The 224008-nt window shown below is 57.3% G+C and carries 231 protein-coding genes, 4 tRNA genes, 1 pseudogene, 1 CRISPR repeat array and 1 riboswitch; of the genes and pseudogenes, 123 read left to right on the forward strand and 113 right to left on the reverse strand.

Annotation, left to right across the window (positions count from 1 at the left end):
• Positions 1-642: 642 nt before the first annotated feature.
• From BMX55_RS00005 to BMX55_RS00080, 16 genes are all read left to right on the forward strand, one after another.
• Positions 643-996 (forward strand): type 1 periplasmic-binding domain-containing protein, encoded by a 354-nt coding sequence (locus BMX55_RS00005; RefSeq protein WP_091450865.1) that lies wholly within the window; start codon positions 643-645, stop codon positions 994-996.
• A 98-nt stretch (positions 997-1094) separates the two neighbouring features.
• Positions 1095-4718, forward strand: a complete 3624-nt coding sequence (locus tag BMX55_RS00010) for a response regulator (RefSeq protein WP_143059547.1) — start codon at positions 1095-1097, stop codon at positions 4716-4718.
• Positions 4719-4740: 22 nt separating this feature from the next.
• Positions 4741-5823, forward strand: a complete 1083-nt coding sequence (locus tag BMX55_RS00015) for a response regulator (RefSeq protein WP_091450874.1) — start codon at positions 4741-4743, stop codon at positions 5821-5823.
• 310 nt (positions 5824-6133) lie between these two features.
• Entirely contained in the window at positions 6134-6715 is a 582-nt protein-coding gene (gene msuE / locus BMX55_RS00020; protein ID WP_091450877.1) for an FMN reductase, read from the forward strand.
• Between the two features lie 66 nt (positions 6716-6781).
• Positions 6782-8206: an LLM class flavin-dependent oxidoreductase gene (locus tag BMX55_RS00025; protein ID WP_091450880.1), complete on the forward strand. Its 1425-nt coding sequence runs from the start codon at positions 6782-6784 to the stop codon at positions 8204-8206.
• 21 nt (positions 8207-8227) lie between these two features.
• Positions 8228-9121, forward strand: a complete 894-nt coding sequence (locus tag BMX55_RS00030; protein WP_091450882.1) for an ABC transporter ATP-binding protein — start codon at positions 8228-8230, stop codon at positions 9119-9121.
• Positions 9121-10017, forward strand: a complete 897-nt coding sequence (locus BMX55_RS00035) for a branched-chain amino acid ABC transporter permease (protein ID WP_091450886.1) — start codon at positions 9121-9123, stop codon at positions 10015-10017. Before BMX55_RS00030 ends, BMX55_RS00035 begins: the two co-directional genes overlap by 1 nt.
• A 3-nt stretch (positions 10018-10020) precedes the next feature.
• The gene (locus BMX55_RS00040; RefSeq protein ID WP_091450890.1) at positions 10021-11076 is read left to right on the forward strand and encodes a branched-chain amino acid ABC transporter permease; all 1056 of its coding nucleotides are present in this window, start codon (positions 10021-10023) and stop codon (positions 11074-11076) included.
• A 49-nt stretch (positions 11077-11125) separates the two neighbouring features.
• A complete protein-coding gene (locus BMX55_RS00045) occupies positions 11126-12454 on the forward strand; it encodes an ABC transporter substrate-binding protein (protein WP_091450894.1) in 1329 nt (442 codons plus the stop codon).
• A gap of 44 nt (positions 12455-12498) precedes the next feature.
• Positions 12499-13773: an acyl-CoA dehydrogenase family protein gene (locus tag BMX55_RS00050; RefSeq protein WP_091450897.1), complete on the forward strand. Its 1275-nt coding sequence runs from the start codon at positions 12499-12501 to the stop codon at positions 13771-13773.
• A 10-nt stretch (positions 13774-13783) separates the two neighbouring features.
• The gene (locus tag BMX55_RS00055; RefSeq protein WP_177172779.1) at positions 13784-14566 is read left to right on the forward strand and encodes an ABC transporter ATP-binding protein; all 783 of its coding nucleotides are present in this window, start codon (positions 13784-13786) and stop codon (positions 14564-14566) included.
• Positions 14567-14628: 62 nt separating this feature from the next.
• Positions 14629-15864, forward strand: coding sequence for an acyl-CoA dehydrogenase family protein (locus BMX55_RS00060; RefSeq protein ID WP_091450904.1), 1236 nt, complete (start codon positions 14629-14631; stop codon positions 15862-15864).
• Between the two features lie 54 nt (positions 15865-15918).
• Positions 15919-17094 carry an acyl-CoA dehydrogenase family protein gene (locus tag BMX55_RS00065; protein WP_091450907.1) on the forward strand — a complete coding sequence of 392 codons (1176 nt, stop codon included), beginning with the start codon at positions 15919-15921 and terminating at the stop codon, positions 17092-17094.
• Positions 17095-17105: 11 nt separating this feature from the next.
• Positions 17106-18302: a sigma-54 interaction domain-containing protein gene (locus BMX55_RS16815; protein ID WP_091452982.1), complete on the forward strand. Its 1197-nt coding sequence runs from the start codon at positions 17106-17108 to the stop codon at positions 18300-18302.
• Complete coding sequence (gene ssuD, locus BMX55_RS00075) at positions 18299-19426, forward strand: FMNH2-dependent alkanesulfonate monooxygenase (protein ID WP_091450911.1); 1128 nt, start codon at positions 18299-18301, stop codon at positions 19424-19426. The genes BMX55_RS16815 and ssuD overlap by 4 nt, the downstream gene beginning before the upstream one ends.
• Positions 19427-19454: 28 nt before the next feature.
• Positions 19455-20348, forward strand: a complete 894-nt coding sequence (locus BMX55_RS00080; RefSeq protein ID WP_091450914.1) for an amidohydrolase family protein — start codon at positions 19455-19457, stop codon at positions 20346-20348.
• A 19-nt stretch (positions 20349-20367) separates the two neighbouring features.
• Here BMX55_RS00080 and BMX55_RS00085 read toward each other — a convergent pair whose 3' ends face one another.
• The 3 genes from BMX55_RS00085 to BMX55_RS00095 form a co-directional block, all read right to left on the reverse strand.
• Positions 20368-21183: a sulfite exporter TauE/SafE family protein gene (locus BMX55_RS00085; RefSeq protein ID WP_091450917.1), complete on the reverse strand. Its 816-nt coding sequence runs from the start codon at positions 21181-21183 to the stop codon at positions 20368-20370.
• A gap of 233 nt (positions 21184-21416) precedes the next feature.
• The gene (locus BMX55_RS00090; protein WP_425432032.1) at positions 21417-21812 is read right to left on the reverse strand and encodes a cell division protein ZapA; all 396 of its coding nucleotides are present in this window, start codon (positions 21810-21812) and stop codon (positions 21417-21419) included.
• On the reverse strand, positions 21809-22516 hold the full coding sequence (locus tag BMX55_RS00095; protein ID WP_091450923.1) for a hypothetical protein: 708 nt from the start codon (positions 22514-22516) through the stop codon (positions 21809-21811). Before BMX55_RS00095 ends, BMX55_RS00090 begins: the two co-directional genes overlap by 4 nt.
• A gap of 35 nt (positions 22517-22551) precedes the next feature.
• Positions 22552-22797: riboswitch (cobalamin riboswitch) on the forward strand.
• A gap of 78 nt (positions 22798-22875) precedes the next feature.
• Between BMX55_RS00095 and BMX55_RS00100 the strand changes: the two genes are divergently transcribed.
• The 6 genes from BMX55_RS00100 to BMX55_RS00125 are packed head-to-tail and all read left to right on the forward strand — an operon-like array spanning position 22876 to position 29497.
• On the forward strand, positions 22876-24801 hold the full coding sequence (locus BMX55_RS00100) for a TonB-dependent receptor domain-containing protein (RefSeq protein WP_091450927.1): 1926 nt from the start codon (positions 22876-22878) through the stop codon (positions 24799-24801).
• The gene (locus BMX55_RS00105) at positions 24798-26147 is read left to right on the forward strand and encodes a cobyrinic acid a,c-diamide synthase CobB (protein ID WP_245751170.1); all 1350 of its coding nucleotides are present in this window, start codon (positions 24798-24800) and stop codon (positions 26145-26147) included. Before BMX55_RS00100 ends, BMX55_RS00105 begins: the two co-directional genes overlap by 4 nt.
• Positions 26144-26746: a bifunctional adenosylcobinamide kinase/adenosylcobinamide-phosphate guanylyltransferase gene (locus BMX55_RS00110; protein WP_091452985.1), complete on the forward strand. Its 603-nt coding sequence runs from the start codon at positions 26144-26146 to the stop codon at positions 26744-26746. Before BMX55_RS00105 ends, BMX55_RS00110 begins: the two co-directional genes overlap by 4 nt.
• The gene (locus BMX55_RS00115) at positions 26722-27609 is read left to right on the forward strand and encodes an ABC transporter substrate-binding protein (RefSeq protein ID WP_091450931.1); all 888 of its coding nucleotides are present in this window, start codon (positions 26722-26724) and stop codon (positions 27607-27609) included. The genes BMX55_RS00110 and BMX55_RS00115 overlap by 25 nt, the downstream gene beginning before the upstream one ends.
• Positions 27606-28679, forward strand: a complete 1074-nt coding sequence (locus BMX55_RS00120) for a FecCD family ABC transporter permease (protein WP_091450933.1) — start codon at positions 27606-27608, stop codon at positions 28677-28679. Before BMX55_RS00115 ends, BMX55_RS00120 begins: the two co-directional genes overlap by 4 nt.
• On the forward strand, positions 28676-29497 hold the full coding sequence (locus BMX55_RS00125; RefSeq protein ID WP_091450936.1) for an ABC transporter ATP-binding protein: 822 nt from the start codon (positions 28676-28678) through the stop codon (positions 29495-29497). Before BMX55_RS00120 ends, BMX55_RS00125 begins: the two co-directional genes overlap by 4 nt.
• Here BMX55_RS00125 and BMX55_RS00130 read toward each other — a convergent pair.
• Together BMX55_RS00130 and BMX55_RS00135 are read right to left on the reverse strand one after the other, a co-directional pair.
• Positions 29494-30840, reverse strand: a complete 1347-nt coding sequence (locus BMX55_RS00130; protein ID WP_091450940.1) for an OprD family outer membrane porin — start codon at positions 30838-30840, stop codon at positions 29494-29496. The two genes, BMX55_RS00125 and BMX55_RS00130, sit on opposite strands and share 4 nt — an antisense overlap.
• Positions 30837-32246, reverse strand: coding sequence for a diguanylate cyclase (locus BMX55_RS00135; protein WP_091450944.1), 1410 nt, complete (start codon positions 32244-32246; stop codon positions 30837-30839). The genes BMX55_RS00130 and BMX55_RS00135 overlap by 4 nt, the downstream gene beginning before the upstream one ends.
• 143 nt (positions 32247-32389) lie before the next feature.
• Between BMX55_RS00135 and cobO the strand changes: the two genes are divergently transcribed.
• The 8 genes and pseudogenes from cobO (at position 32390) to BMX55_RS00175 (ending at position 38283) form a co-directional block, all read left to right on the forward strand.
• Positions 32390-32959 carry a cob(I)yrinic acid a,c-diamide adenosyltransferase gene (gene cobO, locus BMX55_RS00140; RefSeq protein ID WP_091450947.1) on the forward strand — a complete coding sequence of 190 codons (570 nt, stop codon included), beginning with the start codon at positions 32390-32392 and terminating at the stop codon, positions 32957-32959.
• A 4-nt stretch (positions 32960-32963) separates the two neighbouring features.
• Positions 32964-33677: a 5,6-dimethylbenzimidazole synthase gene (bluB, locus tag BMX55_RS00145; RefSeq protein ID WP_091450950.1), complete on the forward strand. Its 714-nt coding sequence runs from the start codon at positions 32964-32966 to the stop codon at positions 33675-33677.
• Complete coding sequence (gene cbiB / locus BMX55_RS00150) at positions 33670-34689, forward strand: adenosylcobinamide-phosphate synthase CbiB (RefSeq protein ID WP_091450953.1); 1020 nt, start codon at positions 33670-33672, stop codon at positions 34687-34689. Before bluB ends, cbiB begins: the two co-directional genes overlap by 8 nt.
• 28 nt (positions 34690-34717) lie before the next feature.
• Positions 34718-35773, forward strand: a complete 1056-nt coding sequence (locus tag BMX55_RS00155; RefSeq protein ID WP_091450956.1) for an aminotransferase class I/II-fold pyridoxal phosphate-dependent enzyme — start codon at positions 34718-34720, stop codon at positions 35771-35773.
• 27 nt (positions 35774-35800) lie between these two features.
• Positions 35801-36100: pseudogene (locus BMX55_RS00160) on the forward strand (HU family DNA-binding protein); the annotation flags it as partial.
• Between the two features lie 11 nt (positions 36101-36111).
• A tRNA-Val gene (locus tag BMX55_RS00165) sits at positions 36112-36187 on the forward strand.
• 55 nt (positions 36188-36242) lie between these two features.
• Positions 36243-38162, forward strand: a complete 1920-nt coding sequence (locus tag BMX55_RS00170) for a SurA N-terminal domain-containing protein (RefSeq protein WP_091450962.1) — start codon at positions 36243-36245, stop codon at positions 38160-38162.
• A 45-nt stretch (positions 38163-38207) separates the two neighbouring features.
• A tRNA-His gene (locus tag BMX55_RS00175) sits at positions 38208-38283 on the forward strand.
• A 305-nt stretch (positions 38284-38588) separates the two neighbouring features.
• On the opposite strand, the gene BMX55_RS00180 is transcribed toward BMX55_RS00175, so the two are convergent.
• From BMX55_RS00180 to hemN, 4 genes are all read right to left on the reverse strand, one after another.
• Positions 38589-39083, reverse strand: coding sequence for an FAD synthase family protein (locus tag BMX55_RS00180; RefSeq protein ID WP_091450965.1), 495 nt, complete (start codon positions 39081-39083; stop codon positions 38589-38591).
• The gene (locus tag BMX55_RS00185; RefSeq protein ID WP_091450968.1) at positions 39077-40051 is read right to left on the reverse strand and encodes a hypothetical protein; all 975 of its coding nucleotides are present in this window, start codon (positions 40049-40051) and stop codon (positions 39077-39079) included. Before BMX55_RS00185 ends, BMX55_RS00180 begins: the two co-directional genes overlap by 7 nt.
• A 245-nt stretch (positions 40052-40296) precedes the next feature.
• The gene (locus BMX55_RS00190; RefSeq protein ID WP_091452987.1) at positions 40297-41010 is read right to left on the reverse strand and encodes a sulfite exporter TauE/SafE family protein; all 714 of its coding nucleotides are present in this window, start codon (positions 41008-41010) and stop codon (positions 40297-40299) included.
• 5 nt (positions 41011-41015) lie between these two features.
• The gene (gene hemN, locus BMX55_RS00195; protein ID WP_091450969.1) at positions 41016-42398 is read right to left on the reverse strand and encodes an oxygen-independent coproporphyrinogen III oxidase; all 1383 of its coding nucleotides are present in this window, start codon (positions 42396-42398) and stop codon (positions 41016-41018) included.
• A gap of 167 nt (positions 42399-42565) precedes the next feature.
• On the opposite strand from hemN, the gene fnr reads away from it, so the two are divergent.
• The 12 genes from fnr to BMX55_RS00255 all read left to right on the forward strand — a co-directional run bounded on the left by fnr (position 42566) and on the right by BMX55_RS00255 (position 52169).
• Positions 42566-43288, forward strand: coding sequence for a fumarate/nitrate reduction transcriptional regulator Fnr (fnr, locus tag BMX55_RS00200; RefSeq protein ID WP_091450971.1), 723 nt, complete (start codon positions 42566-42568; stop codon positions 43286-43288).
• Between the two features lie 183 nt (positions 43289-43471).
• Positions 43472-43852: an SWIB/MDM2 domain-containing protein gene (locus BMX55_RS00205; RefSeq protein ID WP_091450975.1), complete on the forward strand. Its 381-nt coding sequence runs from the start codon at positions 43472-43474 to the stop codon at positions 43850-43852.
• A gap of 195 nt (positions 43853-44047) precedes the next feature.
• Positions 44048-46291 carry a TonB-dependent receptor gene (locus tag BMX55_RS00210; protein WP_425432033.1) on the forward strand — a complete coding sequence of 748 codons (2244 nt, stop codon included), beginning with the start codon at positions 44048-44050 and terminating at the stop codon, positions 46289-46291.
• Between the two features lie 39 nt (positions 46292-46330).
• Positions 46331-47020 (forward strand): Fe2+-dependent dioxygenase, encoded by a 690-nt coding sequence (locus BMX55_RS00215; protein WP_091450978.1) that lies wholly within the window; start codon positions 46331-46333, stop codon positions 47018-47020.
• Between the two features lie 4 nt (positions 47021-47024).
• Positions 47025-48149: an alpha-hydroxy acid oxidase gene (locus tag BMX55_RS00220; RefSeq protein WP_091452992.1), complete on the forward strand. Its 1125-nt coding sequence runs from the start codon at positions 47025-47027 to the stop codon at positions 48147-48149.
• A gap of 107 nt (positions 48150-48256) precedes the next feature.
• Positions 48257-48481 carry a (2Fe-2S)-binding protein gene (locus BMX55_RS00225; protein WP_091450980.1) on the forward strand — a complete coding sequence of 75 codons (225 nt, stop codon included), beginning with the start codon at positions 48257-48259 and terminating at the stop codon, positions 48479-48481.
• 140 nt (positions 48482-48621) lie between these two features.
• On the forward strand, positions 48622-49335 hold the full coding sequence (locus tag BMX55_RS00230) for an energy transducer TonB (RefSeq protein WP_091452995.1): 714 nt from the start codon (positions 48622-48624) through the stop codon (positions 49333-49335).
• Between the two features lie 24 nt (positions 49336-49359).
• Positions 49360-50079, forward strand: coding sequence for a MotA/TolQ/ExbB proton channel family protein (locus tag BMX55_RS00235; RefSeq protein WP_091450982.1), 720 nt, complete (start codon positions 49360-49362; stop codon positions 50077-50079).
• Positions 50080-50081: 2 nt separating this feature from the next.
• A complete protein-coding gene (locus tag BMX55_RS00240) occupies positions 50082-50489 on the forward strand; it encodes an ExbD/TolR family protein (RefSeq protein ID WP_091450985.1) in 408 nt (135 codons plus the stop codon).
• Positions 50490-50513: 24 nt separating this feature from the next.
• Entirely contained in the window at positions 50514-50750 is a 237-nt protein-coding gene (gene hemP / locus BMX55_RS00245; protein ID WP_091452999.1) for a hemin uptake protein HemP, read from the forward strand.
• Positions 50751-50982: 232 nt separating this feature from the next.
• Entirely contained in the window at positions 50983-51684 is a 702-nt protein-coding gene (locus BMX55_RS00250) for a Bax inhibitor-1/YccA family protein (protein WP_091450988.1), read from the forward strand.
• Between the two features lie 119 nt (positions 51685-51803).
• Positions 51804-52169: a hypothetical protein gene (locus tag BMX55_RS00255; RefSeq protein ID WP_177172780.1), complete on the forward strand. Its 366-nt coding sequence runs from the start codon at positions 51804-51806 to the stop codon at positions 52167-52169.
• Between the two features lie 22 nt (positions 52170-52191).
• Here the strand turns inward: BMX55_RS00255 and rlmD are convergent, their stop codons facing one another.
• Complete coding sequence (rlmD, locus tag BMX55_RS00260; RefSeq protein WP_091450991.1) at positions 52192-53616, reverse strand: 23S rRNA (uracil(1939)-C(5))-methyltransferase RlmD; 1425 nt, start codon at positions 53614-53616, stop codon at positions 52192-52194.
• 63 nt (positions 53617-53679) lie between these two features.
• Here rlmD and BMX55_RS00265 point away from each other — a divergent pair, with 63 nt between their 5' ends.
• Together BMX55_RS00265 and BMX55_RS00270 are read left to right on the forward strand one after the other, a co-directional pair.
• Entirely contained in the window at positions 53680-54291 is a 612-nt protein-coding gene (locus BMX55_RS00265; RefSeq protein ID WP_091450995.1) for a chromate transporter, read from the forward strand.
• Positions 54288-54884 carry a chromate transporter gene (locus tag BMX55_RS00270; protein ID WP_091453005.1) on the forward strand — a complete coding sequence of 199 codons (597 nt, stop codon included), beginning with the start codon at positions 54288-54290 and terminating at the stop codon, positions 54882-54884. Before BMX55_RS00265 ends, BMX55_RS00270 begins: the two co-directional genes overlap by 4 nt.
• A 13-nt stretch (positions 54885-54897) precedes the next feature.
• Here the strand turns inward: BMX55_RS00270 and BMX55_RS00275 are convergent, their stop codons facing one another.
• The 3 genes from BMX55_RS00275 to BMX55_RS00285 are packed head-to-tail and all read right to left on the reverse strand — an operon-like array spanning position 54898 to position 57112.
• Positions 54898-55635: an SIR2 family NAD-dependent protein deacylase gene (locus BMX55_RS00275; RefSeq protein WP_091450998.1), complete on the reverse strand. Its 738-nt coding sequence runs from the start codon at positions 55633-55635 to the stop codon at positions 54898-54900.
• Positions 55636-55643: 8 nt separating this feature from the next.
• Complete coding sequence (rlmB, locus tag BMX55_RS00280; protein ID WP_091451002.1) at positions 55644-56396, reverse strand: 23S rRNA (guanosine(2251)-2'-O)-methyltransferase RlmB; 753 nt, start codon at positions 56394-56396, stop codon at positions 55644-55646.
• Between the two features lie 8 nt (positions 56397-56404).
• A complete protein-coding gene (locus BMX55_RS00285; protein ID WP_091451005.1) occupies positions 56405-57112 on the reverse strand; it encodes an ABC transporter ATP-binding protein in 708 nt (235 codons plus the stop codon).
• A gap of 59 nt (positions 57113-57171) precedes the next feature.
• Between BMX55_RS00285 and BMX55_RS00290 the strand changes: the two genes are divergently transcribed.
• Positions 57172-57783 (forward strand): arylesterase, encoded by a 612-nt coding sequence (locus BMX55_RS00290; protein WP_091451007.1) that lies wholly within the window; start codon positions 57172-57174, stop codon positions 57781-57783.
• An 18-nt stretch (positions 57784-57801) separates the two neighbouring features.
• Here the strand turns inward: BMX55_RS00290 and BMX55_RS00295 are convergent, their stop codons facing one another.
• Positions 57802-58002 (reverse strand): hypothetical protein, encoded by a 201-nt coding sequence (locus BMX55_RS00295; protein WP_091451009.1) that lies wholly within the window; start codon positions 58000-58002, stop codon positions 57802-57804.
• A gap of 79 nt (positions 58003-58081) precedes the next feature.
• A complete protein-coding gene (locus BMX55_RS00300) occupies positions 58082-59311 on the reverse strand; it encodes a PLP-dependent transferase (protein WP_091451013.1) in 1230 nt (409 codons plus the stop codon).
• 97 nt (positions 59312-59408) lie between these two features.
• Between BMX55_RS00300 and BMX55_RS00305 the strand changes: the two genes are divergently transcribed.
• The 3 genes from BMX55_RS00305 (at position 59409) to BMX55_RS00315 (ending at position 60540) form a co-directional block, all read left to right on the forward strand.
• Positions 59409-59484: transfer RNA gene (locus BMX55_RS00305), tRNA-Asn, on the forward strand.
• Positions 59485-59531: 47 nt separating this feature from the next.
• Positions 59532-59607, forward strand: a tRNA-Asn gene (locus tag BMX55_RS00310).
• Between the two features lie 99 nt (positions 59608-59706).
• Positions 59707-60540 (forward strand): DODA-type extradiol aromatic ring-opening family dioxygenase, encoded by an 834-nt coding sequence (locus BMX55_RS00315; protein WP_245751174.1) that lies wholly within the window; start codon positions 59707-59709, stop codon positions 60538-60540.
• A 30-nt stretch (positions 60541-60570) separates the two neighbouring features.
• Here BMX55_RS00315 and BMX55_RS00320 read toward each other — a convergent pair whose 3' ends face one another.
• The 5 genes from BMX55_RS00320 to gcvH are packed head-to-tail and all read right to left on the reverse strand — an operon-like array spanning position 60571 to position 65653.
• Positions 60571-61554, reverse strand: coding sequence for a Bug family tripartite tricarboxylate transporter substrate binding protein (locus tag BMX55_RS00320; RefSeq protein ID WP_091451019.1), 984 nt, complete (start codon positions 61552-61554; stop codon positions 60571-60573).
• A gap of 57 nt (positions 61555-61611) precedes the next feature.
• The gene (locus BMX55_RS00325) at positions 61612-62370 is read right to left on the reverse strand and encodes an SDR family NAD(P)-dependent oxidoreductase (protein WP_091451023.1); all 759 of its coding nucleotides are present in this window, start codon (positions 62368-62370) and stop codon (positions 61612-61614) included.
• Positions 62371-62392: 22 nt separating this feature from the next.
• Complete coding sequence (locus BMX55_RS00330; protein WP_245751175.1) at positions 62393-63073, reverse strand: RluA family pseudouridine synthase; 681 nt, start codon at positions 63071-63073, stop codon at positions 62393-62395.
• Positions 63070-65259, reverse strand: coding sequence for a PAS domain-containing hybrid sensor histidine kinase/response regulator (locus BMX55_RS00335; RefSeq protein WP_091451027.1), 2190 nt, complete (start codon positions 65257-65259; stop codon positions 63070-63072). The genes BMX55_RS00330 and BMX55_RS00335 overlap by 4 nt, the downstream gene beginning before the upstream one ends.
• A 19-nt stretch (positions 65260-65278) precedes the next feature.
• A complete protein-coding gene (gcvH, locus tag BMX55_RS00340) occupies positions 65279-65653 on the reverse strand; it encodes a glycine cleavage system protein GcvH (protein ID WP_091451031.1) in 375 nt (124 codons plus the stop codon).
• 88 nt (positions 65654-65741) lie between these two features.
• Between gcvH and BMX55_RS00345 the strand changes: the two genes are divergently transcribed.
• From BMX55_RS00345 to BMX55_RS00395, 11 genes are all read left to right on the forward strand, one after another.
• A complete protein-coding gene (locus BMX55_RS00345) occupies positions 65742-66095 on the forward strand; it encodes a thioredoxin family protein (protein WP_245751177.1) in 354 nt (117 codons plus the stop codon).
• A gap of 33 nt (positions 66096-66128) precedes the next feature.
• The gene (locus BMX55_RS00350; protein WP_091451034.1) at positions 66129-69725 is read left to right on the forward strand and encodes a DEAD/DEAH box helicase; all 3597 of its coding nucleotides are present in this window, start codon (positions 66129-66131) and stop codon (positions 69723-69725) included.
• A 191-nt stretch (positions 69726-69916) separates the two neighbouring features.
• Complete coding sequence (gene rimP / locus BMX55_RS00355) at positions 69917-70510, forward strand: ribosome maturation factor RimP (RefSeq protein WP_091451037.1); 594 nt, start codon at positions 69917-69919, stop codon at positions 70508-70510.
• A gap of 79 nt (positions 70511-70589) precedes the next feature.
• On the forward strand, positions 70590-72074 hold the full coding sequence (nusA, locus tag BMX55_RS00360; protein ID WP_091451040.1) for a transcription termination factor NusA: 1485 nt from the start codon (positions 70590-70592) through the stop codon (positions 72072-72074).
• Between the two features lie 24 nt (positions 72075-72098).
• Positions 72099-74987 carry a translation initiation factor IF-2 gene (gene infB, locus BMX55_RS00365; protein WP_091451042.1) on the forward strand — a complete coding sequence of 963 codons (2889 nt, stop codon included), beginning with the start codon at positions 72099-72101 and terminating at the stop codon, positions 74985-74987.
• 3 nt (positions 74988-74990) lie between these two features.
• Positions 74991-75362 carry a 30S ribosome-binding factor RbfA gene (rbfA, locus tag BMX55_RS00370; protein ID WP_091451046.1) on the forward strand — a complete coding sequence of 124 codons (372 nt, stop codon included), beginning with the start codon at positions 74991-74993 and terminating at the stop codon, positions 75360-75362.
• A gap of 2 nt (positions 75363-75364) precedes the next feature.
• Positions 75365-76360, forward strand: a complete 996-nt coding sequence (truB, locus tag BMX55_RS00375) for a tRNA pseudouridine(55) synthase TruB (RefSeq protein WP_091451048.1) — start codon at positions 75365-75367, stop codon at positions 76358-76360.
• Positions 76357-78180, forward strand: coding sequence for a translational GTPase TypA (gene typA, locus BMX55_RS00380; RefSeq protein WP_091451051.1), 1824 nt, complete (start codon positions 76357-76359; stop codon positions 78178-78180). The genes truB and typA overlap by 4 nt, the downstream gene beginning before the upstream one ends.
• Positions 78181-78312: 132 nt before the next feature.
• On the forward strand, positions 78313-78567 hold the full coding sequence (locus BMX55_RS00385) for a type II toxin-antitoxin system HicA family toxin (RefSeq protein ID WP_091451055.1): 255 nt from the start codon (positions 78313-78315) through the stop codon (positions 78565-78567).
• Positions 78564-78917, forward strand: a complete 354-nt coding sequence (locus tag BMX55_RS00390; RefSeq protein WP_091451057.1) for a type II toxin-antitoxin system HicB family antitoxin — start codon at positions 78564-78566, stop codon at positions 78915-78917. Before BMX55_RS00385 ends, BMX55_RS00390 begins: the two co-directional genes overlap by 4 nt.
• 119 nt (positions 78918-79036) lie before the next feature.
• A complete protein-coding gene (locus BMX55_RS00395) occupies positions 79037-80131 on the forward strand; it encodes an enoyl-CoA hydratase/isomerase family protein (RefSeq protein WP_091451060.1) in 1095 nt (364 codons plus the stop codon).
• A gap of 31 nt (positions 80132-80162) precedes the next feature.
• Here BMX55_RS00395 and smpB read toward each other — a convergent pair whose 3' ends face one another.
• Positions 80163-80636 (reverse strand): SsrA-binding protein SmpB, encoded by a 474-nt coding sequence (smpB, locus tag BMX55_RS00400; protein WP_091451063.1) that lies wholly within the window; start codon positions 80634-80636, stop codon positions 80163-80165.
• A gap of 94 nt (positions 80637-80730) precedes the next feature.
• On the opposite strand from smpB, the gene BMX55_RS00405 reads away from it, so the two are divergent.
• Together BMX55_RS00405 and BMX55_RS00410 are read left to right on the forward strand one after the other, a co-directional pair.
• Complete coding sequence (locus BMX55_RS00405) at positions 80731-81171, forward strand: type II toxin-antitoxin system RatA family toxin (protein WP_091451068.1); 441 nt, start codon at positions 80731-80733, stop codon at positions 81169-81171.
• The gene (locus tag BMX55_RS00410) at positions 81164-81514 is read left to right on the forward strand and encodes an RnfH family protein (protein WP_091451069.1); all 351 of its coding nucleotides are present in this window, start codon (positions 81164-81166) and stop codon (positions 81512-81514) included. Before BMX55_RS00405 ends, BMX55_RS00410 begins: the two co-directional genes overlap by 8 nt.
• On the opposite strand, the gene BMX55_RS00415 is transcribed toward BMX55_RS00410, so the two are convergent.
• Positions 81511-82029 (reverse strand): DUF4124 domain-containing protein, encoded by a 519-nt coding sequence (locus tag BMX55_RS00415; RefSeq protein WP_091451072.1) that lies wholly within the window; start codon positions 82027-82029, stop codon positions 81511-81513. The genes BMX55_RS00410 and BMX55_RS00415 overlap by 4 nt on opposite strands.
• Before the next feature lie 53 nt (positions 82030-82082).
• Here BMX55_RS00415 and guaB point away from each other — a divergent pair, with 53 nt between their 5' ends.
• Both guaB and guaA read left to right on the forward strand, forming a co-directional pair.
• On the forward strand, positions 82083-83558 hold the full coding sequence (gene guaB / locus BMX55_RS00420; RefSeq protein ID WP_091451075.1) for an IMP dehydrogenase: 1476 nt from the start codon (positions 82083-82085) through the stop codon (positions 83556-83558).
• 63 nt (positions 83559-83621) lie between these two features.
• Positions 83622-85241, forward strand: a complete 1620-nt coding sequence (gene guaA / locus BMX55_RS00425) for a glutamine-hydrolyzing GMP synthase (RefSeq protein ID WP_091451077.1) — start codon at positions 83622-83624, stop codon at positions 85239-85241.
• Between the two features lie 50 nt (positions 85242-85291).
• Positions 85292-87217: direct repeats of the CRISPR family, unit length 29 nt; unit sequence CGGTTCATCCCCACGCATGTGGGGAACAC.
• 81 nt (positions 87218-87298) lie between these two features.
• Here the strand turns inward: guaA and cas2e are convergent.
• The 8 genes from cas2e to BMX55_RS00465 all read right to left on the reverse strand — a co-directional run bounded on the left by cas2e (position 87299) and on the right by BMX55_RS00465 (position 96333).
• Positions 87299-87595, reverse strand: coding sequence for a type I-E CRISPR-associated endoribonuclease Cas2e (cas2e, locus tag BMX55_RS00430; RefSeq protein ID WP_091451079.1), 297 nt, complete (start codon positions 87593-87595; stop codon positions 87299-87301).
• Positions 87576-88499 (reverse strand): type I-E CRISPR-associated endonuclease Cas1e, encoded by a 924-nt coding sequence (gene cas1e, locus BMX55_RS00435; RefSeq protein ID WP_218144445.1) that lies wholly within the window; start codon positions 88497-88499, stop codon positions 87576-87578. The genes cas2e and cas1e overlap by 20 nt, the downstream gene beginning before the upstream one ends.
• Positions 88496-89221 (reverse strand): type I-E CRISPR-associated protein Cas6/Cse3/CasE, encoded by a 726-nt coding sequence (gene cas6e / locus BMX55_RS00440; RefSeq protein WP_091451082.1) that lies wholly within the window; start codon positions 89219-89221, stop codon positions 88496-88498. Before cas6e ends, cas1e begins: the two co-directional genes overlap by 4 nt.
• Positions 89221-90024, reverse strand: coding sequence for a type I-E CRISPR-associated protein Cas5/CasD (gene cas5e / locus BMX55_RS00445; RefSeq protein WP_091451085.1), 804 nt, complete (start codon positions 90022-90024; stop codon positions 89221-89223). The genes cas6e and cas5e overlap by 1 nt, the downstream gene beginning before the upstream one ends.
• 5 nt (positions 90025-90029) lie before the next feature.
• Positions 90030-91106 (reverse strand): type I-E CRISPR-associated protein Cas7/Cse4/CasC, encoded by a 1077-nt coding sequence (cas7e, locus tag BMX55_RS00450; RefSeq protein WP_091451088.1) that lies wholly within the window; start codon positions 91104-91106, stop codon positions 90030-90032.
• A 65-nt stretch (positions 91107-91171) separates the two neighbouring features.
• Positions 91172-91702, reverse strand: a complete 531-nt coding sequence (gene casB / locus BMX55_RS00455; protein ID WP_091451090.1) for a type I-E CRISPR-associated protein Cse2/CasB — start codon at positions 91700-91702, stop codon at positions 91172-91174.
• A 9-nt stretch (positions 91703-91711) separates the two neighbouring features.
• Positions 91712-93340 (reverse strand): type I-E CRISPR-associated protein Cse1/CasA, encoded by a 1629-nt coding sequence (gene casA / locus BMX55_RS00460; RefSeq protein ID WP_091451093.1) that lies wholly within the window; start codon positions 93338-93340, stop codon positions 91712-91714.
• A 179-nt stretch (positions 93341-93519) separates the two neighbouring features.
• Positions 93520-96333 carry a CRISPR-associated helicase/endonuclease Cas3 gene (locus BMX55_RS00465; protein ID WP_091451095.1) on the reverse strand — a complete coding sequence of 938 codons (2814 nt, stop codon included), beginning with the start codon at positions 96331-96333 and terminating at the stop codon, positions 93520-93522.
• An 83-nt stretch (positions 96334-96416) separates the two neighbouring features.
• Here BMX55_RS00465 and BMX55_RS00470 point away from each other — a divergent pair, with 83 nt between their 5' ends.
• Positions 96417-97739 (forward strand): RsmB/NOP family class I SAM-dependent RNA methyltransferase, encoded by a 1323-nt coding sequence (locus tag BMX55_RS00470; RefSeq protein WP_091451098.1) that lies wholly within the window; start codon positions 96417-96419, stop codon positions 97737-97739.
• Between the two features lie 102 nt (positions 97740-97841).
• Here the strand turns inward: BMX55_RS00470 and rpmG are convergent, their stop codons facing one another.
• The 3 genes from rpmG to trxB all read right to left on the reverse strand — a co-directional run bounded on the left by rpmG (position 97842) and on the right by trxB (position 99407).
• Positions 97842-98012: a 50S ribosomal protein L33 gene (gene rpmG, locus BMX55_RS00475; RefSeq protein WP_091451102.1), complete on the reverse strand. Its 171-nt coding sequence runs from the start codon at positions 98010-98012 to the stop codon at positions 97842-97844.
• Between the two features lie 11 nt (positions 98013-98023).
• Positions 98024-98257, reverse strand: coding sequence for a 50S ribosomal protein L28 (gene rpmB, locus BMX55_RS00480; protein WP_091451105.1), 234 nt, complete (start codon positions 98255-98257; stop codon positions 98024-98026).
• Between the two features lie 190 nt (positions 98258-98447).
• Positions 98448-99407 carry a thioredoxin-disulfide reductase gene (gene trxB, locus BMX55_RS00485; protein ID WP_091453015.1) on the reverse strand — a complete coding sequence of 320 codons (960 nt, stop codon included), beginning with the start codon at positions 99405-99407 and terminating at the stop codon, positions 98448-98450.
• Positions 99408-99543: 136 nt separating this feature from the next.
• Between trxB and BMX55_RS00490 the strand changes: the two genes are divergently transcribed.
• From BMX55_RS00490 to BMX55_RS00565, 16 genes are all read left to right on the forward strand, one after another.
• Positions 99544-101709, forward strand: coding sequence for a DNA translocase FtsK (locus tag BMX55_RS00490; protein ID WP_091451108.1), 2166 nt, complete (start codon positions 99544-99546; stop codon positions 101707-101709).
• Entirely contained in the window at positions 101709-102350 is a 642-nt protein-coding gene (lolA, locus tag BMX55_RS00495) for an outer membrane lipoprotein periplasmic chaperone LolA (protein WP_091451113.1), read from the forward strand. Before BMX55_RS00490 ends, lolA begins: the two co-directional genes overlap by 1 nt.
• Before the next feature lie 16 nt (positions 102351-102366).
• Positions 102367-103662, forward strand: coding sequence for a replication-associated recombination protein A (locus BMX55_RS00500; RefSeq protein ID WP_091453018.1), 1296 nt, complete (start codon positions 102367-102369; stop codon positions 103660-103662).
• Positions 103663-103788: 126 nt separating this feature from the next.
• On the forward strand, positions 103789-104436 hold the full coding sequence (locus tag BMX55_RS00505; RefSeq protein WP_091451115.1) for a DUF47 domain-containing protein: 648 nt from the start codon (positions 103789-103791) through the stop codon (positions 104434-104436).
• Positions 104437-104453: 17 nt separating this feature from the next.
• Positions 104454-105464 carry an inorganic phosphate transporter gene (locus tag BMX55_RS00510; RefSeq protein ID WP_091451119.1) on the forward strand — a complete coding sequence of 337 codons (1011 nt, stop codon included), beginning with the start codon at positions 104454-104456 and terminating at the stop codon, positions 105462-105464.
• Positions 105465-105584: 120 nt separating this feature from the next.
• Entirely contained in the window at positions 105585-105836 is a 252-nt protein-coding gene (gene rpsP, locus BMX55_RS00515) for a 30S ribosomal protein S16 (RefSeq protein WP_091451123.1), read from the forward strand.
• A gap of 87 nt (positions 105837-105923) precedes the next feature.
• Positions 105924-106496 (forward strand): ribosome maturation factor RimM, encoded by a 573-nt coding sequence (rimM, locus tag BMX55_RS00520; protein ID WP_091451127.1) that lies wholly within the window; start codon positions 105924-105926, stop codon positions 106494-106496.
• A 19-nt stretch (positions 106497-106515) separates the two neighbouring features.
• Complete coding sequence (trmD, locus tag BMX55_RS00525) at positions 106516-107283, forward strand: tRNA (guanosine(37)-N1)-methyltransferase TrmD (RefSeq protein ID WP_091451132.1); 768 nt, start codon at positions 106516-106518, stop codon at positions 107281-107283.
• Between the two features lie 104 nt (positions 107284-107387).
• A complete protein-coding gene (rplS, locus tag BMX55_RS00530; RefSeq protein ID WP_091451135.1) occupies positions 107388-107780 on the forward strand; it encodes a 50S ribosomal protein L19 in 393 nt (130 codons plus the stop codon).
• Positions 107781-107865: 85 nt separating this feature from the next.
• Positions 107866-108570 carry a CoA pyrophosphatase gene (locus tag BMX55_RS00535; RefSeq protein WP_091451137.1) on the forward strand — a complete coding sequence of 235 codons (705 nt, stop codon included), beginning with the start codon at positions 107866-107868 and terminating at the stop codon, positions 108568-108570.
• 48 nt (positions 108571-108618) lie between these two features.
• Positions 108619-109611, forward strand: a complete 993-nt coding sequence (locus BMX55_RS00540; RefSeq protein ID WP_091451140.1) for a CobD/CbiB family protein — start codon at positions 108619-108621, stop codon at positions 109609-109611.
• 87 nt (positions 109612-109698) lie between these two features.
• Complete coding sequence (locus BMX55_RS00545) at positions 109699-110034, forward strand: hypothetical protein (RefSeq protein ID WP_245751180.1); 336 nt, start codon at positions 109699-109701, stop codon at positions 110032-110034.
• Positions 110035-110239: 205 nt separating this feature from the next.
• Positions 110240-110722, forward strand: coding sequence for a copper chaperone PCu(A)C (locus tag BMX55_RS00550; RefSeq protein ID WP_245751182.1), 483 nt, complete (start codon positions 110240-110242; stop codon positions 110720-110722).
• A gap of 55 nt (positions 110723-110777) precedes the next feature.
• Entirely contained in the window at positions 110778-111713 is a 936-nt protein-coding gene (locus BMX55_RS00555) for an MbnP family copper-binding protein (RefSeq protein ID WP_091451146.1), read from the forward strand.
• Positions 111710-112900 (forward strand): methanobactin export MATE transporter MbnM, encoded by a 1191-nt coding sequence (locus tag BMX55_RS00560; RefSeq protein WP_091451148.1) that lies wholly within the window; start codon positions 111710-111712, stop codon positions 112898-112900. Before BMX55_RS00555 ends, BMX55_RS00560 begins: the two co-directional genes overlap by 4 nt.
• Positions 112851-114113, forward strand: a complete 1263-nt coding sequence (locus tag BMX55_RS00565) for a hypothetical protein (protein ID WP_091451151.1) — start codon at positions 112851-112853, stop codon at positions 114111-114113. Before BMX55_RS00560 ends, BMX55_RS00565 begins: the two co-directional genes overlap by 50 nt.
• 12 nt (positions 114114-114125) lie before the next feature.
• Here the strand turns inward: BMX55_RS00565 and BMX55_RS00570 are convergent, their stop codons facing one another.
• Positions 114126-115181: a CDP-6-deoxy-delta-3,4-glucoseen reductase gene (locus BMX55_RS00570; protein ID WP_091451152.1), complete on the reverse strand. Its 1056-nt coding sequence runs from the start codon at positions 115179-115181 to the stop codon at positions 114126-114128.
• 61 nt (positions 115182-115242) lie between these two features.
• Here BMX55_RS00570 and BMX55_RS00575 point away from each other — a divergent pair, with 61 nt between their 5' ends.
• Complete coding sequence (locus BMX55_RS00575; RefSeq protein WP_091453024.1) at positions 115243-116229, forward strand: SDR family oxidoreductase; 987 nt, start codon at positions 115243-115245, stop codon at positions 116227-116229.
• Here BMX55_RS00575 and BMX55_RS00580 read toward each other — a convergent pair.
• The 5 genes from BMX55_RS00580 to BMX55_RS00600 form a co-directional block, all read right to left on the reverse strand.
• On the reverse strand, positions 116166-116792 hold the full coding sequence (locus tag BMX55_RS00580) for a PAS domain-containing protein (protein WP_091451153.1): 627 nt from the start codon (positions 116790-116792) through the stop codon (positions 116166-116168). The two genes, BMX55_RS00575 and BMX55_RS00580, sit on opposite strands and share 64 nt — an antisense overlap.
• Positions 116793-116819: 27 nt before the next feature.
• Positions 116820-119417: a chemotaxis protein CheB gene (locus BMX55_RS00585; RefSeq protein WP_245751184.1), complete on the reverse strand. Its 2598-nt coding sequence runs from the start codon at positions 119415-119417 to the stop codon at positions 116820-116822.
• A gap of 20 nt (positions 119418-119437) precedes the next feature.
• A complete protein-coding gene (locus BMX55_RS00590; RefSeq protein ID WP_091451156.1) occupies positions 119438-119668 on the reverse strand; it encodes a hypothetical protein in 231 nt (76 codons plus the stop codon).
• 21 nt (positions 119669-119689) lie between these two features.
• Positions 119690-119905 (reverse strand): prenyltransferase, encoded by a 216-nt coding sequence (locus BMX55_RS00595; RefSeq protein WP_091451160.1) that lies wholly within the window; start codon positions 119903-119905, stop codon positions 119690-119692.
• Between the two features lie 148 nt (positions 119906-120053).
• A complete protein-coding gene (locus BMX55_RS00600; protein ID WP_143059548.1) occupies positions 120054-120512 on the reverse strand; it encodes a hypothetical protein in 459 nt (152 codons plus the stop codon).
• A 105-nt stretch (positions 120513-120617) separates the two neighbouring features.
• On the opposite strand from BMX55_RS00600, the gene BMX55_RS00605 reads away from it, so the two are divergent.
• Entirely contained in the window at positions 120618-122345 is a 1728-nt protein-coding gene (locus BMX55_RS00605; protein ID WP_091451165.1) for an AMP-binding protein, read from the forward strand.
• Between the two features lie 24 nt (positions 122346-122369).
• Here the strand turns inward: BMX55_RS00605 and BMX55_RS00610 are convergent, their stop codons facing one another.
• From BMX55_RS00610 to BMX55_RS00630, 5 genes are all read right to left on the reverse strand, one after another.
• Positions 122370-122861, reverse strand: coding sequence for a chemotaxis protein CheD (locus tag BMX55_RS00610; RefSeq protein WP_177172781.1), 492 nt, complete (start codon positions 122859-122861; stop codon positions 122370-122372).
• Between the two features lie 2 nt (positions 122862-122863).
• A complete protein-coding gene (locus BMX55_RS00615) occupies positions 122864-123700 on the reverse strand; it encodes a CheR family methyltransferase (RefSeq protein WP_091451172.1) in 837 nt (278 codons plus the stop codon).
• Positions 123687-125207 (reverse strand): chemotaxis protein CheW, encoded by a 1521-nt coding sequence (locus BMX55_RS00620; protein ID WP_091451175.1) that lies wholly within the window; start codon positions 125205-125207, stop codon positions 123687-123689. The genes BMX55_RS00615 and BMX55_RS00620 overlap by 14 nt, the downstream gene beginning before the upstream one ends.
• 17 nt (positions 125208-125224) lie before the next feature.
• On the reverse strand, positions 125225-126886 hold the full coding sequence (locus BMX55_RS00625; RefSeq protein WP_091451178.1) for a methyl-accepting chemotaxis protein: 1662 nt from the start codon (positions 126884-126886) through the stop codon (positions 125225-125227).
• A gap of 250 nt (positions 126887-127136) precedes the next feature.
• On the reverse strand, positions 127137-127412 hold the full coding sequence (locus BMX55_RS00630; RefSeq protein WP_091451181.1) for a hypothetical protein: 276 nt from the start codon (positions 127410-127412) through the stop codon (positions 127137-127139).
• Positions 127413-127606: 194 nt separating this feature from the next.
• On the opposite strand from BMX55_RS00630, the gene BMX55_RS00635 reads away from it, so the two are divergent.
• Complete coding sequence (locus tag BMX55_RS00635; RefSeq protein ID WP_091451184.1) at positions 127607-127813, forward strand: YjfB family protein; 207 nt, start codon at positions 127607-127609, stop codon at positions 127811-127813.
• A 30-nt stretch (positions 127814-127843) separates the two neighbouring features.
• Here the strand turns inward: BMX55_RS00635 and BMX55_RS00640 are convergent, their stop codons facing one another.
• The 5 genes from BMX55_RS00640 to BMX55_RS00660 form a co-directional block, all read right to left on the reverse strand.
• Entirely contained in the window at positions 127844-128659 is an 816-nt protein-coding gene (locus tag BMX55_RS00640) for an HDOD domain-containing protein (protein ID WP_091451186.1), read from the reverse strand.
• Between the two features lie 5 nt (positions 128660-128664).
• Positions 128665-131031, reverse strand: coding sequence for a Tex family protein (locus BMX55_RS00645; RefSeq protein WP_091453032.1), 2367 nt, complete (start codon positions 131029-131031; stop codon positions 128665-128667).
• 73 nt (positions 131032-131104) lie between these two features.
• The gene (locus BMX55_RS00650; protein WP_091451189.1) at positions 131105-131713 is read right to left on the reverse strand and encodes an isochorismatase family protein; all 609 of its coding nucleotides are present in this window, start codon (positions 131711-131713) and stop codon (positions 131105-131107) included.
• 30 nt (positions 131714-131743) lie between these two features.
• Positions 131744-132679 carry a ribose-phosphate diphosphokinase gene (locus tag BMX55_RS00655; RefSeq protein ID WP_091451192.1) on the reverse strand — a complete coding sequence of 312 codons (936 nt, stop codon included), beginning with the start codon at positions 132677-132679 and terminating at the stop codon, positions 131744-131746.
• Between the two features lie 2 nt (positions 132680-132681).
• Entirely contained in the window at positions 132682-134256 is a 1575-nt protein-coding gene (locus BMX55_RS00660) for a thymidine phosphorylase family protein (RefSeq protein WP_091451197.1), read from the reverse strand.
• Between the two features lie 128 nt (positions 134257-134384).
• Here BMX55_RS00660 and BMX55_RS00665 point away from each other — a divergent pair, with 128 nt between their 5' ends.
• The 3 genes from BMX55_RS00665 to BMX55_RS00675 all read left to right on the forward strand — a co-directional run bounded on the left by BMX55_RS00665 (position 134385) and on the right by BMX55_RS00675 (position 135866).
• Complete coding sequence (locus BMX55_RS00665; RefSeq protein WP_091451201.1) at positions 134385-135005, forward strand: C40 family peptidase; 621 nt, start codon at positions 134385-134387, stop codon at positions 135003-135005.
• A gap of 94 nt (positions 135006-135099) precedes the next feature.
• The gene (locus tag BMX55_RS00670) at positions 135100-135351 is read left to right on the forward strand and encodes a GlsB/YeaQ/YmgE family stress response membrane protein (protein WP_091451203.1); all 252 of its coding nucleotides are present in this window, start codon (positions 135100-135102) and stop codon (positions 135349-135351) included.
• A complete protein-coding gene (locus tag BMX55_RS00675) occupies positions 135351-135866 on the forward strand; it encodes a hypothetical protein (RefSeq protein WP_245751186.1) in 516 nt (171 codons plus the stop codon). The genes BMX55_RS00670 and BMX55_RS00675 overlap by 1 nt, the downstream gene beginning before the upstream one ends.
• A gap of 8 nt (positions 135867-135874) precedes the next feature.
• On the opposite strand, the gene BMX55_RS00680 is transcribed toward BMX55_RS00675, so the two are convergent.
• A complete protein-coding gene (locus tag BMX55_RS00680; RefSeq protein WP_091451206.1) occupies positions 135875-137035 on the reverse strand; it encodes an ROK family protein in 1161 nt (386 codons plus the stop codon).
• Positions 137035-137610, reverse strand: coding sequence for a DUF4337 domain-containing protein (locus BMX55_RS00685; RefSeq protein WP_091451208.1), 576 nt, complete (start codon positions 137608-137610; stop codon positions 137035-137037). The genes BMX55_RS00680 and BMX55_RS00685 overlap by 1 nt, the downstream gene beginning before the upstream one ends.
• Positions 137611-137730: 120 nt before the next feature.
• Here BMX55_RS00685 and BMX55_RS00690 point away from each other — a divergent pair, with 120 nt between their 5' ends.
• The gene (locus tag BMX55_RS00690; protein WP_091451212.1) at positions 137731-138072 is read left to right on the forward strand and encodes a DUF2322 family protein; all 342 of its coding nucleotides are present in this window, start codon (positions 137731-137733) and stop codon (positions 138070-138072) included.
• Here the strand turns inward: BMX55_RS00690 and BMX55_RS00695 are convergent.
• Positions 138041-138961, reverse strand: coding sequence for a class I SAM-dependent methyltransferase (locus BMX55_RS00695; RefSeq protein ID WP_091451217.1), 921 nt, complete (start codon positions 138959-138961; stop codon positions 138041-138043). The two genes, BMX55_RS00690 and BMX55_RS00695, sit on opposite strands and share 32 nt — an antisense overlap.
• Before the next feature lie 542 nt (positions 138962-139503).
• Between BMX55_RS00695 and BMX55_RS00700 the strand changes: the two genes are divergently transcribed.
• On the forward strand, positions 139504-139947 hold the full coding sequence (locus BMX55_RS00700) for a c-type cytochrome (protein WP_245751188.1): 444 nt from the start codon (positions 139504-139506) through the stop codon (positions 139945-139947).
• A gap of 34 nt (positions 139948-139981) precedes the next feature.
• Here the strand turns inward: BMX55_RS00700 and BMX55_RS00705 are convergent, their stop codons facing one another.
• Positions 139982-140617 (reverse strand): GntR family transcriptional regulator, encoded by a 636-nt coding sequence (locus BMX55_RS00705; protein WP_091451225.1) that lies wholly within the window; start codon positions 140615-140617, stop codon positions 139982-139984.
• Between the two features lie 128 nt (positions 140618-140745).
• On the opposite strand from BMX55_RS00705, the gene scpA reads away from it, so the two are divergent.
• The 9 genes from scpA to BMX55_RS00750 all read left to right on the forward strand — a co-directional run bounded on the left by scpA (position 140746) and on the right by BMX55_RS00750 (position 150839).
• A complete protein-coding gene (gene scpA / locus BMX55_RS00710) occupies positions 140746-142917 on the forward strand; it encodes a methylmalonyl-CoA mutase (protein WP_091451228.1) in 2172 nt (723 codons plus the stop codon).
• A 65-nt stretch (positions 142918-142982) separates the two neighbouring features.
• The gene (gene meaB / locus BMX55_RS00715; RefSeq protein ID WP_425432041.1) at positions 142983-143927 is read left to right on the forward strand and encodes a methylmalonyl Co-A mutase-associated GTPase MeaB; all 945 of its coding nucleotides are present in this window, start codon (positions 142983-142985) and stop codon (positions 143925-143927) included.
• A 50-nt stretch (positions 143928-143977) separates the two neighbouring features.
• On the forward strand, positions 143978-145510 hold the full coding sequence (locus BMX55_RS00720; RefSeq protein WP_091451230.1) for an acyl-CoA carboxylase subunit beta: 1533 nt from the start codon (positions 143978-143980) through the stop codon (positions 145508-145510).
• Between the two features lie 27 nt (positions 145511-145537).
• On the forward strand, positions 145538-147583 hold the full coding sequence (locus BMX55_RS00725; protein WP_091451234.1) for an acetyl-CoA carboxylase biotin carboxylase subunit: 2046 nt from the start codon (positions 145538-145540) through the stop codon (positions 147581-147583).
• 67 nt (positions 147584-147650) lie between these two features.
• Positions 147651-148124, forward strand: a complete 474-nt coding sequence (locus tag BMX55_RS00730) for a VOC family protein (RefSeq protein WP_091451238.1) — start codon at positions 147651-147653, stop codon at positions 148122-148124.
• On the forward strand, positions 148124-148744 hold the full coding sequence (locus BMX55_RS00735) for a fused MFS/spermidine synthase (protein ID WP_091451241.1): 621 nt from the start codon (positions 148124-148126) through the stop codon (positions 148742-148744). Before BMX55_RS00730 ends, BMX55_RS00735 begins: the two co-directional genes overlap by 1 nt.
• On the forward strand, positions 148741-149646 hold the full coding sequence (locus BMX55_RS00740; RefSeq protein WP_218144446.1) for a spermidine synthase: 906 nt from the start codon (positions 148741-148743) through the stop codon (positions 149644-149646). Before BMX55_RS00735 ends, BMX55_RS00740 begins: the two co-directional genes overlap by 4 nt.
• A gap of 1 nt (position 149647) precedes the next feature.
• Positions 149648-150544 carry a DMT family transporter gene (locus BMX55_RS00745; protein ID WP_091451244.1) on the forward strand — a complete coding sequence of 299 codons (897 nt, stop codon included), beginning with the start codon at positions 149648-149650 and terminating at the stop codon, positions 150542-150544.
• Positions 150545-150566: 22 nt separating this feature from the next.
• A complete protein-coding gene (locus tag BMX55_RS00750; RefSeq protein WP_091451248.1) occupies positions 150567-150839 on the forward strand; it encodes a hypothetical protein in 273 nt (90 codons plus the stop codon).
• 26 nt (positions 150840-150865) lie between these two features.
• Here the strand turns inward: BMX55_RS00750 and BMX55_RS00755 are convergent, their stop codons facing one another.
• The 4 genes from BMX55_RS00755 to BMX55_RS00770 are packed head-to-tail and all read right to left on the reverse strand — an operon-like array spanning position 150866 to position 152032.
• Positions 150866-151060: a YgaP family membrane protein gene (locus tag BMX55_RS00755; RefSeq protein ID WP_091451252.1), complete on the reverse strand. Its 195-nt coding sequence runs from the start codon at positions 151058-151060 to the stop codon at positions 150866-150868.
• Positions 151061-151080: 20 nt separating this feature from the next.
• The gene (locus tag BMX55_RS00760; protein ID WP_091451255.1) at positions 151081-151461 is read right to left on the reverse strand and encodes a rhodanese-like domain-containing protein; all 381 of its coding nucleotides are present in this window, start codon (positions 151459-151461) and stop codon (positions 151081-151083) included.
• A gap of 48 nt (positions 151462-151509) precedes the next feature.
• Positions 151510-151803, reverse strand: coding sequence for a rhodanese-like domain-containing protein (locus BMX55_RS00765; RefSeq protein WP_091451258.1), 294 nt, complete (start codon positions 151801-151803; stop codon positions 151510-151512).
• Positions 151804-151822: 19 nt separating this feature from the next.
• Positions 151823-152032 carry a YgaP family membrane protein gene (locus BMX55_RS00770; protein WP_091451262.1) on the reverse strand — a complete coding sequence of 70 codons (210 nt, stop codon included), beginning with the start codon at positions 152030-152032 and terminating at the stop codon, positions 151823-151825.
• Between the two features lie 141 nt (positions 152033-152173).
• Here BMX55_RS00770 and BMX55_RS00775 point away from each other — a divergent pair, with 141 nt between their 5' ends.
• Positions 152174-152524, forward strand: a complete 351-nt coding sequence (locus BMX55_RS00775; RefSeq protein ID WP_091451265.1) for an ArsR/SmtB family transcription factor — start codon at positions 152174-152176, stop codon at positions 152522-152524.
• 53 nt (positions 152525-152577) lie between these two features.
• On the opposite strand, the gene BMX55_RS00780 is transcribed toward BMX55_RS00775, so the two are convergent.
• Entirely contained in the window at positions 152578-153666 is a 1089-nt protein-coding gene (locus tag BMX55_RS00780; protein WP_091451267.1) for a site-specific integrase, read from the reverse strand.
• A gap of 101 nt (positions 153667-153767) precedes the next feature.
• Here BMX55_RS00780 and BMX55_RS00785 point away from each other — a divergent pair, with 101 nt between their 5' ends.
• Positions 153768-154775, forward strand: a complete 1008-nt coding sequence (locus tag BMX55_RS00785; RefSeq protein ID WP_091451270.1) for a DNA-binding protein — start codon at positions 153768-153770, stop codon at positions 154773-154775.
• Here the strand turns inward: BMX55_RS00785 and BMX55_RS00790 are convergent.
• The 8 genes from BMX55_RS00790 to BMX55_RS00825 all read right to left on the reverse strand — a co-directional run bounded on the left by BMX55_RS00790 (position 154757) and on the right by BMX55_RS00825 (position 162266).
• Positions 154757-155422 (reverse strand): nitroreductase, encoded by a 666-nt coding sequence (locus tag BMX55_RS00790; protein WP_091451272.1) that lies wholly within the window; start codon positions 155420-155422, stop codon positions 154757-154759. The genes BMX55_RS00785 and BMX55_RS00790 overlap by 19 nt on opposite strands.
• Positions 155423-155447: 25 nt before the next feature.
• Positions 155448-156602: a thiolase family protein gene (locus tag BMX55_RS00795; protein ID WP_091453042.1), complete on the reverse strand. Its 1155-nt coding sequence runs from the start codon at positions 156600-156602 to the stop codon at positions 155448-155450.
• Positions 156599-158104, reverse strand: coding sequence for an AMP-binding protein (locus tag BMX55_RS00800; protein ID WP_091451275.1), 1506 nt, complete (start codon positions 158102-158104; stop codon positions 156599-156601). The genes BMX55_RS00795 and BMX55_RS00800 overlap by 4 nt, the downstream gene beginning before the upstream one ends.
• On the reverse strand, positions 158104-158682 hold the full coding sequence (locus tag BMX55_RS00805; protein WP_091451278.1) for a biotin transporter BioY: 579 nt from the start codon (positions 158680-158682) through the stop codon (positions 158104-158106). The genes BMX55_RS00800 and BMX55_RS00805 overlap by 1 nt, the downstream gene beginning before the upstream one ends.
• Before the next feature lie 29 nt (positions 158683-158711).
• On the reverse strand, positions 158712-159305 hold the full coding sequence (locus BMX55_RS00810; protein WP_091451281.1) for a CbiQ family ECF transporter T component: 594 nt from the start codon (positions 159303-159305) through the stop codon (positions 158712-158714).
• Between the two features lies 1 nt (position 159306).
• Positions 159307-160056 carry an energy-coupling factor ABC transporter ATP-binding protein gene (locus tag BMX55_RS00815; protein WP_091451285.1) on the reverse strand — a complete coding sequence of 250 codons (750 nt, stop codon included), beginning with the start codon at positions 160054-160056 and terminating at the stop codon, positions 159307-159309.
• Between the two features lie 7 nt (positions 160057-160063).
• Positions 160064-161101 (reverse strand): biotin synthase BioB, encoded by a 1038-nt coding sequence (gene bioB / locus BMX55_RS00820; RefSeq protein WP_091451288.1) that lies wholly within the window; start codon positions 161099-161101, stop codon positions 160064-160066.
• Positions 161102-161384: 283 nt separating this feature from the next.
• On the reverse strand, positions 161385-162266 hold the full coding sequence (locus tag BMX55_RS00825) for a LysR substrate-binding domain-containing protein (RefSeq protein WP_091451290.1): 882 nt from the start codon (positions 162264-162266) through the stop codon (positions 161385-161387).
• A gap of 129 nt (positions 162267-162395) precedes the next feature.
• On the opposite strand from BMX55_RS00825, the gene BMX55_RS00830 reads away from it, so the two are divergent.
• The 3 genes from BMX55_RS00830 to BMX55_RS00840 all read left to right on the forward strand — a co-directional run bounded on the left by BMX55_RS00830 (position 162396) and on the right by BMX55_RS00840 (position 165431).
• Complete coding sequence (locus tag BMX55_RS00830) at positions 162396-163376, forward strand: TerC family protein (RefSeq protein ID WP_091451293.1); 981 nt, start codon at positions 162396-162398, stop codon at positions 163374-163376.
• A gap of 91 nt (positions 163377-163467) precedes the next feature.
• Complete coding sequence (locus tag BMX55_RS00835; protein ID WP_177172782.1) at positions 163468-165174, forward strand: sensor domain-containing protein; 1707 nt, start codon at positions 163468-163470, stop codon at positions 165172-165174.
• Between the two features lie 20 nt (positions 165175-165194).
• Positions 165195-165431 (forward strand): DUF2789 domain-containing protein, encoded by a 237-nt coding sequence (locus BMX55_RS00840; RefSeq protein ID WP_091451298.1) that lies wholly within the window; start codon positions 165195-165197, stop codon positions 165429-165431.
• On the opposite strand, the gene BMX55_RS00845 is transcribed toward BMX55_RS00840, so the two are convergent.
• Entirely contained in the window at positions 165432-166208 is a 777-nt protein-coding gene (locus tag BMX55_RS00845) for a CZB domain-containing protein (RefSeq protein WP_091451299.1), read from the reverse strand.
• Between the two features lie 177 nt (positions 166209-166385).
• Here BMX55_RS00845 and gloA point away from each other — a divergent pair, with 177 nt between their 5' ends.
• Positions 166386-166838, forward strand: a complete 453-nt coding sequence (gene gloA / locus BMX55_RS00850) for a lactoylglutathione lyase (RefSeq protein WP_091451302.1) — start codon at positions 166386-166388, stop codon at positions 166836-166838.
• 57 nt (positions 166839-166895) lie between these two features.
• On the opposite strand, the gene BMX55_RS00855 is transcribed toward gloA, so the two are convergent.
• The 4 genes from BMX55_RS00855 to BMX55_RS16040 form a co-directional block, all read right to left on the reverse strand.
• A complete protein-coding gene (locus BMX55_RS00855; protein ID WP_091451303.1) occupies positions 166896-175082 on the reverse strand; it encodes a glucosaminidase domain-containing protein in 8187 nt (2728 codons plus the stop codon).
• 111 nt (positions 175083-175193) lie between these two features.
• On the reverse strand, positions 175194-175943 hold the full coding sequence (locus BMX55_RS00860) for an antA/AntB antirepressor family protein (RefSeq protein ID WP_091451306.1): 750 nt from the start codon (positions 175941-175943) through the stop codon (positions 175194-175196).
• An 85-nt stretch (positions 175944-176028) separates the two neighbouring features.
• Positions 176029-176706 carry an ORF6N domain-containing protein gene (locus BMX55_RS00865; RefSeq protein WP_091453045.1) on the reverse strand — a complete coding sequence of 226 codons (678 nt, stop codon included), beginning with the start codon at positions 176704-176706 and terminating at the stop codon, positions 176029-176031.
• Between the two features lie 28 nt (positions 176707-176734).
• Positions 176735-176902, reverse strand: coding sequence for a DNA-binding protein (locus BMX55_RS16040; protein ID WP_143059549.1), 168 nt, complete (start codon positions 176900-176902; stop codon positions 176735-176737).
• Between the two features lie 106 nt (positions 176903-177008).
• On the opposite strand from BMX55_RS16040, the gene BMX55_RS00870 reads away from it, so the two are divergent.
• From BMX55_RS00870 to BMX55_RS00880, 3 genes are all read left to right on the forward strand, one after another.
• Positions 177009-177506, forward strand: a complete 498-nt coding sequence (locus BMX55_RS00870; RefSeq protein ID WP_091451308.1) for an Arc family DNA-binding protein — start codon at positions 177009-177011, stop codon at positions 177504-177506.
• Between the two features lie 126 nt (positions 177507-177632).
• Positions 177633-178283 (forward strand): DUF1902 domain-containing protein, encoded by a 651-nt coding sequence (locus tag BMX55_RS00875; protein WP_218144447.1) that lies wholly within the window; start codon positions 177633-177635, stop codon positions 178281-178283.
• 3 nt (positions 178284-178286) lie between these two features.
• Entirely contained in the window at positions 178287-178484 is a 198-nt protein-coding gene (locus BMX55_RS00880; protein WP_091451312.1) for a type II toxin-antitoxin system HicA family toxin, read from the forward strand.
• A 10-nt stretch (positions 178485-178494) separates the two neighbouring features.
• Here BMX55_RS00880 and BMX55_RS00885 read toward each other — a convergent pair whose 3' ends face one another.
• The 23 genes from BMX55_RS00885 to BMX55_RS00995 form a co-directional block, all read right to left on the reverse strand.
• Entirely contained in the window at positions 178495-180054 is a 1560-nt protein-coding gene (locus tag BMX55_RS00885) for a hypothetical protein (protein WP_091451315.1), read from the reverse strand.
• Positions 180055-180074: 20 nt separating this feature from the next.
• Positions 180075-181001 (reverse strand): hypothetical protein, encoded by a 927-nt coding sequence (locus tag BMX55_RS00890; protein ID WP_091451317.1) that lies wholly within the window; start codon positions 180999-181001, stop codon positions 180075-180077.
• A 14-nt stretch (positions 181002-181015) separates the two neighbouring features.
• A complete protein-coding gene (locus tag BMX55_RS00895) occupies positions 181016-182269 on the reverse strand; it encodes a hypothetical protein (protein WP_091451319.1) in 1254 nt (417 codons plus the stop codon).
• Positions 182270-182273: 4 nt separating this feature from the next.
• Positions 182274-182603, reverse strand: a complete 330-nt coding sequence (locus BMX55_RS00900; protein ID WP_091451323.1) for a hypothetical protein — start codon at positions 182601-182603, stop codon at positions 182274-182276.
• A 10-nt stretch (positions 182604-182613) separates the two neighbouring features.
• On the reverse strand, positions 182614-184374 hold the full coding sequence (locus tag BMX55_RS00905; RefSeq protein ID WP_091451327.1) for a coiled-coil domain-containing protein: 1761 nt from the start codon (positions 184372-184374) through the stop codon (positions 182614-182616).
• Complete coding sequence (locus tag BMX55_RS00910; protein ID WP_091451330.1) at positions 184371-187394, reverse strand: hypothetical protein; 3024 nt, start codon at positions 187392-187394, stop codon at positions 184371-184373. Before BMX55_RS00910 ends, BMX55_RS00905 begins: the two co-directional genes overlap by 4 nt.
• Positions 187391-187864 (reverse strand): DUF2514 family protein, encoded by a 474-nt coding sequence (locus BMX55_RS00915; protein WP_091451333.1) that lies wholly within the window; start codon positions 187862-187864, stop codon positions 187391-187393. The genes BMX55_RS00910 and BMX55_RS00915 overlap by 4 nt, the downstream gene beginning before the upstream one ends.
• The gene (locus BMX55_RS00920; protein WP_245751190.1) at positions 187861-188340 is read right to left on the reverse strand and encodes a glycoside hydrolase family protein; all 480 of its coding nucleotides are present in this window, start codon (positions 188338-188340) and stop codon (positions 187861-187863) included. Before BMX55_RS00920 ends, BMX55_RS00915 begins: the two co-directional genes overlap by 4 nt.
• A gap of 35 nt (positions 188341-188375) precedes the next feature.
• Positions 188376-188750, reverse strand: coding sequence for a hypothetical protein (locus BMX55_RS00925; protein WP_091451338.1), 375 nt, complete (start codon positions 188748-188750; stop codon positions 188376-188378).
• Between the two features lie 27 nt (positions 188751-188777).
• The gene (locus BMX55_RS00930; protein ID WP_091451341.1) at positions 188778-189098 is read right to left on the reverse strand and encodes a hypothetical protein; all 321 of its coding nucleotides are present in this window, start codon (positions 189096-189098) and stop codon (positions 188778-188780) included.
• Positions 189095-189622 (reverse strand): hypothetical protein, encoded by a 528-nt coding sequence (locus BMX55_RS00935; RefSeq protein WP_091451344.1) that lies wholly within the window; start codon positions 189620-189622, stop codon positions 189095-189097. Before BMX55_RS00935 ends, BMX55_RS00930 begins: the two co-directional genes overlap by 4 nt.
• Positions 189619-191769 (reverse strand): LamG domain-containing protein, encoded by a 2151-nt coding sequence (locus BMX55_RS16045; protein ID WP_143059550.1) that lies wholly within the window; start codon positions 191767-191769, stop codon positions 189619-189621. The genes BMX55_RS00935 and BMX55_RS16045 overlap by 4 nt, the downstream gene beginning before the upstream one ends.
• The gene (locus tag BMX55_RS00945; protein ID WP_091451349.1) at positions 191766-192689 is read right to left on the reverse strand and encodes a hypothetical protein; all 924 of its coding nucleotides are present in this window, start codon (positions 192687-192689) and stop codon (positions 191766-191768) included. Before BMX55_RS00945 ends, BMX55_RS16045 begins: the two co-directional genes overlap by 4 nt.
• Positions 192686-192985 (reverse strand): hypothetical protein, encoded by a 300-nt coding sequence (locus tag BMX55_RS00950; RefSeq protein WP_091451352.1) that lies wholly within the window; start codon positions 192983-192985, stop codon positions 192686-192688. The genes BMX55_RS00945 and BMX55_RS00950 overlap by 4 nt, the downstream gene beginning before the upstream one ends.
• Positions 192986-192996: 11 nt before the next feature.
• Positions 192997-193419, reverse strand: coding sequence for a hypothetical protein (locus BMX55_RS00955; protein WP_091451356.1), 423 nt, complete (start codon positions 193417-193419; stop codon positions 192997-192999).
• A 13-nt stretch (positions 193420-193432) separates the two neighbouring features.
• Positions 193433-195031: a hypothetical protein gene (locus tag BMX55_RS00960; RefSeq protein WP_091451358.1), complete on the reverse strand. Its 1599-nt coding sequence runs from the start codon at positions 195029-195031 to the stop codon at positions 193433-193435.
• 12 nt (positions 195032-195043) lie between these two features.
• Positions 195044-195739: a phage adaptor protein gene (locus BMX55_RS00965; RefSeq protein WP_091451362.1), complete on the reverse strand. Its 696-nt coding sequence runs from the start codon at positions 195737-195739 to the stop codon at positions 195044-195046.
• Between the two features lie 9 nt (positions 195740-195748).
• On the reverse strand, positions 195749-196360 hold the full coding sequence (locus BMX55_RS00970) for a hypothetical protein (RefSeq protein WP_091451365.1): 612 nt from the start codon (positions 196358-196360) through the stop codon (positions 195749-195751).
• A gap of 12 nt (positions 196361-196372) precedes the next feature.
• Positions 196373-196699 carry a hypothetical protein gene (locus BMX55_RS00975; RefSeq protein WP_091451368.1) on the reverse strand — a complete coding sequence of 109 codons (327 nt, stop codon included), beginning with the start codon at positions 196697-196699 and terminating at the stop codon, positions 196373-196375.
• Between the two features lie 66 nt (positions 196700-196765).
• Positions 196766-197212: a hypothetical protein gene (locus tag BMX55_RS00980; RefSeq protein ID WP_177172783.1), complete on the reverse strand. Its 447-nt coding sequence runs from the start codon at positions 197210-197212 to the stop codon at positions 196766-196768.
• A 15-nt stretch (positions 197213-197227) separates the two neighbouring features.
• A complete protein-coding gene (locus BMX55_RS00985; protein ID WP_091451373.1) occupies positions 197228-198343 on the reverse strand; it encodes a N4-gp56 family major capsid protein in 1116 nt (371 codons plus the stop codon).
• Positions 198344-198404: 61 nt separating this feature from the next.
• Positions 198405-198617, reverse strand: coding sequence for a hypothetical protein (locus BMX55_RS00990; protein ID WP_091451375.1), 213 nt, complete (start codon positions 198615-198617; stop codon positions 198405-198407).
• Positions 198617-199582, reverse strand: a complete 966-nt coding sequence (locus BMX55_RS00995; RefSeq protein ID WP_091451378.1) for a hypothetical protein — start codon at positions 199580-199582, stop codon at positions 198617-198619. Before BMX55_RS00995 ends, BMX55_RS00990 begins: the two co-directional genes overlap by 1 nt.
• A 281-nt stretch (positions 199583-199863) precedes the next feature.
• On the opposite strand from BMX55_RS00995, the gene BMX55_RS01000 reads away from it, so the two are divergent.
• Positions 199864-200304, forward strand: coding sequence for a hypothetical protein (locus tag BMX55_RS01000; RefSeq protein ID WP_143059552.1), 441 nt, complete (start codon positions 199864-199866; stop codon positions 200302-200304).
• Between the two features lie 116 nt (positions 200305-200420).
• On the opposite strand, the gene BMX55_RS01005 is transcribed toward BMX55_RS01000, so the two are convergent.
• From BMX55_RS01005 to BMX55_RS01015, 3 genes are all read right to left on the reverse strand, one after another.
• Positions 200421-200960: a hypothetical protein gene (locus BMX55_RS01005; RefSeq protein ID WP_143059553.1), complete on the reverse strand. Its 540-nt coding sequence runs from the start codon at positions 200958-200960 to the stop codon at positions 200421-200423.
• A 203-nt stretch (positions 200961-201163) separates the two neighbouring features.
• Positions 201164-202144: a phage antirepressor N-terminal domain-containing protein gene (locus tag BMX55_RS01010; protein WP_218144448.1), complete on the reverse strand. Its 981-nt coding sequence runs from the start codon at positions 202142-202144 to the stop codon at positions 201164-201166.
• Positions 202145-202220: 76 nt separating this feature from the next.
• Positions 202221-202409, reverse strand: coding sequence for an Arc family DNA-binding protein (locus tag BMX55_RS01015; RefSeq protein WP_091451390.1), 189 nt, complete (start codon positions 202407-202409; stop codon positions 202221-202223).
• Positions 202410-202514: 105 nt separating this feature from the next.
• On the opposite strand from BMX55_RS01015, the gene BMX55_RS01020 reads away from it, so the two are divergent.
• A complete protein-coding gene (locus tag BMX55_RS01020; protein WP_091451393.1) occupies positions 202515-202856 on the forward strand; it encodes an Arc family DNA-binding protein in 342 nt (113 codons plus the stop codon).
• Between the two features lie 26 nt (positions 202857-202882).
• Here the strand turns inward: BMX55_RS01020 and BMX55_RS01025 are convergent, their stop codons facing one another.
• Genes BMX55_RS01025 through BMX55_RS01070 form a run of 10 tightly spaced genes read right to left on the reverse strand, consistent with a single transcriptional unit; the run spans position 202883 to position 211156 of the window.
• A complete protein-coding gene (locus tag BMX55_RS01025; protein ID WP_091451396.1) occupies positions 202883-205183 on the reverse strand; it encodes a portal protein in 2301 nt (766 codons plus the stop codon).
• Entirely contained in the window at positions 205176-205592 is a 417-nt protein-coding gene (locus tag BMX55_RS01030; protein WP_091451399.1) for a hypothetical protein, read from the reverse strand. Before BMX55_RS01030 ends, BMX55_RS01025 begins: the two co-directional genes overlap by 8 nt.
• A 28-nt stretch (positions 205593-205620) precedes the next feature.
• Complete coding sequence (locus BMX55_RS01035) at positions 205621-207207, reverse strand: terminase large subunit (protein ID WP_091451403.1); 1587 nt, start codon at positions 207205-207207, stop codon at positions 205621-205623.
• Complete coding sequence (locus BMX55_RS01040) at positions 207188-207742, reverse strand: terminase small subunit (protein ID WP_177172785.1); 555 nt, start codon at positions 207740-207742, stop codon at positions 207188-207190. Before BMX55_RS01040 ends, BMX55_RS01035 begins: the two co-directional genes overlap by 20 nt.
• On the reverse strand, positions 207739-208188 hold the full coding sequence (locus BMX55_RS01045; RefSeq protein WP_218144449.1) for a DUF1064 domain-containing protein: 450 nt from the start codon (positions 208186-208188) through the stop codon (positions 207739-207741). The genes BMX55_RS01040 and BMX55_RS01045 overlap by 4 nt, the downstream gene beginning before the upstream one ends.
• On the reverse strand, positions 208185-208847 hold the full coding sequence (locus BMX55_RS01050; RefSeq protein WP_177172786.1) for a DUF6475 domain-containing protein: 663 nt from the start codon (positions 208845-208847) through the stop codon (positions 208185-208187). Before BMX55_RS01050 ends, BMX55_RS01045 begins: the two co-directional genes overlap by 4 nt.
• Positions 208837-210117: a DUF1376 domain-containing protein gene (locus BMX55_RS16640; protein ID WP_091451408.1), complete on the reverse strand. Its 1281-nt coding sequence runs from the start codon at positions 210115-210117 to the stop codon at positions 208837-208839. Before BMX55_RS16640 ends, BMX55_RS01050 begins: the two co-directional genes overlap by 11 nt.
• Positions 210114-210485 carry a hypothetical protein gene (locus BMX55_RS01060; RefSeq protein ID WP_143059554.1) on the reverse strand — a complete coding sequence of 124 codons (372 nt, stop codon included), beginning with the start codon at positions 210483-210485 and terminating at the stop codon, positions 210114-210116. Before BMX55_RS01060 ends, BMX55_RS16640 begins: the two co-directional genes overlap by 4 nt.
• On the reverse strand, positions 210482-210907 hold the full coding sequence (locus tag BMX55_RS01065; RefSeq protein ID WP_143059555.1) for a hypothetical protein: 426 nt from the start codon (positions 210905-210907) through the stop codon (positions 210482-210484). The genes BMX55_RS01060 and BMX55_RS01065 overlap by 4 nt, the downstream gene beginning before the upstream one ends.
• Before the next feature lie 33 nt (positions 210908-210940).
• Complete coding sequence (locus tag BMX55_RS01070) at positions 210941-211156, reverse strand: hypothetical protein (protein ID WP_091451418.1); 216 nt, start codon at positions 211154-211156, stop codon at positions 210941-210943.
• Between the two features lie 77 nt (positions 211157-211233).
• Between BMX55_RS01070 and BMX55_RS01075 the strand changes: the two genes are divergently transcribed.
• Complete coding sequence (locus BMX55_RS01075; RefSeq protein ID WP_143059556.1) at positions 211234-211581, forward strand: hypothetical protein; 348 nt, start codon at positions 211234-211236, stop codon at positions 211579-211581.
• A 209-nt stretch (positions 211582-211790) separates the two neighbouring features.
• Here BMX55_RS01075 and BMX55_RS01080 read toward each other — a convergent pair whose 3' ends face one another.
• Positions 211791-212030, reverse strand: coding sequence for a YdaS family helix-turn-helix protein (locus BMX55_RS01080; protein WP_091451427.1), 240 nt, complete (start codon positions 212028-212030; stop codon positions 211791-211793).
• Between the two features lie 410 nt (positions 212031-212440).
• On the opposite strand from BMX55_RS01080, the gene BMX55_RS16315 reads away from it, so the two are divergent.
• The 3 genes from BMX55_RS16315 to BMX55_RS01095 are packed head-to-tail and all read left to right on the forward strand — an operon-like array spanning position 212441 to position 214130.
• Positions 212441-212890, forward strand: coding sequence for a S24 family peptidase (locus BMX55_RS16315; RefSeq protein WP_177172787.1), 450 nt, complete (start codon positions 212441-212443; stop codon positions 212888-212890).
• Between the two features lie 47 nt (positions 212891-212937).
• Positions 212938-213303, forward strand: coding sequence for a hypothetical protein (locus BMX55_RS16320; protein ID WP_177172788.1), 366 nt, complete (start codon positions 212938-212940; stop codon positions 213301-213303).
• Positions 213294-214130: a hypothetical protein gene (locus tag BMX55_RS01095; RefSeq protein WP_091451439.1), complete on the forward strand. Its 837-nt coding sequence runs from the start codon at positions 213294-213296 to the stop codon at positions 214128-214130. Before BMX55_RS16320 ends, BMX55_RS01095 begins: the two co-directional genes overlap by 10 nt.
• Here BMX55_RS01095 and BMX55_RS01100 read toward each other — a convergent pair.
• From BMX55_RS01100 to BMX55_RS01110, 3 genes are all read right to left on the reverse strand, one after another.
• Positions 214084-214572, reverse strand: a complete 489-nt coding sequence (locus tag BMX55_RS01100; protein WP_091451443.1) for a DUF488 domain-containing protein — start codon at positions 214570-214572, stop codon at positions 214084-214086. The genes BMX55_RS01095 and BMX55_RS01100 overlap by 47 nt on opposite strands.
• Positions 214573-214782: 210 nt before the next feature.
• Complete coding sequence (locus BMX55_RS01105) at positions 214783-215082, reverse strand: helix-turn-helix domain-containing protein (RefSeq protein ID WP_425432034.1); 300 nt, start codon at positions 215080-215082, stop codon at positions 214783-214785.
• The gene (locus BMX55_RS01110) at positions 215075-215386 is read right to left on the reverse strand and encodes a transcriptional regulator (protein WP_091451446.1); all 312 of its coding nucleotides are present in this window, start codon (positions 215384-215386) and stop codon (positions 215075-215077) included. Before BMX55_RS01110 ends, BMX55_RS01105 begins: the two co-directional genes overlap by 8 nt.
• Positions 215387-215868: 482 nt before the next feature.
• On the opposite strand from BMX55_RS01110, the gene BMX55_RS01115 reads away from it, so the two are divergent.
• The 10 genes from BMX55_RS01115 to BMX55_RS01145 all read left to right on the forward strand — a co-directional run bounded on the left by BMX55_RS01115 (position 215869) and on the right by BMX55_RS01145 (position 220847).
• The gene (locus BMX55_RS01115; protein WP_091451450.1) at positions 215869-216156 is read left to right on the forward strand and encodes a hypothetical protein; all 288 of its coding nucleotides are present in this window, start codon (positions 215869-215871) and stop codon (positions 216154-216156) included.
• 113 nt (positions 216157-216269) lie between these two features.
• Complete coding sequence (locus tag BMX55_RS01120; RefSeq protein WP_091451454.1) at positions 216270-216572, forward strand: hypothetical protein; 303 nt, start codon at positions 216270-216272, stop codon at positions 216570-216572.
• A gap of 110 nt (positions 216573-216682) precedes the next feature.
• Positions 216683-217060 (forward strand): hypothetical protein, encoded by a 378-nt coding sequence (locus tag BMX55_RS01125; RefSeq protein ID WP_091451457.1) that lies wholly within the window; start codon positions 216683-216685, stop codon positions 217058-217060.
• Positions 217044-217235 carry a hypothetical protein gene (locus tag BMX55_RS01130; protein ID WP_091451460.1) on the forward strand — a complete coding sequence of 64 codons (192 nt, stop codon included), beginning with the start codon at positions 217044-217046 and terminating at the stop codon, positions 217233-217235. Before BMX55_RS01125 ends, BMX55_RS01130 begins: the two co-directional genes overlap by 17 nt.
• Positions 217232-217366: a hypothetical protein gene (locus BMX55_RS16820; RefSeq protein ID WP_281242802.1), complete on the forward strand. Its 135-nt coding sequence runs from the start codon at positions 217232-217234 to the stop codon at positions 217364-217366. The genes BMX55_RS01130 and BMX55_RS16820 overlap by 4 nt, the downstream gene beginning before the upstream one ends.
• Entirely contained in the window at positions 217363-217506 is a 144-nt protein-coding gene (locus BMX55_RS16325) for a hypothetical protein (protein WP_177172789.1), read from the forward strand. Before BMX55_RS16820 ends, BMX55_RS16325 begins: the two co-directional genes overlap by 4 nt.
• Complete coding sequence (locus tag BMX55_RS16330; RefSeq protein ID WP_177172790.1) at positions 217491-217718, forward strand: hypothetical protein; 228 nt, start codon at positions 217491-217493, stop codon at positions 217716-217718. The genes BMX55_RS16325 and BMX55_RS16330 overlap by 16 nt, the downstream gene beginning before the upstream one ends.
• On the forward strand, positions 217715-218701 hold the full coding sequence (locus tag BMX55_RS01135) for a YqaJ viral recombinase family nuclease (RefSeq protein ID WP_177172791.1): 987 nt from the start codon (positions 217715-217717) through the stop codon (positions 218699-218701). The genes BMX55_RS16330 and BMX55_RS01135 overlap by 4 nt, the downstream gene beginning before the upstream one ends.
• Before the next feature lie 23 nt (positions 218702-218724).
• Complete coding sequence (locus tag BMX55_RS01140) at positions 218725-219711, forward strand: recombinase RecT (protein ID WP_091451466.1); 987 nt, start codon at positions 218725-218727, stop codon at positions 219709-219711.
• A 62-nt stretch (positions 219712-219773) separates the two neighbouring features.
• Positions 219774-220847, forward strand: coding sequence for a hypothetical protein (locus tag BMX55_RS01145; RefSeq protein ID WP_091451470.1), 1074 nt, complete (start codon positions 219774-219776; stop codon positions 220845-220847).
• Between the two features lie 127 nt (positions 220848-220974).
• On the opposite strand, the gene BMX55_RS01150 is transcribed toward BMX55_RS01145, so the two are convergent.
• Positions 220975-222057, reverse strand: coding sequence for a RelA/SpoT domain-containing protein (locus BMX55_RS01150; RefSeq protein WP_091451473.1), 1083 nt, complete (start codon positions 222055-222057; stop codon positions 220975-220977).
• 315 nt (positions 222058-222372) lie between these two features.
• On the opposite strand from BMX55_RS01150, the gene BMX55_RS16335 reads away from it, so the two are divergent.
• Positions 222373-222693, forward strand: a complete 321-nt coding sequence (locus BMX55_RS16335) for a helix-turn-helix domain-containing protein (protein WP_177172792.1) — start codon at positions 222373-222375, stop codon at positions 222691-222693.
• On the opposite strand, the gene BMX55_RS01160 is transcribed toward BMX55_RS16335, so the two are convergent.
• A complete protein-coding gene (locus tag BMX55_RS01160; RefSeq protein WP_177172793.1) occupies positions 222614-223699 on the reverse strand; it encodes a tyrosine-type recombinase/integrase in 1086 nt (361 codons plus the stop codon). The two genes, BMX55_RS16335 and BMX55_RS01160, sit on opposite strands and share 80 nt — an antisense overlap.
• Positions 223700-224008 lie beyond the last annotated feature (309 nt).

Here is a 224008-nt window from a genome sequence, read left to right on the forward strand (position 1 = left end):
GTGAAAGTAGGTCATCGTCAGGCTAATATTAAAGCATCCCCCTCTGATCCTATCGGTCAGAGGGGGTTTCGCTTTGGGGAAACCTTATAAAATGCATGCTTCATGCTGCCGTTCTACAATCACCATATCATCAGACTACCAATATTGGCGTGTTGGAAAGTCAATCTGCAACTGCAAGGGTGAGTATCAGGAGCGACTGCGCGCGTTAGCCCCACCAGAAGGGCGATGAACAGATCCAGCGTGCTGCCGAGTTCCAGTTCGGCGTTTGGCTGGGGCTGACACCTAAATAGAATTTGAATGGAGTCCTGCTGAGCGCGTTCGTATCTGGGGCCGCACCAAGTGCAATGAGCCCAACTGTAGATAAGCGGTCTGTTCCTCGTTTCGAACCATCCGGTTTGTATCAACTGCCACGAAAATAGACTCAAAAAACTAGCTGGGGCAGGGCAAGCCGATGTCAAAGATACTTTGTGCCGCCTTAAGCGTTCTCGTGCCGATGTATTGGTGCTGTGGCTACCGAGATTGAGCGGGCTTGTGGTTTAAACTCTAGCAGGGCAAGCCTCTACACTGCCGATCATCTGGGATTGGGGCATTAGCTCGGGCAATCTTTGGGCAATCAACCGTGATGCTTTGGCTAAAGTCAATATGCGTTTCTTTCAGACGTTTACTTTTTTTGGCAATTCGCACCTACAAAGCCAGCAGTTGGCTCAACAATGCCAGCAATGTTATGGACTGGCCTTGCTGTGCGAAGTGACTGCTCCACAGGTGTTGGCAAAAGCTTACGATTTAGTACATTGGTTTGCGCGGACTATTGCACGGGCTGGTAGCTCAGAAGGGGCAGCGTTGCGCCAAGCGCTGGCGCAGTTGCCACCCATAGAGGGTGCAGTGCGCTGTTATGCCCCTGCATTTACAGCTAAGCGCCATGATGCGCTGAGTGCAGAAGATTGCCATTTGGTGCGTTTTGCAGCAGATGGTGCCATTGTGGTGGTGTCACTTTGATCGGGCAACGTAGCGCCGGAGTAGACCAACTGTTGGGTGTGCGCTGCAGTCTCAAGCGGCGCGTGATTTTGCAGGTTTGTGCTTTGGTGTCGGCCACTATGCTGCTTCTGACCGTGGCCGTGGCGCTGATGATGGATGCACAGCTAGGCCGCCAGATGCAAAACAGCTTGCATGATATGGCTCGCTCATCGCTGGTGTTGTTGGAGGCACGTATCACGGCACTGGTAGAGAACTCTGAGCGGTTGGCTGACAATCCGTTGGTAGTCAATGGCTTGATGGATCAGCAAGGGCAAGATACCTATCTGCCGCAGTTGGTGCGTAATTTTGCCCAAGGCCGTGAGGTGATGGCGTTTTCGCTGGTTGATTTTGATGGCCAGCCTGTGTATCAATGGCACACTGAGCGCATTGAATACAACGCGTCATCAGAGCTGCGCAATACCCTGAGTATGGGACGTCGGGTATTGTTTGTACGCCCATCGAACAGGCGGCTAGTGGTGATAGTGCCGATCACTTTTTACAAGACGGTTCAAGGGGCGGTGGTGGTGGAGTTTGACCTACCTGCACTGACCATGAAACAGGTATCGGGCAACTCACAAGCCTACTATCACCTGCTGATGGGTACTGAGCTTGTGCTGGTGCATAACCACCTTTCCCACGAGACCTATATCCATCAAATGCTAGGGCCAGAGGCTGCAACCATGCCTTTGCTCAAGGGGCTTGATTTGCGTATGGAAATTGGCTTGCCTGAATCGGTACACCGCCAAGCGGTTTGGGCTGTGGTAGGGGGATTTTTACTTATCAGCCTGTTTTTGCTGTTTGCCGCTCTGCTGCTTGCAGCGTGGATGGGCAACTCTATTACGGCCCCGATACTCACTTTGTATCAGCGCATCACCGGCAAGGATGTGGGCACGCCGCTTGATGCCCCGTTGGGCACCGATGATGAGCTGGAAGAACTGGCCCGTGGTTTTGCCCAGCGCACCGCCGAATTGCACGCTATTCAGAGTGAGCTGGAAGTGCGTGTGCAACACCGCACCGCTGAATTGAGCAACACAGCCGCCCAGTTGGTGGAGAGCCGTATCATGCTAGAGAGCGCTCAAGAGATGGCGCATTTAGGTAGTTGGGTGTGGGATTTGTGCGATGGCAGTCAGCGCTGGTCAGATGAGCTTTATCGCATTTTGGGTTATGTACCCGGAGAAATTACCAGCGCCACAGAGCAGTTTCTCCAAGCCGTGCATCCTGAAGACCAGGCCATGGTGAAGGAGTCCCTGCATTGCGCACAGCGGGCACCAGAGACAGGCTGGCAGATGGAGTACCGCATTTTGCGTGCTACCACGGGGGAGGAGCGCTATGTGCAGCAGGTGGCCCAAGTGTTGTGTGATGCCGATGGCAAACCTTGGCGGATGCTGGGAGCCATGCTGGACATCACCTGTCGCAAACGCAGCGAGCAACAATTGCAGCAGGCACAAAGAGAGGCTGAGGCAGCCAACCGCGCTAAGTCCGATTTTCTCGCCAATATGAGCCACGAAATCCGTACGCCGCTCAATGTGATTACCGGCATGGTGCATTTGGCCTTAGAAACACCACTGTCTGAGCGCCAGCGCAATTATTTGGTCAAGGTGCATCGCTCGGCCCAATCGCTGCTGGGGCTTATCAACGATATTTTGGATTTTTCTAAGATTGAAGCGCGCAAACTTACGCTGGAGCAGGTGTGTTTTAACTTGCAAGACGTGCTAGAGGACTTTTCTGGGGTGGTGGGCCTGCGTGCCGAAGAAAAAGGTCTCGAATTGCTGTTCGATATTCCACCCAATCTGCCGCGTGAGTTGACGGGCGACCCTTTGCGCTTGGGCCAAGTGCTGACCAACATCGGCTACAACGCTGTGAAATTTACCGAGCATGGCGAGGTGGTGTTGGGGGTTCGGGTCACGCCTATAGCGCAGGAGTCAGAGGATGGCCATACTGTGCTGGAGCTGCATTTCACTATCCGCGATACTGGCATTGGTATCAGCCAAGAGCAGCAGGAGCGGCTGTTTCATAACTTTACCCAAGCCGACAGCTCTACCACTCGCCGCTATGGTGGCACCGGGTTGGGGCTGGCTATTTCTAAAAATCTGGTGGAGATGATGGGCGGGCGCGTTTGGGTGGAGAGCACCTTGGGCCACGGCAGCACTTTCCATTTCACTTGGCCGACGGTTGATTGCGCACAGGGTATGCCAGAGCGCTTGCCACTAGCATCACCATTGCAAGGCCAGCGGGTGCTGGTGGTAGATGATAACGAAAGTGCCCGCGAAGTTCTGGCCCGTATGGTCACGGCGCTGCATTTTGAGGCCAGTGTGGCTGACAGTGGTGCCAAGGCTTTGGCCGATATCATCCATGCCCAAGACACTGGGCGGCCCTACGCCGTGGTGTTGATGGACTGGATGATGCCGGAGATGGATGGCTTAGAGTGCACCCGTTTGCTGCGCGGCCAAATGTCACCAGAGCAGTGGCCTAAGATGGTGATTGTGACGGCCCGCGATCCAGAAGATTTGCCCGACCACACCGGTATTGAAGAGGTTTTGGCCAAGCCGGTAACGCCATCGACTCTGCTGGAAACTCTGCTGCGGGTACATGGTCATGCAGTGCCTGTACGCACCCACCGTACCTTGCGCAACGAGGAGTTGCGCGCGTTGATGGAAAGCCTGCGTGGCACCCATCTCTTGTTGGCAGAAGACAACGAACTCAATCAGGAGTTGGCAGTAGACCTGTTGGCCGAAGCGGACATTACGACACGCATTGCCAACAACGGGCAAGAGGCGCTAGATTGGTTGGGAAAAGAAGCGTTTGATGGCGTGCTGATGGATTTGCAAATGCCAGTGATGGATGGCTATGCCGCTACACAGGCTATTCGTACCTCCCAATGGGCCCATCTGCCTGTGATTGCTATGACGGCCAATGTGATGGCGGGTGACCGTGAAAAGGCCATTGCTGCCGGCTTGAATGACCAGATTGGCAAGCCACTGGATGTGGCACAGATGTTTGCCACGATTGCCAAGTGGATTCATCCCAAGGTGCGCAAGCAAGCGTCTTTGGTTGCGCTGGTGCCCGCATCTGCCCCACCTGCCACAGGCAGCGGTGTAGATGCTTTGCTTGTTAGCTTGCCGGGGATTGACCTAGAGGCCGGGTTGCGACTGTCTAATGGTAACCGGGCTACCTATAGCAAGCTGCTGCGGCTCTTTTATCAGGCTCAACAGGGTTTTAGCACCGATTTTTGCAGCGCCCTGCGGGTGCAAGACTGGCCCACTGCCACACGCTTGGCTCATACACTCAAAAGTGTCTCTGGCACGGTGGGCGCTGGCGCTTTGTCTGAAGCCGCCAAGGAGCTAGAAAAGGCCTGCCGTGAGCAACAACCAGTGGTGCAGGTGGAACAATTCTTGCGCGAAGTAGTGGCACGGTTAGAGCCTGTGCTGGAAGGGTTGGCTATCTTGGCAGCGCCGTTAGCCACAGTGGCTACGGCGCATATCGACTGCGAGCTGTTGCGCGCTATGTTGTTGCAATTGCGTGAATTGTTGTCCTCAGGCAATACCGAAGCACTCGATCTGATGGAAGAATTGCAAAAAAGCGTTGATGTATCTGACCAGCACCTGGGCACCCTAGAAAAAAAAGTCAGGGTCTTTGATTTTCAAGGGGCCTGTGATGTGCTGGATGAATGGGTGGCCGATCTTGAGCTCACTCGGAAGTTATAAAACAACAAGAGGGAGTGCGCTCATGCCAGAGAAAAGGCAAATCGTTCTGGTGGTGGATGACACCCCAGAAAACATTGAGGTTTTGCGTCAGCTATTGCGCGCGGACTACACCATTCATGCGGCCATCTCTGGAGAAAAGGGGCTAGAAATTGCCCGTAAGCTGCCCCAGCCAGATATCATTTTGCTCGACATCATGATGCCGGGCATTGATGGCTACGAAGTGTGTCGCCAACTTAAAAATGACCCCTTGACCGCACACATTCCTGTAGTGTTTATCAGCGCCCTCGATCAGGTGGGGCACGAAACCTTGGGGCTGGAATTGGGGGCTGTGGACTACATCCGCAAGCCGTTTGAGCCGGTGTTGGTCAAGGCCAGAGTGCGCAATCACTTGGTGTTGAAGCGCTACGAGCAAGAGCTGGAAGCGCTGGTGCGCGCCCGCACCGCCGAGTTGGCCCTGACGCAGCAAATCACCATTGAAGCCTTGGCCAATTTGGCCGAGTTTCGCGATAACGAAACGGGTGGGCACATCAAGCGCACGCAAAATTATGTGCGGGCGCTTACGCAGCACCTCAGCACTCAAGGCCCGTACCAGCATCTGCTCGATCCGGTCAGTGTCGAGATGCTCTACCGCTGTGCGCCATTGCACGATATTGGCAAGGTGGCTATTCGGGACATGGTCTTGCTCAAGCCGGGGCGACTAACGCCTGAAGAGTTTGAAGAAATGAAGCAACACGTCATTTATGGAGCCAAGGCACTGGAAGTGGCCGAAGGCAGCCAAGGCGAGAGCGTGTTTCTGCAATTTGCCCGCCAGATTATTTTGGGGCACCACGAACGCTGGGATGGCAAGGGTTACCCGCAAGGACTGAAAGGTACGGAGATTGCACTGCCGGGCCGCATCATGGCGGTGGCCGATGTCTATGACGCGCTGATTAGCCGCCGGGTGTACAAACCAGCCTACTCCCACGCACGGGCCACAGAGATCATTGTGGAAGGCAGTGGCAGCCATTTTGACCCCGTGGTGGTGGATGCCTTTATGGCGTTGGGTGATGAGTTTCGCACCATCGCACTCACCCATGCTGATGAGGGCATGGAAACTTGGATCTGATAGGCATGGAGTGCCTGTTGCTGGTGCAACAGCAAAGTAACAAAAAACATGTTAGTTTGCATTGGATGGGTGTTAGTTACCTATAAGTAAATGTGTTTTTGTTCATAAAAAAATAGAATATAGAATAAAAATTCTTATAAAACAAATAGTTAGGCGAAAGAAGAAAATCGCATAAGCATTGCTGTTTTCCTAGCAAACAACTCTTTGTTTCATCTCCAGAATACGGCCTGTAACGCAGCACCTTGCTGCTACTCATACAGGCCGTAAAGGTTGCGGCCTGCCCCTGCACTGGCTTCTGGAGAGAAAAAAGATGGGTCAGATTTACAAAGTGGTTGCCGTTTCGGGCAGTGTGCAAAGCCCCTCGCGCACCTCGGCATTGGTTGAGCAATTGGTCAACACTTTGGGCGATGCCGTGCCCATTGAAGTGCAACACATTGACCTGGGCACTTTGGCCCCGCTGATCGGCAGCGCCCTGTCACGCGCACAACTGCCCGCTGCCGCAGAGGCCAGCATCCAAGCGATTGAATCGGCCGATGTGCTGATCGTGGCCAGCCCGGTCTATCGCGGCTCTTATACCGGCCTGTTTAAGCACCTGTTTGACTTTGTCCACCACGAGGCACTGATCGATGTGCCTGTGCTGCTGGCCGCTACTGGCGGCAGCGAGCGCCACGCGCTGGTGATTGACCACCAGCTGCGTCCACTGTTTAGCTTTTTCCAAGCGCGCACGCTACCCATTGGCGTTTATGCCACTGAGCAGGATTTTAGCCACTACGAAGTGACCAGCGCTCCATTGCTGGCGCGTATCCGTTTGGCGATTGAGCGCGCTGTGCCCTTGCTGGATCGCGCTCCGGCGCTCGAAGTGCAAGCCGCCTCAATCCCTCTTGCCGCGTGATTCGCACTCATCCCTCGCACGGGCGATCAAGTTCTTGACTCCTCATCTTCCCCACAGGCTTTTCCCATGACTACTTCCAAGAAACGCATCATCCTCAACGCTTTTGACATGACCTGCGTCGGTCATCAGGCGGCTGGCACTTGGAGGCATCCTTCGAGTCAGGCCTCGCGCTACAACGATCTGGAGTATTGGACCAATCTGGCGATTGAGCTTGAGCGTGGTGCATTCGATGCGTTGTTCATCGCCGACGTGGTGGGTGTCTATGACGTGTACCGAGGCTCCGCAGAAGGTGCCTTGCAGGATGCCGCACAGGTTCCGGTCAATGACCCCTTTGGTGCTATCTCTGCCATGGCCGCTGTGACCCGCAACGTTGGCTTTGGCGTGACGGCTGCGGTCACGTTTGAGCATCCGTACTTGCTGGCCCGCCGGCTGTCCACGTTGGATCACCTGACCAAGGGCCGGGTGGCTTGGAACGTGGTGTCGTCCTATCTGGATTCGGCAGCACGCAACATCGGCTTGGACAAACAGCTTCCCCATGATGAGCGCTATGACTTGGCCGAGGAGTACATGGAGGTCATCTACAAGCTCTGGGAAGGCAGTTGGGAAGAGGGAGCGGTGTTGCGCGACAAGGAGCGTGGCATCTTTACCGATCCGACCAAGGTACATCCGATTCAGCATGAAGGAAAGTACTTCAAGGTTCCGGGCTTTCACTTGACCGAGCCGTCGCCTCAGCGCACGCCCGTGATTTTTCAGGCCGGGGCTTCTGCGGCTGGTCGGGCATTCGCTGCCCGCCATGCTGAGGCCATGTTCATCCTAGCCACCAGCCCAGAGTCGGCCAGAGTGCTGACCGACAAGATTCGGGCCGAGGTGGCAGCCGCCGGACGCGAGCCCGATGCTCTCAAGATTTTCACGCTACTCACGGTGATTACTGGGCCGACTGACGAGGCGGCGCAGCGCAAGCACGAAGAGTACCTCTCCTATGCCAGCCCTACCGGAATGATGGCGCTTTATGGCGGCTGGACAGGGCTGGACTTTGCCTCACTCGACCCCGATACGCCACTGAAGGCGGTGGAAAACGATAGCCTGCGCACGACCCTCGAATCCTTGGCTGCTGACGGTAAAGAATGGACGGTGCGTGAGGTGATCCGTCAGCGCTCTATTGGGGGCCTAGGCCCTGTGTTGGTGGGTGGCCCGGAAAAGGTCGCGGACGAGTTGGAGCGCTGGGTGGATGAAGGCGGTGTGGACGGCTTCAACCTAGCCTACGCAGTCACCCCTGCATCGACTACCGACTTTATTGATTTTGTCGTGCCGGAATTGCGCAAGCGAGGTCGTGCACAGACCAGCTATGCACCGGGCACGCTGCGCGAGAAGCTGTTGGGGGACAAAGACGGCAAGACGCGCGATTCCCACCCAGCCACGCATTGGCGCAATCACTACATCGGCAAAGAGAGTGTGGCTGACGCCAGCGGGCCTGCTGCGTCTTGGGCTTGAGTCAGTAAACAGAGGCACACCATGTCCAGCACTTCCCTTGAACTCACCATGCCGCCCACGGCCACGTCGGGGCAGTGGCAGGCTGCACCACCAGCGGCACCGGTGCTTTCCGCTGCGCGTGTGGTGGCTCCAACTACGCAGGCGGTGTTGAGCCTCGAAGGCATTGATTTGTCGTTTGGTGGCATCCATGCGCTCAGTGGTGTGGATTTGAACATCCAGCCCGGACAGATCTATTCCATCATCGGCCCCAATGGCGCGGGCAAAAGCTCGCTGGTCAATGTGATCAGTGGGTTGTACCAGCCGGATCGGGGCACGGTCTGGCTGAATGGGCAAGCGTTCCAAAAGGTGCCCACGGCCCAACTGGCCCGTTTGGGCGTGGCGCGTACCTTTCAGAACCTGGCGCTGTTCCGGGGGCTGACGGTGCGTGACAACATTGCGCTGGGGCGGGTAGAACACACCCGCTCCACTTTTGTTGAGCAGCTGCTGGGGCGTGGGCGGGCGCAACGTGAGTTGCTTGATGCCCGTGCGCGGGCCGCTGAAGTGATTGAGTTTTTGGGGCTGCGTGATGCACAAGACCGCTTGGCCGGTACGCTGCCCTATGGTCTGCAAAAGCGGGTCGAATTGGGCCGGGCGCTGATTGCCCAACCCCGTCTGCTGCTGCTCGATGAGCCGCTGGCCGGTATGACGATGACCGAAAAATCCCACATGGTGCAACTGGTGCGCGCTGCCCGTGACCAGTGGGGAGCCACGATTGTGCTGATTGAGCACGACATTGGCATTGTGCTCGGCCTATCCGACCGGGTAGCGGTGCTGGACTATGGCCGCAAGATTGCCGATGGCACTCCGGCAGAGGTGCGTGATGACCCGGTGGTGATTGATGCCTACCTCGGTGTGGCCCATGAGGAGGCCGCGTAATGGGTGGCTTTGATTTCGCCTTCTTTGCCGAAGTGCTGGTGGGTGGGTTGCTTTCGGGCGTGATGTATTCGCTGGTGGCGATTGGCTTTGTGCTGATCTACAAAACCTCTGGGGTACTCAATTTTGCCCAAGGCGCGCAACTGCTGTTGGCGGCGTTGACCTTTGTGAGTTTGGTTGAGCGTGGCGTGCCTTTTGTGCTGGCGCTGGCCATCACCTTTGCGCTGATGGTGCTGCTGGGGCTGCTGATTGAACGGGTGGTACTACGCCCACTGGTCAACCAGCCACCCATCACCTTGTTCATGGCGACGTTGGGGTTGTCGTATGTGATTGAGGGCGTGGCCCAGTTGGTTTGGGGTACGCAAGTGCATGAATTGGACTTGGGCATCTCGGACGCTCCGCTGGAGTTGGGCGGGGTCTTGATTTCTAGTTTTGATTTGTTTGCTGCGGGCATTGCTGCCGTGATGGTGGCGCTGCTGTCAGCATTTTTCCGCTACACCCATATTGGCCTGAGCTTTCGGGCGGCTGCCGACGATACCTTTGCCGCCTTGTCGGTAGGTTTGCGGCTGCCGCGCATTTGGGCCACGGTGTGGGCTACCGCTGGGATCATCGCTTTGGTAGCAGGGTTGCTTTGGGGAGCGCGTTTGGGCGTGCAGTTTTCGCTGTCGATGGTGGTGCTGAAAGCGCTGCCGGTGCTGGTGTTGGGCGGTTTTGATTCCATTTTGGGCGCGATTGTGGGCGGTCTCATCATTGGCGCGCTGGAGAAATTGGCCGAGGTTTATCTAGGCGATTTGGTCGGCGGTGGCATTGAGAGCTGGATTGCTTATGTGGCGGCATTGGGTTTCTTGCTGGTCAAGCCTGGTGGTTTGTTTGGGCAACGTTTGGTGGAAAGGGCCTGAGCCATGTCTGTTTCTACTAAACCATTCTGGTTGACCCCTGCCGTGGTGCTGTTGCTGGCTTATGGCCTCGTGCCGCTGATTGCTACTGATTACTGGTTGGATGCCATTTTGTTGCCCTTTTTGGCGCTGTCATTGGCTGGCGTCGGCTTGAACCTGCTCACTGGCTATGCGGGTCAGCTCTCACTGGGGTCTGCGGCTTTTATGGCGGTGGGTGCTTTTGCCGCCTACAACTTTCATCTGCGTGTGGAGGGCTTGCCGCTGCTGGGTAGCATGGTGCTGGCTGGGCTGGCGGCCACCGCCATTGGCGTGGTGTTTGGTCTTCCCAGTTTGCGCTTGCGGGGTTTTTATCTGGCGGTATCGACGCTGGCGGCACAGTTCTTTGTGCAATGGGCGCTGACCAAGTTTGGCTGGTTTAGCAACTACAACCCTTCCGGCGTCATTGATGCCCCGGCCATCCGTGTGGCGGGCCACACCTTTGACACCCCCACAGGCCGCTACCTGTTCGCTTTGAGCGTGGTCACGGTGTTGACTCTGCTTATCTGGCGTTTGGTGCATACCCCCACCGGCCACCACTTTATTGCCATCCGCGATAACGAACTGGCTGCCCGCGTCACTGGTGTGCCGGTGTTGCGTACCAAGCTGCTGGCCTTTGCGATTTCGTCCTTTGTGATTGGCGTGGCCGGGGTGCTGTGGGGCTTTGTTTATCTGCGCACGGTGGAGCCTGCGGGCTTCAACCTCGACCGTTCGTTCCAGATTCTGTTCATCATCATTATTGGCGGCCTAGCCACCATTCGTGGGGCTTTCTTGGGCGCGGCGCTGATCGTGGTGTTTCCGCTGCTGCTGTCACGTCTGGGCTCCTTTGTGTTGGGGGACTGGTTTGACTCAGGCGTGCTCGATTTGAGCCAACGCATTGTGCTGGGCGTTTTGATCGTTGCCTTTTTGATTGTGGAGCCGCAAGGGCTGGCCGCACTGTGGCCCCGGCTGTTGCAACGCCTGCGGCAGTACCGCCAGCTCCGTTCTTCTCCCGCAGCCCCGGCAGCTTCTGCCTCTGGTGCCTGATTCCTGTTTATCCACCACCTACCTACACCCTCAGAGGAGTCTTTTCGCCATGTCTTTGTCCCACAAATTTAAAACGCTGCTGCTGGCCGGTGCCATGGCCCTTACTGGGATGCAAGGCAGTGCCTACGCCCAACAGGCGCAGGAACAGTTCTTTCCGCTGCAAAGTTACCGTGTTGGCCCTTATGCCGCTGGTGGCACCGGCTTTTTTGGTGGTTTTATCGACTATCTGAACCTCGTCAATACCCGCGACGGCGGCGTCGGTGGCGTCAAGCTGACGTGGGAAGAGGGCGAGACACAATATGAAGTCGAGCGCGGCGTCGAGGTGTACGAGCGCTTGAAAAACAAGCCCGGCATTGCCACTTGGAACCCGCTGTCGGTGGGTATTGCCTATGCACTGCTCGATCGCGTGACGGCTGACAAGGTGCCCTTGCTGACCATCAACCACGGGCGCACCGATACCACCGATGGCCGCGTGTTCAAGTACATCTTCCCGTTGTTGGTCAACCCCTACAGCGAGACCTCGGGCATCGTCAATTACATCGGCACCAAGGTCGGTGGCAATGACAAGCTCAAGGGCAAAAAGATCGTGGTGCTGTACCACGGTTCGCCCTATGGCAAAGAAACCATTCCAATTTATGAGCTGCTGGCTAAGCAATACGGCTTTACCGTACAGCAAATCGAGGTACCCCACCCCGGTAACGAACAGCAATCGCAATGGCTGACCATCCGCCGCGCCAAGCCCGATTTTGTCGTGCTGCGGGGCTGGGGCGTGATGAACCCGGTAGCGCTGAAAACCGCGCAAAAAACGGGTTTCCCGGCTGACCGCATCATCGGCAATATCTGGTCTAACTCCGAAGAAGACGTGATCCCAGCGGGTGATGCCGCTAAGGGTTATGTCGCTATCACCTCGGTAGCCCCCGGTAGCCAGTTCCCGGTGCTGCAAGACATCACCAAAACCCTGTATGACGCCAACAAGGGCAACTTGCAGGACAAAAAGCGCATTGGTAGCGTTTACCACAACCTCGGTGTGCTCAACGGCATCTTGAATGTGGAGGCTATCCGCATCGCCCAAGCCAAGTTTGGCAAGCGCACCCTGACCGGCGATGAAATCCGCTGGGGCCTAGAAAACCTGAAGATTGACGAAGCCCGTGCCGCCGCACTGGGTGCCAAGGGCTTGTTCCACTCCATCAACGTGACATGGGACAACCACGAAGGCGATGGCCGCGTGGCCTTCCAGCAATGGGATGGCAAGAAGTGGAACGTGGTCTCGGACTGGATTGCCCCCGATTGGAAGCTGCTGCGTCCCATCATTGAAAAGTCTTCGCAGGCCTACGCCAAAGACAAGGGCGTGAAGGTACGCACCAGCATCAACGACTGATGGCCTTGTTCTCTCCTGTAACCCTGATTTGATACGGACACACCATGAGCGCAGTTACTTCGGATATTTCGATTCTCGGCCCGCAATACGAAACTATTGCCGCCAAATACCGCCCCATCTTCCAACGGATTGCCGATACGGCCTTAGAGCGTGAACGCGAACGCAAACTAGGCCGCGATGCTATCCAGTGGCTCAAAGAAGCCCGCTTTGGCGCGGTGCGCGTGCCGGTGGAGTATGGCGGCGATGGCGCTACCCTGCCCCAGTTGTTCCAACTGCTGATTGAATTGGCCGAGGCCGATTCCAACGTTGCGCAGGCGGTGCGCGGGCATTTTGCCTTTGTCGAAGACCGGCTCAACGCCCCACGTGATGAGCAAACCATTGTTTGGCTGCGCCGCTTTGCGGCAGGCGATTTGGTCGGCAATGCTTGGACAGAAGTGAATGTCGCTATTGGTGACGTGATTACCCGTGTCTCGCAAAAAGACGGGGGCTGGGTGGTCAATGGGCAGAAGTTTTACAGCACCGGCAGTATTTTTGCCGACTGGATTGACCTGTTTGCCCGCCGCGATAGCGATGGTGTGGATGTGATTGCCGCCGTGAGCACCCATCAGCCCGGTATCACCCACCAAGACGACTGGGACGGCTTTGGCCAGCGCACCACCGGCAGTGGCACATCAACCTACCAAGATGCAGTGGTGGAGGAAGTGAATATCTTCCCGTTTGCTGGCCGCTTTAAGTACCAAACAGCGTTTTACCAATTGTTCCATCTGGTGGCGCTGGCCGGTATTGCCCGTGCCGTCACCCGTGATGTAGCGCAGCAAGTGCGTGAGCGCAAACGCATTTTTAGCACCGGCAACGCCCCTGCCGTGGCGCAGGATGTGCAGATTCAGCAGGTAGTGGGCGAGATTTCTGCCCTGACCTATGCTGCTGAAGCCACCGCCATCCGCGCCAGCTTTGCTGCCCAGCGCGCCTACGATGCCCATTGGAGCGGCGATGCTGACCGCGAAAAACAGGCCAATATCGAGGCTGAACTGGAATCGGCGCAAGGCCAAGTGGTGGTCTCTGATCTGGTGCTGCGCGCCAGCTCGCAACTATTCAATGCGCTGGGGGCCTCGGCGGCCAGTTCTAGCAAGGCGCTGGATCGCCACTGGCGCAATGCGCGCACCGTGGCCTCGCACAATCCGTTGGTCTATAAGGCGCGGATTATTGGCGATTGGCACATCAATGGCACTGAGCCGCCCTACGTTTGGCAGATTGGTGCCGGTTCTGGGCAAGCTGCGCCGTCGGATAGCACCACGGCTGAAGCTGGGCAAGCCGCCTAAGGAGCGCATGATGGACGCTGCCAACGCCCTGCTGCACATCCAGTCGATTGAGGTCTGCTACCAGAATGCGGTGGTGGCCCTGCACGATGTCAACCTTACGGTTCGGCCCGGAGAAATCCACGCCGTGCTGGGGGCCAATGGCGCTGGCAAGTCCACTACGCTCAAGGCGGTGTCCAATCTGCTGCCCGCCGAGCGCGGGCAAGTGACGGGTGGGCGCATCACCTTTGATGGCCACGATGTCACCCGCACTAACCCCGCCACCTTGGTGCGCCACGGGCTGGTGCAGGTGCTGGAAGGGCGGCACTGCTTTCCTAACCTGACGGTGGAAGAAAACCTCATCACCGGGGCTTTGGGGCGCGATGCTTCACGCGCCGAGATCGCCACCGATCTGGAAAAGGTCTATGCGATTTTTCCGCGTCTGCAAGCGCGCCGCCACAGCCGGGCCGGTTTGACTTCGGGCGGCGAACAGCAAATGGCCGCCATTGGCCGCGCCTTGATGTCGCGCCCGCGTTTGCTGGTGCTGGATGAACCCTCGATGGGCCTTGCGCCGCTGGTGGTGCAGGACATTTTTAGCCAGCTCCAGCGCCTGAATCGGGAGGATGGACTGTCCATTGTGGTGGCAGAGCAGAACTCTACCGTGGCCCTGCAATACGCCGACACCGCCACCGTGCTGGAAGCGGGGGTGACGGTGCTTTCGGGTACGGCGCAAGAGCTGCGCCAGCGCGAAGACATCCAGCATTTTTATTTTGGTCAGGGGCTGGCAGAAGACGCCCACGCCCCGGTGGCCGCCTGAGCACAACACACCGCCCATCACCTCTTGTTGATACCACGACCCCATTGACGAAAGATTTCACCATGACGACGACTGCAACGCATATTTCCCGCTGGGCCGAGCAAGCCACCCCCACCACAGTCGAAGGGTGGTTGGCACGGGCCGCTGAAGTGGCCGCCATTTTGGCCCAAGACCAAGTGGCCCGAGACCGTGCCCAAGCTGTGCCTTATGCCGAGGTGCAATTGCTCAAAGATTCGGGCCTGACGACCTTGCTAGGCCCAGTGCAGCATGGCGGCGGTGGTCAGCGCTGGGAAACGGCCTACCAAATTATTCGCAAGGTATCGAGTGGCGATGGCTCTATCGGCCAGTTGCTGGCCTACCATTATTTGTGGGCTTGGGCGGTGCGGTTGGTGGGCACCCCAGCGCAAATTGAGGCCATAGAGGCACTGTACACCTCACAAAATCTGTTCTTTGGCGGGGCGGTGAACCCACGCGATGGCGATGTAACCATCACCGAAGAAGTGGACGGAAAACTGCACTACAACGGGCGCAAGAGCTTTTGCACTGGCTCCAAAATTTCTGACCTCACGGTGCTGGAAGGCATTTTGGCGGGCACAGACAAGCATATCTTTGCCATCGTGCCCTCCAAGCAGCCTGGCATCATTTACCACGACGACTGGAACCACCTAGGCCACCGCCTGAGTGAGTCGGGCAGTGTGACGATTGAAGACGTGGTGATTGATTGGAGTGGCGCAGCAGGCTACGTGGACAAGGTGTACCAAGATCGCCCCTATGCCACTCTGAATTTGCCTGCGATTCAGCAGATTTTTACCGAAATCTACCTCGGCACCGCCCAAGGTGCGCTGGAAACCGCAGCCACTTACACCAAGAGCAAAACCCGCGCTTGGCCCTATGGCGGCGACAACAAGCAAAGTGCCACCGAAGAGTGGTACATCCTAGAAGCCTATGGCACCCTGCAATCGCGCTTGTGGGCGGCGCAAGCCTTGGCCGATGCCACGGGCGCAGAAATCGCCCAACTGCTGCACGCCGAGCGCGACAGCGTGACTCCACAACAGCGGGGAGAGGTAGCGGTGCGTATTGCCGCCGCCAAGCAGGTGGCGGTGGATGTGGGGCTGGAAATTGGCACCCGCGTGTTTGAGGTCACGGGTGCCCGCGCCACTTCTAACGACGTCGGGCTGGATATTTACTGGCGCAATCTGCGCACCCACTCGCTGCACGACCCGATTGCCTACAAGCGCCGGGAGGTCGGAGCCTATGCCTTGCTGGGTGAAATCCCCGAAGCCACTTGGTACACCTGATCCGGGGTTTGTAGACCACCACGGCCCCTTATACCAACCAACGCCTCTAGCACCATGCCGGAAATCCCTCTCTTGCCTTACCAACAGATCACCGCCGCTTTGGCGCGTGAGTTTGCCGAAACCGCCGTGGAGCGCGACATTAGCGGCGGCACTCCCAAGGCCGAGCGCGATGCGCTGCGCCGCAGCGGGTTGCTGTCTTTGTCTATCCCGCAACAATATGGCGGCCAAGGGCTGAACTGGAGCCAAATTCTGGACACGGTGCGCACCTTTGCCAAAGTCGATAGCTCCATCGCCCATGTCTATGGCTTTCACCACCTGCTGTTGGCTACGGTGCGCCTGTTTTCGCGCCCAGACCAGTGGGAGCCTTGGTTAGAGCAGACGGCGCGCAAAAACTGGTTTTGGGGCAACGCCCTCAACCCGCTTGATACCCGCACCGTGGTGCGGAAACTCGACGGCTGGTATGAGTTTTCGGGCAAAAAAAGTTTTTGCTCTGGCTCGGCAGATTCTGAAATGCTGGTGGCCTCTGGTGTGGATGAGAGCAGTGGCAAATTATTGATTGCGGCGGTGCCTACCTCACGGGCTGGTATCACCCTCAACTACGATTGGAACAACATGGGCCAGCGCCAGACCGACAGCGGCAGCGCCCTGTTTGAAAAGGTGCGGGTGGAGGCCACTGAGCTGCTGCTCGACCCCGGCCCGCTGTCCACGCCGTTCTCGTCGCTGCGGCCCTTGCTGGCGCAGCTTATTTTTGTCCATCTGTTTCTGGGCTTGGGTGAAGGTGCTTTGGAGCAATCGCGCCACTACACCCTGAACGAGTCTCGCCCTTGGTTCCGTTCTGGGGCCGAACAGGCCAACCAAGACCCCTACACGCTGCTGCACTATGGTGAGTTTTTTGTCGGTTTGGAGAGCGTGCGCCTGCTGGCGCGCAACGCTGCCGAGCTGTTTGATGCTGCTTGGAGCCGGGGCGAAGCACTGGATGCGCAGCAGCGCGGCCAAGTAGCCGTGGCGATTGCAGCAGCCAAGGTGGCTTCCACCCGGGTCGGCTTGGATGTATCGAGCCGCTTTTTTGAGACCACCGGTGCCCGTGCCACCCATGGCGCATTGCGGCTGGATCGCTTCTGGCGCAATTTGCGCACCCAAACCCTGCACGATCCAGTCGATTACAAGCTCAAAGAGCTGGGTGACTGGGCGCTCAATGGTGAGATTCCTTCGCCCTCGTTCTACTCTTGAGCGATACCTTGATGGCCGCCACCCTTCCGATCTGGCCGCCACCGCCCGGCCAAGGCAGCAGCGCGTTGGACTGGATTTTTGAAGACCCGCGCTCCAAAACCCTGTTGGCCGAAGTCGAGCAGGTGGCCCCTAGCCATGCCAACATCCTCATTACGGGTGAGACTGGCACCGGCAAGGAGCTGATTGCCCGCCATTTGCATTACCGCAGTGCCCGGCGCAATGGCCCGTTTGTGGTGGTCAGTTGCGGGGCTTTTTCTGAATCGCTGGTGGATGCAGAACTGTTTGGGCACGAAAACGGCGCTTTTGCTGGTGCCTTTGGTACCCAGATCGGCTGGTTTGAGGCTGCACATGGCGGCACCATTTTTCTCGATGAAATCAATGATCTGCCGCTGACGGTGCAGAACAAACTGCTGCGCGTGCTGCAAGAGCACGAAATTGTGCGCTTGGGTGGGCGCAAGCCCATTCCCATCGACGTGCGTATTGTGGCCGCTGCCACCGCCGATTTGGATGAGATGGTGCAGCAAAAGCGTTTTCGCAAAGACCTGTACTACCGGCTCAATGTGGTCAGGCTGCATGTGCTGACCCTGCGCGAGCGCCCCGGCGACATTGTGCCGCTGGCGCGTTACTTTATGGAGTTGTACAGCCGCAAGCTGGGCTATGCCCGGCTGCGCTTGACGCCCCAAGCCGAGCAGTTGCTGATGCAGGCCCCGTGGCCGGGCAATGTGCGCGAGCTAGAAAACACCATCCATCGCAGCTTGTTGCTGTGTGATGGCGAGGTGCTTGATGCCAGTAGCCTGCGCCTGTTACACCCTGCCAGCGCTACCGCCGCAGCACCTGCCCCATCAGCAGCGCATTTGCTGGCCCCAGAGCCAGAGACCACTACACCAGCGCAGCCGCCCAAGCCGCAAACATCCCTTGTTCAAGGTGACAGTGCGGCCCACGCGGCACTGCGCCACGCCATTCGCCAATTGTGCGATGCCAACGCGGCCCATCTCTACCAGAGCGTAGAAGACACCTTGCTGCGCGAAGTCTTCCGCTATTGCCACTACAGCCAGAGCGAAACCGCCCGCCTGCTGGGCGTGAGCCGCAACATTGTGCGCGCCCGCCTGATTCGGCTGGGCGAAGTGAGCGGTTCGCGCAAGCACCCTGCGGACGCAGACGACACCGATCTCCCCTATCCCACCACCTCCAACAAGGAAACACCATGAGCCTCGATATTTTCTGGTTTCTCCCCACCTCTGGCGATACCCGCTATTTGGGCAAGTCTGATTTTGGCCGTGCGCCCAGCAATGCCTACCTGCGCCAAATTGCCGTCACGGCAGAACATTTGGGCTACGATGGTTTGCTGATTCCCACTGGCAGCTCCTGCCTTGACCCGTGGGTGACGGCGGCCAGCTTGGTGCCAGTGACGCAGCGTATCAAGCTGCTGGTGGCGCTGCGTACCTCCTTGGGCAACCCGACGGCATCGGCACGGCAGGCAGCCACGCTAGACCAAGCCCTTAATGGCCGCTTGCTGCTCAATGTGGTGCCCGGCGGCGATGCGGTAGAACTGGCGGGCGATGGCATTTTTTACGATCACGATGCCCGCTACGCTGCGGGCGATGAGTTTTTGACCATCTGGCGCAAACTGCTCCAAGGCGAACGGGTGGATTTTGAGGGCGAGCACCTGCACGTAGAAGGGGCGCAAAACTTCTTCCCGCCGGTGAGCAAACCCTATCCACCGCTGTATTTTGGTGGCTCCTCACCCGCCGCGCACGAGTTGGCCGCCAAACACGTTGATGCTTACCTGTCTTGGGGTGAACCACCCGAGGCCGTGGCGCAGAAGATTGCCGATGTGCGCGAGCGTGCCGCCAAGTATGGCCGCACTGTGCGTTTTGGCATCCGCATCCATGTGATTGTGCGCGAAACCAGTGCCGAGGCGTGGGCCGCTGCCGACCGCCTCATCAGCCACTTGAGTGACGAAGAGATTGAACGCGCACAACAAAACTATGCACGCATGGACTCCGAAGGCCAGCGCCGCATGGCCGCGCTGCACGGTGGCCGCCGCGACCAATTGGTGGTCGGCCCCAATTTGTGGGCGGGGGTGGGGCTGGTGCGTGGTGGAGCTGGCACCGCGTTGGTGGGCAACCCCGAAGAAGTGGCGGCCCGCTTGCAAGAGTACATCGACTTGGGCGTGGACAGCTTTGTGCTCTCCGGCTACCCGCACCTTGAAGAATCCATCCGGTTTGCTGAGTTGGTGTTTCCGCTGCTGCCGGGCAAAAAGCCGGTGAACCTGCGTGACCAAACCTTGACTGGCGGTGCTTTTGACGCCCGTGCCACCGAATCGCGCTAAATATCCAGCGCTGCCAACAATCTTACCTATGACTACTACTTTGCAAGCCCCCCGCACTGCCAGCGGCCACCGTGTGATTGACATGCGTTGCCGCCCGGCCTATCTGCATGATTTTTTTGGCGCTACGCCTGATTCTCCGGGCGAAGGCGTTGCCCGCTGGCTGAACCGGCGCGTCGGTGCCCGTGGTGATGATTTGCACTTTGCCCGCTCGCGTACCCCGGAAGGGTTTTTGGCCGAAGTGCGCGACGCGGGCTTGTCCCACGCCGTGGTGGTGGGCCGCCACACCCCCGGCCAGCACTTGCCCAACGATACCATCCACCAGATTGTGCAAGGGCACCCCGAACTGATTGGTATTGGTGCTGTGGATCCGGCCTTGCAGGGCACCGAGGCCGCACTGGCCGAGGTAGAACGTGCTGTGCGTACCTTGGGGCTGGCTGGCATTGACCTAGAGCCGGGCTTTGGTGTCCCAGCGCGCCATCCAGATGATCCGGTGTATTTTCCAATCTACGATTTGGCCCAAGACTTGGGCATTCCGATCTTTTTGATGAGTGGCCCAACCACCCCTGATCTGCGCTACAACGACCCAGCGCCCTTGGCACAGGTGGCGCAGGCTTTTCCGCGCTTGCGCTTGGTGGCTTACCACGGCTATTGGCCCAATGTGCAGCAAGCGATTGGCGTGGCGTTTCGCTATGAGAATATCTCTTTGGTGCCCGATATGTACTTGTTCCAACCCGGAACACAGGCTTATGTGGAGGCCGCCAACAGCTTTTTGGGTGAGCAGTTCTTGTTTGGCTCGTCGTACCCGTTTCGGCCTATTGGGCAAACGATAGAAGACTTTTTGGCTCTGGGCTTTCGCGACGACGTGGTCGAGCAACTGCTCTATGGCAATGCCGCGCGTTTGCTGGCGCTGCCAGCAGCGTAGTGTTGCCAAACCAGCGCGCTTACAGTGCGCTGTAGCCTTTCCAGAACATATAAGCGGCCAGCACCAGCAACAGGCTGGCAAATACGCGCCGTAGCTGGCGCACGGGCAAGCTGTGCGCGGCACGGGCACCCAGTGGGGCCGTGAGCACGCTGCAAGTGGCAATCACTGCCAAGGCAGGCAACCAGAGATAACCCAGCGAATAGGCGGGCAGGCCCAACACTGACGAGCCACCCAGTACATAGCCGGCGACGTTAAACACCGCAATCGGAAAGCCCAAGGCAGCGCTGGTAGCCACCGCATTGTGGATAGGCACATTGCACCACGTCATAAAGGGCACGCTGATAAAACCACCACCGGCCCCGACCAATCCGGCCAAAAAACCAATGCCACTGCCTGCGGCCAACTGCCCCGCAGTGCCCGGCATTTGTCGCGTCGGAGCTGGTTTGCGGTCGCGGAACATTTGCAGGGCCGAAAAGCCCACAAAGACGCCAAAAAACAGGGCCAAATAAGAGCCTTTGAGCAAGGCAAACACGCCCAAACTGGCAGCAATGCCGCCCAAGGCAATACCGGGGGCTAGGCGCTGCACCAAGTCCCAGCGCACCGCGCCACGGCGGTGGTGGGCGCGCACACTGGAGATGGAGGTGAACAAAATAGTGCCCATCGCCGTGGCAATAGCCATTTTGACGGCCAGATCAGGCGAGACGCCCCGCTGGGTTAGAAAATAGGTGAGAAAAGGCACCAGCATCATGCCACCACCAATGCCCAGCAGGCCAGCAAAAAAACCAGCACACAAGCCCAGCAGGGCCAGTTCAATGATGAGCAGGAGGTCGAGCATAAGAGAAGAAGGTGTCTGCCAGTGCCACCGAACCGGCATCCTGAACCGGGGGTTCAGGGGGGCGAGGGCAGCCAGGCGTTGGGTTCATCTGACGCGAGATGATCACGCTCACCGGGCAATGTACCAAGCCCAGGCTCAATGAGCATTGGTTCAAGGAAATATAAAGCCCAGCAGCACGGCAGACGGTGCTATTGTAGCCCGGACGGTGCGCCAAGCACCCACAAGAAATAAGCTCAAATTCGGGACGGATCGTCTTTTTCCAGCACTGAGTCGAGGCGCTCTAGCAGGGCTTGGCATTTGGTTTGTAGTTCTGGCCCAGAGACGCTGAGGGCCAAGGCGGTGGCTTCTTCGGCGTGGGCTTGGGCCTGGGCTGTGACGGCTTCGGCGTATTCGGCCCGCAGCAGGGCTTCTTTTTCTGCGGCAGTAGCTTTGACCATTTCAAAGGCCAAATTGATGGCCGCTTGCACGGCAATTTGTTCGCGCAGGCGCACTTTGCCATGATCGCGAATCTGCGTCATGGCCTTGTCTACCCGTGCGGCGGCTTCACGTAGATAGCCCTCACCACCTTCTGGGCAGCTCAATTGCAGGTTTTGCTGCATGATCTGCACCTCGATTTTTTTCATCATCATGCACCACCCTCTCTCTCGACAGGACTGGCGGGCAGGGTTTCCATCAGGGCATCCATGCGGGAGCGGGCTGTTTGTAGGCGCGACTTGAGTTGCTCATGCTCGTGGGTGAGAGTGGCAGCGCGCTCGGCTTGCTCGGTGCTGGTGTGCTGCAAGGCGTCGCGCTCTTGGGTCAGGGCCGTGATTTGTTCTAGCTGCGTTTGCGCCGTCTGTTGCAGGGCCTCGCACTCTTGGCGCAGGGTAGCTACCTGCGCCGCTTGCTCGGTGCTGGTGTGCTGCAAAGCGGTATGGGCTTGTTGCAAGCTGGCGTGTTCTTTGCACAGGACTGCCAGCTTTTCGGCTTGTGGCGCACTGTTGCGCAGCAACTCTTCATGCTGGCGCGTGAGGGTGACGAGCTGCTCGGTTTGGGCGGCATGCACTTTTTGCAGGGCGTCGCGTTCTTGCTCTAGGTGCAAGGCCTTGGCCTCTTGGCGTAGCCCTTCTTCTTGTAGGGCGGTGTGTGCTTGTACTAGCAGCTCGTGTTCTTGCAACTGCCGGGCTATTTGTTCGGCTTGCTGCTCGCGGATTTGCTCCAGAGTCTGTCGCTCTCGGGTCAAATCAGCCAACTGCTGCGCCTGCTGTTGCTGGGTTTGCTGCGACTGGGCCAAGCGTTGGAGCAGATGTTCCACACGCACGGTGATGAGATCGAGGGTTTGCAAGGGGGCCATGTCTGCAATTGTAGGGTTGCCTGTGGTCAAAGCGCCGTAGAATCGCCGCCGTTGGTGCTCGTGGTGTGGTTCACATGCCGCAGTTCAACGGGAAGCAGGGAGGAAAGCCGCCGTCAGGGTCGCTGCCGAGCCTGCGCTGCCCCCGCAACGGTCAGCGGACGAGTGTGCATACCACTCACTCTCTCTTTAGCCACCAGCCACTGGATGCCTTGAACAAGCACTGGGAAGGCGCTAGAGGGCGTTTCGCCAGCCCGGATACCGGCCAACACCGTGGTTGCGCACAGCCTGTAGGCGAGTGCGGCTGTATCACCCAACGCTGGCGGGGAGGCCGGCACGGGTTGCTCTCTTTTTTGTTTCCCATGAATTCTGTTTCTTTCCAAGCCCGTCCTAGTGCCTTGCTGGGTTTGCGTCCTGTGGTGGCAGCTTGCTGCTTGATGTTGTCCGCACTGTCGGCCCAAGCCGAAACCTCCACTCTAGAGCAGCCTTGGCTGTTGGCGCAAAATCTGCGCGCCCCTTCGCTGGACGACGTGGTGGTGACGGCCACGCGCACGCCGCAACCCTTGGCCGATTTGGTGGCCGATGTGTCGATTTTGGATCGCGAAACTCTAGAAGCCAGCGGTGCCACGGCCTTGCCCGATGTGCTGGCCCGGCTGCCGGGCGTAGAAATCTCGCGCAATGGTGGCCCCGGCAATGCCAGCAGCGTGTTTGTGCGCGGTGCTGAATCGCGCTTTACGGCAGTCTATATCGACGGCATCCGTGTGGATTCGCAATCGACCGGCGGCGCGCAATGGGAGCAAATTCCGCTGGCGCAAATCGAGCGCATTGAGGTGCTACGCGGCCCGGCTGCGGCGGTGTATGGCTCGGATGCCATTGCTGGGGTTATCCAACTGTTTACCCGCAAAGGCGAAGGCCCAGCCCAGCCGATGGTGGGTGTGGGCGTTGGCAGCCAAGGCATGCGCAAGATTGAGGCGGGCATCAGTGGCAGCGCTGGCACCGAGGGGGCGTTTGACTATGCTTTGGGCCTGAGCCGCACCATCAGCGATGGCTTTGATACCAAAACCAGCGGCAGCCACCACCTTGACCGCGATGGCTACCGCAGCACGTCGGGCAACGCTCGCTTGGGCTTGCGTATTAATGCACAACACCGTTTGGATGCCACGCTGCTGGCGCAGCGGCTGAACTCCGGTTACGACGATTTTAATTACGACGCCAAGGCCCCCGCTGATGACCGCAGTTTGCACCGCCTGCGCACAGCGGGCCTGACTTGGCAAGCGCAGTGGAACGATGCCTACCGCACGCGCTTGTCCATCACCGAGGCCGCCAGCCATTACGAAACCACGCCATCGCCTTACCTGACCGAAACCACGCTGCGCGGCTACCTGTGGCAGCACGATTATCAATGGGGCGCGCACCACTTTAGCGCGGCCTTAGAGCGCCGTGAAGACCAGCTCTACAACCCGGCTTTCGATGCCAAGAGGGCGACACTGGACAGCCAGCGTTCGCAAGATGCCTTAGCGCTGGGCTATGGCTACAGCGCGGGCGGTCATACGGTGCAAATCAATGCCCGCCATGACAACGACAGCGAATTTGGCGGCCACAACACCGGCAGCTTGGCCTATGGTTATGCCATCACGCCTTCACTGCGCGCCACGGCCTCGGTGGGCACGGCGTTTCGAGCACCCACGCTCTACCATCGCTTTAGTGAGTATGGTGTTGCCACGCTGCAACCAGAAAAAAGCCGCAATGCCGAAATCGGTCTGCGCTGGGCTGAAAAGAGCAGCACTTTCTCCATCGTGGCCTACCGCAACCGGGTGCGCAACCTGATCTCTTTTGCTGGCGTGGGCGCTTGTGTTTCTGACTATGGCTGCTATGCCAACACGGCCCGTGCGCAATACGAAGGCGTGACTGTCTCTGGCTCTTACCGCATGGCGGGGGTGCAATGGCGCGGTGCAATGGATTGGCAAAACCCGCGCGATTTGGACACTGGCAAACAACTGGCCCGCCGAGCCAAACGCCATGCCACACTCGGGGCAGAAACGGTGTTGGCAGGCTGGAATTGGGGCGCAGAAATGCAAGCCTCCGGCCAGCGTTTTGACACTGTTGCCAACACTACCCGGCTGGGCGGCTACGCGCTGTGGAATTTGTATGCTAGCACGCGCATGGCCCGTGACTTCACGCTGCTGGCGCGCATTGACAATCTGGCCGACAAAGACTACCAGTTGGCCCGCACCTATGCCACTGCCGGGCGCGCCCTGTATGTGGGCCTGAAATGGACACCCCAATGAGCGCCCGTTGTCCTGCACTGCTGATTGCTGCCCCGGCTTCGGGGCAGGGCAAAACCACCCTCACTGCCGCCTTGGCGCGCTTGCACAGCCGCCAAGGGCGCACAGTGCGCGTGTTCAAGTGTGGGCCAGATTTTCTCGATCCGCACTGGCATGAGCTGGCTAGTGGTGCCCCGGTGCATTCGCTCGATGGTTGGATGACTGGCCCCGAAGATGTGGCAGCCCGGCTCTACGCTGCCGCCCAAGAGGCTGATCTGATCCTGATTGAAGGCGTGATGGGCCTGTTTGATGGCAGCCCCAGCGCGGCGGAACTGGCGCAGCGGCTGGATATTCCGGTGCTGGCAGTGCTGGATGCCGGGGCCATGTCCACCACCTTTGGCGCGCTGGTCTATGGCTTGGTGCATTACCAGCCGGGCTTGCGTTGGGCAGGGGTGCTGGCGAACCGGGTTGCTACCGAACACCATGCCGATTTGCTGCAAGCGGGGCTGCGCGACCCTGCACTGTGGCAAGGGGCTTTGCAAAAAGTCATCCCTGCCGGAGAAACTTCGCTGTTGCCCGAACGTCATCTGGGCTTGGTGGCTGCCCATGAACTGGGCGATGCCCTGCAACGGCTGGATGCGGTGGCCGATGCACTGGCGCAGACGCCGCTGGGCCAGCGCAGTTGGGAGCAATGGCAAGAATGGGCGGTAGATTTTGCAGCGCCAGCGGCCAAGCCAGCGCAAGAAGCCATCCAACCTTGGTTGCAAGGCCGCACGGTGGCCGTGGCGCGGGATGCGGCATTCAGCTTTATCTATCCGGCCAATCTGGACTGTTTGCAGGCGATGGGGGCGCAACTGGTGTTTTTCTCGCCCTTGGCGGGGGATAGTTTGCCACCCTGCGATGCGGTGTGGCTGCCCGGTGGCTACCCCGAACTGCACGCCCCAGCCTTGATGGCCAATCAAGCCATACAAGAAGGCTTGCGCGCGCACTGGGCCGCAGGCAAGCCCATTTGGGCTGAATGCGGTGGCATGGTGGCCCTGTGTGAAGGCATTACCGGCCACGATGGGCAATTTGCGCCCCTGTGGGGCTTGCTGCCCGGTAAGGCGGTATTGCAAAAGCGTCTGGCGGGGTTGGGAATGCAGCAACTGGCCACCGACACCAGGGTGCTGCGTGGGCACACCTTCCACTATTCGCGGCTAGACAGCCCGGTACCAGTGCTCACGCGCAGCAGCCGCCCCGGCCAAGCCGTAGAGGAAGGCAAGGGCGAAGCCCTGTACCAGCACGGCAGCCTGCACGCCAGTTATTTTCATGCGTGGTTTGCCTCCAGCCCGCGCACGGTGGCCGGTTGGCTGGGCGGGGTGGGCGCATGAGCTTGTCCATCGCCCGCACTGAGCTGATTTTGGGGGGGCAAAAAAGCGGCAAATCGCGCCGAGCCGAGCTATTGGCCCGTGACTGGCTGGCGCAATCGCCCCAGCACCGTGCCCTGATGCTGGCTACCGCCCAAGCGTGGGATGGCGAGATGCAAGAGCGCATCCAGCGCCACCAGCAAGACCGGGCGGTGCGCGTGCCGGGCATGAGCACACTGGAAGAGCCGCGCTACTTGGCGCAAGCTCTGCAAGCACACAGCCGCCCCGATACGCTGATCGTGGTCGATTGCCTGACCTTGTGGCTCACCCACTGGCTGATGCCTGCCGATACAGCCCCAGAGGCTGCCCCGTTGGGGACTTGGCAAGAACAGGCCACGGCTTTTTGCACGGCACTAACCCAAGCCCCCGGCCCGGTGGTGTTGGTGGGCAATGAAATCGGTTTGGGTGTGATTCCGCTGGGCCGCGAGGTACGGGCTTTTGTGGATGCGCTGGGCCTGCTCAACCAGCAAGTGGCCCAAGCGTGCCAGCGCGTCACGCTGATGGCCGCAGGCTTGCCACTGACTTTAAAGGAGATGCCATGCCACGGCTCCAACGCAGTCTGACCCGGCTGTGCGCTGCGCTGGCTTGGGGCGCAGCCACGCTCACAGTGCAAGCCCAAACCATCCAACTCACCGATGACCGGGGCCATGCCATGACGTTGGCGCGGCCAGCGCAGCGCATTGTCAGTTTGCTGCCCTCACTGACCGAAACCGTTTGCGCCTTAGAACAATGCCACCGGCTGGTGGGCGTAGATCGCTATTCCGACTGGCCCGCCAGCGTGCAAAAGCTGCCCAAACTGGGCGGCGGCCTCGACCCCAACATCGAGGCCATTGTGGCGCTGCGCCCGGATGTGGTGCTGATGGCGACTTCTTCGCGGGGTGCGGCACGGCTAGAGTCGCTGGGTGTGCCAGTGCTGGCACTAGAGCCTAAAAGCCATGCCGATGTGCAGCGTGTGCTGGGCAAAATCGGCCAAGTGCTGGCCGTGCCCGATGCCCAGCGCGTGTGGCGCGTGATTGATGCTGGGGTGCAGGCAGCGGCGCAATCGGTGCCCGCTGCGGCCCGCAATACACGGGTTTATTTTGAAGTGAACCGGGGGCCGTATGGCGCCGGTATGCAATCCTTTATTGGCGAAACCCTGACCCGTTTGGGCGCACGCAATATCTTGCCTGCCGCGCTGGGGCCATTTCCCAAGCTCAACCCAGAATATGTGGTGCGTGCCAATCCCGACCTGATCATGGTGGGCGCACGCAGCGTCGAGGGGCTGGCGCAGCGCCCCGGCTGGCAAGCGATGCAGGCGCTGCAACAGCAACGCCTGTGCGTTTTTACGCCGCCTGAGTTTGATATGCTGATTCGCCCCGGCCCACGCATGGCCGAAGGCGCTCGTCTGATGGCCCGCTGCCTGACGGACAAGGCCGCCGCCCGATGAGCGCGCCTCCCGCGCGTGGGCGCTGGCTGGCGCTGGTGCTGCTCTGTTCTAGCCTGTTGTTGTTGCCCTTGGGTACTGCCGTGGGCAGTACCGGGTTAGAAAATCTCTGGCCCGCGCTCTGGGGTGATGAATCCGAGGCTGCCAGCCGGGCGATGGCTTGGCAGATCATCTGGGATATCCGCCTGCCGCGCACCCTTGGGGCGTGGTGTGCTGGGGCATTGCTGGGCTTGGCCGGTGCCGTAGCGCAGGGCTTGTTTCGTAACCCGTTGGCTGATCCTTACCTACTGGGCAGCGCCTCCGGGGCGTCGCTGGGGGTGGCTTTGGCGCTGGCCTTGATGGGCTCAGGCATCGGTTTGGCTGGGGGCGATAACGGCATGGGCAGCTATACCGTGTCGGTGTTTTCGGGGCACTGGCTGGTGCGTTTGGGCTTGACCGGGGCCGCCTTTGCGGGGGCTGTGCTGGCGGTGGTGCTCACATTGGTATTGGCACGCGGGGTGCAACATACCTTGCGCCTGTTGTTGGCTGGGGTGATTGTCGGTGTCGTGTTGGGGGCTTTGACCTCGCTGATTTTGCTGCTCTCGCCCGATTCGATGCAGGCCATGCAAGCCTTTCTGTTGGGTTCTACTGGCTTTGTCGGCTGGACGGCTTGCCTGCTCATGGCGGGCACTTGGTTGCTGTGTCTGTTGGCGGCTTGGGCCTTGTCGCGGGTGCTGGATGGTCTGGCCTTGGGCGAATCTACCGCCCACAGCTTGGGCTTGCCGCTGGCACCACTGCGGGCCGCCTTGGTTGGTGTGCTGGCGCTGGCGACTGGCACCGCCGTCGCCCAAACCGGATTGATTGCCTTTGTCGGGCTGGCGGCACCGCATTTGGTGCGGGCCGTGGCCCCAGTGCCGCACAGCCGGTTAATGGTGCTGGCCAGTGCGATGGGTGCGGTGTTGTTGGCCGGTGCTGATTTGCTGGCGCGGGGGCTGATGGCCCCGCAAGAGCTGCCGGTGGGCGTACTCACGGCGGTATTGGGCGGGGTTTATTTGCTGTGGCTGATGCACCGGCGCACTGGGGGGCTGGCATGAGCGCACTCCCTCCCGCCGCTTTGCAAGCCCAAGCTGTGGGCGTGCAGATAGGCCAGCGTGCCATCTTGCATGGGCTGAGTCTGTCTTTGGCCGCCGGGCGCTGGACGAGCATTGTCGGCCCCAACGGCGCTGGCAAATCTACCCTGTTGCGGGCTTTGGCCGGGCTGCTGCCCTGCACCGGCCAAGTGCAACTGCTGGGCCGCCCACTGCACGACTGGCCCCGGCGCGAGCGCGCCCGCACCTTGTCTTGGCTAGGCCAGAACGAAGCGGCAGCAGACGACCTGAGCGTTTATGACGTGGCGATGCTGGGCCGCTTGCCACACCAAGCATGGCTGGCCGCCCCCAGTGCTGTTGACCATGCCGCTGTCGAGCAAGCCCTGCGCGCCACCCAAGCGTGGGACTGGCGTTGGCGCGCCTTAGGCCAACTCTCCGGCGGCGAGCGCCAACGGGTGCTGCTGGCTCGCGCTTTGGCGGTGCAGGCCCCGGTGCTGCTGATGGATGAGCCACTAGCCAACCTTGATCCGCCACACCAAGCCGATTGGCTGTTGCTGGTGCGCGCACTGGTGGCCCAAGGCCATACCGTGGTCAGTGTGTTGCACGAGGTCTCGTTGGCGCTGCAAGCGGACAACATTGCCATTGTGGCCGATGGTCGCCTGCACCACCACGGCAGCGCCAGTGACAGCACCACCCACCGTGCTTTAGAGCAGGTCTTTGACCAGCGCATCCAGATTCAACAAGCAGCTGGTATGTGGTTGGCGTTGCCGTGCTTGGTGCCCAGCGTTTTGAAGGGCTCTGAAGCAGCCTCAAAGTGCGGCTAAAAATCGTAACGCAAAGACATGGCAATGAACTTATTGTTATACCGTGCATTGCCTGAATTTCTGGCTTCTATAGCCATTCGTGTGGACAGCTGTGGGGTAAATTTTGCTTTGTATATCAAGCTATTGATAGTTATGTCGCTGCCAGCAAGAATAGACTCGTCCAGATTGATGCGCGTATGACCAAAAATAAAATTTTTATCTTTAAATCCGTAAGGGCCAAGATCAAGGGATATTGTAAATTTTGTTAAATGGCTGCGGGCGATTCCTGAGATGCCTTGATTTTCTGGATACACATAGGGCATGCCAACAAATTCAGGATATCCGCCCCAGTTTCCATTGGTCGTGACGGTGTGCTGGTTGCCAGTAAATTGATTGTAAGCAAATGCAGCGCCCCACCCGCTGGGTGAATGGTTGAGTATGGTTTTGACGCCAGAAAGCCAATAATCAGCATTTAGGTTATGCTGTGCCAAGTACCGCTTTGTTTTGCCTACGGCAGATACGTGGTAGGCTTGAAAATCAAATCCTGCCAATAAATTCTGGTTGATTTTGTATTTGAATTTTCCGTCAAAATAGAATGTATTGAGCGTATTGATGCCGTAATAATTCCAAAATTGAAGAGCATGTTCTTTTTTGTACGAAAATCCAGCGAGGATCACCCCGTGGTTCCCGGCAATTTTTGATAAATCAGCGGTCTCGCCATTTTTTGCATCGACCGCTCCGCTGGGTGTTAGCATCAACGAGGTGTAAGCCTGTTGTGACATGCTGCGAAAGTCAGAAAATGAGACCAATCCATCCAAGCCGGACATTTTGCTGATATATGCTGTCGTTAGGGTAGTGTTGTCAAAATCCTTGTTTGTTAAAGTCAATCCTTGAAATAAATTTGGAATGATACGGTATTCGTAACTGTCGATGAGAGGAGAAGATATTTCTTGGCGTCCCAGTATCGCTGTGTTTTTTCCGAAATTCAACTGAATTTGAGATTCGCCAATAACAGAATAAGGCTTTTTATTCAAATTGAACATATAGGCATCGATTTTCTTTGGATTCGTGCTATTGCGTCCAAAATCTTGGGTGGTGTACCAAGCTCCCTTGAAGCTCAGGCCATAGTAACTCCCGGTTTCGATGCCTATTTTTCCACCAAATCCTAAGGTGCTTTGGTTTAAGCGGCCTCCTTTTTTGTCGTCACCCACATACATTGCTTTGGTATAACCAAAGATATGGCTAGATTCTAGTGCAGTAGAGATGTTATCATTTCTAATGATATTAGTGTCAGCATGGGCATCAATGGTTAATCCTATGAGCAGTGTGGATAGTAGTGCGATATTTTTATGCCGTATAGTCATTGAAATTCAACGCAGTTACGTCCTTTGTTTTTTGCCAAATAAAGTGCGGTATCAGCACGACCCACAATGTCCTTCGATTGATCTTCCTTCTGGTAGGTGGCAACGCCAAAACTTGCGGTTTGTGATTTTGTGATTGGAAATTCGTGTGCTTGTAAAAGTCTGCGTAAACTTTCAGCCAAAGATATAGCTTGTTTGGAGTTGGTGTTGGGGCAAATAATGATGAACTCTTCGCCTCCCCAGCGCCCTACAATATCTGTCTTGCGTGTGTTGTTTTGCAAAATATGGGCAACTTCAGTAAGAACTATATCGCCAGTTTGATGGCCGTAAGTGTCATTGACGCTTTTGAAGTGATCTATATCTAACAATATGACGCTAAAAAATTTCCTGGATCGCTGTGAGTGTGCTATTTGCTCTTGAAAGGTGGAGTCTATTTTTATTCTATTAAAAAGGCCCGTGAGCCTGTCTGTTATAGAGAGTAGTTCTAATTTTTTATTTAATGTGCTTAATTTTCGATTCCAATAAAATACAAGACCCAACAATAGAGAGCCGCCCATCAAGGCTTTGAGTGCCAATGAGTAATTAATTCCTTGTTGAATGTTGATGGAAACATTTTTGTTGGAAATTGCTTCGCGCTCTTGCGGTGTAATTGTCTTTACCCCTTTGTCAAGAATATTCCGCAATATCGTTTCCTCTTTGAGGATGCCTATGCGCAACTGATTGGTATATTCTGGAATTTGCCCAGAAATTTTCAGATTAAAAAGCCCCTCTTTTTTAATGGAGTAGGCTGCAATAATCAAAGAACGGATGGTCAGACTGGCTTTTTTCTCAGAAACAAGAGCAATCGCCTCAGACTCAGATTTTGTTAAAATGACCTTCAAGTTTGGGTAATCCCTGCGGATACGTTCTTCAACCATGGTTCCGCGTGGTAGAGCAACGCTTTCATTTTTAAGACCTTTGAGGTCTCCTATGAATGAGTGTTCTTCGCGTGTAATGATGATATTGGGATCAAAAAACACAGGGTCGGTAAAAATAAGCCATTGATCGCGTGCTGGAGTTTGATTCAAAAAACTCATGATTTGGCACTGCTTGCTTTTGGATGCAGATAAACTTTCTTCCCAAGTCTTGACGGGGTAGAGTTCTATTTTTAAACCCACCCGTTGGGCCACCAGTTGTATCAAATCTGCAGCAATGCCTTCGTGCTCACCTTTGTTGTTAATGATTTCAAAAGGAGTCCAATCTGGGTCAATACACATTTTGATGCTGCTGGTTTTCTCGATGTAGGAGCGCTCTTCTGGGGTAAAATCAATTGTTGATAACGCAGGGTTGTTGCCATATACTGGCGTGGTAAGTGTGGATTCTATGAAAAAAACCACAAAAAACCACAAAAAAACGATGATTGATTTCATTTGCAATTGCTTGAATTAACCCTGACGGTAGGGGGCCTTGAAAACCATCTTCTTACTTGCCCTCGAGTCAGCTTGGTAAAATAGCAGCATCCTGATGTTCATTTCAGTTCACGCCTATAAGACGGCCCCGTGCCATCATCGCCATGCAAATTGAAGCTCCTCCTACCGAAAAAGGCTACCACAAACCCACCGGCGAGCGCCGGGGCCTGACCATCGTCCACACCGGCGATGGCAAGGGTAAAAGCACGGCAGCCTTTGGCCTTGCGCTGCGCGCACATGGCCGGGGCAAGGCCGTCAAAATTTTTCAGTTTATGAAGGTGCCCAGCGCCCGTTTTGGCGAGCACCGCATGTTTGAACAAATCGGTTTGCCCATTGAGGGGCTGGGCGACGGTTTTAGCTGGAAAAGCCAAGACTTAGAGCATTCGGCCCAACTGGCCCGCGATGGCTGGGAAAAAGCCCGCGTTGCCATCCTTTCAGGTGACTATTTCATGGTGGTACTCGATGAAATCACCTATCCACTGATCTACGGCTGGCTGCCACTGGAAGGCGTGCTCGACACCCTGCGCCAACGCCCCCAACACGTCCATGTTGTACTCACGGGCCGCCGCTGCCCGCCAGAAATCATTGAGCTGGCTGACACCGTCACCGAAATGAAGCTCATCAAGCACGCCTTTCAGGCCGGTATTCCTGCCCAGCGCGGTATTGAGGACTAAAGCTATGCCGCAGCTCACCACGCAAGCCATCTCCAGCGCACAAGCCTTTACTCAAGCCGAACGGCTGGCGGTGTACCGTGCCATCCATGAGCGGCGCGATATGCGCCACTTTGGTGGCGGCAGCGTGGCCCCTGAGGTGTTGCGGCGTATGTTGCAAGCAGCACACCATGCCCCCAGCGTGGGCTTTATGCAGCCGTGGCGTTTTATCCGTATCACCCAACCTGCACTGCGCCAGCCATTGCACGCCTTGGTAGAGCAAGAGCGCATCTTGACCGCCCAAGCCCTAGGGCAGCGCCAAGAAGAATTTATGCGCCTGAAGGTGCAGGGCATTTTGGATGCTGCTGAGCTGCTGGTAGTGGCGCTGGCAGATGGCCGTGAGCAGCATGTTTTTGGCCGCCGCACCATGCCACAGATGGACTTGGCCTCGGCCAGTTGTGCCATCCAAAACCTGTGGCTGGCCGCACGAGCCGAAGGGCTGGGCATGGGCTGGGTCTCTATTTTTGACCCCGTGGCCTTGGGCCAGCTGCTGGGTTTCCCCGTCGGGGCCGAACCGATTGCCCTGCTGTGTCTGGGGCCAGTGCAGGAGTTTTACCACGAGCCCATGCTGCAACAAGAGCGCTGGGCGCAACGTGCGCCGCTGGCCTCACTGGTGTTTGATGACCAGTGGAATACGCCGTCTGCGCTGTTTTCCTCCGGCACAGAAGGCACCAATGCCTGAAGTGGATGGGCTGTGGGGGCCGTTATGGGCCAGCGGTAGCGGTGGCAGCCAAATCGCCTTACTGGCGCTGCTGGTGGCTTTGGCGGTAGATCATTGCTGGGGCGAGCCTCCAGTGCGTTGGCACCCAGTGGTTTGGATGGGGAACGCCTTAGGCTGGGCCAGCCGACGCTGGGCACCCACTGCCGCCACTGTGGGGCCAGACTGGCACTCCTTTTGGTGGTTTGCATTGGTATGGTGTGTGTTGGTTGCCATTGTGAGTGGCAGTTATGTCTTGTTGCAAGGGGCTACGCTGCATCTGCTGCGCGATAGCCCCGCCCCTACTTTGCTGGCAGGCGCGCTGCTGGGTTTGTGGCTCAAGCCCTTGCTGTCGTGGCGGATGCTGCGCCACGAAGTACAGGCCGTCGAAGCGGCTTTGGGCCAGTCGCTGGACGCAGGTCGTGCCCGATTGGCTTGGCTGGTCAGCCGCGATGTAACCACCTTAGACGCCGTACAGGTGCGTGAATCAGCCATCGAATCCTTGGCCGAAAACCTCAGCGACTCGGTGATCGCGCCGCTGTTTTGGTTTGCCGTAGCGGGCTTGCCGGGGGCGGCGCTATACCGGCTGGCCAACACCGCTGATGCCATGTGGGGCTACCCCGGCCTGCGCGGTAGTGGCCCCTCGGCCCGTTATTGGCAATGGGCAGGTAAATGGGCCGCCCGCGCCGATGATGTGCTCTCTTGGTTGCCCGCTCGCCTGACGGCAGCCCTGCTAGCTGTGGCCGCCGGTGGCTTGCCCTTGCGTATGTTGGCACGCGAAGCGCAGCAAACCCCCTCCCCCAACAGCGGCTGGCCTATGGCTGCGATGGCGCTGGCACTGCGCATCCGGCTGGGCAAACCTGGTGTTTATCAACTTCATGCCACAGGCCAAGCTTCCAGCATGACTGACACGGCTCGTGCCTGTGCGCTAGCTTCTAGGGCCGTCACCATTCCCTGCCTGCTGGCGCTGCTGGCTTGGGGTGTGTTGGCTCTTTAAATTTTGCATTTTTCCTGTGAACGTTTCTGTGCCTGCTTCTTTTCTAGCCGAGCCATCGCTACACGGCGGCCCCGATGCCCATGGCCCGGCGCGCTGGGATTTTTCTACCAACAGCAATGCCTGTGGCCCTTGCCCTGAAGTCTTGGCTGCGGTGCAACAGGCCGATGCCAGCCGCTACCCTGACCCCAGCTATGCCACCCTGCGCACGGCGCTGGCCGAGTTTCATGGTGTCGAGCCGCAGCGCATCGTGTTGGCGGCCAGTGCCAGTGAATTTATCTGGCGCATCACCACCTTGGCCGCCCGGTGCGGTGCTCAAACGGTCTCGCTACCCCCACACAGCTATGGCGATTACGCCCAAGCGGCACGGGTTTGGGGCTTCGCCATCCATCGCCGCCCGGCAGACGATGGCCCGTTGTGCCACGACATCCAAACCGACACGCCAGCATTAGCCGATTTGCACTGGGCCTGTGAGCCTTCTAGCCCGCAGGGGCTACCCGATCTGGCCTTGTCCACAGCGTCACCAGAAATGGCCCGCTGGCAGGTGCTCGACTGTGCCTATCGCCCGCTGCAATTGCACCAGCCAGCGCACCACCGTGCCATCCCGGCCCATTTTTGGCAACTGTGGACACCCAATAAAGCCTTGGGCCTGACCGGCGTGCGCGCCGCTTATGCCATCGCGCCAGCGCACAGCGCCCAAGAAGACGTGGCTGCGCTCATCGCGCTGGCCCCTTCTTGGCCGGTAGGGGCGCATGGTGTCGCGTTGCTACACAGTTGGGCGCAGCCCAGTACCCAAAGTTGGCTCACGCAGAGTCTGCATACCCTGCGCCACTGGAAGGCCGCGCAACAAGCCTTGTGCGTGCAGATGGGCTGGCAAGTGCAGCAAGGCAGCATGGCCAACTATTTCACAGCCCGCCCTCCCGTGGCCGATGTAGCCGCCCTGTTGGCACCACTGCGCGAGCAGGGCGTCCAGTTGCGCGACTGCACCTCGTTTGGGCTGCCGGGTTGGGTGCGTCTGGGCGTGCTGGCCCCAGACGCACAGCAAGCCCTGCAAGCGGCTTGGGTTATGGCGATTAGATACGACTAGAATCGCCAGCGGCAGCACCCAGCCTTCAAACCACGCTGCTCCAAGAGGCCCTTTGTGAACAAAACCGAACTGATCGCCCACATTGCCAAGCACGCCGACATCTCCAAAGCCGCTGCTGCCCGCGCTTTGGATGGCACCATAGATGCTGTAAAAACTACTTTGCGCAAGGGTGGCACGGTGTCACTGGTGGGTTTTGGTACGTTTGCCGTGGGGCAACGGGCTTCGCGCACAGGCCGCAATCCGCGCACCGGCACCCCTATCAAAATCCAAGCCACAAAAATTCCTAAGTTTCGTCCTGGCAAAGGGCTCAAAGATGCTGTAAACTAGCGACTTCGGTGGGGTGCTTAGCTCAGTTGGTAGAGCGGCGCCCTTACAAGGCGTAGGTCAGCGGTTCGACCCCGTTAGCACCCACCACCACCGACACAAAGGCGAACATTAGTTCGCTTTTTTTTTATCTGAAAGATCGACCATGTTTGAATCCATCCGCAAGCACTCCAAGCTTGCGATGATCTTGCTGTTCTTGCTGATCATTCCGTCCTTCATTTTGGTAGGCATTGATTCGACGTATTTTTCCGGCAGCAGTCCGGCGGTAGCGGTGGTTGATGGCCACGAAATCACCCAAACCGATTGGGACAATGCCCACCGCCAAGAGTCAGAGCGCTTGCGCGCCCAGCAGCCTAACATCAACGCTGCCTTGCTCGATACCCCTGAGGCCCGTTATGCCACCCTAGAGCGTTTGGTGCGTGAGCGGGTGTTGCAAGCGGCGACCCATAAATCCCATCTGGTGGCCAGTGATGCCCAATTGGCGCGCCACCTCAGTGACATCCCGCAAATTGCGGCCCTGCGTCAACCAGACGGCAAGCTCAATATCGAGGGTTACAAAGCCTTGGTGGCCACACAGGGCCTGACCCCTGAAGGTTTTGAAGCCGCCATGCGCCAAGAACTGGCGGTCAACCAAGTGTTGGGCGGGGTCAGTGATACCGTCTTTAGTACCCCAGCACAAACCAAAGTAACACTCGATGCCCTGCTGCAACGCCGCGAAGTGCAGCTGGTAGAGTTCAAGCCTGCCAGCTTTGCTGCCAAAGTCGAGCAAAGCCCAGAGTTGCTAGAAGCGTATTACAAAGCCAATGTTGCTCAATTTCAGCAACCTGAGCAGGCCAGCATGGAATACGTGGTGCTTGATCTGGCCAGTGTTGCTGCAGGCTTGACCCTCAATGAAGCCGATCTGCGCACTTACTACCAAGAAAATCTGGCCCGTCTGGCTGGCAAAGAAGAGCGTCGCGCTCGCCATATTCTGATCAACGCTGCCAAAGACACCCCAGCCCCAGAGCGCGACAAGGCCAAGGCCCGCGCTGAAGAACTGCTGGCGCAACTGCGCAAAGCCCCAGCCAGCTTTGCAGAACTGGCCAAAAAATCATCGCAAGACACTGGATCAGCCATCCAAGGCGGCGATTTGGGGTTTTTTGCCCGTGGCGCGATGGTCAAGCCGTTTGAAGATGCCGCCTTTGCGCTGAAAAAAGACGAAATCAGCGAACTGGTCGAGAGCGAATTTGGCTACCACATCATCCAGTTGACGGACATCAAAACGCCCCGTCAGCCGAGTTTTGACGAGTTGCGTCCACGCCTAGAAGCCGAAATGCGCCAGCAACAGGCACAACGCAAGTTTGCTGAGGTCGCTGAGACCTTCAGCAATACCGTCTATGAACAGGCCGAAAGCCTGCAACCAGTGGCCGATAAACTGGGTCTGAAGGTGCAAACGGCCAACAAGGTGCAACGTAAACCAGTACCCGGCGCTACCGGCGTACTGGCCAATGAGAAATTTTTGGCAGCGCTGTTCTCTGAAGACTCTATCAGCCACAAACGCAATACGGAGGCGTTGGAGCTGGGTAGCAACCAACTGGTAGCAGGTCGTATCACCGCCCACCAAGCCGCTTCTACCTTGGCCTTCGATGCGGTGCGCCCACAAGTGCAAAAACTCTATGTGGCTGAAAAATCGGCTGAATTGGCACGCAAAGAAGGTGAAGCTCGATTGGCTGCTTGGCAGGTGAAGCCCGAAACCGCTACCGGCCTCAGTGCTCCACTGGTGTTGTCGCGTGACCAGCGGCAAAATCAAGCGCCAGTGCTGCTTGATGCTGTGCTGTCTGCCAAAACCGATAAGCTACCCGCTTGGGTGGGTGTCGATGTGGGCAGCAGTGGCTACACGCTGGCACGCATCAACCGTGTGCTGCCACGTGAGGCTTCTGAGGCCACCATCGAAGCACAACGCCAACAACAATACATGCAATGGCTGACGATGGCAGAAACCCAAGCCTACTATGACTTCCTGAAAACCAGGTTTAAGGTGCAGATGAAGGCACCACGTCCGGCAGCAACGACAGAAAAAAATTGATTTCGGCTTTTTTCGCATTTTTTGCTGTTATAATTCAAATCTACGGTGGCTGTAGCTCAGTTGGTAGAGTCCAGGATTGTGATTCCTGTTGTCGTGGGTTCGAGCCCCATCAGCCACCCCAAGTAAATCAGCAAAAAGCCGCTCCTAACCGGGAGCGGCTTTTTTGTTGGGTGCAACCTATAGGCAAGTTGCAAAAATTTGGTTCTTTGTGGGTCTGCATTCGCCCTTCCGTTGCCAGTTGCCTGATGTTTTGTGTGCCTTTGCCTAGGTGATCGAATTCGCTGGCATCGGGGCTAAAGTCAGGCGCATTGGGGCAAGCTAAGATGCGATGGCCAAATGTGCAATTGGCGTTGCAGCAGACGTATTCTCTTGGAACTCGGAGCTCGGTGGTACTGAAACAGGGGGCCGCCGAGTGTGTTGCTACAGCTATTGGCCCCCTTGGGCCATTTTCTGGCGTAAGGCGGTGCTCGAAATACCCTGTGTATAGGGCAGCGCTTGGCAGGCGATGCCGCTGTTTGCTAGCAAGGGCGCTAGGCGCTGCCAGCGTGAGGTATCGATCCAGTCGCTGCTTACGAACACGGTGTTCACGCCCCAGTCGATCAGCCAACGGGCGGCAGCATCGGTTTGGTCTAGCCCCACATCAAAAATGCAGGCGTCGTCCACACAGCGCAGGCCCAGCACAATTTCCATGCGGTGTGTCTCGCTGCAAACGGGTACACGTCCTTTGCTCAGCGGCAGCAGTCGGTCAGAGCCTATGCCCACTTTCAGGTGGCTACAGTGTTGGCGTGCAGCCGTCAAAAAACGCAGGTGCCCCACATGGAACAAGTCGAATGCGCCAATCGTGCCACCCACCACTCTAGCGGTGTGTGAGCTGTAGTGTGGGTCGTTTCGCAGGTCGGTTTGGGCTAGTGGGCTCAGCATGGCAATGGGTGGGCGTGAGGGGATGCAAAGGCGTGTACCACGGGGTCGGTACCATCCAGCCGGGCCAAGGTGTGCAAGCGCCGAGCCACTAGGTTGGCTTGCCCCTGTATCCAGGCTTCGAACAGGCGTAATGCGCCCCAGGTGCGGGTGTAGTCGTTGTAGGCCAACAGGGCTGGGGTTTCTATGGTGCTGTCAAATTCGGCATTGGGCGTGCGCCAGTGGGGGCCGTAAAGCTCTGCCAGCAGACTTTCGGGGTGGTGTACGTCCCAATGCGTGCCCCAGGGGTGGTTGTTTAGCACCAGTTCAATGGGCTTGAATTTGAGCAGGCGGCCCTGTTCACGCGGCAGCCCAACGGGCCACCAGCCACCCCAGACACATGCGTTGACGGCGTCAAACTCGTAGCCAAACAGATCGAGCGTGATGGCATGTTCGCTATGCACAAAGCTGCGAAAGTTAACAGCCTTGACCACCGTCCATGCCGGTTTCCAACCCCAAGCGGGCATGGCATCGACAGCAGCTTGCAGCTGCTGCATGGGCACCACCACGTCCAGATCTTTGTCGTTGGGCAGCAGTTGATTATTGCGCACCAGACCCAGCAGTGCGCCTGCCGTGGCAAAGGCTGTTAAGCCCTGTGCTGCCAAGCCTGCCAGCGTCTGGCGCAACAGGGCCAGCCCGGCTTTGGTGTCGATGGTGATAGGGGGCTGATCCGATGGTCTAGGCATGGGCTGTTGGGCCGCCCGGTGCAACGCTGTGCGTAATACCGCCAAGCTGGCCGTTATCTGGCTACCTGAAAACAGTGCCAGGCCGTAACACAACTCCAGCCGGATGCGGTGCAGTGGCGAGTCGGTCAATTCTTCCTGAGGCAATAAGGCCAACGCCTTGGCAAAAATGGCTACGGCATTGGGCTGGGTGAGGATGGGATTGGCCGCCTGCCAAACGGCATCAGGGTTTGAAAGGTCGATGCGCATAGGTGTTTGGCTACGTTAGCAGCCAGCGTTTTGCGGTCATGCTCGTAGCACATACTGCCAATTAACGAACTTTGTTTGAACAGCCAAATTTTAGGAGTTACGCAAAACCAGCGATCTCAACTTTCCATCCCATGAGTTCAATGTGCGTAAATTAAAGATTCGAGGCGCTTTTGCGTCACTCCTAAGTCAAATGCAATTGCCCTGAGGGCCGATATAAGCCATTATTTAGCCCCCAAGGCCGGGGGCTAGCTGCACCACAGTTCCGGCCCGTGGGTAGCATCCAGCCACAACGCCCATAATGCCACACCACACAGTAACACGCCTGCCAGCCGTGTGCCACGGTCGCCATGCACCTTCAGGCGCTGGCGCAGCCGCAACCACAGCCACGGCCCGGCCAGCAGCCACAAGCCACTGCCCAAGGCAAACAGTGCCATCGTCACGGCCCCCGACAGAGCGCTACCGCTCAGTGATGCCACTAGCAAGGCTGAATAAAGCAAACCACAAGGCATCAGTGCCCACAGAAAGCCGGTGGCAAACACGCCGCCCGGTTTAGCCACTACTGGACGCACCCGTTGCCAAAGCCCGCGCCCGGCTTGCTCTACCCAAGCGGGCTGGCGTGCCAGCACCACCATCATCAGGCCCCAAGCCAAAATGCCCACATGCAGCATTGTCCATGCTGGGCGCAAGGCGGCGCTTTGCACCGTGACCCACGCCAGACTTTGCATGGCTACCGCTGCCAGCGCCCCCACGCTGGCATAGCCCAGCAGTCGGCCCACATGGTATGCCCAGAGTCGCAGCCGCTGCGGGCTACTGGTTGGCCCTTGCACCGGCTGCGTGGTAGTCGTCTCAGAGTTACCCGCCCCCACCACGGCACCGCAAGGGGCTGCGCACATGGCTAAACAATGCGGCCCCCCCACCAGCCCCATCACCAAGGCCGTCCAGGCCACTGAAAAAAGCATCATCCTCAAATGATGCGGGAAAATCGGGTTCGGTTCCGGTCGGCCTGTAAATACCGGTCAAACGTCATGGCAATGCCGCGCACAAAGTACCAGCCCATCTCCGTGACTTGCACGCCATCGGCGTTGAAGCTGACCAAGCCTTGGCCGGCCATTTCTTGCAGCACGTCCAACTCGGCAGCAAAATACTGTCGAAAATCAATCAGCCAAGCGGCTTCTAATGGCTCAAACAGCAGTTCGCCTTGGCACATCAAGGCCATGATGACGGCGCGGCGCACCAAATCGTCGCGCGTCAGGGCCAAACCGCGCACAATGGGCAGACGGTTTTGGTTCAGGTGGTCGTAGTATTCGTCCAGTGTTTTGGCATTTTGGCTGTAGGTGGCACCCACGCGTCCAATGGCCGATACCCCCAGCGCAATCAAATCGCAGTCGGGCTGGGTGCTGTAGCCCTGAAAATTGCGGTGCAGGCGTCCTTGGCGTTTAGCCACGGCCAGTGCATCGTCGGGCAGGGCAAAATGGTCCATCCCTACATAGACATAGCCCGCTGCATTAAAGGCCTCTAGCGAGCGCGCCAGCATCCCCACTTTGGCCGAGGCCATTGGCAAGTCGGCCCACACAATGCGCCGCTGTGGCTTAAAGCGCTCAGGCAGATGGGCGTAGGCATACAGGGCGATGCGGTCGGGGCGCAGCTGTGCCACTTGGGCCAACGTGCGCTCAAACGAGGCTGGTGTTTGGCGGGGCAGGCCGTAAATCAAGTCAATGTTGATTGAGGCAAAACCCAGCGTTCGTGCGGCCTCTACCAGTGCAAATACCTGCTCGGCAGGCTGGATGCGGTGGACAGCTTTTTGCACTTCGGGGTCAAAATCTTGCACGCCAAAGCTCAGGCGGTTAAAACCCAGTTCGGCCAGCACGGCCAGCCGCCCAGCATCTACCGTGCGTGGGTCGATCTCGATGGAGTACTCGCCATCGGGGGCCAGCGTAAAGTGGCTGCGCAGCATGGCCATCAACTCGCGCAAGCCCTCATCGGACAAAAACGTGGGCGAGCCGCCGCCCAGATGCAGCTGGCTGACTACTTGGCCTTTGCCGCAGTGGGCGGTGTGCAGTTCTACCTCGCGGCTGAGGTAGCGCAGATAAACCTCGGCCCGGTCTTGGTGCCGGGTGATAATTTTGTTGCAGGCGCAGTAGTAGCACAGCGATTCACAAAATGGAATATGCACATACAGCGACAACGGCAGCGCTTTGGCCGAGGTTCCCACGCTACGCTGTTGCAGGGCCAGCACATAATCGGCCTCGCCAAACGCCTCCACAAAGCGGTCTGCCGTTGGGTAGGAGGTGTAACGCGGCCCGGGCACGTCAAACTGGGTCAGCAATTCAGGGGAAACAACGGTCATCAGAAACTTCCTTAAGTGCCCATGTACTGTGCCGTAAATGGGCTGGGTGGGCGTTGACGTCTATCAAGGGCAGGCGGCAAAAGACAGCGCTGTGGGGCGCTGTGGGTGATGGGCGATAATTTGAACATGCCGACCGTCGGCTGCTTGCCGGAAATGCCTTACTTGCCATGAATCCACACACCATCAAAGTCGCCTGCTCCAACTGCAATCTGCGCGAGCTTTGTATGCCGCTGGGCCTGACCGAAGCACAAATCCAGCGCATTGACGACATGGTAGCCACCCGGCGCAAAATCAAGCGCGGTGGCACACTGTTTCACAACGGCGAGGCGTTTACCTCCTTGTATGCCATCCGAACCGGGTTTTTTAAGACCTGTGTGGCTACCGAGGACGGGCGCGATCAGGTCACAGGCTTTCAGATGGCGGGTGAGGTGATTGGCTTGGATGGCATTGTCAATGACCGGCACACCTGCGATGCCATCGCCTTGGAAGATGCCGAGGTTTGCGTGATGCCCTTTGATCGCATCGAAGAGCTGTCTCGCGAGGTGACGGCGCTGCAAAGCCATGTGCACAAGATCATGAGCCGCGAAATTGTGCGCGAACATGGCGTCATGCTGCTGCTGGGCAGCATGCGCGCCGAAGAGCGCTTGGCCGCCTTTTTACTCAATTTGGTACAACGGTTACACACGCGGGGTTTTTCGCAATCAGAATTGGTACTGCGCATGACCCGCGAGGAGATCGGCAGCTACTTGGGCCTCAAGCTAGAGACCGTCAGCCGCACCTTTTCTAAATTTGTCGATGATGGCATTGTCGAGGTGCGCCAGCGCCATGTGCGTATCCTCAATACCGATGCCCTCAAACGCATTGTCAACAACCAGCAGGCTTGTCACTGAGAGTGAAAGTCTGTGAAAGACCGGCTGTAAAGCGCCTATGGGCGCTATTTCTGTCATAGTTTGTGGCAAAAAAAGTACCCCACCTCTTGGAAAGCTCTTTTTTTCCCAGTAGCATCCCTCTAGCCAGTGGAGAAGCAGGTTTTCGCTGGTTCACACTGCTCGTTATTCATAAGGAAACCCAACATGGCAACTACCAAAAAAGCTCCGGCTAAGGCCGCCCCCGCTGCTGCCGCTGCCAAACCCGAAAAGGTTGCAAAGGTCAGCAAGGCTGCTGCTGCCCCCGCTGCTGAAGCTGCTGCCCCTGCTGCTAAAAAGCGCACCCCCAACGCGGCTTTCATGAAGCCCCTGACACCGAGTGATGAACTGGCCGCTGTGGTGGGCAAGGCTCCCCTGCCACGCACGGAAATCATCAGCAAGCTGTGGGCTTACATCAAAGAGCACAAGCTGCAAGACGAAGCCAACAAGCGCAACATCAATGCTGATGCCAAGCTGAAGAAGGTGTTTGGCAAGCCCCAAGTCTCGATGTTCGAGATGGCTGGCCTGATTGGTAAGCACGTGAAATAAGCGTTCGCGCCCTTCACACGAGGCCGGCTTTGCCGGCCTTTTTTTTTCTTCACTTTGCTTTTGAATGAGAATAGTTGTTATTTGATTTAAGATTGGCGTCTTTGCGATGCACAGCCAGTTTCCCAGCCACTGCTTCGTACCTGTGCCGGCACCGATGGTGGTGTCGGTGGCAATGTCATACCTACGGAGGCCCAATTGGCAAAGAAACCCGCACCGCATTTGCAAAACTCTACACCCGCGCCCCAGTGGCAGACCACCGCTGTATCCAGCCGCACTACAACAGGCCTAGATAAGCCCTTGTTGCCATTGGGCGCTTTGATGCTGGCTACCTCGATGGGGAGCTGGGCGCAGACCAGCGAGCCACCCAGTGCTACCTTGCCTGCCGTCACGGTGCGTGAGGCGGTGCAGATCCAAAGCAAAGACACTTTGCAGGTTAAAAAAACCACCATCGGCAAAGGCCAGCAAGAACTGCGCGACATTCCACAAAGCGTTACGGTGTTTACCGAGCGCCTGATGGACGACCGTAATCAAGACGACTTTCGTGAGGTACTGCGCACCACGTCAGGCGTGACTTTTCAGGCGGGCGAGACCGGCGAAGAAGATGTGCGCCTGCGCGGCTTTTCCTTGGGCCAAGCTGGAGATATCTACATTGATGGCATGAAAGATGCCCCGTTGTATGAGCGCGACACCTTTAACAACGACCGGGTAGAAGTGCTCAAAGGCTCGGCCTCGATGTTGTTTGGTAAAGGCTCGACCGGCGGCGTGGTCAACCAAGTGAACAAAGCGCCACTGTTGATGGATCAGCACGAAGCCACTTATACCTTTGGCACTGGCAACGAGCACCGCGTCACGGGTGACTTTAACTTTAAGACCGGCGAAGATGCGGCTTTGCGCGTCAATGCGATGGTACACAACGCCGATAACCACGGTGCCACGCAGAAAAAGCGCGGCATTGCACCCACCTTCAGTTGGGGCATTGGCACCCGTGATGAGTTCTCGGTGGGTTTGTACTATTTGGACATCCAAGGGCGACCCTCTTACAACCACCCTTGGTTTTTGGACAATGGCGTGATCGTGCCATCGTTGCCCGCTAAGAATTACTACGGCCTGAGCAGTGATTATTTGAACACTTCGGCCAAGTACGTCACGCTGTCGCATATCCACCGTTTTGACAATAATGGCGAGCTGACCACCCGCTTGCGCCACGGCACTTACGAGCGCGATTTGTGGGCCAGCGTGATCCGCTTTGGTACCGGCACCACGCTAGCAAACATCAATAACAGTACGGTAGTAACACGCTCCCCCAAGGGCCGTGTCGGTAGTAGCGATCTGACGCAACTGCAAAGCGATTACACCAACACTTTTGATTGGCTGGGCAAGAAGCACGCGCTGATTGCTGGACTGGACATCTACCATGATGATGCCGAGCGCAACCAAAATTTTGCAGGCCCCGCCAGCGGCTTAAACACCACGGTGGGCACCCCAAACGATGGTGCTTGGCGTGCAGACACCCGTGGCAATCCGGCTTACAACAGTTTCACGGCGCGCAATGTCAGCTTGTACGCACAGGACACTATGAGCCTGACACCAGAGTTCAAACTGGTGGCGGGGTTGCGTTATGACCGTTTTAAGGCGTCGTACCACACCAGTGCCGATCTGAGCCATGCGCGCTCGGATGATCTGTGGAGCCCCCGTATTGGGGCTTTGTACCAGCCTAGCGATCTGGCTTCGTACTATGTATCGTATGGCACTTCGTACAACACTTCGGGCGATACCTACCAGTTTGGTAACCCCAATGCCGCGACTGAAAAAACGGCCAATACTCCGGCAGAGAAGAGCCGAAACTTTGAAATTGGCGGCAAATTTGAACTGTTTGACAAGCGCGCTAGCCTTGGAGTGGCCGCCTTCTACAGCGAAAAATACAACGAGCGCAATACCGACCCTGACACCGCATCTACCCAGCAGTTGCTCTCGGGCAAGCGCCATGCCACCGGGATGGAGTTCAACTTGGCCGGGCGCGTCACGCCGCGTTGGGAAGTGTTTTATAACCACACTTGGATTCCCAGTGCCAAAATCGACAAAAGCAATGTGGCCTTGGCCGCTAATGGTGGTGGTGCCCAAGTCAAGGGCGACCGCCCCGGCCTGACGCCCAAGCACAGCGGCAGCTTTTGGACGACCTACGCTGTCACGCCGCAGTGGCGTGTGGGTGCCGGTTTGAACTACCGGGGTCAGCAAAACCCCGAAGGCGCTCGCAACGTGCTGGCCGACAGTTTTGTTACGGCAGATGCGATGGTGGAATACAGCTTGAACGAAAAAACCTCGGTCAAGCTCAACGTCACCAACCTGAGCGATGAGCTGTATGCCGATAGCCTGTACCGTGGTTTCTATGCCCCCGGTGCTGCCCGTGCGGTGCAACTGACGCTCAAGACCCGTTTCTAAGCGGCCCACCACCCTACTACCACGCACTGCTTGCCCCGTATGTTTTTGCATCTGAAAAATATCCTCACCGCGCAAGAGGTTGAAACTGCCCGTGTTTTGCTAGGTGATGATGCCCCTTGGATTGACGGGCGCAGCAGTGCCGGTGGGCAGGCGCTGGCACACAAGCGCAATGAGCAATTGGCCCAAGACAGCCCCCAAGCGCAGCAATTGCGTGCCTTGGTGCTGGCGGCCTTGCAGCGCGATGCCTTGTTCTTTTCAGCGGCCTTGCCCAAAAGGATTTTTAATCCGCTGTTTAACCGCTACAGCGGCGACAGCAACTTTTATGGCAACCATGTCGATGGTGCCGTGCTGCGCTCACGCTACCCAGAGCAGTGGGTGCGCAGCGATTTGTCTTGCACCATTTTTCTGGCCCAGCCAGAGGAGTACGACGGTGGCCAATTGCTGATCCGCGAAGCGCAAGGGGAGCGAGCCATCAAATTGCCTGCGGGCGATATGGTGCTCTATCCCAGCTCTACCGTGCACCAAGTGGCCCCGGTGACGCGGGGGGCGCGCATTGCCAGCTTCTTTTGGATAGAAAGCATGGTGCGCTCGCTAGAACAGCGCCAATTGCTGTTCGATATGGACATGGACTTGCTGCGCCTGCGCAGTGCCGTGGGCGAAACTGCCCCCGCCGTGGTGGGGCTGACGGGCACTTACCATAACCTGCTGCGTATGTGGGCCGATGTCTGAGCGGATGATGCACAGATTACAACGCCAGACGGTGCCCGCCAGCATCGTCAATTTGGCTGACCACGAGCAGCAGGCTAGGCAACACCTCGACGATAACGCTTGGGCCTACTTTGGCGGTGGTGCCGGTGATGAAATCACCTTGCGCGCCAACCGCACGGCTTGGGATGCCTTGCGCCTGCAACCGCGTGTGTTGCAGCGCTTGGCGGGCGGCCATACCCGCACTACCTTGCTGGGCCGTACCTTGGCGCACCCCATGATGTTGGCTCCGGTGGCGTTTCAAAGGCTAGCCCATATCGATGGTGAATTAGCCAGCGCCTATGCCGCCGCCGCTTTGGGCACGGGCATGGTGTTAAGCACCCAAGCCAGTACCCCGCTAGAGACGGTGGCGCAAGCCTTTTTGGCCGATGTAGGCAGTGGCCCGCTGTGGTTTCAGTTGTATTTACAGCATGACCGGGGTTTTACCCGCACTTTGGTGCAGCGCGCCGAGGCCGCTGGATATGAAGCCTTGGTGCTGACAGTGGATGCTCCAGTGAGCGGCATCCGCGACCGCGAGCGCCGAGTGGGGTTCCATTTGCCCCCTGGTATCCGTGCGGTTAATTTGGATGGCTTGTCACCGCGCCCGTCCCGGCCTTTGCAGGCGGGGCGCAGTGCCCTGTTCGATGATTTACTGCACGATGCGCCCACTTGGGACGATGTGCAATGGCTGCAATCGATTACCCACTTGCCAGTGCTGCTCAAGGGCGTGCTGCACCCCGACGACGCCCGACAGGCCGCTGCCATCGGTGTGGCCGGGTTGATTGTGTCTAACCACGGTGGGCGTACCTTAGATACCGCATTGACGACCGCCCAAGCGCTGCCTGCGATAGTACAGGCCGTACAGGGGCGCTTGCCGGTGCTAGTGGATGGCGGTATTCGCCGGGGCACCGATGTGTTCAAGGCGCTGGCGCTGGGGGCCAGTGCCGTATTACTGGGGCGGCCCGCCATTCATGGATTGGCTAACGCCGGGGCGGTGGGCGTAGCCCATGTGCTGCGTCTGTTGCGCGATGAGCTGGAGGCCACGATGGCCCTGATGGGTTGCGCCACACTGGCCGATGTGGCAGCGGCCAATCTGCTGGGCAACCCAGCCTAGCGTCGGGCGTAATCCCATCTTGGCAGCATAGATTTATTGAATGAGAAGAATTCTCATTTATAATTCAGACAGTTCTTCCAACGGTTTTATTTGCTGGAGTGTCTGTCATGATTGTGTGTGTTTGCCGCCGGGTCTCTGACCGTGACATTGCCCGCCATGCCCACGCTGGCATGGGGTTTGACGATATTCAGTTTGAGCTGGGTGTGGCCACCCAATGTGGCCGCTGCGAGGGCTGCGCCCGCGATGTGGTGGCCCAGTGCCATGCCAGTCGGCCTGTGGCGGCTTTGCACAATATGTTGGTAGCGCCCCATGCCCACGGGGCTGGGGTCTAGTTCGCCATGATGCTGTCCATCTTTGCAGGCAGTGCCTTGTTGGTAGTGGTTTCGGCTTGGTGGATTTTTCACCGTTGAGCAGGCCCCACCGGGTGTAAGTTTTATATTGGCTTGGGGTGCTGGCCGTTATTGATGGTTCTATGTCTTCTTTTGATCGTGTTGCTTTTCCTGTTGTTTCTACCCGCCATGCGCTGATTGCTTCTGGCGTGGTGCTGGCCCATGCCGTCGGGCTGTGGACTTTGCAGGCAGGGTTGTTGCGCAAGGCCGCTCCACAAGAAGTTGTGGTACCTGCCCAAGTGTTGGCCGAGTTCTTGGTGGCGGCTCCACCCCCAGCGCCCCCACCTCCGGCACCGCCTGCACCCAAGACGCCGCCCGTGCCGCGTCCGGCGGTGGTTAAAACCCCGATGCCACGGCCTGCCCCTGTGCCGCTGCCAGTTGCCCATGCACCGGCCACCCCCAATGCCCCCGTAGTGCAGGCCAGTGAGGCGGCTCCGGCCCCTGTGTCTGCACCAGTAGCGCCGCCCTCTCCCCCGGCACCACCTGCTCCTCCAGCACCCCCGGCCCCGCCACGGATTGAGTTGCCTTCCAGCCATGCCGCTTATCTGCAAAACCCAGCACCAGCGTACCCTGCTATCAGCAAGCGCATGGGCGAGCAAGGCAAGGTCGTGCTGCGCGTGCTGATTGGTGCTGATGGGTTGCCGCAGCAGGTGCAATTACAGCAATCGAGCGGCTATGACCGGTTAGACCGCCAAGCCCAAGAGGCCGTGATGCGTTGGCGCTTTGTGCCCGGCAAGCGCAACGGTGTACCTGAGACCATGTGGAATCTGGTGCCGATCAATTTTGTTCTCGAATAATTAAATCCATCGTCAGGAGTTTTCATGGAATCGCAATTTGGCTTGGCCCACGTCTGGATGCAGGGTGATTTTGTCACCCGTCTGGTAGCAGTGCTGCTGCTGGGCATGTCGCTGGCGTCGTGGATCGTCATCATCATCAAGGCGCTGGATATCATCAAATTCAAGCAACACGCACGGGCGGCCTTGGGGTTTTGGCACAGCGAAGATTTTGCGGCTGGCTTAGAAAAGCTCGGTGCTGATCCGGCCAATCCTTTTCGCCAGTTGGCTATTGAGGGGCGCGAAGCCACCGCCCACCACCGCCAAACCAAAAGCCAATTGCACGATAGCTTGGACGTGAGCGATTGGGTCACGGGTTGTCTGCGCAACAACATTGATGAGTTCACCGCCCGTTTGCAATCGGGGCTGGCTATTTTGGCCTCGGTGGGTTCTACAGCTCCTTTTATTGGCCTGTTTGGCACCGTTTGGGGCATCTACCATGCCTTGATTGCCATCGGTACGTCGGGCCAATCGACGATTGACAAAGTGGCTGGCCCCATTGGCGAGGCCCTCATCATGACGGCACTGGGGCTGGCCGTGGCTATTCCGGCGGTGCTGGGTTACAACGCGCTGGTGCGGGGCAACAAGTCCATCCTGAACCGTCTGAACAGTTTTGCCCATGACTTGCACGCTTATTGCGTGACTGGTGCCCGTGTCTCTGTTGGTGTCGAAGTAGGCAAGGTTCATCCCTTGAAGAAAGGGGTTTGAGCATGGCCTTTGGAACCCAAGACGATACCGATGAGGTGATGAACGAAATCAACATGACACCACTGGTGGATGTCATGCTGGTGCTACTCATCATCTTCATTATTACCGTGCCGGTAATGAAGCACTCGGTCAATGTGGATTTGCCCCGTGCCAGCAATCAGCCTGAACTGATTAAACCTGAGACGGTGCGCCTGAGCGTGGCTGCCGATGGGGCCTACTTTCTCAATGGCGCACCCATAGAGGAGGAGCAACTGGAGGCCCTGCTGAAAACTGAAGCTGCCAAAGAGCCACAACCCGATTTGCATATCCGGGGCGACAAGGCGGTGCGCTATGAGCGTGTGGCCCAAGCAATGGCTACCGCCCAGCGTGCCGGTGTACGCAAAATCGGTTTTGTCACCGACCCCCAATAATTTTTGCCTTGGAGTATGGACACCATGTACGCCAGTTTGACCGGTTCTTCGCTCTCTCTTGCTGCTGCGGCCTTGGGGGGCGCTGCCCCCCAAGAGCCGTCTGCCTCTGCCGCCTTAGAGGTGCATGGCAGCACACCAGCGCTAGACGCTTTAGACAGCCAAGATTTGTTGCAAGGCCGCAAGACGGTGGCCATTGCACACAATGGCAACGTGTACCGCTTGCAGGCCACCCGCTTGGGTAAATTGATTTTGACGAAATAGGTTTCATCGTGGGGCGACTCCCGGGTTTGTTGCGAGCCCGTTCGGGTCGTTTTTGCCAGCCAACGGTTTTTTGCCGCGTAGCCAGGCTTTTTTTGCGTCAGGAACTTTTTCGGATGGGGTAGCTCTAAACTGTTGATTCTTCCCATGATTTGTGGGGGTATTGATTCCTATAGGAAAGCCCCCATCTAAAATTCAGACGCCTGCGCTGTGCAGGTCACTCAGGAGCACATTTATGAACGACCGTCTAACGGCCCTCCACTCCTCTGCGGACTATGGCTACGGCATCTCGCAGGATCAGCGCCAAAAGGTGCTGCGCAATACTTACTGGCTGCTGGCCTTGAGCTTGGTGCCTACAGTGCTGGGCGCTTGGATTGGCGTAGCTACCGGCATCACTTCCATGCTCAGTGGTGGCGTGGGCATGATCGTGTTTATGGCCGGTGCCTTTGGCTTTATGTTTGCCATCGAGAAAACCAAGCATTCGGCCATGGGTGTGCCGGTGCTGTTGGCCTTTACCTTCTTTATGGGCTTGATGCTGTCGCGCATGATTGGCTCGGTGCTCGGCTTCAAAAACGGCTCTGAACTCATCATGACTGCCTTTGCCGGTACCGCTGGTGTGTTTGTCGTCATGGCTAGCTTGGCTAGCGTCATCAAGCGCGATTTGTCGGGCATGGGCAAGTGGCTGATGGTGGGCGCTTTGGTGCTGATGGTCGGTGCTGTCATCAATGTGTTTGTGGGCTCTAGCGCGGGCATGATGGCTATTTCGGTGGCTGCCATTGGTATTTTTAGCGCCTACATGCTGTATGACCTCAAGCAGATCATTGACGGCGGCGAGACCAACTACATCAGCGCCACTTTGGCCCTGTATATGGACATCTTTAACGTCTTCCAGAGCCTGTTGGCCCTGCTGGGCATTTTTGGTGGCGAGCGCGAATAAGCATCTACGCTTTTCTTGCCCCTTCAAGCCCCGCAAGGGGCTTTTTTCATGGCCGCTGCCCAGAGTAATCTGGGGTGGAGGGCTTCATTCTGCCCCGACCTGTGCCGATAATGGGAAACATGTTCCAGAAAGTGCCCCCCATGCTGCTACGCTTTACCCCCCTTTTTGCCTTGCTGCTCCTGACCGGCTGCGAGATTCCGGGCCTGATTCCTAACCCGGCAACAGTGCAAAAAGAGGCCGAGGCCAAGGCCATCGGCAGTGCTTGTCGCCATGCCCTGCGTGGCCTAGAAGATTGCTACATCCTTAACCCCAAGGCCCCTAAGGCGTCGGTGTTTGCGGGCTGGAAGGATATGGATGGCTACATGCGCGACAACAAAATTGACGGCACGCCCTCGGTGCTGGGCAAGGCCGAAAAAGCAGCCAAGCCCCCCACCGAAGAAATTATTCAGCCCTCGCGTGGGGCTACCAGCGAGCGGCGCAGTTAAGCAGGCGTTTGTTCACGCGTGCTCAAATACGCTCAAACACGGCCATGCTCTCGACGTGGGCGGTGTGCGGAAACATATTCACCATGCCCGCAGCCACGCAACGGTAACCGGCCCGGTGTACCAGCAGACCGGCATCACGCGCTAGCGTGGCTGGGTTGCAACTGACATACACAATGCGTTGTGGCGGCGTCCAGCCCGTTGCCTGTGGTGGCAATTCTGGAGCATCTTCGGCTCCCAAACGGGCCTGTTCGATATTCGCTAAGGCCGTCGCTAAGGCAAAAGCACCTTCGCGGGGTGGGTCGATCAGCCATTTTTCGGCTACGCCATCGGCCACCAGCATCTCCGGCGTCATCTCAAACAGGTTGCGCGCCACAAACTGCGTTGGGGCCAGCGGTTGCCCGGCTTGGGCTTGGTTCAACGCGTAGTTATCGCGCGAGCGCGCCACCAAGGCCTCGCTGCCTTCAATGCCTAGCACTTCGCGCCCTTGGGTGGCCAGCGGCAGGGTAAAGTTGCCCAAACCACAAAACCAGTCAATCACCCGCTCGTGCTTTTGCACATCCAGCAGGCGCAGCGCACGCGACACCAGTACCCGGTTGATATGCGGGTTCACTTGCGTGAAATCGGTGGGTTTGAACGGCATGGTGATGCCAAATTCGGGCAGCGCGTACGACAGTTGAGGGCTATCGGCATCGAGCAGGCGCACGGTGTCTGGGCCTTTTGATTGCAGCCACCATTGCACTTGGTGCTCGGTAGCAAAGGCGCGCAGTTTGTCGATATCGCCCGCCGAGAGCGGCTCCAAATGGCGCAGCACCAAGGCTGTTACTTCATCGCCACAGGCCAGTTCAATTTGTGGGCAGGTGTCGCGGGCCTCTAGCGATGCAATCAAAGCCCGCAGGGGCATCAGCATGGCACTGACATGGGGCGGCAAAATGGGGCAAACTTCCATATCGGCCACATAGCGGCTTTTGCGTTCATGAAAGCCCACCAGCACCGTCCCTTTTTTGATCACGTTGCGCACCGACAGGCGGGCGCGGTAGCGGTAGCCCCAAGCCGGGCCTTCAATTGGGCGCAGCAGGGTTTCGGGCTTGACCTTGCCCAAATGCCAAAGGTTGTCTTCTAGCACGCGCTGCTTGACGGCTACTTGGGCACCTGCGTGCAAATGCTGCATTTTGCAGCCGCCACAGGCCCCGGAGTGCAGGCCAAAATGGGGGCATCCGGGGCGTACGCGCTGCGCCGATTCTTTGTGAATGGCCGTCAGACTGGCCTGCTCCCAGTTGTTTTTCTTGCGGTGGGTGTTGGCCGTGACCCATTCAAAGGGCAAGGCACCATCAATAAAGACCACTTTGCCATCAGGCTTACGGGCGACGCCTTGGGCGTCTAAATCCATGGAATGCACCTCCAGCCAGTCGGCGGGGTACGCGGGTGGGGTTTCGTTCAAATCGCTCATGGCGGCGATTGTCTCAGGCCCGCCCGTGCAGACCAAGGCCAGAAGATGCAAAATCCTCTTCCTATGACCAGCCCTGTTCCTGTTATTGCGCCGACATTGGCGCAACCCTCTCCCCTTGCCACACGACCTGCGCCGCGCAACTTAGCGGAGGTATTTTGGTCTTTTACTTGGTTGGCTTTGCAGGGCTTTGGTGGTGTCGTTGTCGTGGTGCAGCGCGAGCTGGTGGAGAAAAAACGCTGGCTGACCCGAGAGGAATTTATTGAAGAGTGGGCGGTGGCCCAAGTCATGCCCGGCCCCAATGTGGTCAATTTGTCCATCATGATTGGGGATCGTTATTTTGGCCTGCGCGGTGCGCTGGCGGCCGTGGCCGGGATACTGGCGCTGCCCTTGGTGCTCGTGTTGTTGGCTGCTTTGGCCTATGCCCACTGGGCCACCCATCCCGCTGTGGCGGGTGCTTTGCGCGGTATGGGTGTGGTGGCAGCGGGCATGATTGGCGGCATGGGGCTCAAGCTGATGCCTGCCTTGCGCCAGCACCCTTTGGGGCCGGTGTGGAGTGGCCTGATGGCACTGGCTGCTTTTGTGGCGGTGGCGTGGTGGCGTATTCCCTTGCCTTGGGTGCTGCTGGTGTTGGGCTTGCTGGCCTGTGGCCTGACGTGGCGCAAGGTGGCCCCATGATCGCCTTGAGCTTGCAGGCCTCCGACTGGCTGGAGTTGCTGCTGTATTTTCTGTCTATGTCTTTGCTGGCGGTAGGTGGGGCTATTTCTTTGGCCCCAGATATGCACCGTTTTTTGGTCGATCAGCAAGGTTGGCTCACGGATTTGCAATTCAATGCCAGCGTTGCCATCGCACAGGCTGCGCCGGGGCCTAATTTACTGTTCATTGCCCTGTTGGGCTGGAATGTGGGCCTCAATGCGGCTGGCGCTGGTGCAGGTAGTGTTGGGTGGGCGCTGGGCTTGTTGGGAGCTGGATTGACCATGTTGGGTATTTTGTTGCCCAGTGCTACCCTGACTTGGCTGGCTAACCGTTGGGCGCAACGTAACCGCGAGCGGCGCAGCGTGCGTGCCTTCAAGCAGGGCATGGCACCTATCGTGATTGGTTTCATGATGGCCACGGCTTGGGTGCTGGGCCGGGGTCAGGGGCAAGTCCAAGCCGATCTGGGTTTGTGGCTGCTGGGCTTGGTTTGTGCTTTGCTGGTATGGCGCACCCGCCTGCATTTGCTGTGGTTGCTGGGGGCGGGTGCTGCGCTAGGTGCGCTGGGTTGGGTGTAGAGCAGTAGAGCCGTCAGAGCGCCAGCAGCGCGGGCAGTACTTGCGCTGCGCCACCGTGCAAAACGGCGTGGGCCACACCATCGAGCTCGCTGGCTGCGGTGTTGACCACCACCACCCGGGCACCAGCGGCGCGTGCGCTGTGCGCCAGCCCTGCCGCCGGGTACACCACCCCAGCCGTGCCCACCACCAGCATTAAATTGCAGGCGCGGGCAGCCTGCTGCGCGGCATCAAACACCGCCAGAGGCAGTGCTTCGCCAAACCAGACCACGCCCGGGCGCAGTAGGTTGCCGCAGCGCGGGCAATGCGGTGGGGTGCCCGCCTCGACGGTGTCGGGATGGCAGCAGGGACGCGGCAGATCCAAAAAGCGGTCTTCCATCAGATCGCCGTGCAGGCACAGCACCCCATGGCTGCCTGCGCGCTGGTGCAGGCCGTCGACGTTTTGGGTGATGAGCGTCAGGCGTCCGGGGTGGCGTTGTGCAAACTCGGCCAGCGCCGTATGCCCCGCATTGGGCTGCACCCCCACCATTAACTGGCGACGGTGCATATACCAGCCCCAGACGCGCTCAGGGTGGGCGCGAAAGCCTTCTTCGGTTGCCATATCTTCGGCCCGGAACTGCGCCCAGTAGCCGGTCTGGGCATCGCGGAAGGTAGGCACGCCCGATTCCGCGCTGATACCCGCCCCGGTGAGCACCGCGACCTGACTGGCTTCGCGCAGCCAGCCACGCACGGTTTGCAACAAGACGCTGTTCATCGCTCTACTCAGATGGTGCTGCGCTGGCGCAGGGCTTCGTACAGACAAATGCCGCTGGCTACCGAGACGTTCAGGCTCTCTACTGCGCCTTTCATGGGGATGCTGACCAGCGCGTCGCAGGTTTTGCGCGTCAGTTGGCGGATACCGTCGCCTTCTGCCCCCAGCACCAAGGCCACGGGGCCTTTTAAATCGGCTTGGTAGATGTTCTGCGGGGCGTCACCGCTGGTGCCGATGATCCAGATATTGCGCTCTTTGAGCTCGTTGAGAGTGCGCGCCAAATTGGTCACCATAAAGTAAGGCACAGTCTCAGCCGCGCCGCTGGCTACTTTAGCTACGGTGGCATTGATGCCCGAAGCGTGGTCTTTGGGCGCAATCACCGCATGGGCACCAGCGCCATCGGCCACGCGCAAGCAGGCTCCTAGGTTGTGTGGATCGGTCACGCCATCGAGCACCAGCAGCAAGGGCGAAGTGACGCCGCTTTCTTCCAGATTTTCGAGCAGCTCGTCCAGAGAGGTGATTTGCGCCACTGGCTCTACCCGTGCCGCTACGCCTTGGTGGCCGTGGCTACCCGCCAGTTTGGCTAGGCGCAGGCTATCGGCCTCGATCAGGCGGGCACCGGCCTCACGGGCGCGATCCAAAAACTGGCGCATCCGTGCGTCGCGCCGGGTGGCCTCGTAGTAAATTTCAATAATGGATTTTGGTGCGGTTTTGAGGCGCACGCCGACGGCATGAAAGCCGAACAGAACTTTGGGGGAAGACATAGGCGCAATTATCCGCGTTCGCTTATGTGGGCGATGCGGCCTGCTTCCATGGTGATGCAGCGTTCGCACCGGGCTGCTAACTCTCGGTCGTGGGTGACTAAGACCAATGTGGTGCCCTGCTCACGGTTCAAGTCCAACATCAACTGCATGATGGTCTCGCCGGTAGCAAAGTCTAGGCTGCCAGTGGGCTCGTCGGCCAGCAGTACGGCGGGCTGCACCACAAAGGCCCGTGCCAGCGCTACGCGCTGCTGCTCGCCACCACTGAGCACTTTGGGGTAGTGCTGTAAGCGTTGGCCTAAACCGACGTGGTGCAGCATCTGCGTAGCGCGTTGGCGGGCGTCGCGCTGCCCAGCCAGTTCTAGCGGCAGCATCACGTTTTCTAGCGCCGTCAGGTTGCCCATGAGCTGAAAGCTCTGAAAGACAAAGCCCATCTTTTGCGCCCGCAAGGCAGCGCGGGCATCCTCGTTCAAGGCAAAAATATCTTGGCCTTCCAATAACACCGTGCCGCTGCTGGGGGTATCCAAGCCCGCCAGAATCGACAGCAAGGTGCTTTTGCCGGAGCCAGAAGCACCGACAATGGCCACCGTTTCTTTGGCGCGTAGCTGAAAATCAATATCGCGCAAAATCTGCAAGCTGCCGCTGGCATCCGTGACGGATTTGCTCAGTTGCTTAACGGTCATCAGGGGGGCGGCAGAAGCGATGGCAGAGTCGGACATGAAAGGATGGATCCTAGGTGAAGCAAACAGTGTATCGACGCCACTTTATCTGGTGCAGCATGGCCGTGTTGTCGGGCGGGCTGTTGTGGGGGGGGCAGGCACAAGCCAAGCCATCGACCATTTTGGTCTTGGGTGATTCTTTGAGTGCCGAATATGGCTTGCCCCGTGGCACGGGCTGGGTGGCTTTGCTAGAGCAGCGCCTGCAAGCCGAAAAACTGGCGTTTACGGTGGTCAATGCCAGCGTCAGTGGCGACACGACCGCCGGGGGCCGCTCGCGCCTGCCTGCGTTGTTGGCGCAGCACCGGCCAGCGGTAGTGGTGATTGAACTGGGGGGCAATGATGCCCTGCGTGGCCTGCCTCTGCCAAGCACCCGAGACCATTTGCAAACCATGACACGCGCCGCCCGTGCTGCGGGCGCCAAGGTGTTGCTGGCCGGGATGCAGGTGCCGCCCAATTATGGCCGCGACTATGGGCAGCAATTTGCCGCGCTGTTTGCCACGGTGGCGCAAGAAAATCAGGCCGCATTGGTACCTTTTTTGCTCAAGGGCATTGCCGACGGCCCCGATCCTTTGGCTTTGTTCCAATCAGATCGGATTCACCCACGGGCCGAGGCCCATCCCCGCATCCTCGATAACGTCTGGCCCGCATTGCGCAAGCTACTGCGTTCGTAGGGGCGGGGTGGTGCTAGATTAACCCGCTTGCGTGCTGTTATCGGAAGAAGGGAGCGCAGCGCTGCCTGTGGGGGCTGCGGTGGCATCATCCGGGGCTACATAGCCGCCGCTGTGGTGCGCCACCGAACCACTGGCCTTGGAGCGCAGTTTTTCTTCTTTTTTCTTTTTCTTGGCCAGCTCGCGCTGGCGTTTTTCGTATCCGTAGTTGGGGGTTGCCAAGGTGCTGGTGCTTTCTATAAAGTGAAAATTTGAAAGCCCACTGTAACAGTTCCACCTTGAACGGGTAGCGTGTTGGGCGTTACAACGCTGGTAAAGCCTGCTCTAACGCCTGTTGCAGGTCTTGTTGCAAGTCTTGCGTTGCCTCCAGTCCGATAGAAAAACGCACTAGTCTGCCGGGGCGCAGGTGCGGTGTGGGCAGGCTGCGCATGGTCGATAGCTCGTAGGGCATGACCAAGCTGATTGGGCCGCCCCAGCTATAGCCAATTTTGAAATGGCGCAGGCCATCGCAGAAGGCATCCACTTGCTGCTGGCTATAGCGCTCATCCAAAATAACACTGAACAAGCCCGCTGCCGCGCCATCACCGCCGTGGGCTGAGCCGCACAAGGCTTGCCAATGGGCATGGCCCGGAGTATCGGGCAACGCCGGATGCAGCACCTGCACCACGGCAGCTTGCTGTTGCAGCCAGCGTGCCAGATGGCGCGCCGTTAAGTCGTGGGCGCGGTAGCGCAAGGCGATGCTGGGCAAGGAGCGCAACAGTAGCTCGGCATCATTGCCGCCAATACCCAAACCCAAGTGCATGTGCAGCAGTTTGATTTTGAGGTGCAATGCCGGGTTGCGGGTGATGATGCTGCCCATGAGCACATCGCCGCCGCCGCTGGGGTATTTGGTCAGGGCGTGGGCTGAAATATCTACCGCCAGCGTGCCGTCGCCTGTCAAATCAAATGGGGCAAAAGCTAACCCAGCGCCCCAAGTGTTGTCTAACGCTGTGGTTACGCCTTGGGCTTGGCACAGTCGTACCAGTGCGGGCAGGTCAGGAAACTCCATCGTTACCGAGCCGGGCGCTTCTAACCAGACCAGCCGGGTGGCGGGCGTGATTTTGGCTGCCAGATCTGCCGGGTTGAGCGGGTCGTACAGCGCATGGGCAATGCCAAACTGTGCCAACGTGGCCGCTGCCATCGAGGCATTGGGGCCGTAGGCGTTGTCTGGAATCAGTACCTGCTGGCCGCTGCGCAGCAAAGCCAGCGACACGGTGGCAATGGCGGCCAGCCCGCTGGGCACCAGTACGCATTGCAGGCCACCTTCGAGCGCGCACAGCCGCTCCTCTAGCGTGAAAGTGGTGGGTGTGCCATGCAGGCCATAGGTGTAGCTGCTCTTGTCTTTCCACTCGCGGCTGCGCATCGCAGCCACGTTGGGGAAAATCACCGTAGAGGCTTTATGTACCGCCGGTGCTGGGGCAAAAAACCCCTCAGGCGGTGTGTAGCCGTGGTGGATAAGGCGGGTGGACAGGTCGATGGCGGTGTCTTGCATGATGGGGCAATGGTATAGCGCGGTGGTGGCTCTGAAAATGGCCCAGCCCGCGTCCGCAGGCGTGAGGGGTTATTTTTCTGTATATAATGCGGGTCTTTCCTCAATAGCTCAGTTGGTAGAGCGCCGGACTGTTAATCCGTAGGTCCCTGGTTCGAGCCCAGGTTGAGGAGCCAGATTTTATCGCCCTGCCCTGTAGCAGGGTTTGTTGAGTACCCATTATTCCTCAATAGCTCAGTTGGTAGAGCGCCGGACTGTTAATCCGTAGGTCCCTGGTTCGAGCCCAGGTTGAGGAGCCAAAATCAAGTAAGGGAACCTGCTTAGCAGGTTCCCTTTTTCGTTTGGGGTTGATGCAATGGCGCTAACATCAAGGCCCGCCGCTCATTTTGCCGCTTGCCATGTTTGTTGCCCTTGCTCCTGCCACTCCTCCTACGGGCCGGATGCCCACTTGGTTCATCCCACACGGCGGTGGCCCCTGCTTCTTTATGGACTGGAACCCGCCCGGCGTTTGGGATCAGATGGAGCAGTACCTGCGCACGGCAGCTAGCACGTTGCCGCAACGCCCGAAAGCCATCGTCATGGTGTCGGCGCATTGGTTGGCACCAGCATTGAGCGTTACCAGCGGTGCGCAACCCGCGTTGATTTACGACTATTACGGTTTTCCGCCCCACACCTACAGCTTGCAATATCCGGCACGGGGTGAACCGGCGTTGGCTCATCGCATCGTCGATCTGTTGGGGCAGGCCCACTTGCCCGCACAAACCGACGCCCAACGCGGTTTTGACCACGGCATGTTTATCCCGCTGATGTTGTTGTTTCCTCAGGCGGATATTCCGGTGGTGCAACTCTCGCTGGGCCAGAGCCTCGACCCAGAGTTGCACCTGCAAGTGGGTGCAGCGCTGGCACCACTACGCGACGAGGGCGTGCTAATTATTGGCAGCGGTATGAGTTTTCATAATCTGCGCATCTGGGGCGACCCGCAGTATGAATCCGCCTCCGTGCAGTTTGACCACTGGCTGACCAACGCCCTCCAAGCGGATGTCCCTAGCCGCCGCCAAGCGCTGTTGGATTGGGAGCAGGCACCCTTTGCGCGGCTGTGCCACCCACCCCACGGCGAGGAGCACCTATTGCCGCTGATGGTGGCGGTGGGAGCCGCAGGCCAAGACCTTGGGCGGCGCGTTTACAGCGACCGGGTGATGAACCGGGCGCTGTCGGCGTTTAGCTTTGGTTGATCTGAGTCGCCAGCCGACCCAGACTCGTTGTTATTCGAGTTTGGCACCCGAAGCCTCGACAATGCCTTTCCACTGGGTGTATTCGCGCTGCAATTGCTCGGCCAACTGGGCTGGGGTCATGGCTTGGGGTTCGGCCCCTTGGGCTTGGATGGCGGCCTTGATGTCGGGCTTGGCCAGCAGTTTGTTCACTTCCGTGTTCAGGGTGGTGACTACGGTAGCCGGCGTGCCTGCTGGGGCAAACAGACCATACCAAGTGCTGACGTCAAAACCCTTGTAGCCCGATTCGGCAATCGTCGGCACTTCGGGCAGCGAGCTGCTGCGCTGGGCCGAGGTCACGGCCAGCGGGCGCAGTTTGCCCGCTTTGATTTGGCCCATGGCCGATGGCACCGAGGACACCAGAAGATCCACATTGCCTGCCAGTGCATCGAGCAGTGCAGGGTTGGAGCCTTTGTAGGGAATATGGCTTAATTGGATGCCAGCAGCCTTGGCAAATAGATCGGCAGCCAAATGGATAGAAGTGCCATTGCCCGGCGAGCCATAGCTGATGGTGTGCGGTGCCTTGCGCGCTGCTTGCACCACATCGGCCAAAGTCTTAAAACGAGAGCTGGCGCTGGTGGCTATGAGCACTGGGGTGTAGGCGATGTGGGCCACCGCTACCAAGTCTTTGGTGGGGTTCCAAGGTAGATTTTTGTACAACCAAGGGGCAATCACCAGATTGTCTTTTTGCCCTATGACGATGTCATAGCCGGTAGGCGCTGCCTTGATGGTTTCGGCAATGCCAATGGTGCCGCCCGCTCCGGCTTTGTTCTCGGCCACGAGGCTCCATTGGGTTTGCTCTGCCAGTTTGGTGGCTACGAGGCGGGCCAAAATATCAGTCCCGCCACCGGGTGGGAATGGCACCACCATACGGATGGGTTTGCTCGGATAGGGTGCTGCTGGAGCCGCAGTTTGGGCATGGGCGCTGGCACCCCACAGCAGAGCCAGAGTGGTGCAGAAAAAAGAACGGCGCAACATAAGAGATTTTTTGTTTTGGGTAAAAAAAAGAAGCTGGGCAGTGGGTGCGGCCCACGCTCAATCGAGCCGCACATCGGCCACCGGCAGGTGGCCAAAATCGGGGCGCTGCAACCAAGCTAGCAAGCGCGCTGCTGCTTCTTGCGGGGAGGTGAGCATTCCGGCCGCTTGCAGTGCGGCAAAACTGGCGGCATCTGGGAACGCATCGGGGTCTGTGCTGCGCAGTTGTACCTGCATATCGGTGTCAATCACGCCCGGTGCCAGCGAGCACAGCTTGGCACCGTGGGGCTTGAGGGCCTCGTCCAGTGCGGCGCAGCGGGTAAAGTGGTCCATGCCTGCTTTGGCAGCACAGTAGGCAGACTGCGATGCCATCGCCCGCCGCCCCAAGCCAGAAGAAATGTTCAATACCTTGCGCGGCACTTGCCAGTCTTCGGTGGCTCCCAGAAAAGCCGCCGTCAGCAGCATCGGAGCTTCTAGCCCGACGCGCAGGGCTTGCGTTAGCGCAGCCGGATTGCTGGCCGACAGCGGTGCAATCGGTGGTATCACCCCGGCATTGTTGATGAGAGTGGCCGTGGCAAAGGTCCCCGCTGGTTGCGTTTGTAGCCATTGGCGCAGCCGGGCCGCTGCGCTGGTGCCATCGGCCAAATCGTGTTGCCACTGCTCTAACGCTGTGCCTTGGGCCTGTGCTTGCTGGGTCAGCCCATCGTGGCAGTGGCGAGACAGGCAAATCAGTGTGCCGCCACGGTGGAGCAATTGCTGGGCCATTGCCAAGCCCATGCCCCGCGATGCGCCGGTCAGAATGGTTAAAGGTGCGCTCATGGCCTGTGTTCCTTGCTAGATGCTAAAAATCAGCGGCGCAAGTGTAGTGCAGCCACTGGCCGGTGCTGGGGTGGGCCAAGCCTAGCGCCGTGGCGTGCAGTAGCAGCCGGGGCGAACGGGCTATGGTGGCCGCATCGGCATAAAGGGCATCGCCCAAAATGGGGTGACCGCAAGCGGCCAGATGTACGCGCAATTGGTGCGTGCGGCCTGTGAGCGGCTCTAACTCTACGCGGGTGGTTTGTGCCACGGCATCGGTGGTGAGCACGCGCCAGCGCGTTTGGCTCGGCTTGCCTTGCACCGGGTCAATGATGCGCAAGGGGCGGCGCTCCCAATCGGCGGCAATGGGCAGGTCAATCAGTTGCCATGCGCTGCCAGAGTCGGGCGGCAGCCAAATCCCCTGCACCACAGCTTGGTAGGATTTGTGCATGCGGCGCTCTGCAAAGGCGGTGCTCAAGGCGCGTTGCGCTGCCAGATGGCGCGCCATCAGCACCAAACCCGAAGTGGCCTGATCCAAGCGATGCACGATCAAGGCCTCGGGCCAGCAGCGCTGCACACGGGCGCTCAGGCAGTCTTGTTTGTCTGGGCCACGGCCCGGCACGCACAACAAGCCAGAGGGCTTGACTAGCACGAGCAAATCCGCATCGGCATACAGGCAAGGCACGCCTTCTGGGCTGGGGCCTGTGTAGATAGTGGGCGTGGTCACAGTTCACCCAGCAGGAGCTTTTGCACGGTGGCGCACATCTCTTCGACATCGTTGGGTTTGTGGATGAGCGCACGCGCACCTTCGGCCCGCGCAGCTTGTTCGATCTCAGCGGTGATGTAGCCCGAAGCCAGTGCCACCGGTAGGTCGGCACGGATACTGAGTGCCTCGCGCACCAGATCCACACCGCAATAGCCGGGCATGTTGTAGTCAGTCACCAGCAGATCATAGGTTTGTGGGTTGGCGCGCAGTGCCGCAGCGGCCTCGCGGGGGTCGGTAAAACCGCTGATGATGTAACCCCGGCGCTTGAGCAGGCGCTGCACCAAAAACACCAGCGCTTTGTCATCATCCACATACATCACATGGTGCTGGCGGCTGGGCTGCGCTGGCGCTGCCACTGCTGTGGCCGTGGTTTCTGGCACCAGCTCTGGAGCCTCGCTGGCCGTGGTTGCGGATACGGCGGGAAAATACAGCGTAAAGCGGCTGCCTTGGCTGGGCGCACTTTGTACATCCACCGCGCCGCCGTGGGTACGCATCACGCCATGCACTACCGACAGCCCCAGCCCCGTGCCTTGCCCCACCGGCTTGGTGGTAAAAAAAGGCTCAAAAATGCGCTGCAAGATGCTGGCGTCAATACCGGGGCCGCTATCGGATACGCTCAGGCTCACATAGTCGCCCGGTATAAGCCCAAGGCGTTCACACTGGCGCTGGTCGGGGCGCACGGTGTGCAACTCTACCTGTACGCTGCCGCGCCCTTCACCAATGGCATGGATGGCATTGGTACACAAGTTGAGCACGGCTTGTTCGACTTGGGTCGGGTCGGCCAGCACTGGGGGCAGTGCGCTGGCCGCGTGCAAGCGCAGGTCAATGGCCGGGGGCAGCGTGACGCGTAGCAGGCGTTCGGTGTCGGCCAGCACTTCGGCCAAGGCCACGCTAGTGCGCCGGGGGGGCTCGTTGCGGCTAAAGGTCAAAATTTGGCGCACCAAATCGCGGGCGCGGCGACCGGCTTTGTCGATCTCGACCAAGCTTTCGTAGGCGGGCGAGCCGGGGCCACAATCGGCCTTGGCTAGCTCGGCATTGCCCAAAATGGCGCTCAAAATGTTATTAAAGTCGTGGGCGATGCCACCTGCCATCGTGCCCACGGCCTGCATTTTGTGCGATTCGCGCAGTTGTACTTCCAATTCGTTGCGATGGGCTTCGGCCTTTTTGCGCCCGGTCAGGTCGCGGGCAAACACGGTGGTGGTTTCGCCTTGGGCATGGCGTTCAAACGATACGCTTACCTCCACCGCCAGTTCTTTGCCGCTCACGGTGTGCGCCGTCATTTCACCCAACATGGCTTGGGTAGCCAATTGGGCAAAATCGAGCACTTGCTGCGCACCGGGCAAAAAGCGCTGCAAGGGGCTGCCCAAGGCATCGCTGGCGCTGCATTGAAACAGCGCCGCCGCCGTCGGGTTAAACACGGTGATGCGCTGGTGCTGATCTACACAAATGATGGCATCGAGCGAGGAGTTAATCACCGCCTCTAGCCGCCGCTCGCTGTCATGCAGTTGGGCATTGCGCTGCTGCAATTCTTGCGCGCTTTGCTGCAAGGCTTGGCGCTCGGCCAGCAGCGGCCCCTGGTCAATCACGGCGCACAAAAACTGCAACAGCGGTGGGTTGCCATCGTGCTGCGGGGCCTCAATGCGGGCAATGTGTAAATCGCCGGTGATATGGCCTTGCTCGCCAATGGTAAACACCACCTCGGTGGCTTCGCTGTGGCCCTCTTGCAGGGCTTGGGCAAAGGCTTGGCGCACCTGCGGGGCATCGGCCTCACACACAAAGGCTTGCAACTCGGTCAGGGGGCGGTCACGCTCCGTAGGCTGAAAAGAGCGGTGCGCCATCGAGTTGGCTTGCACCACCATGCCATGCTCATCGAGCACCATCAGCGCCAGCGGCACGCTAGAAAACAGGGTCTCAAACCGCTCCGAAGCACTCTCAGCCGCCGACTGGCTGTAGCGCAGCACCTTGTTTTGCGCTTCTAGCTCGGCTTGGTAGGCGCGCAATTCAGCAATCAAATCGGCCATGGGGCCGCTGGGGCGCTCGGCTAAGTTGCGCCGCTCCCTCTCCAGCTCTGTTTCTTCCGCTGGCGGGTAGGGGGGCAAGGGTAGTTCGGTGGTGCGCAGCAAAAAAGCAAGGTCGGGGCGGCTCATCGGGGCTGGCTACAGACCGTTAGGCGTTTTGCACCAAGGCGGCATAGGCGGCTTCATCCAGCAGGGTAGACAGTTGCGCTGGGTCAGTCACTTTGATTTTGAAGAACCAGCCTGCGCCCAAAGGGTCGCTGTTGGCCAGTGCTGGATCGGCGCGCAGGGCCTCATTGACCTCTACCACTTCGCCCGCTACAGGCATAAACACATCGGCAGCCGCCTTGACCGATTCCACCACACTGGCTACTGCCCCTTGGGCAAAGGAGGTACCCACGGCGGGCAGATCGACAAACACCACATCGCCCAGCGCTTCTTGGGCGTGTACCGTGATGCCGACGGTGGCAGCTTGCACATCAGCAGCGTTGATCCATTGGTGGTCGGGGGAGTAATGAAGACCCATAGTAAAAATCCTAGTGCAAAGTCAAAAAGCTGCACTGTACCCACTTCGGGCACAATCGGCGCAGCCTTCCTGCTCTTGCCTGACGTTTGTGCCACATTCTGTTTCTGCTGTTTCTACCCCTTGGGTGATTTGCCTGTGTGCGGCTTGGTGCCGAACTTGCGATGCCTACCGCGACATTTTTGATGCCGCAGCCAGCCAGCATCCACAGATGCGCTTTGTGTGGCTTGATGTCGAAGACGAGGCCGACCTGCTGGGCGACCTAGACATCGAGACCTTTCCTACCTTGTTGCTGGCAGCTGATGGCCGCCGGGCATCCTTCTTTGGGCCACTGCCGCCCCAGCCGGGGGTATTGGCGCGCATGTTGACCAGCATGGCGGCACCGGCCACCGCTGATCCACAAGCCCAAGCCCTGCTGGAGCGTGTCCGGGCTGCCCATGCCTAGCATTGCTTGATTTTTTTTGATGGTTGCAACGCGATGACCCGTTTTTCCCGGCGCTATAGCCCCCCTGATGCTTGGATCCCCTTCTCAGCGATTGAAAAAAGGGTGGGTCAGACTACTTGGGAGAGTGGTCAAGAATTGTTCGATGATGAGGCGGTGCTCTCTTTTAAAATTGAGCCACTGGATGACCATTGGCAAGTGTTTGGTGAAGTGCAGGGCTTTACCGATGAGCCTTACGGGTTGAGCATCGAAGTGTATGTGGACATGATGGGCCAGCCTGTCAGTTGGAACAGTGAGTGCAGTTGCCCGGTGGGCTTTCAGTGCAAACATGCGGTAGCCTTGCTGCTGTACACGTCACAGTATGGTTGCGAAGTTTTTCCTGACATGAATTTGCTGGGACGCGTGCGGCCCGGTCTGGAAGACTTAGAAGCGCAGCGCGCTGCCCTGATCCAGCGTCAAGAAGAACTACAGCGCCAACAACAGGCTGCTGCCCGTGCCATCCTCGATACGCAATGGCTGCAATGGCTAGAGACACTGGAGCAGATGGGGCCGCGTTCACCACTTCAGGCAGCAGCATCCGGCACCCCCAGCGCTGCCAGAGAAGAGCATTTTTTGTATCTGCTGGCCTTTGATACACCATCACGCAACTCCTCACGCGGCAGCGCTGCCTTGCCTGTGCTGTGTTTGCATCTGGTGCAGTCTTTTATTAAAAAAGCTGGTGGTTGGTCTAAGGTGCGCTATCTGAGCGACATCCCCTCGCCCAGCGATCCAGCTTATCGCCAAGTCAGCGATGCCGACCGTGCAATATTAGAACTATTGCGCGGCATGTACGCTCTGCCGCCCATGCCTTCACAAAGCAGTCAGTGGGGGCAAAGTCTATATTTGTCGCGCACGAGCAGACGTGACCTGCATTTAGGAATTGTGCTGCAAGGCCCTATGGTGGCAGCGATAGTGCAGCAAGCGGCCAGCATTGGGCGGCTTTTTTGGGCGCTACCTGACGGCCAACCCGGCTTCCCGCTGCAATGGGGCGAGCCGCAAACCGTGCAATGGCATTGGGCACAACAAAAAGCTTCTGGTAACGAGTCTGCCGCGCCGCAGTGGCAATTGCATGCCCAGTTGGCAGAAGAAAACCTTCAGCTTTGCACCAACCAGCCACCGTTGTATCTGGACATCATTAAGGGCCAGTGTGGCCCGGTGCAGGCCCCGGGCTGGACGCCCATGCAACTGGCGCTGCTGCTACAAGCGCCCCCAGCCTCTGAGGCGGTGCTCGAAAATCACCAGCGCAAAGTGGTTGAGTGCTTGGGCAGCTTGCCGCTGCCCGCTGTGGTGAAACAAATCACCACGCTAGAGCCTGGCCCACCGCTGCCACGCCTGTATTTAGCCCCTGTGCCGGTGGCGCAGCAGCGCCAGCAAGGGTTGCTCAATGCCCAGTTGCGTTTTGATTACCAAGGGTTCACGGGCTGGTGGCCCACGCCCCAACCCACCGTGCTCATGGATTCTCCCTCTAGCAGCGCAGACAGCGTGCTGTTACAGCGCGATCTGCCCGCCGAGCAGCAGGCGATGGAGCGTTTGCTGGCGCTGGGCTTGCGTGTGCTGGATGACGACGGCATTTTTGGCTTGCCCGGCCCGGCGGAGCACCAGCAGTGGCTGCAATGGCTAGATGAAGATTTTGCCGTGTTGCGCGCCGCAGGCTTTGAAGTCACGGTAGATGCGCCATTACAGCACTGGATTGCCCGCGCCGACCGCTTAGGGGTGCAGCTGCACCCCGAAGGCGCTACCGATGGCTTGGAGGATGCCAGCGGTGCTACCTCGCCGTGGTTTGAGCTGTCTTTGGGTATCGAGATTGACGGCCAGCGCCATAACATCTTGCCTTTGCTGCCCGAACTCATCGCCACGGTGGCCCAAAGCCCGCTAAACCCCAACACCGGGCAACCGCAACTGCCGCCGTTCCTGTTTTTGCCCGCCCCCGATGGCCCCGGTTTTTTGCGTCTGCCCATGCACGCCTTGCAGCCTTGGCTGCTGGCGCTGTTCGATTTGGTCGGTGATCGGCAATACGACTTCAACGCCGAAAGCCTGCGCTTATCGCGCCTTGATGCCCTGCGCACCAGCGCCGCGCTGGGCGAAGGTGCAGTCTGGGAGGGCGCGGCTGCCCTGCGCGAGCTGGCGCAGCAACTGAGCGGCCAAGCGCATTTGCCCGAAGTACCCATACCCCAGAGTGTGCAAGCCAGCCTGCGCCCCTACCAGCAGCAGGGCGTGAACTGGTTGCAGTTTTTGCATGCCCACGGCTTGGCCGGTATTTTGGCCGACGACATGGGGTTGGGCAAAACACTGCAAACCTTGGTGCATATCCAAATAGAAAAAGATGCCGGGCGCTTGTTGCAGCCTGCTCTCATCATTGCGCCCGTCAGTTTGATGGGAAATTGGCAGCGCGAGGCGAACCGTTTTTGCCCCCAATTGCGTTGCTTGGTACTGCACGGCAAAGAGCGTCATACCGCCGCCGATGCGCTTAAGCAGTACGATGTGGTGATTGCCCCGTATTCGCTGTTGCAACGCGACCGTGAACGCTGGCTGGCACAGTCTTGGCATCTGCTGGTGCTTGATGAAGCGCAAAACATCAAAAACGCCAGCACCTACGCTGCGAAGGTAGTCAGTGCTTTGCAGGCGCGCCACCGCCTGTGCCTGTCGGGCACACCGATGGAAAACCACTTGGGTGAAATCTGGAGTCTGTTCCACTTTCTCATGCCCGGCTTTTTGGGTAGCCAAAAGCGCTTTACCGAGGTTTTTCGCAACCCGATTGAAAAATCGGGCGACGGCACGCGGCTGGCGCAACTGCGCGCGCGTGTCACGCCGTTTATGCTGCGGCGCACCAAGGCGTTGGTGGCTAGTGATCTGCCGCCCAAGGTCGAAACCGTGATGCGCGTCGAGCTGGCAGGCACACAGGCCAATCTGTACGAAACCATCCGCTTGACGATGGAAGAAAGCGTGCGCGAAGCCCTCGATGCCCAAGGTTTGGGCAAATCGCAATTGGCTATTTTGGATGCCCTGCTCAAATTGCGCCAAGTGTGTTGCGACCCACAACTGGTGCCGTTAGAGGCGGCACGCAAAGTGCAGCAATCGGCCAAGCTAGAGTGCTTGATGGAGCTGCTGCCCGAAATGCTGGCCGAAGGGCGGCGCATTTTGTTGTTCTCGCAGTTCACCCGTATGCTGGAGCTGATCGAGGTCGAGCTGCAAAAACGCCAACTGCGCTGGGTCAAACTCACTGGGCAGAGCCAAAACCGCGATGCCCTGATTGATCAGTTCACCAGCGGCCAAGTGCCCCTGTTCCTCATTAGCCTCAAAGCCGGGGGCGTGGGCCTGAATTTGCCCCAAGCCGACACTGTAATCCACTACGACCCGTGGTGGAACCCGGCGGTAGAAAACCAAGCCACCGACCGCGCCCACCGTATCGGCCAAACGCAAAGCGTCTGGGTGGTCAAATTGGTGGCCCAAGGCACGATTGAAGAGCGCATTTTGGCCCTGCAAGAGCGCAAAGCACAACTGGCCGATAGCATGTATAGCGGTGCCTCAGCGCGGCGCGAACCGATGTTCACCGAAAACGACTTGGCCGAGTTGCTCAAGCCACTTTCCCGCTAAGTAGCTGGCACGCATCGCCTATTTTTCTATCGCTGCCATGCCACCAAAGTGCGGTTTGCAGGCTACAATAGGGGCCTCACGACCAAACGGGCGGGTACCAACCGCCCGTTTTTTTTGGTCGTTTGCTTTTGGAGCTCGAAGCCTCTGGGGGTTATCGGGTTTTTTGTATTTCCGGGAATAAATCAAAACACGTGGCATTGCAGCAAATCGTCGAACAAATCGTAGTGGGCCTGGGCTATGACCTGGTAGAGATTGAACGCTCTGCGGGCGGCCTGCTACGCATCACCATCGATTGGCCCTGGCAGCCCCCGGCAGCAGATGCGCCGGTGGCCCCTGAGCAGTTTGTTACTGTCGAAGATTGCGAAAAGGTCACGCGCCAATTGCAATTTGCCCTCGAAGTCGATGGCGTAGATTACAAGCGCCTTGAAGTATCCTCGCCGGGCATTGACCGGCCCTTGCGCCATGCGCAAGACTTTGAGCGCTTTTTGGGTGAAGTCATTGACATCACCCTCAAAGCCCCGATGGGCGCTGCCGCTGCCGGGCAGGTGCATGCCAATCGGAAAAAATTTCGCGGTACCCTTGAACGAGCGGATACCGGAGGCTGGCAAATTGTCTGGAGTGACGAGCCGCCGCCTAAACCGGGTCAAAAAATCAGCAAAAAGCGTGTGCCTGCACCGCTGCAAGCTCTGGGCTTTGCCCTCGATGAGCTGCGCGATGCGCGTCTAGCGCCGATTGTCGATTTCAAGGGGCGCAGCCAGCTGGCGGCTCCCGGTCAGACCGAATGAGCGCAAAAAACGTCTGGGCAGTGCAGGTCAAAATGGCCCAACTGCCCAATGCAGGTGAAGGAAACAGGAGAGTCGTCGCATGAATCGCGAATTGTTAATGTTGGTTGAAGCCATTTCGCGCGAGAAAAACGTCGAGCGTGATGTGGTGTTGGGTGCCGTCGAGCTGGCGCTGGCCCAGGCCACCAAAAAGCTTTATGAAGGCGAAGTGGACATTCGTGTGTCCATCGATCGCGATAGTGGCAACTACGAAACCTTCCGCCGCTGGCTGGTGGTGCCTGACGATGCCGGGCTGCAAAACCCTGAAGCTGAAGAGCTGCTCATGGACGCACAAGACCGTGTGTCAGGCGTCGAGGTGGGTCACTACATCGAAGAAGCGGTGGAGTCTTTGCCCATTGGGCGCATTGGTGCTATGGCAGCCAAGCAGGTCATTCTGCAAAAAATCCGCGATGCCGAGCGCGAAATGCTGCTCAACGACTTTATGTCGCGTGGCGAAAAGATTTTCACGGGCACCGTCAAGCGCATGGACAAGGGCGATTTGATTATTGAGGCGGGCCGCGTTGAAGGCCGTTTGCGCCGCAATGAGACCATCCCCAAAGAAAATCTGCGCAGCGGTGACCGGGTTCGCGCCATGATTATGGATGTCGATCTGACCTTGCGCGGCGCACCGATCATTCTGTCGCGTTCGGCCCCAGCATTCATGATCGAGTTGTTCCGCAACGAAGTGCCTGAGATCGAGCAGGGCCTGTTGGAAATCAAAAACTGCGCCCGCGATCCAGGCAGCCGTGCCAAAATTGCTGTGGTCTCGCACGACCGCCGTGTCGATCCTATCGGCACCTGTGTCGGTGTGCGTGGCACCCGTGTCAATGCCGTGACCAACGAACTGGCCGGCGAGCGTGTCGATATTGTGCTCTGGTCAGAAGACCCAGCGCAGTTCGTCATCGGTGCCTTGGCACCGGCCAACGTGCAGTCCATCGTCGTCGATGAAGAAAAACACGCTATGGACGTGGTGGTGGACGAGGAAAACCTCGCCATTGCTATTGGCCGTGGCGGCCAGAACGTGCGTCTGGCCTCTGACCTCACCGGTTGGAAAATCAATATCATGGATGCCGCTGAGTCGGCACAAAAACAAGCCACCGAGACCGATGCTGCTCGGCGCTTGTTCATGGAAAAACTCGATGTCGATCAAGAAATGGCCGACATCTTGATTGCTGAAGGTTTTGAAAGTCTCGAAGAAGTGGCCTATGTGCCCCTGCAAGAGATGCTCGAAATCGAGAGCTTTGATGAAGATACCGTCAACGAACTGCGGGCGCGGGCCAAAGATGCCCTGCTCACCCTGGAGATCGCACGGGAAGAGAGCGTGGACGATGTGTCCCAAGAGCTGCGTGATCTGGAAGGGCTAACGCCTGAGCTGATCGCCCAACTGGCGGTTGGCGGCATTCATACACGCGACGATCTGGCCGATCTGGCCATCGACGAGCTGACCGACCTGACCGGCCAGTCCGAAGAAGAAGCCAAAGCCTTGATTATGAAGGCGCGCGAACACTGGTTCGCAGGGCAAGAATAAAGGTCAGGGAGGTACAAATCACATATGTCCAGCACCACCGTTGCCGAGTTTGCTAACGAACTCAAAAAATCCCCCGAAACCCTGCTGGAGCAACTCAAGCAGGCCGGTGTTACCAAGAGCAGGGCGTCGGATGCCCTGACTGAGTCTGATAAGCAGAAGCTCTTGGCCCATCTGCAAGCCAGTCATGGCGTCAATGCTGCTGATCGTAAAAAGATCACCTTGGTCACCCGCTCCACCAGCGAGATCAAGCAGGCTGATGCTACGGGCAAGGCACGCACCATTCAGGTCGAAGTGCGCAAAAAACGCACCTTCGTCAAGCGCGAAGATGCCCCCGAATCTTCCGCATCCGAAGATGCAGCTGCTTTGACAACACCGCCACAGGCTGAAGAACCCGCCTTGACCGCAGACCAAAACTCTGAACTCGTTCGCCGCGAAGAGCAGGCCCGCCAGCAGGTGGAGTCCCTCAGCCGCGAAGAGCAAGAGCTGGCCGCCAAACGCAAAGAGCGCGAAGAGCGCGAGCGCCGCGACCGCGAAGCCGCCGAGCGCGCCGCTGCCTATGCCGCCCAAGAAGCGCGCAAAAAGGCCCAAGCATCGGCCATGAAACAAGAAGCCTCGCGGGAGGCTGCTGCCGAAGCTGCTGCCCGTGCTGCTGCCCAAGCTGCTGCCCGTGCCAAGGCCGAAGAAGAATCCAAGGCCCGCGCAGCGGAAGAATCTGCTCGTGCCACCGATTTGGACGAGCGCCGCCGCAAGGCGATGGCCGAAGCTGCGGCTATCCGCTCTATGCTGTCGTCTCCAGCCAAGGTGCTGGTGGCTAAGAAGCCCGAAGAGCCAAAACCTGCGCCCAAGCCGGCTGCGGATGCCAAAAAAGGCACCTTGCACAAGCCCGCTGCTGCTCCCGGCGCTGCTGCTGGGCGCGCTCCGGCTCCCGGTAGCGCTCCTGCTGGTGCAGGCAAAGAGGTCAAATCGGCCAAGCTGTCGTCTAGCTGGGCCGGTGATCCAGCCAAAAAGAAAGAAATCAAGACCCGTGGCGATACCGCCGGTGGTGCTGGTCGTGGCGGCAGTTCTTGGCGTGGCGCTGCCCCCAAGGGCCGCCGTGGCAATGACCGCAACGACCGTGGCGGCCATGACCAACACGCCCACGCTGCAGCGGTCGAGGCGCGCATCATTGAAGTGCATGTGCCCGAAACCATCACCGTGGCTGAACTGGCGCACAAGATGTCGATCAAGGCATCTGAAGTCATCAAGGCGCTGATGAAGATGGGCCAGATGGTCACCATCAACCAGCCGCTAGACCAAGATACCGCCATGATCGTGGTGGAAGAATTGGGCCACAAGGCTGTGGTGGCTGCACTGGACGATCCAGAAGCCTTCACCGACGATGCAGCACAGCAAGATGTGCCGTTGCTGCCGCGTGCCCCCGTTGTGACGGTGATGGGCCACGTTGACCACGGTAAAACCTCGCTGCTGGACTACATCCGCCGCACCAAGGTGGCTACCGGCGAAGCTGGTGGTATTACCCAGCACATTGGTGCCTACCACGTCGAAACCCCACGCGGCATGGTGTCGTTCTTGGATACCCCCGGCCACGAGGCGTTTACCGCCATGCGTGCCCGTGGTGCCCAAGCCACCGACATCGTGATTTTGGTGGTGGCAGCGGACGATGGCGTTATGCCCCAGACCAAGGAAGCTATCAAGCACGCCAAGGCGGCTGGTGTTCCTATCGTCGTCGCTATCACCAAGGCCGACAAGCCCGATGCCAACCCTGAGCGCGTCAAGCAAGAGCTGGTGGTTGAGCAGGTGGTGCCCGAAGAGTACGGTGGTGAATCGCCCTTCGTGGCGGTGTCCTCCAAGACCGGTATGGGCATTGACGAGTTGCTGGAGCAAGTGCTGTTGCAGGCCGAAGTGCTGGAACTCAAGGCCCCAGTGGAAAGCCAAGCTAAGGGCTTGGTGATTGAAGCCAAGCTGGATAAGGGCCGTGGCCCTGTGGCTACCGTGCTCGTGCAGTCCGGTACGCTCAAGGTGGGTGACATCGTGCTGGCAGGTCAAACTTTTGGCCGCGTGCGCGCCATGTTGGACGAAGCAGGCAAGGTTGCCAAGACGGCAGGCCCATCTATCCCGGTAGAAATCCAAGGTCTGACCGAAGTGCCGCAGGCGGGCGACGATTTTGTCGTACTGTCTGACGAGCGCCGGGCCCGTGAAGTGGCTACCTACCGTGCTGGTAAGTTCCGCCACACCAAGCTGGCCAAGCAACAAGCAGCCAAGCTGGAAAACATGTTTGCCGATATGACGGCGGGCGAGGTCAAAACCCTGCCCATCATCATCAAGGCCGACGTGCAAGGCTCGCAAGAAGCGCTGGGCGCCTCGCTGCTCAAACTGTCCACCGACGAGATCCGCGTGCAGTTGGTCTATGCGGGCGTGGGCGGCATCAGCGAGTCCGATATCAACTTGGCTATTGCCTCCAAGGCCATCGTCATCGGCTTTAATGTGCGTGCCGACTCCGGTGCTCGCAAGACGGCTGAAGGCAACGACGTCGATATCCACTACTACAACATCATTTACGATGCGGTAGATGAGGTCAAGGCGGCCATGTCTGGCATGTTGGCTCCTGAGCAGCGTGAAGAAGCACTGGGTACGGCAGAGATCCGCACCGTGTTCGTGGCGTCCAAGATTGGTACCGTGGCTGGTTCTTACATCACTTCGGGCCAAGTCATTCGCAATTGCCGCTTCCGCCTGCTGCGCGACAACATCGTCATTTACACCGGCGACGTCGAATCGCTGCGTCGCCTCAAGGACGACGTCAAGGAAGTCAAAGAAGGCTTCGAGTGCGGTATCAAGCTCAAGAACTACAACGACATCAAAGAAGGTGATCAGCTGGAGTTCTTCGAGATCAAGGAAATTGCGCGGACGCTGTAAACCATGGCTGCCAAAAAGTCTGCTACGCCCAACCGTGCCTTCAAGGTGGCCGATCAGATCCAACGCGATCTGACCGAACTCATTGCGCGCGAGTTGAAAGACCCGCGTGTGGGTATGGTGACGTTGCAGGGCGTAGAGGTCACCCCCGACTACGCCCATGCCAAGGTGTTCTTCAGTTTGCTGGTGGGCGACCCCCAGCAAACGCAAGAGGGCTTGAACCAGGCCGCAGGTTTCCTGCGCAATGGCCTGTTCAAGCGCCTGCACATCCACACCGTGCCGACGCTGCATTTCGTCTACGACCGCACCAGCGAGCGTGCCGCTGACATGAACGCCTTGATTGCCAAGGCAGTTTCTTCCCGCGCTAAAGAGGATTGAGCATGAACGCGCCACGCACGAGGGTGCAGCGCCGCCCTGTGCATGGGGTGTTGCTGCTGGACAAACCGCTGGGCTTTTCTAGCAACGACGCCTTGCAAAAGGCCAAATGGCTGCTGCGCGCCGAGAAGGCCGGTCATACCGGCACGCTCGACCCGTTAGCCACTGGTGTGCTGCCGCTGTGCTTTGGTGCGGCCACCAAGTTCAGCCAGTTGCAGCTTGATGCTGCCAAAACCTACGAAGCCATTGTCCGATTGGGCGCGACTACGACAACCGGCGATGCCGAAGGCGAGGTTCTGCGCGAATGTGCCATCACCCCTGAAATGCTCACCCCTGAGCGTTTGGCTGCGGTGCAGCAGCAGTTTACCGGGCCGATCCGTCAGGTGCCGCCCATGTACAGTGCGCTGAAAAAAGATGGCAAGGCCCTGTATGAATATGCACGGGCCGGTGTCGAGGTAGAGCGTGCCGCCCGCGAGGTCGAGATCCACGCTTTGGCCTTGACGCTGTCTTCGGATGACCAAGGCCAGCCCCTCCTCAACATGGTGGTGACATGCAGCAAAGGCACTTATATCCGCACGCTGGGCGAGGACATCGGCGCGGCACTCGGTTGTGGCGGCCACCTGAGCTTTTTGCGCCGCATTGACACGGGTGGCTTGGGTGTGGAGCGCTGTGTCACCTTGGCCGAGCTAGAGGCGATGGACGAGGCGCAGCGCTTGGCTTGCCTGTTGCCCCCTGAGGCCTTGTTGGTCGAGCATCTGCCTGTCACATTGGGCAGCGAAGATGCCGGGCGCTTTCTGTCTGGGCTGCGTCGCCGTGGCACTTGGCCCGACCATGCGGCGGTGGCCGTGTTTGGGCAAGAGCCACCCGCCTTGTTAGGCGTTGGGCATACCGTGGCGGGAGAATTGATTCCAGACCGCCTCCTTAGCCCGTTAGAAATTCAACAAATTCTGGAAAGTCGTACGCTGGCCGCCCCTGCTGCTAGCATTTTGGAAAAATCATGAGTAAACAAATCCGTAATATCGCCATCATCGCCCACGTTGACCACGGTAAAACCACCATGGTCGATCAGTTGCTGCGCCAGTCCGGCACCTTTGCCGAGCACGAAAAAGTCGTTGATACCGTGATGGACAACAATGCCATCGAAAAAGAGCGTGGCATTACCATCTTGGCTAAGAACTGCGCTGTAAGCTGGGAAGGCACGCACATCAACATCGTCGATACCCCCGGCCACGCGGACTTCGGTGGTGAAGTGGAACGTGCGCTGTCGATGGTCGATGGCGTGGTGCTGCTGATCGATGCCCAAGAAGGCCCGATGCCACAAACGCGCTTCGTGACCAAGAAAGCGCTGGCTTTGGGCCTCAAGCCCATCGTCGTCGTGAACAAGGTGGACAAGCCCGGTGCCAACCCCGACAAGGTGGTCAATGCCGCTTTTGACTTGTTCGACAAGCTTGGCGCTACCGATGAGCAGTTGGACTTCCCCGTGGTTTATGCTTCGGGTATCAACGGCTGGTCGTCGCTGGAAGAAGGCGCACCTGGCGAACAGTGGGGGCCAGATATGTCTGCCCTGTTCAACACCGTGCTCAAGCATGTGCCCGCACAAAAGGGTGACCCTGCTGCACCGCTGCAACTGCAAATTTCGGCACTGGACTTTTCGACCTTCGTCGGTCGTATTGGCGTGGGCCGTATCAGCCAAGGCACCATCAAGCCCAACATGGACGTGGTAGTGATGGAAGGCCCCGATGGCAAGTCCGTCAAGGGCCGTGTCAACCAAGTGCTGACTTTCCAAGGTTTGGATCGTGTGCAAGCCACCGAAGCTGGCCCCGGCGAAATCGTGCTGATTAACGGCATTGCCGACATCGGTATTGGCGTGACGGTGACTGACCCGCTCAACCCCGCACCGCTGCCCATGCTCAAGGTGGATGAGCCAACGCTGACCATGAACTTCTGCGTCAACACCAGCCCGCTGGCTGGCCGCGAAGGCAAGTATGTGACCAGCCGCCAAATCTGGGATCGTCTGCAAAAAGAGCTGCAACACAACGTGGCCCTGCGCGTCAATGAAACCGACGAAGAAGGCATTTTTGAAGTGATGGGCCGGGGCGAACTGCACTTGACCATCTTGCTGGAAAACATGCGCCGCGAAGGCTACGAAATGGCCGTGTCTAAGCCACGCGTGCTGTTCAAGGACGTTGATGGCGTCAAGCACGAGCCTATCGAGCTGGTCACTGCCGACATCGAAGAATCCCACCAAGGCGGCGTGATGCAAGCCTTGGGCGAGCGCAAGGGCGAACTGGTGAACATGGAACCCGATGGCCGTGGCCGCGTGCGCCTAGAGTACCGTATTCCGGCCCGTGGTCTGATTGGCTTTACCAACGAGTTCTTGAACTTGACCCGTGGTTCTGGCCTGATTGCCAACATTTTTGACTGCTACGAGCCGCACAAGGGCGACATTGGTGGCCGTAAGAATGGCGTGCTGATCTCGATGGACGAAGGCGAAATTTTCACCTACGCCTTGGGCAAGCTGGACGACCGTGGCCGTATGTTCGTCAAGGCCAATGATCCGGTATATGAAGGCATGATTGTGGGTATCCACAGCCGTGACAACGATCTGGTGGTCAATGCTACCCGTACCAAGCAACTGACCAACTTCCGCGTTTCTGGCAAGGAAGACGCCATCAAGATCACGCCCCCGATTGATCTGACGCTGGAATACGGCGTTGAGTTTATCGAAGACGACGAACTGGTCGAAATCACCCCCAAGAGCGTGCGCCTGCGCAAGCGCCACTTGAAGGAAAGCGACCGCAAGCGCGCTGGCCGTTCTTGATTTTTACCCGGCACCTGCTGCCGGTGTGAGCGAAAAAGCCACTGCGTTTGCGGTGGCTTTTTTTCTGTAGCAGTCGTTTTTTTGATAGCTTAATATGCTTGCAATTTATCAAAAATAAATACAATAGCTTGCATGAACAGCAAGCACCGAAAAACACTAGAAGCCATCTTTACCAGTCCCGTCAATGGCAACTTGGAGTGGTCGCGGATTGAAGGCTTGCTTATCAGTCTGGGCTGTCGGGTGATAGAGGGCAGCGGCTCCTCCGTCACGTTTGAGAAAGATGGCGAAAAAGTGTTTTTCCATCGCCCCCATCCGAGCAAAGAAGCGTTGCGGTATCGGGTGCAACAAACGCGCGAATTTTTGAACCATATTGGAGTCAAGCCATGATGAACACCATGACCTACAAGGGATACACGGCCCGGATTGAGTACGACGATGCCGACCGCATTTTTGTCGGGCGCTTGGCGGGCATCCGCGACATTGTGGGGTTCCATGCCAGCACGGTGGATGGGCTGGAACAAGCCTTCCATGAATCTGTCGATGATTATGTGCAAGCCTGCGAAAAACTGGGGCAAATGCCCCAAAAGCCTGCCAGTGGCAAACTGATGCTGCGGGTAGCCCCAGAAGTCCATAGCGCAGCACTGACTGCCGCCCAAGCCGCTGGCACCAGCCTCAACCAGTGGGCGGCGCGTGTGCTGGGCGAAGCCGCTGGCGTGGGCCAGCACCATCACGCCTGATTTTCGGGTTGGGCACGGGTGCGTAGCATCGCATCCAGTCACCCCAATGGCGCAATCGGTACCCTGCGATATCGCACAATGGGTACTTTGTGTCGCAATTGAACCAGAAGGAAAGAAAAATGGTGGAGACTGTCTCTGAGGTATTGAGCGAAGTGCGTGGCCAAGTGGGTTTGATTACGCTCAACCGCCCGCGCGCGCTCAATGCGCTCTCGCTGGGCATGGTGCGTGATTTGATGTCCATTTTGTTGGCTTGGAAAGACGACCCGGCTGTGTTGGCTGTGGCGGTGCGTGGCAGCAACAAAGAAGGCCCATTCGGCGCTTTTTGTGCTGGGGGCGATATCCGCTTTTTGCACCAAGCAGGCAGCGTGGGTGATCCACAAATCGAAGACTTCTTTACCGAAGAATACGCCCTCAACCACCTGATTCACCGCTATCCCAAGCCCTATATTGCCTTTATGGATGGCATTGTGATGGGCGGCGGTATGGGCATCAGTCAAGGCGCTGCACTGCGTATCGTTACCGAGCGTACCAAGATGGCCATGCCCGAAACGGCGATTGGCTTGTTTCCGGATGTCGGCGGCGGCTATTTTCTGAGCCGCTGCCCCGGTCGTGCAGGCGAGTGGCTGGGCTTGGTGGGTGAGACCATTGGTGCCGGTGATGCCATTGCCTTTAACTTGGCCGATGGCTTCTTGGCGGCGGATCAGCAAGCCCGCATGTGGGAAGCCTTGGGCAGCCAGACTTTTGCCGATGGTGCCGCCGTGCGCAGCTTTGTGGCTGCGGAACTAAAAACCGCTGTGCCCAAGCTCGAAGCCCACCATGCTGACATCAACCAGTATTTTGCGCTTGGCAGCGTCAGTGCCATCGTCTCAGCACTAGAGGCCGCTGATAGCGATTGGGCCAAGGCCACCGCCGCCTTGCTGCGCAAGCGCTCGCCGTTGATGCTGCATGTGGTGTTGGAGCAGGTGCGCCGCGCCCGCAGCATGGATTTGGCCCAAGACCTGCGCATGGAGCGCGATTTGGTGCGCCACTGCTTCTACCTGCGCCCCGGCCAAAGCGAAACTCTTGAAGGTATCCGCGCACTGGCCGTGGACAAAGACCAGTCACCCCGCTGGAACCCTGAGCGCATCGAAGACGTATCGCCTGAACTGGTGCAATCGTTCTTTGCCAGCCCTTGGCCCGCCCACGCCCACCCGCTGGCGTCACTCCAAGACTAAGGCGCGTCTGTAGCCGTCTGCCACTGCCGTTTTAGCGGTGGTGGACTTTCATGGCGCGCTCGACTTCGCGCTTGCCTTCGCGGTCTTTGATGGTGTCGCGCTTGTCGTGCTCGGCTTTGCCCTTGGCCAGCGCTACCTCGCATTTGACCTTGCCTTCTTTCCAGTGCAGGTTGAGGGCGATCAGGGTATAGCCTTTTTGCTCGACCTTGCCAATCAGGCGGCGGATCTCTTCCTTGTGCATCAGCAGCTTTTTGGTGCGTACGGCATCAGGGTTGACGTGGGTGGAGGCAGTCTTGAGTGGGTTGATTTGGCAGCCAAACAAGAACAGCTCACCATCACGGATCACCACATAGCCATCGGTCAGTTGCACCTTGCCTTCGCGCAGTGCTTTGACTTCCCAGCCTTGCAGCACCACGCCCGCCTCGTAGCGTTCTTCAAAAAAATAGTTGTATGCCGCTTTTTTATTGTCGGCAATGCGGGAGGAGGTTTGGGGTTTCTTGGCCATCGGAAATAGTTGCGGCGCCAACCGGGAGATCAAGGGCCTCCCTACAATTGCTGCCGTCGCGCATCTGCGATTCTAGTTTGCCTACCACCACTCCATGAAAACCGTCAGCAAGTCCGTATTGATCTGGTACAGCCCCGAAGAAATGTTTGCCCTTGTCACTGGGGTAGATAAGTACCCACAGTTTTTGCCGTGGTGCGATCAGGCGCGCGTGCTGGAGCAAGACGGCAGCAGTATGCTCGCTGAAGTGGGCATTGCCCTGAGCGGACTGCGCCAATCGTTTGTGACGCGCAACACCCATGAAGAGGGGCGGCGCGTGCAAATGAAATTGGTCAAAGGGCCATTTTCACGGTTGGATGGCGATTGGCATTTTCATGTGGTGGGCGATGGCTCGCAGCGGGCCTCGCGGGTAGAGCTCAAGCTGCATTACGGCTTTTCTAACAAGGTGCTGGCCGGGCTGGTGGGGCCGGTGTTTGACCGCATTGCAGCCACGATGGTCGATGCCTTTGTCAAACGTGCGCAGCAGGTGTATGGTTGAAGCGCTGGTGGCTGATACGCCGGGCTGGTTGCGGGTAGTGGTGGCGGCTTCTTTGCAGCCTAGGCAGGTGCTAGAGCGCACATTGCAGTTGCCGGTGGGGGCTACCTTGGCTGATGCCGTGCAGGCCAGTGCTTTGTTGGCCCCCGATTTACCGTTAGAACAATGGCCTACTTGCGGTATTTGGGGCAAGGTGATGGCCCCGACACAAGTGTTGCGCGATGGCGACCGGGTGGAGCTATACCGCCCCTTGACGGTCGATCCGAAGGTGGCCCGGCGTGAACGGTTCTCCCGCCAAGGTGCCCGCGCGGCGGGGTTGTTTGCCCGCCCTAAAGACCGGCGTTAGCGTTTGCAGTCGGTATCCATGATTTTTTGTAGGCGCTGCAACTCGGCCTTGCGTGTGGCCTCGTCCATGAACACGCTTTCGCCTTGGGCATTGGTATGGCGCAGCAACTGGCCGGAGTCAAAGCTGGTTTTGGCACTGCGGGCGCGGGTGCAGTTTTCTGCCTTGCCTTTGGCAGCTTGCTCTTCTTCGGCCTTCTTTTTTGCCGCTTCGGCGGCGTCGGCTTGGGCCTTGCGCGCTTGTAACTCTTTGTCTATCCCCGCAGCAGGGGCTTTGGCTGCGGGTTTGGGCGTGGCGGCGGCCCTTTCGGTGCTTGGTTCCGTGCTGCTGGCAGGCTTAGTTGGGGCTGGAGAGCGGCCACCGGGCTGCTTGAGGATACTGCTGTCTGGGATGTCAATGGGGGGCGCACGGTCGCTAAAAACCTTGCGGCCCTCTTTGTCCACCCATTGCCATTGCGCCCAAGCGCCCGAAGACAGGGTACAAAGCAAGGCAAGCAAAAGGGCATGGTGCTTTTTCATGCTTCGCAGTGTAGCGGCGCTGGCGGCTACAATCGGTTTTTTGGAGCTTTCACATGCGCCTTCTTGGAAAAGCACTCACCTTCGACGACGTGTTGCTGGTGCCAGCCTATTCCCAAGTCCTACCTAAGGACACATCCCTTGCCACCCGCTTCTCCCGCAACATCGAGTTAAACCTGCCTTTGGTGTCCGCCGCGATGGACACCGTGACTGAGGCGCGCTTGGCTATTGCCATCGCCCAAGAAGGCGGTATTGGCATCGTGCACAAAAACCTGACCGCCCAAGAACAGGCGGCACAGGTGGCACGCGTCAAGCGCTACGAGTCGGGCGTACTGCGCGATCCGGTGGTTATCACACCAGAGCACACCGTGTTGCAAGTATTGCAGTTGTCTGAGCAATTGGGCATTTCGGGTTTTCCGGTGTGCGATGGCGGCAAAGTGGTGGGTATTGTTACGGGGCGCGATTTGCGCTTTGAAACCCGCTACGACGTCAAGGTACACCAGATCATGACGCCACGCGAGCGCCTCATCACCGTCAATGAAAAAGATGGTACCTCCCCTGAGGCCGCCAAGGCGTTGCTGAACAAGTACAAGCTAGAGCGTATTTTGGTGGTCAATGACGCCTTTGAGCTCAAGGGCCTGATTACCGTCAAAGACATCACCAAGCAAACCAGCTTTCCCAATGCCGCACGCGATGCCGCAGGCCGCCTGCGCGTGGGCGCTGCCGTGGGTGTGGGCGCTGGCACCGAAGAGCGCGTGGAGGCGCTGGTGCGGGCTGGGGTCGATGCCATTGTGGTCGATACCGCCCACGGCCACAGCCAAGGCGTGATTGAGCGCGTGCGCTGGGTCAAGCAACATTACCCGCAAATTGATGTCGTGGGTGGCAACATTGCCACGGGCGCAGCAGCGCTGGCGCTGGTCGAGGCGGGTGCCGATGCCGTGAAGGTGGGTATTGGCCCCGGTTCTATCTGCACCACGCGCATTGTGGCTGGTGTGGGCGTGCCGCAAATCATGGCCATTGACAGCGTGGCTACGGCGCTCAAGGGCACCGGCGTACCGTTGATTGCCGACGGTGGTATCCGCTACTCCGGTGACATCGCCAAGGCGTTGGCCGCTGGTGCCAGCACCATCATGATGGGCGGTATGTTTGCCGGTACCGAAGAGGCCCCCGGCGAGGTTATTTTGTTCCAAGGCCGCTCTTACAAGAGCTACCGTGGCATGGGCAGCATTGGTGCTATGCAACAAGGCAGCGCGGATCGCTACTTTCAAGAGTCCAGCACCGGCAACCCCAATGCCGACAAGCTGGTGCCCGAGGGCATTGAAGGCCGCGTGCCCTACAAGGGTTCGATGGTTTCTATCGTTTACCAGATGGCTGGTGGCGTGCGCGCCGCGATGGGCTACTGTGGCTGTGCTTCGATTGCCGAGATGAACGAAAAAGCCGAGTTTGTCGAGATCACCACTGCCGGTATCCGTGAGAGCCACGTCCACGACGTGCAAATCACCAAAGAAGCGCCAAACTACCGCGCCGACTGATTTTCCTATGCCCACAGGCCCGAACCCAGCCAGCGGTGTTCGGGCCTTTTTCTTTTTACCGCCATGCAACATTCCAAAATCCTCATCCTCGACTTTGGCTCTCAGGTCACGCAACTGATTGCCCGCCGTGTGCGCGAAGCCCATGTATTCTGCGAAGTGCATCCCTGTGATGTCTCAGACGACTGGGTGCGCGCCTATGCCCAAGATGGCACGCTCAAGGGCGTGATTTTGTCGGGCAGCCATGCCAGCGTTTACGAAGACAGCACCGACCGTGCGCCGCAAGCGGTGTTTGAACTGGGTGTGCCAGTGCTTGGCATTTGCTACGGTATGCAAACCATGGCGCAGCAACTGGGCGGCAAGGTGGAGAGCGGCCACACCCGCGAGTTTGGTTATGCCGAGGTGCGCGCCCACGGCCACACGGCTTTGTTGCAAGATATTGCCGACTTCACCACGCCCGAAGGCCACGGGATGCTCAAGGTCTGGATGAGCCACGGCGATAAGGTGACGGAGCTGCCCCCCGGCTTTGAAGTGATGGCGAGCACGCCCAGTTGCCCGATTGCCGGTATGGCCGACGAGGCGCGCAAATACTACGCGGTGCAGTTTCACCCTGAAGTCACGCACACCGTGCAAGGCCAAGCGTTGCTCAACCGCTTTGTGTTGGACATCTGCCAAGCCAGCCCCGACTGGATTATGGGCGACTACATCGAAGAAGCGGTGCAAAAAATCCGTGAACAGGTGGGCGATGAAGAGGTGATTTTGGGCCTGTCGGGCGGCGTCGATTCTTCGGTGGCCGCAGCGCTGATCCACCGTGCCATTGGCGATCAACTCACTTGTGTGTTTGTCGATCATGGCCTGCTGCGCCTGAACGAGGGCGACATGGTGATGGAGATGTTTGAGGGCAAGTTGCACGCCAAGGTGATTCGGGTGGATGCTTCTGAGCTGTTCTTGGGCAAGCTGGCCGGTGTGAGCGAGCCAGAGCAAAAGCGCAAGATCATTGGCGGCCTGTTTGTGGATGTGTTCAAGGCTGAGGCGGCCAAGCTCAAGGCCGGTGATGGCGGCCACAAGGGGGCGACCTTCTTGGCCCAAGGCACCATTTATCCTGACGTCATTGAATCTGGTGGGGCCAAGAGCAAAAAGGCCGTCACCATCAAGAGCCACCACAATGTGGGCGGCTTGCCTGAGCAATTGGGCCTGAAGCTGCTAGAGCCGCTGCGTGAGCTGTTCAAAGACGAAGTGCGTGAACTGGGCGTGGCCTTGGGCCTGCCGCGCAACATGGTGTATCGCCATCCCTTCCCCGGCCCAGGTTTGGGCGTGCGTATTTTGGGCGAAGTCAAAAAAGAATACGCTGATCTGCTGCGCCGCGCTGATGCCATCTTTATCGAAGAGTTGGGCAACTTTGTGGATGAAGCCACCGGCAAGAGCTGGTATGACCTGACCAGCCAAGCCTTTACGGTATTTTTGCCGGTAAAAAGCGTGGGCGTGATGGGCGATGGCCGCACTTACGACTATGTGGTGGCACTGCGTGCGGTGCAAACTTCTGACTTTATGACGGCTGATTGGGCTGAACTGCCCTATGCGCTGCTGAAGAAGGTTTCTGGCCGCATCATCAACGAGGTGCGCGGTATCAACCGCGTGACCTACGATGTGTCGAGCAAGCCACCAGCCACGATTGAGTGGGAATAATCCTGCAACCGGAAACCACCGGAACTGGCCGTTCTCCCGGTTTTCTGTCTCGGTTCATCCCCACGCATGTGGGGAACACCACATAGTCAACCACGTCCATCGGCGTCACGTCCGGTTCATCCCCACGCATGTGGGGAACACCCCCAGGTTCTACTGGAAGCCCAACAAGACTGCGGTTCATCCCCACGCATGTGGGGAACACGCGGTGGGCGCAGTGGTGGTACAGTTTCCGGGCGGTTCATCCCCACGCATGTGGGGAACACCCCCAACAGCCTAAAACCAAAACCGGGGCCAGCGGTTCATCCCCACGCATGTGGGGAACACGGCACCTGCGCCGCAGCAATCTGATCCCACAGCGGTTCATCCCCACGCATGTGGGGAACACCAGCCGTTTGGCCGGGCAGGTCTAGTCAGGAGCGGTTCATCCCCACGCATGTGGGGAACACGCGTCGGCCACGATTTTCATGACCGCCTTTTTCGGTTCATCCCCACGCATGTGGGGAACACGGACTCCCCCTCCTTCCTCCCTTTTTTTAATACGGTTCATCCCCACGCATGTGGGGAACACTCACCGGGGCGCACCAGTAGCAGCGGGGACAACGGTTCATCCCCACGCATGTGGGGAACACTGCCCGCGCGCGAAGCCGTTACGGCGTGGCACCGGTTCATCCCCACGCATGTGGGGAACACGCCGTATGCCACCCAAGTTGCACGGCAAGCGGCGGTTCATCCCCACGCATGTGGGGAACACTGCGATTGCCAGCGCCCGCTCCGGGGCACCCACGGTTCATCCCCACGCATGTGGGGAACACGAGCTTATGGACAAAGCGGCATCAAGTCGTGGCGGTTCATCCCCACGCATGTGGGGAACACCTACCCAGCGACAACCGGGCCTCTTTGCCCTGCGGTTCATCCCCACGCATGTGGGGAACACAGGGGCGTCATCCAAGGTGGTGACGGTGGAATCGGTTCATCCCCACGCATGTGGGGAACACTTTACGCCCGGCCAGTGGCAGCGCCAAGCTCGTCGGTTCATCCCCACGCATGTGGGGAACACCAAAGCAGCATTGCAGGTAGCGCGAGCTGAGGGCGGTTCATCCCCACGCATGTGGGGAACACTTTCAGCAGCTTGCCCAGCTCAATGATGCAGGCGGTTCATCCCCACGCATGTGGGGAACACGAGTATTACGGTATCCCACGCGGCACACCCCACGGTTCATCCCCACGCATGTGGGGAACACCGGCACGCCATGCCCCGACCGGCGCGGCCAGAGCGGTTCATCCCCACGCATGTGGGGAACACAAGGCTCTCTTATGTCAATCAAAATCAACGCGCGGTTCATCCCCACGCATGTGGGGAACACGTGGTAACTGAACCGTAATCAGATAACAGCGCCGGTTCATCCCCACGCATGTGGGGAACACCCCAACAGCCGGGGGCAACTATCGTGCGCTGTGCGGTTCATCCCCACGCATGTGGGGAACACGCCGAACACAGCCCCGAAAAGGAGGCCCACCACGGTTCATCCCCACGCATGTGGGGAACACACCACCCCCAAGAACGCAAGCGAAGGACACAGCGGTTCATCCCCACGCATGTGGGGAACACACCGAACACAGCACCGAAACGGCCGCGGGGCACGGTTCATCCCCACGCATGTGGGGAACACGCGGCCACCGGCAGTGCAGGCCGCAATGTGGCCGGTTCATCCCCACGCATGTGGGGAACACCCGGTTTCGGTACCGGCGCTGGAGGCCCACCGCGGTTCATCCCCACGCATGTGGGGAACACACCACCCCCAAGCACGCCAGCGAGGGGGCCAGCGGTTCATCCCCACGCATGTGGGGAACACGTTGTGGTGCTCGCAAATGAGCTTGAGCAGGAGCGGTTCATCCCCACGCATGTGGGGAACACGCTCAATCCGCAACAAGGCAAATCTGTCATTGCGGTTCATCCCCACGCATGTGGGGAACACACCAATTCTAACTTATTGATTTTATTTGGAAAATCACACACTAAAAAAATTACCAAAAAAGAACATCTTCAAACGAGATTTTTAAAGAGCGTTGGTACCTATAGTGGGTAAAAATTGCACCAACTGTACCCCATCAAAATCTGCTGAGATGCGGCGGTTCTTTCCAAGTGTTAAAAATTCGAAGCCTGCCTCGGCAGTGCTGCGCCAGATCAGCACGGCGTTACCCTCTTCTATGCCTTCTTCCACTTGAGCCCAAATTTGCTCACGTACACGTCGGGAATAATTGCCTACGTACACTCCGGCACGAACCTCTAGTAGCCATACGGCCAAACGTCCGCGCAGGCGCGGTGGTGCATTTTCAAGAACGATGACCAGCATCACCTGTCCCCTGTGGATGAGGCAAAGCCGGGCCAACGGCATCTGCCGCCGGGGATGGGGGCGAAATCTCTCCAGCCGCCAAAATATCTTCGATGTCCGGAATGATGCGATCGAGTAACTTTGTCTGCCGAAACACATCGCGGCAGCCCAAGCGTACGGCTCGCTCAAAGTTGCCCCCCGTGTGGGCACCGGCTACCTTGAATGCAATCGGCACGACGGTCTCAAATTTATAGACGTCTGCGATGTCGTACACAAAAGACAAAGGTTTTCCTGTGTGGATGAATCCTACAGCGGGTGCGTATCCAGCTGCCAAAACGGCGGCCTCAGTCACACCGTACAGACAAGCAGTCGCTGCCGACAAGCAGCGGTTGGCGATGTCAGCAGAATCCCAATCTTCCGCGTCATAGTCACGTCCTTTCCATTCGACTTTGTATTGTCTGGCCAGTAACTGGTAGGTGCGCCGCACACGCGCACCTTCAATACCGCGCAATTGATCCACACTGCGGTGTGCTGGCGGTTCTTCGCCAAAACGGAGGGCATACATCTTGCGCACTACCTTCAGGCGCAAACCTTCGTCTAACGCAAGTTTGGCTTGGTACAACAGGCGATCAGATCTGGCCCCACCGGGCTGCCCTGATGCGTATAACCGTACTCCGGCTTCTCCCACCCACACCAGTAAGGTACCGACACGCGCAGCCAAAGCAGCCGCTCGGTGTGACACGCGGGTACCGGGTTCTAACATAATGCAAGCCACCCCACCCACTGGGATATGGGTTCGAACACCACCTGCATCAATCACGACAAAGGCACCATCCAGCACATCAATTTCACCATATTCGATGAAAATGACCGATATGCGCTCGCGAATGGGAATTGGTCTTAACGGAGGCAGCAAGGTGCTCATGGTGTCTCAGTTTCAAGGCTACTACTGCGGCGCACCAACAGCAAGCCGCAACCAAAAGCTTTGGCACTGCCAATGCCCGTCATTAGCGCTTGGTGAAAATCTTGCACATTGGTCACTGTCAACTCGCCCGTAAAATCTGCCGTGCTGAATTGAAGGTTTCGGTCTTTATGGTGCTGTCGTTCTTGGTGTGTGGCGTAAGCCTGCACCACCACAGTGTCAGGGTTCAGCGCAAATCCCAGCCGCTCGCTGCGCCGTTGTAGCCATTGGGTACACGCAGATTGAATCACATCTTGCAGTGTGGAATCGTCCGGGTCTGGCCTGTCTTGCCACCGTGCCAATCGGTGTGGCACAAGCAGTTTTTTCTTGGCATTCATTACCACATCGTGACGCTTAGATTGGCCGCTGTGACCGTGGCGCACAGTGGGGTTGGCACGCAATTCAAAATGTAGGCGTGTACCTTCTTTCAATTGCGGTGCGTAGTCGCGGGTTTGTACTTGCCATGCGTCTTGGCGTTGTGCCATGGGGGGTCTGTGTGACACCACGTAGTAGCGTAACTGGCCTTCGTGTTCGTACCTGCGAAACAAAAAATCGCGCGGGGTGCCACGGTCAGCAGGAAACCAGTTCCACAGCCACTGATGATCGGCATATGGGCCTTGCAGTCGCTGGTGGATGGCTTCGCGCACATGGTCTGGTATTGGAGTAATCAGGCTGAAATACATCATCAGACCTTGGAAGGGGTAGAGGGAGACGATGGCATGCTTGTTGATGGTGTTGGCAGGAATGCCAAGTATTCATCGCGGTCGCCAAACTGCCAGTTTTTTCTGCGGATCAATTGATCTTTGCGGCGGGTGCTCAGGTCGTGTGCGAGGCCCGCTTCGATGTGCTCGTCAAAGGCCAGGCATTGCAGCTCTGGCAGCGGTTCTAATGGCACCCCGCCATGGGATGTTTTGGCGGCTTGGCGGGCCGCTTCAAAGCGTAAGGCATAAGCAGTGAAAGCCTCATGTGCTGAGTTAGCCGTCATGCACTGGGGCCACAGTGGGGCTCCAAGCACACAGGTTTTACGCCCTAGGTAGAGCGTGAATTGGGGTTGCCGCAGTGCCGCCTCTAGCTCGGCCAGCCCATAGGGCTGGGCGGCACCTTGGCGTGGCTGTACTGCTACCAAACTGGCCGCATTTTGTCGGTAATCGCGTGTGGAGAGGATGGTGCCTAAGTCGGTTTTGGGCACACTCAGCTCTTGGCGACGTGTGGCATGGGGGCGGCCTTTGAGTGCTGTGCGCGATGGCACTTGGGCGGTGTGATAGTCACGCAATAGGCTGCCGGGGTTGAGCAAGCCTATGGCAAAACCGTAGCCATCGCGCAGGGCAACGTGTGCCGCTTCGTCATCGCGCAGCAAACCCAGTGCGGCCCCCAGCAAGCCAATCAGGGCCGATTGGCCGGGGCGTTCGGCGGTGCCACGAAACTCACCCACTGCTGGTTCTCCCCAAGACGACAAAGGAGCTTGGAGCTGAAAAACCAAGTATTCCATAGCACTTACGCCGTGGTAACAAATTGAACCAATTCGGCAAGATTGCCCACGGGGGTCTCGACGTTCAAAAGATACCGGGCATCGGCACAAGCGCCATAAACAGCATCTATGTTTTGGTTGCGCGTTTCCAGTGCTTTGACTGCCATGTCGAGCATTCCTTCTTCTCCCCAAGGCTTGATGGGTTTGAGAAATGCCTGTGCCAGCGAGCGTGGCTGCTGGTCGCCTTTCTCTGCCAAGACATAGCTGGCACGCGAGCGCGAGGCAAAACTGTTTTGCATACCCGTTGGTGACACTTGGGTCACGGCGCATACTAGCCCCTCTAGCGCGCGTGCAGTCAGTCCATCATCGTCACCCAGATTGCTTTTGAGCAAGGCGTGGTCGATGCACAGGTAAAGGTAAAACAAACCAGCGCCATAGCCATGCTCGCCAATGTGACCGGCTCCAGTGTTACTGCTTTGGTTTAAGTCATCTACGGCACTGAAAAAATCATCTTCGACTGCCGCACGGTGTACGGTAATGGCGTGGGCCACTTGCACAGCCGCTTCCATATTAAATTGCGGATTATCGGCCAGCATACGGCCAAACATAGCAATATCTACGGCTCTGCGTGGGTAGCTAAGAAGTTGCAAGGCCGTTTTGGTTTCTTCTTCCGTCAATGAACCTTTGCGTTCAATCAGGGTGGCAATCAGGGCTGCAATGGCTTCTTGTTCATCCGGGCTGAAATGGGCCAACTGTTCTATTTCTAAATCAGTATTGTTCTCGACTTTTTTATCTGATTTGAGTTTGCCAAACTGTTTGGCAATTTCTTTGGCCCAATCGCGGGCTACCTTTTCTGGAAGCCCCCCCGCGCAGAGTTTTTCGTATACCTGCTTACCCATTTGTTTGGTGCGGGTCCCTAGGTTATTACCCACAGCAGCCTCAAACACCTCTGAAGTGCGCCAAGCACGTTTGAGGCTTTGTGACGAAATACGCAACCGATTCGCATCACCCACTAAAGCAGTTTTAGGCCGACCTGTGTCATCCCGGTTCAGATTGGATGGTGGGTAGCTGGTGAGCAGGTGCAGTTGGATAAAACGGGACATGGCGATCTTTCAAATAATAATTAATAGGGGAAAGAAAAACAGAAGGAGGGATGCAGTGCCGGCACTCAATTTTTAGGGTTGTCGGGCCACTGGTAGTCGTAGGCCCAGCGGCGTTGCACGTGTTCATTCCAGCCAAAAACGTCATTGGTCAGAGAGAGCACACCCACCACACCTCCGATCAATGGCAGGGTACGCCGAAGGCTTATAAACAATGCATTGGTGTCGGGTGCATCCAGCAAGCGCCGAAAACGCAGTGGGCTGACCGGGTTGTCTTTTCCACCTTCGCAGCTCATGGCTTCGGGTAAAGATATTTTTTCTTTGTCCTCTTTGACATGGGCGAGTAGCCCCACCACAGCCGCCATCCGATCTTGCTGAAAGCTGTTCCAATGAACGCCATCGCTGGCAGCCACGATGCGGCGGTACAAGCGTTGGTAGGCCGGTGTACAGGCCACGGCATTAAGATCAGAAGCACGGCGCAATATCGCTCGATCAGCGCGTGCTTGCCCACTGGCCGTTTCACTGTGAATGGTGCCCCACCACTTGCACAATTCGGCCTTGGCCGCAGTGCTTAACTCATAAGGGTTGTGTGTGCTCATACGTTCTCCTCAAGTCGCTTTTTTGATGGTGGTTTTGCTCTGGGTGGCGGGTACAGGCAACGCCAGTACCGTGCGCAACTTGGGGCCGGCCAGATTTTTGACAAATTGACGGCGTGCTTTGGCGATACGGGCCGGGTTTTGCCGTTCAATAGCTGTGGAACCAACTAAGTCGAGGTCAAACAAACGCGAGGCCGTGGTGGTGAGCTGGTTCCGCCATTGTTCGGACATACCCAGAGTGCATACGGTGGTTTCGGTTTGGCGTACAGCGTGAATACGGTCACGCAGCAATTGGTAAAATGCAGCTTCGGTGGCAGACCAGAAGCTGGCATCCACAAAACTTAAATCGCCGCGCGCATCGTGGCTAAACCAAGCCTCTTTCACGGCACCACGCAAATAACTGGCAACCAGTTCTGCTGCATCCAACCATGCACCCACATCGTCGCGCAGTTGGGTTTGGGCTTGGGGTGTGCAGTCGCCAAGCTCGTACAGTGGCAAGGTAGATTCGTACCAACAGCGGGCTTTCATGTTGTCCATATCAAACCCGAACGCCCATAAGCGCAGGCGCAACCCGGTGCGTTGTTCGGTGGGGGTACCAAAATAGGTGCCCACCACTGCGGCAGGGGCTATCTTGCGCTTGTCGTTTTGCATACCCAGTACCCAGCCCAGCCAATGGCGATAGCCAAGGCCGCCGGGTTGTGGATGCAGGGGCAACATACCTTCTTTGGTTTGGTAGTAGGGCGATAGTGGATGTGACCAAGCGCCTTTGTAGTTCAAACCCTGGGGGCGGGTGAGGTAGCGTTGTATCCGTACCGCTGATTCCCGTCCGCACAGGTCGCACAAACCTGCACTGACGTCCTCCAAATCCAGCCGAATGCGGCGCGGCATGGCCCAGAAAACATGGGCTGCATGCACCTGCATGGCTGTAGTTTGGGCACCGTCGGCTTGAATGGCCTGCACGCTGGCCAACCAAGGAAATTTCAGGTACGCGGCGGTGTCATCACTGCCACCGCCATGTGCCTCAAATGTGCGCTGCGGCAACACGTTGAGCCATAAGCTGTGCCATAAAGAGGTGGTTTCTGCTGGCCTTGCTTCAGCGATGAGCAAAGTAGTCAGTGGCCCACCACCGCGCAGGCTGGTGCGGTGGCCTGCGCCGCCCGCAGGGGCGTTGAGTTGGAGCGTGAACAAGGCCAGCGCCGCACAATGGGGGCATAAATGGCCCACTTGCCCGCGCTTGACGAACAGGTCAGCATTGTTCTTGACCGTGTTGTCCCCCGGCGTTTCGATCAGCAGGCCCGCAATGCTTTGCGTCTCGCCTGTTCCGGTACGCAAGTCAAAGTCTTGCATAAAGCGCGCACCATCACCATCCCACTCAAACGCAGGCCTGTGTGGTGCAAACCAGTCATGCAGTGTGGCTTGGTCGGGCGGTGTTTTGAGCAGCCGCCCCCATGCTACGGAGGTTTCTGCGGGCGAGGTGGTTTGTAGCAGGCCAATCGCCAACTGCGCCAAGGCCCCATTGAAGTCGGGGCGCATGGCATCAAATGCCACGAGGTCACTGCGTGATAAATCTGCCGGAGAGACCCACGTTCGATGCCCGTCTCTGGTACGCACGGGCAACCAATTTTCTATCAACAGGTTCACGAAACCTCCTCGAAAAGTTTGTTCCGATGATCATTCTTACATGACTAAGTGAGAGGGCTGAAATGAAAATTTGTATCTGTTTGTGCGATACTGAAGACTTCTCCTCTTCCGAGGAGATGAACCGTGAGACGGCTGTTTTAACGCAGTGCTTTTGGAGATGTTCCCCACGTGCGTGGGGCTCAGGTGCCAGATGGTTGTCCGTCTGGCACCTCCTGACGCCGCAGGCCACGTTGGCTATCGTAAGTCCAGACCACTACAGGGTTTTGCCCTTGCGTCGCGTTTTCTGGCTGTGCCGTGCCTTCAAATTGATCGCCACGGCACTCCAATCCCAGCACGACCACCCACTGGCCGCTACCCGGCAGTTGCTCATTGAGCCGCTGGCGGGCTAACGCGCGTTCGGGGGTTTTCTCTTCTGTTGTTTGTGTAATCAAGCGCCGAGCCACACGCACGGTGCTGTAGGCCCAAGCGTGCTGCGGTGGCTTGTCGCTGCGCCAAGGTTGCAGGGTGTTATTGTCCCAACGGGCGAGTAAAACATCCACGCTCGCTTCGCCCAAACGGGATGGGGCTACGGTGTCTGCTGCCCATTCCAGACCACGTTGCGCACGGGAATAACCACTTTCGCGCTTGACACTGACCATATGGGCTTGAGCAGCATCGGCAAACGCCTCGCCTTCAGCCGCTAGGGCATTGCGTTGCAAGGCTTCCGGTATCTCTGCCTCTGGGTTAAATACGCCTTCTATCAATCTTCTGGCATCGGTGGGCATGGTGAACTCGCCCGATTGCAGCGCGCGCGCGGTCAGCCAGAGTTGTGCGTGGTTTGGGTATACCTTGGCCGATTTGGGAAATGCCTGCACAAACCATGATGCCGTGGGTGTTGGTGTCCATACCGGCCCGAACACCCAGAGGCAGGCTGGGCCACGTTGGTCTTTTGCATTATGGTCAGTCAGGCGGCGGCCTTGGGTATCGCGCACATGGCGGTGCAGGCGGCCCGCACGTTGAATCAGCCGATCTATCGGGGCCAAATCGGTCACTACCAGATCAAAGTCCACATCCAGCGATTGCTCTGCCACTTGGGTAGCGATCAGCAGCCGCCCAGCTCTTTCATTGGGGCCACTGTGGGGGCCAAAGGTGTGTAATACGGTATCTTCGATGTCCAGCCGATCTCCCAAGGCAAAACGGGCATGAAATAGCGTGATTTGATCCAAAGGGATGTGTGATGCCATGTCCGCGTAGGCGGCCAAGGCGTCACTGATGGTGTTGCACATCCAAGCGACACATTGGCCGGCAGCCAGTGTTGCGGCAATATGCTGTACCACAGCGTCACGGTCTGATGCGTAATGCACGGCCACTGTGCGGCACATTTCTGATCGGGTAGCCATATGTTTCTTAGTAGGGATCAAGGCTTTGGTGGGAGCCCAAGAGGTAACCAACGGGTAGTCATCTCTGGCATCCACAGCAGCAGGCCCGCGCACCCCTAGCCCTTTGCCATAAGCTTCCAGTAGTGAGGCTTTCATGTGCTGGGGCAGTGTGGCCGATAACAAAATTGCGCTGCCTCCAGCACGTGCATGAAACTCCAGCAAGTTCTTTAACGTGCTCTGCATGTAGGTGTCACAGGCGTGTACTTCGTCTACCACCAACACCTTGCGCCATAACCCAAGAAGGCGCAAAGATTGGTGTTTACTCTGCAAGGCACCCAGCAAGGCTTGGTCTATCGTGCCCACCCCCGCAGGAGCCAACAGTGCGCGTTTGTTGTGGTCAGCCAACCAGCGTGAGCAGCGCTGGGTAGCACTTTCGTCCGTTTGCTGCGCATCATGTTCATCGTGGCCGGGCTGAATCACAGAGGTGGCAAACGATGCCACCAAGTTTTTGCGACCATGGGCCAGCACCAAGCTAGGCAGGTCAAGAAGATTGGGGAACAACTGAGCATAGATTGGGGCAATACGCTCATACATCGCATTGGCGGTGGCCATTGTGGGCAAGCCGATGAAAAAGCCATTGCCACAGCCTTGGGCCATGAGCCGCTGTGTCAACATCACGGCTGCTTCGGTTTTTCCTGCTCCGGTCACGTCTTCTAGCAAATGAATTTGTGGGCCGTCTGCCAGTTCAACAGAGGCAGCCCAAACTTGTAAGGGAGATGGTTTTTGAATGCTGGAAAAGAGTTGCTGAAAAGAGCGTTCAGCCTGCCGCCCCGGAGATACCACTTCAGATTGGGTTAGGGCTTGTGCGGCCAAACCGAGCGCCTTGTGCCAATAGTCTGGCAACGTGAGTTGTGGCGTGTCACAGTAGGTAAAGATATCGGCATTGGAGCCGATCCAATCTGCTAATACGGCCAAGCCTGCCACCCACCACGACAGCTCACTGCTGATTTTCTCGAAAGTATCGGCATCTAAGCTATGGGCCACACGGGCTGCTTCTGGGGGCAGCAGCAAGGCGCGCATAGCCTCGACAAACCCCAGCGCGGCATCGACATCTATCGCACGAAAATGCCGGTGCAGATGCGGGACGGTTTCATTGGGCGGCTGGCCGTGGTGCCCCATAACGGCACGTGCCCAAAAGTTTAAGCTTTCATGGTCTTGCGGATCATCACCAAACCAAGCTTCGTCATCTGTTTTGGGTTGAACGTGGACTTGCCAAAATGCCATCCCCAAGCTGTCATGGCGTTCGCCAGCAATCCGTTGGGAGCAGCTTTCATTGGGTTGTAAGCGCTGAGCCAAATCAGCCCGCTGCCCCTGAAAGCTGAGTGAAAACTTGCCCAGATCGTGTAAAGACAACCAAAACACCACCCATGCGCGGGTCGCTTCAAGGTCTGTGTGTCCAAGCTCCTGTGCCAGCCAAGCAAGCAGCTCTGGTGAGCGCTGCAAATACACCTCGCCCACTGCGGCCACATCGAGTGCATGGTAGGCCAGCAGGTGCATCTCTGCCGCAGAATTTGAAGGCCGGGCCTTGCCCCAATAAGCAAAATAGCGCGGGGATGGTGTTGTGGTGGGTGTCATGGTCAAAAGATGTTGACGGTTTTGAGGGGCTCTGCACAAATTAAAACCGAGTATGTATATGCACTTCAGGGACAATCGCCCCCATGCATCCGAAAGCCCTGATCGAAGCCTGTACCGAACTGGTACGGCTCACCCTTACCTTTGAACACCCTGCCGATGCCGTGGTATCGCGGTTTTTCCGCGACAACCGTGGCTTGGGCCAGCGCGAACGTGCAGCGTTGGCAGAAACCGTCTACACGGTGCTGCGCAAAAAGCTGCTGTTTGACCACATGGCCCCGTCGGGTTCTGGCCCCAGAGAACGCCGTTTGGCCATTTTGGGCTTTGCCCATTGGCAGGATGAGGAGGCCCGCCGCTCCAACCCCCAAGCCGCGCATGGCCCGCGCGATTTTCTGCACGCCGCTTTGAGCGACCGCGAACAACAATGGCTAAACCAATGCGACGCCGTGCGCGATGACGATTTGTTAGAGCGCCACCGCCACAATCTGCCCGAATGGCTGGTGCAGCCGCTCAAAGTGCAGTTGGGCGATGGTTTTTGGCCCTTGGTGCAGGCCCTGTCGTGCAGTGCGCCGCTGGATTTGCGCATCAATGCCTTCAAAGACAAGCGCCCTGACGTACAGCGTGAGCTGGCGCAGGCTGGCATCGCGTCCGTCGTTACGCCGTATTCTCCTTGGGGCTTGCGTGTGGTGGGTAAGCCTGCGCTCACCAAGCTGCCCGCTTTTGTTCGTGGCGCTATCGAAGTGCAAGATGAAGGCTCGCAACTGCTGGCGCTGCTCTTGGATGCCAAGCGTGGCGAGATGGTTGTCGATTTTTGCGCGGGCGCTGGCGGCAAAACGCTGGCTATTGGTGCCACGATGCGCAGCACTGGCCGTTTGTATGCCTTTGATGTGTCAGCACACCGGTTGGATGCCCTCAAGCCCCGGCTGGCGCGCAGCGGGCTGTCTAACGTCCATCCGGCGGCCATTGCCCATGAGCGCGATGAGCGCGTCAAGCGTCTGGCGGGCAAGATTGATCGCGTGCTGGTGGATGCCCCCTGCTCTGGCCTCGGTACCCTGCGCCGCAACCCCGACTTGAAATGGCGTCAAACCCCCAAAGCCGTACAAGAGTTGGAGGTCAAACAGGCCGCCATCTTGGCCAGCGCGGCGCGTCTGGTCAAACCCGGTGGGCGCTTGGTGTATGCCACCTGTAGCGTGCTGCCCGAAGAAAATGAGCGCATTGCCGAAGCCTTTGCTGCCGCCCACCCCGATTTTGTGGCGCTCGATGCTGGCGAGGTGTTGGCGCAACTCAAAGTAGATCATGCTGCCAGCCTGTGCAGTGGTGGTGACACCGGCACACAGTATGTGCGTCTGTGGCCGCACTTGCACCAGACTGATGGCTTCTTTGCCGCCGTTTGGACACGCAAGCCCTAACTGGCCCTTGCCTGCCCCTGACCTGATGGGGGTAGGCGATAAAAAAACCGCCTAGCGCAAGCGCAAAGGCGGTTTTTTGTTGTCCAAAGACAGAAGGCTGAATTACTTCAGCTTCATTTCCTTGTATTCGACGTGCTTGCGAGCTTTAGGATCAAATTTCATGATCAGCATTTTCTCGGGCGTAGTCTTTTTGTTCTTGGTGGTGGTGTAGAAGTGGCCAGTACCCGCAGTGGATTCCAGCTTGATCTTGTCGCGTCCGCCTTTGCTTGCCATGGTGCTTCTCCTTAAGCCTGACCACGTGCGCGCAGGTCTGCGAGCACCGATTCAATACCGTTCTTGTCGATCAAACGCAGGGCTGCGCTGGAAACGCGCAGGCGCACCCAACGGTTTTCCGATTCGACCCAGAAACGGCGGTATTGCAGGTTCGGCAGGAACCGGCGCTTGGTTTTGTTGTTGGCATGGGAAACATTGTTCCCGACCATGGGCTTCTTGCCCGTGACGTCACATACGCGTGCCATTAGGACACTCCGATCATTTGGAACGGTTGGCCACTGCGGGGCGGCATCCTTGCGGTGCCAGCCTGGTGGCTCAACCTCACCTCGCCAGAAGGGTGGCGGTAACCCGATTGCCATAGCTATCAAAACTCTGGCCTTGTCTGCAAGAGACAGGGCCAGTTTTGGCAAAGCCTAGGATTATAACCCGTGCGCTTTAGGCCGGTGGGTTTTGTTCCAAGAAGCGCTGGGCATCGAGTGCGGCCATGCAGCCCGTACCAGCACTGGTGATGGCTTGGCGGTAGATATGGTCTTGCACATCACCGGCGGCAAAAATGCCGGGCACGCTGGTTTGGGTGGCAAAGCCGTTGCGCCCGCCTTGGGTGACAACGTAGCCATTGTCCAGTTCCAGTTGGCCTTGGAAGATGTCGGTGTTGGGGGCGTGGCCAATGGCAATAAAACAGCCTTGCAGGGCGATGTCTTCGGTGTGGCCGTCTTGGGTGCTTTGCAGCCGAATGCCCGTCACACCGCTTTGGTCGCCCAGCACCTGCTCTAGCGTGAAGAAGGTTTTTAGCTCAATCTTGCCTGCGGCCACTTTTTCCATCAGCTTGTCGATCAAAATCGGTTCGGCCTTGAACTTATCGCGCCGATGCACCAACGTGACTTTGCGGGCGATGTTCGACAGGTACAGGGCTTCTTCTACGGCGGTGTTGCCACCTCCCACCACGCAAACATCCTGCTCACGGTAGAAAAAGCCGTCGCAGGTGGCGCAGCCCGAAACCCCCCGGCCCATAAATTCTTGCTCCGAGGGCAGGCCCAAGTATTTGGCCGACGCTCCGGTGGCGATGATGAGGGCATCGCAGGTGTAGGTGCCGCTGTCGCCCGTCAAGGTGAAGGGGCGCTTGGAAAAGTTAACTTGGTTGATGTGGTCAAAAACAATTTTTGCTTTAAAGCGCTCGGCGTGCTCCAAAAAGCGCTGCATCAGCTCTGGGCCTTGCACACCCTGCACGTCGGCGGGCCAGTTGTCCACTTCAGTAGTGGTGGTGAGCTGGCCGCCTTGGGCCATGCCGGTGATGAGCACCGGGTTGAGGTTGGCGCGGGCGGCATAAATGGCGGCGGTATAACCGGCAGGGCCAGAACCGAGGATCAGGACTTGGGCGTGTGAGGTGCTAGACATAGGGCTTGAAATTTCAGATTCATGCGATTGCACGGAGACGCAAGTATCATGCAACTTCGCCATCTTGCCGCTGGCTTGCTTTATATGGCAGCCATTAAAAACGACAATAGCTGCAATGGCGCTGTGCCACACGTCCATGACCTATTCTTCTTCTTCCAATACCCTCAACGCTTCTCCACCCGGCAAGTCTGCATTGCGCGCCGGTCTTGCCCGGCTGGGCCATGAGATCTCTTTGCTCGCTGGCGCGTTGGCGCTGGCCCTGTGGTTGCTGGCGCTGCTGAGTTATTCGCCATTGGATATGGCTTGGTCCACTTCCGGTGCTGGCGATGGGCTGGTGCGCAATCGCCTAGGCCGGGTGGGGGCGTGGCTGGCCGACGTGAGTTATTTCTCGCTCGGATTTTCTATCTGGTGGTGCTTGGTGGCCGGGGCCTTTGTCTGGCTGACCTCGCTGGCGCGCCGGATGCGTGACGACGAAGCGCTGGCCGATGATCTTTCCCTCAAAGAGGTGCTGGTGCTGCGGGCGCGGTTTTGGGCTGGGCTGCTGCTGCTGCTGTGTGCCAGTGCGGGGCTAGAGTGGTCGCGCTTGTACGCGGTCGAGTCTTTACTGCCGGGCCATGCGGGGGGCGTTTTAGGCTATATAGTGGGTGTGACCAGTATGCGCTGGCTTGGTTTCGATGGCTCAGGTCTGTTGGGCTTTGCTTTGGCGGTGCTGGGGGCGTCTGGGGTGTTCCATTTTTCTTGGAGCCGATTGGCTGAGAGGTTGGGTGCTCGCCTAGATGCCATCGTGCAGTTTGGGCGTGTACGCCGCGAAGAAGCCAAAGACATTGCCGAAGGCAAGCGCGCTGCCCAACTGCGCGAGGAGGTGGTGCAAGAAGAGCGCATCGAGTTGCAAGAGCACCACCCGCAGCCGTTAAAAATTGTCGATCCAGACCAAGCAAAACCCGGATGGGCAGAGCCTGTCTTGGATACTGGGCCAGCACCTTTGCTGCGCGAAGCCCCTCCGATCAGACAGGTTCCTTCTGATAAGCCAGTGGGCCATCGACCCCGCGCTCATCTGCCACCACTGAACTTGCTGCACACGGGATCAGCTCGTCCAGAGCCTGCGTCTTCCGACACACTGGAAATGACCAGCCGCCTGATTGAAAAAAAACTGCGCGACTTTGGTGTCGAGGTGACGGTGGTAGCTGCCATGCCCGGCCCCGTCATTACCCGTTACAACATCAAGCTAGCCACCGATGCCACCCTCGTGCAGGTGATAGAGCTTGCCCGCGATCTGGCTCGTGCGCTCAGTTTGGTCTCGATTCGTGTGGTCGATCCTGGCTCTGGCCCAGAGCCTATTGCACTCGAATTGCCCAACGTCAAACGCCAACCGGTGCGTTTGGGTGAAATTGTGGGTTCGGCCCCCTTCCAAGACAGCAAGTCGGCATTGACGCTGGCGCTCGGCAAGGACATTGTGGGCCATGCCGTCGTAGCCGATCTGGCCCGAATGCCCCATGTGCTGATGGCAGGCACCGCAGATTCAGGCAAATCCGTGGCTTTGCACACCATGCTGCTAAGTTTGCTCTACAAGGCCGAGCCTTGCGACCTGCGGCTGTTGCTGATCGACACCAAAATGCTGGAGATGCCCTTGTATGCGGGTATCCCACACCTGCTGGCCCCCGTAGTCACTGATGTGCGCCAAGCTATTCGTGGCCTGAACTGGTGTGCTCTCGAAATGGAGCGTCGCTACCGGATTATGGGCACCTTGGGGGCACGTAAACTGGCCGCTTATAACGCCAAAATTGACGAGGCCGACGCCCGTGATGAGTGCATCCTCAACCCGCTCACCGTCCATTTGGCCGAACCAGAGCCACTGGAGCGTTGGCCGCAAATCGTGGTGGTGGTCGATGAGCTGGCCGATTTAATGGCTGCGGTCGGCAAAAAAACCGAAGAACTGCTGGCCCGTCTGGCACAAAAAGGCCGGGCTGCGGGCATCCATCTCATCGTCTCTACCCACCGCCCTGCGCCTGAAGTCATTACCGGCCTCATCAAGGCCAACATCCCGACGCGCATGGCCTTTCGCGTGAGCAGCCGTACTGATAGCCGCACCATCCTAGACCAAATCGGTGCCGAAACCATGCTGGGCATGGGGGATATGCTCTATAGGGCCGCTGGTGCCCAGATGCCAGCACGGGTGCATTCGCCCTCGGTGTCGGCGGAAGAAGTGCATCGGGTGGTTGATTTTCTCAAAGCGCAAGGGCGTCCAGTGTATATACCGGGCGTACTCGACGAGGCCCCCGCTCCAGCGGAAGAACAAAACTGATGAAAAGAACACTCACCTCGCTGCTGCTGTGGGCGGCTGCGCCTTGGGCGCTGGCCGATGGCCTGCAAAGCCTAGACCTGTTTTTGCAAAAAACCCGTACTGGGCAGGCTGATTTCACGCAGGTGGTCACGGCTCCGGGCAAAGACGGGCAGGCACCGCGCAGCAAAACCTCCAGCGGCACGTTTGAGTTCCAGAGGCCGGGCCGTTTTCGGTTTGTTTACCTCAAACCCTTTGCCCAAACCATTGTGGCCGATGGCCAGCGTTTGTGGCTCTACGATGCCGACCTGAACCAAGTCACGCAGCGTGCGCAGGCGCAAGCGCTGGGCAGCACGCCAGCGGCTTTGTTGGCCGCTGCACCCGATTTGCAAGCCCTGCGCGCCGAGTTCACCCTGCAAGCCAGTGTGGCCCCCCAAGATGGTGAAGGGCTGGACTGGGTATTAGCCCGCCCCAAGAGCAAAGACGGTCAGTTGCAAACGGTGCGTATTGGTTTTGCGGGCACACAATTGGCGGCGTTAGAGATTTTGGACAGCTTTGGTCAGCGCTCCATGATTCGCTTTAGCCAAGTGCAAACCAATCCCACGCTCCCAGCCGCCACTTTTGAGTTCAAGCCTCCGGCAGGCGCTGATGTGCTGCGCCAGTAGTCCATCTCTGCTGGCGATGTTTTCCTCTGCTGCACATATTCCGCTGGCTGAAGCCCTGCGTCCCACCCGCTTAGACGAGGTGATCGGCCAGTCCCATCTGCTGGGGCCGGGCAAGCCCCTGAGGTTGGCTTTTCAATCGGGCAAACCCCATTCGATGATTTTTTGGGGGCCACCCGGTGTCGGTAAAACCACCTTGGCGCGATTAACAGCCACCGCCTTTGATTGCCAATTTATTGCCTTGTCGGCGGTGTTTTCGGGTGTGAAAGACATCCGGGCGGCGATGGAGCAAGCCACCGCCAACTTGGCGCTGGGCCAGCACACGCTGTTGTTTGTGGACGAAATTCACCGCTTCAACAAATCGCAACAAGACGCGCTGCTGCCCTATGCCGAAAGTGGCTTGGTCACTTTTATTGGTGCCACGACAGAAAACCCCTCGTTTGAGGTCAATTCAGCGCTGTTGTCGCGCGCTCAAGTTTATGTGCTCCAGTCGCTGACCGATGATGAACTCAAGCAACTGTTCCAGCGTGCCCAAGCCACGGCACTGGGCCAGTTAGCGTTTGACGAGCAGGCCCAAGACACCATCATTGGCTACGCCGATGGCGATGCCAGACGGCTGTTGAACCTGTTAGAGCAGTGCCAAACCGCTGCTGCGGTGTCGGGCCTCCAAACCATTGACGCCGCATGGGTGCAAAACTCCTTGGCGTTGAATGCCAAACGCTTTGACAAGGGTGGCGATAACTTTTATGACCAGATCTCGGCGCTGCACAAGTCCGTGCGCGGCTCGCACCCCGATGCCGCGTTGTACTGGCTGACCAGAATGCTCGATGGCGGGGCCGATCCGCGTTATCTGTCACGGCGCATTGTGCGCATGGCTTGGGAAGACATCGGGCTGGCTGACCCAAGGGCGATGCAGATTGCCAACGATGCCGCGCTGACTTTTGAGCGGCTGGGCAGCCCGGAAGGCGAGTTGGCACTGGCCCAAGCAGTGATCTATCTGGCGGTGGCGGCCAAGAGCAACGCTGGTTACAACGCCTATAACCAAGCCAGAGCCTTTGTGCAGCGCGACAAAAGCCGCGAAGTGCCGGTGCATTTGCGCAATGCACCCACCAAGCTGATGAAAGAACAGGGCTACGGGCACACCTACCGCTATGCCCATGATGAACCCAACGCCTATGCTGCGGGTGAAACTTACCTGCCCGACGGCATGAAAGAGCCGGGGTGGTACCAGCCCACACCCAGAGGTTTGGAGAGCAAAATTTCCGAAAAATTGGCCCTGTTGCAACAGTGGGATCAGGCAGCGCGCAAGAAATAGCCGCGCCAAATGCTTTGGGGCAGAGCGCGATAGCAGCAGGTGCCACGGTTAAACTTCGCGCAGCACGCATTTGTCATATTTTTGACATGACAGCGTAACAATAAGTTCTGACTCCTAGGAAACGCAATGCTATTTAGCAAGCTACTGCCGCGCGAAGGCAATTTTTTCGAGATGTTCAACCACCACGCAGATCGCATCGTCGAGTCTGTGCAGGCCCTATCGCAATTGGTGGCCAACTACAACGATGAGGACTTGCGCCACAAATATGGCCAAGCGGTCGATAGCGCCGAAGCTGCCGCCGACCTCATCACTATCGAGGTCAATCGCTCGGTACACCAAACCTTTATTACCCCGATTGACCGCGAGCAGATCCATGCCCTCATCAACAGCATGGACGATGTGGCCGACTTGGTGCAAGACGCCGCCGAGACGATGGATTTGTACGACATCCGGCACATGACACCCGAAATCACCCGCCTGACCGATCTGGCCGTGAAATGCTGCGAGCGTGTGCGTGAGGCCGTGCGCTTGCTTGACAAGGTGGCCGATCAATCGGTTGCTGAGGCTGCCCTCAAAACCTGCGCTGAAATTGACCAGCTCGAAAACGATGCCGACCGCGTGCTGCGCGCCGCCATGAGCAAGTTGTTTCGCGAAGAGCCGGATGTGCGCGAACTCATCAAGCTTAAGGCGGTGTACGAGCAGTTGGAAACCATCACCGATAAGTGCGAAACCGTAGCCAACCACATCGAGGGCATCATCCTCGAAAACGCCTAAGCAGGACGGCACACGCTATGGAAACTGCACAAGCTGCCCTGTGGGTCGTGGTAATGCTGGTGGCGCTTGCCATCCTGTTCGATTTTATGAACGGATTTCACGATGCTGCCAACTCGATTGCCACCGTCGTCTCTACCGGGGTGCTCAAACCGGGGCAGGCGGTGGTGTTTGCCGCTTTTTTTAACTTTGTTGCCATCTTCATTTTTCACCTGAGTGTGGCGGCCACGGTGGGCAAGGGCATTGTCCAGCCGGGGGTGGTCGATACCCATATCGTTTTTGGCGCGCTGGTGGGGGCCATTACGTGGAATGTGGTGACTTGGTACTACGGCATTCCTAGCAGCTCTTCCCATGCTCTGATTGGTGGCATCGTGGGCGCAGTAATGGCCAAGTCGGGAGCGGGGGCGCTGGTGTCTGCGGGCATCCTTAAAACGGTGGCCTTTATTTTTGTTTCGCCGCTGCTGGGCTTTTTGCTCGGTTCGTTGATGATGGTGGCGGTGGCTTGGATTTTCCGGCGCACACGCCCCAACAAGGTGGATAAATGGTTTCGGCGTTTGCAACTGCTCTCGGCAGGAGCCTACAGCTTGGGCCATGGTGGCAATGATGCGCAAAAAACCATCGGTATCATCTGGCTGTTGTTGATTGCCACGGGTTACAGTTCGGCCAGCGATGCCTCGCCACCCACTTGGGCCATCGTCTCTTGCTATATGGCTATCGGTTTGGGCACGATGTTTGGTGGCTGGCGCATTGTGAAAACGATGGGTCAAAAAATCACCAAGCTCAAGCCTGTAGGCGGTTTTTGCGCCGAAACTGGCGGTGCCCTGACGCTGTTTATTGCCACTGGGCTGGGTATTCCAGTCTCAACCACCCACACCATCACTGGGGCCATTGTGGGCGTTGGTTCCACGCAGCGCGCCAGTGCCGTGCGCTGGGGCGTGGCGGGCAACATCATCTGGGCTTGGATTTTGACCATTCCGGCCAGTGCCTTTGTCGCCGCTATTGCCTATTGGATCAGCCTGTATCTGTTCTGAGTCGTTATAATGTTAGGCTTTGCAGCGTGTCGCTGGCCGGGTGGTCATGTCGCGTGTCTCAAGCGCTGCGAACACCGGGATCAGGCTTAGCGTCCTGACCCACCACCCCAAGGATCCATCATGGTCGTCATTCGACTCTCTCGCGGCGGCGCTAAGGCCCGTCCTTTCTTCAATATCGTCGTTGCTGACAAGCGCGTGCGTCGCGATGGCCGCTTTATCGAGCGTCTGGGCTTTTACAACCCCAGCGCCAAGGGTGGCGAAGAAGGTCTGCGCATTGCCCAAGACCGTCTGGCCTACTGGACAGGCGTGGGCGCACAAACTTCGCCTACCGTCGATCGCCTGATCAAGCAAGCTGCTAAACAAGCCGCCTAATCGCTCTGCGCGACACAAGGCGGGTTTCGTCGGTACCCACTGACGAAACCCGCCTTTTCTTTTTTCTCCCTTTTTTCCTGCATTGCTATGTCTGCTGTCCTAAATCTGGAATCCGTTGCCCTGCCTGAGGATGCCGTCGAGGTCGGGCGCATTGCCGATGCTTGGGGTGTGAAGGGCTGGTTCAAGGTGATCTCGCACAATGTCGCCCCAGACGCCCTGTTTGCGGCCAAGCAGTGGTACATCCTGCCCAGCGAGCGCGGTGCCCGTACCTTCAGCGGCACGGCGTCCTTGTCCATTCGCCAAGTGCGGCCCCATTCCGACACCATTGTGGCGTGGGCACAAGGCATTGATGACCGCAATGCGGCAGAGGCGTTGCGCGGCGCACGTATCTTTGTACCGCGTGCAGACTTTCCGGCCCCCGCAGAAGATGAGTATTACTGGGTTGATTTGATTGGCCTCAACGTATTCAATCGCGAGGGCGTAGCTTTGGGCCAAGTGCGTGAGTTGATGTCCACCGGGCCGCAAACCGTGCTGGTGCTGGAAGCTGACAATCCCGAAGGCAAGCCGATTGAGCGCATGATTCCATTTGTGTCGGCTTTCGTCGATAAGGTCGAGTTGGCCCAGCGCCGTATTTTGGTCGATTGGCAACCCGATTACTGATTGCGTATCACTGCCTGCCATGCGTTTTGACGTTATCACCCTGTTTCCGGAGCTGTTTGCCCCCTTTTTGGCTAGCGGTATCACGCGCCGCGCCTATGCCAGCGGCTTGGTGGATGTGCGGCTGTGGAACCCCCGCGACTACGCCGAGGGCAATTACCGCCGCGTCGATGACCGGCCCTTTGGTGGTGGCCCCGGTATGGTGATGATGGCTCCGCCATTGGAGCGCTGTTTGGCAGCCATCCGTGCCGATCGGGCCGAGGATGTTGCCGCCCCAGTGCCAGTGGTGTTGTTTTCGCCCATTGGCGCGCCGCTCAACCATACGGCAGTCGAGCACTGGTCGGGCAGCGCCGGGGCGGTGTTGCTTTGTGGCCGCTACGAAGGCATAGACCAGCGCTTTATTGACCGCTATGTCACGGTGCAAATTAGTTTGGGCGATTTTGTGCTGTCGGGTGGCGAGATTGCCGCGCTGGCGCTGCTCGACGCCGTGGCGCGTTTGCAGCCGGGGGTGCTCAATGATGCCGGTAGCCACCAGCTCGATAGTTTTAACCCCGCCTTAGATGGCCTGCTCGATTGCCCGCATTACACCCGCCCCGAAGAATGGCAGGGTGACGTTGTACCGGCACCGCTGTTGTCGGGCCACCATGCGCAGATTGAACGCTGGCGGCGTGACCAGTCTTTGCGCACCACGGCGCAGCACCGCCCAGACTTGCTGACTGCGGCCCGTGCCCACGGTAAGCTACAAACCGCTGACGAAGCCCTGCTGCGCAGCTTGCAGGGCAAGCTATAATCTTGGGTTTTTCGATCCTCTGGCCGGCCGCCTTGCTTGTGCAAGGCAAAACGTCAATCCCGACAATGCCAATGATGGCGCGGACATGATCGTTGGATGCAACCATGAACCTGATCCAGACCCTGGAAGCGGAAGAAATCGCCCGCCTCAACAAAGAAATCCCTGACTTTGGCCCCGGTGACACCGTCATCGTGAGCGTGAACGTCGTTGAAGGCAGCCGCAAGCGCGTGCAAGCCTACGAAGGCGTGGTGATTGCCAAGCGTAACCGTGGCCTCAACAGCGGCTTTACCGTGCGCAAGATCTCCAGCGGCGAAGGCGTGGAACGTACCTTCCAAACCTACAGCCCGCTGATCGCCAAGATCGAAGTCAAGCGCCGTGGTGACGTGCGCCGTGCCAAGCTGTACTACCTGCGTGAGCGCAGCGGTAAGTCGGCACGTATCAAAGAAAAGCTGCCACAGCGCAAGGTGCCCGTGGCTGCAGCAGTGGCCGCAGCATAAAGCCTGCCCCACCGCCGCCTTGAGCGCATCAGCCGCTACAGCATTGCCTGTAGCGGCTTTTTGTTTTTTTACTAACTGCTTTGCCGTGACTGCACTCTCCTCTCCACCATCGCGCTTCAAATTGCCCAGCTTTGACCCCCGCCAAGTGCCAGTGCTGGGGGTAGACAGCCATTTGCCGCCGGTACTGGCTGCAGCCCAAACCCCGCAGGCACTGCGCCAGCGCTTTGCCCAGCCACCACAGCATTGGCAGCCAGAGGTGGTGCGTGAACATTCTTTCTCGGATCGGCCCCAAGCTGCGGCGGCGGTGCTGGTGCCTATTGTGTTGCGTGAGCAGCCGATGGTGCTGCTGACCGAGCGCAGTATGCAGCTATCGAGCCACTCTGGGCAGGTGGCATTTCCGGGCGGGCGGGCCGATCCAGACGATGAATCTATGGCTGCCACTGCACTGCGCGAGGCCCAAGAGGAAATTGGTCTTGATCCGCGCTGGGTGGAGGTGCTGGGCACTCTGCCCAACTACATTACCGGGTCTTCTTATGTCGTGGCACCGGTAGTGGCCTTGGTGCAGCCGCAATGCACGCTCCAGCCCAATCCGCACGAGGTAGCCGATATTTTTGAAGTGCCGCTGGCGTTTTTGCTCGATCCGGCCAACCACCGGCGTCATGCTTTCGAGTGGCAAGGTGTGCGCCGTGAGTGGTTTTCTATGCCCTACCAAAGCGGCGACAAGAACCACTACATCTGGGGAGCCACCGCCGGTATGTTGCGCAATTTTTACCGTTTCCTGCAAGCCTGACGTTCTGTCTGCACCCACACCCCAAAAAGGGCTGGGTATGATGGGAGGATGAGTTTTTTTGCCATCCTGTTCGCCTTGCTGATTGAGCAGGCACGCCCGTTGGCGGCGCACAACCCCATCCATGCTGGATTGCGCACTTGGGCGCTGTGGGTAGGCCGCAATTTTGATGCGGGCAGGCCGCACCATGCTTGGGTGGCTTGGTCTTTAGCTGTGGTGTTGCCCGCCCTGCTGGCACTGGCGGTGCATTGGTTGCTGCTGTGGGGGTTGGGTTGGCCTTTTGCTGTGCTTTGGAGTGTGGCTGTGCTTTATCTGACGCTGGGTTTTCGCCAGTTCAGCCACCACTTCACCCGTCTGCGTGATGCCTTAGAAGAAGACAACCAAGAGCGTGCGCGCCTGTTGTTGGCTGAGTGGCAGCAGGTGGATGCCAGCCATTTGCCGCGCAGCGAGATGGTGCGTCATGTGATTGAATATTCGGTGCTGGCAGCACACCGCCATGTGTTTGGCGTGCTGGCTTGGTTTTCTTTGCTGGCGGCCTTGGGGCTGGGGCCTGCTGGAGCAGTGTTTTATCGCATGGCCGAATTTGTGGCCCGGTTTTGGACGTCGCGCCGTGGCACGGTGGCGGCACCAGCCAGCCTGAGCTTGCAAGTGGTAGCGCTGCGTTCTTGGACGATGGCCGACTGGCTGCCCGCTCGCCTCACTGCACTGTGCTTTGCAGTGGTTGGGAGCTTTGAAGAAGCCATTGATGGCTGGCGTTTCCATGCCCAGCGCTTTCCCAATGACAACGATGGCGTCGTGCTGGCCGCCACTGCCGGGGCCATTAACGTGCGTTTGGGCGGCGAAGCACTGAAACTGCCGCAGGCGGCCCTGCCTGCGCCGCCGGGTTTGGCGGTGGATGCCGCCAATATGGATGACAGTGACCAGACGCCGGGCCGTGAGCCTGAAGTGGGCCACCTGCGCAGCGTGGTGGGCTTGGTTTGGCGCTCGGTGGTTGTGTGGCTGTTGTTGCTGGCGCTGCTGACCTTGGCTCGGCTATTGGGTTAAAAAATCACGCTGCAATCGTGCCAAAGCATTAAATCCCTTTAGCTATTGTGGAATAATGCAATCATGTACCGATCTCGCCACATGCCCATGTTGATTCGCTGGGTACTGGCGTGCTTTGTATTGTCCTTAAGTTCTGCGATTGCGGCCCCACTCACTGGGCAGCAATCGATGGAGTTGGTTTGCTCCATGAACGCCGGCATGAAGTTGCTGGTCAAGGACAGCAACGGCGAAGTGCAGTCAAACTACACCGTGTTGGACTGCCCCCTGTGCCAAAGCCCATTGGCACCTCCCCCTCCTTTTGTACAAGTACATTCACTGCTGGATGCATCGCTGGCTTACGCCATGCAGTCTATCCCGGCAGCCCGTATTGCTGCGCTGGTGGCTCCGCCCATGCCAGCGCGCGGGCCCCCTTCCCTCTTCTGATAAGCACTTGATTTCGCATCCCCACCCCCTGCGGGTGGGGTTGTTTTTGCGTCTTTTGCATCTGTGCATTGGCCCAATCGCTGGGTGGGTGCGGGTGTGTTCTTGTCATGGATAAGCGTGCGTTAGAGGGTTGCATGGCGGCACTACCTGCCTAGGTGGCGGGCGTGGTTGGCTGCACCCGTGTTGCTGCGCAAGGATGGGTCTCATGTTCAATGGGTGGATGGTTGCTGCACGTCGTCAGGCGGTGCAGGTGCTGCTGGCAGGGGCCGCAGTGGTGGTATCAGGGCCTGTGCAGTCGCATGGTGCTACTGTGGGGGCATTGCAGGTTGAGCACCCGTATGCTGTGCCGACGGTGGTGGGCCAAACCGAAGGGGCGGTGTATTTTCGTGCCATTCGTAATACCGGGCCAGCAGCAGATCGCTTGATCGCTGCCGAAACTCCCGTGGCTCAGACGGTACGGCTGCAAGGGGATGAGTCCCCATCCAAGGCCATTGCTTTGCCTGCCCGTTCTGTACGGGTTTTGCGCCATGAGCAGGGTGCGCCACTGCTCTTGCAGGGCTTGCAGCGTCCACTGCTAGAGGGCGAGCGCTTTGTTTTGACCCTGCATTTTGAACACGCCGGTACGCGCGAGGTAGTGGTTTGGGTGCAGCAGCCCCGCGAGCCAAAACCCTCAGGCCATGCCCATTGACGCGCTGGTCTATCTATCCATGACTGTTTTTAGTCTACCTATTGCCGGAATTCGTATGTTCAAAATTTCTTCTCTTTCTTTGTCCATTGGGATGTCTGCCATTGCTGCTGCAGCGCTAACAGCTTGTGGTGGTAGTGATGATGGTGCTGCTAGTACTCGTGAGGTGGCACTGGAGTTTGTGGCCGTGGCAGGCCATACGCCTGTGCAGTGCGGCACGTTGGTTTCTGGTTTGGGTACTGGCAGTGCGCCAGCGCAGGTCAAGGATTTGCGCTTTTACATCTCCAATGTGGCACTGTTGCAGGCCAATGGAACAGAAACACCTTTGACCTTGTCGGCCAATGACAATTGGAACCTTACAGCCGGTGCGAATCAGATCACTCTGATCGACCTAGAAAATGCCACTGGTGCTTGTAGCAATGGAACTCCAGCCACCAATGCCGTGATCCGTGGCACGGTGCCTGCCGGAAATTATGTGGGCATAAAGTTGACGATGGGCGTGCCCTTTGCACTGAACCACACACTGTATTCGGATGTGACCACCGCCAAGCCACCGCTGGACATTGGTGCAATGGCTTGGTCTTGGCAGTCAGGACGCAAATTTACTAAGATTGAGCTGACCGATCCTGAGGGCGCTACGGGCAGTTGGACGGCCAAGACCTTTGCGGTGCATTTGGGTTCGACCGGCTGTGTGGGCAATCCGGCCACTGGGGAGACCGTGCAGTGCAAGGCACCTAACCGAATGGAAGCACGCCTGACGTCGTTTAATCCTGATCAGCAAAAAATCGCGCTGGATGTGCAAGCCTTGGTGGCTGGCAATGACGTCACCAAAAATCTGGGTGGGGCCGCAGGCTGTATGTCGGGCGGCACCGACCCCGAATGCGCGGGCGTTTTCCGAGCCATGGCTATTGATTGGAAGGCCGATGGCACAGGCACCGGGTTGCCAATAGCCGCTGGTGCTTCGCAGACCATTTTCCGGCCCATCGCGCGATGAGTACCGCGCAGCGCACACACAAGGCGCTGCGCTGGCTGGCGGGTGGCCTCCTATCGGGGGCTGCTGTGCTGGCTGGGTGTGGCGGCGATGGCGTATCGGTAAACGATACGGTGCAGCCATCGGCAGAGGGCTGGCAGTGGGTGCTGCCAGCGCATTTTCCGGTACCCAAGGTGCCAGAGAGCAATCCGATGAGCGAGGCCAAGGTGGATTTGGGTCGCCATCTTTTTTATGACCGGCGTTTGTCGGGCAATGGCACCCAATCGTGTGCTAGTTGCCACCAGCAAGACAAGGCATTTACCGATGGGCGGGCGCAGGGGCTGGGTTCTACCGGCGTATTGCACCCGCGCAGTCCGCAGGGGCTGGCTAATGTGGCCTACAACGCCACCCTGACTTGGGCCAACCCCTCCTTGGTGACGCTGGAAAAGCAAATGGAGGTGCCGCTGTTTGGTGAAGACCCGGTAGAGATGGGCGTGAACGACCACAACCGGGTCGAGGTGCTCGAGCGTTTGCGTGCCGAGCCAGTGTATGCCCCTAAGTTTGCAGCAGCGTTTCCGGGGGTAGCTACACCCATTGACTGGGGGCATGTGATCCAAGCCATTGCCAGCTTTCAGCGTTCATTGTTGTCGGGCAATAGCCGCTATGACCAATACCTGCAAGGTAAGGTGCAACTGTCAGACCCAGAAACGCGTGGCATGAGGCTGTTTTTTGGCGAGAAAGCCGAGTGCTTTCATTGCCATGGCAGCTTCAACTTCAACGACCAAATCGTTCATGCCGCCAGCCGAGTGGTGGAGACGCCATTTCACAACACCGGCTTGTACAACTTGGGCGGCACCGGGGCTTTTCCGGAGCATAACCGGGGGGTGTTTGAGCTGACGGCGCTGGTCAAGGATATGGGGTTTTTCCGTGCCCCCAGCCTGCGCAATGTGGAAGTGACGGCTCCATATATGCACGACGGCACCATCACTTCGCTGGAAGCGGTGTTGGACTTCTATGCCGCCGGTGGCCGCAACATCACTACGGGCCCCTATGCCGGGGATGGCCGCCAAAACCCGCACAAAAGCGAGCTGGTGGGCCTGATTGACCTGAACGCCCAAGAAAAGTCCGACATCGTTGCCTTTCTCAAGACATTGACCGACCATGAATTTCTTACCCATTCCCGCTATTCCGACCCGTGGCCGCGCCCGTAAGGTCGCTGTAGCGGCGCTGTTGGTTTGCTGCCCACTTTGGGCGGCTGCACACGGCAGCGCCGATCTGGCAGCGCCAGAGCTAGAAGAGCAGCCTGGTTTGCGCTTCGGGGCGGCGGTGGCCGTTACCTACCTTCATGCTGATGCCGTTTTGCCCTCGGCGCGCATGGATGGCTTTTTGTTGCAGGGCGATGAGGGCATCGACCGACGACGCTGGGGGCTGGAGCACGGCGTGCTAGATGCTGCTTGGCGCTGGAGCCCGCAGTGGATGGCCTATGCTGCGGTGGGTAAGCACGGTAGCGACCGGGCGCACACCGAAGCCTTCTGGGTGCAAATGCGCCAGCCCCAAGGGGATGCTACTTGGCTGCTCACGGCGGGGCGGCAGCGGCCCGCGATGGGCGCGGTGCTGGAGCGTGCCGGCCATTTTGACCGTTTTGCCCTGATGCCCTTGGCCAAACAGGCCACCTTGGGTGGCGATTGGATGGATGATGGTGTGCAACTGGGTTGGCGCGGTGCGCTGGCCCAATGGCCTGTGACGTTAGATGTTGGGCTGTGGAAGGGCGAAGTTTTTCCGGGGGCTGCGCAGGGGCCGGTGGTGCCTACGCTGCATATCGGTACGGCAGCCACGGTAGCGCAAGGCGCGCTGGCGCTGGATGGCTTTGTGGCCCATTTAGAGCCAGAAGGGCGCGGCAGCCGCACCAGCAATGTCGGGGGAGGGCACAGCCATACAGCACCGTTGTGCAATGACAGCACGCTAGGCAAGGTAGCCTGTTTTGACGGGCGTACTGATCTGGCCGCCGCCAGCGCCCGTTGGCAGGGCCATGATGTGCCGTGGGTAGTGAGCGCTGCCGGTTGGGGGCGGCGCGATCAGGGCGGGCTGGCATCGGCCAATAGCGATTCGAGTTACCGAGGCACCTCGTATGGTGGCTGGCTAGAAGCACGCTGGCAATGGCGTCCGCGTTGGGAGTGGGGCGTGCGCGCCGAACATGTGCAAGCCAGTCACTCGCTACAGGGGCCGGGAGCCGCTTTGCTGGCTACAGAAACCCGGCTCGACCGCTACCACCGCGCCCGTCGCACCGCCACTACGCTGGGCTACCAGCTACCGCAAGGGGTGGAGTTGCAACTGGAGCTGGGCCGCGAATCCGTGGCTGGGCAGCGCCAGAACTATGCCCTGTTGCGCGGTATCTGGCGCTTGGAAAAGCAGGTGCTGCCCTAAGGCAGCCCTGATTTAGCTTTGTGGGTGCTTGTCTGCCTCGCTGGTAAAGGCGTCCGCATAGAACTCCTCGGTGGGCAGATTGCGCTCTTGGGTGTAACTTTGGCGCGCCGACTCCACCACAATGGGGGCACCACAGGCATAAACTTGGTGGCCTGCCAGATCGGCAAAGTCTTCTAGCACGGCTTGGTGCACAAAGCCGGTGCGGCCTGTCCAGCCGTCTTCGGGCAGGGCATTGGACAACACCGGCACATAGCGCAGTTGCGGCATCGCGGCGGCTTGCGCTTGCACCCAAGCGTCCATATATAGGTCAGCGGGGCGGCGGCCACCCCAATACAGGCTGACGGGGCGCGTACTGCCCTTGAATTGCAATTGCTCGATCAAGGCCTTGATGGGGGCAAAGCCGGTACCTGAGGCCAACAAGATGATGGGCTTGTCGCTGTCTTCGCGCAGGTAAAAGCTGCCAAAGGGGCCTTCAATGCGCAAAATGTCTTTTTCTTTCAGGGCGCTAAACACATGGTCGGTAAAGCGGCCACCGGGCATGTGGCGAATGTGCAGTTCTACGCTGGGTGCCTGCGCTTGGGTATGCGGTGCATTGGCCATGGAATAGGCCCGGCGCGCACCATCGCGCAAAATGAACTCGATGTACTGCCCGGCATGGTAGCGGAAGGGGTCGTTGGCCGGTAGTTGCAATTGCAGTTGTATCACGTCTGGCGAGAGCTGCGTGCGGGCGCTCACGCGCACCGGCATCCGCTTGATCGGAAAGGCGCTTTCGTCAGTGACTTGGCGCGATTGCAGTACCACGTCAGATTGGGCTTGGGCGCGGCAGGTCAGTACCCAACCGGCTGCCGCTTCTTCGGCGCTCAGAGCTTTGGCTTGGTAGTCGCCATGCACTACCTCGCCATTTAGCTTTTGGCATTTGCACGAGCCACAGGCTCCGTCTTTGCAGCCGTAGGGCAGGCCCACGCCACTGCGGATGGCGGCCTCTAGGATGGTTTCGCTGGCTTGGGCAGAAAAAGTGCGGCCACTGGGTTGCACGGTAATTTGTACGCTGGCGGGTGCGGTGCTCATGGCTTGGGTATCCTTGGAAGATAAAACAGCTTACTCAGGCGAGATTTTGCCAGCCATCACCATGTCCCTTTCTGCTTTTGCTGGCTCTTGCGGGGCCTTGCCCACCCGTTTTCGGCGGCCACGTTTGCTTATTATTGGTTGTGGCGATGTTGGCCTGCGCGTGCAGCGCTTGGCTTTAGCCAGCCCCGGCGCAGCGCAGCGTGGTCGGGTTTATGCCCTGACGTCTAGCCCAGAGCGGCTGGCACTGTTGCGCGCTGCCGGTATCACCCCTTTGCAGGGTAATTTGGATCAGCCGCGCACCTTGCGCCGCTTAGCCGGTTTGGCTACCCACCTGTTGCACCTTGCACCGCCACCGGGCCAAGGCCGTGATGGCGCAGCGTTGCTGCACGATCCGCGCACGCTGGCGCTGGTGCGCAGTTTGCGCCGTGGGCGGTTGCCGCAAGCGCTGGTCTATGCCTCTACCAGTGGGGTTTATGGCGATTGCGCAGGCGCTTGGGTGCCAGAGACCCGGCCTGTGGCACCGGCCACCGCACGGGCGCAGCGGCGTGTGGCTGCTGAGGCCGTATTGCGCCAGAGTTTAGGGCGCTCTGGGGTGCGGGTGAGTATTTTGCGCGTGCCCGGCATTTATGCCCCCGACCGCGAGGGCGGCACGCCGCGTGCGCGTCTGTTGCGCGGCACGGCGGTATTGCAAGCCAGCGATGATGTGTTTACCAACCATATCCATGCGGACGATTTAGCAAGGGCTTGCCAACTAGCCCTGTGGCGCGGCGCAGCCCAGCGCATCTACCATGCCAGCGACAACACGCAACTACGCATGGGCGATTATTTTGATGGGGCTGCCGATCTGTATGGCCTGCCGCGTCCACCGCGCCTGTCACGCCGCGAGGCGCAAGTGCAACTGCCGCCCCTGCTGCTCAGTTTTATGAGCGAGTCGCGCCGCCTAGAAAATCACCGCTTACGCCATGAGTTGCGCTTGCGCCTGCGTTACCCTACCGTAGCCGAAGGGTTGCGCAGCCCATCCGGAATGGGGCTGATGACCAAAAAATAACCGCTGCCCGTTGGATCGACACTGACCGAGGCCGACATGGTGTGTAAGGTGGTGCCATCTGGCCCCAGCACGGCCAAGGCACCGGACGGTCTGCTACCGTCTTGCTGGGCGTATGCAAGCAAGTCATGCAGCACCAAGTTGCTGGCGGGGGGCAAAAAACTGTCTAACCGCTGCCCGCACAAGGCTTCACGGGTACTGCCGAGCAGTTGGACAGCGGTGGCGTTTAATTCGAGGATGCGTGCTTGAAAGTCCAACCCCAAACAGGCCACAGGGGCGGCGTCGTAGCGCTGCATTTGGCGCGCTAAAGCTGCCTCCAGTTCGGCACGGGTGTTGCGTAGCTCTTCAGCTTGCAGGTCTAGCTCTACCTGATGCACTTGGAGTTCGTGTAACAAGGCCAAGGCATCTACCGATGTGGCTGAGGAGGATGCCAGTTCGTGCAGTACCCGCAGTGCTGCCATCGCACTACCATAGGTACCACCGGGGGCTGCGGGATACGCCAGGCTAGACTGGGCGCGCTCGCGTAAAGTGGTCAGGCAATCGGGCGGGGAGGTGCTACTGGACATAATAACTTTCAAGCAAATAAAGATTGCTTAGGGCTGACTGTAGCCCTCGCGCAAGCGGAACTCCAGTTCTTTGGCCTTGGTGATGTCCACAAACGTGAGTACAGCACCTTGGATCATGTTGGTCAGAGTGCGATAGGGCATGATGCGCACTGAGAACCAGCGCCCATCGGTGGTGGCAATTTGCTTGTCGCTGCTGGCTAGGGTGCGCAAAGTGTCTTGCACATCACTGTGCAGCGCTGGGTAGTTCAGTGCGCTGGCCAGATCGCTCAGGGGGCGGCCCACGTCGCCATCGCGCAAATGAAAGATGCTGGTGGCCTGTTCTGTAAAGCGGCGCACATTCAAGTCGTTGTCTAAAAACAGCGTGGCAATGTCGGTGCTGTTGAGCAGATTTTGCATATCGCTTTGTGCCAGCGCCAAATCGTCGAGCTTGGTTTGTAGCTCGGCATTGATGGTCTGCAATTCTTCGTTCATCGATTGCGCCTCCTCTTTCGAGGTGGTTAGCTCCTCATTGGCCGATTGCAGCTCTTCATTGGCCGATTGCAGCGATTCGTTGGCTGCTTGCAAAGCCTCTTGAGAGGCTTGCATTTCTTGGCGCAGCGCCCGTATTTCTTCGCGGGCGTGTCCTAGTTCTTGCACCAAGGCAGTATCTACAGGATTGGCGGCGTTGGCTTTTTTGGCTTGTCGTCTTTTTGGCAGGGCCACTTCACGAAACACCACCATCGCCATGCCCTCTAGAGCCTTGGGTTCTTGCACGGCTTGCACCGTCAGGTGCAGGGTGCGTGTCCGGTCGTCTTCGAGGGGCAGGTCGTGTAGCTCTACCGTGCGGTGTTCTTGCAAGGCGTGGCGCAGGGCTACTGCCAGTTGGGTACGGATACCCGGTCGGGCCATGACGTGTAGATTCCAATTGGCTTTGCCTGCTGCCGGTTCAAGGTAGCGGCCCGTGCGGCCACTGATATAGAGGATGTCGCCCGCCGCATTGACTAGCACTGCCGGGGGCGAGAAAGTTTGCAGCAGCACCTGATCGGCCAAGGCTTGCAGGCTGCCGGGGTGTGTGGAAGAGGTGGACACAAGGGTCTCCGGCGCTGTTTTGCGCAGCGCTGCATGGCGATTGACAGGAAAATCGACCGCACCAGCGCTCAGGGGTTGGTCGTTGCGGCGATAGAGTCGGGATTTCACGCCCAAGGGGCTAAACAGGCGCCGGGCTGGCCCGACGGTTTCGGATGCCCCTAGCAACAAAATACCACCGGGGCGCAGGCTAAAGTGAAACAGCGGAATCAAGCGCTGTTGCAATGCAGCCTTGAAATAAATCAATAGGTTGCGGCAAGATAAAAAATCAAGCTTGGTAAAGGGCGGGTCGATAATGACGTCGTGCTGTGCAAACAGCACCATGTCACGAATGCTTTTGATAATGCGCCCGCCGTCATCTTGCGCCACAAAAAAGCGTGCTCGGCGCGCGGGTGCCATCTCAGCCAGCCATTTGGCCGGATACCAGCCTTTGCGCGCTACGGCAATGGCCTCGGCACTGAGATCAGTCGCAAAAATCTGTAAGGTTTGTGCTGCCGTGTGGGGCAGGCTATCTTGCGCCTCTTGAAACGTCATGGCCAAAGAGTAAGCCTCTTCGCCACTGGAGCAACCTACCACCCAAGCGCGCAAGGGGCTATTGCTTGGGTGTTGGGCCAATAACGGGGGCCAAGCCAAATTTTGCACATCTGACCATACGGCGGCATCTCTAAAAAAGCTGGTCACGCCGATGAGCATCTCGGCAAACAGTACATCTAGCTCACGCGGGTTGTCTGGCAAAAATGCAGCGTAGTCTGCTATAGACGAAAGGCCGTACACCGCCACGCGGCGCTCAATGCGGCGCAGCAAGGTGCTGGGCTTATACAGAGACAAGTCGTGCTTGCTGTGCTCGCGCAGCAAACGCACGATGGTATCGAGTGCCGAGGCCGCATCGTCAGGCTGCGGTTGTGTGCTGGGTGCTGTTGCTGCTGCTTGCATGATGGCTGTGATGATGCGTTGCGGCAGCTCTTGGGCCAAGGCCACGATGTTGACACACCCTGCGGCGATGGCGCTGTGCGGCATAGAGTCAAATTGTGCCGAGCTTGGCTCTTGCGCCAAGGTGAGGCCATCTTGCCCTTGAATAGCTTGCAGGCCCAGCGTGCCATCTGCACCCATGCCCGATAGCACAACCCCAATGGCCCGCTGGCGCTGTTCTTGGGCCAGCGACTGGAACAAAACATTGATGGGCAAGCGCGGGCCTCTGGCTTGCCTTGTGGGGTTCAAGTGCAAGCAACCTTGCACCAGCGTCAGCTCGCAGCCGGGGGGAATGACGTACACCGCATTGGGTGCGGGCGCTAAGCCCTGTGTGGCTTCGTGTACCGGCAGCGTCGTAACGCGCTGCAACAGGGTGCCCAGCATGGCTTTGTAGCTGGGGGCCATGTGTTGCACCACGACGTAGGCCAGCCCACTGTCGGGTGCCACATGGGAGAAAAAAAGCTCCAATGCGGCCAAACCGCCTGCCGAGGCCCCCACCCCTACGATGCGTGTCGAATGCACGACAGCAGGTGTGTTGCTGCTACGGTGGGTGTTGCTCGATACCATACGCAAGTATGCGGCATGGCGCATGGGCCGTTTTTACTGCAGGATCAATGGTCTTTTTGGGCCGATTTTTTCATGTCTTCGCCTGCTTTTTCTAGGCGTGTGCCCATGTTGACCACGGCTTCATCGACTTTCTCGCCTGCTTTTTCCATCGATTGGTCGATTTTTCGTCCGGCATTTTCAACAGGCCCAACATCGTTTTTTTGGCAAGCAGTGAGCAGGCCAACGGCGAGCACTAAGATCAGCTTGGCTGGGAGGTGAGGGTTTAATCTAGACATTTTGGTAGCCAATCGATGTAATTATTTGCCGATTTCGTGGCCGATGACGCCACCGACGGCAGCACCCCCTAGCGTGCCTATGGCTCCGCCCCCAGTCAGAATCGAGCCGCCCACGGCCCCGACGCCTACTCCGATGGCGGTGTTTTTTTCCTGTGGTGTCATACCGGAGCAGCCCGGCAGCACCAAGGCTGCAAAGATGACGGCGGTGCAGAATGCAAGTTGTTGGGTTGTTTTCATGGCTATTCCCTTGTAATGCCTCTGGGTGTTGTTGCAGCGTGAAGATGGCGCGCAATCGAACACGGGCTTGTACAGGCTAAAGCCATTGCCCAGCCGCGTCTGTCTGCTAGCGCACACAAGGCGGGCTGGGTATGTGGGTCGCCCCAGTTCAGGGCATATCGTCTGCTTTGGGCAGGTATTGGCCGGTTTTGGGGTTGTAGCGATCCGATTTGTTGCGCGGCGGACGCTCTCTGGGCGGCTCCTCATGGGGCGTCACTTTGGGTACCACCCTAGGCTGGGGCTGGTTCTGTGCTGGTGGCTGCGGCTTGGGTGGGTGTCTATCGCGGGCATCGCGGTCATCTCTGTGGTCAGGGCGCGCCCGGTAGCGCTCATCTCGGTCATCGCGATCGCGCCAGTCGTTGCGCGGGGGGTAGTAGTAGTCACGCGGACGGGGGCGCTGGTCGTAATAGCCGGGGCTGCTGCCATAGTAAGGATCGGAGTAGCGCTCACGGTAGACCGGCGTGCCATCATCATCGTAATAGGCAGGCTCTACGACGGCACAACCGGTGAGCAACGTGGCAACAACGATACTGATGGCTGCCAAGTGGAGCCGGGGTGTTCTGGGCATAGCAATCTTTCTGGGTTGGTTTTGCAACCATTTTGGCCATTTTGGTGTGTTTTGTGTCTGCACAATTTGTTTTTTTCACGTACACGAAAAGCAGGAGACAAAACCATGAGCACCTCGGTGGCACCAGACTGGAATATCGCACCACAGCACGGCTTGTCACAGGTTAAGGGGCGCACTGACGCTACCTTGTCGCAGGCCACGATTGCCCAATTTTTGGCCGATACGGTGCAGCGCTTTGCGCAGCAGGAGGCGGTCGTGTTTCGCGAGCAGGGCCTGCGTTGGAGCTGGGCGCAGTTCCAAGCAGAGGTGGACGCGCTGGCAGCAGGTTTGCTGGCGCTGGGCCTGCGCGTGGGCGACCGCGTCGGTATTTGGTCACCCAATCGGGCTGAATGGCTGGTCACGCAGTTTGCTACGGCACGCGCCGGGCTGGTGCTGGTTAACATCAATCCGGCCTATCGTGTCGCTGAATTGGAATATGCGCTCAACCTGTCGGGTTGCCGCGCCATCATCACCGCCGAGCAGCTCAAAAGCTCTAAATACCTCGAGATGCTTCAGCGCCTAGCCCCAGAGCTGGCTACTTGCGCGCCCGGCGCATTAAAGTCCAACCGCCTGCCTTCCTTGCAGATGGTGATTCGTTTGGGTGATGAGCGTACCCCCGGTATGCTCAACTACGCCGATGTGCTGGAGCAGGGCCGCACCAACGTGGATGTGGCCGCGCTAGACGCCTTGGGTGCTGGCCTGTCGTGCCACGACGCCATCAACATCCAATTTACCAGTGGCACCACCGGCAACCCCAAGGGGGCCACGCTCACGCACCACAACGTGGTGAACAACGCGCGCTTTATCGCGCAAGCGATGAACTTTTCAGAAGCAGACAGCCTGTGCATTCCGGTGCCGCTGTACCACTGCTTTGGCATGGTGTTGGCGGTATTGGCCTGTGTTTCCACCGGGGCCACGATGGTGTTTCCGGGCGAATCCTTCGAGCCGGTGGCTACCTTGCAGGCGGTCAGCGAAGAGCGCTGCACGGCGCTGCATGGCGTGCCGACCATGTTTATTGCCGAACTCGATCACCCACGCTTTGCCGAGTTTGACCTGTCGCGCTTGCGCACCGGCATCATGGCCGGATCGCCCTGCCCGATTGAGACCATGAAGCGCGTGATTGCCGAGATGCATCTGTCCGAAATCACCATTGCTTATGGCATGACCGAGACTTCGCCGGTGTCGTTCCAAAGCTCCACCACCGACCCACTGGAGCGCCGCGTCTCTACCGTGGGCCGTATCCAGCCCATGCTCGAAGCCAAGGTGGTCAATGCCGAAGGCCAAGTGGTGCCCGTGGGCGATAAAGGCGAGTTGCTGGTGCGTGGCTACTCGGTGATGCAAGGCTACTGGGGCGATGAGGAGCGCACCCGTGAGACCGTGCAGGATGGTTGGATGCACACTGGCGATTTGGCGACGATTGACGCCGAAGGCTATTGCAACATTGTGGGCCGCGCCAAAGACATGCTGATCCGGGGCGGCGAGAACGTTTACCCGCGCGAGATTGAAGAGTTTTTGTTCCGCCACCCCAAGGTGCAATCTGTGCAGGTGTTTGGTGTGCCCGATGCCAAATATGGCGAAGAAATTTGTGCCTGGATTGTGCCCAAGCCCGGCCAAACTTGCACCGAGGACGAAATCCGTGATTTTTGCCGTGACCAAATCGCCCACTACAAGGTGCCGCGCTATATCCGCATGGTGCAGGATATGCCCATGACCATCACTGGCAAGGTGCAAAAATTCGTTATGCGCGAGCAGATGATGGCAGAACTGAAACTGGTACAGGCGCAAACGGCCTGAGCTGGCGGTGGCGCTGTGCTCGCATCACCACTGTGGTGCGGGTACGTGCAGCACCTTGATTTGTGCTTTGGTGCAATCGAGTAGCATTTGGCGGGCAAAAAAACCGCCCACATCGCGTGACAGCAGGGCAATTTGCTGCTGCTGGAGCACCTGCTCTGCGGCTTGGATATTTAACTGACCTACCGCCAAATGGGCCGGAACTATCGTTTGCCGATCTTGGCGGCGCATGGTGGCGCCACCGGCCACATGGGCTTCAATCTGCGCATGGTCGCGGTCTTTGGCTTTGAGCAGGTGTAGCATCGAGAGCACCGCTTGATCTACATAGCGGCCCCCCAGTTGCTCAGGACAGTGGGGCACGGGGGCATAAGGCAATAGGCAATGGGCTAGCGCGTAGGCAGACTTTTCGCGCCAGAGCAGCGCGATGCCAATGCACGAGCCTAAGGTGGCTTTTAACACCATTGGGCTGTGACCAATCACCAGTTGACCAATCCGTACATGGACAGGAGATATGTCCATGCTCATGTGGGTGCACGCCGATAGACTTGTGGCTGGACAAACTGAAATGGCACATCCTGTCCAGTCAACGATTCGGACTCGCCGATGATGAGCTGGCCGGTATGGCGCAGCGTCGGTGCTAGCTGTTGCACCATGCGTCTGGCGTCTTCGGGGCTGAAATAAATCAACACATTGCGCAAAAAAACCAAATCAAAATGCTCTTTCCAAGGATGCTGGGGTGTCATCAGGTTGCAATGCTCAAAGCGGATGCGTTTGCGCACCGCCTTGGGCAAGGCAAATTGCTCATGGGAGGTAGTGTCGTTGTAGCGTGCAAACAGCTCGGGGTGGCTGCTGCGAAATTGCGCAACGCTGGTTCCGGTGTATTCCCCCTGCTGTGCTTGGGCCAAGACTTCGGTGCTGATGTCAGTGGCTAAGATGTCGTAGTTGAAGCGGGGGTGTTGGCGTTTGAACTCTTCGCAGCACATGGCAATGCTACAAGCCTCTTCGCCGGTAGAGGCCGCTGCCGACCAGATGCGCAGCGTGTCATGCCCTTGTGTGCAGGCGCGGGCAGGCAAAAATTGCTCTTGCATATATTGCCAGACTTTTGGGGTGCGAAAAAAGTGTGTCTGGTGGGTCGTGACCACATCAATAAACGGCTGGCGTTCGGCGGGGTTATCCTCTAAGCGATCAAGGTAGTCACTGTAGGAGTGCAGGCCCAGTTGCCGCATGCGCTGGCGCATGCGCGATTGCAACATGCTTTTTTTGCTTTCCAGCATAGAAATGCCGGTGTGGTCGTATACCAGCTTGAGCGCCCGCTGTAGCGTGGGCGTATCCATGTGGCTGGTTTCAGGCAGGTTCAAGCGCCTCTCCTGTGGCAGCTACTTGAGCCAGCACCCGGCTGATATCGAGCACCAGCAGGTGGATCGGGCGCTCGCCACTGTCGGGCACCCGCACCACCTCGCGCACGTCGTTGCGGATAGCTGGAGCCAGGGCACCGCGCAGCACCTGTGGCATTGGAAACTTGTCTTCTGGGTAGAGGTGCAATATGCTTTCGACCGAATCTACGCGCAGCCCTATCAGGGCATCAACGTGGTCTACCACCAAAATTTTGTCCTCTTCGCAGGGCAGGGGCACTGTGCCTGCCAATTGGTAAAAGTAGCGCAAATCGACCACCGTGACTAGCTTGCCGCGCAGGTTAAACATGCCGCTGATGTGGCTGGGGGCACCTGGTATGGCCAGTAGATCATGCGGGCATTGGACGATTTCGCGTACTTCACGCATCGGCAGTGCGAAGGCGGTACCGGCCTTAAACCACAGAAATGACATGCGGCTGGCGGCGCGGTGCTGCCGAACCTGTGCCGTCTGCTGGTGCGTAAACAATGCGCTGTGCTGCCCGGTGATGCGGTTGATCTCATCGAGCTCGAATACGCCTTGGGTAGCAAGCAAAAACACATGGCCCCGCGTGCCAAAGTCGATGCAACCGGCAAACATGGCGGCCCGTTGGCGCGAGAGTACGGGTACAGCCATCACCTGATCGTCAGTGTAGGTGTCGATAGAGTCCACGGTATCGACCAGTAGTCCGATATAGTTTTGTTCGATTTCCAACACAATCACCCGCTGCTCTTGGGCCTCTGGGTTATTGTTTGCTGCCGTGGTAGCCAAACCTAAGAGCCTAGCAAACTGCACTACGGGCACGATGTGCTGGCGGATGTGCAATACGCCCTCGCACAAGGGGTCTTGCACCGGAGATGGCTCAATGCCTGTGGCACGCACGATTTCATGGATACCGCCGATAGGAAACGCCATGGGTATGCCACCAGCACTAAAAGTGATAGCTTTTTTGCGTGCCCGTCGGGCTTTGGCTGCTGCATGGGCCGAGAGGGTATCTTCTGGATGCGGGATGTTGTCGAGCCGGATCAGGCGCTCCAGAGCGAGCACCCGTACCAGTGCATCACCCAGTTTGAGCACGCCAGCCACTACCTGGTGGCTCGATTGGTCTTCATAGGCAAAAAGTGTCAATTCGTCGCCGCGTGGCCGAAGCACATGGCAGGTATCGTCGCAGGTCAAGCCTAGCCGGATACCCAGGTGGTGGATGATGACCACCTTGGCCTGTGGCCCCAGAGGCCGTGGCGTGCCCAACAGGCGGTCGGTGCTTAGCAGCGGGATGATGCTGCCGCGCAGGTTGAAAATACCCAGACAAAAATCGGGTGCCAAGGGCATGGCGACGATGGTGGCAGGCAGGTGAATCACCTCCTGCACATAGCGCACATCCAAGGCGAACTCTTCTTCGCCCAGCAGAAACGAGGCGTAAACTGCGTGCACCGGGGCTGCCCCTGGTGCCAAGGTGGGGGGAGTATCGGTGCTCACTTGGTGTCCTTGGTTGTTCAGCCCTTGGCCTGAAACGCTAGGAATGCCTTATGCAGGTTTTGTGCCTCGGCGTTCAGGTCTCGGCAGGCGCTGTCAATGTTTTCGGCTGCACCAGCGGCAGTTTCGGTCTCTTCGGCAATGTGTTGCACCGAGTCACTGATCATGGTGACGGCACTGAGCTGCTCTTCTGCTGCGCTAGACACTTCGGCAATCGACTGGCCGGTCTGCCGGATGCCAGTCACGATTTTGCCAAAGGCCTCGCCCGCTTGTTTGGAAACGTCGCTGCCCTGCACAATCAGTCTGACTGAGCTGTTGATGAGCTTGGATATTTCTTTGGTGGCTTGGGCCGAACGTTCAGCCAGCTTGCGCACCTCGTCAGCAACCACAGAAAAGCCCAAACCGTGTTCTCCAGCACGGGCCGCCTCGATGGCCGCATTAAAGGCCAGCAGGTTGGTTTGGCTGGCAATCTCGCTGATCACCTTGATAATCTCCGACATATCTTCGGACGATTGGCGCAGTACCTCCATCGTTTCAATCGACTTGCTGATAGCGATAGAGCCTGATTCGGCTTCGGTTTGGGTGCTACGCGCTACGCTGTCGGTATTTTTGGCGTTTTGGGCGATGGAGTGGATGGAGGCAGTCAACTCTTCGACTGAGGCGTTCATCTCTTCTGTGGTGGCACACAGGGCCTGGGCACCAGAAGCTACAGAACCTGATTTTTTCAGGATGGCTTCGGTTTGGCTGGTCAGTTGCTCGGTTAGGGCACCAATCGACCGATCCAGTTCTGCGGCGCGGTACTTTTCTTCGGTAATGTCTTTGAGGGAGCCGGCTACGCGCAATGGGTTGCCTTGGGTATCGCGCAGCGTGGTGCCACGGGCATGAAACCAACGGTATGCGCCCGATTTGGTCTTGAGCTGGTATTCAATGTCGTAAGGAATTTTGCCGCTCTTGTCCATCAAGTGGGCGGAGAAAGCGGCAAAGGTACGATCCTTGTCATTGGGGTGCAGCAGCGAACCCCAACTGTCGAGCACATTGGGGAAATCGGATTCGTTTTGGTAACCCAGTAGTTTGCGGAATTGGTCTGACCACCAGAACGGGGTTTGTGGGCCGATGACGCCATCGGCGGGGTAGAGCATGTCCCACAGGCCCTCACTGGCACTCTGGTTCACTAGATCAAAGCGTACCAAGGCGGTTTCAAGTTCAGCTGCTTTGCGCTTTTCTTCACTGATGTCGCGCAGCGAGCCGGCTACGCGCAGTGGATGGCCCTCAGCGTCGCGCAGGGTGGTGCCTCGGGCGCGGAACCAACGGTATGCACCCGATTGGGTCTTGAGCTGGTATTCACGGTCGTAGGGGGTCTTACCACTTTTGTCGAGTAGGTGGGCTGAAAAGGCCGCAAAGGTGATGTCTTTGTCGTCCGGATGTAAGAGTGAACCCCAACTGTCGAGCACATTGGGGAAATCGGATTCGTTTTGGTAACCCAGTAGTTTGCGGAATTGGTCTGACCACCAGAACGGGGTTTGTGGGCCGATGACGCCATCGGCAGGATAGAGCATATCCCACAGGCCCTCACTGGCACTCTGGCTGATCAATTCAAAGCGTACCAGTACGGCTTCGAGTTGCTCTTGCACGTTGTGGCTTGTTGTTTCAATCACAGCTTGGGAAGTGGGCGTGTCAGTCATCGGTGCGGTCTCCTTTAATTGTTTCAATACTGAGATAAAAGTTTCTATTCGTAACAATAACCGATTTAACTCTTATGTGCCTTGCCGATGTTGGGCCATGGCTTGGACTTTGCGTGCAGAGCCAGCCGGTACACGCCAAAAAGCAAAAAGCAAAAAGAAAAAAGAAAAAAGCCACTCTGCCCATAGCGGAGTGGCTTTGTACTGGGCACTGCCCCTAGCCAAGCGATTGGCTAGAGAGGCGCCAAACAGCTTATTTGCTGGCAGGTGCTGGAGCAGCAGCAGGTGCTGCAGGGGTAGCAGAAGACTCACCAGCTGCTGGTTGAGCGGGCTTGACCTTGCGGGCAGCCTTCTTGCGGTTGTGCTTTTTCTTTTGGGCTGCGGATGTTGCCTTTTGTGCAGGAGCAGCTTGGGCCGCAGGAGCAGCTTGCGCGGCGGCGGGAGCCTCAGCCGCAGCAGGAGCCTGCGCAAACGACACAGCAGCAGTGCTCAACAAGGCAGTAGCAAAAACGGTTTTCAAGAAAGACATGGCAATATTTCCTTATCAGAAGAGTTCAATGGTGCGGCCTTTCAAAGTGAATTCCGCATGACCTCTCAATGTTTGGGGGCACGAGATCGTTGACCGGCTGAGAATTTGTTTCAAATTGATACAATTGATTGGCTGCGTTTGGGAACGATGCTTTCTACACTGAAATCTTATTCATCCACTATAGGAGTCTCGTCATGGATGTATCGCTCACCAACCAAATCGTCAGTACCGCCACCAGCATGAGTCAAGCCAAAACTGCGCAAGACGTCAATGTCAAGGTGCTCAAGAAAAGCATGGAGTTGCAAGAGTCGGCTGCTGCCACCATGCTGCAAGCCTTACCCCAACCTACCCAACTTGCCACTTCAGGTGCGCTGGGCACTAAGCTCAACACCTACGCCTAAGCGGTGTGGCCCTGCTTTGGCACGCGGGCTTTAGTCGTCATAAGGGCGGGCGTGCCAATCGATCGGGTCTTGTTGTAGCACCATATCGATGTCCAGCTCTAAAACCAGCCCGACCTCGGCAGGAAAAGTCACGGCCAGCTCTTTGTCGTTCATGTCGGCTTCGCGGGCGCGGGCGCGCCAAGCAGCCAAGTGGATGACGCCAGCCAGTGGTTCGTACACTTGGTTGATAAATGGCGCATCTTGGTAGTTGAGTGCGTCAATCACCTCTTGTGGTAACTGCCAACGCCGCGCCAGTGCGGCGCTGACCTCGCCGTAGCAATAACCCAACATGCGCAGTTCTAGCTTGCTGCGCCGGATGTCTAGGGGGGGCAGTAAGGCATTGATGGAGGGCATTTTGTCTGGATGCCCCCAGTGGATGAGCAGTTCACCCAGCCCATGCAGCAAGCCAGCGGTATAGGCGGCTACCGGGTTTTGCCGCACCGTACCAGCCAAAGAGCGTGCCAGCTTGGCGGTGTTGCGGCTATAGCGCCAAAAATGCTGCAAGTTCATGCCCGGCACCGAGCGCGACGTGGTGCCCAAAGGGGCCGTTTGTACCAGCGCACGCAAATGGGGCACATCCAGCAATGCCAGCGCTTCTGGAATGCCTGCCAACTGCCCCGACAGCCCAAAATCGGCACGATTGGCCTGTTCTAGCAGGCGTGCGGCCAGCGCGGGGTCAGTGCCAAACAGTTGATTGATGCGGCGCAGATTGGGCTCGTCGTGCGCCAGCTCGGTCATCAACAAGGCCACGGCGCGCGGCAGACTGGGCAGCGCCGGGGACATGTCGAGCAGGGACTCCATGTGCATGGTGCTCAGTGGCCCTTGCGCTGCTGCAATTTGGCAAAGGCCGAGGCCATTGCCGAGGGTGCGGCGGCTGGTGCTTCTCGGCCACGGGCAGGTTGTTGCTCGCGGCTGGCCCCGGCAAAGCGGTTGTCACGCGGGCCATCGCGGCGGGCGGGGGCGGCATCGAGCTTCATACTCAGGCTGATGCGCTTGCGCTCTACATCCACTTCTAACACCTTGACCTTGACGATATCGCCGGTTTTGACGACTTCGCGGGCATCGGTAACAAACTTGTGCGCCAACTGGCTCACATGCACCAAGCCATCTTGATGCACGCCCAAATCAATAAAAGCGCCAAATTGGGCCACGTTACTCACGGTGCCCTCTAACACCATGCCTTCGCGCAGGTCTTTGATGTCTTCGACGCCCTCGTTAAAGCGTGCTACTTTAAAGTCTGGGCGTGGGTCACGACCCGGCTTTTCTAGCTCACCCAGAATATCTTTCACCGTGATAACGCCAAACTGCGCATTGGCAAACAGCTCTGGGCGCAGCGTTTGGAGCATCTCAGCGCGGCCCATCAGCTCGGCCACGGGTTTGCCGGTCTGGGCGATGATGGCTTGCACCACTGGGTAAGTTTCGGGGTGGACGCCGGTCATGTCCAGCGGATTGTCACCGCCCCGAATGCGCAAAAAGCCAGCTGCCTGTTCAAAGGTTTTTGGCCCTAAACCTGCCACTTCAAGCAGTTGTTTGCGATTGCGAAAGGCCCCGTGCGCCTCGCGCCAGCGCACCACCGCTTTGGCGACGCTGGCGGACAGCCCCGACACCCGCGACAGCAGCGGCACACTGGCGGTGTTCAGATCGACGCCCACCGAGTTGACGCAATCTTCTACCACCGTGCCTAAGGTGCGAGCCAATTCGCTCTGATTGACGTCGTGCTGGTATTGGCCCACGCCAATGCTTTTAGGGTCGATTTTGACCAGTTCGGCCAGCGGGTCTTGCAGGCGGCGGGCAATACTGGCCGCGCCGCGCAAACTCACATCGACATCGGGCATTTCTTGGCTGGCGTATTCGCTGGCTGAATACACCGATGCTCCAGCCTCACTGACGACAATTTTTTGTACACCGGTGATGGCAGGTGTGGCTTTTTCGAGCAGCTTGATGAGGTCAGCGGCCAGCTTGTCGGTTTCGCGGCTGGCGGTGCCATTGCCAATGGCAATCAGTTGCACGCCATGTTTTTGGCATAACTGGAACAAGGTGTGCAGGGCTCCATCCCAATCTTTGCGTGGCTCGTGGGGGTATACCGTGTGGGTATCGACCAGCTTGCCTGTGGCATCGACCACTGCCACCTTCACGCCAGTACGGATGCCGGGGTCTAGCCCCATCACCACCCGTGGCCCAGCCGGGGCGGCCAGCAGCAAATCGCGCAGATTGTCGGCAAACACCTTGATGGCGACTTTTTCCGCTTCTTCGCGCAAGCGCGAGAACAAATCGCGCTCGGTCGATAGGCTGAGTTTGACGCGCCACGCCCAAGCCACGCATTTGCGGATCAGGTCGTCAGCGGCGCGGCTGGCGTGGCTCCAGCGCAGGTGCAGGGCGATTTTGCCTTCGGCCAAACTAGGGCGGCCCGGCTCAGGCTCGATGGGTTGCACCAGTTTGGCGTCCAAAATTTCCAGCGTTCGGCCCCGAAACACCGCCAACGCCCGGTGCGAAGGCACGCGGCCAATCGGCTCGTCGTAGTCGAAATAATCGCGAAACTTGGCTACTTCGGGGTCGGTTTCGTTTTTACCCTCGATCTTTTTGCTGCGCAGCAGGCCCTCGGCCCATAGCCATTCGCGCAAGGATTGCACCAGCACGGCATCTTCGGCCCAGCGCTCCGATAGGATGTCGCGCACGCCATCCAGTACCGCAGGCACGGTAGAAAAATCGGGGCCGGGTTTGCCGTCGTCCAAAGTTTGCGCTGGGCGCAAAAAAGCCAACGCCTCAGTGGCTGGGTTGAGCGTGGGGTCGGCCAGCAGTTTGTCGGCCAGCGGCTCAATGCCCGCCTCTTTGGCAATCTGGCCCTTGGTGCGGCGCTTTTGCTTGAACGGCAGGTAGAGGTCTTCTAATTCTTGCTTGGTGGGCGCAGTGGCAATGGCAATGCGCAGGGCATCGGTGAGCTTGCCTTGTTCATCAATCGCTTTGAGTACCGTGGCGCGCCGGTCTTCTAGCTCGCGCAGATAAGACAGGCGGGCCTCAATCTCACGCAATTGGATGTCGTCCAGCCCCTGCGTGGCTTCTTTGCGGTAGCGGGCGATAAACGGCACCGTAGCACCGCTGTCGAGCAGCTCGACGGCGGTTTGCACCTGCTGCGCTGTGACGCGGATTTCTGTGGCAATTTGCCCGATGATTTTTTGCATGGCTGAAAACAGTGGGCCTTGCGGCAGCAATCAAAAATCGGGCGAGTGTGCCATACCCGGTGCCGTCAGGCGCTTATTTCACCAGTGCCAGCATGTCTTTGAAGGCCGGGTGTTCACAGCTGCCGATCCACTCAAAAGCCACCATTTCGGTGGTAACCAGTTCGGCACCGGCACCGGCCAGGCGGTCAAACGCGGCATCGCGGTTGCGCTCGGTGCGTGAGCTGCACGCATCTGTGACTACCCAGACCTCAAACTCCTCGGCCAGCAGCTCTAGCGCGGTTTGCAATAGGCAGACATGGGCTTCACAACCAGCGATCACGATGCTGGGACGCTCAGGTGCCACCGGTTGTGGTGGTTTTTGCAGGTGCCGGGGCAGGCTGCGCGCATTGCTGCCTTGTTGTGGTTTGGCCGGAGGGCGCAACCAATCGGCCAAGCCATCGGGCACGGCACTGAAGTGCATTTTGTCCAGCGTTTTACGGCACAGGGCGCGCAGGTCAGCATCGTTGGGGCCGAGGCGGCTGGGGTTTTGTTCTGTGCCCCAAACGGGCACGTCCAGCATCTGGGCCATTTTGGCCAGACGTACCGCGTTAGCCAGCACCGCTGGGCCTTCGTGGATGGCGGGCATCAGGCGGGTCTGGTAATCCACCAGCACGAGTTGGGATTCAGCAGCATCCAGCAGCATAGGGCATTCTTTCTTCAGATCAAAACAGGCTCAGATTGTCGCAGCCACTGGCAAGGGCGGCAAAGTCTGCAAGGCATCGGCCAGCGCTGGGGCCAAGGCCACCGCATTGCTGCTGTGCGGCACGGCATCGGTGCTCCAAAATTGCCCAATACCCGCATCATGTAGGGCCTGTAAAGCGTTAGCATCCAGCAGGGCATGGGTCACGGCCACATCTACCGAGGCGGCACCAGCGGCGCGCAGCAGCGCCGTCGCTTGGATGAGCGTATGCCCCGTGCTGGCCATGTCGTCTAATAACACCACCGCCTGCCCGTGCACCGGCACTGGGGGCAAAACAATGCTGACCTGCCGGTCGCCGTGGCGCTCTTTGGTGCAGACGGCATAGTCTAGGCCGTGGCGGGCCGCCGCTTGGGCCACCCATTGGGCCGATTCTCCATCTGGCCCCATCAACAAAGCGCCGGGGCGCTGTTGCACGATCCAATCGGCCAGCAGGGGCGCACCACTCAGCAGCACCGTTTGCGCCGCTGGTACGGCTTCGTGCAAGGTAGCCACCCGGTGCAAGTGGGGATCGACGGTGATGATGGCATCAAACAGCCCAGCCAAAAAATCCCCCACCACACGCTGGCTGATGGCCTCGCCGGGGTGAAAGGCGATGTCTTGACGCATATAAGCCAGATAGGGGGCCACCAGCGTTAGGTGCTGCACACCTAGGCGGCGGGCAGTGTGGGCTGCCAACAGCAACTCCACCAGCTTGTCGTTGGGTTGGTGCAGGCCACGCAGCAATACCACGCGCTGCGGTAACTGGCCTTGGGCATCCACAGGCAACGTCAGTTTGAGTTCCCCATCCGGAAAGTGATGCCGGGCAATGAGGCGCGCTTCTAGCCCGCTGGCGCTGGCCAGCCGCTCGGCACTGGCGCGCTCATCGTCAAAAAACAGCAACCAGGGGGGTGAAGAGCGCAAGGCTGTCATTGTTAAAACTCTACAAAAACGCGCGGCAGATCATCAGCAGTGCCTATCCGGTAAGCGCTGACTTTATCGCTGGCCTGCCGGGCAAACTCTAGATCGGCGGGATAACCAGCATACACGCGGTACAGCACCTCCCCAGCAGTCACAGCATCGCCCAGTTTGCAGAGCAAATCGACACCCGCACTTTGTACCTTGGGCGCACCGGCCAGACGGGCAATGCGTGCGATCTGCAAATTGTCGATGCCTGCCACCACCCCGCTCGATGGTGCCAGCACCTCAAAGCTCAATGGCCCCAACGGTGGATGGTTGTGGTCAAAATCTTTGCCTCCCTGCGCGGCGATGATGTCGCGCATCCGCGCCAAGGCGCGGCCTGAATCCAAAATATCGCGGGCAATGGCATAGCCATCACCCCCCCGGATATCAGGATCGCATTCAATCAGGCGTCCAGCCAAGCGCAGGGCTTTTTGCCGTAGGTCATTAGGGGCGCGGGGGTCGTTTTCTAGTATGCGCATCACATCGCGGGCTTCGAGCACTGGGCCAATACCGCTGCCCACCGGCTGGCGGCCATCGGTAATCACTACATCCAAAGACAGTTGTAAGCGCCGCGCCACATACTCAAACAGGCGGCGCAGGCGCTGGGCCTCTGGCATGGAGCGCACCTTGGCCGTGGGGCCAATCGGAATATCCAGTACTAGATGGGTAGAACCAGCGGCAATCTTTTTGGACAAAATGGAGGCCACCATTTGCCCCGGCGAATCAATGGATAACGGGCGCTCCACCGAGATCAACACATCATCGGCAGGCGAGAGCTGGGCTGTGCCGCCCCAAGCCAAGCAGCCGCGATGGTCGCGCACAATATCAGCCAGTTGCTCCAGCGGCAACTCCACATTGGCCAGCACTTCCATCGTATCGGCGGTGCCCGCTGGTGAGGTGATGGCGCGCGAAGACGTTTTGGGGCACAACATGCCGTGCGCTGCCACAATCGGCACAATCAGCATGGAGGTGCGGTTGCCCGGAATGCCGCCAATGCAGTGCTTGTCCACCACGCGAGGCTCATGCCAATCTAGGCGCTGGCCAATAGATACCATCGCATCAGACAAAAAGAACACCTCTTCGCGGTCTAGCTCATCGCGGTTGCAGGCGACAACAAAGGCCGTGAGTTCGATTTTGGAATAACGGTGCCGGGCAATGTCGCGCACGATGGCATGAAAATCCTCCCGCTCCAGCCGCTCTCCGGAAATTTTGCGAAACAACGCTCCCATAGATTCGGGCGGCTCGGCCTGTGACACCGTCACGGTATGGCCATTGGTCACCCCCAGTTGCGCAAATGCATCTTCAGACAGGCCCAGTTCTTGGCAGCCCACAATAGACAAATCATCCACCACATTGAGCGTCGCCAAAATGCGCCGACCATTGGCCCGCACCTCGATTTTGGACAGGGCCTGAAAGCCTTCGGCCCGGTAAACAGCGCAATCGCGGTGCAGATAGGCGACGTTTTCACGCCAAGTGTCGATGGCTACGCGGCGCAGCTCCAGCTCAGACACTGGCGCGGCAGCAGAAGGGGTATTTTCAGCAGACATGGCAGCAAGCCTACACCCAAATTTGCTGCCAGCACATCGGGTCTGGCTAGGGGGAGCCGGCAAAAGCGAGTGTAGTGGCAGGTTTTTCTGGTTTTGAACGTGCCAAAGGCGTGTTACCCTTCGCGCCCATGTCTAAATGGTTTTGCATCCTGTTGATTGCTTGCGCCAGCGCCCACGCGGCCCCTGGTGCAGCGCCCGCCGACGACGCAGTACAGGTTTTGAACGACAAAAGCCTGCTTAACCAAATCGTTGAACTCCAACACAACGTGGCAGAAAAAGCCCAAAGTAAACTCTCTGCGGTTGGACAGAACGTCAGCCAGACGGCTTATCAAGTGGCCGATAGCACCGCCGAGCTGGTGATTAGCTCGATGGGCTTTCTGGGCCTGCCTTACCGCCGTGGGGGCAGCAGTGTCGAGACCGGATTTGATTGCAGTGGTTTTGTTCGCGCCATGTACCAAGAAACGGTAGGTATGTTGTTGCCGCGTCGTGCCCGCGACCAAGCAGCCTCTACCCAAGTGATCGACAAAAAAGAGCTTAAACCCGGTGACTTGGTGTTTTTTAACACTATGCGCCGTGCTTTCAGCCACGTTGGTATCTACGTAGGCGATGGCAAGTTCATTCATTCGCCCCGCAGTGGCTCTGAAGTGCGCGTAGAAAACATGCGCGAAAGCTACTGGCTTAAGCGCTTTGATGGCGCACGCCGGGTAGCTGGTACTGATGCCGCTGCTACGCCGCCAAAAAACTATTAAGTTAAGTTTGGGTGCCCTCAGTGTGTGGCTGCGCTGGGTTAGTACACCCGTTACAGTTGCCTTCTTTATTAAATAAAGTTACAAGGGGTGCTGTATGCTTTCTATTTTAGGAACGCTTTTTGTCGGTTTGATCGTGGGTCTGATTGCCCGCGCACTTAAGCCCGGTGATGACCGATTAGGCTGGATCATGACCTCGATACTAGGGGTGGCAGGCTCGTTTTTGGCATCCACAGTGGGTGCATCGCTGGGCTGGTACCGCCCCGGTCAGCCCGCAGGCTGGATAGCCTCGGTGTTGGGTGCGATGGCCTTGCTGTTCATCTATAGCCTCATCAAGAAAAAAGATTGATGGTGATAAAAAACGCTTTGCCCAGTGCCCACGTACTGGCTGGGGCTGATCCTGCCTTGCAGGCAGCAGTGCAGCGCAGTAGGCGCTTGCTGCACCAGCGTGCGCTGATGGCTGCTGTAGCTAGCACGGTGCCGGTGCCCGGTCTCGATTGGGCTGTGGATGCAGCGCTGCTGTCGCGCCTGCTGCCGCAAATCAACGCCGAATTTGGCTTAACACCGCCCCAGATTGCCCAGCTTGACCCGCACCAGCGCGAGCAGGTGCAAAAGGCGGTAGCCATGGTCGGTTCTGCGCTGATTGGCAAGTTGGTGACCCAAGATTTGGTGCTCAAAATGGCCAAAACGGTGGGCCTGCGCATGGGTGGCAAGCAACTGGCTAAATATGTGCCGCTGGCCGGGCAGGCACTGGCTGCGGCGCTGGGCTATGCCACCCTGCGCTATCTGGGCGAGCAGCACCTGTGCGATTGCGTACAGGTAGCCAAAACGGCACAGCTTACCCTGCCAGCACCTAAAGCGTGAGGGCCTTCTTAGAACACTGGGTTCTCTCCGGCAGGAATGTGCGCTGGTGACAATTGCAAAGGCAGCAGCGGCGCAGTGACTGGACTGGCGCAGGTTTGCGGATCACTGAAATAAGCGGCTGGCCCTTGCTGCTCTAGCCGTTGTAGGTAGCAGGGATAGCGGGCTGCCCAGCCAAAGGCTTGGGTATCGGCCAATAGGCCGGGCACATTAGCCACCTTGATCTCTTGCAGGTGTAGCTGTTGGCCCGCAGTAGCTTGCAACAGGCCCTCGGTTAGCAGCATGTCAGACAACAGATAGTTAGCATAAGGGGCGGCAATGCCCGTTTGCTGTATGGTGGCATCTAAGGATGCTGGTGCTAGCCGGTCAATAGCGGTGGCAAGATCGGCCCGCTGTAGCAAGATTGGGTTGTGCTGTGTTGTGGGCAACAACCGCTGCACAGCGGCTTGTACGCCTTGTGTCACGGGGCGGCTGATGGCCGTTATGCTCACGGGTTCTGGCAGTGCGGCAGGCAGATCGCGCAACTGCTCTTGTAATAGTTGGCGCGCTTGGGCCAATTCAGCGGCATTCAAAGGTTGTAATGTGCAGGGAAGGGGCGCTGTAGGGCGCAACTGCTGACACAACACCCGATGCCAAAACTTTTGCCCCAATGCTTGACCATAGGCGCTGCGCTCTCCGGCAATTTGAAAGCTACCGCCACCAATGTCTAAAATATGGCTAGTTTGCAGGCGTGCGCCCAGTTTTTGCCGAGCAGCGGTGTAGCCATAGCCGCCTTCTACCGTTTGGGGAATCACCAACAACGCTACGCCGCTGTCGGCATATATTTGCTTGAGCACTGATACGGTTTGTGCTGCCGATTGGCTCCACGCCAAGCGCCAAGCGGAGAACCCCCCCGCCATGCGCTGGCAAGCAGGATCTAGTTGGGCTTGTAGGGGCAACTGGCGCAGCGCTATGGCTGTGGGGGCAATAATTTCTTGCAGTCCGCGCCCAGCCCACAGGGGGCTGAGGTAGTCAATATCGACATGAGCTGTGGGCGTGCTGTTAGAGGCACCCACCCGTATACCAGACGAACCGACATCAAAAGCAATGCGGCAGTCCTCAGTGGCATGGGCCGTGATGGCGGCCAGCCCAAGGCTACAGGCCCACAAACACGGGCGCAGACGCCGTAGCATCACAGGTGCAGATAGCCCATAATGCCCGCTGCCAACCCCAAAGCGGTGGAGCCATACACACCCAGCAGCATCCAGCGCTTGCGTGTCAGCAGTGCGATAGCGGCCAAGGCAATAGCCACTTGCAGCAGCGTTGTGCCCATCGCCCAGCGGCCATGCACATGCATTTCTAGCTCGCTCTTTTTGTTTGCATCTTCGGCGGCCAGCTCCAACTTCTCAGCCGCGGCCTTGATTTCGACTTTTTCTTGCTGGTACCGGTCTACCGATTGGCGGAACTTTTCTTTATCTTCGCCGGAGGTCAGTGTGACCGACAGCTCGGCCAGATTTTGCTTGTTGCTCTTGGCTTGGTAGTAATTCCATTGGTTGGAGGCGGCTGTTTTTTGAATTGACGCCTCGTTCTTGTACAGCAGCGCAGCATTTTGCGAATGCCCACCCATGTAGCCGAACACGGCTCCAATGGTTGAAATAATGGCCGTTAGTACCGCCAGGCGCGACGTGAAATCATCGCCGCCATGATGGGCGACGTGCTCAACCTCATGGTCGTGCGGGCCATGAACGTGAAATCCACCACCAGACATGCAATTTCCTTAGAAACAAGACAGGGCTGGTATGGTAACAAGACCAGCGCACTTGTGTGCAGAAAGCCAATGGTTTGCAGGACAATCAGCGCCTTTTGTTTGACTTGAAAAGAACCCATCATGGCCTTTGCCGATCACTTGCAACAATTGCCCTCCATCAGCCATCTGGCCGCTTTGGAACTGCTCGACAGCGCCGGTAACGTGGCCGCCATCATCGAAAACAAACCCGGCAAGGCGGGTTCTTTGGCCGTGTATGCCGCCTTAGCTGCCCAGCATGGCCGGGTGGACGTGGCTGCTGCCGAGCAAGGGCTGGCGCTGTTTGCCGAACACACCGACGATGCCCGCGCTCATCCGGGCAAGCACCCGAACATCGACCGATTGTTCGCGGTGGTGGCGTCTGGGCAGGGCTATGCTGTGCGCTTGGTAACGCTTAATCCGGTGCCCGATACACCAGCACTTTGAGCGCCCGTTCGGGCGCTATGTCGGCAAACACCGGCGGATTGGCTACTTGTTCTACTAGCGTCAGTGTTGGAGCCAACTCTTGCATTTGCTCTTGCAAAAACGCTAGGCCTAGTTCTGGTGCATTCAGACAAAGCAGTGCATGACCGCCGGGGGCCAGCAGATCAGGCAAGCGGCGCATCAGGCGGGCGTAATCTTTGGTAGCGATAAAACTGCCCTTTTGGTAGCTGGGTGGATCGACAATTACCAACCCGTAGGGGCCACTGCGGCCAATCTTGCCCCATGAGCTAAAGATGTCATGGCCCAAAAAACTGGCCCCAGCCGTCAGACCATTGAGTTGGTGGTTTTGCTGCCCTACGGACAAGGCACCCCGTGCCATGTCCACATTAACCACTTGGGCTGCTCCCGCTTGCAAAGCGACCACAGAAAAAGCGCAGGTATAGGCAAAAAGATTAAGCACCTTGAGCCTAGGCCGTGCTGTCACATGCGTGCGCACCCAGTGGCGGCCTTCGGCCATGTCTAAAAATAGGCCGTGGTTCTGCCCCCGCAATATGTGTACCCGAAAGCGGGCACCGTTTTCTGTCACGGTATGGGGTTCGGGCACGCTACCAGCCATGAGGCGAGTGTCGGTCTGGCCCTCGGCCCGGCACTGGAACACCCAATTGAAGGCTTGGTCAGGGGCCAGTTGCTGCCAGCGCTGCTGTAAAGCGCTGCCCAGCAGGGACAGTACATCTTCGACCACCGGCTGAAAACTGGTGAGCACCCAGACGGGTGGATAGGCGTCCAGTGCCCACTGTTCACAACCGGGGTAAAGCCCACCCCGGCCATGAAAGATACGCTGGGCATCTTGGGGTAAGGGCAGAGTAGCGATGGCATCGAGTAGGGCTTGCATGGGTGTTGTGCGTAAGGTGGTTGTGGGATCATATCAAATGAAACTTACATGAATTTTATCTAACAAATTATTTCAAAATAAACTAAAAAACAAAGTAACAAAACGTATAGAGCTAGCGTATCCACTGTATCTTGTGTCTATCAATAACCTGATCAGTAGCGCTAGCTACCTGACAACAGACCGTCCTGCAATCGCAAACTTTGAGCAAGCATGTCGGCGATTACCTTGTGTAAGGCAAACACGTTTTTAGACCTCTGCATGGTCAAGCTAGCCCCCGGATATTGTCTAAAATACTCTTTTCCGAAAGGGATTTATTCATGGTGAAACGCATTCCAGTGGCTTTGACCACCGCATTGCTTGCAATGTGTGCCTTACAGCCAGTGGCTGCACAGCCGTCTAGGGCCAGAGCTACCGCTGATGTAGATTTAAGTATCCGTCTAAAAGAGGTTCAGGCTAACCCAACCTTAGAGCAAAACCTGTTCAAACTAGGACGCAAGGTAGCAGGCGTTTGTCTCCACTGCCACGGCGAGGGTGGCAATAGTATGAACCCTGACATTCCCAATTTGGCAGGACAAAACCCTGCTTACTTGTTAGAGCAGTTACGTTTGTTTGCTACAGGTCAACGCCGCAATGAGTTCATGGAGGGCATGATCAAATCTATGGACAGCGATGAAAAAATTGGCATGGTGTTGTTTTATTCGGCCCAAGCCGTCAAGCACAAACCCGCCACCAATCTGCCTCTAGTAGACAAAGGCAATGCGGTCTACCAAAAGCAATGCTTGACCTGCCATGGTGCCAATGGCCTAGGCAATGAGAAGATTGCACGTATTGCAGGTCAGCAGCCGGGGTATTTGCGCAAAATGCTAGACCGCTACCGCACAGCCCAATCTGGCCCATTGGCGCAATCGATCATGACGCCAACGGCGCGCGGCTTGAGCGATGCCGATGTGCAAGCCGTAGTAGCGTTTGTTAGCGCTATACCTTAACCTTAAAAATTGCCTAGGGGCTGCATCCTTCAGGTTAGGTTGCTGCCTCTAGGCCTTGAGCAAAATGCCTTTGCATGGCCTGCGTGGCAGCGCCAGCATCATGGGCAGTGATGGCCGCCAAAATGGTGCGGTGTTCGCGCAATGAGTCTTCCATGCGGCCCTGCTTAAATAAAGAGTTATGCCGGTTGAGCTTCATGACTTTGCGCAAATCGCTCACTACTTGGCTGCGCCAGCGGTTGTCAGCCAAGTCTAAGACCAACATATGAAACTGCTCATTGAGTGCAAAAAAGCGCTCGCGGTCATGCACTGCCTGCTCTAAACGGGTGTGCAGCTCTTGCAAACTCTGCAACTGGGCCGCGCTGGCTTGACGCGCCACGACGCCTGCTGCATCGCTTTCCAGCAAACTGAGCAGGTGGTACACATCGCGCAGGTCTTTTTCTGACATCTCGGTCACGTAGGCGCCCCGGCGCACCTTCATCGTTACCAGCCCTTCGGCGGCCAACACTTTGAGGGCTTCGCGCAGTGGCGTGCGACTAATGCCAAATTCTTCGGCAATTTTAAGTTCATCAATCCAGTTGCCAGGCTCTAGTTCGCGGCGAAAAATACGTTGGCGCAGTTGCTCGGCCACTTCTTCGTACAGTGCGCGGGGGGTCAGGGTGAGATCAGACATGAGTGCAATGGTACCGAAAAAAACTATAAATTAATAATTACGGATGCGGTACACTCACCATCATCGTGCGGGCCTGCGAAGCATTGCGAGCGAGCCAGCCACTCTCTTAGCGAACGGAGACCATGCCCATGAGCAGCCCTAACGAAAATTCTGACAACGCCTTCAAAACTGCATCCTTGCAAGACTGGCAACGTGCAGCCGCCAAATCTGCCCCCGGTGGCAATGTCGATGCTCTGAATTGGAACACCCCTGACGGCATTGTCGTCAAGCCCCTGTACACGGCAGAAGATACAGCTAACTTGGCCTACACCAACACGCTGCCCGGCTTTGAGCCTTATGTGCGCGGCCCGCAGGCCACCATGTACGCTGTGCGTCCTTGGACGATTCGCCAATACGCTGGTTTTTCTACTGCTGAAGAATCCAATGCTTTCTACCGCAAGGCGCTGGCCGCTGGTGGTCAGGGTGTGTCAGTGGCCTTTGACTTGGCTACCCACCGTGGTTATGACTCCGACCATCCACGCGTCACGGGGGACGTTGGCAAAGCCGGTGTCGCTATTGACTCGGTAGAAGACATGAAAATTTTGTTCAACGAAATTCCGTTGGATAAGGTATCGGTGTCTATGACCATGAACGGTGCCGTGCTGCCCGTGCTGGCCGGTTATGTGGTGGCCGCCGAAGAACAGGGCGTGAGCCAAGATAAGCTCTCCGGAACCATTCAGAACGACATTCTGAAAGAGTTCATGGTGCGCAACACCTATATCTACCCGCCCAAGCCATCGATGAAAATCATTGGCGACATCATCGAGTACACGGCACAGCACATGCCCAAGTTCAACTCGATCAGTATTTCTGGCTACCACATGCAAGAAGCCGGTGCCAATCAGGCACTGGAACTGGCTTTTACGCTGGCCGATGGCAAAGAATACGTCAAGACCGCCATCGACAAGGGCATGGACGTGGATGCTTTTGCTGGTCGTCTGTCCTTCTTCTGGGCCATTGGCATGAACTTCTATTTGGAAGTGGCCAAAATGCGCGCTGCCCGCTTGTTGTGGTGCCGCATCATGAAGGGCTTTAACGCCAAGAACCCCAAGAGCTTGATGTTGCGCACGCACTGCCAAACTTCTGGCTGGAGCTTGACCGAGCAAGACCCGTACAACAACATTGTGCGCACCACCATTGAGGCGATGGCCGCAGTGTTTGGTGGCACGCAAAGCCTGCACACCAACGCGCTCGATGAAGCTATCGCCTTGCCGACCGAGTTTTCCTCGCGCATTGCACGCAACACGCAGCTCATCATCCAAGAAGAAACGCACATCACCAATGTGGTCGATCCTTGGGCCGGTAGTTACATGATGGAAAAGCTGACCCAAGACATGATGGATGCAGCTTGGAAGATCATTGAAGAAGTCGAAGCCATGGGCGGCATGACCCAAGCCGTCGATTCGGGCTGGGCCAAACTGAAGATTGAAGCCGCCGCCGCTGAAAAGCAAGCGCGCATTGACTCCGGTAAGGATGTCATTGTGGGCGTGAACAAGTACAAGCTCGCCAAAGAAGACCCAGTAGACATTTTGCAAATTGACAACGTCAAGGTGCGCGATGGTCAGATTGAGCGTCTGAACCAGATCAGAGCTACCCGCGACAATGCTGCTGTACAAGCCGCACTGGAGGCACTGACCACTGCGGCTGAATCCGGCCAAGGCAACTTGCTGGAGCTGTCCATCAACGCTGTGCGCTTGCGTGCCACGGTGGGTGAAGTGTCCGATGCACTGGAAAAGATTTATGGCCGCCACCGTGCCGATACGCAAAAGGTGACTGGTGTGTACGCTGCTGCCTACGATTCTGCTGAGGGCTGGGACAAGCTGAAAGAAGAAATCAACGCTTTTGCCGAAGCCGAAGGCCGTCGCCCCCGTGTGATGATTGCCAAACTGGGCCAAGACGGCCACGACCGGGGTGCCAAAGTGGTAGCCACCGCCTTTGCCGATTTGGGCTTTGACGTGGACATGGGGCCGCTGTTCCAGACTCCCGAAGAATGCGCCCGCCAAGCGATTGAAAACGATGTCCACGCCGTGGGCGTGAGCACCTTGGCTGCCGGTCACAAAACGCTGGTGCCTGCCATCATCCAAGCGCTGAAAGATCAGGGCGCGGACGACATCATCGTGTTTGTGGGGGGTGTGATTCCGGTACAGGATTACGAACACCTGTACGAAGCGGGAGTGAAGGGCATTTATGGCCCCGGTACTCCGATTCCGGCCAGCGCTAAAGACGTGCTGGAACAAATCCGCAAGGCCCAAGCGGCCTGAGTTTGGCGGTGTTAGCGTTGCAAGAAGCCTTGTTGCACGGCAATGCGGTGCAACAGCGGCGGGCGATGGCCAAGGCCATCACCCTACTGGAATCGACTCGCACGGATCACCGTGCGCAAGGCGACGAACTGCTCACTGCCCTGCTACCGCATACTGGCAAAGCGCTGCGCTTGGGTATCAGCGGTGTGCCGGGAGTGGGAAAATCCACCTTCATTGAAACGCTGGGCTTGTTTTTGATTGCCCAAGGCCACCGCGTGGCCGTGCTGGCGATTGACCCGTCTAGCAGCGTTTCGGGCGGCTCCATTTTGGGCGATAAAACCCGCATGGAGCAGCTCTCAGTGCAGGAGCGGGCCTATATTCGCCCCAGCCCCAGCAGTGGCACGCTGGGCGGTGTGGCCGAAAAAACCCGTGAAGCTATGCTGGTCTGCGAAGCCGCTGGTTACGACATCGTCATCATCGAGACCGTGGGCGTGGGCCAGTCCGAAACGGCAGTCGCCAACATGACCGATATGTTTGTGCTGCTGCAATTGCCCAATGCGGGTGACGACTTGCAGGCTATCAAAAAAGGCGTGATGGAGCTGGCCGATTTGGTTGTCATCAACAAGGCTGACATTGATAAAAACGCCGCTACCCGCGCCGAGGCCCAGATTACCTCTAGCCTGCGCTTGCTAGGCCAGCACGGCAACCCCGACCACGCTCACCATAACGAGGCGCTATGGCACCCCAAGGTGGTACAGATCAGCGCATTGCTGGGCCAAGGCGTCGATGGCTTTTGGGCTGCCGTTGCTGAGTTTCAGCGGTTGCAAACCGCCAATGGCCGCTTGGCGACTCGGCGTGAAAAACAAGCCCTGAGCTGGATGTGGGAACGCATCGACGCCGGGCTGAAACAGGCATTCCGCCAGCATCCCCAAGTGCAAGGCCTGCTGCCCAGCACGTTGGCCGATGTGGCTGCGGGCCGTTTGGCCCCCTCCACGGCTGCAAGAAATCTGCTTCTGGCCAATACCCGATAAACACCAGAAGCCTTCCTACACCACTCCCCCAATACAACCAAAGGACCGATATGCACGAAATCCTAGAAAAACTGGAGCACAAGCGCGAACTTGCCCGCTTGGGCGGCGGCCAGCGCCGCATCGACGCACAACATGCCAAGGGCAAGCTCACCGCGCGTGAACGCCTTGAGTTGCTGCTCGACGAAGGCACGTTTGAAGAATGGGATATGTTTGTCGAGCACCGCTGTGCCGATTTCGGTATGGCCGAGAACAAAATCCCCGGTGACGGTGTCGTCACTGGCTACGGCATGATCAATGGCCGTTTGGTGTTTGTGTTCAGCCAAGATTTCACCGTGTTTGGTGGTGCATTGTCTGAGGCCCATGCCGAGAAAATCTGCAAGGTCATGGATCAAGCCATGAAGGTCGGTGCTCCGGTCATCGGTCTGAACGATTCGGGCGGTGCCCGGATTCAAGAAGGCGTGGCCAGCTTGGGTGGTTATGCCGATGTGTTCCAGCGCAATGTGATGGCCTCGGGTGTGATTCCACAGATCAGCATGATCATGGGCCCTTGCGCCGGTGGTGCGGTGTACTCGCCTGCCATGACCGACTTTATCTGCATGGTCAAGGACAGCAGCTATATGTTCGTGACTGGCCCCGAAGTGGTCAAGACCGTGACGCACGAAGACGTGACCGCCGAAGAGCTGGGCGGCGCGATTGCCCACAGCACCAAGAGCGGCGTGTCCGATCTGGCGTTTGAGAACGATGTCGAAGCGCTGCTGATGCTGCGCCGCCTGTACAACTACCTGCCGCTGAACAACCGTGAAAAGCCGCCAGTGCGCCCCAGCAACGATCCGGCAGACCGCGCCGATCTGTCGCTGGATACGCTGATTCCGGACAACGCCAACAAGCCCTACGACATGAAGGAGCTGATTGCCAAGGTGGTGGACGATGGCGATTTCTTTGAACTGCAACCTGAATACGCCAAGAACATCCTGATCGGTTTTGGTCGCATGGAAGGCCAAACCGTCGGTATCGTCGCCAACCAGCCGCTGGTGTTGGCCGGTTGCTTGGACATCAAGAGCAGTATCAAAGCCGCCCGCTTTGTGCGTTTCTGCGATGCCTTTAATATCCCCGTGATTACCTTTGTGGATGTACCCGGCTTTATGCCCGGTACTGCGCAAGAATACGGCGGCATCATCAAGCACGGTGCCAAGTTGCTGTACGCGTACGCTGAATGCACAGTGCCCAAGATCACCATCATTACCCGCAAAGCCTACGGCGGCGCTTATGACGTGATGAGCTCCAAGCACTTGCGCGGTGACGTCAACCTGTCTTGGCCCAATGCTGAGATTGCGGTGATGGGTGCTAAGGGCGCGGTGGAAATCATCTTCCGCGAAGACAAAAATGACCCCGTCAAGCTCGCAGCCCGCGAAGCTGAATACAAAGAGCGCTTTGCCAACCCCTTCGTGGCCGGTGCCCGTGGCTTTATTGACGATGTGATTTTGCCGCACGAAACCCGCAAGCGCATCTGCCGCAGTTTGGTAATGCTGCGCGACAAGAAGCTCGACAACCCCTGGCGCAAGCACGGGAACATTCCGCTGTAAGTCTGCGCCATCCAGGAGAACGAGAATATGTTTACCAAGATTCTGATTGCTAACCGTGGCGAAATCGCCTGCCGCGTCATCGCCACTGCCCGCAAAATGGGCATTAAAACTGTGGCCGTGTATTCTGATGCCGACCGCGAAGCGCGCCACGTCAAGTTGGCCGATGAGGCTGTGCATATTGGCGCTGCCCCCAGCCGCGAGAGCTACCTGCTGGCTGACAAAATCATCGCTGCTGCCAAGCAAACTGGCGCTCAAGCAATTCACCCCGGCTATGGCTTTTTGAGCGAAAACGAAGCCTTTGCCCAGCGTTGCGAAGACGAAGGCATTGCCTTCATCGGCCCCAAGGCGCACTCCATTGCCGCCATGGGCGACAAGATCGCTTCCAAGAAGCTGGCTCTTGCCGCCAAGGTCAATACCATTCCCGGCTACAACGATGCTATCGCTGGCCCCGAGCAAGCGGTAGAAATCGCCAAGGGCATTGGCTACCCGGTCATGATTAAGGCTTCGGCAGGCGGCGGCGGTAAGGGCCTGCGCGTGGCTTTCAATGACAAAGAAGCGTTTGAAGGCTTTGCCAGTTGCCAGAACGAAGCCCGCAACAGCTTTGGCGATGACCGCATCTTCATTGAAAAGTTTGTCCAAGAGCCGCGCCACATTGAAATCCAAGTGCTGGGTGACAGCCACGGCAATGTGATTTACCTGAACGAGCGTGAATGCTCGATTCAGCGCCGCCACCAAAAGGTGATTGAAGAAGCGCCTTCGCCCTTCATCTCCGATGCCACGCGCAAGGCGATGGGCGAACAAGCGGTGCAATTGGCCAAGGCCGTGAAGTACCAATCGGCTGGTACGGTGGAATTTGTCGTCGGCAAAGACCAAGACTTCTACTTCTTGGAAATGAACACCCGCTTGCAGGTGGAACACCCTGTGACTGAGTGCATCACTGGCCTCGATTTGGTTGAGCTGATGATCCGCGTTGCTGCTGGTGAATCGTTGCCCCTGACCCAAGAAGACGTCAAGCGCGACGGTTGGGCCATTGAGTGCCGTATCAACGCCGAAGACCCGTTCCGCAACTTCCTGCCCTCGACAGGCCGTTTGGTGCGCTTTCAGCCACCCGAAGAGAGTATGTTCCAGTCGGACACCAGCAAAAAGTATGGTGTGCGCGTGGATACCGGCGTCTATGAAGGCGGCGAAATCCCGATGTACTACGATTCGATGATCGCCAAGCTCATCGTCCACGGTACCGACCGCAACGATGCCATTGCCAAGATGCGCGCTGCGCTGAATGGTTTTGTCATTCGTGGCATCAGCAGCAATATTCCGTTCCAAGCGGCGCTGCTGGCCCATCCTAAGTTTGTCACCGGCCAATTCAACACGGGCTTTATCGCTGAACATTACAGCCAAGGCTTCCATGCAGCGGACGTGCCGCATGACGATCCATTGTTCTTGGTGGCGTTGGCTGCTTACATGAACCGCCGTTACCGCGCTCGTGCTTCGGGCATCAGCGGTCAGTTGGCGGGTCATGAAGTCAAGGTGGGCGAAAAGTTTGTGGTGGCGGTGTTGGGCCACGAAGGTAAAAACGAATACCACCAAGTCTCTGTGACTGATTTTGAGTCGGCGGGCTCCAGCGCGGTGTCGGTAGATGGTAAGGCTTACCAAATCAGCAGCACCGCGACGCTGGGCCAGATTCGGGTGCAAGGCCAATGCAATGGCATGGGCTTTACCGCCCAAGTCGAGCGCGGCACGGCCAAGAACCCGCTGGCGCTACGCATTGCGCACAATGGCACGCAGATCGAAGCGATGGTGCTGTCGCCCCGTGGTGCGCAACTGCACGCCCTGATGCCTTACAAGGCACCACCAGACTTGTCCAAATTCCTGCTCTCGCCCATGCCAGGCCTGTTGGTGGATGTGGCTGTGCAGCCCGGCCAAGCCGTGCAAGCGGGTGAAAAGCTGGCAGTGATTGAAGCCATGAAAATGGAAAACGTGTTGTTTGCCGCGCAAGATGGCGTGGTCAGCAAGATCGTGGCCGGTAAGGGCGAATCACTGAGCGTAGACCAAGTGATTATCGAATTTGCCTAAACCGCACTTTCCAGCTATCTCAAGGGGCCTTGTGCCCCTTTTTTATCGCAAAATGGGAGACATTCTTATGAACACCACTACTACCCGTCCGTTCAAGGTGCTGGGCATCCAGCAAATCGCCATTGGTGGCACCGACAAGCAACGCATGAAAACCCTGTGGGTGGATATGTTCGGCCTCACGCAGACCGGCACCTTCCAGAGTGAGCGCGAAAACGTTGATGAAGACATCTTGGCGATGGGCCAAGGCCCCTACAAGGTTGAAGTGGACATCATGCAGCCCATGGACATCGAGAAAAAACCCGCCGTCCACACTACGCCCCTGAACCATATCGGCCTGTGGATTGATGATCTGCCCGTGGCCGTGGAATGGCTCACGGCGCAAGGCGTGCGCTTTGCCCCCGGTGGCATCCGCAAAGGTGCTGCGGGTTACGACATCACTTTTTTGCACCCCAAGAGCAACGAGCAGTTCCCGATTGCTGGTGAAGGCGTGCTGATTGAGCTGGTGCAAGCCCCTCCCGAAGTGATTGCCGCGCTGGGTTGATGCAATCACTGCGTCCCCTGCTGGTCTATGCCGCCGCTGGTTGGAGCGGCTTTTTTGTCATGGGTGTAGAACTGCTGGGCGGGCGCTTGTTGGCCCCGTTTTTTGGCAACAGCATTTTTGTGTGGGGTGGCGTGATTGCCGTGTTTATGGCCTGCTTGTCGGTGGGCTATTTGCTGGGTGGGCGGTTTTCGCTCCACCAACCCACGCTGTCTAAACTGGGGCTATTGTTGCTGGGTGAGGCAGTGCTGGCTTTGCCCATCATTGCCGTGGGCGATACGGTGCTGGAGGCACTGTCGGACGTGGTGTCTGATCCGCGTTATGGCTCGTTGTTGGGGTCTTTGTTGTTGTTTGGTGCGCCCACAGTGCTGTCGGGGATGATCTCTCCGTATGCTGTGCGCCTGTTGATTGCAGCGCTGGACAGCTCAGGACTGTCCGCCGGGCGGCTGTATTTTGTCTCGACGCTAGGCTCGGCCACCGGCACCATTTTGACGTCGTTTTATTTGGTGCTGTACCTTGAAATCAACACCATTTTGTTGTGTTTCATGGGAGTTTCTGCGCTGGTGGGCAGCACCTTGCTGATAGCCGACCGCGTTGGGCGCGGGCGCAAAGTTCACCCATGATGCCCCAGCAGATGGTTGCTGCCGCTGTGCTGGTGCTGGGTGCCGCAGGCGGCGCTGTTGCTGGGCAGGACGAAAAATTTCAGCTTACTGACACGGTGTACCAGCAAAAATCTCTCTACCGCAACATTCTGGTGGTGGAGGGGGAGGGTTACCGCTGCATGAAGTTTGGCCGCTTTCATGCCCGCCAAACTTGCATCCAAATCGGCCAGCCGCAGCGGCTGGTGCTCAATTACACCAAGGGGCTGTTAGCAGCGCTGTATCTGGCAGAGCAGGCACCGCGCCGGGTATTAATTTTGGGCTTGGGCGGTGGCGTCATGCCGATGGCTTTGCGGATGCTCGATGCCGATATGGAAATTGACACCGTAGAGCTTGATCCAGCTGTGGTTAAGGTGGCGCAATCCCATTTTTCTTACCAAGAGGATGCCCGGTTACGCACCCATGTGCAAGATGCGCGCGTTTTTGTGCGCCAACAACAGCGGCGTGGCAACCAGTACGATTTGGTGTTGATAGATGCTTTTGACCGGGATTACATCCCTGAACACCTGCTGACACGCGAGTTTTTGCAACAGGTGCGCTCGTTGCTCACTCCCACTGGGGTGTTGGCCGCCAACACGTTTGCTGCTGGCGCGCTGGCCCGCCACGAGGCCGCCACTTACCAAGCCGTATTTGACCAACTCTACCAGTTAGATATGGACGGCGGCAACCGCATTTTGTTGGCCCGCCGCGATGCTCGTCCCTCTTTGCCTGACGTGCAGCGCTATGCGCAGGCATGGGATAAGCGGCTGGCCTTGTTTCGTTTGTTGTCTGCTGACCTGCTGCCACGCTTGGCCTTGCAACCCCGTGCCGTAGGGGTTAAGGTACTCACAGACCAGTATTCCCCCTCTAACCTGCTGTTGCCATAGCATGAACACCACCCAAACGACCAGGCCATCAGGCATTTTCACCCCACTATATCCCGTGCTTTTTGTGGCCTTGTGGAGTACAGGCTTCATTGGCGCTAAGTTTGGTTTGCCAGATGCAGAGCCACTGACCTTTTTGTGTTGGCGCTATCTGTGCGTTTTGGTATTGATGGGGGGGGCCGCTTGGTTGATGCGTGCGCCTTGGCCGCGTACCACCATGCAATGGCTACATATTGGGGTTTCAGGGTTGCTGGTGCATGGGGTGTATCTCAGCGGTGTGTTTGTGGCCATCAGTCATGGTTTGCCAGCGGGGGTGACTGCTTTGGTGGTGGGATTGCAGCCATTATTGACCGCTCTGGGGGCTGGTGTGTGGTTGGGTGAGCGGGTACGCACTACCCAATGGATGGGTTTGGGCCTAGGGTTTGTGGGGGTGGGGCTAGTGGTGGCCCACAAGGTGGTAGCCCATGCCAGTGGTAGCGCAGATTTTCTAACGATGTTGGTGCCCGCTGTTTTTGCCCTGCTGGGTATGACGGCTGGCACCTTGTACCAGAAGCGATTCTGTCCGGCATTTGATCTGCGCAGTGGCTCAGTGATCCAATTCCTGCCCTGTTTGATCGTTACGGCACTGGTAGCCCATCAGACTGAAACCACGGTAGTGCATTGGAGCAGCGACTTTGTTTTTGCACTGGGCTGGTTGGTTTTGGTGCTGTCTGTGGGGGCCATCAGCTTGCTGAATATGCTCATCCGCCGGGGCAGTGCCGTTAACGTTGCCAGCCTGTTTTACCTCACGCCACCTACTACGGCCCTGATGGCTTGGGCGCTGTTTGGCGAAACCTTGACCGGATTGGCATTGCTCGGCATGGGCCTGACCGCTTTGGGGGTCTGGCTGGCCCGCAAATGAAATCTGCGATATCGTCTGAAGCATGAACGATACAACTACCCCCAACAGCCCACCGTTGCTGACCGAAGAGGAGTTGAGCACACTCCTGCAACGCAAAGCAGCCATCCAAGCCAATCTAAAAGCAGGTGGCGCAGTAGCCGGAACGTGCAGTACCTCCTCCTCGTCCGTGGCTTGTCCGGGTTGCGGCTGTGGTACTGGCGATAAGGCTCCAGCTACAGAAAAAAGCCGCTTGAGCAAACCCGCACTGGCGGTTTTGGTGATAGCGGCAGTGGCCTTGCTGCTCTGGGGGGTGTAAAGCTCTGCCCCCAGCGCTGCATTTACTCAGGGTTTGTTCAGGGGGCAGGTGTTGATACCGAGCAGGGTGTAGGCGGGGCAAAAACGAAACACTCCTGTGAGCAGCGGCACCACACCTATCCAACCCCACCAGCCTACGGTGTCAGTGGCGGCTAGGCCAATCAATACCAGCCCGACCACGATACGCAAAATTCGATCCACACCACCAATATTGGTTTTCATACTTTTTTCCTTTTAGGACATCAATCAAACGAGGGTTGTTCTGGCTTGGCTACCGGTTTGCCAGCGCCAGCCCAAGCATCAAAGCCACCGGCAATAGACTGCACATTCAAATAGCCCATCTCTTGCATAGCGCGTGCTGCCAAAGCGGCCCGGCCACTGGTCTTGCAATACAGCACTACCTTGAGGTCTCGGGACTCCATTGCCGGTGTGCTGCTGAGGCAAAACTCCAGCAAGCCGCGTGGCATCAAAATGGCCCCAGGCAGATGGCCAGCAGCAAACTCATCGGCCTCGCGCACATCCAGCAGCAGGTCAGCGTCACGGATGGCCTGTTCGGCGGCCTCTAGGCTCACTTCTTGGATGCTGGTTTTGGCTTGGGCCACCAAATCGTGGGCAGTTTTCATGAAGAATCCTCAAAATTGGAGAAAAAATTTCTCTGGGCATGAAGATGCTCAAAGGCGTTGAATAGGACGCCCCAGTTGCAGAGCTACCGTACTCACTCCGCCACCATTGATGGCTTGCGTATATCCCGTCTGTTGCAACCATTGCACGGCCATACCGGAGCGGGCACCCGACAAGCAATAGACCACCAGTGGTTTCTCTTTTTCAGGGCACAACGCTGATACTTCTTGCGTTAGGCGGTCTAAGGGCAGGTTGATGGCTCCCGCCACATGGCCTGCGGCAAACTCACCGGAGGAACGTACATCGAGTAGCACGCCATTTTCTTTATCGATCAGATCACGCATTATTGAAACCTCTTTTGTTTTAGCAGCCCGGTTGCACACCAAATTTGCGCAACAGGGTTTCCATCAAGCACCAGCGGGTCAGAGCGCTCTGCAACAGATTGGCCCCCACAAACGCCGTAAAAGCCAGCCACCAGTGGCTGACAAACACCGGGCTGCCGGGCACCCCTAGCGCGAGCGATAACAGAATGAATGTACCTGCCACTAAGCGCACAATTTGCCAAGAAGTCATGACCTTGCTCCTTCCTATCGAAAACTGAATAACTTAGTAATTATTTAACTAATCATCTAATTAGTCAAATACAGTAAGATGTATCTCATCCAGCCGCATGGATCTTGACGTAACCTTGCCGCCTATTTTTTCCCCGCTGCTATGAAGAATCTCCCCCCTGAAGCCCTGCAACAAGTGGCAAGCTACTTTCATGTGCTGGCCGAGCCTAACCGCCTGCGCATCCTCAATTTTTTGCGGCAAGGCGAGCGCAACGTGGGCGAGTTGGCCCAACTGTGCAGCTGCACCGCTGCCAACATCTCACGACATCTCTTGCTGATGACCCAGCAAGGGTTGGTGGCCCGTGAAGGCCGAGGCACCAGCGTTTATTACCGCATTGCCGATCCTTCGGTCTATGCACTGTGCGATTTGGTCTGTGACAGCATCGCCCGCCAGTTTGAGCGCACCAGCGAGCACCGCCAAGCACTGCTCAGTCGAACTGGCGTGAGCAGTTAGCGGCGCAGCATTCCAAACGGGCGTCTGGCGTTAGCCCATGCGCCTAGTGTGGCTCAGTGGTCACTATCGAGCAACCGTGCGCCCGGATTGAGCACCGTAGCCTGCGCGCGAAAATACTCCATCACTCTGGCTACACTCTGGTGGCCCGTCATGGCCATGGTGTCGGCCAGTGACACGTTCTGTCGCCCAGCTTCAGTGACGAAGCCGGAGCGCAAAGAGTGGGCAGAAAAATCTCCCTCTACGCCAGCTAAGACACAACGCGCCTGCACGATGTCACGCACGGCGGCGGGCGATAGGGGGCCGCCCAAGTGCCCGCCCTTGAGTACCCGCCGAAAAATCCGCCCCTCGCTGATGCCACTGACCTGCAACCACGATTGCAGTGCCTCGCCTGCCACGCCTAAGAGCGGTTTGTGATTTTCTGGCCGAGCGTGGCCGCTTTGGTTGCTTTTAGAGCGGTGCAGGGTATAGACAAACTCCGTCGGCCCTACGCGTTGCAAAGCGTGCATTTCGGCCTCAGTCACTTCCGAGCGCCGTCGCCCACCGCTGGCCCAAGCAAACAACAGCAGCGCCCGGTCTCTCTGGCCGCGCAAAGAATCATCACAAGTAGCCAACAGCGCCTCCAACGGGCCTTTGGTGAGCGCAGCCTTTTTGTGTGTCAGTGCCCCACGTTTGGCGTACGCCTTGCGCGTGCGCGAGAGCAATTCGCGCACTTGAGCATCTTGGCAAGGGTTGGGCAGGCCGCGCAACTGGTGCGCCTTGGACATCACAGCCATCCGGTGCGTCAGGGTGGCATAGGCCATCGGGCCAGCTTTGCCTTTGTAGCCCTGCTGGAGCAGTTGGTCTGCCACGGCTGCTGGCAGCTCAGACGCCAAGCCCTTGGCCGTCATGCGCTGGGCGTGATCTACCACAAATTGAAACACACAGGCCACCGGCAGTGGCAACTGGATACGCCTGCCATAACGCAGGCCGTACCACGCCGCCCAGTAGCGCAGCGCGGCGCGGTAGCTGGCTACGGTGTTCTGCGATTCGCCCTCGTGCAGCAGGGCATCGATGGCACTCTGGGTGGCATCGTCCAAGCTAGTGGTTTGCAGCAAACCACTTTCTGGCGCAGTGGAGATTACGTTTTTGGGTTGAGAATTCATTTTTATTGTAAAAATTACATTAGATGTATGATATATTATAAATAAGATAAATAAAACGTGATAACGTTCCCTTATCGTGACTAATTCTAGTGGAGCCCCCTATGACCCTGCCAACCTCGCGTGGAATTCAGTATGAAGACGTGGCCCAAGCTGCCGATGCCCTGTTGCTCGATGGCCTGCGCCCGACCATCGAGCGCATCCGCCAGCGCATTGGCCGAGGCTCGCCCAATACCGTCAGCCCCATGTTGGAGCGCTGGTTTGCCACCTTGGGCCAACGCATTCAGGGTAAAACCAGCGATCCAGCGCGTGACGATGGTTTGCCCCCTGCCCTCTGGCAAGCAGCGCAAAACTGGTGGAGCCAAGCCTGCCAAGCGGCGCACCAGCAAGCTTCCGATGCCTATGCCGCCGACCATGCAGCTTTGGCCGCACAAGCACAGCAGTTGGCGCAAGAAAAAAGCCAACTCGATGCCCGTGAACAAGCTCTCAATGAGCGTCTGCGCGCGATGGAAGAATCACTACAGTTGTGCAGCCAACAATTGCAAGAAAGTAACGAGCGCTGGAAGGCCAGTCAGCGCAGTCTGGCGCAGAAGGAAGAAGACATCGCCGCCCAACGCACGGTAATTGGGCAATTGACCGCCCAGCAAGCAGCCGTCCAACAACGCCTCGATGTAGTACAAGCCCAAGCTGCCGCAGAGCGCCAAGCCACCGAGGAACGCCACCACAGCCATGAGCGCCGCTGGATGGCAGAAGTGGATCGAGCGCGTCAGCAGGCCAAACAGGCTGCCCAGCAAACACAAGAGCAAGAGCGCCAATGCGCCAATTTGCAGGCAAAACTAGAGCAACAACTGACGTTGCAACAGCAACAGGGGCAGCAGCAGCGGGCGCAACTGGTGGCTTTGCAGCAAGAGTTGGTCAGCGCCCAAGGGCAGGCCGCGCAGGCTACCTTGTTGTTGGCGCAATTGCAGCAAAGCCAAGCACACCAAGCCAGTGAAGCTGCCCTTGTGGGCCGACAACCCAAACTCCCATCGCGTGTGCTGCGTCCGGTGCGGCGCAGCCTAGGAAAAAGCCGAGCCGCAGGTGCAACGCCCCCTCATAAAACGCTGAAGTAATCGGCCATGTCCAAGCGTTGGGTGCGCGTCTGGTTGATAGGGTGTTGCGTGTCTTCTTTGCCCATCGCCAAGCCACACACCACGATTTGATCGTCTGCCAGCCCCAAGCATTTTTTTACCAGTTTAGGATAACTCGCAAGGGCACCAATGGCGCAGCTTGCCAGCCCTTGGGCCTGTGCCGCCAGCATCACGCTGTGCAGGCACATCCCCAAATCCATGAAGCCACCATGGCCCAAATCGCGTTGAATGGTGACCACCAGCGCGACAGGGGCATCGAAAAAACGATAATTTCGCTCAAATTGCGCCGTTCTTGCCTTAGCGTCGCCCCGCGCCACGCCCAAAGCGCCATACAGTGCTTGTGCTGCGCTTACTTGGCGTTTGCGCAAGTGCATAGGCATGGGCTGAGGAAAGTAGTCGTACTCTTCTTGCTCACTCACGCCGGTATGAAAAGCCGTACACAGGGCGTTCGATAGATGTGCCCGTTTTTCGCCTTGCAAGTACCAAAAATGCCCCGGTTGCAAATTGGCACCACTTGGTGCCCAGCGTGCGGTGGTCATAATCTGTTGCACGGTGGCCAAGGCAATGGGGTCGGGCAAAAAAGCACGCACGGAATGGCGCTTACGCACCAGATGTTCATAAGTATTCATAAAAAATCACGCGGGTATGGATAGCTCACCAAGGAGCCAGCAGGGTGGCCGTTCCCAGCCCGCCTGCTCCGGCCACACAGGCCACGGCCCGAGCTTGCCGGGGCCTGTCCTTGATTTGACTGAGCGCCCGAACGAGGGCAATAGCACCTGAAGCACCAATAGGATGCCCTCTGGCGATTCCACCGCCCTGTTGATTAAGGCACGTGGTAGGAATATCCAGCGCATCACACAAGGCCAGCGCTTGCGCAGCAAATGCATCATGCAACTCCAAGGCACTGAGTTGCGTAGGGTGCAGTTGGTGGCGTTGGAGCAAGGTTTTGACAGGAGCAATGACGCACAGCATTGGCTCTTCGGGGGCGTTGCCCTGGCTCACGGCACCCAACCACCGAGCCTGTGGCTGTAAATGCCATCGTTCACACGCTTTGGGTGTAGCCAATACGATAAAAGCGGCTCCGTCGGCTTTGGGTGAAGTGCCCGCCACGGACAGGCTACAGTCCAAACCTGTGCCATCTAGGCGTTGCTGCACTGCGGGCATACGGGCCACACGCTGTGGCAGCATCAAGCGGGGGTAAGCATCGTAGGTTAGTCCTACCACAGGCGCAATTTCTAGGGCCACCCGGTCTGCTGCTTGCACCGCACGATGGTGGCTGTCTATGGCATAGGCGTCTTGTCGCTGGCGGCTGATGCCTAGGCGCTGGGCGGTGTCGGCAGCGGCTTCGAGCATATCTGGGTCGCGGAAAGGGGGCGGGGCAAATGCAGGCCGCTCATACGGTAGGGCTGGTTCGTTGGCTTGCCAAGGCCGATGCATACGCAGAGGAGCACGACTCCACGCTTCGGCACCGCCTGCAATCACCACTTGCGCTTGCCCTAAGGCCAGCATTCCACAGGCTTGGGTGACAGCATCCAGTCCTGAGCAGCATTGGGTATCGACCGTGATGGCCGGACAGGCCGTGGACAAACCGGCGGCCAGCGCCACCATGCGTGCCGGGTTGCCGTTGGCCCCCAAGGCATTGCCCAGCACCAGCGCATCAACGGCATCGACCGGAAGTTGGATTTGCTCCAGCAAATGCCGTAGGACGGGGGCGGCCAAGTCATGGATTGCTAATCTGGACAAAGCCCCGCCCACCGGCGCGACGGCGCTGCGCGCCCAGCCAATAATGGGCCAACCGCCACCCGTCAACGCCACGGCGTGATGCCCTCATCTGTCTTAGGGCCGTTGTCCCATACCAAAGACGTCAGTATTTGTGCAATCCGTGCATGATCCGTCTTGCCATTGCGCGTTAACGGCCAAGGGCCTTGCCACAGCCACCACTGCCGTGGCGTTTTATAGGGTTCTAGGGTGCGACGACAAAGGCTCACAAGCGCTGCCTTAGCAAAGCGGGGGGCACCCTCCTTCAGTTGCACCACGGCATGGATACGGTGGCCGCGCAGTCTGTCTGGCAGACCCAGAACGCTAGCATATTCCACCTCGGCTTGCGTCAGTAGGCAAGACTCTACTTCTTCTGGGAAGACGTTCTTGCCTTGCGTCACGAGCATCCGGTTCTCCCGACCGCACAGGTACAACTGCCCTTGTGCATCCAGCCAGCCCATATCGCGCACCGACAACCAACCATCATGGCGCATGGCGGCGGTGGGGTCTTGGGTGTGCACATAATCCATAAACAACATGGGGCTGCGCACCCAAATGCGCCCTGCTGTGCCGGTGGTATAGGGCGTATCCAGCGGCAAATCGCCAATGCGCAGCTCTACATTGCTAAAAGGTTGGCCCACCACCTGCGAGTCGTTGGCACCATCGGCGTCTCGCCAAGCGACATAACTGGCTTCCGATGCCCCATAAAACTCGATCAAACGGGCATTGGGAAACAAATGGCGTAAATGGGGTGTCTGCTCACGCATCCAGCGGGCACCACTGATAAGGATCAAAGTGGTTGCCACAATCGGAGCTTGGCCTTGGCGCTGCGCCACATCGAGCATGAGCAGCAGTTGGCTGGGCACCGCCAGCAACACCGATGCCTGCCCTTGGGCCAAACTCGCCAACGTGGCCGATGCAGAAAAGCGCTCTTGCACTACCGCCCCCGCACCCGTCCAGAGACCCATCATGGCAGCAAACAAAAACAACGAATGCGACAAACGGCCCGGAGCTGCTACCGTGCCTGTGGCACACGCGCCAAAATCGGCCACACTGGTGCGAAAACTCTCCGTCCAAGACAGATGGTTTCTGCGAAAACCCTTGGGCTGGCCCGTGCTGCCTGAGGTAAAACCAATATAACAAGGGGCTAACGCCGGTGCGATGGCCACCGTTGCCGCCGGTACACGCGCTGGCTTTGGTAGCCCAGTAATGCTTGCCGCCACCGCTGTCAAGATATGTGCGGGCCACGCCGGATCACCGAGGGCGGCACAGCTGCCCGAAGCGATCACGGCCAAAAACTCGACCAAGGTGTCAAGCACGCCCATCGTGGTGGGCAATAGCACCGTCTCTGGTAGATTCTGGCTGGCTATTTCCGCCATCCTCAACTGAACCCGTTGATGCAGTTGGGCAAAACTCAATGCCGTGTGTTCATTGCGCAGCGCCACAGCCTCTGGGCGTTGGTGTGCCCACCTATCGAGGGGGCCATGTAATGTGGCAAACGACTCGTTGAAAAATCCCTCTAAAGCGTGGCATGGGTGCTGGGGCGTTGCCATCAATGGCCCCCAAAACGCCAGTCTGGCATGGCTTTGGACACGGTATGCACAATCAGGCCACACAGCCCACATTTGACCAAATCACCAGGGACAAACGCCAAATCTACCCACACCGCTTTCATGACGTCCATGTGGGCTACCAGTACCAAGCCCGCAATCCCCATCATGTGCAGGACAAAAACCCCACCCACCACAGCGGCTACAAAGGCACTGACGCCTGTTTGCCGGGGGGTGGCGTGTGGCAGCCACCGCATGACCAGCCCTGTGACCAGCGCTGCCACCGGGTAGCCCAGCAAATAACCGGCTGATGGTGCCATGAACACGCCTATGCCCCCTCGCCCCCCTGCCAGCAGAGGCAGCCCCACCGCTACGGCCAACAGAAACAGGGCTATAGATTGAAAGCCCCGCCGGGCACCCAGCAAACAGCCCGCCAGCATAGTGGCTAAAGATTGCAGGGTGATTGGTACGCCAAAAGGCAGATCAATTTTAGGGATCAGGCCCATCACAGCCATCAAGGCGGCAAATAAGGCAACCAAGGTAAAGGAATGAGATTCTTTACGGCTAATAGAGTAGTTCATGTGATTTATCCAAGTGCAGAGCAGACAATTTAGGGGCCGAGACGGAGAAAAAGCGCGTCGGCGACACGCCGGGAGGTTTGGAGCAGTTGCACAATCAACGGTGCCAGCAGGTGCCGTCCGCCAGATTGGCCTGTGCGCAGGCGGTAGGTTTGATCGAGCTTGTTCCACTGAACAAAAAAGTGCTCGGTAAAACGCAGCATCAGCGCCAATTGCAAAGAAATTCGTTCTGGGCGCAGCCCTAGCCATTGCACAGGCCGCAGCAGCTGTTCAAGAACATCAATCAAGTCACTGCTGCGGGTGGTCACGGTCAGGGCCATACCAAGGCAAGCCGCACAGGCTAGGCGCAAAGCGCTGGTCACGCCCACTTCCCAGTGGCCCCAGAAGGCATGGAAACCTGTAATTAGCAGCGCAGCCAGCGCCAGCGATGTCAGCAAACTCCGTATTGCACGCATAGCCTGCCAGATGCTGCATGACAACCCCACGCAAAACAAAGCGGCTACGGCCAGCGGCACGAGTCCATCCACCCAGAAAATCCCAGAGCCAAGAATTGCCATGCTCCAGAGCTTGACACTTGCCGACCAGCGGTGCAGCCAAGTGAGGTGTTCGCTGTACAAACTGCCCATCTCATGCGCTCCTTGGGCTGCTTAAACCCCATGCGGGCGCTTGTGCGCGCACGGCAGCTTCGTAGGCATGGCATACCTCACTTCCCGGCCCGTCAGCGCGAATGCGTCCAGCTTCCAGCCAGATCACCCGCTCAAAACCACGCACATGGTCTAGCGCATGGGTAGATACGATGACTTGCTGCGCACAGGTATCAATAGCGTGGGCTAACGCGATCTGGCCCGGCAAATCTAGGCTGGCAAAAGGCTCATCCAGTAACAAGACCTGTGGCTGGGCCAGCAGCATCGCCAGCCAACACACCCATTGCCGTTGGCCCTGACTCAAACTGCCAATGGCACGCGAGGCCCAGTGCTCAAGCCCGTAAGTTGCCAGAAAAGCATGGCTACTTTGTCGCGCTGCCTTGCGATCTAAGCTAGACAAGGTTTGCAGGCTCAGTGCCAGCTCTTCTTCTACGGTCGGAAAAATGATTTGGTCTTCGGGGTTCTGGAACATCATGCCCACCAGTCGGGCGCGGGGCATGGTTGGCTTCTGGGCGTAAATGTCTTGCCCTTTCACCAGAACCTGCCCCACATTGGGCGTTTCTAACCCACACAGCAGCCGCAATAGACTGGTCTTGCCAGCGCCGTTGTGGCCGATGAGGCCAATCCGAGGTTGTCGTAGGTCTATATCCAGACCCTGAAACACTGTGCTGGCACCACGGGTCAGGGTGACAGCTTTGACGGCACAGCCCATGCAATCGTCTGGCGCTACCATGCTGCGCTCAGGCAGGGGTCGTGGTTTTGCACGGTACCAGTCCCAGTTTGGTGAGCAGGGCCGCATCGGCATCCGCGTCGGGGTTGCCCGTCACCAGCAGTTTGTCGCCATAAAAAATAGAGTTGGCACCGGCCAAAAAACACAGGGCTTGCACCGCATCGCCCAGTTGTTTTCTGCCCGCAGACAGACGGATGCGTGCTTTGGGCATCGTGATGCGGCAGACGGCAATCACGCGGACAAAATCGAAAGGGTCTATAGGATCACTGTCGGCCAAAGGGGTGCCGGGCACCCGTACCAAGCTGTTGATTGGCACAGACTCAGGGTATGACGGTTGCAGGTTAGCCAGTTGTGCAATCAGCCCTGCCCGATGCACAGGCGTCTCACCCATGCCCACAATGCCACCACAACAGACGCTGATGCCTGCTTGGCGCACTGCAGACAAGGTATGCAACCGGTCTTGGTACGCACGGGTTGATACCACTTCTTGGTAGTAATCGGGTGCAGTATCCAGATTGTGGTTGTAGTAGTCTAGGCCCGCTGCCTTGAGGGCTTGTGCTTGGTGCGCGTCCAGCATTCCCAGCGTGGCACAGGCCTGCATACCCAAGCCCTTGACGGTGCGGATGAGTTCCGCCATTTTCTCGATGTCTCGGTCTTTGGGAGCGCGCCAAGCGGCCCCCATGCAAAAGCGCGTCGCCCCTGCCTCCCGTGCTGCTAGTGCCGCCTGATGGACTTCTGCTGGAGCCATGAGCTTCTCGGCCTGCACCTCTGTCTCGAATGCAGCAGACTGCGGGCAATAACCGCAGTTTTCTGGGCAACCCCCGGTCTTCACCGACAACAAGGTGGCCAACTCCACCTCTCCCGCAGGCCAATGGGCATGGTGTACCTGCTGTGCCTGCCACATCAATTCATGAAATGGCAGCTCTAGCAAGGCTTGGATTTGCTCCAGTGTCCATGCCAGTTCGTGGTTACTACCAACCAGCGCGGTGTCGCTGCGGCGATGGATATGCACCGGGCGTACCGGCTGTTCTTGTACCTGCTGCGTCATGGATATGCCCCTTAAAACCGGCAGTCACATCTGCCGTGGGGCGCGATTCTATGCAGCATTTGCCAGATATGGGAAGGCTTCAGCGCAAAATAAACAGATGAAAAGAGATGGCTGCAAATGACTGCAAATTCAGCAAAAGATAAGAGAAGATAACTGGATTTATGCCGTATTGCCTGTGGGTAAGCCACACCAAAAAATGGCTGTAACGAACATGCTGCCATTTGTTGCTAAATCACTGCTATCTCCCAATCTGCTGATTTGAGAAGCCAGAAGATAAGCGAAGTTACCTTCTGGTATGGGCCAGCAGTTGCTGCACCAAGGGGTGTTGCCGCCCCCGGCGGCCATAAATAGCGTGGATTTCTTCATGAATGTCTTCGCAGTGGCCCAACAACAGCAAACCGGGCATCAGGCCAATGTCATCGGCACCAAACCGGCTTACCGGAAAAACCCCCAAGCCACGCGCAGCAAACACCGTCATGAGTGCGCTGTCCTCAAACTCCCCAACCACTTGGGGTCTCAAGCCCTGCTCGTCGAACCAGCGCTCTAGGCTGGTACGCAGCACCGAATGGGTGGTGGGCAAGAGCACCGGCACGTGCTCTAGCACTGCAGGAAATTGGGTGATGTCGGTAGCCTGTACCAAGTTGGCAGGGCCATACCAGTCCACTGGGGACGACACCATGCGTTCACTGCTCAGGCGTAGGTTGGGGTTGGGTGGAGCTGCCTGCCCGGCCAGCACCAAATCGAGGTGGTGCTGGGCCAATTCACTTTGCAACTGCTCAAACTCGCCTTCATGGCACACCAGCCGCAACGCGCCCGTGTTCAGTACTGGCACCAACAGGGCGTGGGCTGCCAGCTTAGAAATGCCATCGGACAACCCGACGGCCAGTCGGATCACGGAGCCAGAACTGGCTTGGCGCACTTCTTCTTCTAGCTGGTGGCCAAGCTGGAAGATATCTTCTGCCCGCGCAAAGACGGTCTTGCCCACCTCGGTCAAGGCCACGCCACGACCGGCGGGCTTGAGCAGTTGCTGCCCCAGCGATTTTTCTAATTCGCGCACTTGCACGCTGATGGTTTGGATAGCCATGTCCAGCCGTTCAGAGGCACGGGCAAAGCCGCCTTCCTTGGCAACGATCCAGAAATAGTGCAGATGGCGGTAGTTGAGCATAGGAGAACAGTTCGGTTTTTCCGAACTAAAAATAAATTTATATCTGCTTTATTAGAAACCAAAGTTCTTGAATAATCCATCAGCATAAGTTTTTCTCTTCAACCCAAACAATCAACAAGGAACAACACAATGGAAAACATCGGTACTTGGTGGATGTGGGCGGGGTTCTTCACCATCGTCCTTGTCATGCTGGCCATCGACCTGTTTGTGGTCGGTGGCGGCAAGCAGCACCGCGTCTCTTTTAAAGAAGCGGCCACTTGGTCGGGCATCTGGGTCAGCGTCTCCATGCTCTTTGCCGCGCTCTTGTGGTGGTATCTTGACAGTACTGCCGGGCGCGAGATTGCCAACGAAAAAGCCCTGGCGTTTGTCACCGGCTACCTGATTGAGAAATCGCTGGCAGTCGATAACGTCTTTGTTTGGCTGATGCTGTTTAGCTTCTTTGCGATCCCGCTAGAGTTGCAAAAGCGGGTATTGGTGCTAGGCGTGCTGGGTGCCATTGTGTTGCGCACCATCATGATCTTTGCTGGTGTCTGGCTCATCACGCAGTTTCATTGGCTACTCTATGTTTTCGGGGCGTTCCTGTTGGTCACCGGTATCAAGATGTGGTGGTTTGCCGACAAGGAGCCAGACTTGGCTGGCAATCCGGTCATCCGCTGGATTCGTCGCCACGTGAAAGTCACGGACGAGCTGCATGGCGAGCGCTTCTTTGTCCAAAAGCAAGTGTGTGGCCCGCATGGTGATGTGCGCTGGGTACGCTATGTCACGCCGCTGTTTTTGGTGCTGGTGCTGGTGGAATTGAGCGATGTCATCTTTGCGGTCGATTCCATCCCTGCTATTTTTGCCATCACCACTGACCCGTTCATCGTCTTGACATCGAACATATTTGCCATCTTGGGCTTGCGCGCCATGTATTTCTTGCTGGCAGACATGGCTGACCGCTTCTCGCTGCTCAAGTATGGGTTGGCGCTGGTGCTGATGTTCATTGGTGTGAAGATGATGCTGATGGACATCTACAAGATTCCTGTGGGCGTGTCGCTGGGGGTCGTGGCAGCCATCATCGCTACCTCGGTGGTGTTGTCCCTAAAAAAGGATGCTCACAGCTCCCATTAAGGTGATCTGGCACGCGGGGGAGCAAAATTTGCTCCCCCAATGTGTAAATATATGTACCATCCTCTACAAGCACCTTGTTGAGGAACAGCATTTGACTACCGAGAAATCTCTTTCTCCAACCCAATTACGTCGTCTAGGGCTAGCTCTCCTGACTGACCATATCAAGGTGGTGGCATTTATCAAAGATTGCCAAGGGCGCTATGTATGGATGAATCCCTACGGCTTGCGCTTGTTTGAGACCTCCCTCAATACGCTAATGGGGCGTACATTGCAAGATTTGGTAGGCACGGCCCAAGCCAAAGACTGCGCAGCAGCCGAGCTACAGGTGCTGCGTTCGGGCCAAGTCCAGCAACGAGTAGAGCATCTGGTGCTGCGCAGCACCAACGAGCGGCGCAGTTTTCGTACCACGCGCGTACCTATCGAGCACGAGGGCACGGTGGTAGGCATTTGTGGTTACTCCCAAGAAATCACCCACGATCTGGCCCATACGGCCAGTTTGCTCGACAGCAAAAGCCTCCTTGATGACATTCTTAACCAGCTCCCCGCGCTGATTTACATCAAAGACCTCAATGGGGCGTATCTTTATGCCAATCAGATGACGCTCCAAAGTCTGGAGCACACCTTGGGTGAGGTGATTGGTAAAACTGACTTTGAACTGGTGGATGCCACTACTGCCAAAAGCTTTCGTGCTGTAGATCAGGCCGTGCTGGCGAGCGGTCAAAGGCTAGAGCGCGAAGAGACGCTGACCCTAAGCAACGGTAGCCATAAGCGCTATTTGTCATTGAAGCAGCCATTAGAATTTCCTGAAAAAACCAGGGTCTTGCTGGGGTTCTCCACAGATATTACCAATATCAAACGTACCCAAGATGCCCTAGCCCAGTCCGAAGCCCGGTTTCGGACGCTGTTCGAAGCCAGTAGTGAGGCTGTGGTGTTGATGACCAGCGAGCGTCTTATCGATTGCAATCTGGCCGCCTTACATTTATTTGGGCTGGCGAGCAAAGATGATTTCTTGAACTGCACACTAGGCGACCTTGCTCCAGAAAAGCAACCGTGTGGCACTGATTCAACCGAGCAGGCAAAGAAAATTATTGCCACCACCTTAGCGCACCACAGCTATCGCACCGAAATTACCATCCAGCGTTGGGATACCGCAGAGCTAGTGCCAGTGGAAATTGTGGCTACTTCATTGCAAATTGACCAAGAGCCATTATTAATGGTGACGCTGCGCGATTTTTCTGCACACCGTAAAGAAATAGCGATGATGGAGCGGCTGGCGCTGTACGATCCATTGACCGATCTGCCTAACCGAAAGCTATTAAAAGACCGATTACAGTTAGCGTTGTCTTCAGTGCAACGCCAACAGCGTCACGCAGCACTGATGTTTTTGGATTTAGACAATTTCAAACCATTAAATGATCAATTTGGCCATCAAGCGGGTGATTTGTTGCTGCGTGAAGTGGGTGGCAGGCTCAAGCGCCATTTGCGAGCCGAAGACACAGTAGCCCGCCAAGGTGGCGATGAGTTTATTGTGCTGCTGGTGGATTTGGATGAATCACGTCTGCGGGCCGAGTTGCATGCGCTCAAGGTGGCAGAAAAATTACGCCATGAGCTACAGAATCCTTATCTCATTCAATTGCAGACTGGTAAAACTGTGGAGCACCATTGCAGCAGTAGCATTGGCGTGACCATCTTTGGCCCTGGTGAAACCAACATGGATGACGTCCTCAGGCGGGCAGACTATGCTATGTACCGGGCCAAGGCCAAGGGACGCAACTGTGTGCGCCTGAACGTTGCATGATTTTTACAAGGAGAGAGACAATGGAAATTAATCCCCACGATCTAAGAAATCTTTTTGCCCAGTTGGGCCTAGCCAATCAAGAAAAGGATGTCGATGATTTCATCCGCCTGCACCGCTTAGATGCTGGACTTTCGATTTTTGAGGCCCCATTTTGGAATAATTCTCAAGCAGAATTTTTGCAGCAATCTTTGGCGGACGACTCCGATTGGTGCGAGGCTATTGACGAATTGTCCACCAGACTATCATCAGTCGTCTAATCAACGATAAAAAATATTTATATCCAGAAGAGGGGCGATGGTTTGATTTTCTAGCACCAGCAATGCAGAAATAGAACCCAAAGCCCCCATTTTGGCACTAGAGGTATTTTGCTTGATGGAGTGGAGCGGTACCTTGATGATGTCAATCACACTATCTACTCCTAAGGCTAGCTCTTGCCCGCCTTGTGTGCTGATGAGTGCGACTCGACGCTGCAGATTGTGTACCAGCGTGGCTGTAAAATCAAATAACTCTAGCAACCGCTTCAGGGTGGTGTCCTTGCTTTCTTGTAATTTTGTCAAGGCATCGTCTTTTTTTCCGGATTCGGCCATACCTAGGAGCCGATCAGCCAGTTGATGTACCATGGTATGTGGGTGCTCAAACTGCGATAAAAACACTGAGAGTTGTAAGTTTTCAGTTTTATAGTTGTAAAACCATTTGCCAAAGGCACATTCGCGGTGGTTGCGAGCCTTAGAGAAGGTGCTTCCAGTACGAATAGAATCTTCCAGTGCCCCAATCCAGTCCAGATGGTCTTGGCACCTTTGTGGCAACATCGCTTTAATCTGCACATACTCGGTGTAGCAGGATTCGAGCAAAAAATGATCCCACAAAGAAACGTAAGGCACGGGCATGCCCGCAAAGACCAAATGGCTCTCGGTATGCGTGCCCTGCGCTACAAAATCTGGTGGTATGGCTGCTACATGACGAATATGCTCCAAAGGCACACCAAAGGTGCGCGAGCCTATGCTTATCAAAAGAACATCCAGACCATCAGACATTGCATTATTTCTCAGGTTGACACCCAACAGCCACAGCGCGAAGGCACCATGCACATACGATCAGAGCTACCCTATAGCAAGTTCATGACACATTGGAGGAAAATGATGGCTGCCCCCGTGACGCCGTTTTGGCCTTCGTCCCGGTTGGCTCTCTAGACTACCGGCACAATCGACCCCATGCGAATCCTCCACACTATGCTCCGCGTTGGCAACCTCCAACGCTCGATTGATTTCTATACCCAAGTGCTGGGTATGCAGTTGCTGCGCACCTCTGAGAACCCGCAGTACCAGTACTCGCTGGCTTTTTTGGGTTTCGCCGGCGGCAACCCGGCCCAAGCTGAGATTGAGTTGACCTACAACTGGGGTACCGAACAGTACGACCACGGCAATGCCTATGGGCACATTGCCATTGGCGTACCAGATGCCTATGCTGCCTGCGAAAAAATCAAGGCTGCCGGGGGCAACGTTACCCGCGAAGCTGGGCCAGTCAAAGGGGGAGCTACGGTGATTGCCTTTGTGACCGACCCTGATGGCTACAAAATCGAACTCATACAAGTAAAATCAATAACTTGCAACGACGACCGCCAGTCTGAAGACAAATCGGGATACGACCCACTGCGCGCTGCATAAAACCACCCATCACCATGATGTGATGGTGATGGGCAGAGCCTCGCAACGCACCGACCCTTATTGCAGCTTCTTGCTCAACTTTTGCATCACATCGCGCTTCTTCTCTGCTTCCTGCTGCACCTGCGCCTGGTACTCATCGCGGCTAATCCGCTGGGTCTGGTACTGACGCCGCAGCTGGGAGATATTCAGGTCAATCTCGCGCGCCTTGGCCTCAGCCTCCTTGATAAGATTGCGCCGCAGCACATCAGCCGGATAGCTCCCCAACTTCACCCCAGCCGATGAAGCAATGGCCTGCGCTACCGACTGCTCACGACTAAAGCCATCAGTGCGGCCATGCTTAGCATCGATGACCGAAGACCATGCGTATGTCTGTCCAGCATTCTTGACCCCCGACGCCTCCTCTAGTGCCCAGCCAACCGGATTGGGTAAGAGCAAATTGGGTGCAAACGCCTTATAAAAGTAGTCTGCCAACTTAGCGGTCTTCTGGGCAACACTATCCGTCTCCTGTGTGATTGGCTTGCCGGTGAAGCTCGTCTTGTTCAACACCACTTCAAACAACATGGCCAATGGCCCCGTAGGCATCAACCCCGGCAACATCGGAATGGCTGAATGCCCTTGGCCGACATCAAACACATCACCCACCGGTATCCAGCGCCGAATGTCCAAATAAACGGGCGAGTCGTGGGCGTCATTCCACGGCATACGAATCAGCTTGGGCACCATGCCCCAAATAGCACCCGCCTTCTCTTCTGGTAGCAGCTTGCGCTCCTTGTCATCATCGCCACCAGCCAGCATGTTCCCTAGCGCGTTCAGCCCACCGGCCAGCGCCATGAGCTTGAGCAGCTTGTGCGGCTTTTTGGCGGCAATCTCTGCCAGCATCGGCACTGCCCGATAAGTGAACGCCAAAAATGGCCACCCCGACTGGCGCATGGCACTGATCCATGGCGCATTGATGCTGTAATCCAAAAACGATTTGCGCGCTACCTTGCCAGCGGCCATGTCATCTAAGCCATCCTCCTTGGCCTTGAGCCATGCTGCCAGCCGAAACACATCATCCTCAGCTTGGTAGATGTCAATCATCGCCTTAGCCGCTTTACCCATCCCCTTGCCCGGTTTGCTGGCCACAGCAGCAGCCCAGCTATCGGAAAATCTGCCATGACTAGCGTGTTGTAGCGCTGCCATCACGCCTATTTGCGCCTGCATACCGCCGCCATCGTCTTGCCCAAGCTCCTTCTCCAGCGCCGCCAGCAGCGGCTCCAACTGCTCGTTGGCAATCTCTTGGGTGGCCCACGATCCGGTATCACCACCACTGTCCTGATACCGATTCAGCACCTCCTGTGCCGCCTCACGGTCAGTAATGCCGCCTGTTTTTTGGCTAGTAGAAAGCAAAATGCGCAAGGCTTTGGTCACATGGCCGGCCCCCACATCATGCCAATCAGCCATCACAAAGTTAGACATGACATTGTTCATGTGCACGCTGGGCGACAGTGCCGTCTTGCTGGTTTTCCACAGCGACAACACTTTGGCATAAGTCTCACCAAACGGCTTGAAGCGCCCACCAGCAACCACTTGACGGACATCATTCCAAATCGGGCCAGGAAGATAATGGTTGGCCAACTTGCCATACTTGAGCACCTCTGTGCCGGGTATCTTCACATCTGGAACCCTCACCCATTCATTGGTGGCAAAAGTGTCACGCATCCGCTCAGAGGCATCCACTACAGTGCCATCTACCTGATCACCGTCTTTCTTGCCATAGTTTTGGGCCATCCACTCCAAATAGCGTCCCACCTCCACATCGTGGATCATCATCTGGAGCGTCTTGGCAATGGCAAACCGGGCCTCGTCAATTTCCCCCATCTGGGTGCGCTCATTCTTGGTAAAGTCGCGCCACAGCACCACCTTCCCTGCTTGGGTGTCGCGCACTTCCCATGTTCCTGCCTGCGACCAGTCACTAAGCTTGTCGCTGTACTTGCTGGGGACAGGTTCGCCAGCAGGCCAGTACACCACCTCCTGTAACTTGCCCGGTTGCTTACTCTCCATGCCCGGCAAAGGCTCTATCCCTTCACCTGACGGCGCGCGCCGCTCTAGGCGGATGAACTTCTGCCCCTTCAGAGATGTATCGACTTTGTAGGGCACCACCTTGCGCCCCCACCATTCAGGAGCGACATTGCGTATCTCAGCCATAGAGGCAAATTCGCTCAGGCCCCGGCCTTGATATTGCTCCCCTAAAACCGCAATAGCCCGTGAGCGCACGGCTTTCTCCTCGGCGCTCAGGCCCAAGGTGTACTTTTCATAGGATCGATGCAGGTAGGCGAACTTATGCCGCTCGTACGCCTCTGGGGACAACTGCCCAAGGCGCACCGCCTCACGGCTTAGCTTGTCGATCATTTGCTGCACTTCTTTGAGCACCTTGACCGACTCTTGGGGCAGCCCCTGCATCACGGAGTCATAAGCGGCCGCGTCAGCCCCCTCCTTCATATTCATCCACTCATAGGCCACCCGGCTCTCAGCCCGCGTCAAGGTGGCCAGCTTTTCGACGAGGGCACCTGTCTTACGCAGCTGCACCCGCTGGCGGCCTTGGAGTAAAGCGCGCTGGTCAATCACCGCTTCAGGTACCCCGTAATCTGAAACGACACCCGCCTTAACCCGCTCAGGAATCAGGCGCTCCAGCAGGACAGCCGCCTTGTCGTAAACATTGCGAGTCACCCGCTCAACACCGGTGGTGCGGGTAATGGCATGGGCTACCCTATCTAAGGGCGCGGCGCGGCCCACAGGCTTGCCAATCAGTTTATCGGCACGCTCAGCAGCTGTTGTGGGTGCGGGGGCCTCGGGGGAACTGCGACTTAGGCGGGAACCGGAGCTTGGTGAATCCGCGCGTTGGGGAATATTTTTTGAAGCGAGGCGATCGATTCGCGCTTGTTTTGCTGTAACGACTCGAGTTCGGAGCTCGTCAGCCGATCGGAAGCCAATGAGGTACTGGGCTTCTGCGGCGGTAAGCTGCTGGGGGCCAAAGCCGAAGAGTTCGCGGATGACTTCTCCATGACGGGCCTCCAGTTGGTTGACGGTTTTGCGATCAGCTTGAATTTTACCCCCACGCATGGCATTGACCAACACCACGGAGCCAGCCACATCACCACCACTGCTTTGAATATAGGCTGCCAAATCGGCCAAAGTGCTACCCATGGTGGTGACGTCATCCACCAGCACATAGCGTCGGCCAGGCTCAACATAACCTGAAAACTCAGCACGGGCCAGCAAGCGCTCCATCGCGCCTGCCCCAGTGTGAAATGCACGGTTGGCCTGTGTAAGGCTGGTATCCACTTGTGCCCCCAAATGGTCGGCATACATCATGGCCAAGGCATTAGGGATTTGGTTGCGCCCTGTGGCCTCTTCGGCATGAACAGGAACAAACACCACATCCGATCCAAACTTTTCATGGGCCGATTGCAAATCTTCTGGCTTCACAAGATCCTGCACCAGCGCGGCGGCAGCCATGAGGTCACCTCCCTTGGCTGCCTTGTAATCTGGGTGCGCCTTCATAGGAATATCATTTTTGAAGGTGCCAATCACCGTGGCACTGCCTTCATTAAATGCTTTGCCCCCATGCGCCCGAGAGAGTGCAATGGGTGCAGACGTGCTCGCAGCAGACTCTTTCAGCCGAGACAAGCGCGTGGCCCCCACATACCCTGATGGCTGCCCGTCGCGCTGGCCCGCCACATAATCGCGTGCAGCGCGCACCAGATCGGCTACAAACCAGTCAGCCTGTTGCTGCTCATCCAAAGAGCCATTCAGCCAAGTAGTGAGGCGGTCGGCCAGCTTCTCATAGCCACGGCGATCAAGAAAATCCCGCACCTTTAGCACTACCTTGCGCCAGCCCTTGAGCTGGGCCAGTTCCTTGGTCGGAATGTCAACAATCACCTCTTCCGTGGCTTCAGCATCTGAAAGACGGCCCCGCTCTTGCAGTTTGGAGGCCTGTTTTCGTACACTGGCGTTGTGGACCCAGACCATTTGCATGGCGGACTTCAAGCCATCCGCACCCAGTACGGCCCGTAACCCAAAGTGGGCCGCTTCATGCTCTGCCAGCACATGCTCAGCCTGCTCAAGACTTTGCAGGCCAGACCCGAACAGGTAGAACTCACCTTCGTGCATCGCCCCCTGAACGTCATACCAGGCATCTTGCCGGTTGATGTATTCCATCAGGCTGTAAGGTGCGCTGGATGGGTCAGCCAACACATTCACCTTGGGCATATTCGGCATCTTGGCCTTCAGCCGATCAGCCAAGGCTTGCAGATCCTGCAATGGGACGCCAGACACACCATCGACAGAACCGGCGACGCCTATAGCCAACCGTGTGTCAGATCCTAGGGGCGCTTCTACTGATTCTCTGTTGCCATCGACTGTGGTTTGGCCTTCTGCTGCTCCCGGCTGTCCTGCTGTGGCATCGGGTCTGGTAGCTGCATCGCCTTCAGGGCTGCCATCAAAGCCCTGCGTATCCGTGGATTGCTGTCCACCTTGTCCATCAGAGAACGAACTTTCTCTATCGACTCTCCGCTGGGGGTCTTGGTTAGGGTTGTCATTTGGCGCTACCTCTCTGGCTTGTGTCAGTAAATCGGATCGTGATGGTGCAGGCCCCGCATCGCCAAGGATTGACGATTGCCGTGGGTCTCCAACCTGCTCCAGCGCCTCGTAATAGCGCTGGAAAAACTCTGCAATGCGGCGTGGGCTGCGCGTGTTATCTGCCAAAAACTGCATGAGTTCTGCTGTCTCTGGCGAGTACTTCTGCCCCGTCAAATCGGTCTGCGCCAACTCCTGCGCCACCGTCCAACCCTTATCGCGCAAGGCAGATAAGCCCTCCACCGCCTGCACCAAGTCGGGTGCAATGTCCCCCTGATGCAAGGCCCCTGCCTCCATACGCTCACGCGCAGATGCAATGGTCGGTGCTACTCGCAGCAGAGCCTTGCTGATATTGAGCAAGTTGTTGTCCATGCTCTCGGTCATCCGGCGCAAGGTGGGCGAATCCCCATACGCCTTGGCCAGCACTGCATTCTGAATGCGCCGGTACCCAGCAGCGGACAAACGCCCATCGGCCTCCATCATCTCGCTTTGTTCCGTGATGGGTAACGTGCTCCTGAACTGGCGAATGAAGTCACGGCTGTTAGAAAAATCGCCATCCTCCGTGGGGTTGAGACCCTCTAGGCTATTGAGCCGGGCAGCATCCGCTTTGGCCTGCTCGCTGGGGCTCATGCGCTGCACCGTGCTGGCATTGGCTTGGCGTGCAAACTCAGCCCGGTTGACGGGCGTGGAGCGCACCCGCACCAATACCGGCTTGGGCGTCACATCCACTGTGGCCGGATCAATACCAAACTGGGCAGCCTTGTCTCGCAGAAATGCTTTGTAGTTCTCGGCCTTCTGGCCGTTAGCTTGGTGGTATACGCGCTTCAGGGCAATCATTCGGGCATTGCCAGACTCCACCAATCCATCTGCCCCCACAATCGGCGCACCCGTGGCAGCGTCCGCAGATGCCCCCAGCCGTGCTGGGTCTAACTTTTGCACAATGCCCGACACCTGTAATTCACTGGCACGTCGGCTGCGGTCGCGTGGCTGTAACTCTTGTGGGTACAGCGGATTGGGCCACGAGCCCTCAATATGGGATGTGATCAGATCGTCTGCACTCATCAGCGCATAGACACCATCGAGCTTCACACCCGATTCGGTACTAAAAGAGGTGGGTGCTCCCTTGGCCGCTTGTGGCCATGTCGCTGCAATTTGGTTACGTTCTTGCTCCAGCATAGCCGCCTTGGCTGCCAACTCTTGGCGTGACTGGTCAAAAGCGGGGCCATAGCCGTTTTCTGGAGTCTCATCCTGCAACCGCTCCCGAACACTCATCAACTCGGCATCCAATTCCACCGCCCGATCCAATGCGGTCAAAGCCACAGGCTGCTTGAGGGCCTTTTCTGCAGCTTCCGCAGAGGCCTGCGCTTGCGCCTCAGGATTCTGTGCAGGCGGCTCAGAATTTGGCCCAAGGGTTCCAGAATCCTGCGCTTGCGTTTCAGGCGCAGCCTCTGGTGCGGGTGCGATCTGCGCTTCAATAGCCTGCATGGCCTGTTCCCGCACTTTAGGCGGTTGCTGTGGGTTTTTGGCAGTGTTCAGCAGCGTAATCAGTTCCTGCACTGCCTGAGGGCCACCATCTACCTGACGCAGCGTATCCAGCAACCCACCGCCATCCTTGCCACCACGAACCAGATTCTCTGCTTCTGCAATGCGCTGGGCTAATGTCTTCGGTGCGATGGTGGCAGGTGCAGTATCGGGGGCTAGCGTGGCATCCGGCGCTGATGTCCGAGCATCTGAACTTGGGGCGCGCCCATCACCCAGCACCTGCTTGCCATAAGCAAAGCCGTGCATCCCCCCGCCCATTGCCAAACCAGCCGCAGCATTTTGGGCAATAGCACCCCCCACATCCAGCTTGGCAGAGGGATCTGCCTGCACCACGGCACCATGCTGCACCGTATCCTCCGGTACGCCTTGGATCACCTCCTCCACCGTGTCTTGGCCAGCCCGCTTAGCCAGCTCCTTGCCGGTCAAGCGCTCGACACCGGCCACCGTTTTAGCCGTGGCATCGCCACCGAATATCTTGTTCGTGATGCCTGTCCCTAGGCCTGTGACCACCACCGAGGGCAGTGCTGCCTGGTCGGCCAACTCATTGGCCAGCCGTTCACGGGCCTTATACGGATTCTTGACCTCCGCCATCAGCTCTTTGTACCGATCTGAGGATGCGGCGAGCTTATCCAGCGGCATCCCCATCACCTGCTGATAAATCCCCTCCGAGGCATTCATGCCCGATGAGGCTGCCTCTGACAAAAGGCCAGCGCTAGAAGCCCTAGCCACGGCCTGCTGTTGCAGCGGTGCCATTGCTGCGGCGGCCGCTTCGGCCTGTGCTGCTGCCGTTCCACCCGCTTTGGCTATGCCCGCTGCAGCCGCATCACCAGCATTGGTCGCTGCCGCCAGTTTGCCACCGGCGGCCAAACGCGCCATACCCACGCCCATCAGCATATCGGGCACCGAGCGGGCCATCGTGTGGGTGAAGGCCATCGGGTTGTCTGCAATGGCTTTCAGGTTGCCCACAAACCCCTCGGCTTGTGCCGTCGCCTGCTGTTGTCGCAACAGTTCAGGGTTTGTGGCCGCATCCGCTGCCATGATGGCTTGGGTGCGACTGCGGGCATCCTCTTGCAGGCCTAAGCCCATCCGGGCCATCATGGTCATGGGGTTGGCCCAGCCCCCATCTTCGCCCACCTTGGCGTTTTCTAGGCGTTGTTCAGCGGCAAACTGCGATGCCATCTGTGCAGTCTGCTGGATATCTGGGTTCGCCTTGGCATCCATGCCTTCCAGCTTATTGGCCAGCCATGTCATGCCCTGGTCGGCCAGTGCAGCAGCCCCCGTCACACCCGCCAAAGCGTTAGCCGCCGGTGCCTGCAAGAACTTGCCAATGCCGCCTTGGATGCCCAAAACGCCGGTACCAATGCCACTCGACACTGCACCGGCATAGTCCCCAGCCTTCTGTAGCGCAGTCCCTGGCATGGGTGCCTTCGGGTCAATGCCGGCCTCCGCAAACAGGTCTCGCCCACCACCATCCCACGGCGCTTTGGGATCAATACCCGCCTCAGCAAACAGATCGCGCCCACCAGCCGGGCGGTTGCGATCAATCCCCAACTGGGCAAACACGTCGCGCCCCGCAGTGCCCGGTGCTTGCTGCGAGGAACCACCCGACAAATCAGAACCACCCTGCGCCGTGCCAATCGTGCGTGTCAACTTGTTCACGTAGGCGGGGTCAGTGGCATAGCCCCCAGCTTTTAAGGCCTGTGCAAACTCTTGCGGCGTTTCAGCTACCCGCGCATCGGGGTATTTGCGATCCAGCAGCCGCACCAGATCCCGAGTCGACTCCTCATAGTCAGTGTATTGGCGGTAACGATGATTCGATCCCTCCGCCTTGTCAGTGGCCCGGATGCCTGTTCCATCCTTGGAAAAATCCTTGATGTTGAACAGATTGTGGGTGTCCACCCCATCACCTTTGATCGTTGCAGCCCCGCCACGGGTTTCCAGCTTGGCCAGCCCCAGCAAAAAATCAGAGCTGTAGCCCGTCTCCTGCGCCACCTTCTTGATGGCATCTTCCGGGGAGAGCTTGGTATCACCCCCATCAGACCCCCTGACCTCAATCCCCAACTCAGCAAACAAGTCCCGTGCCATAACAAACCTTTGGTTGAACCTTCAAAGGCTGCCATGCTTGGTGGCTGTCCTTGCGCCTCGTTGAACAAGAAAAAGCCCGCACGGGGCGGGCCGGGGGGTTAAACGGGGCGCTTAGTGGGCTAGGCCCAATTGCTGGTCGATGCCACCGAGGGCTTGATGCGCTTTGGTTTGGATGTAGCGCAGCATGTCCCGCACAGCCCCTAGTTCTTGGTGGTAGTGGTGCGCCAAGCAATTGCCTAGCGCGGCTTTACCCAATACGCCTTTGATGACTTCGTTATCCGGGTCATTCAAGTGGGCGGCATTGGTGTTCCAAGCCACCCGGCGCTCTAAGTGGGCGCGAATCAGTGGATAAGCTTCGCCCACCAAGCGCCCGGCGGTTTGGTCAATCAGTGTGTGCTGGGCAGCCGTCAGGGGCTTGGGGTCACATTGGCCGGACAGCAGTAGGGCGGCTACGTTGATGCTGTCGCCGTGAGGTTGGTAGGTAGCAGTTGCCTTTAGCGCCTGACGTTCGCAAGCAATGAAGTAGCGCCGGGCTTCGCGGCCCTTGGCGTTGTTCTCCACCATACTCAACTCTTTGGCCATGTCGAGGGTCAGGTGGTAGTCGGTCAGTTTTTGCGCCCGTGCTTTTGAGCTCACCAAATCGGGGGAGCTCAAATTCTCTACCGTGATGAAGTCCTCGTTTACAACAAAGCCGAACTTGGCGATGCGGCCCTTGATCCAAGTCGTGAAATCCCGCTTCACGCTCATGAAGCTATGCAGAGCGCGAGCGCAGCAAAGCTGAATCACTTCACCGCCGATGGTGTCGTTAAAAACTGGGATGAGTGCAGCGTTGCTGCCGGTAGTTTGGATAGAATGGCTCATGTTGATACCTTTTTGTTTCGGTTGTTGACAATCAAAGCCTCAGCGGGTCTAAGCGCTGGGGCTTTTTTCTTTGCGCTGTTGCGGCTCATGAGAACAACAGCTTTTCCACCATGTCAAGTTGCGGCGGCGTGCCGTGCAGTTTTGCTTGGTTGCTGGTGATGCGCTGCCAGTCGTTGCGCGTGTCCTGACCAAGGGCGAAGCGGTCGCAGAAGTCAGCCACTTCAGCGGTTTGCTCCTTGGACATATCTTTGAAACAGTACGACCCCGCGAACAGGTTTAGCAGCGTATAGACCTTGTTGAACATCAAGTGGTGCTTAACCACGGTGTCGATGGCAAAGTGGTACAGCGGCAGGCGGTCGTGCTTAGTGCTGCGCTCGTGGCCATCGACCACTGGGGCGCGGGTCAGCATCTGGGCAAAGTAGCTATCCTCCATCTGCTCGAACACATCCCAAGCCTGATCCGTTTCCAACATCTTGGCGTGACGGGCAGCGCCGCGTTCTGTCCAAAGGATGAGGTGTGCTGCTCGTTTGGCAACCAACCCAACAATATTGGGTTGGTTCTTGAACTCCTTCAAGTCATCGTTTTGCAGCTTGATGAAGTGCTTCCCTTCCTCAAACCGGTTGCGGTTGTTTTCAAAGTTGACACTCAGATTTTTCTCTGTGCATCCGTAAAGTTCAGCGAGTTGTTGCGTAGTGCAAACGCGCTGCCCCTTGTAGCCGATAACGGGCGTGGCGATGGTGCCAATGGTGATGGTGTGGGTCATGTTTTGTGGTGTATTTGTGGTTTTTTTCTTAGGCTTGCTTTGCACCACAAACCTCCTGCTTTTCCTTGACCTGCCCAATCAGCTTGTTCACAATCCATGTAACGGAGCGTTCTTGCTGCTGCGCGGCCTTCTTGAGCCATGCGTGGACTTCCTTATCAATGCGAATCTTCATTTGCACATCAGTAGAGTGGTTCATTTGATACCTCAAAAAAATAGACCACCGTGGTCTATTGGTTTGATTATGCACCACTTAGGTTTATCTCTAAAAGACCCCATGATCTACTGTGGCTTATCATTCGTACATGAGCCGTGAAGACCCACAAATGAAGATTCGGCTGCCTGCCGAACTAAAAGACCACATCGAAGCCTCTGCCAAGCAGCTTGGCCGCAGCATGAACTCTGAAATTGTTGCTCGCCTGAAGGCAACGATTCTTGGCTACATTGATGTGGATGGATCCAAAGACCTCGGTGCCAAGGAGATTGAGCGCCTGACAAAGGAGTTGAGCGATCTTCGTGGTGCCTCTACTGAATCGCTTGGAAAGCTATCGTCAAGCATCCAGTTTCTTGTAGGCGAGGTTGCTGAGAACAAAAAAATTAGCTTTGAAGATGCTCTTTTGCTGTGCGTTGCACGGGGGTCAGCTATGACTACGGGGGTACCGGCTGTTGTGTTTCAATTTCAGCAAGGAACTACCATTTCCGAAATGCAGGCCACCCTTAGGGAGGCAAGCGAACTATTGCCAGCCGATTGCCTGTTAGGCGTTGAGCAGGTACCGGAAGTCATAACCAGAGCATTAAAGTAGCCCCCCAGTAGGTTTTGCATTCCCATCCGGCCAGCGTGACGGGCTGCACTGCGTTTTGTTCAGGTAGTAGCAGTGGCTGACCGAGCTGGGTTAGCACAGTCTTTCGGGGGGTGTGATAATGGCCCGATGAGCTTTTTTGTTGCCAGTTTTGGTGAGTTGCCTGTGCGCTTTGTGCTGCGCAGTGGTGATTTGTTTGTCTCCAAAGATGACCTGTTCGCAGCCATCACTTCTTGCTTTACGCCGCGCATTCAGGCGCTGGGGGTGCAGTTCATTGAGCACGGGCTTTCCTTGTTAAGTGACAGCCACGACAAGCGCGCCGCAGTGATGGGCGACAGTGAGATTGGCCCGGCGGTTCATTTCCATGCAGCGGGCAGTCTGCTGCACTCTCTGAGCGACTTGACGGACGTGGACAGCGATGATTTGCGCGAATCCAGCTTTCGCGTAAGCACTTTGCTGCGCTGGTATTCCGCTGCCACAGCCCGTGCCGATGAACACTTTGGAAGAACCGTGGTCGATCTGTTGGGCTCTGTAAAAAAACGCCTTGATCGACTGAACCCTCCGCTTACGGTAGAGGTCACTTTCAGCGATGGGTACTACACGGCAGAATGCGACGCGCTGAACCTGGTCACGGAGGCCAAGACGCTAGACGAGTTGACGGAACGCACTTGGCTGTTGGTGCCTGACTTGATCGAGTTGAACGATCTGCCGATGGATGCCGATTCTGTCCGGCTTCGGTTTGACTTGGTGCAATCCGCCCAGCAGCGCGTTGCACTCTGAGCGATGGGTTCCGGCTTTTACCCGCAACTGCGGGCGCTGCTATTGCAACATGGCTGCGTGATGATCCGACAGGGCAAGGGTAGCCATGAATTTTGGGAAAGCCCCATTAACGGCGCACGCTTTCCTGTAGCAGTGACGGTAAACACCCGCAACACAGCCAATGCCATTTTGAAGCAAGCAGGCATCAAGGCAAAGCTCTGATAGTGCAGGCTCACATCCCCAATCTCCGCTTAACTTCGTCCTCAGACACGCCCCACAGCCTAGCGGTATTTGCAATAGCTTGCGGTGTTACATCTTTGAGCGGTTGACCAATGGTGTTGGAGATCGGTTTGCCGGTGCTTGGCTTGCCCCCACTGGCAGGAGCAGGCGCAGCCCCCGGTGCTGATGCTGCACCACCCCTGACCTGCTTCATCCAGCCATCGCCATAAACATTCAGCATGATCTTGTCCACCTCCTCAGGGGTTCGGCCCAAACCGCCTTCACCCTTGGAGATCAGTAGGTCGGTGTAGAAATCCCGGGCTGACTTCGATTTTCTCGTCAGCGCCATTTCATACCCAGACTTCAGATCAGGCACCACGCCCAAACGTACCAACTCCTGTGCGTGCTTCAGTTCGGGTGATGAGTTTTTCGCATCTCTCAGGGCATTCTGCTGAGTTTGGAGCGCCTTGTACTCTGGGCTGTCTGGGTCATGCTTGGCCTTCTCGATACTGATACTGGCATCCAGCGCCGCGACATCATAGACTGGCTTCTTGGCATCAAATTCCCGCTGCTCCAAGTTCTGTTTGGCAGCAGATATACCATCCGCAGCACGGGTATGCCGGATAGCTTCGTTTTTAGCCGCCGCATCGTTATTGTTGACCACCACGCTCTTTTGCAGCTCATTGCCCCGTTGGATACGTTCGGCAACCTCTTTGTCGATTAAGGTCAGGTTCTTATAGCCCCGTTCATAGTTGCCATTCTCCATGTCTTGCAAAGCGGCCACCATCACCCCCAACTGGTGCGGGGCCAAGCGCACCTCCCGCCCTGTGTCCTTGATCTTCAAGGTGGTTACGCCGTATTTTTGGTCAAAGTCTGCCGCCAATTCTCCATAGTTATTGTTCTCGGTCAGTCGCTTGGCCAAGTCCGTGCCAAACTGCGGATTGTTTTTTATCGTGTGCATGGTGACGCCCACCATCTTGGCGTAGGAAAAATCTGAATTCAGCGCCTCCATTTTCGCGCCTAATCCATCCATAGCCACGACATCGCGCTTCGCCGCAGCAGCCTCTGCCAGGATCTGTAAACGGGCGCGTTCACGTTCATACCGCTTCTGAATCGGGCCAATCGCCGGATGCTGCTTAGGGGCTTCAGGGGCTTCAATGACACCAGCAGCCCCCTGCTGCGGCTCCGAGGGAGGGGTCAGGATGTTGTTCGTTGCTGGATTGGACTGCGCATCTTCCACCGGATTGGCTTGTACTGGAGATTGCGCTGGCGCACTGCCACCACCTTGCCCATCGGCAGGGGCAGGCTTGTTCTGCGCGCTAAAACCAATCCCATTGGGGGTGTTGAACTGCTGCAAAAAAGAAACCTCTTTGCCGTCGTCTGCCTCCAGTGGGCCGCCATACAGTTTCGATGCCTTCTGCATGGCACCGTCCAGCGCCCGATTGCGCATCTGCTCATCTTCAAATCTGATGCGCTCCCGTTTGTCGATCTCCTCCTGACGGTTACTGGAGATTGCGTGCTCGTACATGGTGGTGCCGCGATTGATGGCAGCAGGGTCTAAATAAAAGGCCATAACAGTTATTCCTCAGAAATTCAGAATGCGCTTATCAATTCTTCGGTGGACAGACCCAGACTCTCATTGCTTGAGAGAAAGTCCCAAAAATCCCCACCAGTGCCCAACAAATTCGACATACCGTTCAAGCCGTTCTTGGCAAAGTAGGAGGTGGCCGCACTGCCCAAGATGCCCAGTCCGGTCGATGCCACCTGACTAGGTAGGCTGCTTTGCCCCTTCAACACATCGAGCTTGGCTTGATTGAGCGTATTGCCGGTGTTGATCTCGTGCATCCGTGCGGCCAGCGACCCCAAGCCCAACTGGTAGTCATTAGCCGTCTTGGTTGCATTGGTTTGGGCATTGAGCGCACTGGCCGAAGCATTGGAACCCGCAGCGGCAGCACTGGCCATAGAGGCATCAGCCTGCATCTTTCTTGCCGCAGCACCAGCCCCCATGTCTGCACCGGCCAGCCCCACCTTGCCCAGCTCGCTGCCCATCTGCAAATACTTGGTACCCAACTCACCGGTCTTGAGGCCCATCGTATTGATCGCCCCAATGCCCTGTACCCATTCGCCCCGTGCCTTTTGGTCACTGTCCATGGCAGCAGCAGACTGGCCCAAGGCAGTTTGGGCTGCCGTCTGGCTTTGCATCTTGGCCATCAGGGCTGGATTAGCCATGCCCATCGATGCCATGCGCCGCTCCATCTGGCCCAGCTGCTGATCTGATGCCTGCTGTACCCCGGCAACGGCCCGGCCCCGCTGCTGCGCCTTATAGGCATCAGACCCCAGCATGTCCACATGCTGCATGAACTTTTTGTCATAAGGCTGGTAGTCATTAGCGTAGGACTCCCCCAGCTTCATGCCCAAGCCATTGGCAGCCTCCATCCCCTGAGTCGCCATACCAGCCATATTGCGACCGTACTTGTCTGCAAACACCTCTGGTGCCGCATCAGCAAAACCGATTCCCATAGATACCCCCGTTTTCAAATGGAGCCGAGGGTCTTACCCTTGGCAATCAAACTGTTCATAAACCCAGTGCCCGAGCCACCCTGACCACGAAACAGGCCATCTAAGAAACCTTGCTCAGAAGAAGATGGGGTAGATGTGGGCGCTGTGGTTTGCAAGGTCGGTGGGGCCAGTGCTGTAGCTGTTGAGTCCGCAGGGCCTGCACCGCTAGGCGTGCGATCCGTGATGCCGTCCACCACCATCTTGGTGCCCATCCTTGCAAAGGGTGCTGCCCCCGCAAAGCTCGACCCCGCCACACTAGAACCCACCCCTCCTACCAAGCCGCCGGTCAGCATCCCCTTGCCCACGTCGCCGCCCGTCAGCGCACTCATAGTTCCACCTGTTAAAGCACCAGCGGCTGCAGCAGAACCAAAGGCACCCAAAGCAGGCACCGCAGACTGAATACCAGCGGCCAAGGCAGAACTGGCTCCAGCTGTAAAGGGCGCTAAAAGAATAGGCAAGGCTGGAAGAACAGCATCCTTAAAGAAACCCTGGCTATTCTCTGGAGCGTCATACACCTGTGCGTCACCTTGGGGCACCAACTTATCCCCATTGCGCATATACAAAGAGCGCACTGCTTTTTGCCCGGTGTTGCCGGTCTGGCCCGGCAAGCCCTGCGCCATGCCCCCCACCAAATACACGTCCTTGTAGCGTTCATCAATGGCGTCATACAGCCGATTGGCATCCAATACCTGTTGGTCTGGGGTCACCACCGCTTTGCTGCCTTGGCCTGTTGTGCTGCCTGCCACCGTGTTGTAGTACGAGGAAACATCCATGCCCAACTGCTGGGCCATCTCTGTCAACTGCTTCTGGTACTCCTTGTAGTCTGATGCCCATCGGTCTGGGTTAGGGCCACCCGACCATTCCCCGTTGCCATACACCGGCGCTTGGGAAGACATCCGGTCAAGCCCTGTAGCCGCAGCCCCCCGCTTGATGAACGAACCAACCATGTTGCCACCCAAATCCCATTTCCATGTGGAGCGATCCATGCCATCGGTATTTACCTCCGATGTGCTCCAGCCTGTGCCGGGCGGCCCATTCTGGCTTGGGCGTTCACTTTGTTGCTTAAAAAGATCATCCGCCCAATTGGCATCCAGTTCCGGAACCAAACTGCGCTGCGCAGCTAAACCGGCCGCACCCGCCCCACTGGCACTAGGACGGGTGCCAACGATGCTGGATGCCAACGGGGAGCCATTGAATAAGCTGCCCAGAAAATCAAGTTCTGCGGTCATCTGGTCATGCTGCCATGCTTGTTGGGGCCGCTGCGTCGCGCTCCAGTGCTGCCTGCATGTAGATGCTGTAGAGCAACTGGTACACATGGGCGTGGGTACTGGTCTGACCCGTCAACTCGCCAGTCTGTGGGTCGCGCAGTGCAACAGTGCTATCCGGCTTGAACTCCAACCCCAGCAGGCCAGAAAATTGCTCGCTGGTGACACCGCCGACACTGGTGCAGTGTGTTTCCTGAAAAGTAGCCCGTGCTGCGCCGTTGAGAGGGTTCTCAATGGTGACTGCCTTGCAGCGCACCCAAGTGGTGCCGGTGGCAATTTGCTCTTTGTAATTTGCCATTGGTTTTTCCTTATAAATAAATTGGAATCCAGTAATAATTACCGCCAGCCACAATTTGGGCGTACCCAGCCAAGTTGAGCGGGCCTGACGTTGTTGCGCCTGTGTATCTGATGCAGTTTCCGGTATTGGTGGTGATCTCATCGGACACGCTGGCGGGAGATGGCGGCACATATCCCAGCGCGCTTGTGATGTCGCTCTTTGCCAAAGAAGAAAATGGCTTAACCCATTGACCAATGCCATTCAAGAAATAATTCTGAAGCCCATTGGGCCTTTGCACAAGAATGCCAGACCAAGAAATTACGCCGCTGCCACTCAGCGATATATCAACAGATTGCCCATAGAAGACGCCTCCATAGGAATTAGCACCGGTGGCCGTACCAACAATACCGGCACATGTATTGCCTTGCCCAACCGCCTCACCGATGATCCCTACGGATAATGCCGAAGAGCCCATCGCTTTACCGTAATGTCCAGCGTAGAGTCGAGCACTGTCGTTACCAACCGCAATGGATCTGGATGGGCTCATGCCACCATAACTGCTAAATCCGCCAAAGGGGTTGGCGGCATAAACCGTGAAGACAGCTGCATCTGCCCAAATTCCGCTACCGTAAAGCGCTGTCACATCAAGGCCACCGCGTATTTGCACATTGGCATCCATGTAGATACGACTGCCGCCCGAAGGTAGGTTCTCCACCCCAAACGGCACACTACCCGCTGGTGGCACTGTGGTCATGCCCCCGCTGTAGCCTGGGGCCACGATGGCAAACTTATCGGCGGCCATGATGATGGCACTGGTGGCATTGCCTGCACCATTGTCTGTGGCGGCCAGCCCAATGCCTGCCCACGCCCCACCGGCGGTGACCTTGACCGTGTACCGTGCTTCGTACCCGGCAACTTTGCTGGCCGTGGCCGAACTCTGGGTTTTTACTGCCGCAAAATCCCCGTTGTCGAGCCGGGCCTGCACCTGATTGATCGAAGTGGCATTGGCTAAGTCTGCGTTGGCTCGCGCCGTCTGCTCGTTCGAGATAGCCGATTCCGCCGTGCCCACCCGTGTTTGCAGAGTCGTCACGCTGCTGGCAATGGCCGTGGTCTTGGTCACTTCGGTGCTCAGGGACTGCTCCAGCGTGGCAATGTTTTTCCCCAGACTGACCCCTAGCTGTGTCACCTGCCCGGCAATGGCCCGGTCGGCATCCGCATAGGCAAACGACAGTTGTCGCACCCCTGCCGCAGCCTCTCCCATTGCAGCCGTGATTTCTTCCAGCTGGCGCGCAAACCGGGCCGCCCCGTCCTTGACGATGGTTTCCACCTTGGTGATGTCGGTACCACGGCGCGATGCTTCTTCGGCAATGCTTGTCAGCAGCTCACGGCGCAGCTGCTCTGGCACCCAGTTAAAGCGTGAGGGATCACGCACATCCTGCCACTTGAGTGGTGCCATCAAGTCCTTGAACAGCGCGGTCTCCGTGATCGCCTTGGCAAAGGCATCCATGTCGGCCCGCTCTATGGCCTTGGTTGCAGCTGCATCCACCAAAGGTGCAGCAGCGGCAGCAGCCCCACCGGGGCGCACGGTGATACCGCCACCCCGGCTATTGGCCATCAGTACATTCACATCGAACCCAATGGCTTGCAGGTCACGCAGCGTCAAGGCACGGTTGAGCGGATCACCACGGGCACCATGCAGCACCTCAAGTTGCTCCAGCACCCCATCGGCCCAGCGGTTGACCTGTGCGTCTTGAGTGCGCAGCGGCATCAGCCCGGTTTTGCGCACACTCATGGCACGGCCTGCAATTCAGCGGTGGACGACGCCAGCGTCACGCCAGTGATGCGCGCACGGGACTGCACCTCCACCTCATACTCCAGATACCGGCCCGCAGGCATCCGCACCGGCAAGGTGTTGGTCACCGTGTAGTGGCCCACCGCCGGGGTCAGCGCTACCTCCACCTCGGTGCCATCGGGTCGGATGGCGTAGCCAAACACCCGCACCGTGGCCGGTTCGGTAGCGCTTTGCTCGCCCAGCACCCGCAGCCAGCCAAACCCGGTATAGGTCTCCAGCGTCAGGTGCTTGCTGCGAAAGCTGGCCAACCGACGCCGGGTGGTATCGGTGAACAGCTTGACCGCTTGGCGCGTGCTAGCCAACACCCCATAGAGGGTATCGGTGCTGCGATCAGCATAGATGGCCGACAGCTCGCGCACCGGCGGATTGGCATTGCCCAGATGCACGTTGACCAGCTTGCCCGTCTGCAAGTGCATGGCCGACAACCACATCGCCCCATTGGCCTCTGGGTGTCCATAGAGGAAGTACAGCACCCCGTCATGCTCTGCACACTGCATATCGCGCACATGGATCAGATCAATATCTGCCCACGCCACCTTGCCCGTGGGGGCGGGCAGGAACACCTGTATCCCTGTGGGCGAGGCCAGACACAGGCCATCGGGCGAAGCAAAGATCACCCCGCCATCCACCGGGCAGATTGAGCGGGCCGACACGCACGCCTGATTGCTGCGCGTGTCCTCCTTGCTCATACTGGCCGGTTCTGGGCCAGACAGATACCAAGGCCCGGTCTCCGTCAACACCACCAAGGTCTGGCCGAACACCCCCAGCCCCACAATCGGGTATTGGAAGGTGTGGGTGTACTCGGACGGCCAAGCATAGGGCCGGAACACCTCCGAGAAATACACCGTCTTGTCGATGAACCCGGCCATGAACCCGTTGGGCAGGGCGCAAATGCCTTGCAGGTACTTGCCATTGACCACCGGGGGCGGCTCCCAAGTCATGCTGGCCAAGGATTCGAGCAGGGCTGCATTGCTTTTCTTGTCCGTTACCGGGTTGTCTGTCAGTGCTTTCTCAAACACCAGCTGGAAGGCACTGGCTTGGCTGCCCGAGTTGCTGCGGTACAACCGCCACTTGGCATAGCCATAGTTGGTGATTTCTGTGGGCGTGGGCATGGTGGCCTGCACCAGCACCTCGTCATTGCCATCGAGCTCCAGCAGCTCAAACTCGGCATCGGTGTTGCCATTGCCCGGCAGGTACGGCATGGACTCCTCGCCCCAGTTGTTGACCAGCGTCCATGTGTAGGCGCGGGTCTCCGTCAGCTCAACGCCACTCAAATCCCCGTGGCGCTCCACCACCTGAATACTGGTCAGATACTCCAATGCCGCACTGCGCACCCCGTTGATCGCTTCGGCATAGACAGCCATCACATCAGCATGGGCTGTCTCCAATAAATCACAAGCCCCCACCACAGCGGCGGCTGTCAACCGGCCACCAGCATTTGTCAGCAGCCCAGACCCGCTGCTATCAACCAGATCACCGAATGCCTCTGGGGTTGTAGCGTTATAGACCGCACGCAGGACGGGGGTGAAATCCAAGCTCAAGGCGGCTTGATAGACAGCAGCCTGCTTGCCTGCCTCGGATGCACTGGCGGCCTTGTACAGCACCCGCTTTTGGGCATCCAGCAGCGCCTTGGCACTTGAGATGGGGCGAGTAGTGACTTGGCTGGCCCCGCCGGTCAACTCCTGTTTCACAGCAGCAATGATGGCTGCCACAGCAGTGGCCCGGTTGCTCGAATACAGCGTCAACGCATCGCCCGATTCCACTAGGGCTTTAGCGGGGTCAGCCACCGCCCCCAGAGCAGACTGCATCAAGTCGTACACCGTACCGGCAAATGCCGTGTAGGCCGCATTGATACGATCTGTAGCAGCACTGCTATTCAAGACGGCGGTGATGTTGCTGATCGTCGTTTCTCCAGCCTTGCCATCGAGCAAGTTGGTCAAGACAGCGTAGCGGAAATTAAACCGAGCAACGGCTTGGGCCAAGTCGGTGCTCTTGGCAATGTCGAACTTCTCTGCCACCTTATCCAGCATGGTATTGAGTTCGCGGGCCGATAGCAGCGGCTCATCAAGCAACCCCGGCTTGGTGATTTCCAACAGCGCATCCCATACCGCACCAGTACGAGCAAAGGTGTATGTGGGATAGAACGCTTTGAACACGATGGCCGCACACTTCGTACTGCCCAAGGTGTGGCCCCACATAGTGGTCGATGGCAGTGCACTGCTGATCCACGGTACATTGACCAGATCAGCCATCAGCGCACGAGCTTGGGGCAAACTCACTGCTAGGAACGGATCAAGCCCGCCATCGGGTGCTGTGCCAAACACCCGCGCCTGATATGCTTTATTTCCTTCGTCGGCCATGCCTAGGCTGTAGCCTGCCGTGCCTGATGTGTGGCAATCGAGATAGCCGGGCCGTGCAGCGCTGGCGTGCTGGCCCTGCCACTGCGCCACCAACAGCTTTTCCATGCCAGCCCACAACTCATAGGCCACGGCATCAAAAGCTGGGCCGATATTGCTGGCGGTCAGTGGGTCTTTTTTAACCACGGTTAGCTTGAGCTTGACCGTGGGTGGCGGCACACCCAGCAAGCGCCCGTCACCATAGTCGTTTTCACGCCAAAACACCGATGGCTTGGATGTGGCAGTGCCGTCACCCGTGACATAAATGCGCTGCTTGGGCACGCTGCTGCCGTCGGTATCTGGTGCCAGCGCGCGCGCTACGTTCATCACCGTAGTGGTGCCGAACAGCGTCTTGGTATCGGTCTTGTAGCGCACCATCGACTTGACCGGCCCAGTGCCAAAAACCTCAATGACCTCTGGCGCACTATCCTCTTGCAGCGGCGTGAAGGTCTGCACCAATGGGGACAGGTTATCTACCCGCTGACCGGCATCCATCGGCAAATCGCGCTTGGCTACGCCCATCTTCATGCCGCCGAACTGGTTGATATGGATGATGCCCATCATTGCCCCCGACTTGCTGTTACGGCTGCGTCGTGAGTGCCTTCACACCCCAATCCTCTGGCACGCGCTTCGTCAAACGCTGCCGCCAATTCTCCCGCTGCATCGTCAGCCCGGCTGAACAGGTCGGAGAGCACCACGATGGCGCTGTCGTCTGGCGCGCACTGTTCGGTAGCGGCGGTAACTCGGGTGCGATGGGCGTCGATAAAGTGGGCGAGGTCGCGGCGCAACCCGACAGCCACATCACGGGCACGATCAGCATCAGTATGAGCCACTTGGAGAGCGGCCCGCGTTTGGGCATCTTGTTGTTCAGAATCATGGCGGTATTGGGTTTCGAGGTTCTTTTTTTGTGCCCAGCCCAGCTCCTGCTGTAGTTCCAGTGTGGCAACTTGGTCTTGGGCTTGATGTAGCTGTGCTGTCTGCAGCCAAAGCAGCAGGGCCAGCGCCAGTGAAACTAGGGGCCAAACGGGGGTCATTGGGCCTCCATGCACCGCTGGTAGCGGTCTTGTGCGCGCAGCCACACGCCACGGCAACGGTTGAGCGAGTCTTTGCAGTCCTTGCCTGTGGCGCGACGCGAGTCGAGGTTCAGGTATGCCTCGCACGAAGCCACATAGTCACCACGGTTGATGGACTTGACCACCTCGGAGCGGCAAGCCCCGCCACTACCGCGCCAGTAAGAAAAATCGACCAAAATGTCGTATTCCGCTTGGTTTAGTGGGCCGGTCACGCAACGCTTGAGCTGCAATTCATCTTTGCCGATATGTGCCAGACTCATGCGGATGGCGCGCTGAGGGGTGGTGGTGTCGGTCATCTTGACGGGGGAGCCGTCTTCTTTGAAGGTGCTGCCGAAACCCACTGTGGGCCGGTCACCGGGGATTGGAATGGTGGCCTTTTCCGTGTAGCTCTCATGCAGTGCAATACCCGAAAACCCCATCGCTGATAGCGATAGCATGGCTACAGCCAAACGCTGTTTTATGTGTGTTTCCATCAAAGCCACCCCAACTGCTTTGCAGCAAACATCACTGCTAGCCCAGCCCCCCCATGCACCGCAGTGATGATCCACTGGCTGGTTTGGTTCAGCATGGGCTGCGCGCGCTCTAGTGCATCAATGCGGGTATCCGTACTGGCGTTGATGGCGTCGATCCGGGTGGAGCATTTTTCAATCTCTTTGAATGCCCGTTCCAGCGATTGGGAGGCTTGGGTCTGACGCTCCTCGATGAGAGCCAGCCGGGTGACGGCGGAGGCCAAATCTCGCACAGCCGATTTCATATCGCCAATATCAGCGTGCAGGTTATCTAGGCGCGCTACCATCTTGTGTAGCAGTGCGTCGCTGGTGGGCGGGGGGATTTGATTGGGCGGCATGACAGTGCTCTTTCTATGAATTCGGGGTCATACCCCTTTGGATTTGTTGCAGTGGTTGTGGTCGATGGCGTCGAGCAGGCGGCACAAGATGCAGCCCCAGCGCCTGTTGCTATCGCGTGCCCGTGCGGCGCGGCTGCTGATCGTTTCGTCTTCGCTGCCGTTGAAGGCAGCGTTTGCCAGTTGGTCGATGGCAATAGCAAGCCGCCATGCGCGGCGTGGACTAAATGCCACCGCCCACGCATAGCGCAGCCACCAAATAACCCATGCCACCACCGCCAATAGCGCTAGGGCCAGCAGAATCAGCCGGGTCTTGATGCCCCCGGCCACAGTCAAGAGCCGCGCTTTCATGTGGGCCACTTCAGCGTAGGCAATAGCAGCCCAATATCAGAAAACGATGCTGGCATGGGCTTAACACCCGCAGTCACATCGTTAAAAAGCTGATACAGCGTGGCCCATGTTGCATCCCGTGCATCGACGCAATACTGACCTTCGGCTTGAAACTTAGGTACTGCGCTGGTGGCATAAGTGCAGGCACTTAGGATGCCGTCATAGTTCCGGGTTTTTGCGAAGGCGTCTAGGCGTTGCTGGGTTGCCTCAACTACTGATCTTTGCAGTTGCTGCATTAATTCGGATACTGGAATATCTTCCACTACATAAACGCGCTGCACAACAGTACCATCAAACCAATACTGCGGCCCAGTAAGTCGATGAGTTGCGCTATCGTAAGCAGGTTCGCTGCCCTCAATAGGGTAAAGTCCAAACTGCTCTAAATTAGTGGAGCCAGCGGGAATACTGGTATTTCCAATCGTAATCGGCAACTGAATATTTACACGCTCAATAGCGCCATCAGCAACTAAAGCATAAAGTATCATAGCTGTCCTCCATCGGTGATGGTGCCACTGGCGGTAAAGTCTCCGCCAGTGCCGTAGTTTTTTCCAAAATTTGCCGGATCGAATCTTAGATAAATAGCCGGATTTGGCAAAGTACCCGCTTTGATCTGCGGAGCGAGATCAACAGGATTGCCAAAAGCATCTCGGAATTTTAAGCGGTTGGCTTCTTGGCTAAAGTCGATGTAGTCGGTTGTGAAATATAGCTCTGATAACTTTCCATCCAAAAAGTCTACAGGCGAGCCAGAAGAATTAACACCTATTCGTTGTGTTGCCCCGCTCAGGGCTATAGCTGAGTTCGTGTAGTAGGCGTAGGTTACTGTAGCTAGAGAGCCATTTACGCATACATGCCTATTAGCACTATTAGCAAGATCAAAACAGGCTTGCACAGAGTAAGAGGTTCCTGCTATAAAAGCTGGACTCGTTACTTGTGTCCATAGTACGGTGCCACCAATTACAGATTTCGCAAAAAACCACAAAGCGCTAGAGCTTACCATTACAGCTACACCTCCACCACTTGCATTTGATATAGCTAAAACATTATCTTGGGCTGCGGATTCTACATCCTGAGTAACATTGAAAGAACAACTAAACATCTTGCCATCACTAACTCCAGCAAGCGCAGAAGCCCTGCTCAAATATCCCGTACTACCATCGAAATCCGCCTTATTTCCCCAGAACTCATTAGGCCCCCTAGCACCAGCAAATGGCCCAGAATTGACTGTGAAATCTCCGCCGCTACCGTAGTTTTTACCAGCGTTATTTCCATACATCGGCAAGTAAATTAGCGGTGGTATACCGAATGGCTTTTCACCGTTAGCGCCTAAATCTACTGGCTTTGCATCAACACCTGTGCCTGCAACGAACTTGGCTAAGTTTGCAGGCTGAGATAGGTCGATGTATTTGGTGTCGAAGAAGACGTTGCCTAACTTGCCGTCAATCCAAGACGCTCCATAAGATTTACCTAACTTCCACTGTGCCCCAGTTAAAACTACGTTAGTATTCGCAATAGGTGCTAGTAAATTATACGCTACAGATAAACCATTGATAAACACTCTAGTCTTAGTATTGTCAGACGCATCAACTGATACAGTAAATATGTAATTTCTTCCGGCAACTAAAGATGCACCTTTAGTCTGAATGAATCCATTTGCACCGGCTTTAAACAAAACAAACAACTGTATTCCGTGTCCTCCTCCTCCTGTATCCCTGTAGCCAAAACTAAATTCACGAGTAGTATCATTTTCGTTAAGAATATAGAATTCACCGCTTACAGCGTCAGGATTTACAATAGCACTCACTGTAATATTTTTGCTGTTTGCCACACCACTCAGCGCTGTCGCTCTACTTAAATAATCCGCAGCCCCATCCAAATCGCTATATGGCGCATTAAACTGACTTGGCCCACGACCACTACACGCTACTGTGCCGGTTAGGTTGAAGTTGCCACCTGTGCCGAGGTTTAGGCCGGGCTGGGTTGGGTCATTGAGTGGAAGGTACAGAATTGGGTTTAGTGATTGCTGATTTAGAGCTGGCTTACGGTCTGCTGTGATGAACAGGCGGCGGTTGGCTTCGACGCTTATGTCTCGGTAGGTGCAATCGAGAAAGAGCTGAGATAGGCGTCCTTTTGTTTTTGGGCTACCTACTGTACTACTCATAGCAATATACTGAGTAGTGTGAGTGAACTTTAGATTTTGGTTTAAGTATGTAGTCCATGTTACCGCTGCCGGAACATCATTTACATACACAGCACGCTTGCTAGTGTTTGAAACATCCATGGAAGCTAGTACGTGCAGAAAAGTTTTAGATGCCACTGAACTACCGGGGCCAGATATATAGGCATTTAGAACGTCAGCTCCAGTTCCGTCTGTGAATTGAATATACAGACCTGAACCGTCTGTATAAATACCAAATCTAGCTGCACCTCCACTATTAGCACCAATAACTCCAGTCACACCAGCGTTTACCCATACCCAAGCCGAAAAAGTAAACGTCTTCCCATCCGCATTTCCCACTAAATCACTGCCACGGCTCAAATAATCATTCGTACCATCGAAGTCGACAGCATCAGCTGCGATATCCGTAACATCAGCCGGTATGCAACTCATAAGCCGCCGCGCAAGCCCACTCATGTTGCTGCTCCTTTGCGACCTAGGAACGCTGTGCCATTGCGAGTGGTGAACACATACTCAACGACCTTGTTTGACGCTGGCGCGGCAGGGGCTACGCCGTTTGTGGTTAGCCAAGTGATGCCAGGGAACCATGTGAGCGCGTAAGCGGCTGCGCCTTGGGTGACACGCACCACGAAGCCAAGTGTTTCATCGGAGAGGGATGGAAGGTTGGCAAGGGCCAGCGTAGTGATGCCCGTCAGCGTTAGATCGAATACATCGCCCTGTGCAAAATTCAGCGCCACAGTGCCGGTAGCTGTGGCATTGGTGACTGTTTTGTCGAGGAAATTAGCTGCGCTGACCACCGCTCCGCTCAGAGGCCCAGATAAAGAGCCACCAACCTTGGGCAATGCACCATCCAGCGCAGTCTGCAGGCCAGTAATCGTGGCTATTGCCTGCTCGCCCGTATGGTTGGAGCGACTAAGCAAAACCGAATCAGTTGAGTTGGGTGTAGCGCCCGCTGATATTCCACTGAGCTTGCTAACCTGTTCGGGAGACATGAAGCCAGGAGCCTCTGTGGAGGCTAGGCTGTGCGTATGGTTACCGTCAGCCTTCACACCAAGATCGGCCTTCTGGGCCATATTCTCAGCGCTGCCCGCAGTCATGCGAGCCTCTACATGGTCGCCTGCCATAAACATGCTGGCAGTAGCGCCTTCCACCGAACGGATCACCGCGAGTTGGTTCTCAACAATGCTGGTGACGCGCACAACCTCATGCCCACTTTCCTGCACCCCTGTTTTTCGGAACAGGGTCAGAAGCAGGTATTCGCCGGGGACTAGCAAAGGAAGCGCCGCAGCGCTATCCACCTGCAAAAACGTATCAGCCGCGCCAAACGTGGCTGCCACGCGCGTGCTGAAGTTGTTGACAAACCGTTGTTTCGTCATGCGCGCACCTTGAGTTTGAAGTCAGGCCAGCGCACGCCAGCCGTATTGATGGGGTCAGTTGTGACGATGTGGGCCTTGTGTGAGCCAACATCGTCTTGCGCGAGCAAGTCGCCAATGGACACCTCAATGACGCCATTGGCCTTCTCGGTAAAGCGGGCCTGATCGTCAAATACCCTGCCGTTGGAGAGATGCAGCGAGTAGCTGGTGATAGCCAGCAAGTTGACCGGCTCACCTCCACGCACCAGTTGCAAACTGAAGGTGTTATTGCGGCCAGCAAACAGGGTTTCGATAACCACGGCAGGCCACCTTAGTCGTTGATTTGGTAGAACAAATCGTCCACCGTCACGTTGGCCCCAACGCCGGTCACGGTTTTTCCGGTGCCGTAGTCGCGGGCCAGCAGGATCTGGCCGGTGTTATTTGCCGAAGTGCAGATTACGGCCCAGCGCAAAGTATTCCAGTTGTCCGCTGTGGTTGTCCAAGTCTGGTCGGTCAAGCGCACGCGGATGCCGCCCACACCTTCTTCCACAGTCCAATCGGCGGGAGCCAGCGTTTTGACGGCATAGCCACCGCCAGTTTGCTCGTTGGCAGCGATGTCGGTCAGAACAGTGGCCTCAACGATGTTGGCCTCGTCCTTGTAGAGGCGAAGGTACAGATTGGTTGGGGCAGCGCCTGCATTGAAGTAGGCGGCCATCATTGCGGTGCGCAATTCTTTGGAGGTCAGGTTTGCCATGACATAGTTCCTTTCAGGTGTCGGTTGGTGGAGTGAAAACTTCGAGAAGGGGCGTCATGGAGAAGATATCCAGCGCCCAGTTGTTGAGCTGGGGATCTAGGAATCCTTGGTAGGCATCCCCCCCAACCACAGGGTTGGAAAAAATCCCGCCTCTCAATACAGGGATGACGACCAGTTGGCCGCCAAGTAGTGGTGTTGTGGCATCCCCGCCATGCAGGTGGGCACCAATGGATAAGCGTCCGGTAGCAAAGGTGTTGGAACTAAAGCCATTGGATAGACGGGCTTCCCGCAAAGCATTGGCGCCGAAAGAATCAACCCCAACTACTCCGCCATGCAACAAGGCATGGACTACCTGAGCAGCGCCATGGAGTTGCCCCGAAGCCAGACCGCTGGCTAGGACTGCGCTGATCCGACTGTTTGCGCCAAGAAGGCCATCCACAGCCATTCCTGAGCGCAATGCAACTTGTGTTTGTAGTTGGCCTTGCAATGTTGGGTAGCAAGCAATCCCACCCTGCAATACGGCACTGATCCGCTGCGGCCCACCGTTGACTTGCGTCACTTCCAGCCCGCTTTGCAGCTTGGCATCTAAGCGCTGGTTGCCAGAGACTGCGTTGGTCACAGGCAGGCCGCCGCTGAATATCCCGGTGACAAAGTAGTGCCCGGCAACAAAACCACTCTGCGTGATCCCACCAGGCAAGCGTTGTGCGGCCCGCAAAGGAATGCTGCCAGTTGTGCTTTGCGCTGTCATGCCACCAGTCAGTTTGGCGTCATACCGAAGACCCGCATCCATCACGTCACCGGACAACACGCCGTCATTTGCGCTGGGGGAGATGATGATTTGCGCTACAAAATCTGCATTGCTGGTGATGCCACCGCCCAGTGCCGGGCTGATACGCATGACGGGGCTACTTGCCTCAACAACATTAATCACCCCGCCGGACAGCATGGCAGATGAATCCAATTCACCACCCAATGCAGAGATAGACAGGTGGCCGCCGCTCAGTACATCGTCATGCTTTAGTTCCGCAACTAGCGTATGTGCCCGCTCTATGCCACCACTCAGCAATGTGCCTTTTGCAATGGCACCTCCCATCTGCTGACGGTTATAGAGACCATCACCCAGCAGAACGACACCACCGCGTAACAAGCCAGATACCCGCTGGGTAACTGCCGATCCACCCGTCAAAATTGCGCTGGATTGCAAAAAACCGCTTGCGCTATGCGATTGGCCCAAGTCAAAGCGATACAGAACAGCGTCGCCTATGACTTGACCTCCAAAGCCCACGCTGGCATCAATGCCTCCTTGCAACCCCGGAGCGCGGCCAAGGCCAGAAGACATTGCTGAGTTGGATGCAATATGCCCCTGCAAGTTGGCTGTCGTGAAGTAGTCACCGCCAACCGTTTGTTGCGTGCTGTATGTGCCACCCGACAAGAACAGCGATTGACGCCCGCCAGCTTCTGGTACCGTTTCGATACCGCCAGTCAGCACAACAGACGCCATCAGCGATGCGGCCAGCACGCACGCCGCAACGAGTCCGCCATTCAGGATGGCGTTACTGCCTTGATCTGGGCTGCCACCGATGGCAAAGCCGTTGATCTGACCTTGGTTCATGGCTTACTGCACTCAGGCTTGGGGCACCGCGCGGGCTGCGGCCCCTGTAGTGCGGGGGGCCACGGCCACCGTGGCTTTGATCTCGATACCCAGCGCATTGGCAAACGCCGCATAGTGGGCTTGGGCGCGCTGGGCATTGCCCGCGTACTCGCTGTCCTTCATGTAGGCCCGGTACAAGATGTAGTCCTGCAACACATTGCCGTAGATGTCGGGCAGGGAAATCTCCCCGGTCACCGCCTCGAATGTGGAGCCGTCAGCTGGCTCGGGCACATCGGTCGGGTAGGCCGAATACACCAGATCGACCTGTGCAGCCGCACTGGCTGGCGGGTACACAAAGAATGCGGTGGGGTCACGGGGGTCGTACGTGTAGTGCAGGATCTCGGTGGTACCGGGGAAGTTGTGCCAGCCCGGCAGTTGGGCATCCAACACTTCCCGGTTCGTCACCCGGATGGCCGCCCGGCTGCTCGATGGGGCCGCATTGCGCACCACCTCAATCAGCTTGGAGCCATTGGCGGGGATAGCCTGACGGGCACCGGCCACGCATTGCAACGTGGTGTGCGTCACCATGGCGTCGGGCCGATACACCACTACCTCGCGTTGGCCATCATTGAGATAGCGCACCAGCTCAGGCACTGGCCAACGGATGGAGGTGTTGTCTTGCAGCGTGTCGATGACGCGCCGGATAACGGATTGGGCTGTGATGCTCATGGTCAGTTCTCAACAAAAACGGGCGCGAACCCTAGGAACGGAACCCGTGGCACCACGCCATGCCACTACCGTTTTGGATGCAATCGCAGCTTCAAAGACCGCCTTCGCAGACATACTCAGATCACCATTCAGGAATGCAGGGATCAGGAATAAGCGGTGCTTTGCCCCAGCAACGATGTCTTCTGCGTGCTGGGCAAACAGATCGTTGGGGATACCCTTGCTGGAATGGCTGGGCATCAAGGAGACTTCGGTGGCGACGAGCGACCCCGCAGGCAGTGGCCGGGTCAGGTGAAAGGTCTCACGGTCACGGCTGACAATGCCCGCCACTGGAGCCGCCGCCTCCTGATAGTTGGACTGCAACCCGTTGTGGGAGAGCACCGGCATGGGCTGACCATTGACAGTGCATTGCTCAATCCGCACCACCGTCGCGCCTGTCGGCACTTCCAAGTCGTACTCACGCACGTTGTTGACAACACGCACGGCGTCCAGCCATTCACGCCACAGCCTGGTGCGCGACAAGAACTCCTGTGCCGCACGGCGCAAAGCAAAATCCGCCGTGGGCAAAGGACAAGCGGGCAGGTGCACCAGCAAGTCGGGGTAGAAATCTGACCAAGCAGACATAGTGCGATCAGATCAAGCCGTCTTGGCCTTGCGGCCCCCACGCGCGGGCACAGGTGGGGTGTTGGCCTCAATCGGCAAACCACCCCCCATATCCTCAAAATAGTCCGCATCGCTGAGTTCGCTGTGAGGAATGGCGATAGCCAAGGCGTTTTCAAAGTCGGCTTCTTCGCAAGGAAAGAACAGCCCACCTTCAATCAGGTGTTTGACGGTGGGGGCATGATCCACCTCACAAGTCAATTCCCCATCCATGTCCATCTTGAAAACATATTGGGTGCCATTGAGGCCGCTGACTGTGACCGTGCCGTCATTGCGCGGCTTGATAGAAGTTTGCAGTTTCATGGTGCTAATGGGGTGCAGAAGCCGGAGGCGTTGCCCCCAACCTCAGAGAAAACGGGATGCGGCTTCTTAGGCCGAGCGATAAATCAGCGTCAGGCCCACTTCACCGGCCTGCGCAGATGCCGCCCCAGTCGTGAACTTGATGCCGATCTTTCGGTCGCTAGTCAAAGACTGGGCTTCACGCACCATGGCGGTCGAGGTGCCGCTGAAGGCAGCGCCAGATTGGCAGGCCGTAATCCCAGAGACCCAGACAGTGGCCAGATCAGTGCCCGCGTCATTGAGCAGGCCCACCGAAGCCACCACGGTGGGGGCAGCATTGGTATCGAGGTCGTCACTGTCAAAAATCAAACTCACCGGCACGGTACCCGGCGGCAAGATGCCGATAGCCCCTGCCCCATTGGTCACCAAATCCGTGGTTTTGAGCTTCAACGCAAAGCGCACAGACACCAGCTCACCCCCAGAGGGGGTTTTGACCTGCTTGCGACCGGCCAAGAAATCATTGGTATTAGCAAACATCTTCATCACCCCCGATCAGCGGCTCGCACAAGCGGTATCCAAAGAGAACAGCCCAAAGTCCTGTGGGCCAGCATCGGTATCAAAACGAACCTTCTTGGTACCGAAAATGCTCGATGTGGTGATGACAACCTTGTCCCCGTTGTCGCGGGTTTCTTCGTGCCAGTCGAAGCGCAAATTGGTGCCCGGAGAGCCGTAGGCCACCACACCAGCTTGGGAGCCCATGAACAACGCCCGGGCAGCCTCGACATTGGAGGCCGCACCCGCATCGTTAGAACGGATCACGTTGCGGTGGCTGTGCAAAATACAGCCGCGATACATACCCAGACTGCCTTTGAACAGCGGGCTATTGCGCCCTTCAGCAGCAGCGGCAGCGCGCTGAATGTCCAGCCACTGGCCTGCAGCTGTGTCACTGCGCAGGTCATCCTCTTGGAACGTGTGCATCACACAGACAAAGGTTTCTGCGCCATCGATCTTGCAGGGCTGGAGGGTGGGGATATTGGTGGCCCCGCCCCCTTGGCTATCGGCGCGGGTCTTGGCGCGATCAATCAGGCGCAGATTGAACTTGTCGCTGGCGTCGATGTTGTTGTAAGCGGTGGCATCACCGGCATACAGGGTGTGGTCGGCATCGGGGTCGGTCAACGGGTTATTGGCCCGGCCCGTATAACCCATGGGCAGCAGGAAGCTGGGGTTAATGCCGCGCTTGCCAGACAGGTAGATGAACATCAACTCATCCTGCAAACGTGCCCACCAGCCCGATTGCTGCTGCTTGGCCCGCGCACGCAAGTCATGCAGCGTGCGCTTACGGGTCATACGACCCCCGGTATTCACACCGCAGCGTGCTTGATCGATATACACCGTGTCGGTATAGAAGCGCTGACGCTCCTCATTGCCTTCGAGGTTGTCTTCGCCCTCGACCGGGGCCATCGTCAGTTCAGCCAGCAAGTCATACTGGATCTGCTCACCGGCATCGGATTCCAGATCGGTCAGGATCTGGATGGGCACTTCGGCATCAGCGCCGCGTGCCATGAAACGGGTGTTGAAATAGGACTTTTGCGAGCTGTCAACGGCCAAAAGACCGGCCCAGCGCTTGACTGCCTTGGGATCGTTGACCCCAACAATGGTACGAGCCATAGAAATACTCCTTGATGTTTAAGCCAAGGAGCACTCCTGCGCTCACAGCGGACAGTATTAATTACTGCAGTTGCAATGACACCATGCTTGGTGGATCTTCGGAAACACCTGTGCTTGAATCGGGCAGATATTTTTTAATCTGGACATCGCGCGGTGCCAACACCCGTACACGGGAGCGCTGGCCGCTCTTGTGAACAAACTCCACCCGAACGCCCAAAATCTCAAGCGCTTCACCGGGGCGAAGATCAATGGTGGCTGCGCTCAAATCGCTCATCAGCGGCCGCCCCGCAGATACTGTTCACGCTGCGCCTTGGGTAACCGTGCGAGGGCATCTTCCAGCTCTAGGCCACCTAGGCTATCGAGCTGAGTGAACTCACCACCATTCAGATCAGTGTTCGCGTCATCAGCGCCGGGCACCTGTGCCAAGGTCTTCGGGGCCGTGTCCAGTGGTGTTTTGCGTGGCGTTGGTGCAGTAGCAGGCGGGGCAGCAGGTGCTTGGGCTGGAGCAGCAGTAGCCTTACCTAGGCGTTGCAGTACGTTCTTGTGGGCCTCAGCGTGGATTTGTGCCACCGATTTGCCAGCAAAGTCCGGATCGCCCGCCAGAAAATTGGCATACCGATCAAACATCGCCGCTTGCTTGGGATCGTTGTAGTCGATCCCATCTGCCTTGGCTTGGACCATCACGGCAGTCAAAGAGGCGTTGATTTCTTGGTGCCGCGCCTGCTGCTGCATCTCGCGGGCAATCTCGGCCTTGGTCTGGAGCGAGGTCAGCTCGTTGAGCTGGGCGCTCAGGGCATCGCGCTCGACTTCGTATTGATCCACCTCGATCTCGCCAGTACGAAACTTCTGGCGCAACTCGGCCAGCTTGGTATTGACATCCTGCTGGCGTTCATTGAAATCGTCAGGCAGCACCACTTGGTACACCGGCGCGGGAGCCTTCGCAACTTCCACCACTTCAGCCGCTGGTGTGAGGGGAGCTGCCGGTGTATCGGCGGCAGGAGCCTCTGTCGTGGCATCAGGGGCTGGTGCTGGGTCTGTGGTGCCCGGCTCTTCGTTACCCGATGGCGTGGGGGGCGTGTCGTCGTTCTCTTCAGCGGGGGCCATCGCCGCCAGCTTGGCCATGGCCGCTTTTTCATCGTCGCTGACATCACCATCCGTGATGGCTGCCAGCTCTTCGGGTGTCAACAAAGCCTTGTCTTGCTCAGACAGGGCGAATGCGTCAGGTGGGGTCGTGCTCATGGTGTGTTTCCTACTTGTCCTTCCATGGCGAGACAATGCCATGCTTGGTGGTAGGCCGGCCCCGATACGGCATCAGAGTGCAGTTTGTGCCAACGCAAAGTGAGGGGGATGGTTATGCTTACACTGTCTTTGGGACACTGTTGCGGATTTCATCCGAAATTTTTTAAATTATCCTAAGTTGATGATGGCTATTAGAACCGGCTAATTGATGGATTAGGATGCTGCTTATAAGATGGCCAATCTTAGTCAGATCACATGGAAATTGAGTGAAGGCAGACAGAATGAAAGACAAAGAATTTAAGTATATGACCCATCCGATGGGTGATCTTGTCATTGCCACACGGGGCAGTGAAGTGTCTCAGGGTTACAAGCCAGACGTAACTGTCGAAGATAAACAAGGGAATTTGAAATTCATCTTGGAGTTTGAACAAAAAACGGATAGAAAAGCATTCTTAGGCAGCTTGCTAAAAGCAGAAGTGCATGCAGAGCAAAAGCAAAAATCCCCGGAGCTCATAATTGTTATGAAACCATTTCGCAACACCACGACAAGGCAGATTGCCGATCATATTCGCCCATACAAGCAATGGCTGGAAAAGAAAAATTGTGGCAGCCTGAACTTATCGGCGATTCATGTCTTGTCCGATACCGAGTACCTCGAAGCAGCCGAAGCGAAGGATCAACTTGGAACCCCTGCATTCAAGAAAAGGGGCCACATTGTGTGAGCTGAGACTTAACCCATTCTGTTTCAGGGGAAATATTCTTTCCAGCTACAGCCTGAACTCAGGGATTAAGACTGGAGCCAGTCCTAGGTAATCTAAGGAACTGGCTCCAATCAGAATCATCTATTACGAATGCTATCCAAAGCAAAATTTAGAGTCTGCGTATGCACTTCAACATATGAGCGAATACTATCAATAAACCACGGAAGATTTTCGATAGCCATTACTCTGATTTCTCTAGCGCTATCCGAAACAGGAATTGGATTTTCCACGTCATCCTTAATTTTTCTAGCGCATGGAAAGTTGTTTGGCCAGTAGTAAACGACATTACCCCACGCATCTCGTTCATAGTCATAATCAGAGACGATCTTCCTGATCATTAATCTACCAGAACAATAACCAAGCTGATACGCTACAATAGAGTAGGGCTGGGGTGGTGAATAAAGTGGCATTGCACCACGTTCGACAGGAAACCTCGGCGAAAGAAATTGCGGATGCCAGTATTCAATATTGAATTTTTGCAGGGATTTTTCCACATCTAAGAAGATGTGGTTTGTTTCGTCGAATTTGTTGTTGTAATTTGTCGTGGCCGCTTCGAGTTGGGCTATAGCGCCATAAATATCGTAGCGCTGCGCTTCATGAGCGTTATAGCTCAGCATTTCATTTATCATAATAAAAACCGTCCGTCAAGACAAAATTGCCACCATTCAGATGACATATTAAAAAATAACACTTTTTGCTAGGTTTTTACGTCAATAAAAATTAGCGGTTTTAATGTAACACAGACAATAATATCCAACTAATTTTGTTAGGCAAGCTGTCCTTGCCTATGGATGTACTTCGACGTGACTTGCCGCGAACGTCACGCCAACATAGACCCCGCCCCACCCCCTAACCGCCGCGCCAACCGGTTAGTACAGGCTTGAGCCAGTCCCGCCAGTTCGGTGTTGCTTAACAAAAAGCCGGGGTCGTTGATGCAGTCGATGAGCTGGCGGGTGGAAGTGACAAACTCATCATGGCCCACCCGCTGGATGACGGCAGGGGAGGCCAGCTTGCTATCGGTAATGAATGAGAGCAGCCAGCGGCCAAACTTCCATTCATCGTTGCCTGCCAACACCGATTCAAAGACGGCTTGCTGCACTTGGGCACTGGCTTGGGTGGCAGTTTGCATCGCGGCGTGGATGCGTTGCAAGTCCAGCACCGGGGGCGTGGGGGCACCGCTATCGAACACCACACTATCGGCATAACCGTTGGGCAGCTTGCCCCGCAGGTAAGCGCACACCTCGTCGTACTTGGTGGCAGGCAGTTCCAAGTAGCTGTTGACCCGGAATTTGTTGTGCAGCCGGTTCCACGTCTCGCCGAAGGTTTGCACACCGGAATCGACTACCTGATGCACCAGTTCCTTGATGTCTTGGGCTTGGGCGGGGCTGATGCGGGTGTAGTCAATGGCAGGGTTGTAGGGGCGCTGGGTGGGGGCTTGCGGCTGCTTTTCTTGCCATGCCTGCCAAAGCACGTCATCAGCCTCGTTCTGGAAGGCAATCACCTTCTCGCGCAACTCTGGCCGAACCTTGTTGGGACTGATGGTTGCAAGCCAACCGGGCAACTTACGCAGCGGCAGGCAGGACATACCTTGCTGGCCCCCTGCGGAAGGTATGGCGATTTCCACCATACCCCAGCGGCCTTTGTTTGTGGTCAGCTTCGCAAACTGACTTTTCCAGTCAAGCCCCATACCAGTCACAACAGGCTTCATCGGAACGTATGGCTGATGGTTGTGTTCGGTAACAACCAAGGTTGCTCCATAGAATGCAACCTCGATAGTCTGTGTCTGGGTAGAATCGGTCACGTTAAATCCTTCTTTCGTTTGTTGGTTTTTGACAATCAACGCCTCGGAGCTTCGACCTTCCGGGGCGTTTCCTTTTTCAGGCTTGCGCTGCATTTCTCTTGCCTTTCTCTGGGTGCGCTTTGATGCACTCGCGCAAAAAGGCGACGATCTGACCGTTAAAGGTTCGATCCTCAGCCTTAGCCACTTCATGCACCTGTTGATGTAAGTCGCGCGGCAGACGAAGGGCCGTTTTTTGCCAATCTGCTTGGGCGTTGTTGGTTGCCATACACTCCTTTCACAAGTCACCGTGACTTGCTTGAGTGTAAATATAAGTCACAGTGACTCTACTTGCAAGGTATTTTTTATGTCACAGTGACGCTATGCTGTAGGGATGGCAACAAAAACCGCTTCCACTGGACGAGAGTCCGACAAGTTCATGCTCCGGTTCCCGGAGGGAATGCGTGCGCAGATCAAAGCAGCAGCAGAAGAAAACGGACGCACGATGAACGCCGAGATCGTGGCGAGGTTGGAGCAGACATTCCAAACTGGAACTCCAAACGCTATAGATGTTGGCTGGCTTGCAACGGAACTGGCACAGCGCTTGTCTGGCAACGGGCTGCAACTTGCTGTCATTGATGGGGCTTCATCCTCACCCCTAAGCTCTGACGTGCGCACCACAGCGGTGCCGTTGTCAAAAGCAGAGCAGTCGCCGATAGACCCCCACAAGACATAAACCCACTGCGGGCACAGGGGCTGCCTTTACGCATTCTTGCCCCGCTCTGATGCGTCCACACTGTCCAACTTGGCCTGCATCTGCGCAATGCGCTCATCACTGGCTGCTTTGATTTCCGCCACACGGGTGCGGCTTTCTGCGTCGATGCGTGCCGCCTCGATACGGGTGTCGGCATCGGTACGAACCTTCATGGCTTGGGATTGCAGCTCGGCCTGAGCGCGGCGCAGCTCATCGGTCAGCCGCTCAATCTCTTGGGCAGCCTGAGCCTGCACTTGGCTGGCCATGCCAGAGGCCGTGCCACCATCGCCCCCGGCTTCTGCCTCCAGCTTCATCGCCCGTGCATTGATTTCCCGAATCTTGGCACGCTGCTCCTCCAAAGCAGCCATGGCCATCTCCTGCTGCATCTGCATTTGCTGGGCCTGCTGCGCTTGCATCTGCTGAAACTGGGCTTGCTCCTCTGGCGTCATGGGCTTGCTTTCATCGCGCTCCCCGGTCAGTTTGCGGATCTGTGCGGCCACCTCGTCTTTGTTGGGCAAGTCCGAGTACTCAAACGCCATCGTCAGCAGACGCAGGGCCACTTCAGGGGGCAGCCGCTGGGCGACATTGCTCAGGCTCTCAAACATCGCGGCCCGTAGGGTGCCCGAGTAGTCCTGCTCAGACACCACAAAATCCGAGGCGCTGGCCGTGATGTCGTTGAGATAGCGCACCGAACCATCGGGCTGGCGCTCCGGCTGGTTGACGCGCAGCCACTCAATCGCCCCTTTCTGGCCCGTCAGGCGAATCACCTTCTCTTCGCTGTAGAACTGCTCGACCAGACTGTTTTGTTTCTCACCCTGTACCTGCACTGCCAGGCGCAGATTGTCGAAAGGCTCAGTGGTCACCACGCTGCCCTGCAACTGTCGGGCCTTGATGGCCTCGCCCGATACCGCATTGGTCTGGCGGCCCATGTTCTCTTGGCTCACCCCGGCAGACTTTTGGATACTCTGGGCATCCAGCGTCATCATCTGGATCTGGCCCGTGGCACCATCGGTATCGCGCCGGATGGCGAACTCCTTGTTCGGTCGCTTGATGATGACGCCATCGGGGCGGCTGGCCTCATCTGCTGCCACATCCCAATCCGCCACGGCCCCTTCTTCGGCAATGATCTGGTTGGTGTTGAGCATGAACAGCGCCTTGCTGGCCCGCTTGTTCAGGTCGCGCTGCAAATCCCGCACCCGGCGCACGACACCATAGGGCATCCGGTCACGGTTGCGCCGGTAGCACCAGATGGGGGTCAATGTGAATCGGTTGTGCCGAAACACACTCGGCCCCATGGAAAGGACGTCCGACTCGGTAAAGACAGCGATATGCACCCGCATCGTTACTTTGTCGATGATGCTCCCGCCCTGCTGATTCAGGGCTTGCACCAAGGCATCATCGCCCTCATTGAAGTAGCTGCCCTTCATCGGGCCGCTGGCCACGACCTTGGTTCTGACCGGCTCACGGTATTGGCACTCAAAAAGGCGCACCCGGCGACGCTTCACGTCCACCATCATGCCCGTCCCTTGGGCATAAACAGCACCAGACGAACTGGCGCTATCGCTCATCGGGAACTCAACCTCGTCTTCCGCAGACCAGTTGGCATGATTGCGGCTCTCGACCGCCCGCCGGATACAGTTCTCCCGGTCTGGAAACATCATGACCGCGATGTCTTCATCTACCCACCGCCAGCGAAAGATGTAGCGGGCATCGGACAAATCCAGCTCATAGCTGGCACTGTCGTAGAGGATATTGCGCCAATCCTCATACTTGGAATACAGAACATCCTGTGTCGGGTCATCGCGCACACCATCATCCATCCAGCCAATGCCGCCTTTCACGGCATCAGCAAACGCACGCGAACGAAGGAACTGCACTCTGTTGATGTCGCTGACGTACTTGAGCACCTGTGTCTTGATATCAGCAATCTGCACATCGTCTTCAGTGCGTGGCAGCACCTTCCAATCCACACGGGTTCGGCGCTCAGTACCAATCAACCAGTCCACCATCGGGGCAATTTCGTTGAACACCAGCGGCAACTGGCCACGATCGAGCAGCGTCTGCTTGTCGTCTTCATCCCATTGCAGGTTGTCGTAGAAGTCGTGGTCAGTGACCATCTCCAGCCGGTTGGCCGCCTGCTTCTCCCGCTCGTAGTAGTACCAAGACAGCAGCTTGCGCAAGGTAGTGCGTGCCCCATCACCATCGAGCGGGTGGCCTTGCTGTGTCACGAGGGCACCAGCATCCGGCGATGCCGCTTGGTACTCATCGCCAGCAGCACTGTGGTTGGATGAAATCTCAAACTCAGGCATAGGTCACACCGCCATGCTCGAGCTTGATGTCCTCTTCGCCAACGGCTTGCCCATCCTCGCGCAGTAAAAGTCGCCCATAAGACGCCTTGCTCAGAATCGTCGGTGGGGCGCTGGGCATACGGATCAGGTCTGGCAGCCCATCATGGATGATCGTGGCCACGCGAACCCAATTGGAGCGACTGGCCTCAATACCCAACACATCGCACGCAATGGCGCACTGTTTGGCCAGATATGCTGGGCTATCATATTTGTAGGCTGCCGACTCCATGACGATGTACCAAGGTGCACCAGGCCGGTAAGCTGGCATAAGCACCATGGCACGCTCGTCATTGACCCATGTGTAAACGGCGAACAGATCACCGTGCTGGCGCGTCAGGTGCGCTTTCCGTGTATCGATGGTTGCTGGCATAGTGCAGTGACGATGCCATGCTTGGTGGCTACGCGGCCATGCCAGACCTGCGCCTGCGCACCGATTGCTCCGTTCTAGCCACAGCCCCAGACTGGAACCGCTCACCACCCTCGGCCACCTGCCCAAACTGGCGAAAGGCATCAGCACCGTGTGAGTTGTTGTCGTGCAGCGGCTCACTGCTCCAGCGGCCCATCTTCGTGTTCCACACCTTGCGGTAGTTGGCCAGCCGCTTGATCCCGTCACCACAACCTGCCTCATCAAACCAGCATGACGAGAACTGGTTGCGCGTGGACTGGATGCCGCTGATGGTCGATGTGACGCGAGGGACAATATCAAACCGCTGGCCAGGCATCAGCCCCTCCAGCATCTCTTTGATGTTCTTGTTGGTGTCTGGTGTCTCCCCCATGCGCTTATACCCAGCATCGTGCGGCAGATAGTGAGTGCCAAATGCCACCCCCAGCTTTTGCAGCCACCCCACAAAGTGGATGAGATCCTCACCACTGGCCTCGTAATAGCGAATCCAGCGGTTCTCTGGCCCTACGCGCTGGTGGCACCATATGGCCGTCATGTCACCGCGACCAATATCCCAGAATGTATTGACCGGGGCCGCTTCCATCGGTAGCACAGGAAGAATGCGCCCCTGTTTGCGGGCCATGGACAACTGGGAGGCGTAATAGCACCCTTCAGTGGACACCTGAAAAGCCTCTTCGGGGGTGCTGGGATACTCTTGCCACATCAACGGGGCATCCCCAGAGAAGTCGGAATTGAGCGTGGTCACGTACCAAGCGCGCTGGCCCTGCGTCAGTTCCCGGCCAATCTTTGCCTCAACCTCCGAAAAATAGGAATTGTTGGCCTCTGTGAACACCACCCCAATCGGATCAATGCTGTACTCAGGCGCTTGCCACCATGCAAAAAAGTGGAAGCGGTAATCCTTGGGCGTCAAATGCGCCCGCTGCTCGGCCAGTGCCTTGGCGCGCTGGGTCATGTCATAAAACTTGCCATCTTGCCCTTCAGCCGTCGATTCGATGATGCAAATACCAGAAAGCGGCACGGCGGGGATAGACCCAGTGACCACCTCTTGGGCCTTCTCGGGGTACTTTGCACAGATCTTCCCAAATTCCGAGATGTGCAAGCGGTGAATAGTCCCAGACCGCATGGACGTGGCCACGCGAATGCTGGAGCCATTGTGGGCGAACTCGATTTCGTTGGCCGTGCGTTTTGCGAACGGCATCTGGGCCTTGAGTTCTTCGGGCAACTGGTCGTATGCGAACAGCACCTTCCCCCGGAATATTGCCTCTGCGGCCTCACGGTCCTGCGCCACGATACCGCATCGGATAGGTGCCTTCGAGAACAGTGCTGTATCGAGCCACAAGATGCACACCAATGTGGTGAACCCCAGCTGCCGGGCCTTGAGAATGATGTTTCGATGATGCAGCCGTGCGATCAGCCTGCGCTGCGCCCTGTTGGGCTTGAATGTGATGACCAGATCATCGCCGGGGCTACCATCATCGCCCTCATCCCCCTTGATGATGATCTTGTAGAGGTTGGACAGCCGCCACATGGGGTCATCCAGCTTCATGGCCAAGTCGTTCACCTCACTCACCGGGCAGGCCATCGGCACCCCCATCTTTGACCACGCCAACCACATTGCCGCGCAGACCTTCTATCAGCGCAGCCAGAGGGTCAGCCTTTTGTTTGTTGTCTTCCCTAAAAAGGCCCTTGATCTTTGCCGCCTTCTCTAGGGCCGAATTCTTGTCCCAGAACTTGTACTCGATGCGCCCGTACTCATCAATCTTGAAGCTGGCTACCGCAGCACGGGTGGCCGGATCTAACTCATGCGGCAACTTGACCTTGCCATCGGGGTACATGATCCCGCCAATGTCGGATACAGCCACACGGCGGATCTCGCGGATGATCTCGGCGGCATCCAACTCGGCGCGGTCAGCAGCGGCTGACTGAAGTTGGCGCACCCTATGGGTAATCTCTGGGTTGGCCATCAGCTTTGAGGCCGCGTCGTTGACGGTCTCAGGCTTCATCTTCGAAGCCTTGTAGGCGGCGCGGTAGGCCTCTGACAGGCTCTTACCGCGGGCCACCCCTTGAGCAAACACCTCCTGCTGTGGCGTCAGGCCATGCTCATTTTTTGCGCTCAAGATCGAATCTCCTTAATTTCAATCCCATGCACATACAGCATCAGCTTGCGCTTGAGCCGAAACTCAGGTGTTACCGCACCTTTCACATCTTCAACCACACACGATCCACACGGAAGCCTGTAAACAAAATCGGCCAAATACACAGTTGGGCGGTGCTTCTTGCCACTGGGTGCCACCTGAGCAGCAATCAGCTCAAATGGCACCTGCATCCGTAAATCCAAAATTTCCCCGGCACGTTCCAGCACAGCAAGGTACTGCCAGCGCTTGTGTTCGGCCTTACTGTCAAATTTGAGGCCAGCATCGAGCACCTTCGTGTTTCCGTATTTCTGGCCAGCCTTGGCCCGCTGCGCTGGCTGGTCACGCATTTCCGCCATGCTGCGGCGGTTATAGGTACGCACCCGCAGGTTGGTTAGCTCATCGGCCAACATCTTTGCAGCGCAGCTCATGCTGCTTCCAGCCGTCGCACCGGCGAGGCCAACAGGCCGTTGCCCAAGACTTGCAAAGAGACAAAATGGATGTTGGATTTACCCGTGCCGCCTCCACCTTGGTACACCAGCGCAGCGCGTTTTTGGTCACCCACCACAGCAGGCGCGGGCAAGGGCAGGCCTCGGCGCTCATAGTCGTGGTCGGGGCTGCGGTCACCTGCCAAGCGGCGCGGGTAGTCAAACTGGCCGCGTCCGGTGTAGGCGCGGTGCGCTTCCTGAAAGCGGTGTTGCAGGAAAGATAGCTCCTTGAGCTCGGTGCGGCACACCTTGGGCCAGCCACCCAAGTCTTCCACGGCAGCGTGGATGGCCGGATCGTCAAATACCACATCGGTGTAAGCGCCCACGCGGCTCATGACGTCGAGCACCTTGCCCCATGCCAGTGCAGCGCGGTCGGTGGTGGTGCCATCGAGCACGCGGATGATGTCGGCCACCTTGGGGGCAAACTGGCCCCGATCTGGGTCGGTGGCGTGGTGCTGCATGGCCTTGGCCACCTGCTCGTAATCAAACTTTTGGCACGCGCCCCACCACACGTCAATCATGAAGCTGGAGGTGTGCTTGCCGTAGTAGGCCATCACGTCGGTGAGCAGGGCGATGAAGTCGTCGAGTTGGTCAGTTTGCATAGCTGGCTCCTTGGGCTTGGGGCTGGGGTTGTGCGGCGGCCTCGGCGGCCATGCGGGCGCGGATACGGTCGGCGGCTTGGCGGCCTATTTCTCGGTTGCTGGCCTCTAGCGCCTCTTGGCGGTTGAGTGGGCGTGCGGGCAAAACACCCGGCTGTCCAGCAAAGGCACCAGCTACGGCAGCGGCAGCCATGTCGGCGGCTTGCTGCATCTGCCCCTTCACGGTGCCGATCACGTAGGCAAACTGGCGGCTGGGGTTGATGCTCTTGTCGCGCATGACACGGGCTGCTTGGACAAAGCTGTCCACAGTAGCCCCAGCATCGAGCAGGGTGCGCAGGTCGGGGTGCGAGGGGTTGGTGCTGGCCATGCCCTCGGCCTTCAGGGCCAAGCACACCGCGCTGGCCATCTGGGACTTGGGGCTGGTGGGGTAAGCGGGCAGCTTGTCATCCAAAGCGCCATCGTCTTCCAAAGGCGGGAAGGTGTTGGCAATGCGGGTGGGTGCTGGCGTGGGGGCTGGCGCGGCTACCGTGGCTGGTGCTGGAGGGTTTCCGCCGGAAGGCGCATCACACACACCGCCGCTAGGCGCATTCGCTGGCAGAGGCTGGCGCGCTGGTTGATCAATAACTGCGGCTGGCAGTGTGTGGGTATTGGTATTTAAATATCCCTCTCCTTCTCTCTCTCCCTTTCCCTCTCCCTCTCCCTCTCCCTTGGATGCCATGTCGCTAGGGACAGCATCGGGACAATCTTGGTTGTCGCTAGGGACATCTGTTTTTAGTTCTGGGCTGTCGCTGGCGATTGGATAGCCCATTGGTCGGCCTGCTGCCAGCCATTCTTCATATTGGGGTAGGGGGTAAGCGGTCTTGTTGCGCTCGTTGTGCTTTTTGATGCGGGCGCATTCGGTCTTCCAGCGCTGTTGCAGCTTGGACTCCCAAGCCGCATTAGCCTTCTCGGCCACCGTCTTGTGGTACAGACGACCATCGCTGCATTTCACCCAGCCATGCAGGGCACCTGCCTTGTGCTTGCGCCACTCTTTGACCACACGACCATAGCCAGCCAAGTTGGCCAGCACCCGGTCATCGTCTGACAGGCTGCCAGCGGGCACTTGGTGCCAACTGGCACACCACAGCAGCAATGCTGCCCAGCAGGCTTCTGGGGTTTCGGTCAGCGCCATGTCTGAGTCGCGTAGGCGCTTTACATCCAACAGCATGAATGGGAAGTCCCGCAAGTCGCAGTCTGCGGGGGTCAGTGGGGTGGGGAGGGTGGTGTTGCTCATATGCTCTCCAGCTTCTTGGCCCGGTAGCGCTTGTACCGGCTGTTGCGGGTATCGGTACCGGATTCGATCAGTCCCAGTGCTTGCAAATAAAGCAAGGCCCAGCACACCGACTTAGTGCCGCGCTTGGTGGCTAGCAGGATCTGTGCGTGGGTCATCCATGCGCCTGTCTTGCGCAGTACAGCCAGCACCGCCCACGATGCCGACCCCACTTTGATCGTGCCCGGCTTGGAGCCTGTGGGGCTGTACCGGGGCACCTCCAGCGGCATGGCGTTTCTGGCTCCATTGCGCCCAGACTGATGGGTGCCCATGCGCTGCAATTGCGCTGTCGTCCATGACGACGGTGTTGGCGTTGGGGGTGGGGTGCTCACAAAATCCCCCGGCTATTCGTCGGATGGCTTTTGGTAGCGCCGCGTGTCATCCTCACGGCCATGACCAAACGACCGAAGGCGTGGCGCTCCAGTACGGCATCTTTGTATTCCTGTACCGAGATGCCGTGCAGTGTGGCCAAGGCCGTCAGGGCTTCTTCCATACCAATATGGCAGTCGCTGTGGTCTGCGGCAACATGGTTGCCCATCCTGCGCTGTGCAATAGCCAGTGCCCCCCAAGCATCTTGCTCTAGGGATTCGCGGATGCACTCGGCCTTGGGGCGGCTTCTCAAAGTGGAAATGGTGATGAACGCATCATTGAGTTCGTCAGAACATGGAACGTCCAGCCGAGAGGTCATCTTCCCGCCGGGGTCGGTGTGGCCACTGCGGGCCAACATGGTGGTGGAGTTCATGGGGTCAGGCATGGGCTGGCTCCTGGGACAAGCTGCATCGGTTGCTCAAAGACGATCTCCCGAATCTTTGGGAGAACACTGTTGGAAAACAGGAGGGGTAAAGCGCTGCTCTTTCTGCAAGCGCTCAACCGCGTCTTCCATCGTTCGCTGGGCCACCTCAAGCGCATACAACGCATCTGCATACGAAAGCCCGTTCAACTGGCGAAGAAGCTCCAGTGCTTTGGCTTTGATGGGTTCGGGGGTAAGCAGGGGCTTAGGCATGGATGACCTCCTGAATGGTGGCCGGGGTTGCTTTGCCACAATGGGAGTTCCTCAACAACCCAGCAAAGGCCCCGGCCATGAAAGAAAAAGATGTCACCGCATCATTGGTGAAAGCAATAGAACAGCTGTACCAACGATCCGATGCTATGACCGATCTAATTGCACTCATTTGTCTGCACCTTCGGGCAATCGACTCCACCACCGCCGAATCCATTGCAAAACTGTTGGAGGGCCTGCCAAAAGTCGAGTCAGCCACGATGACCGAGGAGTTGAAATGGCTGGCTCAGCACTTAACACCGATCTTGCGAGGCGATCCGGATGCGCCACTGCTCCTGAGCGTGCAAAAACCCCCGCCTGTTCGAGATCGCGAAGCGTTACGCAATCTGATACAGGTCGTTCCTGGGGGAAAGCAAGAATCGCCTTAAGTTCTTGCCCATCCTGTGCAGAGGTGGTATCAATGGCAGGAACTGATAGTGCAGCCAGAGCAGCAGCCGTAGCCTGCTCATTCCCACTGTGGTGCCGGGTGGCCTGGGCAGCCAAATACACCTGCGCCACCTTATGCCCAAAAGCCACAGGGTCACGCTCTGTGGTGGAGTTGCTGCGCGCCCACTCGGTGGCGGCCATCAGGGGAAGATCAGGCATGGCCCGCCCCCTGTTCTGTGGTGGTGGCCTTGGCCGTGCCGCGCAGGTAGGCCCAGTCAATGTCGGGGCGCAGGTCTTCGCAGGTGATGGCGCGCTGACTCTCTCGCTCCAGGTTGATGCACAGCTCCAAGCTGGCCGGTTTGCGCCGGGTCAGCACCTGATAGAGGTAGTCGTCACCAATGCCGCTCTTTTTGGCAAGCTCGCGGCGGGCTTCTATGGGGATGGGGTTCATGCCGCATATTCTAGTTCAAAACTAGCTTTTCCCTAGTCTAAATCTAGCTCATGTGTCTAGTTTTTTGCTTGAATACGACTATGACAATTGAAGACGTATGGATGAAAAACCTGGTAAGACTCGTTGAGTCACTGGGGCACGGCGACAAAAGGCGCGGATACCGCGAGGTCGCAGAAACAGCAGGACTATCTGAGGAGTACGTCTATCAGTTGGTAGAAGGAAAACCAAACAAAGATGGAGAGAGGCGCGTTGTCGGGAAAAGAGCTGCAAAAAAAATTGCCGCAGCATTTTCCGGTGGCCGCCCTCTTGAGTGGTTTGATATAGACCAGTTTTCTGTACCTGTTGATGCCAACAACAGCCTAGCCACCAGCAAAGGAGAAGTGGTCCCGCTGACCGCAGGGCCTAGGCTGATGCCCACGCCGATTGCGCTAGAAAACAACCCAGACTACCCAGCCGTGCGCCGGGTTCAGTTCAAGCTTTCAGCAGGTGCCACAGGCTTCGGCGTGGAGTACCGCGAAGAAGATGGTGCCCCCATCGTGTTTCAGCGCCAGTGGTATGAAGGCCGTGGCCTGCGCCCCGAAAAGCTGTTTGCCATCAAGGTAGCCAACCACAGCATGGAGCCGGGCTTGTTTGATGGCGACACGGTAGTCGTCAACACAGACAGCGTAGTGCCCAAAGATGGCGTAGTGTTTGCCGTCAATTACGAAGGCGAGATGGTCATTAAACGGCTGGCGCGTGACGGCGGCCAATGGTGGCTGTGCTCAGACAACCCCGACCAGCGCCGCTACCCACGCAAAATTTGCGATGAGCACAGCATCATCATTGGTGAGATTGTGCATAAGCAAAGTGAGCGCATCTAATAATCATCAAATATTGATTTAAATAAATATTTAATTAGGATTTGGTCTTGCGGTTAAAATTATTTTTTATATTTCTTATCGCACCCGAGTTAGCATTTGCTAGAGATAGTAGCGGTGCCTTCTGGGCACTTCTATCATTTCCATTAGCTATTATTTTTTCTGGCCTGATCTCGACTATGCTTGATCACAACGGAAGACATAGTCTAGGTTCATTCTTAATAGGTTTATTTCTGGCCTATCCAATAATTCTATGGATTGGAAATTGGGTATTCAAATTAATTTCTTATCAATTTAAAGAAATTACAAAATCTATTCCAGAGTGGATGGTTTGGGTTATTTTAATTTCTCTTATTAAGGTATTAAGCATAATCATTGATTATTGCAAAAGAAAAAAGGATAAAAAATGGGGTTAATAAAAAGAGAAAAAGTGCTGATCTTGGCGAAGACACATCCATCACCAAGTGCTCAATATATGGAAACATCCTGCATAGCAGGTATCAATGAAGACGGGCTAATGCGCCGATTGTATCCTGTGCCATTCCGAATGCTCGGAAATAATCAACAGTTTAAAAAGTGGCAATGGATTGAAGTACAAGTGGAAAAGGCTATCGGAGACCACCGAGCTGAAAGCCACAAAATTTACATTGATTCGATTTCTTGCGGCGATATTATATCGCCCAAGAATGAATGGAAATTACGTCAAATTTGGATTGAAAAAATCCCAATTCTTAAAAATTTTGACATTCTAAATATGAAGGTATTTAATGATGGGCCTTCAATTGGTTTATTAAAGCCGAAAGAAATTATTAAACTGGAAATTACGAAGTCCAGAAATCAAGACTGGACAAAAGAAGAAAAAGAAAAACTTGTGCGCTCGCAAATGCAGGGGAATTTCTTTTCCGAATTTGACGCAACGAAGCAAGTACGAGAACTACAGAAGATTCCTTTTGATTTCTACTATCACTACACTTATGATTCGCCAGAAGGTGAAAAATCTTATAAAAATAAAATTGTTGATTGGGAAGCTGGCGCTTTATTTTGGAACTGTCGTGCCAGTCACGGAATCAATTGGGAAACTCCATTTAGAGATAAATTAGAGAGCCATTTCTCAGAAAAAAGAGACTTGATGTTTCTTATGGGAAATCAGCATAGATTCCAAGATCAGTGGCTCATCATTAGTCTGATCTATCCACCTAAGCAAATGCCATCTGAGACAGAAAATCAGTGCCTACTTTTTTGATGGTGGCAGTAGCTTTAATATGCTTTATTTCTGCACCACAAAAGTCCCGAACTGCATTTGCTACCATCGAACGATGGCAAAAATTGGAATCGGCTTCGTAACACAGTAGAGCACAGTTCATTCCATGTACTAAGCCAGATAGGTTGGCTATTGCAGACTTTTGTAGCTTCAAGTGCTCCATAAAACCAATGGTGTAGCGTTTCCAGTCACCGTCTACTCGGTACTGATCCCGAACTAATTTGGGACACCCCAAAGTCACCATGTGAATGTACTCACGACCAGAAATATTCAACACGTTAGCCAACGCCCTTTTCGAAAATCCCGGCTTGCGCGATAAAGGCAATTCTCGGACGTCTACAATAGCCTCGATCTCATACGCAGCGAGCAAGGACATAAACGTATCAATGTCCAGTCCTTCATAGCCTATAGTAAAAATAGTCATTTTTTCACCCCTTATTGGCTGATTCTACTGGATGCAGAATTTATAATTCCTGCATAAATTTAAGGTTTATTTTTACAAAAAAATTGGCTTTTCTGCTCCAACTTCAGCCGTGCACCACGGGCGCGGCATTGAGCTTCAGACTGCACCTCCCAGCCTTTGCAGGCCAGTGCGATGTAGCGCGGCTCCTTCCGTTAAGGCGACTTTTTGCGTTCAAGTTGTCACCAGCTCACGCAGTATTTCGGGGTGCGCTTGGGCAACGCGCATTAGGGACTGAGCCGCCCCAGAGGGCTGTCTGCGCCCCTGCTCCCATTCTTGCAGCGTGCGTACACTTACCCCCAGCAGCTTGGCAAATGCGGACTGCGAAACCCCCACCTTGGCCCGCGCCTGTGCTGCAACTGTCAGGGTGACGCGATGCACACGCCCCTCTCCACGTTTGGCCTGCTGAATCGACTCCAGCACATCATTGGCAAACGCCTGCATTTCAGCGTCCATCTTCACGGTTTTAGGCATCGTAAGCATCCTTCCACATCTTCAGAACAGCGGCGGGCATATTGTCGAATTTGGCTTTGGCATAAATAGCCACCAACACCACCTCACCATGAGCCAGTCGCGTGAAGTAAATCACGCGCCCCCCACCACGCTTGCCCATGCCAGCGCGGCCCCAGCGCACCTTGCGTAGGCCATCTGCACCGGGAATGACATCGCCCGCCAACGGGTTGCCAGCAATCCACTGAATCAGCAACTGGCGATCAGCATCGTTAAGCACATCTGCCACCATGCGCTGAAAAATGGGGGTTTCTATCACGGTAAGCATAGGCAACATTATACGTCATTGCCGGATGTATGGGGGTTTTACGCCCCACTTTCCGCTCACTCATCCTTCTGCCAAAAACTAGGGGTTTACCCTATGTTTTGGGTATTTCTAGTTTTAATCTAGCTTTTTTCTAGTTTTGAACTAGAATCATACCATGCCGCAAAAAACGCGGCGCGGGCACCGAGTCATCGAACAGGCGCGCCCTGCCCTCTAACAACTCAACACAGAAAGAGCAGCCGAAAGGTTGCGCTGCCAAAAGCTAGGCAGTCCCAGTCCGCCAAAGCGCGGTACACGGGTAGGGAAGGGCCTGCGCAGAGAGGGCAGGAGGATGTCACCAGCGAAGGTGCCGAATGTTGATTCGGTCAAACGGATACCAGAGTCCGCACGCCTTTGACAACAAGGGCGGAAACCTGAGCAGCCTTGCGAGAGGCGGTTCAGGCTTCCATTCACAAGGTTTAGTTTTAAACCATACAATCATCGCCATGCCCGTTTTTCTTGTCATCCCTCTGGCCAAAGACACCGCGCCGCTTAATCAAGCGGTGCAGTCGATGCTGGAAGAGCACAACCGCCACCCACTGGCCAATAACCGTGGCTGGTTGGTTACATACAACGGAACAAGTAAGGAGCTAACCAACCACTTGGGCGTAACAGGGCAACCGGATGGTGAAAAGTCGCCGATTGGGGCTGCGATCGTTGCTCCGATCAGCTCTTATCACGGTCGTGGCCCTAACGACATGTGGGAATGGCTGTCTTTGAAGTTTAGTCAATGAGTGCCGCCCGTAACCCCCTTCAAGATGAAGGTGAACCGCTGCGTTCACCCCTGACGGAGCCTATCCAAAACATAGGCAGGGGTCATCCTGAGTACCACTTCGTCCAAGCCGTTATGGAACTACGTTCTGCCATTCACCAGATGGATGTGGAACATAAGGTAGGTATGGCCCGGTTAGAGGGCAAGGTCGATGCTATTCAAGACACGACAGGTGGTACCAAGAAAAAAGTAGATGGTTTGGTGCGCTGGCAAACGCTGATTATTGGCGGCACGGCGGTAGCTGGCATTGTGGCATCAGCACTTTTTGGCCTGTACATCAAGTTTGGCGACCGAATAACGATTGCGCCTGCACCAGCCGCTACGCCCATAACTGCGCCAGTTCCTGCAACGCCTCCATTGCCAGTCGCTAAGCCATAGCCCAGCGCGATCGCCGTTTGCCCGTCTCCCCCACCAGCCGCCCATTGAGGCGGTTTTTTTATGCCCAAGCCCGCCCCCAGCGGGCTTTTTTACGTCCCAAGGAGAAGTCCATGTTCTACACAGCAAACCCTGAAATTGACGCAGCGCGTCACGACGACTATCTGGAGCGGCAACAGAACGCATCCGCCTACGCATACGAGCAGGTGGCAGCACAAATCCGCTCGACCTTCACCGAAGGCGTGACCGTGCAGCCCCTACACACCCTGAAGGTGCCCACATTGCGCTGGGACGGCGAGGTCATGCAAATGTCTGCTATCGAGGCCATTGACGACTCCCTGACCTACACCGGCCCCCATGACGCCCTGATGGAAGTGATGGCCAAGAGTGCCTGCCCCTTGGTAGCCACGCTGCGGGCCATGCTGGCTAAGCACTGGATCGAGATGTACGCCGAAAAGATCGTAGGAGCTGGCTATGAAACTGCCCATTAAGGTCGAATCGGCCCAGCTCCTGCCCTGCTATGAGCCGGGGATCGTTGGCCTGACGCTGGAAATGTCGAAAGACCAAGTTCTGCGGATGCTCGATGAGATGGCCAAGCAAGTCACCCCGGAAGTGCTGGTGGAGATGCTCGACTCGGTGCTGGAGTGCGCGGGGGTGGAGCGATGAGCCGATACATCGTCAAGATTGGACGCCATCATTTTGACGTCATCGGCTCCAGCACCAAGGCCGTCTATAACCAAGCCGCCTTGGATTACCCGGAGGCGCGCAGCATCATTGTGCTGTGCGTGCGGCAATGAGCCGCATCACCCTCTGGATCATCACAGCCGCGCTTGTCGCGGCTTTTTTCTGCCTGTGCGCAGCGCTGGACAGCAACGACCAGCGCCATGGGTACCCAACAACGCTGGCAGCCGGAGCGATTGCATGGGCCATCAGTTGAACACCTGCCCCAGCGGTAAAGCACCGCTGACACACAAGCTGGCCCAGAAAAGGGCACGCAAAGCCAGCGCCGCCCACAACCGGCCAATGGCTGCCTACCAATGCCAAGAGTGCGGCGCTTGGCATATCGGCAATCGGTTCTCGGGCAAGCGCCATCCGGGGCCGCTGCCAATTTTGAACACCACCCACCAATTTTCAGGAGTCAGACCATGAATGCTCCAATGAGTAACGCTGAACGACAAGCCTTCTTGGATGCCCGCCGCCAAGGTATCGGCGGCAGCGATGTGGCTGCCATCTTGGGTTTTTCACCTTGGAAAACACCGCTAGATGTTTACCTGACCAAGACTGCACCACCCCAACCCGATGAGATGAGTGAACCCGCCTATTGGGGCACGGTACTGGAAGACGTGGTAGCGCAAGAGTACGCCAAGCGCAGCGGCTGCAAAGTGCAGCGCGTGCGCCAGTTGTTGCGCCACCCCCACCACCCCTGGGCACTGGCCAATATTGACCGTGCCATCGTCACCCCTAGCAGCCGGGCACGGTTGGACAGCGATGGTCACTTGTTGGGGGTTGAAGGCATCCTCGAATGCAAAACAGCCAGCGCTTACAAGGCTAGCGACTGGGGCCGCGATGGTGATGATGAGGCCATCCCCGTGCATTACGCGGCCCAAGGGATGTGGTATCTGGCCGTGACGGGGCAACCATGGTGTGATTTTGCCTGCCTGATTGGTGGTCAGAAATTCGTCATCAAGCGCATCGAGCGCGATGAAGAAACCATCGCCAGCATGGTGGAGCAATGCCGAATCTTCTGGTTTGACCATGTGCTCAAAGGGGTTCCACCAGCCATCAGCAATGGCGCAGATGCCGCCAAGCTGTTCCCACTGGACAACGGCCAAGCCATTGAGGCCAACACTGAAATGCTGGCCGCCTACAGCGATGCCGTGGCCTTGCGGGCGCAGATTGAGGCCGCAGAACAGACCCTAGAGCAATGTCTGGACACCCTCAAGGCATCCCTAGGCGAAGCCTCAAGCGTCACCCTACACGGGCGCAAGCTGGTCAGTTGGAAATGCCCCAAAGACAGCCGCAAAACCGACTGGCAAGCCGTGGCTATCGCCTGCGGAGCCAGCAAAGAACTCATTGCTGCCCACACCCATACCCAACCCGGCAGCCGCCGATTCCTCTTTGCCAAGCAATAACGATCCCACAGGAAAACCCCATCATGACTACCGCACTCAAATCTGCCGTTGCCAAAACTACCTCTGCTGCTGTCAGCTATAAAGAACTGCCACCCAAACAGCAAATTGCCTATCTGCTGACAAGCAAACGGGCAGAAATCGAGAAGATGCTGCCCAAGCATCTCAATGCCGAGCGTCTGCTCAAGGTGGCTCAAATTGCCGCTACCACCACCCCAGCCCTAGCCAAGTGCGATGTCGCCAGCTTGGTGGGGGCCATTGGGCAGTGCGCCCAAATGGGACTGGAACCTAATACCGTGTTGGGTCATGCCTACCTGCTGCCTTTCAATACCAAGCGCAAAGATGCCAGTGGCCAAGAGCGATGGGTGAACAGCGTTCAAGTCATCATCGGCTACAAAGGCTTGATAGATTTGGCCCGGCGCAGCGGCCAGATCATCAGCATTGCAGCACATGAGGTCTGTGAAAACGACCACTTTGATTTGGTCTATGGCTTGGATGAGAAGCTAGAGCACAAGCCTTGCTTGGGTGAGCGCGGCCAAGTCATTGGTTTTTATGCGGTCGCCAAGCTCAAGGATGGGGGGCACTGCTTTGAGTTCATGAGCCGCTTGCAAGTGGAGCAAATCCGGGCTGCGGCAGAAGCCAAAAACAAACGCCCGAGCAGCGTCTGGAAAGAGCATTTTGTGGAAATGGGCCGCAAAACTGTTATCCGCCGCTTGGCCAAGTATCTGCCGCTGTCCATAGAGTTTCAGACGGCTGCTGCACTGGATGGAATGGCTGAGGCAGGAAAAGATCAGCACCTCGACACTATTGACGGGGAATTCAGCATCCTGCCTGACGATGCACCGACCGTGGTTGACCCTGAAACTGGGGAAGTGCAAGAAATGCTGGCATCCAGCGCCCCGCCTGCACCAGAAATGATGGTGCCGATGCCCGCACCTCGAATGGAAACGGCACAAGCCGTGCAAGCACCCCAAACGCAAGACGAGTTTTTGCGCGAGTTTGGTAGCGACTGATCTAGCTACTGGTAATCCCCAGCCCGCCCAGTGCGGGCTTTTTAAATTTCCACATCCATAAAATGCCACCGCATCTATCCCCCCAGATTTACAAAGCCTTGGCCGCCGTTTCTGCCTGCATTGGCCTATCTTTCAGCGCAGTCACCGGGCATTTCTTTGTTCTGGGTTTGCAGCGGATGGAGCCTAATGAAACTGCCCGTGATGCACTGGCGATTGCAGGGTTGCTGATGATTGCCGCAGAGGTTGCAGCATTTTTCATTGCAGCCCTACTACCCATCAAAATTATGCGGTCTTTGCGCTGGCTTCTACTGGGTATGGGCCTGCTACTGGTGATTTTTGAAGCCGTCACGGTATTTGCCACCCAACAGGTATTAGTGCAATCGAGTGAAGCCAGTCGGGCCGGTACGCAAGCCCGCATTGATTATCTGCACAGCAGTATTTCTAAAGCCCAGCAAAGCGCGATTGCCATGCGCCAAACGGCCCAAGAGCAGGTGGGCAGCCGCTTTATCAACCAACGCCAAGACGGTGCCCAGCTTTTGCAGTCGGCCCAAGCTCTGGAAGCACAAGCCGACGCCCAAGCGCTAGAGCTGGCACGGTTGCTGGCACAGCAGCAGCACACTTTGGCGCAGGCACTTGGGCACCACGGGGTGTTGGCCTACAGCACAGCCCGAGCAGTGCTCATGAGCATTACAGGTCTGGTGATGATGAGTACAGCGGGTGTGCTTCTGCGTGCCAACTGTGCCAACCGTGCTGTGCCAGATACCGTGCCAACCGTGCCAGCACAGTCAAAAACCACCGTGCTCTCCTCTGTAGAAACCGTGCCAACTGTGCCTGCCAGTACCGTGCTCCCAGAAGCACAGCAGCACAGTCCTGTACTTGAGCCAGTTGCGGTACCGGCCACCGAAATCCCCAGCACGCCCACCGCCACCGACCAGCGGTATGCCAAGGTGCGGGCCGCCGTGTTGGGTGGCATGAGTCCGAGCGTGCGGGCTATTCAGGAGTTAGTAGGAGGCAGCACGGGGACGGCGCGGGAATTGCAGGCAAAACTACTCGCTATAGGATTAATTGAAAAATCTGGAAAAAGTTATAAATCAGCACATACTCCTTTAAGTCAAAGATTCCAAGAAAGAATCTAGTTTTTAAATTCATTAATGGCATATGAAATTTATTTCGAAAAAATCACCGCTACGAAACAATGTTACTGCAATTTCGTATTTATTTACTTATTATTCAATACATTTAAATGGTGGCAAATTATTTATATCACATATGCTTTTTCAACGCCCTAATCAAGGCAGATTCTTCAACACCAATTCGCATATCACCTAATTGGCTCTCACCTATACGGCGCATCTCTTCTCTTGCAATTTTTACAGACGTTGGCTCTAAGCCTTTTACAAGATCAGCGATCGCTGCTCCTCTAGTATTAGTCGATACGGTTGGCATACCAACCGTGTTAAGCTGTCGAAGCTTATCAATCTCCGCATACAGAGATCTAACTTTTTCTTTGCTACTAGCATCCTGCTTCTTGAATTCATCAAGATCAGAAACCATATTCTTTATCTTCTCCAGAGCTTCTTCCTTTTCTCTATTGGCGCATGTGATCGCTGCCTCAGATTCTTGCAAAGCACCAGTAAGCTCCCGCACGAACGTACCCATCTCATCTGCACTACCCGCAAGACGATTGAAGATAGCAAGAAAATATGAAACAAGCTGATTGTCTGAAAAATTAGGATACCTTACACGGTGATCAATTTCACTCCAGGCTTCTTCAAAGATTGTTCTAACCTGAATCTCAGCGTACACCATTCTCTGCATCGGTTGGGTCACACATACGTAATGGACTGATCGATATCCGGCGGGATGTTCCTTGACTTCAAAACCTAGCTCGGAGAACCTCTGCCCTAGGTCAGCCGGATCCCCTTTCCTTACGTAGGCAATCGGATCTTCCGCAGTAGCCCAAGTGTTGCGGAGATGCCTGTCGATTGAAAAGCAGTCCTCCTTAAAGAGGTGCAGTGCCCTTAGACCCACTAAATCAGTAACCACTTTAAAGTAGTTCGATGGATCTATAGACGCATACTTTTCCTCTCCTGCCGCTCGCTTCCGAACAATTTTTTCCATCAAATGTTCGGTGTCCTTGATTCGCCAACGGACAGAGTGAACTCCGATGAAGCGTTGTATGACTCGAGCAAACAGTTCTGCAGAGTCACGTAGGTAATCGGACTGCCTATCGTGATCCTCGGCTATGGCCTGAAGTTGCTCCCATGACAAACCGCTCTTTTTCCAATCATCTGTATCAATGCTGTTACGAATCAGGAATTCATCTAGTGTGGTTGATTTGTCCATAGCTTTTTTGTCATTTAATTAAGAGACGCTACCTGCTGTTTATAGCGCCATGGCGCCCACAGCAGACCTCAACGTACAAACCCGCTCTCTTAGGCCATCTATGGGTCGATCAACCAGACCCTGGCATCGTGGGTGACGATGACTTCAAATTTGCGAAATGCAGGACGCATGACGTTGTTCATGCGGCCATTGTGCGTCTTTTTGAATAGAGCAGCACATGGTTTCTTACCGCCAGCCACTACCCCAGCAGCTTTTTTCCGCCCTCACCCACCACGCCCCGCCAGTCGGGGCTTTTTCTTTTGGAGCACCACCAACATGGCAGAGACCATCAACGCCGAGCAATGTGCAGAACTGCTGCAATGCAATTCCGAAACCGTAGAGGAACTCACCCGCAAAGGCGAGCTGCCCGCCGTCAAGTTCGGGCGTGGCTGGATCTACGTCAAATCAGACCTGCTGGCCTATCTGGCAGAAAAAGCCCGTAACGAGGCGCAGGAGCGCCGTATCGAGGTTCAAAAGAAATTGAGCCAACCGGCAGCCGCCACCGCCCTTCGGCCCATCAAGTCCCGCCGGAGGGTGCCTCCGGCTTTGCCCCAAGTGGCAATGCCCACAGCCGTTGGGCAAGGTCTACACCCCTGAAGCTGGCGTACCGCTGGGCCATCAGCGAACCCGGTGTCCAGCCCATGATCCGGTTCAACTCTTCCAGACGGAAAAGGTCGCGTCCGTCTGCGTCTTTCAGCTCCAGCCAGCGGCAGGTTGCTTCATGTCTCAGGTCATGTTCGTGCAGGTCTTTGATGTCCATGTACTCGAACGCGATCTTGAACCGGAACGACAGCCGCTGGCTGACTGTCTTCATCCCCTTGACCCCCTCCTCTTCCATGAATGGGAAAAACCAAGCACTGGGCACCATAGGTCTGGTGGCCAGATACTCGGTTAGCGCCTGATGCACTTCTTGACGCATAGGCACATCCCGAAAACTAACCTTCCCCCGCCACTGCTTGGAGTTCTGCACCCGCAGCACCTTGTTGTCCATATCGACCTGCTGGCGCTTGAGGGTGTACGCCTCCTTGAGGCGCAAACCTGAATTGACGATCAACAGGTAGAGCGTCAGCAGGGCATTGCCACCCTTGAGCTGCAAGCCACGGGGCCGGTCTGGGCGCTCATAACCAGACAGCACCTGAACGATCTTCTCGTGTTCACCGGGTTGTAGCCGTCGATCCCGCGTTACGGACTGCTTAACCTCTCCGCCTTTTGCCTGAACCAGCTTGGCATCCATATCGGTGTAGGTCGAATAGCCCTTGGGCAGCAGCTTGATGGGGTTGGCGATAGTCGTCAGGCTTGGATGGTGGCGCAGATATTCATCAATGGCCCGGCTCAGGGCTTGGATACGGTGCTTGATAGATCCGGGGGACAGGTTTTTTTCCACCTTCAACTGGCGAACGTACCCCGACAACCATGAGTAATTGGCCTCCAGCAGCTTGACAGCACCAATCTCATGCGTGAGCGTCTTCAAGGTCAGGAGTTGTGTCGGGGCAGCAAATCCGCTATCGGCCCACTCGCCCAGCACGCGGGAGAGGCGCACATCGCCTGCCGAAGAAGCTGGAGCCACCAACTCTTGGGGCAATGGCAGGTCGGTCTGCCTCATTAATTTCCATTGTTGCGCATACCTTACAGCCTCTTCTTCCGAATCGAAGGTAAAGTATTTGCGTCCACCTGGGAGCAGGGGATGGCGTAAGCCAATTTCCCACTTGCCTGATGGTTTTTGTCTCGGTTTAGCCATCTTTGCGACGTCTCGTTTTGATAAGTCGTATCATCGCACGGACTGATTGAGTCTTAGCCGCCATTTCGTGGCGTTTTGAGGGCTATTCGAGGTTGTTTTTAGCGGAAATTTAGTTGTGTTTGCATATAAGTATTTGATTTTAAATGATCTGTAAAATGAACAAATTTAATACAG

It is taken from the genome of Giesbergeria anulus, assembly GCF_900111115.1.
Classification (GTDB): Bacteria; Pseudomonadota; Gammaproteobacteria; order Burkholderiales; family Burkholderiaceae_C; genus Simplicispira; species Simplicispira anulus.

Bases quoted from the DNA above. Each gene is read 5' to 3' on its own strand.
- trmD (WP_091451132.1), top strand. From the start codon at position 106,516: ATGCGTTTTGACGTTATCACCCTGTTTCCGGAGCTGTTTGCCCCCTTT.
- rpmG (WP_091451102.1), bottom strand. From the start codon at position 98,012: ATGGCAAGCAAAGGCGGACGCGACAAGATCAAGCTGGAATCCACTGCG.
- BMX55_RS00575 (WP_091453024.1), top strand. From the start codon at position 115,243: ATGTCCCTTTCTGCTTTTGCTGGCTCTTGCGGGGCCTTGCCCACCCGT.
- BMX55_RS16315 (WP_177172787.1), top strand. From the start codon at position 212,441: ATGCCCACGCCGATTGCGCTAGAAAACAACCCAGACTACCCAGCCGTG.
- BMX55_RS00205 (WP_091450975.1), top strand. From the start codon at position 43,472: ATGGCAACTACCAAAAAAGCTCCGGCTAAGGCCGCCCCCGCTGCTGCC.
- BMX55_RS00905 (WP_091451327.1), bottom strand. From the start codon at position 184,374: ATGAGTGTGCGCAAAACCGGGCTGATGCCGCTGCGCACTCAAGACGCA.
- BMX55_RS00100 (WP_091450927.1), top strand. From the start codon at position 22,876: ATGAATTCTGTTTCTTTCCAAGCCCGTCCTAGTGCCTTGCTGGGTTTG.
- BMX55_RS00185 (WP_091450968.1), bottom strand. From the start codon at position 40,051: ATGCGCATCGACCTTTCAAACCCTGATGCCGTTTGGCAGGCGGCCAAT.
- BMX55_RS00780 (WP_091451267.1), bottom strand. From the start codon at position 153,666: ATGAATTCTCAACCCAAAAACGTAATCTCCACTGCGCCAGAAAGTGGT.
- BMX55_RS00895 (WP_091451319.1), bottom strand. From the start codon at position 182,269: ATGACCGCAGAACTTGATTTTCTGGGCAGCTTATTCAATGGCTCCCCG.
- BMX55_RS00665 (WP_091451201.1), top strand. From the start codon at position 134,385: ATGTCTAAATGGTTTTGCATCCTGTTGATTGCTTGCGCCAGCGCCCAC.
- BMX55_RS00045 (WP_091450894.1), top strand. From the start codon at position 11,126: ATGTCTTTGTCCCACAAATTTAAAACGCTGCTGCTGGCCGGTGCCATG.
- BMX55_RS00265 (WP_091450995.1), top strand. From the start codon at position 53,680: ATGACCAGCCCTGTTCCTGTTATTGCGCCGACATTGGCGCAACCCTCT.
- BMX55_RS00885 (WP_091451315.1), bottom strand. From the start codon at position 180,054: ATGGCCTTTTATTTAGACCCTGCTGCCATCAATCGCGGCACCACCATG.
- BMX55_RS00230 (WP_091452995.1), top strand. From the start codon at position 48,622: ATGTCTTCTTTTGATCGTGTTGCTTTTCCTGTTGTTTCTACCCGCCAT.
- BMX55_RS00335 (WP_091451027.1), bottom strand. From the start codon at position 65,259: ATGAGCCGCCCCGACCTTGCTTTTTTGCTGCGCACCACCGAACTACCC.
- BMX55_RS00270 (WP_091453005.1), top strand. From the start codon at position 54,288: ATGATCGCCTTGAGCTTGCAGGCCTCCGACTGGCTGGAGTTGCTGCTG.
- BMX55_RS00415 (WP_091451072.1), bottom strand. From the start codon at position 82,029: ATGAAAAAGCACCATGCCCTTTTGCTTGCCTTGCTTTGTACCCTGTCT.
- rbfA (WP_091451046.1), top strand. From the start codon at position 74,991: ATGGCTGCCAAAAAGTCTGCTACGCCCAACCGTGCCTTCAAGGTGGCC.
- BMX55_RS00725 (WP_091451234.1), top strand. From the start codon at position 145,538: ATGTTTACCAAGATTCTGATTGCTAACCGTGGCGAAATCGCCTGCCGC.
- BMX55_RS00405 (WP_091451068.1), top strand. From the start codon at position 80,731: ATGAAAACCGTCAGCAAGTCCGTATTGATCTGGTACAGCCCCGAAGAA.
- BMX55_RS00775 (WP_091451265.1), top strand. From the start codon at position 152,174: ATGAAGAATCTCCCCCCTGAAGCCCTGCAACAAGTGGCAAGCTACTTT.
- BMX55_RS00680 (WP_091451206.1), bottom strand. From the start codon at position 137,035: ATGCTACGGCGTCTGCGCCCGTGTTTGTGGGCCTGTAGCCTTGGGCTG.
- BMX55_RS00765 (WP_091451258.1), bottom strand. From the start codon at position 151,803: ATGCGTGATCTGATCGATAAAGAAAATGGCGTGCTACTCGATGTACGT.
- BMX55_RS00825 (WP_091451290.1), bottom strand. From the start codon at position 162,266: ATGCTCAACTACCGCCATCTGCACTATTTCTGGATCGTTGCCAAGGAA.
- BMX55_RS00115 (WP_091450931.1), top strand. From the start codon at position 26,722: ATGCCACGGCTCCAACGCAGTCTGACCCGGCTGTGCGCTGCGCTGGCT.
- BMX55_RS00995 (WP_091451378.1), bottom strand. From the start codon at position 199,582: ATGAGCACGACCCCACCTGACGCATTCGCCCTGTCTGAGCAAGACAAG.
- BMX55_RS00610 (WP_177172781.1), bottom strand. From the start codon at position 122,861: ATGGACATATCTCCTGTCCATGTACGGATTGGTCAACTGGTGATTGGT.
- BMX55_RS00735 (WP_091451241.1), top strand. From the start codon at position 148,124: ATGCAATCACTGCGTCCCCTGCTGGTCTATGCCGCCGCTGGTTGGAGC.
- BMX55_RS16640 (WP_091451408.1), bottom strand. From the start codon at position 210,117: ATGAGCAACACCACCCTCCCCACCCCACTGACCCCCGCAGACTGCGAC.
- BMX55_RS00565 (WP_091451151.1), top strand. From the start codon at position 112,851: ATGAATTTCTTACCCATTCCCGCTATTCCGACCCGTGGCCGCGCCCGT.
- scpA (WP_091451228.1), top strand. From the start codon at position 140,746: ATGAGCAGCCCTAACGAAAATTCTGACAACGCCTTCAAAACTGCATCC.
- BMX55_RS00545 (WP_245751180.1), top strand. From the start codon at position 109,699: ATGTTGATTCGCTGGGTACTGGCGTGCTTTGTATTGTCCTTAAGTTCT.
- infB (WP_091451042.1), top strand. From the start codon at position 72,099: ATGTCCAGCACCACCGTTGCCGAGTTTGCTAACGAACTCAAAAAATCC.
- BMX55_RS00540 (WP_091451140.1), top strand. From the start codon at position 108,619: ATGAGTTTTTTTGCCATCCTGTTCGCCTTGCTGATTGAGCAGGCACGC.
- BMX55_RS00740 (WP_218144446.1), top strand. From the start codon at position 148,741: ATGATGCCCCAGCAGATGGTTGCTGCCGCTGTGCTGGTGCTGGGTGCC.
- cobO (WP_091450947.1), top strand. From the start codon at position 32,390: ATGCAAATTGAAGCTCCTCCTACCGAAAAAGGCTACCACAAACCCACC.
- BMX55_RS00390 (WP_091451057.1), top strand. From the start codon at position 78,564: ATGATGAACACCATGACCTACAAGGGATACACGGCCCGGATTGAGTAC.
- casB (WP_091451090.1), bottom strand. From the start codon at position 91,702: ATGAGCACACACAACCCTTATGAGTTAAGCACTGCGGCCAAGGCCGAA.
- BMX55_RS00975 (WP_091451368.1), bottom strand. From the start codon at position 196,699: ATGAAACTGCAAACTTCTATCAAGCCGCGCAATGACGGCACGGTCACA.
- BMX55_RS01020 (WP_091451393.1), top strand. From the start codon at position 202,515: ATGGCAACAAAAACCGCTTCCACTGGACGAGAGTCCGACAAGTTCATG.
- cas5e (WP_091451085.1), bottom strand. From the start codon at position 90,024: ATGGAATACTTGGTTTTTCAGCTCCAAGCTCCTTTGTCGTCTTGGGGA.
- BMX55_RS00065 (WP_091450907.1), top strand. From the start codon at position 15,919: ATGCCGGAAATCCCTCTCTTGCCTTACCAACAGATCACCGCCGCTTTG.
- BMX55_RS01045 (WP_218144449.1), bottom strand. From the start codon at position 208,188: ATGAGCTGCGCTGCAAAGATGTTGGCCGATGAGCTAACCAACCTGCGG.
- BMX55_RS00855 (WP_091451303.1), bottom strand. From the start codon at position 175,082: ATGGCACGGGACTTGTTTGCTGAGTTGGGGATTGAGGTCAGGGGGTCT.
- BMX55_RS00695 (WP_091451217.1), bottom strand. From the start codon at position 138,961: ATGCAAGCCCTACTCGATGCCATCGCTACTCTGCCCTTACCCCAAGAT.
- BMX55_RS00580 (WP_091451153.1), bottom strand. From the start codon at position 116,792: ATGTCCAGTAGCACCTCCCCGCCCGATTGCCTGACCACTTTACGCGAG.
- BMX55_RS00635 (WP_091451184.1), top strand. From the start codon at position 127,607: ATGGATGTATCGCTCACCAACCAAATCGTCAGTACCGCCACCAGCATG.
- BMX55_RS01100 (WP_091451443.1), bottom strand. From the start codon at position 214,572: ATGACTATTTTTACTATAGGCTATGAAGGACTGGACATTGATACGTTT.
- cas1e (WP_218144445.1), bottom strand. From the start codon at position 88,499: ATGAGCACCTTGCTGCCTCCGTTAAGACCAATTCCCATTCGCGAGCGC.
- BMX55_RS00080 (WP_091450914.1), top strand. From the start codon at position 19,455: ATGACTACTACTTTGCAAGCCCCCCGCACTGCCAGCGGCCACCGTGTG.
- rpmB (WP_091451105.1), bottom strand. From the start codon at position 98,257: ATGGCACGCGTATGTGACGTCACGGGCAAGAAGCCCATGGTCGGGAAC.
- BMX55_RS01140 (WP_091451466.1), top strand. From the start codon at position 218,725: ATGACTACCGCACTCAAATCTGCCGTTGCCAAAACTACCTCTGCTGCT.
- BMX55_RS00830 (WP_091451293.1), top strand. From the start codon at position 162,396: ATGGAAAACATCGGTACTTGGTGGATGTGGGCGGGGTTCTTCACCATC.
- BMX55_RS00625 (WP_091451178.1), bottom strand. From the start codon at position 126,886: ATGACTGACACGCCCACTTCCCAAGCTGTGATTGAAACAACAAGCCAC.
- BMX55_RS00810 (WP_091451281.1), bottom strand. From the start codon at position 159,305: ATGGGCAGTTTGTACAGCGAACACCTCACTTGGCTGCACCGCTGGTCG.
- BMX55_RS00870 (WP_091451308.1), top strand. From the start codon at position 177,009: ATGAGCCGTGAAGACCCACAAATGAAGATTCGGCTGCCTGCCGAACTA.
- rimM (WP_091451127.1), top strand. From the start codon at position 105,924: ATGTCTGCTGTCCTAAATCTGGAATCCGTTGCCCTGCCTGAGGATGCC.
- gloA (WP_091451302.1), top strand. From the start codon at position 166,386: ATGCGAATCCTCCACACTATGCTCCGCGTTGGCAACCTCCAACGCTCG.
- rlmB (WP_091451002.1), bottom strand. From the start codon at position 56,396: ATGTCTTCCCCCAAAGTTCTGTTCGGCTTTCATGCCGTCGGCGTGCGC.
- BMX55_RS00590 (WP_091451156.1), bottom strand. From the start codon at position 119,668: ATGTCTAGATTAAACCCTCACCTCCCAGCCAAGCTGATCTTAGTGCTC.
- BMX55_RS00025 (WP_091450880.1), top strand. From the start codon at position 6,782: ATGACTACTTCCAAGAAACGCATCATCCTCAACGCTTTTGACATGACC.
- BMX55_RS01080 (WP_091451427.1), bottom strand. From the start codon at position 212,030: ATGAACCCCATCCCCATAGAAGCCCGCCGCGAGCTTGCCAAAAAGAGC.
- bluB (WP_091450950.1), top strand. From the start codon at position 32,964: ATGCCGCAGCTCACCACGCAAGCCATCTCCAGCGCACAAGCCTTTACT.
- BMX55_RS00170 (WP_091450962.1), top strand. From the start codon at position 36,243: ATGTTTGAATCCATCCGCAAGCACTCCAAGCTTGCGATGATCTTGCTG.
- BMX55_RS00120 (WP_091450933.1), top strand. From the start codon at position 27,606: ATGAGCGCGCCTCCCGCGCGTGGGCGCTGGCTGGCGCTGGTGCTGCTC.
- BMX55_RS16325 (WP_177172789.1), top strand. From the start codon at position 217,363: ATGAGCCGCATCACCCTCTGGATCATCACAGCCGCGCTTGTCGCGGCT.
- BMX55_RS01105 (WP_425432034.1), bottom strand. From the start codon at position 215,082: ATGCCTAAAACCGTGAAGATGGACGCTGAAATGCAGGCGTTTGCCAAT.
- BMX55_RS00350 (WP_091451034.1), top strand. From the start codon at position 66,129: ATGACCCGTTTTTCCCGGCGCTATAGCCCCCCTGATGCTTGGATCCCC.
- BMX55_RS00800 (WP_091451275.1), bottom strand. From the start codon at position 158,104: ATGGCAACGCCCCAGCACCCATGCCACGCTTTAGAGGGATTTTTCAAC.
- BMX55_RS01150 (WP_091451473.1), bottom strand. From the start codon at position 222,057: ATGGACAAATCAACCACACTAGATGAATTCCTGATTCGTAACAGCATT.
- BMX55_RS00960 (WP_091451358.1), bottom strand. From the start codon at position 195,031: ATGAACCAAGGTCAGATCAACGGCTTTGCCATCGGTGGCAGCCCAGAT.
- smpB (WP_091451063.1), bottom strand. From the start codon at position 80,636: ATGGCCAAGAAACCCCAAACCTCCTCCCGCATTGCCGACAATAAAAAA.
- typA (WP_091451051.1), top strand. From the start codon at position 76,357: ATGAGTAAACAAATCCGTAATATCGCCATCATCGCCCACGTTGACCAC.
- BMX55_RS00955 (WP_091451356.1), bottom strand. From the start codon at position 193,419: ATGGCAAACCTGACCTCCAAAGAATTGCGCACCGCAATGATGGCCGCC.
- BMX55_RS01125 (WP_091451457.1), top strand. From the start codon at position 216,683: ATGTTCTACACAGCAAACCCTGAAATTGACGCAGCGCGTCACGACGAC.
- BMX55_RS00030 (WP_091450882.1), top strand. From the start codon at position 8,228: ATGTCCAGCACTTCCCTTGAACTCACCATGCCGCCCACGGCCACGTCG.
- BMX55_RS00055 (WP_177172779.1), top strand. From the start codon at position 13,784: ATGGACGCTGCCAACGCCCTGCTGCACATCCAGTCGATTGAGGTCTGC.
- BMX55_RS00845 (WP_091451299.1), bottom strand. From the start codon at position 166,208: ATGTCTGATGGTCTGGATGTTCTTTTGATAAGCATAGGCTCGCGCACC.
- BMX55_RS00915 (WP_091451333.1), bottom strand. From the start codon at position 187,864: ATGACCCCCGTTTGGCCCCTAGTTTCACTGGCGCTGGCCCTGCTGCTT.
- BMX55_RS00755 (WP_091451252.1), bottom strand. From the start codon at position 151,060: ATGAAAACCAATATTGGTGGTGTGGATCGAATTTTGCGTATCGTGGTC.
- BMX55_RS00985 (WP_091451373.1), bottom strand. From the start codon at position 198,343: ATGGCTCGTACCATTGTTGGGGTCAACGATCCCAAGGCAGTCAAGCGC.
- BMX55_RS01130 (WP_091451460.1), top strand. From the start codon at position 217,044: ATGAAACTGCCCATTAAGGTCGAATCGGCCCAGCTCCTGCCCTGCTAT.
- BMX55_RS00125 (WP_091450936.1), top strand. From the start codon at position 28,676: ATGAGCGCACTCCCTCCCGCCGCTTTGCAAGCCCAAGCTGTGGGCGTG.
- BMX55_RS00465 (WP_091451095.1), bottom strand. From the start codon at position 96,333: ATGACACCCACCACAACACCATCCCCGCGCTATTTTGCTTATTGGGGC.
- BMX55_RS01075 (WP_143059556.1), top strand. From the start codon at position 211,234: ATGAAAGAAAAAGATGTCACCGCATCATTGGTGAAAGCAATAGAACAG.
- BMX55_RS01035 (WP_091451403.1), bottom strand. From the start codon at position 207,207: ATGGCCTGCCCGGTGAGTGAGGTGAACGACTTGGCCATGAAGCTGGAT.
- BMX55_RS00595 (WP_091451160.1), bottom strand. From the start codon at position 119,905: ATGAAAACAACCCAACAACTTGCATTCTGCACCGCCGTCATCTTTGCA.
- BMX55_RS00630 (WP_091451181.1), bottom strand. From the start codon at position 127,412: ATGTCTTTCTTGAAAACCGTTTTTGCTACTGCCTTGTTGAGCACTGCT.
- BMX55_RS00570 (WP_091451152.1), bottom strand. From the start codon at position 115,181: ATGAGCACCGCACCCGCCAGCGTACAAATTACCGTGCAACCCAGTGGC.
- truB (WP_091451048.1), top strand. From the start codon at position 75,365: ATGAACGCGCCACGCACGAGGGTGCAGCGCCGCCCTGTGCATGGGGTG.
- BMX55_RS00010 (WP_143059547.1), top strand. From the start codon at position 1,095: ATGCTGCTTCTGACCGTGGCCGTGGCGCTGATGATGGATGCACAGCTA.
- BMX55_RS00700 (WP_245751188.1), top strand. From the start codon at position 139,504: ATGAACCCTGACATTCCCAATTTGGCAGGACAAAACCCTGCTTACTTG.
- BMX55_RS00060 (WP_091450904.1), top strand. From the start codon at position 14,629: ATGACGACGACTGCAACGCATATTTCCCGCTGGGCCGAGCAAGCCACC.
- BMX55_RS00910 (WP_091451330.1), bottom strand. From the start codon at position 187,394: ATGATGGGCATCATCCATATCAACCAGTTCGGCGGCATGAAGATGGGC.
- BMX55_RS00250 (WP_091450988.1), top strand. From the start codon at position 50,983: ATGAACGACCGTCTAACGGCCCTCCACTCCTCTGCGGACTATGGCTAC.
- BMX55_RS00135 (WP_091450944.1), bottom strand. From the start codon at position 32,246: ATGAAATCAATCATCGTTTTTTTGTGGTTTTTTGTGGTTTTTTTCATA.
- BMX55_RS00965 (WP_091451362.1), bottom strand. From the start codon at position 195,739: ATGAGCATCACAGCCCAATCCGTTATCCGGCGCGTCATCGACACGCTG.
- BMX55_RS16820 (WP_281242802.1), top strand. From the start codon at position 217,232: ATGAGCCGATACATCGTCAAGATTGGACGCCATCATTTTGACGTCATC.
- BMX55_RS00240 (WP_091450985.1), top strand. From the start codon at position 50,082: ATGGCCTTTGGAACCCAAGACGATACCGATGAGGTGATGAACGAAATC.
- BMX55_RS01015 (WP_091451390.1), bottom strand. From the start codon at position 202,409: ATGGCAACCAACAACGCCCAAGCAGATTGGCAAAAAACGGCCCTTCGT.
- BMX55_RS01115 (WP_091451450.1), top strand. From the start codon at position 215,869: ATGCCCGTTTTTCTTGTCATCCCTCTGGCCAAAGACACCGCGCCGCTT.
- BMX55_RS00605 (WP_091451165.1), top strand. From the start codon at position 120,618: ATGAGCACCTCGGTGGCACCAGACTGGAATATCGCACCACAGCACGGC.
- BMX55_RS00650 (WP_091451189.1), bottom strand. From the start codon at position 131,713: ATGCTGCTGGATGCTGCTGAATCCCAACTCGTGCTGGTGGATTACCAG.
- BMX55_RS00550 (WP_245751182.1), top strand. From the start codon at position 110,240: ATGTTCAATGGGTGGATGGTTGCTGCACGTCGTCAGGCGGTGCAGGTG.
- BMX55_RS00750 (WP_091451248.1), top strand. From the start codon at position 150,567: ATGAACGATACAACTACCCCCAACAGCCCACCGTTGCTGACCGAAGAG.
- BMX55_RS00325 (WP_091451023.1), bottom strand. From the start codon at position 62,370: ATGAGCGCACCTTTAACCATTCTGACCGGCGCATCGCGGGGCATGGGC.
- BMX55_RS00490 (WP_091451108.1), top strand. From the start codon at position 99,544: ATGACCTATTCTTCTTCTTCCAATACCCTCAACGCTTCTCCACCCGGC.
- gcvH (WP_091451031.1), bottom strand. From the start codon at position 65,653: ATGGGTCTTCATTACTCCCCCGACCACCAATGGATCAACGCTGCTGAT.
- cas6e (WP_091451082.1), bottom strand. From the start codon at position 89,221: ATGATGTATTTCAGCCTGATTACTCCAATACCAGACCATGTGCGCGAA.
- BMX55_RS00675 (WP_245751186.1), top strand. From the start codon at position 135,351: ATGGTGATAAAAAACGCTTTGCCCAGTGCCCACGTACTGGCTGGGGCT.
- BMX55_RS00920 (WP_245751190.1), bottom strand. From the start codon at position 188,340: ATGCTATCGCTATCAGCGATGGGGTTTTCGGGTATTGCACTGCATGAG.
- BMX55_RS00300 (WP_091451013.1), bottom strand. From the start codon at position 59,311: ATGCAAGACACCGCCATCGACCTGTCCACCCGCCTTATCCACCACGGC.
- BMX55_RS16815 (WP_091452982.1), top strand. From the start codon at position 17,106: ATGGCCGCCACCCTTCCGATCTGGCCGCCACCGCCCGGCCAAGGCAGC.
- BMX55_RS00670 (WP_091451203.1), top strand. From the start codon at position 135,100: ATGCTTTCTATTTTAGGAACGCTTTTTGTCGGTTTGATCGTGGGTCTG.
- BMX55_RS00235 (WP_091450982.1), top strand. From the start codon at position 49,360: ATGGAATCGCAATTTGGCTTGGCCCACGTCTGGATGCAGGGTGATTTT.
- BMX55_RS01050 (WP_177172786.1), bottom strand. From the start codon at position 208,847: ATGCAAACTGACCAACTCGACGACTTCATCGCCCTGCTCACCGACGTG.
- BMX55_RS00130 (WP_091450940.1), bottom strand. From the start codon at position 30,840: ATGACTATACGGCATAAAAATATCGCACTACTATCCACACTGCTCATA.
- BMX55_RS00215 (WP_091450978.1), top strand. From the start codon at position 46,331: ATGTTTTTGCATCTGAAAAATATCCTCACCGCGCAAGAGGTTGAAACT.
- BMX55_RS00505 (WP_091451115.1), top strand. From the start codon at position 103,789: ATGCTATTTAGCAAGCTACTGCCGCGCGAAGGCAATTTTTTCGAGATG.
- BMX55_RS00005 (WP_091450865.1), top strand. From the start codon at position 643: ATGCGTTTCTTTCAGACGTTTACTTTTTTTGGCAATTCGCACCTACAA.
- msuE (WP_091450877.1), top strand. From the start codon at position 6,134: ATGGGTCAGATTTACAAAGTGGTTGCCGTTTCGGGCAGTGTGCAAAGC.
- BMX55_RS00275 (WP_091450998.1), bottom strand. From the start codon at position 55,635: ATGAACAGCGTCTTGTTGCAAACCGTGCGTGGCTGGCTGCGCGAAGCC.
- BMX55_RS00255 (WP_177172780.1), top strand. From the start codon at position 51,804: ATGTTCCAGAAAGTGCCCCCCATGCTGCTACGCTTTACCCCCCTTTTT.
- BMX55_RS00110 (WP_091452985.1), top strand. From the start codon at position 26,144: ATGAGCTTGTCCATCGCCCGCACTGAGCTGATTTTGGGGGGGCAAAAA.
- BMX55_RS00035 (WP_091450886.1), top strand. From the start codon at position 9,121: ATGGGTGGCTTTGATTTCGCCTTCTTTGCCGAAGTGCTGGTGGGTGGG.
- BMX55_RS00655 (WP_091451192.1), bottom strand. From the start codon at position 132,679: ATGACAGCCTTGCGCTCTTCACCCCCCTGGTTGCTGTTTTTTGACGAT.
- BMX55_RS00085 (WP_091450917.1), bottom strand. From the start codon at position 21,183: ATGCTCGACCTCCTGCTCATCATTGAACTGGCCCTGCTGGGCTTGTGT.
- cbiB (WP_091450953.1), top strand. From the start codon at position 33,670: ATGCCTGAAGTGGATGGGCTGTGGGGGCCGTTATGGGCCAGCGGTAGC.
- BMX55_RS00840 (WP_091451298.1), top strand. From the start codon at position 165,195: ATGGAAATTAATCCCCACGATCTAAGAAATCTTTTTGCCCAGTTGGGC.
- BMX55_RS00190 (WP_091452987.1), bottom strand. From the start codon at position 41,010: ATGCTTTTTTCAGTGGCCTGGACGGCCTTGGTGATGGGGCTGGTGGGG.
- hemP (WP_091452999.1), top strand. From the start codon at position 50,514: ATGTACGCCAGTTTGACCGGTTCTTCGCTCTCTCTTGCTGCTGCGGCC.
- cas2e (WP_091451079.1), bottom strand. From the start codon at position 87,595: ATGCTGGTCATCGTTCTTGAAAATGCACCACCGCGCCTGCGCGGACGT.
- BMX55_RS00385 (WP_091451055.1), top strand. From the start codon at position 78,313: ATGAACAGCAAGCACCGAAAAACACTAGAAGCCATCTTTACCAGTCCC.
- guaA (WP_091451077.1), top strand. From the start codon at position 83,622: ATGCAACATTCCAAAATCCTCATCCTCGACTTTGGCTCTCAGGTCACG.
- BMX55_RS01030 (WP_091451399.1), bottom strand. From the start codon at position 205,592: ATGCCAGCAACCATCGATACACGGAAAGCGCACCTGACGCGCCAGCAC.
- hemN (WP_091450969.1), bottom strand. From the start codon at position 42,398: ATGACCGTTGTTTCCCCTGAATTGCTGACCCAGTTTGACGTGCCCGGG.
- BMX55_RS00815 (WP_091451285.1), bottom strand. From the start codon at position 160,056: ATGGTAGCGCCAGACGATTGCATGGGCTGTGCCGTCAAAGCTGTCACC.
- cas7e (WP_091451088.1), bottom strand. From the start codon at position 91,106: ATGTCCCGTTTTATCCAACTGCACCTGCTCACCAGCTACCCACCATCC.
- BMX55_RS00395 (WP_091451060.1), top strand. From the start codon at position 79,037: ATGGTGGAGACTGTCTCTGAGGTATTGAGCGAAGTGCGTGGCCAAGTG.
- BMX55_RS00180 (WP_091450965.1), bottom strand. From the start codon at position 39,083: ATGCTGAGCCCACTAGCCCAAACCGACCTGCGAAACGACCCACACTAC.
- BMX55_RS01120 (WP_091451454.1), top strand. From the start codon at position 216,270: ATGGAACTACGTTCTGCCATTCACCAGATGGATGTGGAACATAAGGTA.
- BMX55_RS00040 (WP_091450890.1), top strand. From the start codon at position 10,021: ATGTCTGTTTCTACTAAACCATTCTGGTTGACCCCTGCCGTGGTGCTG.
- BMX55_RS00090 (WP_425432032.1), bottom strand. From the start codon at position 21,812: ATGATGATGAAAAAAATCGAGGTGCAGATCATGCAGCAAAACCTGCAA.
- fnr (WP_091450971.1), top strand. From the start codon at position 42,566: ATGAATCCACACACCATCAAAGTCGCCTGCTCCAACTGCAATCTGCGC.
- BMX55_RS00585 (WP_245751184.1), bottom strand. From the start codon at position 119,417: ATGCGCCATGCCGCATACTTGCGTATGGTATCGAGCAACACCCACCGT.
- BMX55_RS00315 (WP_245751174.1), top strand. From the start codon at position 59,707: ATGTTTGTTGCCCTTGCTCCTGCCACTCCTCCTACGGGCCGGATGCCC.
- BMX55_RS00730 (WP_091451238.1), top strand. From the start codon at position 147,651: ATGAACACCACTACTACCCGTCCGTTCAAGGTGCTGGGCATCCAGCAA.
- BMX55_RS00930 (WP_091451341.1), bottom strand. From the start codon at position 189,098: ATGAAAGCGCGGCTCTTGACTGTGGCCGGGGGCATCAAGACCCGGCTG.
- BMX55_RS01000 (WP_143059552.1), top strand. From the start codon at position 199,864: ATGAAAGACAAAGAATTTAAGTATATGACCCATCCGATGGGTGATCTT.
- BMX55_RS00640 (WP_091451186.1), bottom strand. From the start codon at position 128,659: ATGCACATGGAGTCCCTGCTCGACATGTCCCCGGCGCTGCCCAGTCTG.
- BMX55_RS00890 (WP_091451317.1), bottom strand. From the start codon at position 181,001: ATGGGAATCGGTTTTGCTGATGCGGCACCAGAGGTGTTTGCAGACAAG.
- BMX55_RS01135 (WP_177172791.1), top strand. From the start codon at position 217,715: ATGAATGCTCCAATGAGTAACGCTGAACGACAAGCCTTCTTGGATGCC.
- BMX55_RS16330 (WP_177172790.1), top strand. From the start codon at position 217,491: ATGGGCCATCAGTTGAACACCTGCCCCAGCGGTAAAGCACCGCTGACA.
- BMX55_RS00660 (WP_091451197.1), bottom strand. From the start codon at position 134,256: ATGTCTGCTGAAAATACCCCTTCTGCTGCCGCGCCAGTGTCTGAGCTG.
- BMX55_RS16335 (WP_177172792.1), top strand. From the start codon at position 222,373: ATGGCAGAGACCATCAACGCCGAGCAATGTGCAGAACTGCTGCAATGC.
- BMX55_RS00770 (WP_091451262.1), bottom strand. From the start codon at position 152,032: ATGACTTCTTGGCAAATTGTGCGCTTAGTGGCAGGTACATTCATTCTG.
- BMX55_RS00285 (WP_091451005.1), bottom strand. From the start codon at position 57,112: ATGTCCGACTCTGCCATCGCTTCTGCCGCCCCCCTGATGACCGTTAAG.
- BMX55_RS00945 (WP_091451349.1), bottom strand. From the start codon at position 192,689: ATGACGAAACAACGGTTTGTCAACAACTTCAGCACGCGCGTGGCAGCC.
- bioB (WP_091451288.1), bottom strand. From the start codon at position 161,101: ATGACGCAGCAGGTACAAGAACAGCCGGTACGCCCGGTGCATATCCAT.
- rlmD (WP_091450991.1), bottom strand. From the start codon at position 53,616: ATGAGCGATTTGAACGAAACCCCACCCGCGTACCCCGCCGACTGGCTG.
- BMX55_RS00875 (WP_218144447.1), top strand. From the start codon at position 177,633: ATGAGCTTTTTTGTTGCCAGTTTTGGTGAGTTGCCTGTGCGCTTTGTG.
- BMX55_RS00980 (WP_177172783.1), bottom strand. From the start codon at position 197,212: ATGTTTGCTAATACCAATGATTTCTTGGCCGGTCGCAAGCAGGTCAAA.
- BMX55_RS00745 (WP_091451244.1), top strand. From the start codon at position 149,648: ATGAACACCACCCAAACGACCAGGCCATCAGGCATTTTCACCCCACTA.
- BMX55_RS00105 (WP_245751170.1), top strand. From the start codon at position 24,798: ATGAGCGCCCGTTGTCCTGCACTGCTGATTGCTGCCCCGGCTTCGGGG.
- BMX55_RS00785 (WP_091451270.1), top strand. From the start codon at position 153,768: ATGACCCTGCCAACCTCGCGTGGAATTCAGTATGAAGACGTGGCCCAA.
- BMX55_RS00990 (WP_091451375.1), bottom strand. From the start codon at position 198,617: ATGAGCGATTTGAGCGCAGCCACCATTGATCTTCGCCCCGGTGAAGCG.
- BMX55_RS00500 (WP_091453018.1), top strand. From the start codon at position 102,367: ATGTTTTCCTCTGCTGCACATATTCCGCTGGCTGAAGCCCTGCGTCCC.
- BMX55_RS00290 (WP_091451007.1), top strand. From the start codon at position 57,172: ATGGCCGTGTTGTCGGGCGGGCTGTTGTGGGGGGGGCAGGCACAAGCC.
- BMX55_RS01145 (WP_091451470.1), top strand. From the start codon at position 219,774: ATGCCACCGCATCTATCCCCCCAGATTTACAAAGCCTTGGCCGCCGTT.
- BMX55_RS00880 (WP_091451312.1), top strand. From the start codon at position 178,287: ATGGGTTCCGGCTTTTACCCGCAACTGCGGGCGCTGCTATTGCAACAT.
- meaB (WP_425432041.1), top strand. From the start codon at position 142,983: ATGGCCAAGGCCATCACCCTACTGGAATCGACTCGCACGGATCACCGT.
- rpsP (WP_091451123.1), top strand. From the start codon at position 105,585: ATGGTCGTCATTCGACTCTCTCGCGGCGGCGCTAAGGCCCGTCCTTTC.
- BMX55_RS01070 (WP_091451418.1), bottom strand. From the start codon at position 211,156: ATGCCTAAGCCCCTGCTTACCCCCGAACCCATCAAAGCCAAAGCACTG.
- BMX55_RS00690 (WP_091451212.1), top strand. From the start codon at position 137,731: ATGGCCTTTGCCGATCACTTGCAACAATTGCCCTCCATCAGCCATCTG.
- BMX55_RS00410 (WP_091451069.1), top strand. From the start codon at position 81,164: ATGGTTGAAGCGCTGGTGGCTGATACGCCGGGCTGGTTGCGGGTAGTG.
- BMX55_RS00705 (WP_091451225.1), bottom strand. From the start codon at position 140,617: ATGTCTGATCTCACCCTGACCCCCCGCGCACTGTACGAAGAAGTGGCC.
- BMX55_RS00560 (WP_091451148.1), top strand. From the start codon at position 111,710: ATGAGTACCGCGCAGCGCACACACAAGGCGCTGCGCTGGCTGGCGGGT.
- BMX55_RS01110 (WP_091451446.1), bottom strand. From the start codon at position 215,386: ATGCTTACCGTGATAGAAACCCCCATTTTTCAGCGCATGGTGGCAGAT.
- BMX55_RS00760 (WP_091451255.1), bottom strand. From the start codon at position 151,461: ATGAAAACTGCCCACGATTTGGTGGCCCAAGCCAAAACCAGCATCCAA.
- BMX55_RS00720 (WP_091451230.1), top strand. From the start codon at position 143,978: ATGCACGAAATCCTAGAAAAACTGGAGCACAAGCGCGAACTTGCCCGC.
- BMX55_RS00970 (WP_091451365.1), bottom strand. From the start codon at position 196,360: ATGTCTGCTTGGTCAGATTTCTACCCCGACTTGCTGGTGCACCTGCCC.
- BMX55_RS16045 (WP_143059550.1), bottom strand. From the start codon at position 191,769: ATGAGTGGGCTTGCGCGGCGGCTTATGAGTTGCATACCGGCTGATGTT.
- BMX55_RS00685 (WP_091451208.1), bottom strand. From the start codon at position 137,610: ATGTCTGGTGGTGGATTTCACGTTCATGGCCCGCACGACCATGAGGTT.
- BMX55_RS00015 (WP_091450874.1), top strand. From the start codon at position 4,741: ATGCCAGAGAAAAGGCAAATCGTTCTGGTGGTGGATGACACCCCAGAA.
- nusA (WP_091451040.1), top strand. From the start codon at position 70,590: ATGAATCGCGAATTGTTAATGTTGGTTGAAGCCATTTCGCGCGAGAAA.
- BMX55_RS01005 (WP_143059553.1), bottom strand. From the start codon at position 200,960: ATGCTGAGCTATAACGCTCATGAAGCGCAGCGCTACGATATTTATGGC.
- BMX55_RS16040 (WP_143059549.1), bottom strand. From the start codon at position 176,902: ATGAACCACTCTACTGATGTGCAAATGAAGATTCGCATTGATAAGGAA.
- BMX55_RS00555 (WP_091451146.1), top strand. From the start codon at position 110,778: ATGTTCAAAATTTCTTCTCTTTCTTTGTCCATTGGGATGTCTGCCATT.
- BMX55_RS00600 (WP_143059548.1), bottom strand. From the start codon at position 120,512: ATGCCCAGAACACCCCGGCTCCACTTGGCAGCCATCAGTATCGTTGTT.
- BMX55_RS00645 (WP_091453032.1), bottom strand. From the start codon at position 131,031: ATGCAAAAAATCATCGGGCAAATTGCCACAGAAATCCGCGTCACAGCG.
- lolA (WP_091451113.1), top strand. From the start codon at position 101,709: ATGAAAAGAACACTCACCTCGCTGCTGCTGTGGGCGGCTGCGCCTTGG.
- BMX55_RS00790 (WP_091451272.1), bottom strand. From the start codon at position 155,422: ATGAATACTTATGAACATCTGGTGCGTAAGCGCCATTCCGTGCGTGCT.
- BMX55_RS00860 (WP_091451306.1), bottom strand. From the start codon at position 175,943: ATGAGCCATTCTATCCAAACTACCGGCAGCAACGCTGCACTCATCCCA.
- BMX55_RS01065 (WP_143059555.1), bottom strand. From the start codon at position 210,907: ATGCCTGACCCCATGAACTCCACCACCATGTTGGCCCGCAGTGGCCAC.
- BMX55_RS00225 (WP_091450980.1), top strand. From the start codon at position 48,257: ATGATTGTGTGTGTTTGCCGCCGGGTCTCTGACCGTGACATTGCCCGC.
- ssuD (WP_091450911.1), top strand. From the start codon at position 18,299: ATGAGCCTCGATATTTTCTGGTTTCTCCCCACCTCTGGCGATACCCGC.
- rplS (WP_091451135.1), top strand. From the start codon at position 107,388: ATGAACCTGATCCAGACCCTGGAAGCGGAAGAAATCGCCCGCCTCAAC.
- BMX55_RS00050 (WP_091450897.1), top strand. From the start codon at position 12,499: ATGAGCGCAGTTACTTCGGATATTTCGATTCTCGGCCCGCAATACGAA.
- BMX55_RS00320 (WP_091451019.1), bottom strand. From the start codon at position 61,554: ATGTTGCGCCGTTCTTTTTTCTGCACCACTCTGGCTCTGCTGTGGGGT.
- BMX55_RS01160 (WP_177172793.1), bottom strand. From the start codon at position 223,699: ATGAGGCAGACCGACCTGCCATTGCCCCAAGAGTTGGTGGCTCCAGCT.
- BMX55_RS00925 (WP_091451338.1), bottom strand. From the start codon at position 188,750: ATGCCGCCCAATCAAATCCCCCCGCCCACCAGCGACGCACTGCTACAC.
- guaB (WP_091451075.1), top strand. From the start codon at position 82,083: ATGCGCCTTCTTGGAAAAGCACTCACCTTCGACGACGTGTTGCTGGTG.
- BMX55_RS00220 (WP_091452992.1), top strand. From the start codon at position 47,025: ATGATGCACAGATTACAACGCCAGACGGTGCCCGCCAGCATCGTCAAT.
- trxB (WP_091453015.1), bottom strand. From the start codon at position 99,407: ATGTCTAGCACCTCACACGCCCAAGTCCTGATCCTCGGTTCTGGCCCT.
- BMX55_RS00510 (WP_091451119.1), top strand. From the start codon at position 104,454: ATGGAAACTGCACAAGCTGCCCTGTGGGTCGTGGTAATGCTGGTGGCG.
- BMX55_RS00900 (WP_091451323.1), bottom strand. From the start codon at position 182,603: ATGGCAAATTACAAAGAGCAAATTGCCACCGGCACCACTTGGGTGCGC.
- BMX55_RS01095 (WP_091451439.1), top strand. From the start codon at position 213,294: ATGGGGTTAATAAAAAGAGAAAAAGTGCTGATCTTGGCGAAGACACAT.
- BMX55_RS00865 (WP_091453045.1), bottom strand. From the start codon at position 176,706: ATGACCCACACCATCACCATTGGCACCATCGCCACGCCCGTTATCGGC.
- BMX55_RS00935 (WP_091451344.1), bottom strand. From the start codon at position 189,622: ATGATACTTTATGCTTTAGTTGCTGATGGCGCTATTGAGCGTGTAAAT.
- BMX55_RS00805 (WP_091451278.1), bottom strand. From the start codon at position 158,682: ATGAACTACTCTATTAGCCGTAAAGAATCTCATTCCTTTACCTTGGTT.
- BMX55_RS00470 (WP_091451098.1), top strand. From the start codon at position 96,417: ATGCATCCGAAAGCCCTGATCGAAGCCTGTACCGAACTGGTACGGCTC.
- BMX55_RS00095 (WP_091450923.1), bottom strand. From the start codon at position 22,516: ATGGCCCCCTTGCAAACCCTCGATCTCATCACCGTGCGTGTGGAACAT.
- BMX55_RS01025 (WP_091451396.1), bottom strand. From the start codon at position 205,183: ATGCCTGAGTTTGAGATTTCATCCAACCACAGTGCTGCTGGCGATGAG.